Annotated in this window: 209 protein-coding genes and 7 tRNA genes (2 of these 216 running past the window's edge); 117 read left to right on the top strand and 99 right to left on the bottom strand. The window is 40.6% G+C overall.

All coding sequences use genetic code 11. The annotated features are described in order from the left end of the window. From hprK to H3U73_RS03725, 10 genes are all read left to right on the top strand, one after another. Nucleotides 1-931, top strand: the 3' portion of a protein-coding gene (gene hprK / locus H3U73_RS03680; protein WP_025330762.1) for an HPr(Ser) kinase/phosphatase. 32 nt of this gene lie to the left of the window's left edge; only the last 931 of its 963 coding nucleotides appear in the window; its start codon lies beyond the left edge, outside the window; it ends in the stop codon at nt 929-931. Continuing rightward, the gene (gene rapZ, locus H3U73_RS03685; protein WP_037476282.1) at nt 912-1,772 is read left to right on the top strand and encodes an RNase adapter RapZ; all 861 of its coding nucleotides are present in this window, start codon (nt 912-914) and stop codon (nt 1,770-1,772) included. Before hprK ends, rapZ begins: the two co-directional genes overlap by 20 nt. Nucleotides 1,773-1,861: 89 nt before the next feature. Next, nucleotides 1,862-2,785 (top strand): ribosome biogenesis GTPase YlqF, encoded by a 924-nt coding sequence (ylqF, locus tag H3U73_RS03690; protein WP_110414495.1) that lies wholly within the window; start codon nt 1,862-1,864, stop codon nt 2,783-2,785. 53 nt (nt 2,786-2,838) lie between these two features. Continuing rightward, nucleotides 2,839-3,429 (top strand): SMC-Scp complex subunit ScpB, encoded by a 591-nt coding sequence (locus H3U73_RS03695; protein ID WP_025330760.1) that lies wholly within the window; start codon nt 2,839-2,841, stop codon nt 3,427-3,429. A gap of 10 nt (nt 3,430-3,439) precedes the next feature. Next, complete coding sequence (locus H3U73_RS03700) at nt 3,440-4,477, top strand: pseudouridine synthase (RefSeq protein WP_198190079.1); 1,038 nt, start codon at nt 3,440-3,442, stop codon at nt 4,475-4,477. A gap of 237 nt (nt 4,478-4,714) precedes the next feature. Then, nucleotides 4,715-5,206 (top strand): PAS domain-containing protein, encoded by a 492-nt coding sequence (locus H3U73_RS03705; RefSeq protein ID WP_232332590.1) that lies wholly within the window; start codon nt 4,715-4,717, stop codon nt 5,204-5,206. Next, nucleotides 5,203-5,952: a phosphate/phosphite/phosphonate ABC transporter substrate-binding protein gene (locus H3U73_RS03710; RefSeq protein ID WP_198190080.1), complete on the top strand. Its 750-nt coding sequence runs from the start codon at nt 5,203-5,205 to the stop codon at nt 5,950-5,952. Before H3U73_RS03705 ends, H3U73_RS03710 begins: the two co-directional genes overlap by 4 nt. A 150-nt stretch (nt 5,953-6,102) precedes the next feature. Next, nucleotides 6,103-7,056, top strand: coding sequence for a tRNA-dihydrouridine synthase (locus tag H3U73_RS03715; RefSeq protein ID WP_198190081.1), 954 nt, complete (start codon nt 6,103-6,105; stop codon nt 7,054-7,056). Then, nucleotides 7,053-7,859 carry an RNA methyltransferase gene (locus H3U73_RS03720; RefSeq protein WP_198190082.1) on the top strand — a complete coding sequence of 269 codons (807 nt, stop codon included), beginning with the start codon at nt 7,053-7,055 and terminating at the stop codon, nt 7,857-7,859. Before H3U73_RS03715 ends, H3U73_RS03720 begins: the two co-directional genes overlap by 4 nt. Before the next feature lie 140 nt (nt 7,860-7,999). Continuing rightward, the gene (locus H3U73_RS03725) at nt 8,000-9,589 is read left to right on the top strand and encodes a YdgA family protein (protein WP_198190083.1); all 1,590 of its coding nucleotides are present in this window, start codon (nt 8,000-8,002) and stop codon (nt 9,587-9,589) included. An 80-nt stretch (nt 9,590-9,669) separates the two neighbouring features. On the opposite strand, the gene mutL is transcribed toward H3U73_RS03725, so the two are convergent. Beyond that, nucleotides 9,670-11,592, bottom strand: a complete 1,923-nt coding sequence (gene mutL / locus H3U73_RS03730) for a DNA mismatch repair endonuclease MutL (protein WP_198190084.1) — start codon at nt 11,590-11,592, stop codon at nt 9,670-9,672. Between the two features lie 41 nt (nt 11,593-11,633). After that, nucleotides 11,634-12,278, bottom strand: coding sequence for a DedA family protein (locus H3U73_RS03735; RefSeq protein ID WP_084554406.1), 645 nt, complete (start codon nt 12,276-12,278; stop codon nt 11,634-11,636). Nucleotides 12,279-12,426: 148 nt separating this feature from the next. Here H3U73_RS03735 and ettA point away from each other — a divergent pair, with 148 nt between their 5' ends. From ettA to H3U73_RS03765, 6 genes are all read left to right on the top strand, one after another. Next, a complete protein-coding gene (ettA, locus tag H3U73_RS03740; protein ID WP_198190085.1) occupies nt 12,427-14,094 on the top strand; it encodes an energy-dependent translational throttle protein EttA in 1,668 nt (555 codons plus the stop codon). 193 nt (nt 14,095-14,287) lie between these two features. Further along, nucleotides 14,288-16,732: an endopeptidase La gene (lon, locus tag H3U73_RS03745; RefSeq protein ID WP_370570141.1), complete on the top strand. Its 2,445-nt coding sequence runs from the start codon at nt 14,288-14,290 to the stop codon at nt 16,730-16,732. Between the two features lie 200 nt (nt 16,733-16,932). Beyond that, on the top strand, nt 16,933-17,202 hold the full coding sequence (locus H3U73_RS03750) for an HU family DNA-binding protein (RefSeq protein WP_025330749.1): 270 nt from the start codon (nt 16,933-16,935) through the stop codon (nt 17,200-17,202). Nucleotides 17,203-17,355: 153 nt separating this feature from the next. Continuing rightward, nucleotides 17,356-18,888, top strand: a complete 1,533-nt coding sequence (locus tag H3U73_RS03755; RefSeq protein WP_198190086.1) for a peptidylprolyl isomerase — start codon at nt 17,356-17,358, stop codon at nt 18,886-18,888. A 112-nt stretch (nt 18,889-19,000) separates the two neighbouring features. Then, nucleotides 19,001-20,347, top strand: a complete 1,347-nt coding sequence (locus H3U73_RS03760) for an aldehyde dehydrogenase family protein (protein WP_198190087.1) — start codon at nt 19,001-19,003, stop codon at nt 20,345-20,347. Between the two features lie 110 nt (nt 20,348-20,457). Beyond that, a complete protein-coding gene (locus H3U73_RS03765; RefSeq protein WP_198190088.1) occupies nt 20,458-21,231 on the top strand; it encodes a toxin-antitoxin system YwqK family antitoxin in 774 nt (257 codons plus the stop codon). Nucleotides 21,232-21,240: 9 nt separating this feature from the next. Here H3U73_RS03765 and H3U73_RS03770 read toward each other — a convergent pair whose 3' ends face one another. The 5 genes from H3U73_RS03770 to H3U73_RS03790 form a co-directional block, all read right to left on the bottom strand. After that, complete coding sequence (locus tag H3U73_RS03770; protein ID WP_198190089.1) at nt 21,241-21,537, bottom strand: CHY zinc finger protein; 297 nt, start codon at nt 21,535-21,537, stop codon at nt 21,241-21,243. Nucleotides 21,538-21,691: 154 nt separating this feature from the next. After that, nucleotides 21,692-22,930: an NADP-dependent isocitrate dehydrogenase gene (gene icd / locus H3U73_RS03775; RefSeq protein WP_084565686.1), complete on the bottom strand. Its 1,239-nt coding sequence runs from the start codon at nt 22,928-22,930 to the stop codon at nt 21,692-21,694. A 143-nt stretch (nt 22,931-23,073) separates the two neighbouring features. Next, nucleotides 23,074-24,144 carry a DNA polymerase IV gene (gene dinB / locus H3U73_RS03780; protein WP_198190090.1) on the bottom strand — a complete coding sequence of 357 codons (1,071 nt, stop codon included), beginning with the start codon at nt 24,142-24,144 and terminating at the stop codon, nt 23,074-23,076. 85 nt (nt 24,145-24,229) lie between these two features. Further along, nucleotides 24,230-25,276 (bottom strand): lysozyme inhibitor LprI family protein, encoded by a 1,047-nt coding sequence (locus H3U73_RS03785; protein WP_198190091.1) that lies wholly within the window; start codon nt 25,274-25,276, stop codon nt 24,230-24,232. A gap of 154 nt (nt 25,277-25,430) precedes the next feature. Then, nucleotides 25,431-26,561 (bottom strand): M14-type cytosolic carboxypeptidase, encoded by a 1,131-nt coding sequence (locus tag H3U73_RS03790; protein ID WP_198190092.1) that lies wholly within the window; start codon nt 26,559-26,561, stop codon nt 25,431-25,433. A gap of 421 nt (nt 26,562-26,982) precedes the next feature. On the opposite strand from H3U73_RS03790, the gene lepA reads away from it, so the two are divergent. The 8 genes from lepA to H3U73_RS03830 all read left to right on the top strand — a co-directional run bounded on the left by lepA (nt 26,983) and on the right by H3U73_RS03830 (nt 34,857). Continuing rightward, nucleotides 26,983-28,773, top strand: a complete 1,791-nt coding sequence (gene lepA / locus H3U73_RS03795; RefSeq protein WP_037394958.1) for a translation elongation factor 4 — start codon at nt 26,983-26,985, stop codon at nt 28,771-28,773. Between the two features lie 3 nt (nt 28,774-28,776). Next, nucleotides 28,777-29,766, top strand: a complete 990-nt coding sequence (gene lepB, locus H3U73_RS03800) for a signal peptidase I (protein ID WP_198190093.1) — start codon at nt 28,777-28,779, stop codon at nt 29,764-29,766. 78 nt (nt 29,767-29,844) lie between these two features. Then, nucleotides 29,845-30,573 carry a ribonuclease III gene (rnc, locus tag H3U73_RS03805; protein WP_084551950.1) on the top strand — a complete coding sequence of 243 codons (729 nt, stop codon included), beginning with the start codon at nt 29,845-29,847 and terminating at the stop codon, nt 30,571-30,573. A gap of 62 nt (nt 30,574-30,635) precedes the next feature. Further along, nucleotides 30,636-31,154, top strand: coding sequence for a DUF2867 domain-containing protein (locus H3U73_RS03810; protein ID WP_084551949.1), 519 nt, complete (start codon nt 30,636-30,638; stop codon nt 31,152-31,154). A 228-nt stretch (nt 31,155-31,382) separates the two neighbouring features. Further along, nucleotides 31,383-32,306 carry a GTPase Era gene (gene era, locus H3U73_RS03815; RefSeq protein WP_084551948.1) on the top strand — a complete coding sequence of 308 codons (924 nt, stop codon included), beginning with the start codon at nt 31,383-31,385 and terminating at the stop codon, nt 32,304-32,306. Between the two features lie 191 nt (nt 32,307-32,497). Then, nucleotides 32,498-33,058 carry a class I SAM-dependent methyltransferase gene (locus tag H3U73_RS03820; RefSeq protein WP_084551947.1) on the top strand — a complete coding sequence of 187 codons (561 nt, stop codon included), beginning with the start codon at nt 32,498-32,500 and terminating at the stop codon, nt 33,056-33,058. A 30-nt stretch (nt 33,059-33,088) separates the two neighbouring features. Continuing rightward, the gene (locus H3U73_RS03825) at nt 33,089-33,952 is read left to right on the top strand and encodes an ATP-binding protein (RefSeq protein ID WP_084551946.1); all 864 of its coding nucleotides are present in this window, start codon (nt 33,089-33,091) and stop codon (nt 33,950-33,952) included. Between the two features lie 74 nt (nt 33,953-34,026). After that, nucleotides 34,027-34,857, top strand: coding sequence for a murein L,D-transpeptidase family protein (locus tag H3U73_RS03830; protein ID WP_144363230.1), 831 nt, complete (start codon nt 34,027-34,029; stop codon nt 34,855-34,857). Between the two features lie 205 nt (nt 34,858-35,062). Here H3U73_RS03830 and H3U73_RS03835 read toward each other — a convergent pair whose 3' ends face one another. Both H3U73_RS03835 and xseA read right to left on the bottom strand, forming a co-directional pair. After that, complete coding sequence (locus H3U73_RS03835) at nt 35,063-35,932, bottom strand: DUF4261 domain-containing protein (protein ID WP_084551945.1); 870 nt, start codon at nt 35,930-35,932, stop codon at nt 35,063-35,065. A gap of 179 nt (nt 35,933-36,111) precedes the next feature. Further along, nucleotides 36,112-37,464 carry an exodeoxyribonuclease VII large subunit gene (gene xseA / locus H3U73_RS03840; RefSeq protein WP_084551944.1) on the bottom strand — a complete coding sequence of 451 codons (1,353 nt, stop codon included), beginning with the start codon at nt 37,462-37,464 and terminating at the stop codon, nt 36,112-36,114. 120 nt (nt 37,465-37,584) lie between these two features. On the opposite strand from xseA, the gene lpxK reads away from it, so the two are divergent. The 6 genes from lpxK (at nt 37,585) to H3U73_RS03870 (ending at nt 41,977) form a co-directional block, all read left to right on the top strand. Continuing rightward, nucleotides 37,585-38,622 carry a tetraacyldisaccharide 4'-kinase gene (gene lpxK / locus H3U73_RS03845; RefSeq protein ID WP_198190094.1) on the top strand — a complete coding sequence of 346 codons (1,038 nt, stop codon included), beginning with the start codon at nt 37,585-37,587 and terminating at the stop codon, nt 38,620-38,622. Nucleotides 38,623-38,895: 273 nt separating this feature from the next. Continuing rightward, a complete protein-coding gene (locus H3U73_RS03850) occupies nt 38,896-39,087 on the top strand; it encodes a Trm112 family protein (protein ID WP_084551942.1) in 192 nt (63 codons plus the stop codon). After that, complete coding sequence (kdsB, locus tag H3U73_RS03855) at nt 39,080-39,847, top strand: 3-deoxy-manno-octulosonate cytidylyltransferase (RefSeq protein ID WP_084551941.1); 768 nt, start codon at nt 39,080-39,082, stop codon at nt 39,845-39,847. Before H3U73_RS03850 ends, kdsB begins: the two co-directional genes overlap by 8 nt. Nucleotides 39,848-39,896: 49 nt before the next feature. Next, nucleotides 39,897-40,544, top strand: coding sequence for an adenylate kinase (gene adk, locus H3U73_RS03860; protein WP_037394928.1), 648 nt, complete (start codon nt 39,897-39,899; stop codon nt 40,542-40,544). Nucleotides 40,545-40,660: 116 nt separating this feature from the next. Continuing rightward, nucleotides 40,661-41,191, top strand: coding sequence for a CNP1-like family protein (locus H3U73_RS03865; protein WP_084551940.1), 531 nt, complete (start codon nt 40,661-40,663; stop codon nt 41,189-41,191). 9 nt (nt 41,192-41,200) lie between these two features. Beyond that, nucleotides 41,201-41,977 (top strand): TSUP family transporter, encoded by a 777-nt coding sequence (locus tag H3U73_RS03870; RefSeq protein ID WP_084551939.1) that lies wholly within the window; start codon nt 41,201-41,203, stop codon nt 41,975-41,977. A gap of 23 nt (nt 41,978-42,000) precedes the next feature. Here the strand turns inward: H3U73_RS03870 and tadA are convergent, their stop codons facing one another. After that, a complete protein-coding gene (gene tadA / locus H3U73_RS03875) occupies nt 42,001-42,732 on the bottom strand; it encodes a tRNA adenosine(34) deaminase TadA (protein WP_084551938.1) in 732 nt (243 codons plus the stop codon). 600 nt (nt 42,733-43,332) lie between these two features. Here tadA and H3U73_RS03880 point away from each other — a divergent pair. Then, nucleotides 43,333-44,490, top strand: coding sequence for a hypothetical protein (locus H3U73_RS03880; protein ID WP_084551937.1), 1,158 nt, complete (start codon nt 43,333-43,335; stop codon nt 44,488-44,490). Between the two features lie 317 nt (nt 44,491-44,807). Here H3U73_RS03880 and H3U73_RS03885 read toward each other — a convergent pair whose 3' ends face one another. Further along, nucleotides 44,808-45,263: a hypothetical protein gene (locus tag H3U73_RS03885; protein ID WP_084551936.1), complete on the bottom strand. Its 456-nt coding sequence runs from the start codon at nt 45,261-45,263 to the stop codon at nt 44,808-44,810. A 532-nt stretch (nt 45,264-45,795) separates the two neighbouring features. Further along, on the bottom strand, nt 45,796-46,845 hold the full coding sequence (gene bioB, locus H3U73_RS03890) for a biotin synthase BioB (protein ID WP_084551935.1): 1,050 nt from the start codon (nt 46,843-46,845) through the stop codon (nt 45,796-45,798). 189 nt (nt 46,846-47,034) lie between these two features. Here bioB and H3U73_RS03895 point away from each other — a divergent pair, with 189 nt between their 5' ends. After that, on the top strand, nt 47,035-47,763 hold the full coding sequence (locus H3U73_RS03895) for an SDR family NAD(P)-dependent oxidoreductase (RefSeq protein ID WP_084551934.1): 729 nt from the start codon (nt 47,035-47,037) through the stop codon (nt 47,761-47,763). A 35-nt stretch (nt 47,764-47,798) separates the two neighbouring features. Continuing rightward, nucleotides 47,799-48,890 carry a tRNA (uridine(54)-C5)-methyltransferase TrmA gene (trmA, locus tag H3U73_RS03900; RefSeq protein ID WP_084551933.1) on the top strand — a complete coding sequence of 364 codons (1,092 nt, stop codon included), beginning with the start codon at nt 47,799-47,801 and terminating at the stop codon, nt 48,888-48,890. Between the two features lie 90 nt (nt 48,891-48,980). Here trmA and aspS read toward each other — a convergent pair whose 3' ends face one another. Both aspS and H3U73_RS03910 read right to left on the bottom strand, forming a co-directional pair. Next, a complete protein-coding gene (gene aspS, locus H3U73_RS03905; protein WP_037395221.1) occupies nt 48,981-50,789 on the bottom strand; it encodes an aspartate--tRNA ligase in 1,809 nt (602 codons plus the stop codon). Nucleotides 50,790-50,860: 71 nt separating this feature from the next. After that, on the bottom strand, nt 50,861-51,577 hold the full coding sequence (locus H3U73_RS03910; RefSeq protein ID WP_084551932.1) for a DUF502 domain-containing protein: 717 nt from the start codon (nt 51,575-51,577) through the stop codon (nt 50,861-50,863). 432 nt (nt 51,578-52,009) lie between these two features. Between H3U73_RS03910 and H3U73_RS03915 the strand changes: the two genes are divergently transcribed. Together H3U73_RS03915 and H3U73_RS03920 are read left to right on the top strand one after the other, a co-directional pair. Then, the gene (locus H3U73_RS03915; RefSeq protein WP_084551931.1) at nt 52,010-54,277 is read left to right on the top strand and encodes a DNA internalization-related competence protein ComEC/Rec2; all 2,268 of its coding nucleotides are present in this window, start codon (nt 52,010-52,012) and stop codon (nt 54,275-54,277) included. Nucleotides 54,278-54,347: 70 nt separating this feature from the next. Continuing rightward, entirely contained in the window at nt 54,348-54,788 is a 441-nt protein-coding gene (locus H3U73_RS03920; protein ID WP_180296353.1) for a hypothetical protein, read from the top strand. 64 nt (nt 54,789-54,852) lie between these two features. Here H3U73_RS03920 and lolA read toward each other — a convergent pair whose 3' ends face one another. Both lolA and H3U73_RS03930 read right to left on the bottom strand, forming a co-directional pair. Then, a complete protein-coding gene (gene lolA, locus H3U73_RS03925) occupies nt 54,853-55,467 on the bottom strand; it encodes an outer membrane lipoprotein chaperone LolA (protein WP_084551930.1) in 615 nt (204 codons plus the stop codon). Between the two features lie 286 nt (nt 55,468-55,753). Next, complete coding sequence (locus H3U73_RS03930; protein ID WP_172397419.1) at nt 55,754-56,167, bottom strand: DUF1090 domain-containing protein; 414 nt, start codon at nt 56,165-56,167, stop codon at nt 55,754-55,756. Nucleotides 56,168-56,320: 153 nt separating this feature from the next. Between H3U73_RS03930 and H3U73_RS03935 the strand changes: the two genes are divergently transcribed. Then, entirely contained in the window at nt 56,321-57,172 is an 852-nt protein-coding gene (locus H3U73_RS03935) for a ferritin-like domain-containing protein (protein ID WP_084551928.1), read from the top strand. A gap of 43 nt (nt 57,173-57,215) precedes the next feature. On the opposite strand, the gene H3U73_RS03940 is transcribed toward H3U73_RS03935, so the two are convergent. From H3U73_RS03940 to H3U73_RS03970, 7 genes are all read right to left on the bottom strand, one after another. Next, nucleotides 57,216-58,103 carry a metal ABC transporter substrate-binding protein gene (locus tag H3U73_RS03940; protein WP_084551927.1) on the bottom strand — a complete coding sequence of 296 codons (888 nt, stop codon included), beginning with the start codon at nt 58,101-58,103 and terminating at the stop codon, nt 57,216-57,218. Between the two features lie 36 nt (nt 58,104-58,139). Further along, a complete protein-coding gene (locus tag H3U73_RS03945) occupies nt 58,140-59,015 on the bottom strand; it encodes a metal ABC transporter permease (protein ID WP_037394901.1) in 876 nt (291 codons plus the stop codon). A 5-nt stretch (nt 59,016-59,020) separates the two neighbouring features. After that, nucleotides 59,021-59,749 carry a metal ABC transporter ATP-binding protein gene (locus H3U73_RS03950; protein WP_099048801.1) on the bottom strand — a complete coding sequence of 243 codons (729 nt, stop codon included), beginning with the start codon at nt 59,747-59,749 and terminating at the stop codon, nt 59,021-59,023. A gap of 191 nt (nt 59,750-59,940) precedes the next feature. Beyond that, nucleotides 59,941-61,521, bottom strand: coding sequence for an FAD-dependent 5-carboxymethylaminomethyl-2-thiouridine(34) oxidoreductase MnmC (gene mnmC, locus H3U73_RS03955; protein ID WP_084551926.1), 1,581 nt, complete (start codon nt 61,519-61,521; stop codon nt 59,941-59,943). Further along, nucleotides 61,518-63,647: an AsmA family protein gene (locus tag H3U73_RS03960; protein ID WP_172397418.1), complete on the bottom strand. Its 2,130-nt coding sequence runs from the start codon at nt 63,645-63,647 to the stop codon at nt 61,518-61,520. Before H3U73_RS03960 ends, mnmC begins: the two co-directional genes overlap by 4 nt. Nucleotides 63,648-63,912: 265 nt before the next feature. Then, complete coding sequence (locus tag H3U73_RS03965) at nt 63,913-64,368, bottom strand: copper chaperone PCu(A)C (RefSeq protein ID WP_172397417.1); 456 nt, start codon at nt 64,366-64,368, stop codon at nt 63,913-63,915. 80 nt (nt 64,369-64,448) lie between these two features. Then, on the bottom strand, nt 64,449-65,240 hold the full coding sequence (locus H3U73_RS03970; RefSeq protein WP_037476365.1) for an inositol monophosphatase family protein: 792 nt from the start codon (nt 65,238-65,240) through the stop codon (nt 64,449-64,451). A 225-nt stretch (nt 65,241-65,465) separates the two neighbouring features. Between H3U73_RS03970 and H3U73_RS03975 the strand changes: the two genes are divergently transcribed. The 4 genes from H3U73_RS03975 to clpP all read left to right on the top strand — a co-directional run bounded on the left by H3U73_RS03975 (nt 65,466) and on the right by clpP (nt 69,380). After that, nucleotides 65,466-66,278: an RNA methyltransferase gene (locus tag H3U73_RS03975; protein WP_037476424.1), complete on the top strand. Its 813-nt coding sequence runs from the start codon at nt 65,466-65,468 to the stop codon at nt 66,276-66,278. Between the two features lie 44 nt (nt 66,279-66,322). Next, a complete protein-coding gene (locus tag H3U73_RS03980) occupies nt 66,323-67,189 on the top strand; it encodes a DUF1853 family protein (RefSeq protein WP_025330706.1) in 867 nt (288 codons plus the stop codon). Between the two features lie 174 nt (nt 67,190-67,363). Further along, nucleotides 67,364-68,683 (top strand): trigger factor, encoded by a 1,320-nt coding sequence (gene tig / locus H3U73_RS03985; RefSeq protein ID WP_084551923.1) that lies wholly within the window; start codon nt 67,364-67,366, stop codon nt 68,681-68,683. An 85-nt stretch (nt 68,684-68,768) separates the two neighbouring features. Next, nucleotides 68,769-69,380: an ATP-dependent Clp endopeptidase proteolytic subunit ClpP gene (gene clpP, locus H3U73_RS03990; protein ID WP_025330704.1), complete on the top strand. Its 612-nt coding sequence runs from the start codon at nt 68,769-68,771 to the stop codon at nt 69,378-69,380. Between the two features lie 139 nt (nt 69,381-69,519). On the opposite strand, the gene rodA is transcribed toward clpP, so the two are convergent. From rodA to H3U73_RS04015, 5 genes are read right to left on the bottom strand one after another with little or no spacing between them, the layout of a single operon-like run. Then, nucleotides 69,520-70,626 (bottom strand): rod shape-determining protein RodA, encoded by a 1,107-nt coding sequence (gene rodA, locus H3U73_RS03995; RefSeq protein ID WP_025330703.1) that lies wholly within the window; start codon nt 70,624-70,626, stop codon nt 69,520-69,522. Nucleotides 70,627-70,634: 8 nt separating this feature from the next. Continuing rightward, a complete protein-coding gene (gene mrdA / locus H3U73_RS04000; RefSeq protein WP_084551922.1) occupies nt 70,635-72,674 on the bottom strand; it encodes a penicillin-binding protein 2 in 2,040 nt (679 codons plus the stop codon). Next, the gene (mreD, locus tag H3U73_RS04005; protein WP_172397416.1) at nt 72,671-73,168 is read right to left on the bottom strand and encodes a rod shape-determining protein MreD; all 498 of its coding nucleotides are present in this window, start codon (nt 73,166-73,168) and stop codon (nt 72,671-72,673) included. Before mreD ends, mrdA begins: the two co-directional genes overlap by 4 nt. Further along, entirely contained in the window at nt 73,161-74,051 is an 891-nt protein-coding gene (mreC, locus tag H3U73_RS04010) for a rod shape-determining protein MreC (RefSeq protein WP_084551920.1), read from the bottom strand. The genes mreD and mreC overlap by 8 nt, the downstream gene beginning before the upstream one ends. A 32-nt stretch (nt 74,052-74,083) precedes the next feature. Then, complete coding sequence (locus H3U73_RS04015; protein ID WP_025330699.1) at nt 74,084-75,121, bottom strand: rod shape-determining protein; 1,038 nt, start codon at nt 75,119-75,121, stop codon at nt 74,084-74,086. Nucleotides 75,122-75,311: 190 nt separating this feature from the next. Between H3U73_RS04015 and gatC the strand changes: the two genes are divergently transcribed. The 14 genes from gatC to H3U73_RS04085 all read left to right on the top strand — a co-directional run bounded on the left by gatC (nt 75,312) and on the right by H3U73_RS04085 (nt 87,971). Next, a complete protein-coding gene (gene gatC, locus H3U73_RS04020) occupies nt 75,312-75,599 on the top strand; it encodes an Asp-tRNA(Asn)/Glu-tRNA(Gln) amidotransferase subunit GatC (RefSeq protein ID WP_084551919.1) in 288 nt (95 codons plus the stop codon). A 90-nt stretch (nt 75,600-75,689) separates the two neighbouring features. Beyond that, nucleotides 75,690-77,147 (top strand): Asp-tRNA(Asn)/Glu-tRNA(Gln) amidotransferase subunit GatA, encoded by a 1,458-nt coding sequence (gene gatA / locus H3U73_RS04025; protein ID WP_198190095.1) that lies wholly within the window; start codon nt 75,690-75,692, stop codon nt 77,145-77,147. Between the two features lie 15 nt (nt 77,148-77,162). Beyond that, entirely contained in the window at nt 77,163-78,605 is a 1,443-nt protein-coding gene (gatB, locus tag H3U73_RS04030) for an Asp-tRNA(Asn)/Glu-tRNA(Gln) amidotransferase subunit GatB (protein WP_255454431.1), read from the top strand. Between the two features lie 18 nt (nt 78,606-78,623). Continuing rightward, nucleotides 78,624-79,109 carry an LPS assembly lipoprotein LptE gene (gene lptE, locus H3U73_RS04035; protein WP_084551916.1) on the top strand — a complete coding sequence of 162 codons (486 nt, stop codon included), beginning with the start codon at nt 78,624-78,626 and terminating at the stop codon, nt 79,107-79,109. After that, complete coding sequence (gene holA / locus H3U73_RS04040; RefSeq protein WP_084551915.1) at nt 79,106-80,089, top strand: DNA polymerase III subunit delta; 984 nt, start codon at nt 79,106-79,108, stop codon at nt 80,087-80,089. Before lptE ends, holA begins: the two co-directional genes overlap by 4 nt. Before the next feature lie 44 nt (nt 80,090-80,133). Then, nucleotides 80,134-80,568 carry a type II toxin-antitoxin system RatA family toxin gene (locus H3U73_RS04045; protein ID WP_037393303.1) on the top strand — a complete coding sequence of 145 codons (435 nt, stop codon included), beginning with the start codon at nt 80,134-80,136 and terminating at the stop codon, nt 80,566-80,568. After that, nucleotides 80,558-80,842: an RnfH family protein gene (locus tag H3U73_RS04050; protein WP_232336197.1), complete on the top strand. Its 285-nt coding sequence runs from the start codon at nt 80,558-80,560 to the stop codon at nt 80,840-80,842. Before H3U73_RS04045 ends, H3U73_RS04050 begins: the two co-directional genes overlap by 11 nt. Before the next feature lie 46 nt (nt 80,843-80,888). Continuing rightward, complete coding sequence (pth, locus tag H3U73_RS04055; RefSeq protein WP_198190096.1) at nt 80,889-81,464, top strand: aminoacyl-tRNA hydrolase; 576 nt, start codon at nt 80,889-80,891, stop codon at nt 81,462-81,464. Nucleotides 81,465-81,482: 18 nt separating this feature from the next. Next, nucleotides 81,483-82,961 carry a 4-hydroxy-3-polyprenylbenzoate decarboxylase gene (ubiD, locus tag H3U73_RS04060; protein ID WP_084551912.1) on the top strand — a complete coding sequence of 493 codons (1,479 nt, stop codon included), beginning with the start codon at nt 81,483-81,485 and terminating at the stop codon, nt 82,959-82,961. A gap of 59 nt (nt 82,962-83,020) precedes the next feature. Beyond that, the gene (locus H3U73_RS04065; protein ID WP_084551911.1) at nt 83,021-84,658 is read left to right on the top strand and encodes a phospholipase D family protein; all 1,638 of its coding nucleotides are present in this window, start codon (nt 83,021-83,023) and stop codon (nt 84,656-84,658) included. A gap of 60 nt (nt 84,659-84,718) precedes the next feature. Beyond that, entirely contained in the window at nt 84,719-85,288 is a 570-nt protein-coding gene (locus tag H3U73_RS04070; RefSeq protein WP_025330688.1) for an aminodeoxychorismate/anthranilate synthase component II, read from the top strand. A gap of 45 nt (nt 85,289-85,333) precedes the next feature. After that, a complete protein-coding gene (gene trpD, locus H3U73_RS04075; RefSeq protein ID WP_041880190.1) occupies nt 85,334-86,386 on the top strand; it encodes an anthranilate phosphoribosyltransferase in 1,053 nt (350 codons plus the stop codon). A 99-nt stretch (nt 86,387-86,485) separates the two neighbouring features. After that, nucleotides 86,486-87,778: a serine--tRNA ligase gene (gene serS / locus H3U73_RS04080; RefSeq protein WP_084551909.1), complete on the top strand. Its 1,293-nt coding sequence runs from the start codon at nt 86,486-86,488 to the stop codon at nt 87,776-87,778. A 117-nt stretch (nt 87,779-87,895) separates the two neighbouring features. Then, nucleotides 87,896-87,971 (top strand) — tRNA-Lys (locus H3U73_RS04085). 28 nt (nt 87,972-87,999) lie between these two features. Here the strand turns inward: H3U73_RS04085 and H3U73_RS04090 are convergent. Together H3U73_RS04090 and H3U73_RS04095 are read right to left on the bottom strand one after the other, a co-directional pair. Further along, nucleotides 88,000-88,167 carry a hypothetical protein gene (locus H3U73_RS04090; protein ID WP_172397110.1) on the bottom strand — a complete coding sequence of 56 codons (168 nt, stop codon included), beginning with the start codon at nt 88,165-88,167 and terminating at the stop codon, nt 88,000-88,002. Nucleotides 88,168-88,260: 93 nt separating this feature from the next. Beyond that, entirely contained in the window at nt 88,261-88,914 is a 654-nt protein-coding gene (locus H3U73_RS04095; protein WP_084551908.1) for a LexA family transcriptional regulator, read from the bottom strand. 208 nt (nt 88,915-89,122) lie between these two features. Between H3U73_RS04095 and H3U73_RS04100 the strand changes: the two genes are divergently transcribed. The 3 genes from H3U73_RS04100 to polA all read left to right on the top strand — a co-directional run bounded on the left by H3U73_RS04100 (nt 89,123) and on the right by polA (nt 94,204). After that, nucleotides 89,123-90,118, top strand: a complete 996-nt coding sequence (locus H3U73_RS04100) for an SHOCT domain-containing protein (RefSeq protein ID WP_084551907.1) — start codon at nt 89,123-89,125, stop codon at nt 90,116-90,118. Between the two features lie 169 nt (nt 90,119-90,287). After that, nucleotides 90,288-90,818: an inorganic diphosphatase gene (locus H3U73_RS04105; RefSeq protein WP_084551906.1), complete on the top strand. Its 531-nt coding sequence runs from the start codon at nt 90,288-90,290 to the stop codon at nt 90,816-90,818. Nucleotides 90,819-91,408: 590 nt separating this feature from the next. Further along, entirely contained in the window at nt 91,409-94,204 is a 2,796-nt protein-coding gene (gene polA / locus H3U73_RS04110) for a DNA polymerase I (RefSeq protein WP_198190097.1), read from the top strand. 151 nt (nt 94,205-94,355) lie between these two features. Here polA and rpe read toward each other — a convergent pair whose 3' ends face one another. Further along, complete coding sequence (rpe, locus tag H3U73_RS04115) at nt 94,356-95,051, bottom strand: ribulose-phosphate 3-epimerase (protein ID WP_198190098.1); 696 nt, start codon at nt 95,049-95,051, stop codon at nt 94,356-94,358. 117 nt (nt 95,052-95,168) lie between these two features. Here rpe and H3U73_RS04120 point away from each other — a divergent pair, with 117 nt between their 5' ends. After that, nucleotides 95,169-95,570, top strand: a complete 402-nt coding sequence (locus tag H3U73_RS04120) for a Spy/CpxP family protein refolding chaperone (RefSeq protein ID WP_084551903.1) — start codon at nt 95,169-95,171, stop codon at nt 95,568-95,570. Nucleotides 95,571-95,698: 128 nt separating this feature from the next. On the opposite strand, the gene H3U73_RS04125 is transcribed toward H3U73_RS04120, so the two are convergent. The 6 genes from H3U73_RS04125 to dnaB all read right to left on the bottom strand — a co-directional run bounded on the left by H3U73_RS04125 (nt 95,699) and on the right by dnaB (nt 100,411). After that, nucleotides 95,699-96,154, bottom strand: a complete 456-nt coding sequence (locus H3U73_RS04125; protein WP_084551902.1) for a type IV pilin protein — start codon at nt 96,152-96,154, stop codon at nt 95,699-95,701. A 27-nt stretch (nt 96,155-96,181) separates the two neighbouring features. After that, a complete protein-coding gene (locus H3U73_RS04130) occupies nt 96,182-96,763 on the bottom strand; it encodes a PilX N-terminal domain-containing pilus assembly protein (RefSeq protein ID WP_084551901.1) in 582 nt (193 codons plus the stop codon). A gap of 36 nt (nt 96,764-96,799) precedes the next feature. Beyond that, entirely contained in the window at nt 96,800-97,687 is an 888-nt protein-coding gene (locus tag H3U73_RS04135) for a PilW family protein (RefSeq protein ID WP_084551900.1), read from the bottom strand. Next, entirely contained in the window at nt 97,684-98,193 is a 510-nt protein-coding gene (locus H3U73_RS04140; RefSeq protein ID WP_084551899.1) for a hypothetical protein, read from the bottom strand. Before H3U73_RS04140 ends, H3U73_RS04135 begins: the two co-directional genes overlap by 4 nt. A gap of 18 nt (nt 98,194-98,211) precedes the next feature. After that, nucleotides 98,212-98,907 (bottom strand): GspH/FimT family pseudopilin, encoded by a 696-nt coding sequence (locus tag H3U73_RS10645; protein WP_304944971.1) that lies wholly within the window; start codon nt 98,905-98,907, stop codon nt 98,212-98,214. Nucleotides 98,908-99,019: 112 nt separating this feature from the next. Continuing rightward, entirely contained in the window at nt 99,020-100,411 is a 1,392-nt protein-coding gene (dnaB, locus tag H3U73_RS04150) for a replicative DNA helicase (protein WP_198190341.1), read from the bottom strand. Between the two features lie 213 nt (nt 100,412-100,624). Here dnaB and H3U73_RS04155 point away from each other — a divergent pair, with 213 nt between their 5' ends. Further along, a complete protein-coding gene (locus H3U73_RS04155; protein ID WP_025330670.1) occupies nt 100,625-101,209 on the top strand; it encodes a superoxide dismutase in 585 nt (194 codons plus the stop codon). A 72-nt stretch (nt 101,210-101,281) separates the two neighbouring features. Here H3U73_RS04155 and H3U73_RS04160 read toward each other — a convergent pair whose 3' ends face one another. From H3U73_RS04160 to radA, 10 genes are all read right to left on the bottom strand, one after another. After that, nucleotides 101,282-102,094, bottom strand: coding sequence for a MetQ/NlpA family ABC transporter substrate-binding protein (locus H3U73_RS04160; RefSeq protein ID WP_025330669.1), 813 nt, complete (start codon nt 102,092-102,094; stop codon nt 101,282-101,284). Between the two features lie 236 nt (nt 102,095-102,330). Further along, entirely contained in the window at nt 102,331-102,999 is a 669-nt protein-coding gene (locus H3U73_RS04165; protein WP_198190099.1) for a methionine ABC transporter permease, read from the bottom strand. Beyond that, complete coding sequence (locus H3U73_RS04170) at nt 102,996-104,009, bottom strand: methionine ABC transporter ATP-binding protein (RefSeq protein ID WP_084551895.1); 1,014 nt, start codon at nt 104,007-104,009, stop codon at nt 102,996-102,998. The genes H3U73_RS04165 and H3U73_RS04170 overlap by 4 nt, the downstream gene beginning before the upstream one ends. A gap of 194 nt (nt 104,010-104,203) precedes the next feature. Continuing rightward, nucleotides 104,204-104,983 carry a ChbG/HpnK family deacetylase gene (locus H3U73_RS04175; RefSeq protein WP_172397415.1) on the bottom strand — a complete coding sequence of 260 codons (780 nt, stop codon included), beginning with the start codon at nt 104,981-104,983 and terminating at the stop codon, nt 104,204-104,206. Beyond that, the gene (locus H3U73_RS04180) at nt 104,964-105,377 is read right to left on the bottom strand and encodes a GtrA family protein (RefSeq protein ID WP_084551893.1); all 414 of its coding nucleotides are present in this window, start codon (nt 105,375-105,377) and stop codon (nt 104,964-104,966) included. Before H3U73_RS04180 ends, H3U73_RS04175 begins: the two co-directional genes overlap by 20 nt. Next, complete coding sequence (locus tag H3U73_RS04185) at nt 105,377-106,336, bottom strand: glycosyltransferase family 2 protein (RefSeq protein WP_110414200.1); 960 nt, start codon at nt 106,334-106,336, stop codon at nt 105,377-105,379. Before H3U73_RS04185 ends, H3U73_RS04180 begins: the two co-directional genes overlap by 1 nt. A gap of 84 nt (nt 106,337-106,420) precedes the next feature. Beyond that, nucleotides 106,421-107,824, bottom strand: coding sequence for a glycosyltransferase family 39 protein (locus H3U73_RS04190; RefSeq protein ID WP_172397115.1), 1,404 nt, complete (start codon nt 107,822-107,824; stop codon nt 106,421-106,423). Nucleotides 107,825-108,083: 259 nt separating this feature from the next. Then, complete coding sequence (locus H3U73_RS04195; RefSeq protein WP_198190100.1) at nt 108,084-108,734, bottom strand: fumarylacetoacetate hydrolase family protein; 651 nt, start codon at nt 108,732-108,734, stop codon at nt 108,084-108,086. Nucleotides 108,735-108,876: 142 nt separating this feature from the next. Then, the gene (locus H3U73_RS04200; RefSeq protein WP_084551889.1) at nt 108,877-109,179 is read right to left on the bottom strand and encodes a putative quinol monooxygenase; all 303 of its coding nucleotides are present in this window, start codon (nt 109,177-109,179) and stop codon (nt 108,877-108,879) included. An 89-nt stretch (nt 109,180-109,268) separates the two neighbouring features. Then, nucleotides 109,269-110,642: a DNA repair protein RadA gene (gene radA / locus H3U73_RS04205; protein ID WP_025330660.1), complete on the bottom strand. Its 1,374-nt coding sequence runs from the start codon at nt 110,640-110,642 to the stop codon at nt 109,269-109,271. Nucleotides 110,643-111,266: 624 nt separating this feature from the next. On the opposite strand from radA, the gene putP reads away from it, so the two are divergent. The 5 genes from putP to secF all read left to right on the top strand — a co-directional run bounded on the left by putP (nt 111,267) and on the right by secF (nt 116,872). Beyond that, complete coding sequence (gene putP, locus H3U73_RS04210; protein ID WP_198190101.1) at nt 111,267-112,754, top strand: sodium/proline symporter PutP; 1,488 nt, start codon at nt 111,267-111,269, stop codon at nt 112,752-112,754. A 127-nt stretch (nt 112,755-112,881) separates the two neighbouring features. Next, complete coding sequence (gene radC / locus H3U73_RS04215; RefSeq protein WP_084551887.1) at nt 112,882-113,556, top strand: DNA repair protein RadC; 675 nt, start codon at nt 112,882-112,884, stop codon at nt 113,554-113,556. Nucleotides 113,557-113,680: 124 nt separating this feature from the next. Next, nucleotides 113,681-113,980: a preprotein translocase subunit YajC gene (gene yajC, locus H3U73_RS04220; protein ID WP_025330657.1), complete on the top strand. Its 300-nt coding sequence runs from the start codon at nt 113,681-113,683 to the stop codon at nt 113,978-113,980. A gap of 96 nt (nt 113,981-114,076) precedes the next feature. After that, the gene (gene secD / locus H3U73_RS04225; protein ID WP_084551886.1) at nt 114,077-115,930 is read left to right on the top strand and encodes a protein translocase subunit SecD; all 1,854 of its coding nucleotides are present in this window, start codon (nt 114,077-114,079) and stop codon (nt 115,928-115,930) included. A gap of 6 nt (nt 115,931-115,936) precedes the next feature. Continuing rightward, nucleotides 115,937-116,872, top strand: a complete 936-nt coding sequence (gene secF / locus H3U73_RS04230; protein WP_084551885.1) for a protein translocase subunit SecF — start codon at nt 115,937-115,939, stop codon at nt 116,870-116,872. Between the two features lie 180 nt (nt 116,873-117,052). On the opposite strand, the gene H3U73_RS04235 is transcribed toward secF, so the two are convergent. Further along, a complete protein-coding gene (locus tag H3U73_RS04235) occupies nt 117,053-117,694 on the bottom strand; it encodes a hypothetical protein (RefSeq protein ID WP_084551884.1) in 642 nt (213 codons plus the stop codon). A 194-nt stretch (nt 117,695-117,888) separates the two neighbouring features. Between H3U73_RS04235 and H3U73_RS04240 the strand changes: the two genes are divergently transcribed. Then, a complete protein-coding gene (locus H3U73_RS04240) occupies nt 117,889-118,242 on the top strand; it encodes a Spx/MgsR family RNA polymerase-binding regulatory protein (RefSeq protein WP_037393418.1) in 354 nt (117 codons plus the stop codon). A gap of 18 nt (nt 118,243-118,260) precedes the next feature. Then, nucleotides 118,261-119,001 carry a UDP-2,3-diacylglucosamine diphosphatase gene (locus H3U73_RS04245; protein ID WP_037393420.1) on the top strand — a complete coding sequence of 247 codons (741 nt, stop codon included), beginning with the start codon at nt 118,261-118,263 and terminating at the stop codon, nt 118,999-119,001. A 290-nt stretch (nt 119,002-119,291) separates the two neighbouring features. On the opposite strand, the gene rho is transcribed toward H3U73_RS04245, so the two are convergent. Next, entirely contained in the window at nt 119,292-120,551 is a 1,260-nt protein-coding gene (gene rho, locus H3U73_RS04250) for a transcription termination factor Rho (protein ID WP_025330651.1), read from the bottom strand. A gap of 652 nt (nt 120,552-121,203) precedes the next feature. Between rho and H3U73_RS04255 the strand changes: the two genes are divergently transcribed. Continuing rightward, nucleotides 121,204-121,731 (top strand): FKBP-type peptidyl-prolyl cis-trans isomerase, encoded by a 528-nt coding sequence (locus H3U73_RS04255; RefSeq protein WP_232336100.1) that lies wholly within the window; start codon nt 121,204-121,206, stop codon nt 121,729-121,731. Nucleotides 121,732-121,790: 59 nt separating this feature from the next. On the opposite strand, the gene H3U73_RS04260 is transcribed toward H3U73_RS04255, so the two are convergent. From H3U73_RS04260 to H3U73_RS04275, 4 genes are all read right to left on the bottom strand, one after another. Beyond that, a tRNA-Asn gene (locus H3U73_RS04260) sits at nt 121,791-121,866 on the bottom strand. A 123-nt stretch (nt 121,867-121,989) separates the two neighbouring features. Continuing rightward, the gene (gene argB, locus H3U73_RS04265; RefSeq protein WP_084551882.1) at nt 121,990-122,904 is read right to left on the bottom strand and encodes an acetylglutamate kinase; all 915 of its coding nucleotides are present in this window, start codon (nt 122,902-122,904) and stop codon (nt 121,990-121,992) included. A 267-nt stretch (nt 122,905-123,171) separates the two neighbouring features. Beyond that, a complete protein-coding gene (ruvX, locus tag H3U73_RS04270; protein WP_084551881.1) occupies nt 123,172-123,633 on the bottom strand; it encodes a Holliday junction resolvase RuvX in 462 nt (153 codons plus the stop codon). After that, nucleotides 123,626-124,204, bottom strand: a complete 579-nt coding sequence (locus H3U73_RS04275) for a YqgE/AlgH family protein (protein ID WP_037393479.1) — start codon at nt 124,202-124,204, stop codon at nt 123,626-123,628. The genes ruvX and H3U73_RS04275 overlap by 8 nt, the downstream gene beginning before the upstream one ends. A 207-nt stretch (nt 124,205-124,411) precedes the next feature. On the opposite strand from H3U73_RS04275, the gene gpmI reads away from it, so the two are divergent. From gpmI to H3U73_RS04290, 3 genes are all read left to right on the top strand, one after another. Continuing rightward, nucleotides 124,412-125,935: a 2,3-bisphosphoglycerate-independent phosphoglycerate mutase gene (gpmI, locus tag H3U73_RS04280; protein WP_084551880.1), complete on the top strand. Its 1,524-nt coding sequence runs from the start codon at nt 124,412-124,414 to the stop codon at nt 125,933-125,935. Next, nucleotides 125,935-127,239 carry a murein hydrolase activator EnvC gene (locus H3U73_RS04285; protein WP_084551879.1) on the top strand — a complete coding sequence of 435 codons (1,305 nt, stop codon included), beginning with the start codon at nt 125,935-125,937 and terminating at the stop codon, nt 127,237-127,239. The genes gpmI and H3U73_RS04285 overlap by 1 nt, the downstream gene beginning before the upstream one ends. Before the next feature lie 139 nt (nt 127,240-127,378). Next, complete coding sequence (locus H3U73_RS04290) at nt 127,379-128,941, top strand: S41 family peptidase (protein ID WP_025330644.1); 1,563 nt, start codon at nt 127,379-127,381, stop codon at nt 128,939-128,941. Nucleotides 128,942-129,807: 866 nt separating this feature from the next. On the opposite strand, the gene ppsA is transcribed toward H3U73_RS04290, so the two are convergent. Then, the gene (gene ppsA, locus H3U73_RS04295) at nt 129,808-132,195 is read right to left on the bottom strand and encodes a phosphoenolpyruvate synthase (protein ID WP_198190102.1); all 2,388 of its coding nucleotides are present in this window, start codon (nt 132,193-132,195) and stop codon (nt 129,808-129,810) included. Between the two features lie 420 nt (nt 132,196-132,615). Here ppsA and H3U73_RS04300 point away from each other — a divergent pair, with 420 nt between their 5' ends. The 4 genes from H3U73_RS04300 to H3U73_RS04315 all read left to right on the top strand — a co-directional run bounded on the left by H3U73_RS04300 (nt 132,616) and on the right by H3U73_RS04315 (nt 137,701). Next, nucleotides 132,616-133,437: a pyruvate, water dikinase regulatory protein gene (locus tag H3U73_RS04300; RefSeq protein WP_025330642.1), complete on the top strand. Its 822-nt coding sequence runs from the start codon at nt 132,616-132,618 to the stop codon at nt 133,435-133,437. A 674-nt stretch (nt 133,438-134,111) separates the two neighbouring features. Beyond that, complete coding sequence (locus tag H3U73_RS04305) at nt 134,112-134,882, top strand: gamma-glutamyl-gamma-aminobutyrate hydrolase family protein (protein WP_198190103.1); 771 nt, start codon at nt 134,112-134,114, stop codon at nt 134,880-134,882. A gap of 8 nt (nt 134,883-134,890) precedes the next feature. Beyond that, nucleotides 134,891-136,225 (top strand): glutamine synthetase family protein, encoded by a 1,335-nt coding sequence (locus tag H3U73_RS04310; protein ID WP_025330640.1) that lies wholly within the window; start codon nt 134,891-134,893, stop codon nt 136,223-136,225. Nucleotides 136,226-136,312: 87 nt separating this feature from the next. Continuing rightward, entirely contained in the window at nt 136,313-137,701 is a 1,389-nt protein-coding gene (locus H3U73_RS04315) for an aspartate aminotransferase family protein (protein ID WP_198190104.1), read from the top strand. A gap of 69 nt (nt 137,702-137,770) precedes the next feature. On the opposite strand, the gene H3U73_RS04320 is transcribed toward H3U73_RS04315, so the two are convergent. Beyond that, nucleotides 137,771-138,469, bottom strand: a complete 699-nt coding sequence (locus tag H3U73_RS04320; protein WP_198190105.1) for a class I SAM-dependent methyltransferase — start codon at nt 138,467-138,469, stop codon at nt 137,771-137,773. A 159-nt stretch (nt 138,470-138,628) separates the two neighbouring features. On the opposite strand from H3U73_RS04320, the gene H3U73_RS04325 reads away from it, so the two are divergent. Then, nucleotides 138,629-140,584, top strand: coding sequence for a LysM peptidoglycan-binding domain-containing protein (locus tag H3U73_RS04325; RefSeq protein WP_198190106.1), 1,956 nt, complete (start codon nt 138,629-138,631; stop codon nt 140,582-140,584). A 77-nt stretch (nt 140,585-140,661) separates the two neighbouring features. Here H3U73_RS04325 and H3U73_RS04330 read toward each other — a convergent pair whose 3' ends face one another. Further along, the gene (locus H3U73_RS04330) at nt 140,662-141,525 is read right to left on the bottom strand and encodes a DMT family transporter (protein WP_084586206.1); all 864 of its coding nucleotides are present in this window, start codon (nt 141,523-141,525) and stop codon (nt 140,662-140,664) included. Between the two features lie 258 nt (nt 141,526-141,783). Here H3U73_RS04330 and H3U73_RS04335 point away from each other — a divergent pair, with 258 nt between their 5' ends. The 4 genes from H3U73_RS04335 (at nt 141,784) to H3U73_RS04350 (ending at nt 147,423) form a co-directional block, all read left to right on the top strand. Beyond that, nucleotides 141,784-142,110: a hypothetical protein gene (locus H3U73_RS04335; protein ID WP_078475545.1), complete on the top strand. Its 327-nt coding sequence runs from the start codon at nt 141,784-141,786 to the stop codon at nt 142,108-142,110. A 29-nt stretch (nt 142,111-142,139) separates the two neighbouring features. After that, a complete protein-coding gene (locus tag H3U73_RS04340; RefSeq protein ID WP_232336198.1) occupies nt 142,140-143,468 on the top strand; it encodes an MFS transporter in 1,329 nt (442 codons plus the stop codon). Between the two features lie 123 nt (nt 143,469-143,591). After that, a complete protein-coding gene (gene uvrA, locus H3U73_RS04345; protein WP_198190107.1) occupies nt 143,592-146,420 on the top strand; it encodes an excinuclease ABC subunit UvrA in 2,829 nt (942 codons plus the stop codon). A 160-nt stretch (nt 146,421-146,580) separates the two neighbouring features. After that, nucleotides 146,581-147,423, top strand: a complete 843-nt coding sequence (locus H3U73_RS04350) for a MetQ/NlpA family ABC transporter substrate-binding protein (RefSeq protein ID WP_037393445.1) — start codon at nt 146,581-146,583, stop codon at nt 147,421-147,423. An 84-nt stretch (nt 147,424-147,507) separates the two neighbouring features. Here H3U73_RS04350 and H3U73_RS04355 read toward each other — a convergent pair whose 3' ends face one another. The 6 genes from H3U73_RS04355 to H3U73_RS04380 form a co-directional block, all read right to left on the bottom strand. Continuing rightward, entirely contained in the window at nt 147,508-148,080 is a 573-nt protein-coding gene (locus H3U73_RS04355; RefSeq protein ID WP_084586208.1) for a pseudouridine synthase, read from the bottom strand. A 65-nt stretch (nt 148,081-148,145) separates the two neighbouring features. After that, complete coding sequence (locus tag H3U73_RS04360) at nt 148,146-148,940, bottom strand: ABC transporter ATP-binding protein (protein WP_037393448.1); 795 nt, start codon at nt 148,938-148,940, stop codon at nt 148,146-148,148. Beyond that, nucleotides 148,937-149,839, bottom strand: coding sequence for an ABC transporter permease (locus H3U73_RS04365; protein WP_025330629.1), 903 nt, complete (start codon nt 149,837-149,839; stop codon nt 148,937-148,939). Before H3U73_RS04365 ends, H3U73_RS04360 begins: the two co-directional genes overlap by 4 nt. A gap of 103 nt (nt 149,840-149,942) precedes the next feature. Then, nucleotides 149,943-150,941 (bottom strand): ABC transporter substrate-binding protein, encoded by a 999-nt coding sequence (locus H3U73_RS04370; protein ID WP_198190108.1) that lies wholly within the window; start codon nt 150,939-150,941, stop codon nt 149,943-149,945. A 288-nt stretch (nt 150,942-151,229) separates the two neighbouring features. Beyond that, on the bottom strand, nt 151,230-152,033 hold the full coding sequence (locus tag H3U73_RS04375) for a squalene/phytoene synthase family protein (protein WP_198190109.1): 804 nt from the start codon (nt 152,031-152,033) through the stop codon (nt 151,230-151,232). 129 nt (nt 152,034-152,162) lie between these two features. Then, entirely contained in the window at nt 152,163-152,828 is a 666-nt protein-coding gene (locus tag H3U73_RS04380; RefSeq protein ID WP_025330626.1) for a DUF421 domain-containing protein, read from the bottom strand. 381 nt (nt 152,829-153,209) lie between these two features. Between H3U73_RS04380 and rlmB the strand changes: the two genes are divergently transcribed. From rlmB to H3U73_RS04395, 3 genes are read left to right on the top strand one after another with little or no spacing between them, the layout of a single operon-like run. Further along, nucleotides 153,210-153,953 carry a 23S rRNA (guanosine(2251)-2'-O)-methyltransferase RlmB gene (gene rlmB, locus H3U73_RS04385; protein WP_084551869.1) on the top strand — a complete coding sequence of 248 codons (744 nt, stop codon included), beginning with the start codon at nt 153,210-153,212 and terminating at the stop codon, nt 153,951-153,953. A 58-nt stretch (nt 153,954-154,011) separates the two neighbouring features. Continuing rightward, nucleotides 154,012-154,446 carry an NfeD family protein gene (locus H3U73_RS04390; protein ID WP_025330624.1) on the top strand — a complete coding sequence of 145 codons (435 nt, stop codon included), beginning with the start codon at nt 154,012-154,014 and terminating at the stop codon, nt 154,444-154,446. Nucleotides 154,447-154,448: 2 nt separating this feature from the next. Continuing rightward, on the top strand, nt 154,449-155,402 hold the full coding sequence (locus H3U73_RS04395; RefSeq protein WP_037393457.1) for an SPFH domain-containing protein: 954 nt from the start codon (nt 154,449-154,451) through the stop codon (nt 155,400-155,402). 128 nt (nt 155,403-155,530) lie between these two features. On the opposite strand, the gene H3U73_RS04400 is transcribed toward H3U73_RS04395, so the two are convergent. Next, nucleotides 155,531-155,908 carry an Mth938-like domain-containing protein gene (locus H3U73_RS04400; protein WP_084551972.1) on the bottom strand — a complete coding sequence of 126 codons (378 nt, stop codon included), beginning with the start codon at nt 155,906-155,908 and terminating at the stop codon, nt 155,531-155,533. A gap of 147 nt (nt 155,909-156,055) precedes the next feature. Here H3U73_RS04400 and H3U73_RS04405 point away from each other — a divergent pair, with 147 nt between their 5' ends. The 3 genes from H3U73_RS04405 (at nt 156,056) to H3U73_RS04415 (ending at nt 160,213) form a co-directional block, all read left to right on the top strand. Next, complete coding sequence (locus tag H3U73_RS04405; protein ID WP_084551868.1) at nt 156,056-157,369, top strand: homoserine dehydrogenase; 1,314 nt, start codon at nt 156,056-156,058, stop codon at nt 157,367-157,369. Nucleotides 157,370-157,705: 336 nt separating this feature from the next. After that, nucleotides 157,706-158,212, top strand: a complete 507-nt coding sequence (locus H3U73_RS04410) for a type IV pilin protein (protein ID WP_084551548.1) — start codon at nt 157,706-157,708, stop codon at nt 158,210-158,212. A gap of 96 nt (nt 158,213-158,308) precedes the next feature. Then, nucleotides 158,309-160,213 carry an ATP-binding cassette domain-containing protein gene (locus H3U73_RS04415; protein WP_084551549.1) on the top strand — a complete coding sequence of 635 codons (1,905 nt, stop codon included), beginning with the start codon at nt 158,309-158,311 and terminating at the stop codon, nt 160,211-160,213. 50 nt (nt 160,214-160,263) lie between these two features. On the opposite strand, the gene H3U73_RS04420 is transcribed toward H3U73_RS04415, so the two are convergent. From H3U73_RS04420 to pmbA, 3 genes are all read right to left on the bottom strand, one after another. Then, the gene (locus H3U73_RS04420; protein ID WP_084551550.1) at nt 160,264-161,511 is read right to left on the bottom strand and encodes a DUF1615 domain-containing protein; all 1,248 of its coding nucleotides are present in this window, start codon (nt 161,509-161,511) and stop codon (nt 160,264-160,266) included. Nucleotides 161,512-161,564: 53 nt separating this feature from the next. Then, on the bottom strand, nt 161,565-162,053 hold the full coding sequence (locus H3U73_RS04425) for a disulfide bond formation protein B (protein ID WP_084551551.1): 489 nt from the start codon (nt 162,051-162,053) through the stop codon (nt 161,565-161,567). A gap of 87 nt (nt 162,054-162,140) precedes the next feature. Continuing rightward, complete coding sequence (gene pmbA / locus H3U73_RS04430) at nt 162,141-163,499, bottom strand: metalloprotease PmbA (protein WP_232336199.1); 1,359 nt, start codon at nt 163,497-163,499, stop codon at nt 162,141-162,143. 117 nt (nt 163,500-163,616) lie between these two features. On the opposite strand from pmbA, the gene yjgA reads away from it, so the two are divergent. From yjgA to H3U73_RS04460, 6 genes are all read left to right on the top strand, one after another. Then, nucleotides 163,617-164,141: a ribosome biogenesis factor YjgA gene (gene yjgA / locus H3U73_RS04435; protein ID WP_025330615.1), complete on the top strand. Its 525-nt coding sequence runs from the start codon at nt 163,617-163,619 to the stop codon at nt 164,139-164,141. Between the two features lie 83 nt (nt 164,142-164,224). Further along, the gene (gene trpC, locus H3U73_RS04440) at nt 164,225-165,013 is read left to right on the top strand and encodes an indole-3-glycerol phosphate synthase TrpC (RefSeq protein ID WP_025330614.1); all 789 of its coding nucleotides are present in this window, start codon (nt 164,225-164,227) and stop codon (nt 165,011-165,013) included. A gap of 51 nt (nt 165,014-165,064) precedes the next feature. Next, nucleotides 165,065-165,841, top strand: coding sequence for a type I methionyl aminopeptidase (map, locus tag H3U73_RS04445; RefSeq protein WP_025330613.1), 777 nt, complete (start codon nt 165,065-165,067; stop codon nt 165,839-165,841). Between the two features lie 317 nt (nt 165,842-166,158). Beyond that, nucleotides 166,159-166,443 (top strand): DNA-binding transcriptional regulator, encoded by a 285-nt coding sequence (locus H3U73_RS04450; RefSeq protein ID WP_025330612.1) that lies wholly within the window; start codon nt 166,159-166,161, stop codon nt 166,441-166,443. A 118-nt stretch (nt 166,444-166,561) separates the two neighbouring features. After that, nucleotides 166,562-167,437 (top strand): folate-binding protein YgfZ, encoded by an 876-nt coding sequence (locus tag H3U73_RS04455; RefSeq protein WP_198190110.1) that lies wholly within the window; start codon nt 166,562-166,564, stop codon nt 167,435-167,437. 176 nt (nt 167,438-167,613) lie between these two features. Continuing rightward, nucleotides 167,614-169,212, top strand: a complete 1,599-nt coding sequence (locus tag H3U73_RS04460; protein ID WP_198190111.1) for a peptide chain release factor 3 — start codon at nt 167,614-167,616, stop codon at nt 169,210-169,212. Between the two features lie 575 nt (nt 169,213-169,787). Here H3U73_RS04460 and H3U73_RS04465 read toward each other — a convergent pair. Further along, nucleotides 169,788-170,219 (bottom strand): hypothetical protein, encoded by a 432-nt coding sequence (locus H3U73_RS04465; protein WP_198190112.1) that lies wholly within the window; start codon nt 170,217-170,219, stop codon nt 169,788-169,790. Nucleotides 170,220-171,060: 841 nt separating this feature from the next. Here H3U73_RS04465 and H3U73_RS04470 point away from each other — a divergent pair. Next, complete coding sequence (locus tag H3U73_RS04470; protein WP_025330607.1) at nt 171,061-172,362, top strand: threonine/serine exporter ThrE family protein; 1,302 nt, start codon at nt 171,061-171,063, stop codon at nt 172,360-172,362. 190 nt (nt 172,363-172,552) lie between these two features. Here the strand turns inward: H3U73_RS04470 and H3U73_RS04475 are convergent. Further along, nucleotides 172,553-172,639 (bottom strand) — tRNA-Leu (locus tag H3U73_RS04475). Nucleotides 172,640-173,219: 580 nt separating this feature from the next. Beyond that, nucleotides 173,220-173,306: transfer RNA gene (locus H3U73_RS04480), tRNA-Leu, on the bottom strand. 87 nt (nt 173,307-173,393) lie between these two features. Between H3U73_RS04480 and rnr the strand changes: the two genes are divergently transcribed. Beyond that, nucleotides 173,394-175,727, top strand: coding sequence for a ribonuclease R (gene rnr, locus H3U73_RS04485; protein WP_198190113.1), 2,334 nt, complete (start codon nt 173,394-173,396; stop codon nt 175,725-175,727). Nucleotides 175,728-176,107: 380 nt separating this feature from the next. On the opposite strand, the gene H3U73_RS04490 is transcribed toward rnr, so the two are convergent. The 8 genes from H3U73_RS04490 to H3U73_RS04525 form a co-directional block, all read right to left on the bottom strand. Further along, complete coding sequence (locus H3U73_RS04490) at nt 176,108-176,680, bottom strand: 50S ribosomal protein L25/general stress protein Ctc (protein WP_198190114.1); 573 nt, start codon at nt 176,678-176,680, stop codon at nt 176,108-176,110. A 62-nt stretch (nt 176,681-176,742) separates the two neighbouring features. Beyond that, nucleotides 176,743-177,729 (bottom strand): ribose-phosphate pyrophosphokinase, encoded by a 987-nt coding sequence (locus H3U73_RS04495; RefSeq protein WP_025330604.1) that lies wholly within the window; start codon nt 177,727-177,729, stop codon nt 176,743-176,745. 544 nt (nt 177,730-178,273) lie between these two features. Then, a tRNA-Gln gene (locus H3U73_RS04500) sits at nt 178,274-178,349 on the bottom strand. 30 nt (nt 178,350-178,379) lie between these two features. Next, nucleotides 178,380-178,455, bottom strand: a tRNA-Gln gene (locus tag H3U73_RS04505). Nucleotides 178,456-178,474: 19 nt separating this feature from the next. After that, a tRNA-Gln gene (locus H3U73_RS04510) sits at nt 178,475-178,550 on the bottom strand. A gap of 10 nt (nt 178,551-178,560) precedes the next feature. After that, nucleotides 178,561-179,409, bottom strand: a complete 849-nt coding sequence (gene ispE / locus H3U73_RS04515) for a 4-(cytidine 5'-diphospho)-2-C-methyl-D-erythritol kinase (protein WP_084551558.1) — start codon at nt 179,407-179,409, stop codon at nt 178,561-178,563. 16 nt (nt 179,410-179,425) lie between these two features. Further along, nucleotides 179,426-180,058 (bottom strand): lipoprotein insertase outer membrane protein LolB, encoded by a 633-nt coding sequence (gene lolB, locus H3U73_RS04520; RefSeq protein WP_084551559.1) that lies wholly within the window; start codon nt 180,056-180,058, stop codon nt 179,426-179,428. A gap of 184 nt (nt 180,059-180,242) precedes the next feature. Next, nucleotides 180,243-183,086: a tetratricopeptide repeat protein gene (locus H3U73_RS04525; protein WP_198190115.1), complete on the bottom strand. Its 2,844-nt coding sequence runs from the start codon at nt 183,084-183,086 to the stop codon at nt 180,243-180,245. Between the two features lie 331 nt (nt 183,087-183,417). Here H3U73_RS04525 and mutM point away from each other — a divergent pair, with 331 nt between their 5' ends. Continuing rightward, nucleotides 183,418-184,245 (top strand): bifunctional DNA-formamidopyrimidine glycosylase/DNA-(apurinic or apyrimidinic site) lyase, encoded by an 828-nt coding sequence (gene mutM, locus H3U73_RS04530; RefSeq protein WP_084587059.1) that lies wholly within the window; start codon nt 183,418-183,420, stop codon nt 184,243-184,245. 6 nt (nt 184,246-184,251) lie between these two features. Continuing rightward, nucleotides 184,252-185,061, top strand: coding sequence for a lysophospholipid acyltransferase family protein (locus H3U73_RS04535; protein WP_198190116.1), 810 nt, complete (start codon nt 184,252-184,254; stop codon nt 185,059-185,061). 12 nt (nt 185,062-185,073) lie between these two features. Here H3U73_RS04535 and pdxH read toward each other — a convergent pair whose 3' ends face one another. Further along, on the bottom strand, nt 185,074-185,706 hold the full coding sequence (gene pdxH, locus H3U73_RS04540; RefSeq protein WP_025330597.1) for a pyridoxamine 5'-phosphate oxidase: 633 nt from the start codon (nt 185,704-185,706) through the stop codon (nt 185,074-185,076). 190 nt (nt 185,707-185,896) lie between these two features. Here pdxH and hemA point away from each other — a divergent pair, with 190 nt between their 5' ends. Together hemA and prfA are read left to right on the top strand one after the other, a co-directional pair. Continuing rightward, nucleotides 185,897-187,159 carry a glutamyl-tRNA reductase gene (gene hemA, locus H3U73_RS04545; RefSeq protein ID WP_084551563.1) on the top strand — a complete coding sequence of 421 codons (1,263 nt, stop codon included), beginning with the start codon at nt 185,897-185,899 and terminating at the stop codon, nt 187,157-187,159. Between the two features lie 91 nt (nt 187,160-187,250). Then, nucleotides 187,251-188,333: a peptide chain release factor 1 gene (gene prfA / locus H3U73_RS04550; RefSeq protein WP_110414173.1), complete on the top strand. Its 1,083-nt coding sequence runs from the start codon at nt 187,251-187,253 to the stop codon at nt 188,331-188,333. Nucleotides 188,334-188,387: 54 nt separating this feature from the next. Here prfA and H3U73_RS04555 read toward each other — a convergent pair whose 3' ends face one another. Together H3U73_RS04555 and H3U73_RS04560 are read right to left on the bottom strand one after the other, a co-directional pair. Further along, entirely contained in the window at nt 188,388-189,263 is an 876-nt protein-coding gene (locus tag H3U73_RS04555) for an EamA/RhaT family transporter (RefSeq protein ID WP_198190117.1), read from the bottom strand. Nucleotides 189,264-189,313: 50 nt separating this feature from the next. Continuing rightward, nucleotides 189,314-189,577 (bottom strand): DUF1289 domain-containing protein, encoded by a 264-nt coding sequence (locus H3U73_RS04560; RefSeq protein WP_198190118.1) that lies wholly within the window; start codon nt 189,575-189,577, stop codon nt 189,314-189,316. A 236-nt stretch (nt 189,578-189,813) separates the two neighbouring features. On the opposite strand from H3U73_RS04560, the gene typA reads away from it, so the two are divergent. The 3 genes from typA to mfd all read left to right on the top strand — a co-directional run bounded on the left by typA (nt 189,814) and on the right by mfd (nt 196,065). Further along, nucleotides 189,814-191,628: a translational GTPase TypA gene (typA, locus tag H3U73_RS04565; protein WP_198190119.1), complete on the top strand. Its 1,815-nt coding sequence runs from the start codon at nt 189,814-189,816 to the stop codon at nt 191,626-191,628. A gap of 368 nt (nt 191,629-191,996) precedes the next feature. Beyond that, nucleotides 191,997-192,485, top strand: a complete 489-nt coding sequence (locus H3U73_RS04570; protein ID WP_025330591.1) for a DUF456 domain-containing protein — start codon at nt 191,997-191,999, stop codon at nt 192,483-192,485. Between the two features lie 169 nt (nt 192,486-192,654). Continuing rightward, the gene (gene mfd / locus H3U73_RS04575; protein WP_198190120.1) at nt 192,655-196,065 is read left to right on the top strand and encodes a transcription-repair coupling factor; all 3,411 of its coding nucleotides are present in this window, start codon (nt 192,655-192,657) and stop codon (nt 196,063-196,065) included. 167 nt (nt 196,066-196,232) lie between these two features. On the opposite strand, the gene H3U73_RS04580 is transcribed toward mfd, so the two are convergent. From H3U73_RS04580 to glyQ, 6 genes are all read right to left on the bottom strand, one after another. Next, complete coding sequence (locus H3U73_RS04580) at nt 196,233-196,931, bottom strand: M48 family metallopeptidase (protein WP_084587065.1); 699 nt, start codon at nt 196,929-196,931, stop codon at nt 196,233-196,235. Nucleotides 196,932-197,127: 196 nt separating this feature from the next. Next, on the bottom strand, nt 197,128-197,889 hold the full coding sequence (locus tag H3U73_RS04585) for a 1-acyl-sn-glycerol-3-phosphate acyltransferase (RefSeq protein WP_084554333.1): 762 nt from the start codon (nt 197,887-197,889) through the stop codon (nt 197,128-197,130). Between the two features lie 6 nt (nt 197,890-197,895). Further along, nucleotides 197,896-198,471 carry a D-glycero-beta-D-manno-heptose 1,7-bisphosphate 7-phosphatase gene (gene gmhB, locus H3U73_RS04590; protein WP_025330587.1) on the bottom strand — a complete coding sequence of 192 codons (576 nt, stop codon included), beginning with the start codon at nt 198,469-198,471 and terminating at the stop codon, nt 197,896-197,898. 8 nt (nt 198,472-198,479) lie between these two features. Then, on the bottom strand, nt 198,480-198,929 hold the full coding sequence (locus H3U73_RS04595) for a cell surface protein (protein ID WP_180214728.1): 450 nt from the start codon (nt 198,927-198,929) through the stop codon (nt 198,480-198,482). 51 nt (nt 198,930-198,980) lie between these two features. Continuing rightward, nucleotides 198,981-201,044: a glycine--tRNA ligase subunit beta gene (gene glyS, locus H3U73_RS04600; protein ID WP_198190121.1), complete on the bottom strand. Its 2,064-nt coding sequence runs from the start codon at nt 201,042-201,044 to the stop codon at nt 198,981-198,983. 23 nt (nt 201,045-201,067) lie between these two features. Next, a complete protein-coding gene (gene glyQ / locus H3U73_RS04605; protein WP_037392164.1) occupies nt 201,068-201,985 on the bottom strand; it encodes a glycine--tRNA ligase subunit alpha in 918 nt (305 codons plus the stop codon). A 179-nt stretch (nt 201,986-202,164) separates the two neighbouring features. On the opposite strand from glyQ, the gene H3U73_RS04610 reads away from it, so the two are divergent. The 5 genes from H3U73_RS04610 to H3U73_RS04630 all read left to right on the top strand — a co-directional run bounded on the left by H3U73_RS04610 (nt 202,165) and on the right by H3U73_RS04630 (nt 205,107). Then, the gene (locus tag H3U73_RS04610; protein WP_037475569.1) at nt 202,165-202,788 is read left to right on the top strand and encodes a hemolysin III family protein; all 624 of its coding nucleotides are present in this window, start codon (nt 202,165-202,167) and stop codon (nt 202,786-202,788) included. Between the two features lie 74 nt (nt 202,789-202,862). Then, a complete protein-coding gene (locus H3U73_RS04615) occupies nt 202,863-203,735 on the top strand; it encodes a MetQ/NlpA family ABC transporter substrate-binding protein (protein WP_084551599.1) in 873 nt (290 codons plus the stop codon). Between the two features lie 79 nt (nt 203,736-203,814). After that, nucleotides 203,815-204,150 (top strand): DUF2288 domain-containing protein, encoded by a 336-nt coding sequence (locus H3U73_RS04620; protein ID WP_084551567.1) that lies wholly within the window; start codon nt 203,815-203,817, stop codon nt 204,148-204,150. 30 nt (nt 204,151-204,180) lie between these two features. Next, nucleotides 204,181-204,573 (top strand): type IV pilin protein, encoded by a 393-nt coding sequence (locus H3U73_RS10655; protein ID WP_084551600.1) that lies wholly within the window; start codon nt 204,181-204,183, stop codon nt 204,571-204,573. Between the two features lie 105 nt (nt 204,574-204,678). Beyond that, a complete protein-coding gene (locus H3U73_RS04630; protein WP_084551568.1) occupies nt 204,679-205,107 on the top strand; it encodes a hypothetical protein in 429 nt (142 codons plus the stop codon). A gap of 99 nt (nt 205,108-205,206) precedes the next feature. Here H3U73_RS04630 and H3U73_RS04635 read toward each other — a convergent pair whose 3' ends face one another. Then, the gene (locus tag H3U73_RS04635) at nt 205,207-206,025 is read right to left on the bottom strand and encodes an META and DUF4377 domain-containing protein (RefSeq protein ID WP_084551569.1); all 819 of its coding nucleotides are present in this window, start codon (nt 206,023-206,025) and stop codon (nt 205,207-205,209) included. A 134-nt stretch (nt 206,026-206,159) separates the two neighbouring features. Here H3U73_RS04635 and H3U73_RS04640 point away from each other — a divergent pair, with 134 nt between their 5' ends. After that, on the top strand, nt 206,160-206,975 hold the full coding sequence (locus H3U73_RS04640) for a molybdopterin-binding protein (RefSeq protein ID WP_198190122.1): 816 nt from the start codon (nt 206,160-206,162) through the stop codon (nt 206,973-206,975). A 315-nt stretch (nt 206,976-207,290) separates the two neighbouring features. Then, entirely contained in the window at nt 207,291-208,394 is a 1,104-nt protein-coding gene (gene serC / locus H3U73_RS04645; RefSeq protein ID WP_084551571.1) for a 3-phosphoserine/phosphohydroxythreonine transaminase, read from the top strand. A 109-nt stretch (nt 208,395-208,503) separates the two neighbouring features. Here serC and H3U73_RS04650 read toward each other — a convergent pair whose 3' ends face one another. The 3 genes from H3U73_RS04650 to H3U73_RS04660 all read right to left on the bottom strand — a co-directional run bounded on the left by H3U73_RS04650 (nt 208,504) and on the right by H3U73_RS04660 (nt 212,040). Then, the gene (locus H3U73_RS04650) at nt 208,504-209,901 is read right to left on the bottom strand and encodes an FAD-binding oxidoreductase (protein WP_084551572.1); all 1,398 of its coding nucleotides are present in this window, start codon (nt 209,899-209,901) and stop codon (nt 208,504-208,506) included. A gap of 91 nt (nt 209,902-209,992) precedes the next feature. Beyond that, the gene (gene nadC, locus H3U73_RS04655; protein WP_084551573.1) at nt 209,993-210,865 is read right to left on the bottom strand and encodes a carboxylating nicotinate-nucleotide diphosphorylase; all 873 of its coding nucleotides are present in this window, start codon (nt 210,863-210,865) and stop codon (nt 209,993-209,995) included. Nucleotides 210,866-211,080: 215 nt separating this feature from the next. Beyond that, nucleotides 211,081-212,040 (bottom strand): hypothetical protein, encoded by a 960-nt coding sequence (locus H3U73_RS04660; protein WP_084551574.1) that lies wholly within the window; start codon nt 212,038-212,040, stop codon nt 211,081-211,083. A gap of 217 nt (nt 212,041-212,257) precedes the next feature. Between H3U73_RS04660 and nadA the strand changes: the two genes are divergently transcribed. Then, on the top strand, nt 212,258-213,481 hold the full coding sequence (nadA, locus tag H3U73_RS04665) for a quinolinate synthase NadA (protein WP_198190123.1): 1,224 nt from the start codon (nt 212,258-212,260) through the stop codon (nt 213,479-213,481). After that, on the top strand, nt 213,453-214,991 hold the full coding sequence (gene nadB / locus H3U73_RS04670; protein ID WP_198190124.1) for an L-aspartate oxidase: 1,539 nt from the start codon (nt 213,453-213,455) through the stop codon (nt 214,989-214,991). Before nadA ends, nadB begins: the two co-directional genes overlap by 29 nt. Here nadB and H3U73_RS04675 read toward each other — a convergent pair. Further along, a complete protein-coding gene (locus tag H3U73_RS04675; protein WP_198190125.1) occupies nt 214,986-215,504 on the bottom strand; it encodes a TlpA disulfide reductase family protein in 519 nt (172 codons plus the stop codon). The two genes, nadB and H3U73_RS04675, sit on opposite strands and share 6 nt — an antisense overlap. Before the next feature lie 268 nt (nt 215,505-215,772). Here H3U73_RS04675 and arsC point away from each other — a divergent pair, with 268 nt between their 5' ends. The 6 genes from arsC (at nt 215,773) to H3U73_RS04705 (ending at nt 221,349) form a co-directional block, all read left to right on the top strand. After that, the gene (arsC, locus tag H3U73_RS04680) at nt 215,773-216,129 is read left to right on the top strand and encodes an arsenate reductase (glutaredoxin) (protein WP_198190126.1); all 357 of its coding nucleotides are present in this window, start codon (nt 215,773-215,775) and stop codon (nt 216,127-216,129) included. Then, nucleotides 216,130-216,789: a YdcF family protein gene (locus tag H3U73_RS04685; RefSeq protein ID WP_144370485.1), complete on the top strand. Its 660-nt coding sequence runs from the start codon at nt 216,130-216,132 to the stop codon at nt 216,787-216,789. A 399-nt stretch (nt 216,790-217,188) separates the two neighbouring features. Continuing rightward, entirely contained in the window at nt 217,189-218,478 is a 1,290-nt protein-coding gene (gene hemL / locus H3U73_RS04690) for a glutamate-1-semialdehyde 2,1-aminomutase (RefSeq protein ID WP_198190127.1), read from the top strand. 434 nt (nt 218,479-218,912) lie between these two features. Further along, a complete protein-coding gene (locus H3U73_RS04695; RefSeq protein WP_084551580.1) occupies nt 218,913-219,173 on the top strand; it encodes a hypothetical protein in 261 nt (86 codons plus the stop codon). A 128-nt stretch (nt 219,174-219,301) separates the two neighbouring features. Then, nucleotides 219,302-219,964, top strand: coding sequence for a response regulator transcription factor (locus H3U73_RS04700; RefSeq protein ID WP_198190128.1), 663 nt, complete (start codon nt 219,302-219,304; stop codon nt 219,962-219,964). After that, nucleotides 219,940-221,349: an ATP-binding protein gene (locus tag H3U73_RS04705; RefSeq protein WP_198190129.1), complete on the top strand. Its 1,410-nt coding sequence runs from the start codon at nt 219,940-219,942 to the stop codon at nt 221,347-221,349. The genes H3U73_RS04700 and H3U73_RS04705 overlap by 25 nt, the downstream gene beginning before the upstream one ends. A 267-nt stretch (nt 221,350-221,616) precedes the next feature. Here H3U73_RS04705 and upp read toward each other — a convergent pair whose 3' ends face one another. The 6 genes from upp to murI all read right to left on the bottom strand — a co-directional run bounded on the left by upp (nt 221,617) and on the right by murI (nt 226,094). Further along, nucleotides 221,617-222,249 (bottom strand): uracil phosphoribosyltransferase, encoded by a 633-nt coding sequence (gene upp / locus H3U73_RS04710; RefSeq protein ID WP_084551583.1) that lies wholly within the window; start codon nt 222,247-222,249, stop codon nt 221,617-221,619. 75 nt (nt 222,250-222,324) lie between these two features. Further along, nucleotides 222,325-222,636 (bottom strand): Grx4 family monothiol glutaredoxin, encoded by a 312-nt coding sequence (grxD, locus tag H3U73_RS04715; RefSeq protein WP_025330563.1) that lies wholly within the window; start codon nt 222,634-222,636, stop codon nt 222,325-222,327. A gap of 22 nt (nt 222,637-222,658) precedes the next feature. Continuing rightward, nucleotides 222,659-223,921: an RsmB/NOP family class I SAM-dependent RNA methyltransferase gene (locus tag H3U73_RS04720; protein ID WP_084551601.1), complete on the bottom strand. Its 1,263-nt coding sequence runs from the start codon at nt 223,919-223,921 to the stop codon at nt 222,659-222,661. Between the two features lie 9 nt (nt 223,922-223,930). Beyond that, nucleotides 223,931-224,605 carry a DUF3108 domain-containing protein gene (locus tag H3U73_RS04725; RefSeq protein ID WP_144363216.1) on the bottom strand — a complete coding sequence of 225 codons (675 nt, stop codon included), beginning with the start codon at nt 224,603-224,605 and terminating at the stop codon, nt 223,931-223,933. Between the two features lie 17 nt (nt 224,606-224,622). Then, nucleotides 224,623-225,264 carry a phosphoribosylglycinamide formyltransferase gene (purN, locus tag H3U73_RS04730; RefSeq protein WP_084551585.1) on the bottom strand — a complete coding sequence of 214 codons (642 nt, stop codon included), beginning with the start codon at nt 225,262-225,264 and terminating at the stop codon, nt 224,623-224,625. 23 nt (nt 225,265-225,287) lie between these two features. Then, complete coding sequence (murI, locus tag H3U73_RS04735; protein ID WP_038648809.1) at nt 225,288-226,094, bottom strand: glutamate racemase; 807 nt, start codon at nt 226,092-226,094, stop codon at nt 225,288-225,290. 235 nt (nt 226,095-226,329) lie between these two features. Here murI and tsaE point away from each other — a divergent pair, with 235 nt between their 5' ends. Both tsaE and H3U73_RS04745 read left to right on the top strand, forming a co-directional pair. Further along, a complete protein-coding gene (gene tsaE / locus H3U73_RS04740; protein WP_025330558.1) occupies nt 226,330-226,800 on the top strand; it encodes a tRNA (adenosine(37)-N6)-threonylcarbamoyltransferase complex ATPase subunit type 1 TsaE in 471 nt (156 codons plus the stop codon). Nucleotides 226,801-226,803: 3 nt separating this feature from the next. After that, a complete protein-coding gene (locus tag H3U73_RS04745) occupies nt 226,804-228,126 on the top strand; it encodes an N-acetylmuramoyl-L-alanine amidase (RefSeq protein WP_084551586.1) in 1,323 nt (440 codons plus the stop codon). Nucleotides 228,127-229,061: 935 nt separating this feature from the next. Here the strand turns inward: H3U73_RS04745 and H3U73_RS04750 are convergent. Further along, nucleotides 229,062-229,505 carry a hypothetical protein gene (locus H3U73_RS04750; protein WP_025330556.1) on the bottom strand — a complete coding sequence of 148 codons (444 nt, stop codon included), beginning with the start codon at nt 229,503-229,505 and terminating at the stop codon, nt 229,062-229,064. A 1-nt stretch (nt 229,506) separates the two neighbouring features. Further along, nucleotides 229,507-230,686 carry the 3' portion of a hypothetical protein gene (locus tag H3U73_RS04755; RefSeq protein WP_144363217.1) on the bottom strand. The gene runs 26 nt beyond the window's last position, so 1,180 of the gene's 1,206 nt are visible here — the last part of the coding sequence; its start codon lies off the right edge, out of view; it ends in the stop codon at nt 229,507-229,509.

The raw sequence follows: 230,686 nt of genomic DNA on the forward strand, positions 1-230,686 counted from the left end.
TGACAATCAGACAAAACTGAAACTTGCATGGTCTGCCGGCACAGCCGGTGCGGATAACCGTATCAGTATTGACGCCGATAAGCCGGTACTGGCGCTGGTAGGACATCTGAATTTTATTCATCCCAATCAGGTGCAGGTAATCGGGATTGCAGAAGTCGAGTATCTGAATAAAATTGAAGCGGGTGAAATCAAAACCACGCTTAATGAATTGTTCGATTTGACTATGTCTCTGATCATAGTCGCAAATGATTTACCTGTGCCCTATATGCTGCGTGATTATTGTCATACGCATAATGTACCTTTGCTGACATCCAAAACAGAAAGTCCTTTTCTGATGGATGTTTTGCGAATTTATCTGCAGAGGGTGCTGGCAGCTTCTACAGTTAAATACGGCGTATTTCTGGATGTATTTGAAGTTGGTGTGCTGATAACCGGTCAGTCAGGTCTGGGTAAAAGCGAACTGGCGCTGGAATTGATATCACGCGGACATGGCTTGGTGGCAGATGATGCGGTGGAGTTATACCGTATCGGGCCGGAAACACTTGAAGGCCGCTGTCCGGCTATGCTGAAAGATTTTCTTGAAGTGCGCGGTCTTGGTGTTTTGAATATACGGGCAATTTTCGGTGAAACTGCTGTACGACCCAAAAAGCAGTTACAGTTGATAATCAATCTGGTATTGGCCGATGATACCCATATGCAAAGGATTGACCGTCTGAGTATAAAAAGTGAAACTGAAAGCATTCTCAATGTATCTATTCGCAGTGTTACTCTGCCGGTAGCAGTGGGTCGAAATCTGGCTGTATTGGTAGAAGCTGCTGTCAGTAACTTTATTTTACAAATGCGTGGTCAGGACAGTACCAAGCAATTTCTGGATCGTCATAATTCAATGCTGAAAGAGGATGCGGTGAATCATGAGGATAGTATTGATTAGCGGATTATCCGGTTCCGGAAAATCCATTGCTTTACGTTTACTGGAAGATGTTGGCTTTGTCTGTGTTGATAATTTACCAGTAAAGCTGTTGCCTGGTCTAATTGAACACTATGCAGCCAGTCATGTAGCGCAACTTGGCGTAAGCGTAGATATCCGTTCACGCTTCAACCCTGCAGATCTATTGGAACTGGTCACACAGTTACGTACTCTGGGACATCAGGTAGATTTGCTGTTTTTAACTTCTTCAGTAGCCGTTTTACTGCGCCGGTTTTCAGAAACACGCCGCAGCCATCCATTGGCACGGGAACATAAAACATTAAGTGAGAGTGTTTCTGCTGAACAGCAATACATGTCCACTTTGCAAAGCTATGCTTATGTAATAGATACTTCATTACTGAATGTACCGCAATTGCGCCGTCAGATTCAGCAATGGTTGCACTTGCCGGTAGCGCCAATGCGTGTTGTTCTGGAGTCTTTTGGTTATAAATTTGGTGTACCTGCCGGTCTTGATTTCGTTTTTGATGTGCGTTTTTTACCTAATCCCTATTACGATTTCCACTTACGTCCGTATAGTGGTCTGGATGAACCTGTAAAGACATTTTTTTCCGGACAGCCAGTTATGGCAGAAATGATAGATGATTTATCCGGTTTTCTATTGCGCTGGTTACCGCACATGGAAAAAGAAAGTCGCAGTTATGTTAATATTGGCATCGGCTGTACTGGTGGTCAGCATCGTTCTGTTTATATTGTAGAAGCACTGGCAAACAGGTTAAATGCTTATTCAGTATTGATTCGGCACAGACAGTTAGAATTAAGTAATCATTCTGAAAAAACGGTATAATACGCATTATGCGTTATTCAGGCAGCCTGATGTCAGGCTGCCTGAATGTTTTCAGTTTTGATATTTTTGATTTCAGACAAGGACAGTTTATGGCTATTCAGTGGTACCCCGGGCATATGAACAAAGCCAAAAAAGTCATTGCCGAACGGATAAAGAGCGTGGATATGGTAATTGAAGTACTGGATGCCCGCCTGCCTGCTTCCAGTGCCAATCCTTTGCTGGCAAAACTGTCCGGAAATAAACCAAAATTAAAAATTCTGAACAAGCAAGACTTAGCTGATCCCGAGCGCACAGAGTTGTGGCTGGCTGATTACCGTTCCCAGCCTAATACTAATGTCTTGGCATTGGATGCATCAGAAAAGCAGGCTACTAACAGAATTATTGCGGCCAGCCGCGCACTGGTTCCTAACCGCCACGGTTTGGACAGACCGCTGAGAGTGCTTATTTGCGGTATTCCCAATGTAGGTAAATCTACCCTGATTAATGGCATGCTGGGTAAACGCAGTGCCAAAACCGGTAATGAGCCGGGTATTACTAAGGCTGAACAGCGACTGATACTGGCTGATGATTTCTGGTTATACGACACGCCCGGAATGTTATGGCCGAAAATTATAGTTGAGGAGGCCGGTTATAATTTAGCTGCCAGTGGTGCCGTGGGTCGTAATGCCCTGGATGAAGAGGTGGTGGCACTGGAATTATTGGATTATCTGCGCCGGCATTATTTGCCATTACTACAGCAACGCTATCAGGCCGACTTGAGCGAAAGCTCGCACTGGCTTGATGATCAATGGTTAGAATGGGTAGGTAAAAAGCGTGGTGCATTATTAAGTGGCGGGCGCATTGATTACCAGAAAGCTGCTGAACGCCTGCTGACTGATTTTCGTGACGGACTAATCGGTCGTATTACATTGGAAACGCCCAATCAGTGGGCAGTTTGGTTGAAAAAAGGTCAGCAGCATGAAGCACAGCTTAAGGCAGAACGGGCAGCCAGAAAAGCTGCGCGCAAAGGTTAATCTTTATAGATTATTTAAAACGGATTTCAATTTAAGTATAGAAATATATGACTATGAATCAATCTGTTTCTATCGAAGCATTAATTGAAGCTGCATTGCTGACCCAAAGTGAAGCATTAAGTGAAAAAATTTTGTCTGCGCTTACTGATCCGCCTTTATCATCAGATGAGTTAACCAGCATACTGGAAGCACTGCAAATACGCTGGCAAGAAAGGGCACTTAATCTGGTGCATAGTGCCGAGGGCTGGCGCTTTCAGGTTACTCATGCGGCTTATCCCCGTTTGGCCAGTCTGGATGTTCAGCGCACCCCCCGTTATTCCCGGGCTGTACTGGAAACACTGGCCATTATTGCCTACCAGCAGCCGGTAACGCGAAGTGATATTGAGGCTATCCGTGGTGTTGCTGTCTCAAGTAATGTTTTACAAACATTACAGGATCGAGGCTGGATAGAAATTATCGGACAGCGTGATAGCCTGGGAAGGCCAAATTTATGGGCTACCACAGCTGGCTTTCTGAGTGATTTGCAGCTGGAAGATTTAAGCCAGTTACCACCATTAACAGAATTGGGTGAGCTTGTCTTACCTGATTTAAATGAACCTGCCGTAGATCAGTCTACCGCAGAAGAACTGTCTGAAGACAGATAGGAGTATATGAATGAATCAAGCCAAGAAAAAATTAACTAAACGCCAGATACGCGACGGAGTAGCCAGTAAAAGCAATAAACATGTTTCCGGGCGGCACTCCGGCAATAAGACCAAATCAGCTCTCAGACAGCAAAATAATACAGGTGGTAAAGCGGATAGTTCTGTAATTACAGCTAATACAAAAACGAAAGTACAGCGTGCCAAAAAACTGGTGCAGCGTACGCCTAATCAAGAAATTCAGCAACGGGCACGGATGCTGAAAGACCAGCGTATCAGTCTGGAAAAAATGGAGCCTGTGAGACTGCAAAAAGCTCTTGCCGCTTCTGGTGCCGGTTCAAGACGGGAAATGGAACAGTGGATTAGCCAGGGGCTGGTACGTATTAACGGTAAAGTGGCTCAATTGGGAGACAAAATCACGCCGGATGATGAAGTCAGTGTGCGCGGTTCTGCTATTAATATTAAATGGCCGGATCGTTTGCCGCGCATTATGGTTTATTACAAACAAGAAGGTGAAATTGTCAGCCGTGATGATCCCCAGGGAAGGGTCAGTGTATTTGACCGCTTGCCTCAGACAGCCAGCAGTCGCTGGGTAGCCATTGGTCGTCTGGATATTAATACATGCGGGTTATTGATATTAACCACCTCCGGTGAACTGGTTAATCGGTTTGCTCATCCAAGTTTTGAAGTAGAACGCGAATATGCTGTTCGTGTTCTGGGTGAACTGAGTGAAGAACAGAAACAAAGTTTGCTCAATGGTGTCGAACTGGAGGATGGTATTGCTCAGGCTCAGCATCTGTGGGAACAGGGTGGTGAGGGAGCGAATAAATGGTACAACATCATCATTAAAGAGGGGCGCAACCGTGAGGTAAGGCGTTTATTTGAAAGTCAGGGGCTGACCGTAAGCCGTCTGGTTCGTGTGCGTTTTGGACCGATTGCTTTACCAAATAGGCTGAAACGTGGTCAGTATTACGAACTAAATGAATTTGAAGTAGCCAATGTAATGAAATGGGCTGGTTTATATCAGTCTGAGTCCTCAAAGAAACGGTAAATATAGAGCTTTTTGGAGGTGATAAACGGCTCAACTGTATGTTATATCTAATTAATCAGTGTATATTTTTTTTTACATTAAGTTGAATATTGATTGATTCGTGTCAACAAATAGTGTCTTTTTTTACACAACCTGATTAAATGCTTTGTGTTCTTTTGCTAATCGGCGCAATATATATTGCAAATTAATTTTTGCATTATTTGCTTGGTTGTCCACATTCAAGAAAATGGAGTCATAATGATTTCACCAATGAAAGTGCCAGAAATCGAACACCGCACATTTGAATTGACACATTACGATGGTGTAAAACGCACGGTATATTGTACTGATGTAGAAACAGAGTTTCCTGATGGCTGTCTGATTACTTCCAGAACAGATCTGAAGGGAATTATCACTCATGCAAATGAAGTATTTGTACACATGAGTGGCTGGTCGCGCGATGAATTGATGGGTGCCGAGCACTATATTTTACGCCATCCTGATATGCCCAAAGTAGCTTATAAAGATTTGTGGGATACTGTAGAGCAAGGAAAGAAATGGCATGGCTATGTAAAAAACCTGCGTAAAGACGGTGGTTTTTACTGGGTTTACGCTACGATAGTACCTAATATCCGCGATGGTGTTATTGAGGGCTATACCTCTGTACGACGTAAACCTTCCCGCAGTAAAGTATTAGAAATGCAGGCATTATATGAAGGCCTCATGAAAGAAGAGCGGGGTAACTCATGACTATCAATTTTTTAATTGCCCCAGATTTTCCTCCTGAATACTATGCCGGCTGGCATTTTCTTAATACTCGCCTGCAACGGCTGATTGATGCGCCGGTGCATTTATCTATGGCCACCAATGCTGAAGAAGAACAGCAGGAAATTGATAAGGATAATGTTGATATTATCTATGCTAATCCGTTCAATGCTTCCAAACTTATTCGCGAACTTGGTTATTTGCCGGTGGTAAAGCCTGTCAATTGTTTTGATGAGATGATTATTGCCAGTAGTGCAGACAGTGAGATCAAGTCACTTGCAGACATCAAGCCAGGTATGTCAATTCTGTGTACAGAGAATTACGATGTTAAACTAATTGCTTTGCGACTGTTGGAAGCCGTAGATATAGAAGAAAAAGATTTAACATGGATTAAAAGTGAATCTTTTGCAGCTGTTGCGCGCGGACTGATACAGAATCAGGGTAATATTGGTTTATTTATGTCCTCTGCTTATCATAAATTGACTGCTATTACGCGTAGTCGCTTAAATTTGTTAATTGAAAGTAAAATCAATGATTTATATCATTTAATTTTATTGCATCCGCGTAATGCAGAAATGCTGGAAAACTTACAGAATGCATTTAGTACTATGCATGATACTCCGGCTGGTGAAATGCTGCTGGAGGACTTGGGTTTAAATGACGGCTTTGAAGTATTGAAAAAAGAAGATGTTGAATTATTAATCGATCTGATTGAAACATTACGCGATTAAAGCTTTTAAAAGCAATTTTATTTTATAATTGTCGACGCAACTTGTTTATAAAACAAGTTGCGTTGTTTTTTGATTTAAGTAATTGTAATTTGTGTGAGCTGTAATATTTTGCAAACTAAAAGTACTGTACCGAAATTATTTTTGGCGCCTATGCAGGGTTTAATAGATGCGCCAATGCGCGATCTGTTAACACGCATTGGCGGATTTGATGTTTGTGTTACCGAATTTGTGCGCATAACTCATACCATTCATGGTCGCTCTATCTGGCTGAAATATATGCCTGAACTGGCAAATAATAATCAAACTCAGGCTGGTACTGCTGTAGCCGTACAGATATTAGGAAGCGATGCAGAAAATATGGCACTGAATGCTCAAAAGGTGGTTGAACTGGGGGCTACACATATTGATTTAAATTTTGGTTGTCCGGCTCCTACAGTTAACCAGCATCAGGGTGGGGCAGTTCTACTGCTATATCCAGATAAAATTGAACAAATAGTAGCCAAAGTACGCAAAAACCTGCCAGATAAAATTATGCTGAGTGCCAAAATGCGTCTGGGTTATGAGGATAAAGATCTGGCTCTGGATTGTGCACAGGCCATAGAACAGGGTGGTGCAGAACAGCTAACAGTACATGCACGTACAAAAATCGAAGGATACCGACCTCCTGCTCATTGGGAATGGATAGGACGTATTAATCAGGCAGTTTGTATTCCGGTTATTGCTAATGGTGATGTATTTACACTGGCTGATTATCAGAAAATCCGTGCTGTTAGTAATTGTACAGATGTTATGCTGGGGCGCGGGGCAATTCAATGTCCAGATCTGGCACGGCAAATTGCTGCCTATAATCATGGGCAAGTAATATCTGCTCTATCATGGCAAGAAATTCTGCCGTGGATTAATGATTTTTTTAATATTTGCTGTGATAAAGCCGCCAAGGGTTCTGCTTATCCGGTATCCAGACTAAAGCAATGGCTGGGCATGCTTAAATTAAATTACCCTGAAGCAGGAAAGTTATTTACCCAGCTGCGTACTTTAACAGCCGTTAATCAAATCAGTCAGGTTCTTAATCAGCAATTAGAAGAAAGCCAGAATATTGTATGAGTTATAAAATTATACAATCTGCCAGTAATAATGAACTGAAGCATTTGTCCAAATTAATTGCTCAGTCTCATTACCGTCGTCAGCATCAGCTTGCTGTACTGGAAGGTGTTCATCTGGTTGAAACATTCATTCAGGCTGGATATTTAATTCAGACATTATATTTACCGCAACAGCGTATTCATGACTCGGAAATTTCTGATTTACTCGTAGCGATTCCGGCACACCAGGTTGTACTGGTTGCGAACAATCTGCTGGATAAAATCAGTGATTTAGTTAATTCAAGAGAACCTGTGGCAATAGTGAAGTTACCGGAGGTTGTATCTGCATCAGATATTCAGGATGTTATTCTTTTAGAAAGAGTACAGGATCCCGGTAATACTGGCACCATTTTACGCAGTGCTCTGGCTGCCGGTGTTCATAATATTGTACTGAGCAAAGACAGTGTCGATGTCTGGTCGCCCAAAGTATTACGTGCGGCAATGGGTGCACATGCCTATTTGAATATACAGACTGTTTCCGATTTAACAGCCTGGTGTACAGATTATGCCTATCCGTTGTATGCTACGGCATTGAGTCCTGAGTCGCATAGTCTTTATACATTAAATCTGAACGAACCTGCCGGCTGGATATTCGGTAATGAAGGAAGCGGACTGAGTGCAAAAATGCTACAAGCTGCTTCCAGACACGTAATTATTCCCATGACCGGTCAGACTGAATCACTTAACGTGGCTATGGCTGCAACTATTTGTTTATTTGAACAACAGCGGCAGCGGCTTCAGGTAAACACTTTACCAAACAATTAATATTTTTATTTTTCGGGTCTGATTTGCAGATACCGGAATGAAACCAGGGCAGTTATCAGCAGCAAACCCGGCGGACAAATCCTCTGTTTGATGTTATCCTGCTAATCTTGCAGAACGTGGATATATAAGATATTTCAAGCATGAATAAACGTATTGTAACGATTGTTGCTGCCTTAGTGGCGGTTGTATTACTGATTTTACTGGGTTTGCCATACTATCTGGGTATTAAAGCCCAGCAAAGTCTTGACGAACAGCGTGCTTTACTAGCCAAAAATTCTTTTCTGCTGATTGAAAAGCAGAACTATGAACGCGGCTGGTTTAGCTCAACAGAGACTATGCAGATTCGCTTTAAACCCAGTTTTTTTGCCGGTGTACAGCAACAGTTACCGGATAATGTACGCACGGTACTGCAACAACCGATTACTTTGGTTAATCATGTACATCATGGATTATTTGCCGGCAGTATTCGTCCTGTACGGGCTCATGTAGAAACTGAGCTACAGTTCACGCCTCAGGCAAAACAGATTCTTGATCGTTTTTTTGGTCAGAATGCGCCACTACAGCTTGAAAATACTATTAATCTAAGTGGAAGTGGACAAATACACGTTGTAATTCCGAAATTCAATTATGAAGAGTTATCCGGAATTAAAATCAATTGGCAGGGGCTGGATTCAACAATTGATTATGCTAAAGATTTTAATAGTTATGATAGCCATACCGTCAGTCCCGGTCTGGATGTGATTCTGGCGACTAAAGGACATGCATCTTATCAGGATTTAAAGCTGAACAGCCATACAGAACATGGTAAAACATTACTGGCTTTAGGTAATAGTGATCTGAGTATCAAAAACATTACATTTATCTGGAATGATGTATCAGATAACAGTATCCGTTTAGATCAGCTGGTTAATCTGGTAACTAATTTGCAGATAGGTGCATTTATTAGTCCGGCTGGTAGCAGTATTCCTGCCAAAATTAACATTCAGGATCTGAAACTGGCTACTTCTACTCAGGAAAAAGATCAGTGGATTAATAGTAATGGTAAATTTGGTTTTGCTAAATTAGAGTATGGCAATGATGTTTATGGTCCGCTGGATATTGATGCATCTGCCGAACACCTGGATGCAGCCAGTCTGGTGGCAATCAATAACAAAATTACTCAGTTATCCACTCAGAATCTGAATAATGAGCAACTTAGCGCAGCAATTGTATCTGCTGTGCGTAATGAGGGGCAGGGACTGTTTACTCATGACCCGCTTATTAAACTGAACAGTTTTAAATTGCAAATGCCGCAGGGCTTAATAGATATACATGGCAGCCTTGGTTTCAAAAACCTGCTTGCGTCTGATATGCAGCAGTTTGGATTAATGCTGAATAAAACTGAGTCAGAAATGGACTTTGCCATTCCTCAGGCAGTAATGGAAAATTTTGCTATCAGTCAGGCACGTGCCTTTTTTACGGTGGATGCCAGTGCTGGAGGTCCGGAAGCTCTTGAAGATATTGACCAGACAATCCGCTTGATGATTGATAGTGCGGTTAAATCCATGCAGACCAAAGGCTATATACAGGTCGACAATGGGGTTATTAAAACTCATCTAAAATTAATGGGTGGTAAGCTTTATCTGAATGGCAAAATGTGGAATAATGAATCAGAACCTGAGCCGGATTATGCTGAATTACCGGCAGCGTCTGAAACTGCTTCAATACCTCAGGCTGCCACTAATCACTAACTACCATTAGTATAAAAACCTCTTAATCTTGCTGATTAAGAGGTTTTTATTAATTTATAATCTAATCTCAGTATAGATAATTATTGACCTCTCAAAAATAAAGCATCCAAATCCTGCAAGCGAAGTTTTACCCATGTTGGGCGACCATGATTACACTGATTAGCACGTTCTGTATTTTCCATATCGCGCAGTAATGCATTCATCTCCGGTAAAGTTAATTTACGTCCTGCACGTACTGAGCCGTGACAGGCTAAAGTGGATAGAATGCGGTTTTCCCGTTCCCTGATGACTTCGCTACTGCCAATTTTCATTAAATCATCCAAAACTTCTTGTACCAGCAGCTTAATATCGCTTTTTACCAACATAGCCGGTACGGTATGCACCACCAATTGCTGATGATTTTCAACTGAAATATTCAGACCATAATCTTGTAAAGTAGCGGCATATTCATTTGCCAGAGCAATTTCTTCATGGCTGGCATTAAAGCGGATTGGAATCAGTAATGTCTGACTGCTTACTTTACCAGTTGCATCACGCTGTTGCTTCATTTTTTCATAATTTACCCGTTCGGCACTAGCATGCATATCGACCAGAATAAGTGCGTCTTCTGCTTGTGCCAGAATATATATATCAAGTAGCTGGGCAATAGCATATCCCAGTGGGGGAATTATCGTTTCATTCGCCTGTACTGATTGATAAGTAGAATTTATACCGCGTACTTGCTCCAAGCTGGCCAGTTCATTATCAATTTCTGCTGATTGTGGGATACTGATTGTATTGTTTTCAAGTACTGGTTCTGATTTATATAATTCAGCATAAGTATTCAGAGCACTCTGTGATTCTTTTAAACTCAGATTGCGCTGAACCGGTGTATGGCTTCGCTGATATGGTGCCGGAGAGTGTATTGCAGTATTGATTTTATTAGAACCAAATACTTGTTGAACTTCAGCCGGCTGTTTTTGCATAATATCTTTGAGTGCTGTTTCCGGCTGTGATACAGAGGTGGTATGGCTGGCATTCGTAGAAGCCAGACATTTATTCAAAGTATGAAATACAAGCTGATGTACAGCCTGACCCTGGCGGAAACGCACTTCAGTTTTGGTTGGATGGACATTTGCATCAACTTCGGTAGGCGGCAAGGTAAGAAACAGGATGAATGCAGGTGTTAAGGCCTGATGTAAAACATCGTTATATGCCTGTTTAACTGCATGCAGAATAATTTTATCCCGTACAAATCGTTGATTGACAAAAATATATTGCTGGCTGGTTTTGCCATGTGTAAAAGTGGGTTTACCAATGAGTCCGTGTAAACGCATTTCATTGAGTTTTTCGTCAACACTCAGGCTGGCAGCGGTAAAATCTGTTCCCATAATGGCTGAGCAGCGCTCTTGCAGGGATTGCGCAGGCAATGAAAGTATATTTTTATTATTATGCTGTAAACTGAATGCTACTTCAGGATGAGCCAGTGCCAGACGTTCTACCATGGTACGGCAATGTGCAAACTCAGTTGCAGGTGATTTAAGAAACTGACGCCTTGCCGGTGTGTTGAAAAAAAGTTCAACTACATCAACAGTTGTTCCAGTGGAATGTGCAGCTGGTTTAACATCACTGAGTTTGCCGTCTTCTGCGTAAATTTGAGTTGCGTGATTATCTGTATCTGTACGGCTGGTTAGAGTCAGGCGGCTGACTGAGGCAATGCTGGCCAGACCTTCACCACGAAAACCCATGCTTACTACTTTTTCCAGATCTTCCAGAGAACTGATTTTACTTGTTGCATGGCGATGTAAAGCTAGCGGAATATCTGTCTTATCTATGCCCTGGCCATCATCAGTAACGGACAAACGTTTGATACCACCGGCTTCCAGCTGAATATCAATATGGCTAGCTCCCGCATCCAGACTGTTTTCAATTATTTCTTTCAGTGCATTGGCCGGACGTTCAATCACTTCTCCGGCAGCTATCTGGTTAATTAAATGATCGGGTAATACATGTATCTGACTCATAACATGCCTGTAATATCGTTATTAACAGCAGAAAAAAATATTTAATTTTGCTTTGAAGCTGCAAATCTATGGCGCAGTATTTCTATAACAGCCGGCAATAAAGAAACAGCAATGATAATAATCAGTGCCAGAGAAAGATTCTGTTTAATGAATGGCAGATTACCAAAAAAATACCCAGCATAAGAAAACAGCACAACCCAGAGGATAGCACCAATACAGTTATAGCGTATAAAATGACCATAATGCATATGTCCCATTCCGGCTACAAACGGTGCAAATGTACGCACTATTGGCACAAAACGGGCAATGATAATCGTCTTTCCGCCATGCTTTGCATAAAATTCCTGTGTTTTGTGTAAATAAATTTGTTTGAATATTTTCGAATGTGGATTTGCAAACAGATGGGCACCAAATTTTTTTCCGATTGAAAAATTTACGGCATCACCAATGATAGCGGCAGCCAGTAACAATACAACCATAAAATGCACATTCATTTCGCCTATAGCAGCAATTCCACCGGCTGCAAATAACAAGGAATCCCCAGGCAGAAACGGAGTAACTACTAATCCGGTTTCACAAAAAATCAAAGCAAACAGAATTACATAAATCCATATTCCATATTGAGTCACAATAAATTGTAGGTGCTGATCAATATGTAAAATGAAATCTATCAGAGTTGAGATTATATTCATGAAGGACAGCAAAGAAATAAATGGTGGTATTTTAACGCAAAGCATTCGTTAACAGCAGGTATATGCATGCTAAAATTAAAATCATAATCATCAGCCCTTCCTTTCAGGCTGATTCTGACTAATTTACACTGATGAATACACTATGAGCCAATATGTATACTCAATGCTGCGCGTTAGTAAAACCGTGCCGCCTCAAAAACAGATTATCAAGGATATTTCTTTATCTTTTTTCCCCGGTGCCAAAATTGGTTTGCTGGGACTTAATGGTGCAGGGAAATCCACTGTTTTAAAAATTATGGCCGGAGTAGATACCGAATTTGAAGGTGAAGCCATTCCAATGAGTGGTATCAAAATCGGCTATTTACCACAGGAGCCCCAGCTTGATGCTGATAAAACAGTAAGAGAAGAAGTGGAATCCGGTTTGGGGGATGTGGCCGGCGCACAGAAAAAACTGGAAGAAGTATATGCAGCTTATGCAGAGCCGGATGCTGATTTTGATGCGCTGGCCGAAGAGCAGGCACGGCTGGAAGCTATTATCGCGGCAGGGGCCGGAGATAATTTAGAACATCAGCTGGAAATTGCTGCTGATGCACTGCGGTTACCAGAATGGGATGCACGGATTGGTAATTTATCCGGCGGGGAAAAACGCAGAGTTGCATTATGTAAATTGCTATTAAGTAAGCCGGATATGCTGTTACTGGATGAACCGACTAATCACCTTGATGCAGAATCAGTAGAATGGCTGGAACAATTTCTGGTTCGTTTTCCGGGTACAGTAGTAGCTGTTACGCATGACCGCTATTTTCTGGATAACGCTGCAGAGTGGATTCTGGAATTAGACCGTGGGCATGGTATTCCATGGAAAGGTAACTATAGTTCATGGCTGGAACAAAAAGAAGCCCGACTGGAGAACGAAGCTAAAACCGAGGCCGCAAGAATTAAAGCCATGAAGCAAGAGCTTGAGTGGGTAAGACAGAATGCACGCGGGCGTCAGGCTAAATCTAAAGCGCGTCTGGCGCGTTTTGAAGAAATGAGTAATTACGAATATCAGAAACGTAATGAAACTCAGGAAATATTTATTCCTGTAGCCGAGCGTCTGGGTAATGAGGTGATTGAGTTTGAGCGTGTCAGCAAAAGTTTTGGTGACAAATTACTCATTGATGATTTAAGTTTTAAAATTCCGCCTGGTGCCATTGTCGGAATTATCGGACCAAACGGAGCTGGTAAATCTACATTATTTAAACTTATTACCGGACAGGAACAGCCGGATACAGGTAAGGTAAAGGTTGGTCAGACAGTAAAATTATCAATTGTTGATCAGAGCCGTAACGGTCTGCATGATGATAAAAACGTGTTTGATGAAATAGCAGAAGGGCGTGATATTTTACAGGTAGGACAATTTGAAATTCCTGCCCGAGCCTATCTGGGCAGATTCAACTTTAAAGGGAGTGACCAGAGTAAAATTGTAGGAAAACTATCCGGAGGTGAGCGCGGTCGCCTGCATCTGGCCAAAACTTTAATTTCCGGTGGTAATGTATTGCTGCTGGATGAACCATCAAATGATCTGGATGTGGAAACTCTGCGTGCACTTGAAGAGGCCTTATTGGAATTTGCCGGCAGCGTACTCGTCGTTTCACATGATCGCTGGTTTCTTGACCGGATTGCCACACATATTCTGGCTGCTGAAGGTGAATCAAAATGGGTATTTTTTGATGGCAATTATCAGGAGTATGAAGCTGATAAAAAACGTCGTCTGGGAGAAGAAGGTGCAAAACCCAAACGCATTCGCTATAAACCGGTAATTCGCTAGTTTGTCTGGCCGGACAGATTAATTTCAGATACCGTATATTTGTCCGGCCAATATTTCACTTTTTAAAATAAATCTTCTTAATACAGAATTTTTCAATAATTATTCAATATTTGAAATACTTGAAAAAAACTGGTTTAGCACCATTTTAACATCCAATTTAATTGCATATTTCCAGGAAAGATTGAGGCATTACATGGCTGAAATTTATGATTCTGCTCCGTTACAGCCAACCACGATGGCAATGTTGCCTTTGCGTGATGTTGTCGTTTACCCGCATATGGTATTGCCCCTTTTTGTAGGACGTGAAAAATCCATAGCGGCTCTGGATGCTGCCATGGAGCATGATGAACCGGTATTTTTGCTGGCACAGAAAAACGCAGATACAGATGAGCCACATGCTGAAGACATGTATGACATGGGCACAGTAGCCAGTATTCTGCAAGTGCTTAAATTACCTGATGGTACGGTTAAAGTACTTGTGGAAGGTCTGTACCGTGCTAAGGTACAGTATATTGATGAAAGCGGGCCATATGTTGAGGCTCATATAGAAAAATGTACGGATGCCATTGAAGAGGATAAACACGATGATGAGGCATTACGTCGTACCTTATTATCCCAGTTTGAACAGCTAGCGAAATTGAATAAAAAAATTCCGGCAGAAGTCATTACTACTATTAACGGTATCGATACTCTTAGCCGTCTGGCTGATACTATTGCAGCCCACTTACAGCTGAAACTTGATCAGCGTCAGCAAATCCTTGCTATGACCAATGTGACTGCCCGTCTGGAACATTTACTTCATTTGCTTGAGTCTGAGCTGGATATCCTTCAAGTAGAAAAACGTATTCGCGGGCGAGTAAAGCGGCAAATGGAAAAGTCGCAGCGTGAATATTATCTGAATGAACAGGTAAAAGCGATTCAGAAAGAGCTGGGTGAAGAAGATGATGATCTGGCTAATCTTGAAACGCAGATTCGCCAGGCTGGTATGAGCAAAGAGGCAGAAGAAAAATGTCTGTCTGAATTCAAAAAATTGCGCATGATGCCTCCTATGTCAGCTGAATCAACAGTTGTTCGTAATTATATAGATACGCTGCTTGAATTACCGTGGAAAAAGAAATCTAAGGTAAGCAAAGATATTGTCAAAGCCGATATGATTCTGAATGCCGACCACTATGGTCTCGAAAAAGTTAAAGAACGCATTCTTGAATATCTTGCAGTACAAAAACGCATGAATCAGCTTAAGGGTCCTATTTTATGTCTGGTCGGCCCTCCAGGTGTAGGTAAAACATCACTGGGTGAATCCATTGCTAAAGCCACCGGACGAAAATATGTTCGTATGGCGTTAGGTGGTGTGCATGATGAAAGTGAAATCCGCGGCCATCGTCGAACTTATATCGGCTCAATGCCCGGTAAAATTCTGCAAAACATGGCCAAGGTTGGTGTTAAAAACCCACTATTTTTACTCGATGAAATTGATAAATTAGGTAATGATTTCAGGGGTGATCCTGCTAGTGCTTTACTTGAAGTGCTTGATCCTGAACAAAACCATTCTTTTTCTGACCATTATGCAGAAGTTGAATTTGATTTATCAGATGTGATGTTTATTGCTACCTCTAATAGTATGAACATTCCGTCTCCGCTATTAGACCGTATGGAAATTATTCGTCTTTCCGGTTATACCGAAGACGAAAAAATCAATATTGCCATGAAATATCTGGTAGCTAAACAGATCAAGCAAAATGGTGTACGCGATGGTGAAATCTGCATTGAGGAATCAGCTGTACGCGATATTATCCGTTATTACACACGTGAAGCCGGTGTACGTTCACTTGATCGTGAAATAGCCAAAATTTGCCGTAAAGTAGTAATGAAGCAAGCGGTTGCAGCAGAAAATACCAGTAAAGGTAAAAAAGCTAAAGCAAAACCAGAAACAATTGTAATTAATGCAGATAATTTACATGACTATCTTGGTGTCCGCCGCTTTGACTATGGAGTAGCGGAAAATGAAAACCGTATTGGTCAGGTAACAGGACTAGCCTGGACAGAAGTGGGTGGTGAACTTTTAACTATTGAAGCCAGCAGATTTCGTGGTAAAGGCAATATTCTGCGTACCGGTAAGCTGGGTGATGTGATGCAGGAATCTGTCAGTGCTGCGTGGAGTGTTGTTCGTTCACGGGCTGAAAGTCTGGGCATCGAGCCTGATTTTTATGAAAAAAATGATATTCACGTACATGTTCCAGAAGGTGCTACGCCGAAAGATGGTCCGAGTGCTGGTAGTGCCATAACTCTAGCTTTGGTTTCTGCTTTTACCGGTATACCGGTACGCGCGGATGTAGCCATGACTGGCGAAATTACTCTGCGAGGAGAAATTCTGCCAATTGGCGGGCTGAAAGAAAAGCTGCTGGCTGCTTTACGCGGCGGAATAAAGCATGTGTTGATTCCGAAAGATAATGTTAAAGATCTGGAAGAAATTCCGGCTAACATCTGTGAACAGCTGACTATTCATCCGGTACAGTGGATAGATGAAGTACTTGATCTTGGACTGGCTTATCCACCCAGCCCATGGCAAAGTACACCGGAAGAAAATGTAATAGCTAATTCAGCGCCTAAGTCAACAACAAAAACCGTAAAACACTGAGTATGCAGCCATTCACCAACACTAATGGTGAATGGCATTGTTTTTGGCATGATTTAACTCAATGTAGATGTGTCGGCGCTTGACATAAAGAATTTGGGCTTGTTATAAAGTAATCGTAATGTATTGTTCAGTTTTTGCCATAAAGGAAATGGTCGGAAACTGAAAATCATATGAACATAACAACAGAAAGGGACTTTATTGTGAATAAGTCTGAATTGATTGAAGCTATTGCTCAGGAAGCCGATTTACCTAAAGCTTCTGCAGCAAAGGCTCTGGACGGTATGATTAGCTCTGTTACTAAAGCACTGAAAAGTGGTGATACTGTAACTTTAGTGGGTTTCGGTACATTTTATGTTGGTGAACGTGCTGCACGTGCCGGACGTAACCCGAAAACTGGCGAGCCATTGCAAATCAAAGCAGCCAAAACTCCTAAGTTCCGTGCAGGTAAAGCACTGAAAGATGCTCTTTGATTTAAATTCTGTAATCAGGCTGGGCGGGATATTTTCCCGCCTTTTTTATTGTTTGTCGCTTTTGTGCATTAATTCTTTAATCAACATGGTTTAGCTTAATAAAAAAAGTTACAATATCGTTCTGTCTGTTTTGAATAAAGTTAACTGAATCTCATGTTTCACATTGTAGAAAAATATAAAACCCCGGCTCAGATTATTCTAGGCGCGATTTGTCTAAGTTTTGTATTTGCAGGCGGCTATTCACTGGCTGTTCCCGGTTCTGATTATGTCAGCAAAGTAGGCGACATAAAAATTAAAATAAACGATGTCAATGATTTTCAGCGGCGTTTACAGAACGCTTCCGGTAATCCGGTAAGTAAACAGCTTGCTTATGAAACACTGCGTGATCAGGCTTATATTCAGCAGGCTGCTAATGATATGAATATTAATGTTTCTATCAGCCAGATAAAACAGGTGATTGCATCTGACCCGAGTTTTCAGGAAAACGGAAAATTTGTAGAAGCCAAATATCGCGCATTTTTACAACAGTCAGGAATGACAGAAGAAGCTCTGATAAACGGTATGCGTAAACAGTACGCTATGCAGACTATGCTGAATCTTATGAAAGCCGGTAATCTGGTAAGTGACGTACAGGCCAGACAAATGATTAATCTGTTGCAATCTGCACGTCAGGTACAAACAATTACCTTTCCTGCAGCAAATTTTGTCAGTCAGGTAGCTGTTGATGATAGTAAGCTGAAAGCTTATTACGAAGCGAATAAAAAACGTTATTATCTTCCGCAGGCTGTTAAATATGAATTTGTACAATTGTCTGCTGCGGAGCTGGGCGCTAAGGAAACAGTCAGTGAAGCTGAGCTGCAGGAAGCATATAATCAGATTCCGACTTCCGCATCAGCTCCGAAACCTTCTTTGGAAAGTGTAAAACCACGATTAACTCAAGAGATTCAGATTCGTAAGGGTGCGGCTGTTGTTGCGAAAATGAAAGAAACTGTCAGTGATCTGGCATTTAATAACCCAAAAACATTACAGCCGATTAATGATAAGCTTGGTTTACAAATCCACAAGGTAGATCAGGGCTGGGTAACACGCGATATGGCCAATGCCAGTGGGATGCCAAAAGCGCTACAAGATGTTTTATTTGGAAATGATGTACTGATAAAACGATATAATTCTGAACCAGTTGATTTGGGTAACGGAACATATTGGGTGGTACGTGCACTGGATGTACGTAAAGAACATCAGGCATCTTTTGCAGAGATTAAACCTCAGATACAACAGGACTACATTGCCGAGGAAGCCAAAAAGCTGGCGACAGCATCAGCTAAGCAGGCTCTGGAAAATTTAAATAAAGGTGACGTTTCCAGTCTGCCATGGTCACCAAGTACAGATCTTACACCACAACAAGCTGTAGCGATGATGTCTAAGGGTGATTTCCAGCTTTGGATTAAAGCCAAACCTGCAAACAATAAACCGGCATATATTTTACTTACTGATCAGCAAAATCCAGTATTGGTTAAAATTAATGCAATTAAACCACCTCAGGATATGGGTAATGTTTTGCCACAGGCTAAGCAAATTATCAGCGAAAATCTGGCACAAAACCTTGCTGTTGCTAATCTGCAATGGTTAAAAAATCGCTATAAAGTGAAGCAGGGTGTACAAAAGCTGGATACGGCTGACGAATAATAAAATTATTATTGACCTTATAAGTTTTATAAGGTCAATATTTTTTGCAGACATATATTGTCTTGTATTCAATACGTATGGATTTACCGTTTGCAGTTGAAGGATTTTTGAGTTGTATACCAGTTATCATGCCATTACAGGTGAAGTTCTATTTACCCGTGAAAATCTGACCAGAGCTGAATTCGATTTACAGTATCAGCAGCTGTCCAGTAAACAACGTAATTTTGCCTGTGAAAATGTGCAAACACGCACTCATTATCTTTTAGAGTTTGCTCAGCGACTGGAACAAGCACAAGCCGAACTGGCCTATCAGATTTGTATTGAAGTAGGGCGCTGTTTGCGTGAATGTGAAGCAGAAATCAGTAAATCTATTGCTCTGATTCGTTATTATGCACATTTAGCGCCCGAGCTGCTTGCTCATAAAACTATTGCCACGCAGGCAAGCCTGAGTCAGGTACGTTTTGAGCCTCTAGGAACAGTATTGGCAGTAATGCCATGGAATTATCCGGTATGGCAGATTTTGCGCTTTGCTATTCCTGCTTTATGTGCCGGAAATGCCTGTCTGGTGAAACCGGCACCTTCTGTAGGCAAAATCAGCCAGATGCTGTTTGAATTGATAGGGGATGATTTACCTTTACAACTTGTCTGGCTCAGTAATGATGATATTGAATATGCTATTGCTCAAACACAGGCACTGGCTTTCACCGGTTCAACCCAAACCGGGCGATATCTGGCTGCACTGGCCGGCAGCCATTTACGCAAATGTGTTATGGAGCTGGGCGGAAGCAATGCCTTCATTGTATTAAATGATGCGGATATTAAGCAGGCTGCGGCAGATGCTTGTTATTCACGCTTTCGCGATGCCGGTCAGTCATGTAATGCGGCCAAACGGCTGATTATAAATAATGACATTGCTGATGAATTTCTGGCTGTTTTTATGCAACACTGCCGGAAACTGCAAATGGGGGAGCCATGGCTGCCATCCACAACTTTGGCACCACTGCATCGCAATGATTTACGTACATTGGTTCATGCGCAGGTTCAGGATGCACTAACCCAGGGTGCACAATGCTTACTTGGCGGTAAAATCCCGGAAAATGTACAAGGCTGGTTTTATCCGGCTACTATTCTGGATAAAGTCAATCCGGATTGTCGTGTATATCATGAAGAAGTATTTGGACCAGTAGCGATTATTCTGCGAGCCAGTGATAATCATCATGCATTAACGCTGGCTAATGATAATCCTTTTGGTCTGGGAGCCAGTATTTATACGCAGAACACTTCACAGGCATGGAAATTCGCAGAAAATTTAAATGTGGGTAGTGTATTTATTAACCGACATACGAGTAGTGATTTACGCCTGCCTTTTGGCGGAGTAAAAGATTCCGGATTCGGACGCGAATTGTCAGAATTTGGTATTTATGAGTTTGTTAATGTGAAAACCTACTGGCAAAAATAATTGATACATTCATATAATCAATAATTTATTTGAAAAAGAATGTAATATCTATAGATATAATTTTTATTGCATAAAATAATGATTCTACTTAGTAAAAAGGGACAGAAACTATGTATGTAGCCAGACGCTTTTACTGGTTCGTACTCGCCATAATACTTTTTTTGATTGTAATAACAGTTGTATGGCAGATAAAGTCCCAAGCGCATAAAACTGTCAATACAGATATAAACCAGCATGTTGTGAATAAGCAGCCAAAGGTTCAATATCATCAGAATTCTCACCAATCAAAAAACGATCAGGTTAATGAACAGATTCTTCCCGAACCTGAAAAAAACAAATATGATGCTGAATATGCTTTGCCCATAGATCAGTTACAACAATTAATTCCGGCTATGAAAGAAGGCGTATTACAGCTATCGTATCCGGATGGTAAAAAGAAACTACAAGGCAACTATAAAAATGGTAAACCTGTCGGACAATGGCATAGCTGGTATCCAAATGGTCGGCTTGCGATTGAAATAAGCTGGAAAAACGGTTTACCGAATGGCAAAACACGCAGCTGGTATGAAAATGGCCATAAACGCGGAGAAATTTATTTCGTTAACGGAAAAGCAGAAGGGCGCTGGCAGCGCTGGTACGCTAACGGGCAGATAAAACAGGACATGACTGTTCATCAAGGCGTGGTAAAAACGATGACCACGTGGGATAACAGCGGACATCTGATTTCTGATGTTGCAATTATAGATAATAAAGTTAGCGGAGTTGTTCTAACCTGGTATGATTCAGGTGCCAAAAAAAGTGAATCTGTATTTGAAAAGAACGAACTAGTACGTAAAACCGAATGGGATGAAGACGGACTAATTGTTGACCTTGATGATAACTAATAATATATATTATTTAAAATAAATATCTTTATGTAATGCGCAGCGTGGATTAAAAGAAGCCTGACAAAACGGACACTGATATTGCTGATACTGTTTATAGGTTAAGAGGGTTTTGCAATTTCCACACATAACCGGTTGGCTATTTTCAGTTGTCATGGCTACAAATGTATGATCACACATCAAATCATGGCATTTAAAGCAGGCATAGTATTGTTTACACTGGGCACATTGAAGGGCAACGATATCATTTTCATTATGATAGTGTACACAGCGACCGCAAGAATCGGTTTGAATTCCTAAAATCATTGTTTTCAACTTTTCAGATAATATTCATTATAGCTGAACATAAATGTTTTTAAAGATAATTGTTTTTATTTATCGAACGAATTAAAAATTTTATTTTATAAAAAAACCGAATCCCATTTCAGGATTCGGTTTCGTGAATACATAATATGAAGAGTTACATACGTTCAATCAGAGCTTTACCGAAATCTGAGCAGGAGACTTCTTTTGCACCTTCCATCATACGGGCAAAATCATAGGTGACAATTTTGTCGGCAATGGCTTTTTCAATTGAGGTAATAACCAAATCTGCAGCTTCTTTCCAGCCTAAATGACGTAACATCATTTCGGCAGACAGAATGATAGATCCCGGATTAACTTTATCCTGACCGGCATATTTAGGTGCAGTACCATGTGTTGCTTCAAATACGGCATATTCATCAGAGATATTGGCTCCCGGGGCAATACCGATACCACCAACCTGAGCAGCCAGAGCATCTGAAATGTAGTCACCATTCAGATTAAGTGTCGTAATCACATCATATTCAGCCGGACGCAGCAAAATCTGCTGCAGGAATGCATCAGCAATACAATCTTTAATGACGATATTTTTACCGGTTTTCGGATTTTTAAATTCGCACCATGGTCCATCACCAATCAAGGTTGCGCCAAATTCATTTTTAGCTACTTCATAAGACCAGTCACGGAATCCGCCTTCGGTGAATTTCATGATGTTACCTTTATGAACAATGGTAACACTGTCTCGGTCATTATCAATAGCATAACGTATAGCTGCGCGGGTCAGGCGTTGTGAACCCTCTTTAGAAACAGGCTTGATACCAATGCTGGATGTTTCAGGGAAGCGGATTTTGGTAACACCCATTTCACCTTGCAGGAAATTGATAATTTTTTTAGCATCTGCTGTTTCTGCAAACCATTCAATACCTGCGTAAATATCTTCAGTGTTCTCACGGAAAATAACCATGTTAACTTTACTAGGATCTTTAAGCGGAGAAGGTACGCCTTTGAAATACTGTACAGGACGTACACACTGATATAAATCCAGTTGCTGACGAATGGCAACATTCAGTGAGCGAATACCGCCGCCTACCGGTGTAGTCATCGGTCCTTTAATTGCTACTTTATATTCTTTAATGGCTTCCAGTGTTTCTTCCGGTAACCATACATTTTCACCATAAACCTTAGTGGCTTTTTCACCGGCATAAACTTCCATCCAGACAATTTTTCTGGAACCGTTATAGGCTTTCGCTACTGCTGCATCAATAACGTCTTTCATCACTGGCGTAATATCAACACCAATACCATCCCCTTCAATAAAAGGAATGATTGGATCATTCGGAATAGCTTGGCCAGAAATGATTTTATGACCTTCTGTCGGCACTTTAATGTGACTCATGGTAACTCCTGTGATGTTACTTTTTCTGATAAAGGGCTACTTACTCCCGCTTGCAGCCTGACAGCCTCATTATCCTTTATTTTGTTAACTTAAGCCAGAAAAATGTAGTGCGATGTAGTCGAAATTGTTTCAAGGAGATATCATCAGAATGCATTTTCAGAAGCCCATAAATCAGGCTGATATTCATGCTGATAGAAATGGCTGATACCCAGACCAATCAGACGGAATTGTTCGCCATTGTCCGGTAACCGCTTGAGTAAATCCTGCCCGGCAGCAATCAAAGCTGCAGCATCAGGTAAAGGAGAAGAGTAGGTCTGCGAACGTGTATGAATCTGAAAATCGGCAGTTTTTAATTTTAAAGTTACACAATTTCCCTGCAACTGTTTCTGCTGCATCGTTTCTACCAATGTCTGTGCCAGGTCAGGCAGATGGCGGGCGATTTCAATCAGATTTTCATTTTTGATAAGTGTAATTTCCGTAGATATCTGCTGGCGGTTACGTTCAGGAGTAACTTCGCGGTCATCACGCCCCTGAGCTAGATCAAACAGCCGGTATCCCCAGCGACCAAAATGATGCACTAAAACAGATAAATTTACCTGACTTAAATCTCCGACTGTTTTCCAGCCTAAGGCATTCATTTTCTGCTCTGTTACTTTACCGACTCCGGGAATTTTACCTAACGGTAATTTCTGCAAAAAATTCATCACTTGCGAAGGTGCAATAACAAACTGACCGTTTGGCTTGCGCCAGTCAGAAGCAATTTTAGCCAGAAATTTGTTAGGAGCAATACCGGCGGAAGCTGTCAAACCGGTTTCAGACAGAATAGATGCGCGTATTTCACTGGAAATATCCCGGGCATAAGGCAGATTGCCCTGATAATTAGTGACATCGAGATAAGCCTCATCCAAAGATAAAGGTTCAATTTGATGGGTATAGCGGCTAAAGATACTGTGAATATACTGGGATACTGCACGGTATTTATTGAAATCCGGAGTAATATAAATTGCCTGAGGGCATAATCGCTTAGCTGTAGATACAGCCATAGCAGAATGTAATCCATATTTGCGAGCCGCATACGAGGCAGCACAAATTACTGATCTTGGTCCATCCCATGCTACAACAACAGGTTTATTCTGAAGTTCGGGACGATCGCGTAATTCTACTGACGCATAAAAAGCGTCCATATCAATATGAATAATTTTCCGATCCGACATGTTTATACTTTATTTATTAAATATGTAGGATCAGACACCAGTAATATAAAAAAATAATACTGATGTCCAGACTAATAATGACGAATTAATGCAGGCTATAACCGTTAAGATACTTAATACGTTCATTAATCATTAGTGTATCACATTCCAGCCGTATTAGTTCCGCCTGAGCGGGCGAACCGGCTTTAGCCGCTTTTGCCTGACACTGACTGGTTTTCTGGGCTATCCATTTCTGTTCTTCCTGCTGCAAGGTATTACGAACAGTATCGTTCAGATTATGCCATTTCGCATTAATAACACTATTGGCATTGCGGTTATTATCCCGTGCCTGCTGCAACTGATCAGCAGTTATATCATTTTGGATAACATGATTGTTATCAGCCTGATTATTACTCTCTGTTGCTAAAGAATGACCGTTAAGAATATCACTAGCCTTCTGGGCTTCCGGGCTGAGGCGATCTAATGGTAAAACCTGGGCATTGGGATTAGTGATCAGCTTGATAGCATCTGCACGATTGTACATATGCCCGGCAATCATAACTGTATCCTTGATACCATAGGGTAATAGTGCATTACCTAAAACAGTACTTAAAGTCTGAATACCGGTCTGATCAAATTTGCTGGCGGAATTGGTTACAGATGCAGCATTAGCATTTGTTCTGTCTGAAACAGGTGCGTATTGGATAGGTTTAGAAAAAACATTATCATGCAGAGTAACTTCATTACCTTGCAACTGCTGATTCAGATGGGCAATAAAATCGGTTTTACCAAATAACAACGGTGCATTTGTCTGAATTTGCTGCCAAATATTAGTTGGAACGGTAATTTTTAGCTCACTGCTGCAAACAGGATTACCATTATTGTCTTTATCCAGCTTGCCATCAGATACGGCTACAGATAATTCATGGCTGGCATTGATTACTTTATCTGCATCTACAAACTGACGGCTGTCATTTTGAGCAAACTGGTGAACATTATTATTGATACCTGTTTGCAGGGTTTGCTGAATCTGACTGCGAAGCTGCTCACTATTGCAGCTTAGCTTTGCTTTAGATGCTTCTGAATCATCCCTTGAACAGGCTGCCAGAGAAATAATGCTGATGATGCTGTATACAAGTATGCTTCTTTTCATGATTGTTTCCTATATTGATAATGGATAAAAGACAACTTGATTACAAATAATGCATCTTTATTATGCTGCGTATGTAATTATTAATCATTTGATTTTACTAAAAAATACAAAAAGCCTGAAATATCTCTCAGGCTTTGGAAACAATATGACTGATTTAACGCAAACTATCCAGTATAGAGTAAATCGGGCTTAAAATTGCTTCCCCTAAACGCAGAGAACGCTGGCCGTTCCAGCCAAAATCATCATCCGGCCATTGATTATTATCTTTAAATGGCATTTCAAGCGTATAAGCTAAACATTTAAAGGTTTCGCCAATATATGCAGTAGCAATATTCAGATTGGCTTTATCCGGTTCATCTTTTTCATAACCATATTTATCCTGAAAATCCGGGCTTGCTACTAGAAAGGCCTGTTTAAACATTTCCTGTAACGAATGCAGCCTGTCATCGAAGGATGGAATTCCCTCATTACCTGAAAGAAATACATAAGGAATAGATTCATCGCCATGAATATCCAGGAATAAATCCACTCCTGTTTCATGCATTTTTTCACGTACCAGATAAACTTCCGGACTGTTTTGCATGCTGGGCTGTAACCATTCGCGATTGAGATTTGCTCCGGCAGCATTAGTACGCAGATTACCGAGTACGGATCCATCAGGGTTCATATTCGGAACAATATAAAATGTAGCCTGATCCAGCAAAGCACGTGCTGTCGGATCCTGATGATCTAATAACCGGCCTAACAGACCTTCAATAAACCATTCAGCCATAGTTTCGCCAGGATGCTGACGCGCAATCACCCAGATTTTCAAATCGCTGGCAACCTGATTGCCAATTGTCAGCAGATTAATATCGCGTCCCTGAATAGTGCTGCCTAAATCTTCTATCTGGCATAAACCGCTGCTTTGACTGTCACCTAGTAAATTCAGATGCTGTTCATATGAATAAGGTTCGAAGTAGGCATAGTACACACTATTGGATAACGGAGTATGAGAAATAGTTAATATGTCGTTTTCGAAAGTTGTAGGAACACGAAACCAGTTGATGCGATCATAAGAGCACATTGCCTGATAATCTACCCAGCCCTCCGGATAGGCAGATTCAGTTGTATTAATGAAGTTCAGGCGAATATTCTGATAAGCAACACCCTGTACACGGAAATAAAACCATTGCCGAAATTCGGCCGCATTGTCTTTAGGTAATTTGAGCTGGATATTAGCCGGATCACTGGCATCGACAATCTCAATATTACCACCATCAAACTGTGTGCTGATTTTTAGCATACAACTACTTTCATTGAAATAAACAACTGAGTTAAAGATATTGTAGTCTTTCTGGCAGTGACTTTCTATGTTTGTCAGATAAAATTTATGGCAGGATAATATAGTATCGCTTTGCTAATAAATAATTTTTGTACCGCTTAAAATTTATTTTATGAGTTTAAAATTTAATTTGAACATTAAAATATCTGCTTAAGGTGTGATTATTTAAAAATCCGTTAACTTATTAGCACTTTGCCCTGAATGATGTATTTAATGAAAGCTTTTAAGCTCTAATGTTTGAAAATTAAAAGCTTTTCTGAATTATTATAAATTCTTGGGCGCACTACAGTACATTCCGCTAAAATAAGCAGTTATTTTCTGGTTTTCTGGTATTGATTTACCAGAATGTTGCTGTCTGAATTAATTTGAATTATTGGCTTACATGAACAATATACGCAATTTCTCTATTATCGCCCATATTGACCATGGGAAGTCGACACTGGCTGATCGTTTTATTCAGTATTGTGGCGGTCTTGAAAATCGGGAAATGAGTGCACAGGTACTCGATTCCATGGATATTGAAAAAGAGCGCGGTATTACAATTAAAGCTCAAACTGCAGCTTTACAGTATAAAGCTCGTGACGGGCAGGTTTATCAGCTTAATCTGATTGACACCCCGGGGCATGTGGACTTTTCCTATGAGGTATCCCGTTCTCTTTCTGCCTGTGAAGGTGCATTACTGGTGGTAGATGCATCACAGGGGGTAGAAGCTCAGACCGTAGCCAATTGCTATACAGCTATTGACCTGGGGGTAGAGGTTTTACCCGTTCTGAATAAGATTGATTTACCTTCAGCGGAGCCTGAGCGGGTTATAGAAGAAATAGAAGATATTATCGGAATTGAGGCCATTGATGCTGTACGCTGTTCTGCTAAAAGCGGCATCGGTATTGAGGATGTACTGGAAGAGATTGTAAAAAAAGTACCGGCACCTACTGGTAAAAATGATGCACCGTTAAAAGCGTTAATCATTGATTCATGGTTCGATAATTACGTTGGCGTAGTAATGCTGATACGCATGGTCGACGGAACGGTACGTCTGAAAGATAAAGTTCGTTTCATGGCCACAGGAGCCGAAACACAGGTAGAACAATTAGGTATATTTACGCCTAAATCTGTGCAGAAGCAGGAATTAAAAGCTGGTGATGTAGGCTTTTTAATTACCGGTGTCAAAGAGCTTGGTTCGGCTAAAGTAGGTGATACGATTACCCTGGCGCGGGAGCCGGCCAGCGAACCTTTACCCGGTTTTAAAGAAGTGCAGCCACAGGTGTTTGCCGGTTTATACCCTGTTGAGAGTCACGATTACGATGCATTACGTGAAGCTCTGGAAAAATTACAGCTCAATGATGCTGCACTGAAATTTGAACCGGAAGTTTCACAGGCACTGGGATTCGGTTTTCGCTGTGGTTTTCTTGGTCTGCTGCATCTGGAAATTGTCCAGGAAAGGCTTGAGCGAGAATTTAATATGGATCTGATTACCACTGCACCAACAGTGGTATATGAAATACTGATGAAAAGCGGTGAACGCTTAGAGATTGAAAACCCGTCTAAATTACCTGATATCGGTACACTTGAAGCAATTTATGAACCTATTATCACGGCAACTATATTATTGCCTCAGGAATATGTCGGTGCGGTAATGACATTGTGTAATCAGAAACGCGGTGTTCAGAGAAATATGCAATACATGGGCCGGCAGGTAATGCTGACTTATGAAATGCCAATGAATGAAGTCGTGATGGATTTCTTTGATAAGCTGAAATCAACTTCACGCGGCTATGCATCGCTTGATTATGAGTTTCTCGAATTCAGGGCTGCAGATCTGGTTAAACTGGATATTCTGGTTAACAGTGAAAAAGTCGATGCGCTCAGTCTGATTGTTCATCGCAGTAATTCAGTTCATCGCGGCAGAGAGCTGGTAGCTAAAATGCGTGAGCTGATTCCGAGACAAATGTTTGATATTGCTGTTCAGGCGGCAATCGGCGGTAAAATTATTGCGCGTGAAAACGTAAAAGCTCTGCGCAAAAATGTGCTGGCCAAATGTTATGGCGGCGATATTACCCGTAAGAAAAAATTATTGGAAAAACAAAAAGCCGGTAAAAAACGTATGAAACAGGTAGGTAATGTAGAAATTCCGCAATCTGCCTTTCTGGCGATTTTACAGGTTGGAGATTAATAAATGTCAAACACGATGATTATAGGCGCAGCAATCCTTCTGGTGCTGGGGATAGTTCTATTTTTGAAAAGCTCGAAAAAGCGTGAAGAAAACGGGGAATGGAGCGGAGCATTACAATGGGGGTATTTGCTGATTCTGGTTGGTGCGTTTGGTGTATTGTCGTACAAAATGAGTTTTACCGCAGTTCTGCTGATTTTTGTATTGTTAACAGGAATAGCCTGGATTATCCATCGTAGTCTGAAGAAAAAAAATCCGGGGCATGTAGATAACAATCATTTTACTGATTACATGAGTGGTTTTTTTCCGATTATTCTGGTGGTATTTATTCTGCGCACTTTTTTAGCTGAGCCTTTTCAGATTCCATCCAGCTCTATGCGTCCGGGTCTGATTACCGGTGATTTTATTCTGGTGAATAAATTTACTTACGGTATCCGTTTGCCAATTCTGAATAATGTACTTATTTCGGTAAACAAAGTAGAGCGTGGTGATGTAATTGTATTCAATTACCCCCGAGATACACGTATAAATTATATTAAACGGGTAATCGGTCTGCCGGGTGATGTTATTACATACAAGGATAAAATCCTGTCAATCAACGGTAAAGTAATCACTGATACTGATGAGCAGAAAATTTATAATTATTCCGAACAGGTTCCTCAGTATGGAAATATCAATATGCAGGCTCAGCAGGTAACCGAACAGCTTGGTAATAAATCGATTCAGATACTGAAAATGCCTCAGCAACCCCCAGTTATTCTGCAAGCAGTACATACTGATTTTCCAGATCGGGAATTGTGTAACTATGATACTGATGGCAGTGGGTTTAGTTGTACCGTTCCTGCAGGAAAATATTTTATGATGGGTGACAATCGTGACAATAGTGAAGATAGCCGGTACTGGGGATTTGTAGACGATAAGCTTGTTGTAGGCAAAGCCTTTCTGATATGGCTGAATATGGGTGATTTGAAACGAATCGGTACGAAGATTCAGTAATATCTGATATCAGGTGCAAGATTTTTTTCTTGCGCTTTGTTTATATAATTATGGTTATTCATTATCAAAGACGGTTAAATGAGAAAAACTGATGTACGCCATGAAAATGCTTTGAAATATGTACAACAAAAGCTTGGCTATCAATTTAAGCAGTCTGATTTATTACTGCAGGCTTTAACTCACCGCAGTTACAGTGCATTACATAATGAACGTTTTGAATTTGTTGGTGATTCAATTTTAAATTATTCTGTAGCTAAAATGCTGTTTAATGCATTTCCGCGCCTGACAGAGGGTGAGCTTTCACGAATGAGGGCGAATCTGGTTAATCAGGAAACACTGGCTCAGATTGCAACTGAACTAAAAATCGGAGATGCTTTATTGCTGGGTACTGGTGAGTTAAAAAGCGGTGGCTTCCGGCGGCCATCTATACTGGCTGATGCAATGGAAGCATTATTTGCCGCAGTAAGCTTTGATGCAGATTTTAATACTGCTGAGACTGTCGTAAGACATTTATACGCAGACCGCATCCGTAATATTAATCCTCAGAACAGTGGAAAAGATGCAAAAACACGTCTTCAGGAAGCCTTGCAGGCACGACATATGCCATTGCCAAAATATCGGATTGTAGATCAGATTGGTGATGTTCATGATTTACAATTTGTAGTGCAATGTGATTTAGGAGAAACCGGCTTTCAGACTGAAGCAGCCGGACACAGCCGGCGTGAAGCAGAACAACAAACCGCACAAACAGCTCTTGTTTGGTTAGAAAAGCAGTTTCCGGCAGCTAAACCTAGAAAAAATAAATAAGTTACAATATATTGAAGGTGGCATATTGTTATTACTTATTGTCTTACAATAAAGGGGAAATAATGGGAAAAACAAAGTCAATTTCTAAAATACTGAATGAATTACCCGAGTGTGTTAGCCTGATTGCGGATAAACCGGACTATCTTGATTGTCAGAAAAAAGAAATCGATAAAAATATTACAGCTTTTGAAGCATATAAAATGATGACTTCACGTCAGCCTGAATGGCTAAGGATATTATTTAAAATCAGAGATAATATAGTTAGACCTGCTGGCATACGTACTATAGAGGGATTTACTTATCTTGATGAGGAGAGGATTCAATCCGGTGAAACAAATTCAGCACATTTCTTTACTATTACTGAAAATACTGCAGATAAACTTACTTTAGAGATTAAAGATTCTCATTTAGATGTTTGTCTTTGCCTGCGTATTACTGATAATACCCAGCAGCCGGATAAAAAAATGCTTTATCTGATCGCTTCAGTAAAAAATCATAATTTCTGGGGACGGTTATATATGATGCCAGTTAGTAAACTTCATCCGTTTATTGTAAATAAACTTTTTGAAAATATTGTTTAATCACTCTGAGGTCTTTCGTTACTTAGTATTCATAAAGTATTTGTTCAGTAAGAATGACTCCATTTCTCTAAAATCGTTCGAATAAAACTGTATATATTCAGGTAATTTAGTAGTTTATAATTGGTATTTGCAATGTGTTATTTAGCTGAATTCATTTTACTTGTTTTGAAATAATTCAGCTTATTATCAGCCATTTTATGGTTATTTGTATCATTTAAGAAAGAATGTATGTCTGAAGTATCCAGTTACAATTATCCTCCTCAGTCAGAAAATTTTCGCTGCGGTTTTGTTGCAATTGTTGGCCGGCCTAATGTGGGAAAATCCACATTAATGAACCACCTTATTGGTCAGAAAATCAGTATCACCAGTAAAAAAGCTCAGACTACTCGCCATAAAGTTAATGGTATTTATACCGATAATGAAGCACAGCTGATATTTGTAGATACTCCCGGTTTTCAGACTTATCACCGCAATGCACTTAATGACCGTCTCAATCAGAATGTTACTGAGGCAGTTGCCGGTGTGGATGTTATTGTATTTGTGATTGAAGCATTGCGCTTTTCGGATGCAGACAGAGAAGTACTGCAACAATTACCTGCACATATTCCGGTAGTGCTGGTAATTAATAAGGTCGATAAGGCTAAGGCAAAAGACCAAAGTGTACTGCAGAACTTTATTGATGAAGTACAGCAGGCATATAAATTCACTCAGGTTGCTCTGGTGAGTGCAAAGCACGGACTGGGCGTGGCTCAGCTTGTGCATATTCTCAAGCCCATGCTGCCAATAGGTATTCCGCTCTATCCTGAAGATATGGTGACAGACAAATCGGCAAGATTTCTAGCTATGGAAATTGTGCGGGAGAAACTGTTTCGTTATCTTGGTGAAGAATTACCCTACGCCATGAACGTTGAAGTAGAACAGTTTACTGAGGAAGACGAACTTTACCGGATTTATATTGCAGTTCTGGTGGATAAGGAAAGCCAAAAGGGCATTTTAATTGGTAAAGGCGGGGAAAAACTGAAAAAGATATCTACTGAAGCCAGACTGGATATGGAAAAATTGTTTGAAACAAAAGTTTTTTTAAAGGTTTGGGTAAAAGTAAAATCCGGCTGGGCTGATGACATTCGCTTTTTGCGTGAATTAGGGATGTGAGGTAAGAGTCTGGCACTTCTAAACTTAATATGTATCATATTTATCCTAGTATCAGCATTACAGATAAATAAAATTACTATTCATAGTATGCCTGTTCATTTTGGTAATATATAATCTGATATGCTTAATGCTTATTTATCTTAAGGATAGCTTTGGCGACTATCTAAGTATCAGACAGCACAAATTAATTTATGCTTCTCAATATTCTGGATTTTGTACATAAAAACATTCAGCAGACTGTACAGGCTGGCGATACAGTCATTGATGCTACTGCTGGTAACGGGCATGATACTTTGTTTCTGGCCTCATGCGTCGGTGCCCATGGTAAAGTAGTCGCTTTTGATATACAGGCTAGTGCATTAGACGTTACCAGTAACAGACTGGTAAAAGCCGGTTATAGTGAGCGGGTACAGTTAATTCAAGCCGGACATGAACATCTGAGTGAGTATATTCAGAGTAAGGTTAGTGCCATCATATTTAACCTTGGATACTTACCTGGCGGAGATAAAAACTGTACAACCCAAGTCAATACAACCCTTAAGGCGATGCAAAGCGGATTAAACCTTCTTACCGATAATGGTGTATTGGCTGCGGTTTTATATCCGGGTCATGAAGAGGGAAGAATTGAAGCGGAAACAATACAAACATGGGCGCAAAGCTTACCGCAACAACAGATAGCAGTGTTGAAATATGCTTTTATTAACCGGATAAATGATGCACCCTTTGCATTAATATTGCAAAAACATTCATAATTCATAGCTATAGAAATTGAAGGGAAATAGATGAAACGTAAGGAATTTATCAATCTGGCTGCAACTGTTTTACAGCGGCTGGATGCCATTTTGCCACCATTGGCTCAGGAACCTGATTGGACGGCAGTTGCTTACCGCTGGCATAAATTAGGTAACAAGGGTATTCTGGAAAGTTTACCAAATCCGCATACCTTTTCTCTGGACTGTCTGGCAGCTGTTGATGAGCAGCGCCGACAACTGGTACGTAATACAGAACAGTTTCTTGCTGGCAGACCGGCAAATAATGTATTAATGACAGGAGCACGTGGTACCGGAAAATCATCATTGGTTAAGGCGTTACTGCATCAGTATGCAGATCAGGGGTTGCGTCTGGTTGAGGTTGATAAAAGTGACTTGTTAACATTACCTGCTTTACTTTCTTTACTAACCGCCAGACCGGAAAAATACATTCTGTTCTGTGATGATTTATCTTTTGAAGACGGTGATGATGCTTACAAAGCATTAAAAACTACCCTTGATGGCGGATTATCCCAGCGATGTGACAATGTACTGGTATATGCTACATCTAACCGCCGGCATTTAATGCCTGAGTATATGGCAGACAATGTGGCTCATACAGGCAATGGCGGAGAAGTTCATCCTCAGGAAGCCGTTGAAGAAAAAGTATCTTTATCGGATCGTTTTGGTTTATGGCTAAGCTTTTACCCATTTGATCAGAACGCATATTTACAGGCTGTACAGAACTGGCTGGAAGAAGCTGGTCTGAATCTGGATGAAACAGCAAGACGCGCAGCATTAAATTGGAGTCAGAGCCGTGGCAGCCGTTCAGGAAGAGTAGCATGGCAGTTCGTATGCGACTGGGCAGGAAGAAACCCACAGGATAGAATTGTATAGCTAAATCAGTTGTTTGTTCTGTATTCAGTTTTCTGATTAACTGCTGGGTAACTTAGTTTCAACGGAAGCAAATCATGTCTGTATTATTTAGCGAACAATTAATGATATTACTTCCCATATTGATATTTATCGGAAGCATCGGTTTAATTATTTATCCTTTTTTCGCTAATAAAAAAAATCAAGTAAAGACACTATCTCGAAGATTAATGACTATCTGTATGATTGTTATCGGATTCGCGGGCGTAGTTGCAGGTGTATCATTATTTTTTAGAAATTATACTATTGACCAGAAAATTAAAACTATAGATGTAAAAAATACGGCTATAGCAGTTTCTCCTCCTGTTAGTGGTGATAAAATTTATCTGCGAATATTCAAACAAGAGGGAATATTGGAAATATGGTATAAACATAAAAATAACAATTATCAGCTATACAGGACATGGGATATCTGTACATACTCAGGCGGTCTGGGACCTAAAAAAGCCGAAGGGGATGGCAAAAGTCCGGAAGGATTTTACGCAACTGAGAAAAATCTATTAAAACCAAATAGTAATTATCATCTTGCTTTTAACATCGGCTACCCGAATGCCTATGACCGTGCCAATGGATACACAGGAAGCTTTATCATGATTCATGGAAACTGCGTGTCCATCGGTTGCTATGCTATGACTGACAAGGGAATAGAACAAATCTACGCTGTTGTTAATCAGGCTATAAACAGCGGACAGAAGCGAATACCCATTCATATTTTTCCATTCAGAATGACAGCATCAAATATGCAAAAATTTCAAAAGTCAGCTTATATGCCTTTCTGGAGCGAATTGAAGCCTGCTTATGATATTTTTCAGTCTGAGCGGAGAGTAGCTAATATTACTGTGCACAATAAGCATTATGTTATTAAATAAACAGAAGCAGTAAGGTAACTATCTGATATCTTGATATTTAAAATAAATATTGATTGTGTTTGCATATTTTATTGAACAAACAGTTATTTTTTAATTTACCCAAATGTAAAATGACTTCCGATATCAAATTTTTAATATCAGAAGTCATTTTTATTGTTTAGTAACAGACAATTTCTGCTCAATAATGATGTATAGGCTTATTTAACTATTTACCGATCTCTACAACCAAAACATTACCTGTATCTTTCAGAAAGTATTCATCCTCCTGTGGAACTCGTAAAGACATCATTTTATTATCACCAATTTCCATTGTATCCCCTGGATTCATAGTTGCTCCGCTCTGACGCAGATACGATAAAATATTACCAAACATATCGAAATAGTCAGAACCTTCATCATGGTTATTTGCTAATACAGCAAAATCAGGCAATCCAAATACATTAGCACCGTAAGTGCGCATCCAGACACCTTTAACGTCTTCTAAAATATATTTAACAAATCCGCAGAAAAATAGCGGTAAACAATCGCATAAACTCTGTGCACTGTCTTCATCACTAAGTAAGTTACTTAAAACATTTGCAGGGAGTGAAGAATGGGCGTTTTCATTAATAACTGCTAATGCATTAAATTCTTCAAAACACGCAGCCAGACGGGATAAAGCCAGGTATTGTTGTATTACATCTTCATCATGTCCTGTATAGTACAAAATTACATGACTATCATTTTTACGAACTTGATTTTTGATATCTTCACTATAATGTGCTGGCGCAACACACGTTTCCAATGCATCAGCAGGAAAAGGCGCATTGAATCCGATCAGTTTAACTACGTGTTTTCCCCAGCTTATCAAAGCAAAAACGCCTTGTTCAAGCTCTCCTGCAGGGGTTTCGTATTTGACATTTGTTATTGAAGAATCCAGATATTTTAATTTATCTAATAATTTATCTTTATCAAAATTAAGAGAGCCTTTAAATATAACACTTAATCCTATTGATTGTTTATTATTTGTATTTTCTGCTACTGTAGTAACTGTATCTTTAGATTTTTTCCCAAATAAACGAGCAAACAGTGACATTTAAATTCCTATTCTTATTAAGTTAATTGCCTGTCAAAAATTTATTTAACATAACATTTCAAAGAATAATTTATTTTTAGATTAAAAATCTGAATTTAAATCAACAAACAATTAATCACCGAATTCTTAGTGATAGCAATTTACGCAATAGAATAGAAATACATTTGAAAATATATATCTTAATTATCAAATAAATCAGACTGAATTTTCGGCGGAGCAACCTGTACGCTTCGTTCACCGCAAGCAAAGCGAATATTAAGATACTGGCCGGTTTTTAATTTGTTGGCATCACGTATTACCTGCCCGCGCTGATTAGTGACCACGCTATAACCTCTGGCGAGAATCTGTAGAGGAGAGACTGCCTGTAACACAGATGTCTGCTGTTGCAGCCGTTGTTGTGCGCGCATAAAAATATTTTTCCAGATTTGATGTAATTGTTGTTTCCGATATTCAAGTGCCTGTAGTGCATGAATAGTTTGCGGTCGTGTATTTTCCAGACTGCGTTGTTGCTGTATCAGATTTTGCCGATGCTGCCTGATCTGACGCTGCATATCAATTTGTAACAGACGTGCTAAATCCCTTAGTTGCTGCTGCTGTTGCTGCCAGTTTTGCTGCGGGTGCTTTAACTGACGAGCAAGCCAGTCTAGTTTTTGTGAAGCATCATAATAACGTTGTTCCAGTAATTGATGTATACGCTTTTGCCATTGAGTAACACTATGTCTTAATTGCGCCATATCAGGGCTGACCAGTTCGGCAGCTGCTGTCGGTGTCGGGGCGCGAACATCTGCGGCAAAATCGGTCAGGGTAAAGTCAGTTTCATGACCAACACCGCTTACAGTGGGAATTGCGCTGTCGGCTACCGTTCGTACGACGATTTCTTCATTATAAGACCACAAATCCTCAATGCTGCCGCCTCCACGGCAAATTATCAGTACATCAGCCAGTGCCTGCTGATTGGCACTGATAATAGCAGCAGCAATCTGACGTTCACTCCCTGCACCCTGTACGGCTGTCGGGTAAACAATCACACTGATACCGCTATGGCGCCGGCGCAGGGTTGTCACAACATCGCGTAAAGCTGCTGCGGCCAGACTGGTCACTACACCGACCACTTTAGGATGAACAGGTAGCGGACGTTTGCGTTCCTTTGAAAATAAACCTTCGGCAGTTAACTGCTGTTTCAGCCGCTCATAAGCTTCATATAATTGTCCCAACCCTTTGTGGCGCACTGCATTAATGGTAATCTGAAATTCACCCCGTGCTTCGTAAATACTGATTTTTCCGGCTACTTCTATATGATCACCTTCCTGTAAGGGCTGGCTCAGCTGCTGTACCACACCTTTAAACAGTACACATCTGACTTGTGCACGGGCATCTTTTAAAGAAAAATAGAAATGACCGCTGGCTGCACGGGTAAGATTAGAAACTTCACCGCCAACCCATAAATCAATCAGATTGTCTTCAAGCAATTGACGGGCATAAGCATTGAGTTCAGATACACTTAAAGCAGCCGGAGCAAAGAAATCAGACATAATGGATACCATATTCAGAGCGGTTTTATTCTGTAGATATTATACGGCGTTTTTTTATCATAGTTCAGTTCTGCATATACAGCGTGGTATAGTGCAGCTTTGTAATTAATAGGCAGAGTTATGGGCTGGTTAGCCGGTTTAATACAAAAGCACTGGCAGCATTCGCGTATAGCGCTGGTATTGTTACTGTGGCCGCTTGCACGATTATTTCAAAGTATTGCTTTGTTACGGCGCTGGCTGTACAAATCGGGCATTTTGCCGACTAAAAAACTGCCTTGTCCGGTAGTGGTAATCGGTAACATTCATGTTGGCGGTGTTGGTAAAACACCTTTAGTCGCTGCGCTGGTACAGACCTTACAGCAGCGGCAGATAAGGGTAGGTATCATTAGCCGTGGTTATGGACGTTTAAGTAAAGAAACGGTTATTCTGAATGCCCAATCTACCGCGACAGAAGCCGGAGATGAACCATTAATGCTGTATCAGCAAACTCAGGCACCGGTTGCAGTTGCTTCTACTCGTGAAGCTGCCGGCAGAGCATTGTTAAATGCATATCCGGATTTGCAGCTTTTATTAAGTGATGATGGTTTACAACATTATGCACTTTGCCGGGATATGGAAGTTATTGTATTTCCGGCCGCAGATATCGGAAAAAAACTGGATATATTACCTAATGGCCCATTGCGCGAACCCGTTGAGCGTTTACAGAGAGCAGATGCAGTAGTATTCAGTCAGGGTAATACAAATTCTGTTCAGCAGGCACAGCAACTAAATTTAATAAAAACACAATGGTGTGGTTTTAGTCAATTGAACTATGGCGATTTCTATTGTTTAAATCAGCCGCAACAGACTGCAAAAGCCCATGAGTTTTCAGAAAAAAAATGCGCGGCAATCGCAGCCATCGGACAACCGCAACGTTTTTTTCAGGCATTACAGATGCTGGGTATTCATCTGAAAGAAACCATTGCGCTGAATGATCACGCAACTATTCAACCCGAAGACTGGCCTGATGCAGAAATAATATTTATTACAGAAAAAGATGCAGTCAAATTGAAAAAACCTTTGCAATATAATATTTGGGTCTTACCACTTTCAGCACAAATCTGCCCGGATTTAGCTGAATTGATTCAGTTAAAATTAGACTTACACCGTTCTAAATAAAATAAATACATTTCTGCAATGAAAAAGATGCCATGGACTCCGGCTGCTGGTAAAATTTCAATAAATTGTCAGTATATCGTTGGTAGACAATACAAACTGACTACGATTTCAGGTTCTGTATTAAGCAGCCTCTATATTGCCATTTTAATATATGGTAAAGTCATTCAAAGACGATATTTATAAATTATTAACTGGTATTACTGCATTCAGGAAACCTGCTAAATCAACAACCATAAACTTCGCTTGCCACTTTTGCGAAACTAAGGATTAAAAATGGATCAAAAATATCTGGATATACTGGTATGCCCCGAGTGTAAAGGAAAACTGCAATGGCATGCACAGCAGCAGGAACTATGGTGTAAAACATCACGGCTGGCTTATCCGGTAAAAGATGGTATTCCCTATATGCTGGTAAATGAAGCTCGTAATTTAACTGATGAAGAATGTACGGCGACACATGAGTAACTTTGTTGTTCTGATTCCGGCACGACTATCCTCCAGTCGTTTACCCAATAAGGCTTTAGCCGATATACATGGTAAACCGATGGTAGTAAGGGTAGCTGAGCGTGCACTTGCCAGCAAAGCCGGGAAAGTAGTTGTGGCAACAGATCATGCTGATATTCAGACTGCGTGTCAGGCTCATGGAATTGAAGCTGTTTTAACAGCTCCGGAGCATGAGAGCGGTACAACGCGTCTGGCGGAAGCAGCCGGCATTCTGAATCTCGCTGGAGAAGACTGTGTTGTAAATGTCCAGGGTGATGAACCTTTGATTGAACCTGAGCTGATTAATGCTGTAGCTGAACAATTACAGCAAAGTTCAGCACCAATGGCCACAGCAGCACATCTATTAACTGATTACACAGATTTTACAGATGCCAATTGTGTTAAAGTTGTATTAAACAACAAAAATAATGCCTTGTACTTTAGCCGTGCGGCTATTCCATGGCCGCGTGAATTAATGCGCAGCGGCGCTGAGGTCATGCCGGCAGATATTCCGGTATATCGTCATATAGGCATTTATGGTTATCGGGTACAGTTTTTGCAGCAATATGCAGATTTGACTCCATCACCATTAGAACAGGCTGAATCACTTGAGCAGCTGCGCGTACTGTGGCATGGTTACAATATTGCGGTACAAATTACACCGCATGCTCCGGCTGCGGGTGTAGATACAGCTGCCGATCTGGAGCGTGTACGCACGAACTGGACAGAAGTAAAAAAATAAATATTAGTAATAATATTAAATCAAATCACAGATATATTCAGGAGCTGAAATGAAAGTTTTATTATTAGGTGCACCGGGTGCCGGAAAAGGTACACAGGCACAGTTTATTACTGCTGCGTTTAACATACCGCAAATTTCTACCGGAGACATGCTGCGTGCAGCAGTAAAAGCCGGCACACCTTTGGGCATTGAAGCCAAAAAAATTATGGATGCGGGCGGGCTGGTTCGTGACGATATTATTATAGGTCTGGTAAAAGAGCGTATTGCCCAGCCGGATTGTGCTAATGGTTTCTTATTTGATGGTTTCCCGCGTACACTGGCTCAGGCTGAAGCAATGGAAAAAGCGGGTGTGCATCTGGATGCTGTAGTAGAGATTGCCGTACCCGATGATGTCATTATTGAACGTCTGTCCGGTCGCCGTGTCCATCTTGCTTCAGGCAGAACTTATCATCTGGTTTACAATCCGCCAAGAGTCAACAATATTGATGATGAAACTGGTGAACCACTGATTCAGCGTGATGATGATCAGGAAGAAACCATCAAAAAACGTTTACAGGTGTATCACGAGCAAACAGAAGTACTGATTGATTTCTATGGTAAACAGAATGATGCCAATGCACCGGACTATATCCGTGTAGACGGAACTCAACCGGTAGAAGCAGTAAAAACTCAGGTTCTGGCCGCCTTAAAACTTTGATGGCAGAATTCGGCTGTCTGTTCTCATAAGATTACAGACAGCTTTTTGTTGTATGACAAATGATAAACAGTATTTCAGAATAAAGCCGGATTGTATATCCGGTTTCGGAGCATGGTATGAAAGTTACCAAAACCGTATTGACTGTATTACTTCTTGGTGTTTGTGCTTGTGCACTGGCACGCAGGGAAACTTTATATAACGAGCATTATATTGGGCCTGATGAAAATCAGCCTTGGGAAGAGCAGGCTGTACCTATGCCTGCGTATCCGGCTGGTAATGAGCAATGGGCTGATGTTTATATCAGCCAGACATATCAGGGCCAGCCAAAATTAATGCTGAACAGTATTCAAATCAATACAGACCGTACTATCCATTATATTCTGAACCAGCAATCAGATCAGGGGATTAATAACCTTACTGCTGAAGCTATTCATTGCCCGACACGGCGCATGAAGGTGTTCGGATATGGTGACGATGTGAATAAACGCTGGATACAGCCGCGCAATAGTCAATGGAAAGTAATCGGTACCAGCCTGAATCAACTGGATAAAGTGCGTTCGGTGCTGTATCAGACTTTCTGCGAAGACGGGTTACCCCGTAATCAGCAAGAGTTAATTAAACGTATTACCACACGTGCCATGCGCTAGTAGGGATATATCGTGGAATGGTTAAGTGATTCTCATATCTGGTGGTTATTAATTATCGGATTCAGTGCCGGTTTAATGGATGCAGCTGTCGGTGGTGGCGGGTTGTTACAAATCCCCGGGCTTTTTAATATACTACCTGAGAAGACCTTCTCACTGATTATTTTTGGGGTAAATAAATTTGCCTCTGCATGTGGTACTTTGGTAGCAGCTGTGCGATATACCCGACGTATACCCGTTCCATGGGCAATGCTATTACCTGCTGCCTTACTTGCATTTGCTTCTGCATATCTGGGTGCTCATGTTGTGGAATATCTGCCCACAGCATGGATGAAACCGTCTATTCTGGTTATTTTAATCATTATGGCGATTTATACCTTTTTGAAAAAGGATTTGGGTCAGGTTCAGCGCCAAAGTCAGCTGACTCGGCGTGAGTATATTATCGGACTGTTAATGGGTGCTTTAATTGGTTTATACGATGGTATATTCGGTCCCGGTACAGGCAGCTTACTGGCTTTTATATTTGTTCGTTTTTTTGCCTTTGACTTTATTACCGCAACAGCATCTTCTAAAGTTATTAATCTCATGACAAATATTGCCGCGCTGATATATTTTATTTCACATCAGTATGTCGTTTGGCATTGGGCGATTCCCTTGGCTATTGCTAATCTGAGCGGAGGGATCATCGGTGCCGGATTAGCAATGCGTGGCGGCAGCAAATTAATACGTAAAATTTTTATTATTCTGCTATGTATTATGATTGGTAAATTTGGCTACGATTTACTGTAATTTATGATTGCAGCAGCATTGGTTTATACCTGGCTGCGCTTGCGCCGAAAAAAATCCTGTAATAATTGGGTAGATTCATTAGCCAGAACACCACCAATGATTGCAGTGTGTTTATTTAACTGTTGATTAGTAAATAAATTAATCACACTGCCGGCTGCCCCGGTTTTTGTTTCACTAGCTCCATAAATTACTCTTCTGATTCGTGCTTGTATTAATGCGCTTGCACACATAGCGCACGGTTCGAGAGTAATATAAACATCACAATTTTCCAGACGGTAATTTCCCAATGCTTTACTGGCTGCCGTTAATGCCTGAATTTCTGCATGATGACTAATATTACAATCAGCGATACAGCGATTGTAGCCATAACCAACCAGGGTGTTTTCACAGACAACAACAGCACCAACCGGCACTTCATTCAGTATAGAAGCCTGATGCGCTGCATCCAGAGCCTGATACATCCATTGTTGCATAACTTTTTCAGACGGAAAGACAGCTACTGGCGGATGCAGTTTAAGCTGCTTGCGCCAGTAATCTTTCTCTTTAGATGTAATCGACTGAACTGAGCGATCTTCTACTAGAGCAATAAATTGCCACAAAAGACTGTCTGTACAGCCTGTACTGATACTTTTAAATTGTAAAAATGCTGTTATCGCTCCGCGAAGATGTAAATCTTCTAAGCAATGTATATTAAGTTGTTTAAGAATAGCTATGGTTTTAGGTGCCAGCGGAGGCGTTGTTAACGGCGTGCTCATAAGTAAAGGTATCAATCATTATAAATCATAAAAATACTAAAATACTCTAAAATTAACGCTAAAGTAACCACCTTAAGTTTCAGCTATAAGTTCAAATTTGTACAAAAAAATTGTACAAATGGATAAAATGATGCTATTATTCAGCCATATTTGAAACTCATTAAAAGGTGTTCAGAGCAAAACTTTACAAGGTACATAAAGTTAGGGTTTGAATCAAACTAATGAATGAAACAAAGCAATTAAGCGTACGAGTTCTAGCACAATTGTGCTGTGTGAAGAGGGTGATGAAATTGAAGATTTAGTTAATTCTATAGCATCCGGCACTTTAGACAGCTTGTCGTATGGAGTTTGTGTTCACCATACCTCATTAGTTCGTATGTTTATGACAGGGTAGAATTTGAGTTTGGGGATAATATTATATGTGGGGCTCAAATTCCGCCTAGTACAACCAATGAAAATCTTAATCACCTGTTAAATCTGTATAAACGACCGTAGTGAAGAAAGGGGGCACTATTAACTTTAAATGGAGAGTTATCACTTTAGATACTCGTAACCCAAATGTGCATTTAATTGAATGCAATTTATTAACGAAAGGAACTTATGGCCGGATTAATAGGTAAAGCATCATTTATTGAATCAGGTGGTAGACCTTCTGAAATACCTATTTCAATAGATCTTTATAAGTTAGCAGCAGACAGTAACCTTTCTGTCCCTGCATATTTACAGCAAGAGTATGGTCAGAAAGCTGATAAAAATTATGCTAATGGCAGCGTTTTTTCACAAGTTATGGCATCCTTAAATATCCCTATTAATGCAAAGGGAAGAGGTTTTCGAGGTATGGCACTTGGAGATGTTTTAGACGGAACATTTCAAGCATCAATAACTCAGGACGCAAAAACAGCTTGTGCAATTTTAGCACCTGCTGCGATTTTGTCAATAGTAGAAGAAAATCCTGCCGAAGACCGTACTGATACGCTTAGTATGTTTGAAAAGTTGATTGCAATAGACGAATCTATTTCAAGTGACACTTTTGCAATACCAATTTTTGATTTGTCAAATGCAGATAAACGACAAGCTTCTGCTATTGGTCAGTCAGCAATCTCTTATGTAGGGCGATTAACGATTTCTCGGAAATCACACACAATTCCAACTTTTTCTTATGGCTTAAAAGCCTCAGATGAGGCTTTAAAAGCATGCTCCATTAATGCTATAACAATTCACCTAAGAAGTCTTCGTAAGTCACTAGCTTCTAATTTAGTGCGCCAACAGCTAAATTCTTTGATTAATGGTGATAGAGATATGGATATCAAACCATTACCTGTTGTTCCTATCAATAAATATGATAGCGAAGCTGGTAATGGTGTGTTAACCCATAAAGCTTATATGAAGTGGTTATGGAATGATAGGGGAATCTATCAGGTAGATTATGTTCTGTGTAATGAAGATGATTACTTCAGAATTATCGAGCGTAAAGGTTGTCCTAATATAAGTTTAGAACAAATGGCTTACGCAACTAAACCTATCAATAAGAATATTTTTGAACCTCAAATATTTATTCTTAATGAAGGTGTTGTTCCGCCTGGTACTTTAGTAGGGATTGATTCACGGTATGCTATTGCACGACTTAAAAATTCTTGGGCTAATTTTGATGCGGTTGAAGAGATGGTTATGCTAAATGGTAAATCACTGCATTTTTACGAGAGACAAGTTGTATATCGTCATGATGATCAGGCATTTAAAGTAACTACTCTAAACTAATTTAACAGGCTGCTTCGGCAGCCTGCTGGGGAATTTAATGGCAAGATCACCTAAAAAATGTAAGGTCTGACTGAATATGTTGAACAGATTGATGGCGTAGAGGAGACTAATATAGTAAAACAACCTGAAACCTTAGATAATGCGGAGGAATCAGAAACTAATCACCAAGAACTAAATAATCAGCAACCAACAAAGGATACTAAAATTAAAACTGACACAGAAAAAGTGATTTTAAAACTACCCGAGTTTATCCAAGTTCGTGTAACTCATGGTTATGACTTACTCCATCCTTATTTATGCAGAAATCTTAATAAAGGTTAATTTTTAATTTCCATTTTAGAATGTAATTTCCGTAAATCACTCAGACATTTTAAAAGAATCTCAAGTTCATGCATGCTGACATTATTTTTTTTCAGCATTTCTAACATTTTTGTGGAAGATTTTGAATCAATAGGATTATCAAATACTTGGTTGAGTGGCTCCCAGCTCAGATTAAAGGATTCCGCTATAAGAAGCATAAGTTTCCGATTAGGTTGTCTGCTGTAAGATCTATCTGAACTTTCATATTTGACACCAGAACTTCTGGATAATCCTAAAATCTCCCAGAATTCTTCAGCAGATAAACCCAGAAGATTAACTCGAAGATTACAGATAAACGACTTCCATTGTTTAGAGTCTTGCGGGATAAGTAGATTTACACCTAAGTCTTTAAGAGTCCGTTGAGCTCTCATAGCTAATATTGTGTTGTCTTTAGTTTTGTTTTTGTTAGTCATTCTCACTTGTTCTTGGGAAAATTAATTAAAAATTTGATTTTATCGTATTAATTAGGAAATAAAAACCGAAGCTTATTACCTTAGTTTAATAGTTACAATGTAATCAGGGTATTAGCAATAGCTTAAGTCGTGTCTTCATGCGTTACGATAATTATCTGATAAAAACCTGTAGGAATAATAAAGTCTAAGGCTAGCATTTGCCGTTCTATATCACAGGCTGTGAAAATTTCACCTAATAACATAAAACACATGTAAGCAAAAACGTTTTAATCAGTTCTATCTGAATCACTATACTTAATACATTCGCTGTACCACCTGAAAGAACCTTAGTATTGTGACCATCAATTTCCGCTCACCAGTAGGGCAGATTAGGCTACCGCTCTTCAGGTTTTCAAGAAATGCAAGTTTTGACAGTAACTCTTGCTTTTTGTTTGTATGCACACTAAAGGTTGATTCAAGGAATTTTATATGTTGCAGTATAGATTTATCAATTCACTCTACTGTTCAAATGAGCTTAAACAACACTAAGTTACTAAGCTTCGTTAATATTACCAGACATGTTATTTTGTGTTTGCTCGGAAATTGCCTGTACAATAGCTGCCCGGTGTATCTCATCACTATAATCCTCACATTGTTCGGGACTGATACCCAATTTAATAAATAAAGCATTATCTTTTTCAACTTGAGGATTAGATGTGGTAAGCAATTTATCTCCATAAAATATAGAGTTTGCTCCTGCTAAAAAAGCCAGTGCCTGCATTTGCTCATTCATTTGTTCACGCCCTGCGGATAATCGTACATGTGATTTAGGCATCATAATACGGGCCACTGCAAGCATTCTGATGAAATCAAACGGTTCAATATCCTGTTCATTCGCTAAAGGTGTACCTTTAACCTTGACCAGATTATTGATGGGAACACTTTCCGGATGTTCATCTAAATTAGCCAGTTGAATTAATAAACTGGCTCTGTCTTTTAAAGATTCACCCATTCCAAGAATTCCGCCTGAGCAAATTTTAATGCCTGCTTCTCGGACATAAGCCAATGTTTGCAAACGCTCCGCATAGGTACGGGTGGTAATGATGTTTCCGTAAAATTCGGGTGAAGTATCTAAATTATGATTATAGAAATCTAATCCGGCCTCAGATAAAGCATGAGCCTGATCCTGTGACAATTTGCCCAGAGTCATACAGGTTTCCATGCCCAGTGCTTTAACACCTTTTACCATCTCCAGAACATACGGCATATCTCTGGCAGTAGGATGCTTCCAGGCAGCACCCATACAGAAGCGTGTTGAACCGATTGCTTTTGCAGCCTTGGCTTTTTCAATTACCTTTTGAACTTCAAGTAATTTTTCTTTTTCCAGACCGGTATCGTAATGAACTGACTGGGGGCAATATTTACAGTCTTCCGGACAAGCACCGGTTTTTATAGATAATAAGGTTGAAACTTGCACTTTATTAGCGTCAAAAAATTGTCGGTGTATTGTTTGTGCTTTAAATATCAGATCATTAAATGGCAGTTGAAATAATTTGATAACCTCTGGTAGTGACCAATCATGACGAATAATGTTTAACGACATAAAAGTTTCCTTTAAATAACAGGCATAAAATTTACATCGCATGATAATACTTAACTTAAAAATGTCAATTTCTCCGTAAATCAAGTTTATATTTAAACAAATTAAAATCTGATTTTTTACTGCATAAGTAAAGTGTATGATTACTATCTGGCTAAAAACTCAGATAATTTTTAAAAAAGGGAATTTAATATGCAATGTTGTGTAATTATTACTGGTCATAGCCGGGGGTTAGGACGGGCTCTCACAGAATATTACCTGACCAAAGAAGTTAAAGTTGTCGGTCTATCACGGCATGGCTGGGATAATCCGCCGGAAAAATTACTGGAATATTCAATTGATTTTTCTGATGCTGATGCCATAGCGACATTAATCCGGTCAGCCAGCTGGCAGAGTGGTCTTGAAAATAAAAATGAAATTATTCTGATAAACAACGCTGGTATGGTAGAGCCGAATTCAATAACAGGCCAGCAGGATTGTGATGCAATTATTAAAGCGGTAACCGTAAATATTACTGCACCATTACTATTAACTAATGCGGTGATTGCCGCTGCTCCGAAAGCTGAAATTCGCATTGCGCATATCAGTAGTGGTGCCGGGCGGCATCCGGTAGCAGGCTGGAGCGTATATGGGGCTACTAAGGCGGCACTGGATCAGCATGCAGCAGTAGTAGCGGATGAACAACATCCGCATGTGCGTATTGCCAGTATTGCTCCCGGCGTTGTTGATACCAATATGCAGCAAAATATCCGTTCTGCCGATGCTGATAAATTTCCCCTGGTACAAAATTTTATTGGCTTAAAGGATAAGAATCAGTTGCAAAGTGCTGAAGATACTGCAAAAAAAATTGCGGATATGATTGCTGCAGATGATTATGGCCGGCAAATTCTGCGCGATGTACGGGAACAGAACGGGGTTTGATATAATAAGCCCTTTTTGCTTTGGCTGATAACTATATGACCGGCATTACTTACCAGCAACAATTATCTGATAAACAGCACTATCTGGAGCAACTATTTGCAGACTGTGCTTTTCCGCCAATACAGATTTTCACTTCTCCGGCTTCTCATTACCGGATGCGTGCGGAATTTCGTATCTGGCATGAAGGAGATAGCTGTAGTTATGCTATGTTTGCCCCAGGAGAAAAAGCCAGTTCCGGTAATGTATGTAAAATACGTGATTTTGCCATAGCTCATGAAAATATTAACTCATTGATGCCTGTTTTACTGGACAAAATACAGGTCAGAGAAGAGTTAAAAACACGCTTATTTCAAGTCGAATTTTTAACTACACTGGCTGGCGATACGCTGGTTACTCTGATTTATCATAAAAAATTGGATGATGTCTGGGCTAAGTTGGCGAAATCGCTCGCCACTGAACTGAACATCCAGATCTTGGGACGCAGCCGTGGGCAGAAGGTAGTTCTGGAACGCGATTATGTTATTGAACGCTTAAAAGTTCATAATGAAATCTTTGAGTATAAACAGTTTGAAGGTGGTTTTACTCAGCCGAATGCAGAAGTTTGTCAGTCAATGCTGGGTTGGGCTGTTGATGTTGCTCAATCGATCAACGGCGGAGATCTACTGGAGCTTTATTGTGGCAATGGTAATTTTACTTTGCCGCTGTCCCGCCAATTTCACAAAGTTCTGGCTACAGAAGTATCAAAAACTTCTGTACAGGCAGCGCATTGGAATATTGATAATAATCATATCAATAATATTGCATTAGCCCGACTTTCGGCAGAAGAATTTACAGAAGCATTTACAGGTATCCGAACTTTCCGGCGATTGGCCAGTGAGCAGATTAATCTGGCTGATTATCAGTTCAGTACGGTTTTTGTGGACCCTCCGAGAGCCGGTATTGATCATGGCACCCTTAAGTTGTTACAGAAATTTGATAACATTATTTATGTATCCTGTAATCCGGTCACTTTGCACGAAAATCTGCAAACATTATTAGCTACTCATAGCGTTAAACAGGCCGCCATGTTTGATCAGTTTCCTTTCACACCGCATATTGAATCTGGTGTCTGGCTAAAGAGACGCTGATTAAATTTAATTTATAAATAGTACTTTGCCTAAATGATAAAAAAACTGCCTGATAAATTTTATCAGGCAGTTTTTTATCAAAAGAATAAATTAATTTTTCTCTTCAGTCTGAACTTTTTGACGTAAACGCAGGCCAAGCTCACGCAATTGTTTTTCGTCAACATGATTTGGTGCATCTACCAGTAAATCCTGCGAACGCTGAGTTTTCGGGAATGCGATAACATCACGAATGGAATCAGCACCAGCCATCAGGGTTACCAGTCGGTCCAGACCAAACGCCAGACCTCCATGCGGAGGAGCACCGAATTTCAGGTTGTTCAGCAGAAAACCGAATTTATTCTGTTGCTCTTCCGGAGTGATTTTCAGTGCAGCAAATACTTTCTCTTGAATATCTGCACGATGAATACGAATAGAACCACCGCCGATTTCCCAGCCATTTAGCACCATATCATAAGCACGGGCAATACACTGATCCGGTGCAGATACCAGTAAATCCTCATGACCGGCCTTAGGTGCAGTAAAAGGATGATGCATAGCAGACCAGCGATGTTCTTCTTCATCATATTCGAACATCGGGAAATCAACTACCCATAATGGACGCCATTCGTCAGCAAAATAGCCGTTAGCAGCACCATGCTCGTGACCAATTTTAACGCGCAGCGCGCCAATAGCTTCATTAACCACTTTGGCTTTATCAGCACCGAAGAAAATGATATCGCCATTTTGTGCACCGGTTTTCTCAATAATAGACTGCAAAGCACGATCAGAAAGGAATTTCACAATCGGAGATTGCAAACCGCTATCTTCTGTATTGTTAACTTTGCTAATGTCATTTACTTTGATATACGCCAGACCTTTTGCGCCATAGATACCAACAAATTCTGTATAGGTATCTATTTCCTTACGGCTCAGGCTGGCACCATTAGGGACACGTAAGGCAACAACACGGCCGTTTTTCATATCGGCAGCCGCACGAAATACTTTAAACTCTTCCGTTTTCATCAAATCGGTTAATTCGGTAAATTGCAGATTTACACGCAAATCCGGTTTATCCGAACCATACAGGAACATAGCTTCATGCCAGCTCATGCGCGGGAAAACAGGTAGGTCTACAGCCAGAGCTTCCTGAAAAACCAGCTTAACCATGTTTTCAGTGATATCCATGATTTCGTTTTCACTTAAAAACGAAGTTTCAAGGTCTATCTGAGTAAATTCCGGCTGACGGTCAGCACGCAGGTCTTCATCACGGAAACATTTTACAATCTGGTAATAGCGGTCAAATCCTGCCACCATCAGTAGCTGTTTGAATAGCTGCGGAGACTGCGGTAAAGCAAAAAATTCACCCGGAAATACACGGCTAGGTACCAGATAGTCCCGTGCACCTTCCGGAGTAGAGCGGGTTAACATCGGTGTTTCGATGTCTATAAATCCCTGACTGTCCAGATAGCGGCGAACAGCCATTGCAACACGATAACGCAGTCGCAGATTATTTTGCATTACCGGGCGGCGCAAATCGATTACGCGGTTAGTCAGACGTACATTTTCACTGATGCTTTCGTCATCAATTAAAAATGGCGGGGTGGCAGCAGTATTGAGTATGTCAATTTCTTTTGCTAATAGTTCAATACCGCCGGAAATCATTTTATCGTTTTTGGTACCTTCAGGACGTGCACGTACACGACCGGTAATACTCAGTACATATTCGTTACGGGCAGAGTCAGCCAGAGTAAAAGCTTCAGGTGTATCCGGGTCAATCACTACCTGTACGATACCTTCCCGGTCGCGCAGGTCAATGAATATTACACCGCCGTGATCGCGGCGACGATGTACCCAGCCTTTTACGGTAACAGTCTGGTCGAGATATTGCTCATTAATTAAGCCACAATAGTTGGTTCGCATTTTGATGCCTTTGTTACTATGATTACGGTTAATTGTGTCATTCAGGAATATTATTTCCGGCCAATCATGCATTAATGCGGTTTGGCTGGTTTGTGTAAAGAGAAAATAGCCTGTAATGACTGGTTGTGCGGTGGTTCATCCGGCTGCACCATACCCAGTGAAATAACATATTTCAGTGCATCATCCACGCTCATATCAATTTCGCGGACATCTTTACTGTTAACCATAATATAGTAACCACCTGTCGGATTAGGTGTAGTGGGCACATATACTGAAATATAATTATCTGACGAAGCTTCTTCAGAATGGTGCGGTAAGGCGGATGCCAGTTTATCCGGTATGTGACCTGATACGAATCCGATAGTCCAGATATCTGACTGAGGAAAGGGTACCAGTACGGGTGTTTTAAACGACTGCCGGGAATCTGACAATAGAGATTCAGAAACTTTTTTGACTCCGGAATAAATACTTTTTACGACAGGAATACGTCCCCACAACGCATCCCAGGCAGCGAATATTCTGCGTCCGAGCATATTTGCTGCCAGTAAACCAGTGAAAAATACGACAATAATAGCAAACAGTAAGCCTAAACCATGAATCTTGAATCCCAATATTGCCTGAGGCTGCCAGTGAGCAGGCAGAATGTTGACAAGCTGATCTGCCATGCCAATGATATAGCTAATTACCCAGATTGTTACAATAATAGGTAACCATACCAGCACGCCAGTGAGCATGTATTTCTTTAATGATTTTTTCAGTTTTCCGCCCTCGGCAGGCTGTTGTGCCATAGTGTGATTAAGTCCTTTTAATTAAAGCCGGCTTAAAATTATCAAACTTTATATTATACCCATATTTGTTTGTTTTCACAGCGGCATTACTGAGATTAATTAAATTTAATTCAACAGTACAGATACTGAAAATTCAGATTAGCAAAATAACTGTATATTTTCAAAACAACATATTGGAATTTCATCTTAATCCAGATTAAACAATTTTAATAGAACTGAATAAAACCCGTTAATCGAGTATTAAATTTTTCATCTGCCTGATTTAATTTTATGTATGATTATCTGTCCTGTTATTATCATCTCAGATTTCTATAAATCTAGTATTAAAAGCTTTACGGCCAAAAAATTACAATAACATTTTTAATTTAATTCAGTATAATGTGGTTATAATAATTACAAATAAATATTTATCTGAAATTAACAGCAGCTTGTATGTCAAAAACTCTCGTAGTCAGTGGATGGTTACCGTGGTGGGTAGTGGGTGTTTGCGGTTCTTATCTGCTGCCATCACCAGCGATTTTACCGTGGATATATGCTTTTTTTATTTTGTTAGTCTTCGCATTTTTTACGCGCTGGCAGTTTTTTTTGTTTGGTTGTGCTTTATGCGCCGGAATAATATTTGCATTATGGCGCACGGATAATTTATTACAAAATCAATGGCCACTTACTGATAAAGCAAGTGTGCAAAATATTACGCTTACTGTAAGCGATATCCCGCAATATGAACAGCAACGCAGTCGTTTTGTGGCACAGGTTAAATTACCTGATGGCCGGCAACAGCAATGGCTACTTACTGATTATTCAAAACAACAATGGCCGGCTGGCAGCCGATGGCAAATAAAAGCAAAAGTGCGAGCCATAATCGGTGAAGCTAATAAGGTTGGTTTCAATCGTGAAGCATGGGCACTGGCTAATCATATCAGCGCTCAGGCTACTGTGGTAAAAGGTAAGCGCAAAGCACTTCCGGCTGCGTCCGGCTGGAAGGAAAAGCTCACAAACTGGCGCGTCTGGTGCGGCGGCCGATGGGAAACACAATCTCAGATATATCCGCAGGGGGTAGCATTAATAAAAGCACTTACGGTTGGCGAACAGTCTGCATTACCGGCTGAAGCATGGCAGGTATTCCGTCCTTTGGGTTTAAATCATCTGGTCAGCATTTCCGGCTTACATGTAGGGATGTTAGCCATGCTGGCCGCATGGCTGTGCAGCAAATGCTTACAATATCTCCCTTTTCGGGTTTCACAACCATGGATACTGACACGTGGTGCAGCAGTAATTACTGCGATTGTATACAGTGCTCTGGCCGGATTTGCCGTGCCGACCCAGCGAAGTATGCTAATGATTATCATTCTGGCACTGACGTGGCGGCGGGGGTATTTGCGAGCATTTCAAATTTGGTGGCTGACGATAGCACTTGTATTGCTGTTTGATCCTCTGGCCGTTCTTAGTGTTGGTTTCTGGCTTTCTTTTTTGTTAGTTGCAGTTCTGATGTGGGCAGGAGAAGGTGTAAATCATAAAATTAAATTGTTTCAGTTAGTGCAGGCACAGTGGGCTGCCGGGCTTGCTTCAGTCGTACTGGTAGCTTTCTGTTTTGGTTCAATACCTGTCATATCGCCATTGGTAAATGCTCTGGCCATTCCGTGGTTCACACTGGTTCTGGTACCAATAGCATTATTATCAATGATTGTTCCGTTAGATTTCTTGCGTACTTTTGCTGCATATCTTACCGAAAAAACTATGCAGATACTGTACACAATAGCCGAATATGCGCCGGAATATTATCCCGCACATGCACCATTGGCTATGTGGTTACTGGCGATAATGTCTGTTTTAATTATGTTGCTGCCCCGAGGCTGGCATCTGCGTCCGCTATGCCTGCTAATTTTATTGTTAATGCTTAGTTACCGGCCTCCACGTCCCGCTCAGGGTGAAGCATTAGTTAGAGTATGGGACGTCGGGCAAGGTCTGGCTGTAAGCATTAGTACGGCCGGGCATGAATTATTATTTGATACGGGTACAGCATATGCTGCGCAATCGGTGTTATTACCTAATTTACGCGCAGCCGGTATCAGGCAACTTGATACGCTAGTACTCTCACATAATGATGCTGATCATGACGGGGGTGCTGTACTGATTAAAAAGCAGCTGCAACCTAAAAAAATCATCGCCGGACAAATCAGTGCATATCAGTATCCTGTCCACCCATGTACAGCCGGAGCTAACTGGCAGTGGGACAATGTCTGGTTTGAATTTCTTAATCAGCCAGTAGCAACTAATAAAAAAGGAAAAAATGATTATAGCTGTGTTTTAAGGGTAGTCAGTGCTGATAAAGCCGTGTTGATAACCGGCGATTTAGGTAAAAAAGGCGAGCAGGCCTTGCTAAAAGCTTATGGAGATAAATTATTTAGCCAGATTTTAGTTTTAGGTCATCATGGCAGCCGTTATTCAAGTGATGCTGCTTTTATCCAAACAGTTGCCCCTCAATATGCCGTGGCCAGTGCAGGCTATGCAAATCCTTACGGTCATCCGCATATTCAGGTGCAAGCGTTGCTGGCACAAGAAAATATTAGTCTTTTACGAACAGACCGGATGGGAGGAATACAGTCAATTTTATCCGAACGAAATTTGAGCTGGCAGCCATTACAGGTTTATAAACCATACTGGCAACGAAAACCGATAAAACAAACATCAAGGCTATAACAATTAAATGCCATAATGTCCTGGTGTATAATTATAAGGATCTGAAAGTAATCGGATAAAAGGAATCTGTATGTATTGGCGGAAAATTTGCTATTTAGGCATAGTCGTTTTAGCATTGGCTGCTTGTGCTACACCTGAGCAAAAAGCTGCCCGTCAGGCCGAGCGTGCAGCAGCAGAAAAGGCTGCACAGCAAAAACTGCAGCTGGATCTGGCTGCACAGTGTGATACCCGTACTGCTGAATTAATGCGGGAACAAATGCAAAACCCGACATTTTTATCTGATCCTGCCAATGCCAAATTAGCAGAAGAATACCGGCAAAGAGTTAATTTGCCTATTTTTCAGAGTTGTTACAAGCTGGCATGGAATAATTATATTAACAAAATTAAATTGCAGCAGGCGCAGAACTGGGCAATGCAGCGCAGATGGGATGATGATATGGACTGGATGATGTTCCGTCCGCGCTGGTGCCGGGGTGTTCATAACGGACGCTCATACGTTTATCGTTGCTGACATCAAATTAATAAGCAATATAAAACAGGCAGGTACAGGCTGCCTGTTATGCTATTAGTCTATTTTACTGGCTTAATACATCTACACCTTTGGGCGGTGTAAATTTGAACTGATTGCGATTAAACTGCGGATGAGTATTAAGCTGACTGAAAGTAATATTGGTCAGATTACCAAAACTGTCTTTCAGCTGCATATTGGCCAGATTGTCACCACGAAAACCAATACGAATATTCTGATAGCCTGTATCGCTTCGTTTTGGAATGGCCCGAACATAATCAATGCCATTACTGCTGCCATCATCTGACAAGGTATAATTGGCATTCAACGCTGATTTATTCGAAAGAATAGCTGCCGGAGAATCGCCAATGGTCTGATTCTGAGAGCGCTTGGTTACCTGAGCTAAGTCCTGATCATATAACCAGACAGTTTTACCATCACCAACAATAGTTTGCTTATATGGCTGTGTATATTCCCAGCGGAAAAGTCCCGGGCGCTGAATGGAAAATGTTCCTGAAGTAGTTTGAGTACGCTTTTTACTGTGAACAGTCTGACTAAACTGACCGGAAATACCATCTGTATCGGAATTGAATTTTTGCAGAGTATCAAGACCTCCGGCATAGGCCAGAATTAAATTGACAGTCATAAAGCCGGTTAGTATTGCTTTACTCAAAATTCGCATTAATTACTCCTTTGATGAACTACTAAAGGATATTTTAGCTGCTCCTGAACAAAGATGAAACTAAATTAAGCTATTAATCTCTGTTTGTATAATTACAAAATAAAGGAATAATGACAATAGTCTTAACAAATAAGGAATTTGAAAATATCTGGCAAAATATATCAATCAATGATGGTATAGGGATTTCTTATTAGTTTACATAAAATTTCTAAGAATTTTCAGAAAATAAATTTGCTAATGAAAAAGCCTTAAGTGAAAAGCTCTTTCATCAGCAATATTGGTGCATTTAATGTTTAGCAGCCTGCTCAAAACGGGCTAAATTCTGTTTAGCCTGTTGAAGCTTTGATGTATTTTCGTTTAATTTATTTTGTAATTCAGCAGTTTTTTCTGTATCTCCTTTAGCCTGAGCCTTGGCTAGTTTACGCTGTGTTTCACTGATTTTGCTGTCTAATTTATTAATTTTCTGAGTGTATTTTTGTCGTAAATCATCATTTGAGCAATTTTGAATGATGTCTGCTTTTTGTGCTTTCAGCCGGTTAATTTGCTTTTGATTATGGTTAGCCTGTGCATATTGCAATTGTTTTTCAATCTGTTGCTGTTTTTCTTTACAGGTTTGCCAATTATGATCAGCTAGTGCAGGAATGGAAACTGCTAAAGTCAAAGTTAAAAGAACAGCTTTTGTTGTGCGTGAATAATACATTTTAATCCTTTTATATATTAATAAATTGATATTGTAATTCATAATAGCTGATTAAAACCATTAAATTGTTAAATCATATTAAATCGCGGTTTATTTAGCAGCGACAGGACATGTATACTCAATCATAATTTTGCCATAACGTAACTTCTATATATGTCTATTGTCTTATTACTCGAATCTGCTTTGTTAAGTTGCCAGCCTGAGGAAAAATGTACGCTAAGTTTAACTGCACAGCAACTGTGCTTAGATACACCTGCGAATAGTCTGAGAAGGGATGAAACAGGTGAAATAAAAGATTTTCGTCTGGCCGGACATCCACCGAAACCTGAGTTAGTGCCTCCCTCCAGAGTTACAAACAGAAATTTAACTACTATAGAAGGTTATGCAGCTTTGTTGCATGCAGTTTGTCATATTGAATTTAATGCAATCAATCTGGCTTTAGACGCAGCCTACCGATTCAGATTGTTACCGGAAGAGTTCACTCGTGACTGGGTACGGATTGCTGCTGAAGAAGCAAAACACTTTCAGCTTATGCGTCAGCGTTTGCAAGCAACCGGATATGATTATGGTGATTTTTCAGCTCATAATCATTTATGGGATATGGCTTATAAAACTGCATTTGATCCATTACTGCGCATGGCTTTAGTACCCAGAGTACTGGAAGCACGAGGGCTGGATGTAACACCCGGAATGCGTAAGAAATTTGCTCAAAAAGGGGATGATGAAACTTGTGCTGTATTGGATATTATCTATCGTGAAGAAGTAGGGCATGTACGTGCGGGAAATTACTGGTATCAGTATTTATGTAAACTGCGCGGACTTGAGCCACTGACATTATTTCGTCGCTTACTCAGTCGTTATGATTTATTTATTTTTCGCGGCTATGTTAATCTGGAAGCACGGGAGCAAGCCGGTTTTTCCAGTTTTGAACTGGAAATGCTGGAAAATTTTGAGCAAAACCGCCAGACAGATATACACAACTGGCGGCAGGCTTTACAAAATTAAAAACAGCATATAGCCAGCTCTGATTATATGCTTATCTGTAAATTTATTTCATCGCACTGCATAAAGCATTTACATTATAACGGAACATATCAATGTATGTAGCTGCCGGAGCACCTTTGCTCAGTGCATCAGAATAAAGACGACCGGATATTTTGGTTTGAGTCTCGCTAGCAATACGCTGAACCATCTTCGGATTTTTTATGTTTTCCATAAATATAGCTTTAATATGATCACGCCGGATCTGGCTGATAATAGCGGCAACCTGACGGGCCGAAGGCTCTGCTTCGGTGCTCATACCTTGTGGCGCAATAAATTCAATCCGGTAACGTTTTGCCATATAACCGAAAGCATCATGTCCAGTTAACACTTTTCGTTTTTCTGCAGGCACTGCATTAAACATTTTGCTTGCCCAGTTATTCAATCCGGCAAGTTGTTGCTGATATGCAGTCAGACGCTGCTGATAATAGGCTTTACCTTGCGGATCCACACTAATCAGAGCATTAGCAATGTTGCGTGCATATATTTGCATGAGAACAGGGTCATTCCAGACATGCGGATCGGTATGCTGATGATGTCTGTGACCATCATCAGCCACCATTAACGGTGTAATGTTCTGAGTAACAGTAAACAACGGTACTCGGCTTTGCTGAGCAGCACGTTGCAAAGCAAGAGGTTCAAGCCCCAGTCCATTAAGCAAAATCAGTTTAGCAGTACGCATGTCACGTAAATCTTTACTTACTAACTGATACATATGCGCATCCTGATCAGTACCAATCATGCTTCGTACCTGTACTCGTTCACCGCCGATTTGCCGTGTAACATCTCCCAGAATACTAAAGCTTGTGATTACCGGTAATGGTGCTGCATGAATTATGCTGGCAAAACCAGTCAGAAATAAAGTTAACAGACAGATAAACAGACCACGTTTCATCAACTAATATCCTAAAATGAGTTTACTGAAAATTTTTCAGGCAATATGATGACGGTGACGTTTATATAACCGCCATAAAATACCGTTTTCACAACCAATAAATAAAGACAGAATATAAACAAAACCACAGCACAAAATAATTGCCGGACCTGAAGGCAGATCTATATAGTAAGAAAGCAGTAATCCGATAAATCCGCAAACTATGGCAATACCGGCAGCAATGGTCATCATACCGCCCATTGTTTTATGCCATAGCCTTGCGCTGATAGCCGGTAACATCATCAAGCCTACAGACATCAAGGTACCTAAAGCCTGAAAACCAGCTACCAGATTCAAAACGACAAGTATTAAAAAGATAATATGCCAGAGTGTCCCTTTTCCGTTTACGGCACGCAGAAACAGCGGATCGATACTTTCCAGCATCAGCGGCCGGTAAATAACAGCCAGTACCAACATGGTTATACTGCTGACTATTGCAACCAAAGTTAAGGCTGCGTGATCAACCGATAAAATTGAGCCGAATAATAAATTCAGTAAATCGACGCTATTACCGCCACGACTGACCAATACCACGCCTAAAGCCAGACAGGTAAGAAAAAAAGCAGCAAAGCTGGCATCTTCACGTACATCGGCAAAGCGGCTGGCCAGACCGGCCAGTAATGCCATCAGTAAACCGGCAATAAAGCCGCCTAAACTCATTGCGGGCAGACTGAGACCGGCAATCATATAACCAGCCGCAGCACCCGGCAAAATGGCATGACCTAAAGCATCACCAACCAGACTCATGCGGCGCATCATCAGAAAAACCCCTACCGGTGCCGTCCCCAAAGCAAGAAATACAATAGAGCAGAGTGCATAACGCATAAAATCATATTCAGCAAAAGGTTCTGTAAGTAAATGGACAATATTCATCAGTTTTACCTGTCACACCACTGGTTTTGTTCATATTGCTGCATAGCTGCCGCTGCCTTTTGCAGATTATTTTCTGTTATTACTTTATCTGTTTTGCCTGCTGCAATTTTTTCACGGGCGATTAATAGCGTATTGGGGAAATAGGCTTGTACCTGTTCATAATCGTGCAAAACGGTAATAACAGTACATTTTTGTTGCTGCTGATATGTCTTGAGTATATCCAGTAAAGCAAATGTGGTTGACGCATCGACAGCATTAAATGGTTCATCCAGTAATAATACACTTGCATTCTGAATCAGCATACGCGCCAGCAATATGCGTTGAAACTGGCCGTTGGAAAGCTGGGCAATACTGCGGTCTTTATATTGCAACATCCCTACCTGATTAAGTACATTAAAAATTCGCTGATACATGGCTTTAGATATACTGGCAAAAAAACCGGTTTCATACCATAAACCCATTGCTACCAGTTCAAATACACTCATCGGCTGGCTACGATCAATATCCGACTGCTGAGGCAGATAAGCAATATCGGAACGCTGCAATTTTCCCCAGCTGATTTGCCCGCTATCAGGGCGAACAAGATGCATAATTGCTTTAAGCAAAGTTGATTTACCCGCTCCGTTCGGACCAAATATAGCCCACATCTCATTCATATTAAAATCAATATTGATATGATGAATAGCCGGTCGATGTCTGTAGCTCACAGTAACATTTTCAAGCTGAATACTCATGATCCGCACACCGCCCATGCATACATTAACCAGAGTAAAACCAGAATCAGGCTTACCCATGACAGACGTTTTATTGCTCCGCAAAGCAAGAGTGAAAACATACTGAGCCTTTAATAACCAATCTTAATCAAGAATGTTACTATATAACATTACATAAATGATACCCTATAACATTATATATATGCAAAATGTTACTTAGTCTGTTCAGCAAATGTGAATGATTGGTGATGAGTTAGCATCCTGATGGGTAAACGATTAGGATGTAAAGCCTGTTGTAAGTGTACCGATAAAGGAGAGGGCAAACCAAGAATAGATGCAGCTATAGCTTCAGCGCATAGCGGAGCAGTAATCAATCCACGGCTGCCATGAGCGGTATTGATAAATGCTCCCGGCAGCCATGGACAGGGCTGGGTAAGCGGGTAGTTTTTATCCATACGTAACTGCGCATAATACTTGAACATAGCAGATGTATCGCCAATTGGTCCGACAACCGGTAAATGATCATAAGCATCACAGCGTATGGCTGCATGTCCCTGCAATGGGTTATCAGAATCTAAGTTAGCTGCAAGATGCGGCATCCATTGGCGTAATTGCTGCCAGTTTTCTTTTTCGTCTTCACTGGTTAAATCATCATTGGTTTGATTGGGATGAAAGGTAGCACCAAAACACAATTTATCACGCCATTGCGGGGTAATATAACTATTTGCACTCAATGCGCAGTGCGGCTGCACAGCCTCCTGTTTTATACTGGCTGTAGTGGTCTGACCGCGTATTTTATGAAGTGGCCATCCGGCTACCGGATACAAAAAATTACTTTCGGCTCCGGCACAAATGACAATATGTGATGCATTAAGTGAAAATGCCTCAAGCTGATTCTGACAATCTATCTGCCATAAATCCTTTTGCCGGCAAATGGCATTTACTTTCGTTGTTGTTAATACCTGAATCAGCGGGTGCCTGAGCATATTCTGAATCCAGCTGAGAGGATTAATTGCTGCGCCATAAGGCCACCATAAACCACTATGCGGCAAATCTATACCGGCAATCTGACTGGCTTCTTCCTGTGTAACAGCATGAAATAATTTACTTTGCGGATTTTGATTAGCCAACAGCATATTACGTTGCTGTTCTTTTGAATTGTAATTCAGATGGATAACACCACAATCCAGCCAACCCTGACCGGCAGGCAAACAGTTGCTGAGCAGTGCCCGGCTATAGCCATAGCCAGCTAGTAGTAGCTCAGTCTGAACCGTAGCATGAGCAGAAATTTTTGCGTATAACAGACCAAGATGATTGCCTGAGGCTGCGCTGGCAATTGTATGCTGTTCTATAACTGTTACTGCTATACCACGCTTTGCCAGAGCAAAAGCAGTGGCAGCTCCGGCAATACCTGCGCCAATCACCACCACGGATTTAACCGGTAATAAGTCCGGCAAGGTAAGCCATGGTTTATATCTGAATTCAGAATAAACGGGCGTCGTACTTGTACAGGCTATACCGGGATTAAACTGAACCCATTGTTCATATACATGCGGCTGAATAAAAGTAAATTTCCCTGCATGACGAAATGGATAACTAAATACCGGCTGGCGCTGCCAGAATATCCTGGCTTCAATCCAGAGCTGTACAATAATCTTGCCGGCATGTGATTGTGCAGTTAAAGATTCTGGCCAGTTTTGTGCAATTATTATAATTTCTGCCTGCTCATCACTGCCTATCTTCTCAGCCAGTTCATCAGGCTTCGGCCACACGTGGAAAATATAAACGCTCATGGCTGACGAGCAGAGGTATGAGTTTCAGAAGAAGAACTGGCTCCCTGATTAAGCCATAACCATTGCTGCTGTAATGTTTGCCGCAAACTGTCCTGTTTTTGTTGTGAAGTGTGTAAACCGGCAGTCAGTTTCTGATAATCAATAGTAAAGGAAGGGCGGCTAAAAGTGCCATTAATGCGTAATGGCAGTAAATTTTGCTGCTGGGCACGCCGGGTAGCAATCAGCACATTATAATCCATTTGCTGCTGTAACCATTTAACACTACCCACACCTTTAATATCAAAGTTATCAGCATGCAATTCTATTCGTCCGTTTTTACTATTACCGTTCTCTACCGGAATAAACAGCTTAATAATTCTGAATGGTGTTTGGCTGGTTTCATTGTAAGCAACGGTAGTCTGATTTTCACCGTTTTGCAGAATATTATTGATATCAATCCCATTCCAGAAACCCTGATGGATTTGTAATTTAGCATTACCAGTCAGAGTCGACAGCCATTGATTACGGTTCATTCCATTACCATGTAACTCAAAATCGGCATCTGCAGTTCCATCAAGGTTATGCCAGCCAAATGTATCCTGAAGAAAAGATTTAATCTGCACGTTATTTACATGTTGCTGAATTTTCCAGCTCAAAGGATTGGCATTACTAATCTGTAACATTCCCTGAGTGTTTCCGCCATACATCTGAATACTGAATGGTTGCAGTGTAAAATTATGCACATCAATTGAAAGATTGGTTTTCAGTTGATTCAGCTGTACTTTATGTGTCTGCAAAGAATCGATATTAAGCAGGATATTAACAGAACGGTTTTTAAACCAGTTTTGCCACAACTTTTGCCAGTCAGACGGAAGTATACCGGTAGTATTATCTGTATACGGGCGCAGATTTAGCTGAACAAGATGAATATTTCCATTCACTTTTCCTGAATTTTTATCACTTTGGTAATTTAAATTAATATCCACAGGCTGATTATCGAACAGACCTTGTAATACTAACTGTGCATTTCCGTTGTCATCTCCATGAAGGCTGCCAGTCAGATCACTGATAAACCGCGAATTGGGCAGAGCATTAACAGTATCCTGATGGCTGTTAACCGATAAATTACTAATTTTCCAATGTCGCATATCCAGCCAGTTTAACTGACCACTCACGGTTAAAGCAGTTTGATATAAATGACTTTGCCAGCCGCTATCAATCTGAAATTGTGATAAAGACCACTGATTCTGTATCCAGCTAGTATTACTGGCTGATAAAGTTGCATTAATCTCATTATCACCAATTTGTGCGGTAGCCACACCGTTCAATTGAGGTAATAAGAGTTTAGCCCAACCAAGTTGCCAGTTCTGGCCATTACCTGAAATATGCAACTGATTATGCTGACTGTGCCATTGCCATTGGACAGCAGTTGTCTGAAAAAGCTGCTGCTGAGGCAGCCAGCGTGCATCAAAATGCCATTGGCCATTACTATCGCCCAAAGAAGGTAGTTTAGTTTTTACTTCCAGATTGACATCCTGCCATTGCATAACCGCATCAGGACGGTAAACAGCACTTAGTTGACATTGCATAGTCTGCATGTATTGGCCGCTGAGCGTCCCATCCAGTTTAAGCAAACTGTTATTACCAAGATTATGCCATTGTAAATTTAGCTGATTAATTTTCTGAATATTTTGTCCGTCATTGATACGGAAGCTGGCATTTTCCAAAATAAAGCGATTAATTTTCAATTGATTATTTTTATGTTGTTGTTCCCATAAATCGCTCAGATTCCATTGCCCCTGACTATCTCTAACAAGATTAACGTGTGCATTTGTAAGCTGTAATTTTTCAATTGTCATGCGACCGAACAAGCTTTGCCACCCTAAACCAATTTTCATATCATCAATATGAATATCGTCTGCTTTGCTGAATTTATTTTTAATACGTACATTGTGCAAAGTAACTGTCGGGCGTGGAAACATAGCACGGTTTATATCCTGGTCAAAAACAACCTGATGGCCACTATTTGCCATCATGGCATTTGCCCGTTTATTAATTTCTTCTGCATTAAATAAATAATGCAAAACGGCTATATCAATGGCCAGCAAAAGGATAATGCTCAGGCAGCTGAATACGATCAGCTTCAACCAAAATTTGCCTGAATGCAATAAGGAAATCATATTGAATTAAAATTGGATTATTCTCAAAAACTTTGTTCTGATTTATCATCAGAACAAAGAAACAAAATATATTTTTATATAAAACAAATTCAATCAATAAAATAAAAATATCCTACTGATTAAATTAGAAGCCAACAATCAGCTTAGTCAATTAAGTAAACGAATCTATTGAAAGACCAGAGATTGTAAGATAAAGATAAATGCCAGCCTGTTTAACAGACTGGCTGCAAATCTAATGATGCATATGATGATTATCTGAACTAGAAGAACCGACACTGACAGGAACATTAAGCATTAACGGTTTGGCATAACGAAAAGTTAAACGCACCGGAATTGTTGTCCCTTTTACTAAGGGCTTTTTTAAGCCCATTAACATAATATGCATTTTCCCCGGTTGAAGCTGGGTCACCTTACCGGCAGGTAAGGGCAAACCTTGCGGTAAAGGGCGCATTTTCATTACGCCATCTATTTCGGTTGTTTCATGCACTTCACAAGACATAGCCACCGGGCTGGATACACTCAGTAAAACATCATCTTTACCTGAATGATTATCCAAATCCATAAATACACCACTGGAAGACATTCCCGGCACACTGAACCGTGCCCATGCATGATTAGCAGCAATACCTTGTGCCAATACCAAACCTGCATATGAAGCCAATAAAGTCGAAAACAAAATTTTTTTCATAATTATCATCTTTATAAAAGCAGATATAAAATTTGTTGTACCCGTATGACCTTAACCGGAGCAAGTTGCCATAAAAAACATTATACAGCTAAATGCGGAGCAATAATTTGTAAAAGCTGGGCAAGAATTTTGGGATTTGCAGCAACAATATCCCCACTATCCAACCAAGTTTGTTCACCATGCATATCAGTAACAATACCACCAGCTTCCTGCACAATCAGAGCACCACCAGCAATATCCCAGGGTTTCAGGTTAAACTCAAAATATCCGTCAACTCGGCCACAGGCAACATTACATAAATCCAGAGCAGCAGAACCTTCTCTGCGACCACCGGCTGTTTTAGCCAGTACGTCTTTTAAAATTGCCAGATAGGTATCCATCATGCTTTGGTCAACAACTGGAAAACCTGTGGCTATCAGGCTGCGCAATAAATCACTTCGATTGCTAACCCGAATACGCTTATCATTAAGCAAAGCGCCTTGACCCCGGCTGGCAACATATAAATCATTCTGTTCCGGTGCATAAACCAGTGCTTCGGCTAAAGTACCTTTATGCAGCAAAGCCATAGAAATAGCGTACTGTTTATGTCCGTGTAAATAATTGGTTGTACCGTCCAGCGGATCAATAATCCATTGATATTCCGCATTAGTATTACCTGAATGACCAGCCTCTTCACTCAAAACAGCATGATGAGGATAGACTTCCTGAATAGTGTTAACAATAATATTCTCAGCCTCACGGTCTACATCTGAAACAAAATCATTAGCAGCTTTGTTATCAATTTTAATGTTGTTTAAATTGCTGCTGGCGCGATGCATCATTTGACCGGCTTTGCGCGCTGCTTTCCACGCAGTAGTTAATATAGGATTCATGCTAATTCTCGAGATAGGGCTTAAAAGCTAAAACAGATATACAATGGGTATTTTAAAGAACAAATGCCGCATAGAAACACTGCGGCAATATAAACAGAATATCGCCAATTATACGACAAAAAGTGTTTTTGCCAAAATTATGCTCTCATAGCAGATTGAGGGGTCTGATTTTGCTATAATACGCAGAATTTTTGCATTCAGCAGATGTCTGTATTAATCACTGATATGAATAAACCTGTTCTACCGGATTTTCTCAACAACATTACTATTGTACTTAGCCGAACCAGTCATCCTGCCAATATCGGATCTGCAGCAAGAGCCATGAAAACAATGGGTTTAACCAGACTTACTCTTGTTGCACCGAATTTGATGCAAACACCGATGACATCTGATCCTGCTAAGTTCGATTATGCCAATCCAGCTGCATTTGTATTACCTGAAGAAAGCTTTATCCTGGCCTCAGGTGCTCGTGATGTACTGGAAAATGCACGGATTGTCGCTACACTGGATGATGCTCTTGCAGATACTACTTTATCTTGCGCCTTAACCAGCCGGCGGCGTGAGTTGTCCGCTCCGCTACATACCCCGCGGGAAATCATGCCCTCATTAATTTCGGCAGCCGGTACAGGTCAGCAAATAGCACTGGTGTTTGGAAATGAAACTTTTGGATTAAGTATAGATGAAGTTCAAAGTTGCAATCGTCTGATTACTATTAATGGTAATCCGGATTATTTTTCTCTTAATCTGGCCCAGGCGGTACAAATTATATGTTATGAATTGTTCAGCCATGTTGATATCAGTATGACACATCTAAAACAAGAGCAGAATCTGGCTACTCATCAGCAAACAAGCGGTATGGTAGAACATTTACAACAGGTAATGAATTTGGCCGGGTTCTTTAACCGGCGCAATGAAAAAAGGCTGATGCGACGCATGGCTTCAATGTTTGACCGTGCACAGTTAAGCACAGAAGATATCGATGTCTTGCGCGGATTCTACAATACTGTTAGTCAGCAATTACAAAAAAATCAAAATTAGCATTATATTGTAAATATTTGTCTGCAAAAGAAAAGGGTGCCAGTATGAATTATTCTTCAGATCCGATTTGGTGGCGTTTAAAAAAAACGATCGTACGCGATCTGGCCAGTCTGTTAACGGCACCACCTCCATGGATATCATCTGCCGAGATACCAGTTTCAGTACTATTGGGAGATGAAGGATTCCGATTTTTACTTTCTCTGGATGAGCAGCCTGAAAGCCTGTATTTATTTCTGAAAAAACATGGCGGATATCAGAGCCGCCTGGGCATTTATGCAGAACGTTTACTCAGGTATTGGTTTTTACATGCTCCGCACAGTAGACTGATTGCACATAATGTGCAGGTTCAGCATAATCAGCAAACATTGGGGGCTTTCGATTTTATCGTACAGTTAAACGAAAGTATTTACCATCTGGAGTTAGCAACTAAATATTATGGCAGCCGGTCAAATCAACTTGAAAATTTTACCGGTCTGAATCCGACTGACCAGCTTATTAATAAAATGCATAAAATCCAGCAGCAGCTCAGGTTAAGCACGGAGCCTGCTGCTGAAAATATCCTGAAAGATTTATCTTTGGAGCATGAGCAATTGCAACATGCCAGCATTATTCGCGGTATGCTGTTTATGCCTGAACCACAGCAACAATTGCCAGCACCATTAAATTCTTTGAGCTGGCAAGGGTATTATGTAGAAAACTGGGATGAATTTAAATGCTCAGAAAATAGTCGTTTTTACGTACTTGACCATTTATCTTTTCTGTCTCCTGCACGCATCAGTAGTAATGCTATAGTTACCTTCAATCAGATTAAGCAAATCCGCCAGGGTATGGTTGCAGTGGTTGAAGAGCGTGCAGACGGCTGCTGGCATGAAGTGCAGCGTATAATGAAAACAAATTGTAAAAACAACTAAACCTGAACAGCGGCAAGTGTTTTTATCAGTACATAGGTTTTTGTAAGGGCTTATGGTACACTTGCCATTTAATTTTTGTCTGCATGAGTAAATGCCCGTGTGCGTACAGCCCAAAAGCAGTAGCTTAAGACAAATGAAACCAAAACCAGATCAACTGACATCTAAGGGTTTACGATGAGCGTAACAGTAGAAAAATTAGATAATTTAGAGCGTAAAATCATTTTGGCTCTGAACTGGGAAGACATCAGAGCAAAAGTCAACGCACGCATGAAAGTAGCACAGAAACGTGCCCGTGTTGATGGCTTTCGTCCCGGTAAAGCACCGCTGAGAATAATCGACTCTATGTACGGCTATGGTATTCGTGACGAAGTATTGAACGAAATGACCCATAAAGCATTTGAAGATATCATTGTAGCTGAAAAACTAAAAGTTGCTGGTCTGAAAAGCCTGACTGCTTTGGAAGATGCCGATCAGGATGATGAAAAAGTTTATAAAATTGCCGTAGTATTTGAAGAATTTCCAGAAATCAAAGTCGGTGATTTAAGTAATCAGGAAGTAACGAAGTTCAGCACTGAAATCGGTGATGCAGAAATAGATAAAACTGTTGATATTCTGCGCCAGCAGCGTACCCGTTTTAATCATGTTGAACGTGAGGCACGTGAAGGTGATCGGGTTATTATTGACTTTGCCGGCAAAATTGACGGTGAGGCCTTTGCTGGCGGTACTGCTGAAAATTATCCGTTTATGCTGGGCAAAGGCCAGATGCTGCCGGATTTTGAAGCAGGTATTGCTGGCATGAAAGAAGATGACGTAAAAGAAGTTGCCGTTACTTTTCCGGAAGATTACCAAAGCAAAGAGCTGGCAGGAAAAACTGCAAATTTCACTATTACTCTGAAAAACGTTTCTGAAGCAGTTCTGCCGGAAGTAAATGAAGAATTTGCCAAGTCACTTGGTATTGAAGACGGTGATGTCGAAAAAATGCGTGCTGAAATTAAAAAAAATGTCAGCCGTGAAGTAAACCGTCGCGTTAGCGAAATGACTAAAGACAGTGCAATTAATGCATTACTGGCTGCAACACCGATTGAAGTACCTTCCTCACTGATTACAGAAGAAGCTAAAAGCATGGCAGCAAGAATGAAAGAAAATTTTGCTGCTCAAGGTATGGATCAGAAAGATCTGGAATTACCTCTGGACATGTTTAACGAACAGGCTAGTCGTCGTGTTGCCATCAGCCTGATTATGGGTGAATTGGTTCGTGAAGAAAAGCTTGAGCCAACAGAAGAGCAGGTGCGTAACGTTATTAATGAATTTGCTGATAGCTATGAAGATCCGCAGGAAGTTATCGACTGGTACTACAGCGACAGAAAAAATCTTCAGGCACCTACTTCATTAGCCATTGAGCAGAATGTAGTTGATTATGTATTAGGCAAAGCAAAAGTGACTGATAAAGTACTGACTTTTGATGAAGTAATGGGTCAGCAGGCCCAAGCCTGAATCTAAAATACATAATCTGATATGACCAAGCACCGAAGTAGTTGCAAAGCTGCTTAGGTGCTTTTATTTCAACTGAGGAAAAAATATGTCACATATTGAAAATCTGGGTCTGGTACCTATGGTAGTAGAGCAGAGCGGCCGCGGAGAACGTGCATACGACATTTATTCACGCCTGCTTAAAGAGCGCATTATTTTTATGGTAGGACCGGTTACCGATGAAACTGCCAATCTGGTGGTTGCCCAGTTATTATTTCTGGAAAGTGAAAATCCTGACAAGGATATTTCTCTTTACATTAATTCTCCGGGTGGTTCAGTTACAGCAGGCATGTCAATTTTTGATACGATGAATTTTATTAAGCCCGATGTAGCAACGTTGTGCCTGGGACAGGCCGCCAGTATGGGTGCTTTTTTACTTTCTGCAGGGGCTAAAGGTAAACGCTTTGCCTTGCCTAATAGCCGCGTCATGATTCACCAGCCGCTTATCAGTGGCGGATTAGGTGGTCAGGCCTCAGACATCGAAATCCACGCACGTGAATTACTTAAACTGAAAAAACAGTTAAATGAGCACCTTGCCCGTCATACCGGACAGAAGCTTGAACAAATTGAAAAAGATACCGATCGTGATAATTTCATGTCAGCTGAAGAAGCTAAAAAATATGGTTTGATAGATGAAGTACTAGTCCACAGGCCTAAATAGAATTTTTAGAAGCAGACATTTAGATAGTATATCTACTACAATAAAAAACGAAACCTTCGAACAAGGTTTCGTTTTTTATTGTAGTATTTATAACATGTAAGCTAACAATATTTTTTATCTTAAACAAATAAGTAGAATATTATTGTTTACGCTGATTGCTTATACCCATCAGCATAGCTAAGATTACCATTACCGATAACGTAGCTGTACCACCATAGCTTACCAATGGTAAAGGCACTCCTACCACAGGTAAAATCCCGCTAACCATACCCATATTTACAAATGCATAGCAAAAAAGGGTCATGGTTAATGCTCCAGCCAGGGTTCGGCAATATAAGGTTGGCGCTTTAAAGGTTATATAAAGGCCGCGCACAAGAATAAACGTATATACGGTTACCAGTAAAATATTTCCTATCAGGCCAAACTCTTCTCCAAACACTGCAAAAATGAAGTCTGTAGTTGATTCAGGAATATAATCTAAATGTGTTTGCGAACCTTCTAACCATCCTTTGCCCCATATTCCGCCAGAACCAATTGCTGTCATAGATTGGAGAATATGGTATCCGGCACCCAGCCGGTCTTTAGTTGGATCCAGTAAAGTCAATACACGCATACGCTGATAATCATGCATACCGTAATTCCAGATCAATGGCAGCATGGCAACGAAACCAATAATTGCTGAAATGATGACTTTCCACGGTAAACCGGCAAAAAATATCACAAACAGACCTGAAGCCATAATCAGAGTAGCAGTCCCCAAGTCCGGCTGTTTTAAAATCAGTGCTACCGGAATGAATATCAGTACGAAAGCAATAATATAATGATACCAGCGAATATTACTTTCATTTTTCTGAAAGTACCACGCAATCAGCATCGGTACGGCAATTTTCATAATTTCTGAAGGCTGAATACGGGCTATACCAACATTCAGCCATCGTGTAGAACCATTTACCGTAATTCCGGCAAAATGTACCCCAATCAATAGCAAAATCCCCAAACAATATGCAGGTAAAGCAAAATTACTTAATATCTGAGGAGGAGTACGCGCAATAACCCAAAGTAAGATAAAACTTAGAATAGTATGCAGGGTCTTATTTTCAAGCTGACCAAAATCCTGACCGTCGGCAGAATAGAGCAAAAACAAACTCATTACATAAATAATCAACATGGCATAAAAAAGCCATACATCCATAGGTGCCCAAAGTTTGATCCAGAGACGTTTAAACCATTTTTGTTCATTGATCATTGTTTATCTCACAGGCCTGGCTGAGGACGATAAGCACGCAATAACGGAGGTAAGTCAGTCTGACTATGCTCATTATGTTGTTTTGCATCCATCATGGCATTATTGGATAAATCATTCACCGGTAAGTCTGCAGAATTAGCTGCTTCTTTTGCACTAGGGAGATTTTTTAATTTCAAAAGATAAAAATCAGCTAATTGACGAGCCAGAGGGGCTGCTGTAGCACCCCAACCATTGTTTTCAAGAATAACTGCAATCGCTATCTGTGGCTTATCTGCAGGCGCGAATGCAATAAACCATGCATGGTCTCTCAGCTGTAGTTTTAATGCTGCCGCATTATAACGTGCACCTTGTTTAATCTGTACGACCTGAGCAGTACCGGTTTTGCCGCCCATAGTATAAGCCAGCCCAGAACCTACTGCCGCAGCCGTACCACCCGGTTTTAATACTTTTTGCATAGCATCTTTAACATATTCAAAATTGCCACGTTTGAAAGGGACAGTTCTAACTGGTTGCGGGTCGATTAAAGTCATTTTTTTCGAATTATGGTCAAGTAATGCCTGAACCAGATGAGGGCGGTAAACCACACCATCATTACTGAGAATTGCTGTAGCAAAAGCCATCTGCAGAGGAGTATACGCATTATAGCCCTGACCGATGGCCATGCTCACACTATCAGCCGGCTGCCATACGCGTGCCTGAGGTTTAGAGCGGGCAAATCTTTTTTCTTTCCAAGCGCGTGTTGGCAATACACCAGCATATTCATGATTTATATCAATACCCGTCTGCTTACCAAGATTAAACTCAGCTAAATAAGGTGACATACGATCCACCCCCATTTCATAGCCCAGACGGTAAAAAAATGTATCTGACGAAACCTGAATAGCTTTATTCAGATTGGCTGATCCATGGCCACCTCGCGCAGCATCCCTAAACTGATGGGTTGATCCGGGAATACTCCAAAACCCCGGAGCAGGTAAAACTGTACTCTGAGTCAGTTTGCCACTTTCCAAAGCAGCCATTGCCAGAAAAGGCTTAAATGTAGATCCGGGAGGATACATACCCTGAGTCGCACGATTTAAAAGCGGGTGACGCCAGTCTTCATTCAGACTTTTCCACGTATCAGTATCGATTCCATCAATAAACAGATTCGGGTTATAGCTGGGTTTGGATACCATAGCCAGTATCGCACCCGTTTGCGGATTAATAGCAACTAAAGCACCACGTTTATCACCCATCAACCGGTCTGCTTCTTGCTGTACACGGATATCGAGTCCCAGACGAAGCGTTTGTCCGGGCACTGCCGGCACTGTTTTAATAGTACGAACAATATGTCCCTGCGCATCCTTTTCAACTTCACGATAACCCGGAATACCATGTAATTGGCGTTCATAGTATTCTTCCAGCCCCATTTTTCCTATATGAGTGCTACCACGATAAAGTGTTGTCAGTTCAGCTTTGTCGAGAGCTGCCATATCGCGGTCGCTGATCCGGCCGATATAGCCTACGATGTGAGCAAGTAATTCGCCATAAGGATAATCGCGAAATGTTCGCGCATTAATTTCAACACCCGGAAAACGATAAAGTTCAGCAGCCAGACGGCTGGCTTCTTCCATTGTTAACTTAAGTTTTAAAGGTACTTTTTCATAAGAACGGTATTCTGCCCGGAATTTATTAAACCGCTTCATATCGCTGGGGGTAATGTCCACATAGTTGCGCAAGGCATTAATTGTATCTTCGAGTTTACCCGGTATCTGATTAGGGGTTATCTCAAGAGAATAAGCCGGATAATTATGTGCCAGTACCACGCCATTAACATCAACTATTTCTCCACGAATGGGTGGTGTAGGAATTAATGAGATACGATTATTAGTAGCGGCAATGACATATTCATCATATTTGATTACTTGCAAGTATACAAACCTGCCAATCAGCATAGAAAAACAAATAATAATCAAAGCAAAGGCTACTGCAATCCGTAAACCTAGATCGCCATTTTGCGCAGGTTTAGATACACGCTTTTTTTTAGTTCGGAATTGCAGTGCTTTCATAGACGTCTTGAATAGGCGAGATAAAGCATGAATTTAGATAAAAGAGGCCAGAGCAGAGCACTGATAAATGGTGAAACAAACAGATTCCAGCCACTAAAATGATGGGTCGAAAAGAAGTGTACAACCACTAAAATCAAAGTCATTAGCATCAGACTCCCGAAAATAGTCAGAGCCTGATAAGTATATGAATAGCCGAGCATCTGATGTCTGTTTTGTTCAATCAAATAGACAGCTGCCATCAAACCTAATGCGTGCTGTCCGAACGGAGTACCAATTCCCACATCCAAGAGCAGTCCTAATACAAAAGCCATACCGATACCAATATTTTGTGGTCGGTGCAAGCTCCAATACAATGCCATCATAGCTGTAAATGTAGGCAAGGAGCCAGCCAGAAGCTGGGGAAACGGAATCAGATCCAGAAATAATGCAATTACTAAGCTTAATACAATAAGCCTTTTTCTGGTATGGCGGTGCAAGCTGTCAACTTCAGTCATGATTGATGGATAAGGTATTAGTGGCTTTTGCATCAGCATAATGATCAACTATCTGCGCATGCTTTTGCGGGATAACCAGTACAAAATTACTATTGCGTAGTTGCGCTACAGGTTCAATCTGTGTCCGGTAATAAGGTGAACCATTACCACTCTGCGCTTGTATGACATTAGCAATAGGTATCCCGGCAGGATAAATACTATCCATGCCTGAAGTAACCAGTAAATCATTACGTAACAGGCTGGCATTAGCCGGAAAGTAACGCAGATCCAAACTACCTGAACGGCCATAAACCAGTGTGCGTACTCCGGTACGCATTACCATCGCCGGAATAACTGCATTACTATTGGTAATTAGTGTCACTTCAGAACTCAATGGCTGAACAGCTGTAATCTGACCAATCAGACCATGTTCATCACTTACGGCATCACCCTGTCGAATTTGATGATGGCTGCCTTTATCTATAATGAAGCGGTCAGTCAGCGGATTAGTATCACTTGATACAATCTGTGCAACCTGCGCCTGAGGTAATGCTGCTTTCTGAAGCTGAGTCAGATGATCAAGACTGATTACTGACTTTAACTGTACGTCACGCTGACTAATTTGTAATTTAAGCTGCGCATTTTGAGCCTTCAACAATTTGTTTTCATCGCTCAGATTCTGCTGCTTTTCAAGAAACACCATACCATTAGATACAGCATTAACCGGCTGCATAGCCAGCCACTGTAACGGATATAATGCGGTACCGATATAATTGCGGCTAATTTTAACCACATCATACCGGTTATCAAGCAACAGCAATACAACTGCTAACAGTGACAGTACAACCAGTTTACTGGTACTGCGCAGACCATTGTGTACAAAATTGAGTGAAGGCTCTGCCATTATTATCTTATGTCTGATAAACAGTGCTGCATTTACGGATTGGATACAAATACAGAGTTCATTTTACCAATCATATCCAATGCATGACCAGAACCCCGTGCAACACATGTCAGCGGGTCTTCTGCAATCATAACAGGCAAGCCGGTTTCCTCAGAAAGCAAACGATCCAAACCTTTAAGCAAAGCGCCGCCTCCGGTTAACACCAAACCACGGTCGGCAATATCCGCACCCAGCTCTGGGGGAGTCTGCTCCAAAGCATTTTTAACTGCCTGTACAATCTGATTAAGTGGTTCAGTCAGCGCTTCCAAAACTTCATTCGAACTGATTGTAAAAGCACGAGGAATACCTTCTGCCAGATTGCGGCCTTTTACTTCAATTTCTTTTACTTCCATACCGGGGAAAGCAGAACCGATATTTTTCTTAATTTCTTCAGCAGTAGATTCACCAATTAGCATGCCATAATTGCGGCGCACATAGTTAATAATGGCATCATCAAATGCATCACCACCTACGCGGATTGAGTGAGAATAAACCACACCAGATAAAGAAATCACACCAACTTCAGTTGTTCCGCCACCAATATCCACGACCATTGAGCCTGTTGGTTCTTCAATAGGCAAACCAGCACCAATTGCTGCTGCCATAGGCTCTTCAATCAGATTTACAATCGATGCGCCGGCTGCCAGAGCTGAATCACGAATAGCTTTACGTTCTACCTGAGTTGAACCGCATGGAACACAAATAACGATTCGGGGAGCTGTAAACCGGCTGTTGTTTACCTTTTTGATAAATTGCTTGAGCATTTTTTCAGTGACATTAAAGTCAGCAATCACACCATCTTTCATAGGTCGTATTGCCTGAATGCTTCCCGGCGTACGCCCCAGCATTTTCTTTGCTGCTGTTCCCACAGCCAGCATGCCGTTTTTAGCATTTATGGTGTCATTTTGCACGGCCACCACAGACGGCTCGTTTAAAACAATACCCTTATTTTTAATAAAAATCAAAGTGTTGGCGGTACCAAGATCAATAGCCAGATCATTGGATAAATATTTGGAAAAAAAGCGAAACATGAGGATGTCCTAATGAACTTTTAAATTATAAGTATGGCAAAAGCAGTTTTGCGGCGCACTGTACTCAGCAAATCAGTACGCCAAAGAATAGGGTTTTCGGTTATAATTCTATATTATGTAACAACCGAATCAGAACGCGCAATGATACCGCAGTTTGCCCGTTTTGCTAAATCAAATTTAAGGATTTTTGATGGCTTTAACATTAAGTGATGTAGATAAGCTCGCACGCCTCTCTCGCTTGAGTCTTTCAGAAGCAGAGCGAAATAACATGCTGACAGAGCTGAACCATGTATTCGATCTGGTCGAAAAAATGCAGGAAGTCAATACTGACGGGATTGAACCGATGGCACATCCGCATGAACTGGCCTTGCGTTTACGCGACGATGCAGTTACTGAAAAAGACGAGCATCATGCAATCCAATCATGTGCACCGCTGGTAGACAGGGGTTTATATCTTGTGCCTAAGGTTATTGAATAACTCAACCCTTACCATAATGACTTGTTCATTCATATTTAAATTTATTGCAGGTAACTACAGACAGTGTTGCTTGAAAGTTATATAACCACTATGCCAAAAAATTATACATTAAAACAGTGCAGTGACTTACTGCAATCAAAACAGGCTTCAGCTGTCGAATTGGCGCAGGAGTATCTGGCTGCAATTGAAAGTGAAAATGCCAGTCTTAATGCCTATATAACACTGGATAAAGAACGCACTATTGCTGAAGCTAAGGCAGCTGACACACGTTTGGCGCAGGGTTCAGCAAATGTATTAACCGGTGTACCCATAGCCTATAAAGATATATTCTGCCAGCAGGGATGGCGCAGTGCCTGTTCCAGCAAAATGCTGGATACTTTTACTGCACCTTATACAGCAACAGTAGTTCAGAATTTGCTTGATGCAGGTATGGTAACCCTAGGCAGAACCAATATGGATGAATTTGCCATGGGTTCAACAACTGAGTCTTCTTACTATGGTATAACTCACAATCCGTGGCAGCTTAATCATGTTCCGGGTGGTTCCTCTGGCGGTTCAGCAGCAGCCGTGGCTGCGCGGCTAGCACCGGTTGCGCTGGGTTCAGATACTGGCGGTTCCATTCGCCAGCCTGCCTCACACTGTGGTATTACTGGTCTGAAACCCACCTATGGTGTAGTTAGCCGTTTCGGTATGGTTGCTTATGCTTCCAGTTTTGATCAGGCCGGACCAATGGCTCAGACAGCAGAAGATTGCGCCTTGTTAATGAATAGTATGGCGAGTTTTGATGAGCGGGACTCTACCAGTATTGAGCGAAATAAAGAGGACTATACCCGCGATTTAAATCAATCATTACAAGGTTTAAAAGTAGGTCTGCCGCGCGAATTTTTTGGCGAAGGTCTGGACGCACAAGTACATGCATCAATTGATCGTGTTGTAGAAGTACTCAAAAAACTGGGTGCGGAAATTGTAGATATTTCTTTACCACATACAGAACTATCCATTCCTGCCTATTATGTACTGGCTTCAGCAGAAGCCAGTACAAACCTGTCACGCTACGACGGTGTTCGTTATGGACATCGCGCTGCTGAATTCGGTAATCTGGATGAGATGTACAGTAATACCCGTGCCGAAGGTTTCGGGTCTGAAGTAAAACGCCGCATTATGATAGGCACTTATGTTTTATCTCACGGTTACTATGATGCTTACTACCTGAAAGCACAAAAATTACGCAGAATGGTTGCAAACGATTTCCAGGCAGCATTAAAACAGTGCGATATTATTCTGGCTCCGGTTGCGCCTACTGCAGCACCATTATTAGAAAGCCATAATAGTGATCCTGTTGAAATGTATCTTTCTGATATTTACACCGTTTCTTTAAATCTTGCCGGTTTACCGGGTATTTCTCTGCCGGCAGGATTTACCACAAGCGGATTACCCGTAGGCGCTCAGCTTATCGGTAATTATTTCGCAGAAAGCCGTCTGCTAGGTATTGCACACCAGATTCAGCAACATAGTGACTGGCATACCAGAACTTCATTTGTACAATAATTGCCAGTATACGAATTGAAAGAAGACAGAATGAATTGGGAAACAGTAATCGGTCTGGAAATCCACGTTCAGTTAAACACGCGTTCCAAAATTTTTAGTGGATCATCTACTGCATTTGGCGCAGCACCCAATGCTCAGGCCAATGTTGTGGATTGCGCACTGCCTGGCGCCTTACCAGTAATGAATCGTGATGTAGTGAACAAAGCCATTAAACTTGGATTGGCTTTAGGTGCGAATATTAACCGGAAAAATGTTTTTGACCGGAAAAACTACTTTTATCCGGACTTGCCTAAAGGTTATCAGATTAGTCAGCTTGATTTGCCGATAGTTGAGCACGGAAAACTTGAAATCGTGGTTGGTAATGAAGTTAAAACCATTAACGTTACCAGAGCTCATATGGAAGAAGATGCCGGTAAATCCATCCATGATGAATTTGAACACTATACCGGAATTGATTTAAACCGGGCTGGTACACCGTTACTGGAAGTCGTGTCAGAACCGGAAATGCGTTCAGCAGCAGATGCTGTTGCTTATGCTAAAACAATGCATAGCCTGGTAACCTGGTTAGGCATATGTGACGGTAATATGGCAGAAGGTTCTTTCCGTATTGATGCCAATGTTTCAGTACGCCTGAAAGGACATGCTGAGTTTGGTACCCGTTGTGAAATTAAAAATCTGAACTCATTCCGCTTTCTGGAACAAGCCATTAATTATGAAGTGGAACGGCAAATTGAATTAATTGAAGACGGCGGTAAAGTCATTCAGCAAACACGTTTGTTTGATCCGAACAAGGGTGAAACTCGCGCCATGCGCAGTAAAGAAGATGCTCATGATTATCGTTATTTTCCTGACCCTGATTTATTACCAGTGATCATTACCGATGCCATGCTGGATGCAGCCAAAGCAGGCATGCCTGAACTACCTAAAGAGATGGCCGGCCGTTTTATCGATCAATATGGTATTTCTGATTATGATGCACGATTATTAACTAGCAATCATATACAGGCAAACTGGTTTGAACAGGCCGCAAAACTTCATGGTCACGGTAAACTGGTTGCTAACTGGATGCTTGGAGAACTTGCAGCTGCTCTGAATAAAGCCGGAATAGATATTTCTGAAAGCCCGATTAGTGCTGAACGTCTTGCTGGTTTAACAAGTAGAATTGCAGATAATACTTTAAGCAATAAACTGGCTAAACAGGTATTTGAAGCCATGTGGAACAGTGATCTTACTGCTGATGCCATTATTGAACGTGATGGCTTGAAACAGATGACGGATACTGGTGCCCTCGAAAAAATTATTGATGAAGTACTCGCTAATAATCAGAAATCTGTAGAAGAATTCAAATCCGGTAAGGAAAAAGCATTTAACGCTCTTGTAGGGCAGGTAATGAAAGCTTCTCGCGGTAAAGCTAACCCTCAACAAGTTCAGTCTTTACTGCATAGCAAACTGGCATAAGCAAGATAAGGTTCAAACATGAAAAAATGGCTGCTATTGGCTACTCTGTTTGTATTAACAGGCTGCGGATTCCATCTGAAAGGAACATCCGGATTCGACACACCCATGCCATATCATAGCTGGAAGATTGAAGGCGGTAGTATGCAGCGGGCTCTGGAAGTCGTATTGCGGCGGCAGCCTAATGTAATTGTGGATACTGAACATCCAGAGGTAGTGGTAAAAGTCATTTCAGCGACACAGGATTCTTCCACATCAGCAGTAGATTTATCTGGCGGTACCAGTGAATATCTGCTCACACTGAAAGTGAATGTACAAGCCTATCATAATGATCAGCCACTAGGCGATCCGATACAAGTCACAGTACACCGTTATATGGATTATTCTGATCATGAGGTACTGGCCAAAGAAGATGAACAACGTATGATTTGGCATGATATGCGTACCGATGCTGCAGAACAAATTGTACGTCGCCTGGCTTTTCTGCCTGTAACTACTAACGAATGAGTAATTTATCAGTCCAGCCTCTGTCTGCAGCATATCTAATTCATGGTGAAGAAGAATTATTGCGAATAGAGGCTCTAGACACTATCCGTTCAGCTGCACGTAGTCAGCAATATAATGAGCGCGAAGTTATCAATATAGAAACCGGTTTCGACTGGACATCACTTCTGTCCTCAGTCCATTCCGTTGGATTATTTGCTGATAAAAAATTACTGGAAATTCATATTCCCTCTGGTAAACCCGGCAAAGAAGGAGCCGTAGTATTACAACAATTGGCTGAACAATTACCGGAAAATACCTGCCTGCTTTTAATACTCCCTAAACTGGAACGATTACAAACACAGAGTAAATGGTTTTCAAGCTGGGCAAAAAATGCTCAGATATTTGATGCAAAAGCTATTAACCAAAATGCATTACCTCAGTGGATAAAAAATCGGCTGGCGGCTCAGAATCTGAATATCGATAATGATGCACTTGCCCTGTTTGCAGAGAAAGTAGAAGGCAATCTTTTAGCCGCAAAGCAGGAAATCGATAAACTGACTCTAATTCATTCGGCCGGACATACCGTTACTCTGGATGACGCACAGACAGCAGTAGCCAACGTAGCACGTTTTGATATCTTTCAATTGTCAGCAGCATGGATGAGCGGAAACTCAGAACGCGTATTACGTTTACTGGAGGGTCTTGCATCGGAGGGAAATGAACCGGTACTATTATTATGGGTTATCAGTGAGGATATTCGTACTCTCATACGCTTACTGGCAGCATTAAAGCAAGGTAAATCAATCAATGAAATGCGTCAGAGCCTGCGTTTATGGGGTGAAAAACAGACTTTAGCACCACAGGCTGCCAGACGTATCGGCATCAGACGTCTTCTTGAAGCTTTACAGATATGTGCGTATATCGACCGACAAATTAAAGGTGCAGAAGAAGGTAATGCATGGGCAGAAATCAAACATCTTTTTCTGTCTCTGACCATCTGAACATTATTCTGGTAACTCACCGTTAAACTATTGATCCAATAATGATGAAAACAGTTGAAAAAAGCGTTTTAGTACTACACAGTGCCGAACACATATTTGATCTGGTCAACACAGTTGAAGATTATCCTAAGTTTTTACCCTGGTGTAATCGTACAGATATTCTTAAACGGGATGAGCAATCTCTGGAAGCAGTATTGTACATGGACTATATGAAAATACGTCAGTCATTTGCTACCAGAAATATTAATCAAAGACCAAATAAAATCCAGATGAGTTTACTTAATGGTCCTTTTCGTAAACTGGAAGGTACCTGGCAATTTACTCCTATCGATGATCTGGGCTGTAAAATCGATTTTCGTCTGGAATATGAATTCTCCAATGCAGTACTTTCAGCACTAATAGGTCCGGTCTTTAACATTATCGCTACAACATTGGTTGATGCTTTTATTAAGGAAGCAGACAGACGCTATGATGACTGAAATTGTTGTTGAAGCAGTATATGCCACCATTGATTATCAGCATCTCTGGCAGGGAAAAGTTCCGGCAGGAAGCAGTGCACGTCAGGCATTATTACAGTCAGATTTACCAGAAAAATTTCCACAAACCGATTTCTATGCAGCACCCATTGGTATATTCGGTAAAAAAGTTAATGATAATTATATATTATCCAATTGGGATCGAATTGAAGTTTACCGACCGTTACTAATTGATCCGAAAGAAAACCGGCGACGGCGTGCAAAGCAAAAAGAATAGTTTTCCAGTTAACTTTTAAACATTTTGTAATTCCCGAGGAATGTACATGTCTCATATCAGGCTAATAGTTGGCTTGGGCAATCCGGGCACAGAATATGAACATACACGGCATAATATAGGTTTTGATTTCATTGATGAACTTGCCAGGTTATGGAAAATCAGCTTAAAAGAAGAAAAAAAATTTTTTGGACAAGTAGCAAAAGTTAACTTACCCGAAAATGAAATCTGGCTGCTTAAACCTTCCACATACATGAACAAGTCAGGCACATCCGTGCAATCTATAGCCAAATTCTTCAAAATATCACCTGAGGAAATACTGGTAATTCATGATGAGCTGGATATTCCCTGCGGCCAGATCAGGTTTAAAAAAGGCGGAGGAAATGGCGGTCATAACGGACTAAAAGATATACAGGCCTGGCTGGGCACCGCAGATTTTTACCGGCTGCGACTAGGTATTGGTCATCCGGGTGATCGTAATCTTGTTGTCCATTATGTATTGCATAAACCATTAGCCGAAGAAAAAGTTTTGATAGACGAAGCTTTACACAAATCTGTGAATGCTATACCCCTGCTGTTAAATGGAGAATTCGGCAGGGCGCAGCAACAATTACACAGCAAGTAAAATTTGAAAGATCATGTTATGAAATATCGTGACTTGCGGGAATTCATTGCTGTTCTTGAGCAGCAGCAATTATTAAAGCGGATTCAAACATCAGTTTCTCCACATTTGGAAATAACAGAAATTGCTGATCGTGTATTACAAAAGCAGGGACCGGCATTATTATTTGAAAATACTATAAATCAGACAGGAACAACATACCAGTTTCCTGTTCTGGCTAATCTTTTTGGTACTCCGGAACGTGTTGCCATGGGAATGGGGGCAGACGATACCAGTCAATTACGTGAAATAGGTAAAACACTGGCTTACCTGAAAGAGCCGGATCCTCCTAAAGGATTCAAAGATGCTTTTTCCAAATTACCTTTACTCAAAGATTTATGGAGCATGGCTCCGCATATCGTCAAAAAAGCACCTTGTCAGGAAATTATTCTAGAAGGTGATAAAGTAGATTTAACACAATTGCCAATTCAAAAATGCTGGCCGGAAGATGCGGCTCCGTTAATTACCTGGGGCTTAACAGTTACACGCGGGCCAGAAAAAAAACGCCAGAATCTAGGCATTTACCGACAGCAACTACTGAAAAAAAACAAACTAATCATGCGCTGGCTTGCTCATCGTGGCGGTGCTCTGGATTTTCAGGCTTTTAAACAAAAATATCCAAACAAACCTTATCCTGTATCAGTCATACTGGGTTGTGATCCTGCTACCATCCTCGGAGCAGTCACCCCGGTACCAGACAGTCTCAGTGAATATCAATTTGCCGGCTTATTAAGAGGATCGCGTACTGAGCTGGTTAAGTGTATCGGAAATGATTTGCATGTTCCTGCCCGGGCAGAAATCGTTCTTGAAGGAGTTATTTATCCGGACGAGACTGCACTGGAAGGTCCTTATGGAGACCATACCGGTTATTATAATGAACAGGATGATTTCCCGGTATTTACCGTAGAACGCATTACCATGCGCGAAAATGCCATTTATCACAGCACTTATACCGGTAAACCACCTGATGAACCGGCAATTCTGGGAGTCGCGCTGAATGAAGTGTTTATCCCGTTATTACAAAAACAATTTCCAGAAATTATTGATTTCTATCTGCCTCCGGAAGGTTGTTCATATCGTATGGCCGTTGTCAGCATAAAGAAACAATATGCCGGACATGCCAAAAGAATAATGATGGGTTGCTGGAGCTACCTGCGCCAGTTTATGTATACAAAATATATTATTGTAGTAGATAATGACATTAATATAAGAGACTGGAAAGAAGTAATCTGGGCAATTACCACACGTATGGATCCGGTTCGGGATACAACACTAATCGATCATACACCGATTGATTATCTGGATTTTGCCAGCCCGATTAGCGGACTTGGCGGGAAAATGGGTCTGGATGCAACCAATAAATGGCCCGGAGAGACAAACCGTGAATGGGGTAAAGTAATACACAAGGATCCGGCAACCACAGCTAAAGTTGACGCCATATGGCAAGATTTAGATTTATAGCTATTTTCAGTCACTATGAATTTTACAGATTGAAGTTTAACAATATATACGGCATAAACATGGGAAGTAAATATATAAATCGTATCTGTACATGGTGCCTGAAACTGGGTCTGATCTCTATTCTGGCAGCATGTCAAAGCCTGCCTTCTCAACAGGGGCGTAGTATTGAAACACATATTACTGCCGACACTCCGTCCTCTCTTGCCTATGCTAATGCTTCACTTGTATCCGAACATAAAGGTTTATCCGGTCTTTATCCGCTTGATGACGGACATGAAGCATTCGCCGCGCGGATAGCTCTGGTTCGCGCCGCAGAACACAGTCTGGATGTGCAGTACTATATCTGGCGTAACGATACGTCTGGTCAGCTACTTTTTCATGAATTAGTTTTAGCTGCACAGCGTGGTGTACACGTTCGCTTACTGCTTGATGACAATAATACTGTCGGCCTTGATAATATATTAAAAGCAGTTAATCAAGAACCCAACATAGAAATCAGATTATTTAACCCTTTTATGCACCGGCACTGGCGCGCTTTAAGCTACATGACAGATTTTGCCCGCCTGAACCGGCGTATGCATAATAAATCTATCACGGCTGATAATCAGGCCACTATTCTGGGCGGACGGAATATTGGTGATGAATATTTTGATATGGGTAAAGGCACACTTTTTGTAGATTTAGATATTCTCGCCATAGGCCCTATTGTTAATCAGGTTTCAAACAATTTTGACCGCTACTGGAACAGTGCTTCGTCATATCCTTTAAACGGTATAGTTCATCCCCGCCATATTAAATTACAGGCAAGCATGCCTATATTCAAACATCGCAGTTTCAATCATCTACGTGCCAATAGTTATGATAATGCCTATAATCGTGACAATTTTGCCAACCGGTTATTAGACGGATCACTGGATTATCAATGGGCACACCTGATACTGGTAAGTGATAATCCTGATAAAGCTCTGCCTAAAAACAAGCGAAAAGTAGATGCCACCCAGTCTGACAATAATCTTTTAATTGAGCCGGATACAGAACAACCACCGGTAATTAAATACCAGAAAGCGAGTTTGACTCTGAACGCACTTGCCGCATCTGTTGTTGAACCTCAAAAAGATTTACTGGTTATCACTCCGTATTTTGTACCCACACAAACAGGTCTTGAGTATCTGCAAAAATTACGAGAAGAGGGTGTGAAGATACGTATTCTCACAAACTCCTTAGCAGCAACCGATGTGGCAGCAGTACATTCTGGTTATTCTCACTATAGAACACCGCTGTTAAAAGAAGGAGTAGAAATTTATGAACTCAAAAATCAGGGCTTTTTAAAAGGACCACGTGACCGTGCTTTTACAGGTAATTCCGAATCAAGCTTGCATGCTAAAACTTTTACCATCGACGGACAACAGCTATATATCGGTTCATTAAACTTTGATCCACGTTCGGCACGACTCAATACAGAAATGGGTGTCGTAATACAGTCTCCGGAAATGGCACAATTTATGAATCAAGCGATTAATGAAGCATTGCCATATGTTACTTATCAGGTAAAACTAACACCACAAGGCAAGCTGGAGTGGACAGAAACCAACGACAAAAATCAAACAAAGGTTTATCATCATGAACCGGATACCACTTTTTGGCAGCGTGTCTGGGTAAAAATGCTATCCTTACTCCCACTGGAAAGCTTACTTTAACCATTTTTAACCATCTCTCATTTGTTCACAACTTGATATTTCTTTTAAGAGGTATTGCCAATGCTTTTGTTTATAGATAATTACGATAGCTTTACCTTTAACATAGTGCAATACCTTGGCGAACTGGGCGAAAACGTAATTGTTAAGCATAATGATGAAATTACACTGCAAGATATCAGCAGACTGGCTCCGGATAAAATTGTCATCGGTCCGGGGCCATGCACACCCAGAGAAGCTGGTATTTCTGTAGACACAATTAAACATTTTGCGCTCACAATACCGATACTGGGTATTTGTCTGGGACATCAGAGTATAGCTTATGCTTTTGGCGGAAATATAATACGTGCCAAAAAAGTTATGCATGGTAAAATTTCACCTGTTTACCATCACAATAACTCCCTCTTCAATAACCTGCCTAATCCGGTAAATTGTACCCGATACCATAGTCTGGTTATAGAAAAAGAAACTTTACCCGATTGTCTCGAAATAACCGCTTGGACTGATGACAACGAAATTATGGGTATCAGACATAAAACTCTGCCTGTCGAAGGTGTACAGTTTCATCCTGAAGGATTACTTACCGAAAATGGTTATGCAATGTTGCACAATTTTCTGCAACAGCATAACTAATAAAGTAAAAATTTTAAAAATAGTTATATTTTAGAAAGAATTATCATGATAACGCCGCAACAGGCACTTAATCGTTTACTGGACAACAATGAATTATTCTATGATGAAATGACAGATTTAATGCGCCAGATAATGAACGGAGAAGTGGCGCCTGAAGTCATAGCTGCTATTTTAATCGGATTACGTATTAAAGTAGAAAGCGTATCGGAAATCGCGGCTGCGGCGACTGTTATGCGTGAATTCTCAACAAAAGTACCTGTACAGCAGCGAGAACATTTAGTCGATATCGTTGGGACGGGTGGAGACAATGCACATACATTCAACATATCTACAACCAGCATGTTTGTAGTTGCAGCAGCAGGAGCAAAAGTGGCCAAACATGGAGGACGTTCCGTATCTTCTTCAAGCGGCTCTGCTGACATCATTGAAGCCATGGGTGCTGCACTCGAATTAGCTCCTGAACAAGTAGGAGAGTGTATCGATCAGCTTGGTGTCGGATTTATGTATGCGCCAAATCATCATAACAGTATGCGTTATGTAGCTCCAGTGCGTCGGGCATTAGGCGTACGTACCGTCTTTAATATACTAGGGCCATTAACCAATCCGGCAACAGCATCCAACCAGGTTTTAGGGGTATTCCATATTGATCTGGTCGGGATTTTATCTCGTGTGCTGAAACAGCTTGGCAGCAAACATGTTTTAGTTGTACATGGAAGTGACGGACTGGATGAAATTACACTTACCGGCACAACCCGCATAGCTGAATTAAAAAATGGCACTATCATGGAATACGATATCCATCCGGCTCAGTTTGACATGCCGGTAATTGAAGACTTAAAACCTTTAAAAGTGGCCAATAGTGAAGAATCGCTGCATATCATGAATAGCGTATTAAACGGAGAAAAAGGACCTTGCCGTGATATAGTCGTGCTCAATGCAGCTGCTGCAATCTATGCAGCAGACATAACTTCTTCATTAGAAGAGGGTGTTGATTTAGCCATTACCGCCATAGATTCTGGTAAGGCAAAAGCGAAACAAACAGAATTTATCCAAAAAACACAACAATTGGCTAACCAGTCAAATACTAACATTAAATAAACCCGGCTTATAAGCTAAATAAAATTTGTATGCATTCATTTTAGCAATGAATCGTTTACAATAATGGCTATAATCTGTCACTAAACACACTATATTATTATGCTAGACATTCAATTACTCCGTCAGGATATCAACAGTATTGCGGAAAAATTACAGACTCGTGGTTTTAATCTGGATACCGAAACTTTCACCCGACTGGAACAACAGCGTAAACAATTACAAATACGCACAGAAGAATTGCAGTCTAAACGCAATAATCTTTCCAAGCAGATTGGTGCACTAAAAGGTCAGGGCAAACATGATGAAGCTAACCAGACAATGGCTGAAGTTGCCCAAATCAAGACCGAACTGGAAAAGGCTGATCAGGACTACCAAATCATACAAAATCAAATTAATAATTTGATCCTGACAATTCCGAACCTACCGCATAGTGACGTTCCTGTGGGCAAAGATGAGAATGACAACATCGAAATCCGCCGATTCGGTACGCCAAGACAATTTAATTTTGAAATTAAGGATCATGTTGATTTAGGTGAACCGTTAGGCTTAGATTTCAAAACCGGCTCAGAGCTATCCGGAGCAAGATTCTCATTAATGCGGGGTCCGATAGCTCGCTTGCATCGTGCACTGGCACAATTTATGCTTGATACCCATACTCAGCAGCATGGTTATACAGAACATTACACCCCTTATATTGTTAATCCTGAAATTCTATTAGGTACCGGACAATTACCTAAGTTTGCTGAAGATATGTATAAAGTAAGCTGCGGAGGCGAAGAAAATACACAGGAACAATATCTGATATCAACCGCAGAAATTACCCTGACTAATACCGTGCGTGAACGTATTCTGAGCAAAGATGAATTACCTAAAAAACTCACCGCACACTCACCATGTTTCCGTTCTGAGGCCGGTTCCTACGGTAAAGATACACGCGGACTGATTCGGCAGCATCAGTTTGACAAAGTAGAAATGGTGCAGATTCAGCGACCGGAAAATTCTTATGCTGCTTTGGAAGAAATGGTTAGTCACGCCGAAAAAATTCTTCAGCTTTTGGAATTACCATATCGGGTAATTGTCCTCTGCACAGGTGATATGGGATTTAGTGCCGCTAAAACCTATGATTTGGAGGTATGGGTACCTGCACAAAAAACTTATCGGGAAATTTCCAGCTGCTCAAACTGCGAAGATTTCCAGGCACGGCGTATGCAAGCAAGATTTAAAGATAATGACGGCAAAAATCAGCTGGTACATACATTAAATGGTTCAGGCCTGGCAGTTGGCAGAGCTTTGGTAGCATTACTGGAAAATCATCAGAATGAGGATGGAAGCATTAATATTCCAGAGGCTTTACAGCCTTATCTGGGCGGATTAAGCGTATTACGCGCATAAATATCAACGATTTATTGAATCTCAATTTATCAAAATTTTACTAAGGGCAATATTTATACGCCACCGTATTAAATATTGCCCTTCAGTGTAAAGACGCGTATAATCAGCAATCCTATCGGGTCGTTAGCTCAGTTGGTAGAGCAGTGGACTCTTAATCCATTTGTCCAGGGTTCGATCCCCTGACGACCCACCACAAATTAACCTATTATATTCAATAGATTCTATGGCTGTTTAGGTGTTAATAAATAGTCCATTGAGTTTCTATCTTTGTCGTTTTTTTGTAATGCAATTTGCATGATGCTGCCAATCTTAGCTACATGTGCGTGCAAATGATCATTGTCCAGATGAGCGTATTTCTGCATCATTTCCAGTGATTGCAATCTTACCATTGCTTTTAGCTCATACAACGAGACTCTATTCTACATGAGCTAGCTTGCCCATTTATCCCTTAAATCAAACCTTCTGGTTAACAAAGAGTTCTATTACATAGTTTTGAATGCAAAAGCAGCTTCAATTTTTCCGTAAATATGTATAGATTTCAGCTTTGCAGGTGAAATGGTTTCTTGGGCATAATTTTTGTTATCACTTATTATTTTTAAATCACCGCTAATCGTTGCTTGTATACGCTTAACAAGCAGACTCTTCGGTGTAGCAATCAGATATACACCATCGCCACGATGACATTTAATTGCAATATTTACAAATAACAAATCCCCATTAGAAAAAGTTGGATACATAGAATCATCTGGAGCAGTAATTATAAATGTATTTTTAAAATCATTACCTATGTTTTTCCTGACCCATTCTTCTGAAATTTCAACCAATCTAATTTCGTTTTCAGAGTCTGCGAATAAATTAATCTGCTTGAATTGAATATATCCGTTTCGTGCTTGATTCTCATAAATTATTTCATCTGATTTATAAGCATTTTTCATTTGTCCATTACCTGTTTCCAACCATACAGGGTCGACACCAAGTACCTGTGCAATTGTTGCTATATTTGTACTTTCTTTATTGCGTCCTGATTCAAGGGCAGCAATTGCTGACTGGGCTCTGCCAATTCTGGCTGCTAATTCCCTTTGACTTATTCCTTTTTCTAACCGCGCTTTTTTTAAGCGTTCATTTAAGCCATTCATATTATTACCTTAAAATAAAAGCACTATTGTACTGATTAAATTAGTATTTAAATACCTTTAAATAGTTTGGTTATAATATTATTTTTGATAGAAATCATCGTAAAACTAAAACCCGGATACCAGAAACAAATAAAAATTTGCTATAAATAAATCTTTAATTTATGTTATAACCTTTATATATTAACAGTCTGCATTAAAGGGTTAGGGTATGGATAAATCTTCTGTAACTGAAGAATTGGAAGCATTATTCGATTTGCTTGAAAAAAGAGCGATTACTAAAGAAGAGTATGAAGCTCAAAAAGCTTTACTCTTATCAAATCAAGAGCAACAGCCTATAAATACAAATACATCCTTCCCAGAATCTGTAGAATCTCAGGATGAATCAATCCCAGTATTTATAGAACAGCCTGCTCAAATTCAAAATCAGCAATCTCACAGTAACAGTGTCAAGATTATTTTAATTATCATGATTGGAATAATTATACTTGTAGCAATGTTTTTTATTTTCTTCAGCAATAGAGCAAATACCCCCTCTGTTAATGACCAGAGTACTCTTTCAGCCAGTATGGCCAGTAGTGTTATCACAGTGAATGCCCAGCAACCCAGTGATACAACCTCGGAAGCAGACACAGATGAAACAGGTTTGAATCTTAATAAAAAAACGCCAGAAGAACTCAATAAACTATTGATTAAATTTCAGCAAGAGCGTGCTAATGCGGTAGCTAATTTACGCTCTGTATGGGCTGGTCTTGATCCTGATTTCAAAGCTACAGTACAGCAAGAACAGAAAGATTGGGATAGCACTGCATTAGCAGCTAACTGTTCTTTATCAGGTTACAGCACACCATTAGCACAACAGGTAGCTAATCAGTATTGCGAAACCATGATGCTAAATAGCCGGGCACAAAGTTTACTGGATGAACAGGCATCCTCTCTGGCTGATATTAAACAGGAAAAAACTGCTCAAATGGATAAAATGGCAACTGACGCATTAAAAAGAGTGAATTTAACCTGGTCAACAATTCCGGAAGATATACAACAGAACCTGAATCAGACATTTGAACAGTGGTCTGATGAGGTAAATCAATATTGCCTTTCCAGACCAACAGCCCAGAATCTAACTGAAACTCAAATAAATTATGATAATTGTGTCATTAAAAAATCTGAAAGCAAAATCAAAGAACTGAACGGCTATAAAATCTAGTTTTAATCCAAAAGGCAAACTTAATCATAGTTTGCCTTTTAGTAAAAACTTTCGAATACGAATAGCTATGAATTGTTTTTACCCGGTAAAAATTTAAATAAAATATGGGCAAACAAAAAACCATTGTTTACAATACGCCTACTTAAACTTTAAAGCAGGACATTTAATTATGGCAGATTTTAATCAGATTCTGGATGCTGGTAATGTAGACGGCGGTATTATTAATGTAGTAGTTGAAATTCCGGCCGGATCAAACCATAAAATAGAATGGGACAGAAAACTGGCTACCATGAAACTGGATCGCGTTGAACCTGTTATTTTTGCTAAACCAACCAACTATGGGTTTATACCGCAAACGCTGGATGAAGATGGTGATGAATTGGATGCATTAATCATTACCGATCAGCCACTGACTACCGGTATTTATCTGGAAGCCAGAATTATTGGCGTAATGAAATTTGTTGATGATGGCGAAGTGGACGACAAAATTGTTGTTGTACCGGCCGATGATCGCAATAATGGTAATGCAATTCAAACAGTGGCCGACCTACCGGCACAATTAATAAAACAAATTGAATTTCATTTCAACCACTATAAAGATTTAAAAAAGGCCGGCACAACCCAAGTTACACACTGGGGCGATATAGAAGAAGCAAAAAGTGTTATTCGTGAATCTCAGCAACGCTGGAAACAAAAATAATTTAAACATGCAATTTATGTAACCATAATATGTTAGAGTGCTGCGAAATTTGAAGTTTTGGTATATTCAGATATCGCAGCAAAATTTTAAATACAATAACTTAATTTCTTTAAAGAAGATTACTAGCGGATAAATTGCTACAAGTTAACAGACAATAAAATGTAAACAGATCGCAATAGGGCATGCGTCCACTATTTGTATAGCAAAGGCTTATAAAGATGATGGAAATGCAAGGATAGATGCAGGAAGCAGTGCTCATTGCAAACAGCTGGATAAGGTTGCCAGAAAGTCTTTCCCATAATGCTAAAACAAGTCAACGATATTAAGTTTAATATATTAGGGCAGTCAGGTTGTTATTGATATTTATTACTAGCTAAATATAATACTAAAATTTAACATAATATATATTATGCGAAATTTAATCTGTTAAAGCTTCGTTCAATAATACTTGGCTAATTCAATCATAGTTTTAAATTACTAATAATATTTTTTATCGTAAAATACAAATTAATTGAGGCTTTATATCTAACATCTGTTTCTTGCTTCTAATAATGGATGTGTAAGTAAGAACTGATATTTCTGGAATAATTATGCAAAAAAAACTATTACTGGTAGACGGTTCATCTTATTTATATCGGGCATTTCATGCTCTTGCGCCATTAACCAGTCCAACAGGTATGCCCACAGGTGCATTATATGGTGTACTAAATATGTTACGGCGTTTACGCTTAGATACACCACATGATTATGCTTGTTGTATATTTGATGCTAAAGGCGAAAATTTTCGCCATCAGCTTTATCCTGAATATAAAGCTAATCGTCCGCCGATGCCGGAAGAACTTAGACCACAAGCTGAAGCTTTACCAGAATTAGTGAAATTAATGGGCTGGCCGGTCTTATCTGTCAAAGGTGTTGAGGCAGATGATGTAATTGGTACCTTAGCTCATTCAGCAGAACAAGCCGGTTATCAGGTTATTATTTCTACTGGTGATAAAGACATGGCTCAGCTGGTTAACAGCCAAATTACGCTTGTCAATACCATGAACAATGAAAAGCTTGATATAGAAGGTGTAATTAATAAATTTGGCGTAAAACCGCACCAGATAATAGACTATCTTAGTCTGATTGGTGATAAAGTCGATAATGTACCCGGTGTGGAAAAATGTGGTCCTAAAACAGCGGTTAAATGGCTGCAGGAATATGGTTCATTACAAAATATTATTGAACATGCTAATGAAATTAAAGGTAAAGTTGGTGAAAATCTCAGAATTGCATCATCAAAATTGCCCCTGTCCTATCAATTAATTACTATTAAAACTGATGTAGATTTACATCATGAGCTACCGCATGGAATTGAAGATTTACAGCGAAAAACTCCGAAATGGGCAGAATTAATTTCACAATTCAAGCAACTTGGTTTCAAAAGCTGGTTAAAAGAAGCACAAAATCATTGTCACAAGAATACGAATGAAACTTCTCAGCCTGCTAATGATCTGTTTAGTGATATTGAAACCGATGATGATAGTACTGATACTAAAATTATAGAAAATACAGCAGAAACTGAACAAATCAGAAATATACCCAAAAACTATTCAGCTATTACCACAATTGAACAATTAAATAAATTACAACAACAATTAGACAACGCTAAAGTTATTGCTCTGGATACAGAAACAGATAGCCTGGATGCGATGAATGCGCATCTTGTCGGTATCAGTATTGCTCTAGAGCCAGGAATAGCATTTTATATACCTGTCGGACACAGCCCGGCAGTAATTAGTGAGCAATTACCTATTGAAACTGTGCTTGCTACCCTGAAACCTTATCTGGAAGCAGATATACCCGAAAAAATTGGTCAAAATATTAAATATGATCAACATGTTCTGGCTAACTATAAGATTAATTTACAGGGAATTACCGGTGACTCAATGCTGGCTTCTTATATAATTGAAAGCCATTTAGGCCATGGTCTTGATGAATTGGCACTTCGTCATCTGAACTGGCAAACTATTCATTATGAAGATTTATGTGGCAAAGGAGCAAAACAAATCAGTTTTGCTGATGTCGCGCTTGAAGATGCCGTTAATTACGCAGCAGAAGATGCGGATGTTTGTTTTCGCCTTGAAATTTTACTAAGAAAACAGATGGATACAGCGCAACTTGAGTTGTATCGTAATCTCGAAATCCCTGTAGAGAACATACTTTATAACATGGAGCGCACCGGAGTGCTAATAGATCGTCAGGAACTGGCTCAGCAAAGCCATGAGCTTGGTACTGAATTGGTTCGACTCGAAGAACAGGCATATCAACTGGCAGGACAGCCTTTTAATTTAAACTCACCCAAACAGCTTCAGTCTATTCTATTTGAAAAAATGGGAATCCCTACTTCCGGCCTGAAAAAAACTTCATCCGGAGGTACTTCTACCAATGAAACCGTGCTGGAAAAGCTTGCAGTAGATTATCCCCTACCCAAGCTTATTTTACAAACACGTAGTCTGGCTAAATTAAAATCCACTTATACTGATAAATTACCGCAACTAATTAATCCGAATACCGGTCGTGTACATACTACCTATGCTCAGGCTGTCGCTATTACAGGTCGTCTGGCCAGTAATAATCCAAATTTACAGAATATTCCGGTACGTACTGAAGAAGGACGGCGTATTCGTAAAAGTTTTATTGCCCCCCCCGACCAGTTAATTGTTTCTGCGGATTACTCACAGATTGAGCTAAGGATTATGGCTCATCTTTCTAATGATTCTACCTTAATTGATGCCTTTCAGCATGATGAGGACATTCATAAGCGTACCGCAGCAGAAATTTTTTCGACAAATCAGGAACAAATAACTGCAGAACAACGTCGTTATGCTAAAACCATTAACTTTGGTTTAATCTATGGTATGAGCGAATATGGTCTGGCCAAATCATTAGGAATTGAATTGCAGGCTGCGCAACACTTTATATCACGTTACTTTAACAGATATCCGGGTGTACACGAATATATGGAAAAAGCTAAAGAACAAGCATTACAGCATGGGTATGTAGAAACCTTATTCGGGCGTCGTCTTTATCTGCCTGGTTTAAAAAGTACAAATGCTAACGAACGCGCCGGAGCATTCAGAGCTGCGATAAATGCACCGATGCAAGGGACGGCATCTGATTTAATTAAACGAGCCATGATTGCTGTATATAAATGGCTTAATCAGGAAAAAATGCAAACCAGATTGATTATGCAGGTACATGATGAGCTTGTATTACAGGTACCTGAATATGAGTTGTCATCTGTACAAACACATTTGCCTCAATTAATGGCAAATGTGGCTAAATTAAAAGTTCCATTAATTGCTGATGTCGGATATGGGCATAATTGGGATGAAGCTCATTAATGGAATACTCTATTTGAAATATCAGGATTAATAATAAAAGGTAGTCTGAAATTTATCAGGCTACCTTTTTAAAAATTAACAATAAAAACTTTATTTTTATGACAGAATATATCAAAATAGTAACATATTAATTAAATGCTAAATAACTAATTTATTTTATTTCAGCTAATTGTGCACGCATAGCAGAAATCTGTTTAAAATAATCGTTATGACCAAAAATTGCAGAACCTGCAACAAATGTGTCAGCTCCTGCTGCTGCTATCTGAGCAATATTATCAATTTTGATTCCACCGTCTACTTCTAATCGGATAAATCTTTTACTTTCATAGGCATATTCATCAATTATTGCCCTAACCTTACGAATTTTTTTCAGTGTGGATGGAATAAAATTCTGTCCACCAAAACCTGGATTAACCGACATCAGTAATATGACATCTACTTTATCTAATACTTCTTCCAATAAGCTTATTGGAGAAGCCGGATTTAATACCACCCCTGCCTGACATCCAGCTGTCTTTATTAGATTTAAGCCTCTATCTACATGCTTACTTGCTTCGGGATGAAAAGTAATAATATCCGCACCGGCTTTTGCAAAAGCATTAATCATTTCATCAACTGGTTCTACCATTAAATGTACATCAATGGGAACAGAAGCATATGGTTTTATTGCCTGACAAACCATAGGACCAAACGTAAGATTTGGCACATAATGATTATCCATAACATCAAAGTGAATCCAGTCTGCTCCACTGTTAATTACGGAAGTAATTTCATTGCCCAAACAGGCAAGATCTGCTGATAAAATACTAGGAGCAATATAAAAATCCGGTTTCGTTAACTTATTCATATTAAAACATTATCTATAATAAATTATATTATTTACGCAAGTTTACTACCATTATATGTGTTTGACTGCTATTGAAGTATACTCATAATAACTGATAGAAATCAAAGGGAGAACAAAATGATATTTTCATACTGGCAAAAAATGACCCGCTATTGTGCCGGTTTTGTCTTATTAACATTTACTTTTTCTACTTTTGCCTCGGGTCAGATTAATTGTGACTTACGCAAGCTTGAATTAACTCAAATGCAAAAAACAAGGCTTAGGCTTATCAGAATGCAGTACAAACGAAATCAGGACACTAATTTGCAGCATACCGCAAACAATAAACGTAAAAGTGAGCAATTAACACAGATTCTGATGAAACCAAAATTTGATGAAACTGAAGCAAAACGCTATGTGTTGAACTATTATATGCCTCGTATACAACAAGATATAGATGAATTAAAAGTACAATATGAGTTTTTGCAAGTTTTAAATCAGCAGCAAAGACAAAACTGGATTAATAATTGTTTGCGTTAAAACTATAAAATTAGTACTTGATAGATAACTATTTGAATTAAATATTATTTTGAATAAATCAATTACATGAATTCAGATTTTACTTAATACCATCATAAAATAAAGTATAGTAATACGATAAAAAATGCTTATTGCCTGCTACACAAAGAATTTTGAGATGGATCTGTAATACTTTTTACAGATTTTGTATTACAAATGTAAGTACTTGAGTCATTACTCATCCAAACTGATTTTTTTAAATGGACACCATTTTTAGGTTCTGCATATAAACGAAATTTTGTGCAATCATCAGTTGTACTACATGTAACTCCAATTTCATATTTTTTGTCTACATTACCATTTTTGGTCAATTGATTCTTAATTGATGAATCGAGATCATCTTTTAGTAAATTTCTATTAAATAGTTTTAGTTTTGTTTGTGCTATATCTTGATTGATATTGGCTAGTGTAGTAGTAGCATCTGTTAAATCTGCTTTCTCAATATAGCTACTATAAACCGGTACAGCTAAGGCAGTCAAAATCCCCATAATTGCAATTACCACCATTAGCTCAATCAAAGAGAAACCATTTTGATATTTTTTCATGCATTTTTCCAGATATAAATCTTTATATTAATAATCATATAAAGCGGCTTGAATAGTTTCTTCAATAATACTTGAAGTTGAAGCATTTTGTCCCCAGCCTTTTGCAGTAATTCGGAATATATAATACCCTACTCCTGCTTTAGTATCAGGCCCTAAATATTCAATTACATAACGGTACTCTGCCTTCTCATTTTGCTTATCTGGATATTTGAATGATGGATCACTATCTTTTATATCTGTAAATACTCCAGATCGTTTCCAAACATCTTTTAAATCAGTACAGGATTCAACTTTAGCTATTTTGCTGTTTACTTTTGCGGGATCTATTCCTTTTGCTGCACATAATCCTGCTTTACAATCACAGTTAAATTGCTGTGCTGTCTTTAAACCAGGCCACTCACTAATTTTCTTTTCAGCATCAGCCAAACCAAGCTGTGCGTTTTGAAATGCAAGCTGATGATCGCTATCATTAGCACTGGTTCGCGTATCCATCGATGTACTTTGCATAGTTACTACTACAAGAAAAGCAATAACTATCATCATAATCAGCACTAAAAATAATGCAAAACCAGACTGACTGGATTGTAAGGTTTTATTTTTAATTTTCATGTCTGCAAAGATTTCCAGAGTAATTGGTCTATAAAATTAAATTTTGCTACTTACACAAACTTCACCTTGTCGTACAGAGGCATTAATTTCATAATTGATAGTTGTATTATCATTTGTTCCATTAGGTCTTACTGTCAGGGTTACTCCAATTAAAACAGGTGGCTTTTCATACTTGAAATTAAGATCAGTTGTACGTGTTACATTGGCTTTCAAAGGCGGAGGGAGTTTGCTGCCGGCAGCACTGGCAGCACTGGGGCAATCATTTGCAGTATGATTATCATAATCAAAATGATAATTTACAGCAGTGACATTTCTTACTACCAGTTGTGGGGCGCTAAATGTTTTATTAGAATAATTTATTCGATAAAATCCCGGATCTGGATCCAAATTTGTAGTTCCAACTATATAAACCGCACCACTTATGTCTTCATCATCTATATTAGTTTGACATTTCGAAGACAAAATACTATTGACTAATTTATCACTTACATAAGTTAACACTAAAGGCTTACTGCCTGTTACTGGTTTTACAGCAATACTAGAAGATGCGGTTGGTAAATCAGTTGATAAAAACTGTTTATTTTTCACACTAAATGCATTTTCGAATATAGAGTTTAATTGGGATGTCGATGGGGGATTCATACAACTAAAATCAGCCAACTGCCGCATATCGCTACGAATTACATTTGCTGCATTACGCACATCTTGTTCATAACTAATACGTGTTTTAACTTGTTCTTTTAATTTATACGTTGTTAAAAATGTAGAGCTGGCAGCCAATAAAACAATTATGCTGATTGCAGATGCCACCATCAGTTCGACCAGACTGAATCCTTGCTGCCGGCGTGGAATTTGTTTTAAATTAGTGATTTTAACTATTTTCATTATTGGATCAATCTTTGTATTTTTGTCTGTTGTGTTCATGACTGACCTGCAGTCAGGGAATACGAAAATAGATTTTTATCCTTTAAATTGTTATCATCATTGTTATCATCATCCTTATCAAGAATCTGCCCCCACCAGGTTACAGTAATCTGACCATCTGTAATTACACAGCTGTTTACCTTAGCATTTGTTAAATTAATATTGAGGAGAGTTGAACAATTTTTATTATTAAAATCTGAAAAATCCTTTTTCAAAGTAAATATCTTATTTTTTGCTGCATCTTCTGTTACTTCTAAAGAAATTTTTGGTTGAGAATTCATCAGTTCAATGTAATTTTGTACTGCTCTGGTTACCTCTCCTTGATTCGCTGCATTTACAGATGTATGAACTGCAGTGATCTGAGCCAGCATTAATGCAAGTACACCAAATGACAAGACAAACATGGCCACAATAGCTTCAATGATTGTAGATCCATTCTGACGCTGAAATCTATTTGATGAATATAATATCCTGACTGAAATATACCGGTACATATACTTATCCATATAATTCCTTGATATACTCTATTTTAGGCTTGCAATACAAAGTGTAGAAGCAGAAACAGAACCATTTTTAGAATTACCATAACATGATACAGGTCTGCCGCTAGGTGATATAACAATGCGACGTTTAATATCTTTGTAATCGGCATCAAATATTTCTATAGCTACATTGGAAGTCCCTATTGTCCATTTAGTAGAATCAGCACCATAACCTAGACCGAATTGTCCATTTGGCATAAATGCCAGCATATCTGAATCTGTAATTGTATCGGTACAATTATTTGTATTATTTTTACATACTCCCCAGTTAAGTTTTACTTTGATTTTATCCGTGTTCTGATTTATCGCAACAGTTCGCACTGGTGTATCAGTGCTTGTTGTAAATGTTCCATCTAAATCGTTATCATTAAATGCAAGAAAGCCTTCCCATCCGGTACCATCCGAATAATCCTCAAATTTACTGCATCCATTAGTTGTACCTGTACCATTTCTGATTACAGTAGGACAGATTAATACAGGTTTATTGGTACGAATAGCTTCAGCTCTTGCAAACTGAAACATTGCAAGCATCTGATCTGCTCGGTTATTTGTTCTGTGTGATGCCACCAATCTGTTCATAGCCGGTAATGCTATTGCAGCCAGTATGGCAGTAATAGCAATGACAATTAATAGTTCAATTAAAGTAAAACCAGCATTTGTTGGTTTAGATGAAGCCATTTTCTAACCTTAATTCTAATAAGCCGGACACAAGTTAAATATACACTTATTTTAAATTAATTTTACATCAAAATATATGATTTAGACTACTAATATAGTAAATAAGTGACTTTTATTCATCAAAATAACCATCAGGCATGGCCGCATTATCAAATTTAGTAAACTGCCCCTGAAAGGTAAGATGAACTTTTCCGGTCGGACCATTACGGTGTTTACCAATAATACATTCTGCCAATCCTTTAAACTGACTGTCTGGATGATAGTACTCATCACGATACATAAACATAATAAGATCAGCATCCTGTTCGATAGCTCCGGATTCACGTAAATCTGACATCATAGGTCGTTTATCGGTACGTTGCTCCACCGTACGGGATAGTTGTGACAAAGCAATTATGGGAACCTGAAGTTCTTTAGCCAATGATTTTAAAGATCGTGAAATCTCACCCAGCTCAGAAGCCCGATTATCTGAGCGGCCAGAACCAGACATTAATTGCAGATAATCCAGTACAATTAATCCCAGTTTACCGCCTTGCTGACGTGCCAGTCTGCGAGCGCGGGCACGCACTTCCAATGCTGTTAATCCGGGAGTTTCATCAATAAACATTGGGGCTTCTGTGAGCTTGACTACTGCATCATTGAGTTTACCCCAATGCTCATCCTGCAATTGTCCGGTTTTCAGAACACTCTGATCGACACGGCCTACTGAACCAAGCATTCGCAATACCAATTGAGCACCGCCCATTTCCATTGAAAAAACAGCTACCGGTAATTTTTCTGCAATAGCAACATGCTCTGCAATATTTAGTGAAAAAGCCGTTTTACCCATAGACGGACGACCTGCAACAATAATCAGATCTCCCGGTTGCAGGCCTGATGTCTTTTTATCAAGATCAATAAAACCGGTTGAAACACCAGTTACATCGTTTTTGTTATCACGCGAATATAAGTAGTCAATTCGTGCTACGACTTCTTTTAGCAGTACCGGCATTGTCAGGAAACCCTGTTTTGATCGTGCAGTTGATTCAGCAATCTGAAAAACGCTGTTTTCAGCTTCATCCAGCATTTGTGCTGCATCTTTTCCCTGAGGACTATAAGCTGAACGGGCAATTTGCGTTCCTACTTGAGCCAGCTGGCGCATTATGGAACGTTCACGAACGATTTCTCCATAACGCCGTATATTTGCTGCTGAAGGGGTGTTTTGTGCCAGTGTTATTAAATATTCCAGACCACCGGCCGGTTCAAGCTCTTCTCTCTTTTGCAGCTCTTCCTGTACTGTTATCACATCTGCCGGACGTGAGAGCTCTACTAATGCTTTAATTGCTCTGAATATAAGGCGATGCTCATGACGATAGAAGTCGTCTTCATCAATTAAATCTGCAATTCTGTCCCATGCACTGTTTTCGAGCATCAGCCCGCCTAAAACCGACTGTTCTGCTTCCATCGAATGCGGCGGCATAGCTAACTGATTTGTTTCTTCTGCACTGATATCGTTTTCTTCCATGTCTTCTGACTTTTTTAACAACTTTTTTAATTTTACCATTAAGTGACTGCTTATTTGCGGGTAATAAGAGCTGTGTATTACAATATTAACGAACCATATAATGGTTTAAAGTGAGTTAAATGTTCTATATATTTGCAAATATATCTTATATAACTCTACATTGAGCTCACTGCAAAATACGCAATACTCACTCTATCAGAAGGAATCTCAACCATGGAACATAAATTACCAGTACTACCATACTCCCTTGATGCGCTGGCACCACATATTTCAAAAGAAACATTGGAATATCATTATGGCAAACATCATCAGACCTATATCACCAATATGAATAACCAAATTAAGGGAACAGAGTTTGAGAATATGCCTTTGGAAGAAATTGTCAGAAAATCTTCGGGCGGGTTATTTAATAATGCAGCTCAAACCTGGAATCATACATTTTACTGGTTTGGCTTTACACCTAAAGGTGCGGCATTAACTGAAAATGGTGCTCTGGCTAACGCTATCAATGCGAAATGGGGCAATTTTAATGCATTCAAAGAAGCGTTCGACAAAGTAGCTGCAGGTACTTTCGGTTCAGGCTGGGCCTGGCTGGTAAAAACACCGGACGGTAATCTTGATCTGGTTTCTACAAGTAATGCAGCCACACCACTGACCACTGACAACACTCCTTTGCTGACATGCGATGTCTGGGAACATGCATATTATATTGACTATCGCAACAGCCGTCCGAATTACTTAAGTAATTTCTGGGAAATTGTTAACTGGAATGAAGTAGAAAAACGCTTTGCAGCATAAGCTATAATTAACTGCACATAATTAAAACTGCCTTTTATCTAAAGGCAGTTTTTTCATAACTGTGCATCTGTTTCAGTTATTTTCTTTCGGCACATACCAGTAATTTTTAGTATTGTGTGTTTGCATATACTGTTTGAATTCTGCTGAGCTATAAGCTGATTTCACAGCCTGTGCCCAGGCTTTTGGTGCATTATCGGCTCTTACCGCTACAACTAACTCAAATGAAGGAATAATATCTTCCTGTAACAGGGCAAGATCGGGGTTAATTTTGGCTGCGTATGCCCTGCTTCCCGGTATAACTGAATAATCAAAATCTGATAAAGTACGCGGAATATTACCCGGATCCAGCTCAGTGATATTCAATTCATAAGGATTTGTCTTGATATCATTTTTAGAGATCATGCCCGGATTGGTTGAAGGCTTAAGGGTAATCCAGCCAGCTTTTGCCAGCAGACGATAGGCTCGTGCAGCATTTGCCGGATCGTTTGGTACTGCAATAGCACTTCCCTTTTTTATTGCCTGCAAGTTTGTATGGCGTTTAGAATAAATTGCTGTTGGCACAGTAGGAATATGAGTTAAAGCAATCAGATTGGCTTTTTTATTCTGATTAAATGCATCCATATAGGCAGTATGCTGATCAACATTTACGTCAATACTACCTTGTTGTAAAGCGATATCAGCCTGCATTAAATCAGAAAAATCAATTTGTTTAATTTGATATCCCTGTTTTTCCAGAATAGGTTTTACTGCATCAAGAAAAAGCTGGCTATAGGGGCCGGGTGAAGTGCCGACAATAATCTGTTTATTACTGGTTTTATCCTGATGACAGGCTCCCAGCACCAGACAGGCAGTAATTAAAATAATAATTTGCTTAAAAAACTTCATGCTATTGGCTCCGATGATAGTCAATTTCATATTTTTAATTCACATAACAGCAAGTACGTTTTATTTATGTGAATTAAAGATTAATTGGCTTATGGAAAAAATATAATATAGCTGGGTAGTCTAATCATTGCATATGAATATTAAAAGACTGACTGCTTATAACCAAAGATAAGAAATTTATATATATGCAGAAATCAAAAACGGCTTAAAATAAGCCGTTTTTAATAAATAGAAAGTTAATTTTTTTTGGCCTTAGCTGCGAGCCAGTTACCCAGAGTCTGAATAATTTGAACAATTAATACCAGAACGACAACTGTAACAATCATAATTACATAATCAAATCGCTGATATCCGTAATTAACAGCTAAATCACCGATGCCTCCGCCACCAACTGTACCAGACATAGCTGTAGCATCAATTAATCCGATAAGAGCTGTGGTTAAGGCCAGCAAAATAGAGGGCATAGCTTCAGGTAAAATAAAATAGCGAATAATCTGAAAATTGGTTGCGCCCATTGATTGAGCTGCTTCGATAATACCTGCCGGTACGCTTAATAAGGAATTTTCAATTAACCGGGCAATATAAGGCGAAACAAAAATAATCAACGGTATGATCATTGCCTTGGTACCAATAGATGTATGGATAGCAAGACTGGCTATCGGTAACACACAAATCAGCAAAATGATAAAAGGTAATGAGCGAATAATATTAATAATTATATTGAGTAAATTATATAGTATCGGCTTTGGCCATACGCCTCCCTGACGGGTAAGCAATAACAGTACACCTAAGGCCGTTCCCAGTATAGTTCCCAGAACAAATGAGATACTGACCATATTAAAAGTTTGCAATATTGCCGTACCAAACTGGTCAGCAGTTAATGAGGTATCTAACCACTGATTCATACACCACCTCTTTCCACTCGAACGCCTCTGTCCTGCAAAAATGCCAACGCTTTTTCTACATCTGTCTCAATACCATTCATCTGGATAAACATACTTCCCAGCACTACTCCGCCTATTTCGCGCATATTGGCAAAAAGTATGTTAATTTCCACCAGTTGTTTTAAAATAAGCTCATTAACCACTGGTTCTCTGGCTGAATTACCTAAAAATTCCAACCTGAATATATTTTCCTGTTCAACCAGACTATCTAACACTGCTTCGGGTATTTTTGCATTGATTACTGTGCTGACAAATTTTTTCGTTGTCTCTTGCTGAGGGGCGGAAAAAATATCAAGTACAGTTCCTTTCTCAATTACCTGCCCCTTTTCCATCACCGCTACTTTATTACAAATGGAGCTAATCACTTCCATTTCATGAGTAACCAGTAAAATAGTGATATTGCGTTCGCTGTTAATTTGTTTTAATAGTTTCAGAATAGATAAAGTAGTCTGAGGGTCTAATGCGGAAGTAGCCTCATCACATAATAATATTGTTGGTTCTGTAATCAGAGCACGGGCAATCCCGACACGCTGTTTTTGACCACCGGATAACTGGCTGGGATAACTTTGCTTTTTACCAGCCAGATCAACATATGACAACATTGCATCAACTCTGCGGTCAATTTCATCACGTTTTAATCCCTGTAAAACTAATGGAATTGCAATATTCTGGGCAACTGTTTTAGATTCCAGTAAATTAAAATGCTGAAAAATCATGCCGATTTTTTTCTTATGCTCACGCTGAGCTTTGGCATCCAGTTTGTTTAAATCTACTCCGTCTACGGTAACCGTACCGGATGTTGGTTTTTCCAGCTGGTTAACCAGACGAATTAAACTGCTTTTACCTGCGCCACTCCACCCGATCAGTCCATAGATATCACCTGTATCAACTGTAAGGTTAATATCATTCAGGGCATGAACCTGCTGTTTATTTTTGATGTAAGTTTTTTTTATATTTTCAAATATGATCATAACGATCCTTAAATACTCGCTGCGATCTGATTTCCAATGATCCAGATGTAATGCAATACAGATAGTGTACTTGATAAATCGTAAACTTGCTGACTGATTTTCTAATGACTACGGCTAAAAAATGCAAGTATACTGTAAATCTTGGTGATTAAGTTCATTATTATGTATTACTTTTTTTAGCGTATAAAATAAAGCTATTGTTTAAAATTATGCCAGTTAACACCATAACAATGGTGTTGCTGCCAGCATTGCGCAAATGCTTCACTTTGTAACCATTGCCATTCATATTCACGCGCATTTTTAATTTCATCATTCCAGTGCTCTGAAGGTACTGCCGGATGGCACATAATCAACAATGGATGTTCAGCAAACATGCCAAGCCAGTTGTTCCATTTATGCTGTAAATTTTTTAAATCGGCATTAAAGTTATAGATACCTGCAAAGAACTGATTGTGCGTAATATTTGCCGCATCTAAAGCGCTGTCGAGAGCATGACCGCCAAGGGTATGAATTAATTTTGCCTTAATATCTTTCTGAGAAGTTTTTGTGCTGCGTAATGCTATTATATTTCCATAACGCTGCAATATTATATTTAGTAGCACAGAACGTATCTGCGGGAACTGATGTACATGCTGATGGCCATCGATAAAAACAGGTATGTCACCAATTTTATCTTCAAAAGCATCCAGCTGGCGATTAATAATATCCTGCAAAACTTTTTCCGGCCATGCATGCAGGTAAGATTTAACTAGTACCTGTTTCAGCGTACCCAGCCCGGCAAATCCGGTGAAATCCAGATGCAAACCAATATCAGTATGCTGCTTTTTCAATTCTGCAACTTCATCTGAAGCAATGGCGCCCAGACTCATAAAGCTGCTTGCCTGTATGCGTCCCATCTCAGACAGACGAAGTACAGCTTCATTTACAGCTGCAGATAAACCCAGATCATCTACATTAATCATTACTGGTTTCATTGTGTGCCTTTTCATTAAATGCCCAGAATTTACCCAGTATAAAAGATAAAACTGTCACTATCAGCGTAACAATAAACCATACCCACCAATAGGCCTGATTTCCAAACCAGTGTATACCTGCCATAAATAAAATCTGGTTTATCATAAAACCGGTTATAGAGCTGAATAACCAGCGCCAGAGAGCCTGAAACCATGTATGTCGCGTCAGACTGAATGTAAGGTAATAATGACCGCTAAAACTGATAACAAAAGCACAAAGAAAAGCCAGAGGATTGGCCAAAACAGGTAAAAAGTGAGCATATCGGACTAACACCACCAAACATAAAAAATGCATAGCAGCGGCTGCTCCTCCTACCAGAGTAAACCATATGCCCTGTGCAGATACAGATTTCATTATTTTTCGCGACTGTCCCACACTTTGTCTACCAGATAAAGCGGTCGCTGTTTTACTTCTTCATAAATCCGACCGATATATTCGCCAATTACACCAAGACAAACGAGCTGTATCCCGGCAGAAAACATAATTCCGGCTGCCAGCGTCGGCCAGCCAGCAAGATCTTTACCAAAAAACAACGTATCAGCAACGATATACAATCCATAGACAATCGACAGGAATGAAATAATCATTCCCATTCTGGAAATCCAGCGTAATGGACGCTGAGAAAACGAAGTAATACCTATTAAAGCCAGCTCAAACAGGCTGAAATAATTAAATTTACTCTTGCCTGCCTGCCGTTCAGAGGCCTGAAAAGGTATATAAATGGTAGAAAATCCTACCCATGCATACAACCCTTTCATAAACCGTTGCCGCTCAGGTAACTTGAGTAAAGCTTCTACAACACGACGTTTCATCAGTCTGAAATCACCGGCATTAGGTGTCAGCTCATACCGGTGAGTATCCTGCATAAAATGGTAAAAGCCATTTTTCAATATCCGGGTTATTAAGCCTTCATGTTCACGTGAAGCCTGTACGGCAGCCACCACATCCACATTATTGGTCTGAATTAATTCAAGCATTTGTTCCAGTACTGAAACCGGATGCTGTCCGTCAGCATCCATCATGGTAACCAGTTCACCCTGAGATTGCGCTAATCCGGCCGTAAGTGCAGCTTCCTTACCAAAATTACGCGAAAATTGTATCAGCCTCAATGCTGTATTACTTGGTAATTGCTGTCGAAACGTTTCAAATAATGTGGTCAGATGATCTTTACTACCATCATCTACTAAAATAATTTCACAGTTCTGTTGCTGCCGACTGGTAAAATCAAACAGTTCAGGCAAAAAGCGATTTATAGCTGCTGCATCATTATATACCGGCAGAATAATACTTAAACCAGTGCTAACTTTATCCATATCATTTACCTCTCAGCCTAAAAGCAAACTGAGATAATCCAAATGTATTATTAATCATTTTTAATTTTATATAAATATAAAAAATCATTGTTGTTTTAAACATTTTTTCGGTATGTATGCCTGCCAGACTACCTTAAGAGGCTCTCGATCGGGTAATTTATTCCATCGAACTATCCACTCACCTTGTTTTACAACCAGCTCAGAATGATGGGCTAAAGGTTCTAACCATAGTGTCTGAGGATGTTCATCAGCAGGCCATAATGCCAGCGTACCTTGCTGCTGTAAACGACTATTGCTCATCCACGGAGAATAAGCGGAATTACCGGAAACCATGACCGATGGAGCAAATTTTGAATAGGAAGCTACCAGCAATACTACCCAGTCTGAACCAGTCACACTATCAAGCTTACAAGAAGACAACTCCTGCCATTGATCATCAGCCTGTTTGGCCAGTGCAGTCTGAGGCCAGTCCATCCGAGAAGGTTTATGACGGATTCTGGCTCCGAATCCTACATAAACAGCCATCAATATGGTGACAATAAGCGCCCAGACTGCTATACCTTTCAGCAAAGATTTATCTTTAGATATAAATACCGGTTCGGGAATCAGAGACACGATTATGAGTCCGGATAAGCCCCACATCGGCATACCCCACATATCACGTAATCCTAGTCCATAAATCAGTCCGGCAAATACAAGTATCAGCGTAGGAACTAATCCCATCCATAAAAGAAAATACCAGTCACCCTGACGCAATACTTGAACAGACGGGCGTAAACTCAATCGTGTACGGGTAAACAGCAAAATAAATAAAATAGGTAAATGATTAAGTAGCTGAGTGCCGAAATAGCCAAGAGCCGCCAGATGCCCGTTACGGTTTGCATCTTCAGCTGAGCGTGCTGAGGCATAAGTCAGTGGTAGCCAGTTATGCTCTATCAGCCAGTATATATTCGGAGCAAACACAATCAGAGCAAGCAGAATTGCCAGCCACGGCCTTGGTGTCAGCCATAACCGTCGGTTCGTTGTACACAATGAATATAACACCATAGTTAATAGCAGTAAGGCAACGGTATATTTTACCAGCATGCCAATACCAGCCAGCAAACCAAACAATAACCAGTACTTCCAGCGATTTTCTCGAATAGCCAGATAAAAGATATAGACTAAACCCAGCCATACGGGCATTTGCGCTATATTGTGATTGAATTCAAGAGAAGGCCATGTGTAATAAAATATTGCCAGCAAAAACAATGCACCGATAAAAGCCCGGCTTTTGCTCATCAGTTGCCGGCCGAACAAATAAGCCAGCCATAAACTCAATGCTATCGTACATTGACTTAAAATATACGGACCAATATGACCAAAAATATAATAAAAAGAATAGAGTACCCAGCTTGAAAATGGCGGATGCTTATAATATCCCCATTGCCATTCACGTCCCCAGTAAATACCCTCAGGAACATCTAAGGGATAACTTGAGGAAAGCATAAAAGGTAATACCGTCCACAAGATAAAATAAAGTACTAACCAAAAGGGTAGTCTGAGCGACAACGGTTTGCTTGGCATAAAAAGATTTCAATTTTCAAATTAAGTTATTATAAAGGGTGCGGTTACTGTTAGACACTACGGTATAGCAATATTATCAAGAAATTTATCTGTTGATTTTAAAAAATCATTTACTTAAAGCATTCAGGCGCAATGAAAAATTGCGCCTGAATAATGCAAAATCAGCTCAACTAAAGCTAGCTTAAGCTACTCGGAATGTAGCTTTGATTTTATCCGGCCAGATTAATTCCAGTTCATCACCGGATTGAATCGCTGCAACTCCGGCAGGTGTACCGGTGTAAATAATATCACCAGCCTGCAAACCATAAACCCTGGACAGATAACTGATAATTTGCCGGCACGTAAACATCATATCTTTTGTATAACCCTGCTGGCGTATCTTTCCATTTACCTTTAAAAAAAATTCCTGTTGCTGGATATCATCAATTTCAGCTGGTGGAATAAAGTGCGATAAACAGGCTGCTGTAGGAAACCCTTTGGCTTTTTCCCATGGCAAACCTTTACTCTTTAACTCTGCCTGTACATCTCGCGCAGTTAAATCCAGACCAATAGCATAGCCACCGACATAATCTAACGCCTCATTTTCCTGAACATCGAAAGCATCTTCTGCCATATAGATAACCAACTCACATTCATGATGTACATCAGAGCTATAGGATGGTAATTGAATATCATCAGACTCCAGAGCCAGAGAAGAAGTTGGCTTCATAAATACCACGGGTTCTTCAGGTTTTACATTATGTAATTCTTTAATATGCTCTGTGTAATTTCTTCCAATACAAAAAATATTACCTAAAGCAACTTTTTGTTCTTTGATATAAACGGTTTTCATCTTGTGTCACCAAAAATTAAATCCAGATTTGAAATTAATTACTGTCTGGAAATAGCAATTTATCCGGCCAAAATTAGTTTATCAAAACTGAAAATTCAGCCTGTATAGTCTGTGAGAACCAGAGATAATATATTTAGTAAAATTAAAAAGCAGTAATTTCACTTAATTTTATTAATTGCATTGGTTCTTTCAAGTATGGTTCTACTGTTTTAATCAGGTTTTGAAAATGTACAGTATTACCATGCTCATTAATTGCTGCATCATCAGCCCAGCATTCAATAAATATAATTCGATCAGCCTTATCTAAATCTTTATTAACGGTGTAAAACACATTTCCTTTTTCTTTACGTGACAATTCCACACATTGCTCAACGGCAGCATCAATATTTATCCAGGCATTTGCTTTCAGATCCATGATTGCAATTAGTTTAATTGGCTGTGACATATTTTATCTCCTTAATTTTTCTTAGACGGTACGAAAGCACCTACAAAAGTAAAGCCTATTCTTTTAATTAGCTAAAGGCAAATATAAAATTAATCACGTCGTGTAGCATCTACACCTTCCTGTACCGAATTTACCCCGATAATAGTCAGCCTCGGAAAATCTGCCGTTCGTTTGGGACAATTAGCTGCAGGTACTATGGCATGAGTAAATCCAAGTTTTTCTGCCTCTCGCAAACGTTCCTGTCCACGAGGAACTGGACGAATTTCACCTGATAACCCGACTTCTCCGAATACAATCAGCTTTTCCGGTAATGGTCGATTACGATAGCTTGAAAGCATGGCCAGAATCACTGCCAGATCTGCTGCCGGTTCGGTAATTTTCACACCACCTACAGCATTAAGAAACACGTCCTGATCATAACAAGCGATACCTGCATGACGGTTCAGCACAGCCAGCAACATGGCCAGACGCTCCTGAGCCAGCCCTACAGTTAATCGTTTTGGAGCAAAACCATGAGCATCATCAACAAGTGCCTGAATTTCTACCAGTAAGGGGCGCGAACCTTCCTGAGTAACGAGAACGCATGAGCCGGGAACATCATCGCGATAACTGGATAAAAACAATGCTGAAGGATTGGAAACCCCCTTCAGCCCTTTTTCTGTCATTGCAAAAACACCTAACTCATTAGCGGCACCAAAACGGTTTTTAATAGCACGAATCATACGATAATTTGAATGAGTTTCCCCTTCAAAATACAATACCGTATCCACCATATGCTCCAGCACCCGGGGACCGGCAATCGCGCCATCTTTGGTTACATGACCAACCAGCAACATGCTGATACCCTGTTGTTTTGCCAGGCGGGTTAATTGGGCTGCACATTCCCTAACCTGTGATACAGAACCGGGTGCTGAAGTAATACCATCAGAATACATGGTCTGAATAGAATCGATTACTACCACTCTGGGTTTTTGGCGTGCAATAACTGCACTAATTGCCTCTACACGTATTTCTGCCAGTAAATGAACTTTGTCTGCATGTACACCAAGACGCTGTGCACGTAAAGCAACCTGCTGAGCTGACTCTTCTCCGGAAACATACAATACGGATTCCTGTTCGGCCATCAAGGCTATTGTTTGCAGCAATAATGTAGATTTACCAATACCCGGATCTCCGCCTAGCAAAATAACAGCTCCGTCTACTAAACCACCTCCAAGTACTCTGTCCAGCTCACCCATTCCTGTTGGCGTTCTCTGTATTTCAACCGCACTGACTTCTGCCAGTAACTGTACCGCCGATTCACTTGATGCCCATGATTGAAAACGGCTGCCAGAAGAAGGTGCAGATAAAACTGTTGTTTCTTCCAGAGTATTCCATTCGCCACAATGAGGACAACGCCCCTGCCATTTAGGTGAGCTTCCACCACAACTGCGACATTGAAACTGAGTTTTCTGCTTTACCATGAAACCTTTCCAGCAAGACTTGCATTAAATTCAAATATAGTATCCAGTAACTATTAGCAAATAAAGATTCAATAAAATTAACCAATTGTATCCAGTTCTCAATTTTATCTAAATCTTCACTTAAGTTAGAACACAAGAACCAAGCCATAAATTTTACCCTTTAACAGCGTATAATTTAGTTAAATTTTTGAAGCTAAAACCATTAAATAAAAATAGTAATATCTATAATTATAAACAATTGAAGCATTATAATGGTTTTAATCATAATGATTAGCAGATTAAAAAATATGGCAATTTACTGATTCAAATTCAAAAGAGTCTACACTGATAACTGAACGATAAAATCAAATGTTTTGGCAAATAGTAATTGCTTCCAAAAACAAATTATAATAATTACTTTGTCTGGCAATTATTATATACTCCGTCAATTCGTGCAGGTTAAATCCGGTTTTGCCTTGATATTCTCTTGCATGGTCAATTATTACATTACACTATTTAATCTTTAACATACATCGAAAAAAATGGAATGAATTTTTGTCTTCGGCTAATTTTTGGCGGAATATTTAAATGTTTTAAATCAATCCATATTTATTTCAATTTTTATACACAGGGTTTTTCAAAACTATGTCCTTGCCAATGATTGTCACATTCGCTGTGTACATTTTAGGAATGATTGCAATTGGTTTTTTTGCCTATCGGTCAACACAGAATTTTGGTGATTACATTCTGGGCGGACGTCGGATCGGCAGCGTAGTAACTGCACTTTCGGCCGGAGCTTCTGACATGAGCGGCTGGCTACTGATGGGATTACCGGGTGCAGTATTTTTATTTGGTATCTCACAAAGCTGGATAGCCATTGGCTTAGTACTTGGTGCTTACCTGAACTGGTTATTGATTGCCGGACGTCTGCGTGTTTTTACAGAAATCAACCATAATGCGTTAACTTTACCCGATTATTTTACGCATCGATTTGAAGATAACAGCTCGTTACTGCGTATTATTTCAGCAGTAATTATTCTGATTTTTTTTACAATTTATTGTGCATCAGGAATTGTTGCCGGAGCTAAATTATTTGAAAGCACTTTTGGCATGAGCTATGGCTGGGCTATGCTGGCAGGAGCTGGTGCAACTATTCTTTATACGCTTATAGGTGGTTTTTTAGCGGTTTGCTGGACAGATACCATTCAGGCAAGTCTGATGATGTTCGCTCTGATTTTAACCCCCATAATGGTAATCATTAATGCCGGTGGTTTTTCTGATGCACTCATTCATATTGAAAATCTGAATCCGGACTATACCAACCTTTTTGCCCATATGGATTTTATCGCCATAATCTCATTGCTAGGCTGGGGGTTGGGCTATTTCGGGCAGCCGCATATTTTAGCCAGATTTATGGCTGCTGATTCGCATGAAGTAATGAAAAACGCACGCCGCATCAGCATGACATGGATGATTTTGTGTCTGGCCGGTGCCATTACCGTCGGTTTTTTCGGAATAGCATATTTTGCTAACCATCCAGAATTAAGCTATCTGGTCAGCAATGGAAAACATGAACGGATTTTTATCGAGTTATCCAAATTACTTTTCAATCAATGGATCGCCGGTGTTATTCTCGCTGCAATTCTGGCTGCTGTGATGAGTACCTTAAGTTGCCAGCTGTTGGTCTGCTCAAGCGCTTTGACAGAAGATTTCTATCGTGCATTTTTCCGTCCAAAAGCAAAACAGAAAGAATTGGTCTGGATTGGACGAATAATGGTGTTTATAGTATCTGTGATTGCCATTTTACTGGCAATTAATCCGAATAACAGCGTTCTGGATTTGGTGAGCCATGCGTGGGCTGGTTTTGGGGCTGCATTTGGTCCGATTATTATTTTTTCCGTATTCTGGTCACGTATGACACGAAACGGCGCATTAGCCGGTATGATTACCGGTGCTGTCACAGTATTGCTGTGGATCAATTTTAATTGGTTTAATCTGTATTCACTCATCCCTGGATTCATACTTGCATCAATTGCAATCATTATTTTTAGTTTATGTGATAAAAAACCAAGTGAGATAGTACAGATTCATTTTAAAGATGCTTATAAGCACTACCATACTAAAACAAAATGAACTTTAATTAACCTGGCGGATTAAACTGTTTTTAAGTTAATCAGTAATCCGAATATGCTCTCAAACCAATTTATTTTATTACATAGCTATATTATGATTATGTCCTTTAATTCACATAATTGTAATAATGAGCATCAAGCATTGGCCGCAAAACGATCGCCCTCGGGAAAAACTTCTTAATCTGGGCGCCTCAGCGCTAAGTGATGCCGAGCTACTCGCAATCCTGCTGCGTACAGGTACTCGGGGTATAAGTGCGGTAGATCTGGCAAGAGAGCTTATTTCTCAACTGGGCAGTCTGCGCGCACTGCTTGAAGCAGATTGTCAGCAAATTTGTCAGTATCACGGTATGGGCATTGCCAGTTATACCCAGTTTGCAGTAATTAGAGAAATAAGCAGACGCATGCTGGCAGAAAAAATTTATTGCCGCCCTATTTTTACTCAGCCGGCTGTAGTGGCTGATTTCCTGCGTTTACATATAGGCCATGAAAAAGTGGAAGTTTGTGTGGCTTTACTTCTGAACCAGCGTAACGAGCTTATGCAAACCATTGAACTGGCTCGCGGTACCATCAATGAAGCACGGGTTTACACTCGCGAAGTTGCTACAGCAGCTTTAAAACACCACGCAGTCTCAATTATTCTGGCACATAATCATCCAGGACAATCTACTATGCCGTCTAATGGCGATATTCAATTTACCAGAGAAATAAAAGCCGCTTTAAATCTGCTGGATATTCGTTTATTGGATCATTTTATTGTTACTGCTGAAAAAATAACATCAATGGCTGAATTAAATCTAATGTAGTAAAAATTATTAATTAAACGTTCTATCTTAATAGCATAATAGTGCAAAGCTGGATAAATTTATCATTGCCGATTACAATAACTGGTTTAATAGCGTTATTTACCTTAATCATACGGAGTACCCCATGATTGATTTTGCTTATGCTGCCAACACTGCCGGTTCACAGAGTGGCCTTATGCAATTCGTCCCACTTTTATTAATTCTTGTTGTCTTTTATTTTCTGATTATCCGCCCGCAGCAAAGCAAACATAAAAAACACCAGCAAATGCTAACCGAACTGAAAAAAGGCGATAAAGTTGTTACTCTGGCTGGAATAGTTGGCAAAATCACTAAAGTAAATGAACAATATTTCACTTTAGAAATTGCTCCTAAAGTAGAAGTTGAATTTGAACGCAATGCCATCAGTGGTAAGGCACCAGAATAAAATCAGTAATCCTGCCGCAACTTCTCAGTTGCGGCCTTTGTTTGTTTTCTTTCTTTTATTAACTGAAGAACAACAGTCTGCAACAAGGCAGCAAATATGAATCGTTATCCTATATGGAAATATCTGCTTATTATCGTCTCAATAGTATTGGGTCTGTTATACACCATTCCCAATTTTTTTGGCGAAATACCGGCAGTACAAATCTCTACCAACCGGCAGGCCATTACTATCGATGAACAAACTGAAAATACAGTTAAACAGGCTCTGGCAGCTGCACACATACAGCATCAGGGTATGTTCATTACTGATGGCAGCCTGAAAGTGCGTTTCAGTGATACTGAAACTCAGCTTAAAGCACGTGATGCTATTGCTTCTAAATTTGGCGAAGGCTATATAGTAGCCCTGAATCTGTTGGCCAATACTCCGGAATGGATGGAAAAAATTCATGCCAAACCAATGTTTCTTGGTCTTGATTTGCGTGGTGGTGTACATTTTACCATGCAGGTGGATATGGATTCAGCCGTTGATAAAACACTTGACAGCTATGCCGGAGATATCCGTCGTCAGCTGCGCAAACTACAAATCCGCAGCGGCAATATTGTTAAAAACGGACAGACACTGGTTGTTCCTTTCCAATCTGCAAACGATGCTTCCACTGCAATATCCGGATTAAAAAAATATCTTAATGATGCAACACTAACTCAGAATGGTGACCGTCTGGTAGTTAGCCTGAGTAACACTGCGCTGACCAGAATTCGTACAGATGCAGTGACCCAGAACATTAATACCCTGCATAACCGTGTTAATGAGCTGGGTGTTGCTGAACCGGTTATACAGCAGGCCGGACCGAACAGGATTGTCGTACAACTGCCGGGCGTTCAGGATACTGCTAAAGCTAAAGATATCATTGGCCGTACTGCAACTTTACAGGTACGAATGGTAAGTGATGATCCCAATCTGTATCAGCAGGCGCTGCAAGGACACAATCCAGATGGATTTGAACTACTGCCATCTGCCGGTAACGGAGCACCTACACTGGTCAGCAAACAGGTTGAACTGACTGGGGACAATATTAATGATGCTCAGGCCAGCTTTAACGACCGGGGATTGCCGGGTGTAAGCGTAAATTTTGACAGTACAGGTGCCAGCATTTTTGCTGACCTCACCCGCAATAATGTTGGTAAACGTATGGCGATGGTACTTATCGATCAGGGTAAGGCAGAAGTGATTACCGCACCGGTAATCAATGAACCTATTCCCGGCGGTAAAACCATTATTTCAGGAAGTATGAGTATTGCTGAAGCCAATGATACCGCATTGCTATTGCGTGCCGGCTCACTGGCTGCACCAATGAAAATTATCGAAGAACGAACCATTGGCCCGTCTCTGGGTAAAGAAAATATTAGCAAAGGCTTTCATTCCACCTTATGGGGATTTGTAGTAGTAGCCATATTCATGATGCTTTATTACCGGATGTTCGGACTGTTTTCAGTAATTGCCCTGTCATGCAATCTGTTGTTCCTGATCGCTATTTTGTCTGCCATGCAGGCTACTCTGACACTGCCGGGTATAGCGGCAATTGCTCTTACACTAGGTATGGCGATTGACTCGAATGTATTGATTAATGAACGTATCCGCGAAGAATTACGTCATGGTAATACACCACAAATATCAATTAATGCAGGTTACGATCACGCCTGGCATACTATTGTAGACTCTAATATCACTTCACTGATTGCCGGTCTGGCGTTACTGATTTTCGGTTCAGGCCCTATTCGCGGATTTGCTGTCGTACATTGTCTGGGTATTATTACATCTATGTATTCGTCAGTAGTGGTTTCTCGTGCCTTTGTTAATTTGTGGTATGGTCGCAAACGCAAACTGAAAACACTTTCTATCGGCCACATCTGGATTGCAGATAAAGCTGCCACTGGTAAAAGTAAGGCTTAATAAATTATGGAATTCTTCAAAATAAAACGTGATATCCCGTTTATGAGCTATGGTAAGCTGACAACGGCGATTTCATTAATTACTTTTATTCTGGCTGTATTTTTTCTTGTTACTCGCGGGCTGAACTTTTCTGTAGAATTTACCGGCGGTACTGTAATGGAAGTGGAATTCAAACAGGGTGCGGATTTAAATAAAATCCGTACAGAACTGGATGGATTAAAACTTGGAGAAATACAAGTACAGGCACTCGGCACAAATAAACAAATCATGATTCGTCTGCCCAATAAAGCCAATATGACTTCAGCACAATTGTCCAATCAAGTTATGGACCTGCTTAAACAACATCAGGAAGGTGTAAGTTTACGTCAGGTTGAATTCATCGGGCCGCAAGTGGGCGAAGAACTGGTTACTCACGGCTTACTGGCTTTAGGCATGGTTGTGATTGGCATCATTATTTACTTATCCATGCGTTTCGAATGGCGCTTTGCTGTTTCTGCTATTATTGCCAATATGCATGACGTAGTAATTATTCTGGGTTGCTTTGCCCTCTTTCATTGGGAATTTTCTCTTACCGTACTTGCAGGCGTACTTGCCGTGCTCGGCTACTCAGTTAATGAATCAGTAGTTGTCTTTGACCGTATCCGTGAAAATTTCCGAAAACCACATATGCGTGGTAAAAGTGTTCCGGCAATCATAGATAATGCCATTACCGCAACCATGAGCCGTACCATTATTACTCACGGATCTACTGAAGCAATGGTCATTTCTATGCTGGTATTTGGCGGAGCTGCTTTGCATGGTTTCGCAATGGCATTAACAATTGGTATTGTGTTTGGTATTTACTCATCAGTATTAGTAGCGAGTCCGTTATTACTGATGTTTGGACTGAACCGGCAAAATCTGGTTAAGCCGCCAAAACGGAAAGAGGAAGCTGTAGTTTAAGATTAAATTACTATTGTTTTCTTCTAATTAATTAAAAAACTCCAGAATAATATTTTATTTCTGGAGTTTTTTATGATTTTAAAAATTTACCTACAAAATTAGGTTTATCTATACGGCAATCAAAAATGGAATTTGAAAAGCTAACAAACTGATGTTCCTAAGCCGAACAATATCTGATTGCTAACGTAGTGTCCGTTCGTCTTTCCAACCTTTATCCGTTAAAACCAATACAGCCGCACGACGTTGAGGTTCCTGCATAGACTTCCACCAGTTTTCATCGGTAGTTTTCAATAATTTTTCAGCCCATTTCTCAGGTACCAGTTTTGCATCATAAACTACCTTGGAAATAGTCATTCCATTTGCAGGGGTAGGTTCAGTAAAGAGCACAATTTTATCTACTTTTTGTGTTCCTAGGCACAGCATACTTCCCTGAGCTGTATTTTGCACATTGTCCTCACCTTTACTTGTACGGTAATACACTGCCTGCGGTATATCTTTTCCGCCATTAACAACCAGAGTTGCATCCTTACCTTTTTCATACAAGTCTGCATCAGTTAAAATATCCATTTGCTTTAAAGCAGTTTTATTAACTTTATCACCATCACTATTTTTTCTGGCAATACGTATTTCTTTATTACCAAGTGCAACCGTATTATTCATACCTCCCTGAGCATTATCCAGCATCAGATTAACCGCCAGACAAACCTTATCATTTTTAGCAAAATCATCTATCGCCTCAGTAAAATTGTGATTACTCGCCTCTTGCTTGCCTCCGCAGGCAGCCAGTAACAGGCTAACGGCTAATACACTGATTTTTTTCATACCGGTATTCCTTATAAAATAAAATCTATACTGATTAAAGCATACTGCCAATATGCCGGATTAGCAACGCAAGCAGTTTACCTTCACTGGTCAGAAACAATTTAAAACGCTCAATCGACATAAAACCAACACTTTAAGCAAATATAAGCAAAACGGTATAATAACAGCTTATTTCCGCAAACAGGCTTTCATCAATGAGTATACAAATTTATGGTATCAGTCAGTGTAATACTGTCAAAAAAGCCCGCAAATGGCTGGCTGATCAACATATTAACGCTGAATTTATCGATTTTAAGAAAACACCGCCAACATTAACCGATATCCAGTTCTGGCTTACACAAGTACCTAAAGAAACATTAATTAACCGTAAAGGTACAACATGGCGGAAATTAAGTAACAATGAACAGACAATTGCTTTAAGTAATGATGATGAAGCCATTCGCCTAATGATAAACCACCCCTCAGTGATTAAAAGACCAGTTCTGGTAAAAAATCAATTAATATTGGTTGGTTTTGATCCGCAACGCTATACTGAATTTTTTGCTTGATACTTCCAGATACAAACCATGAACAACACAACAATATTTATTTCTGATTTACATCTTTCTGAACAGACCCTGCCTTTAAATCAACTATTTGAACGCTGCCTGCAACAATGGCAAGGAAATATCGATGCGTTATACATATTAGGTGATTTTTTTGATGTCTGGATAGGTGACGATGATGACAGTGATTTCATTCGTCATATTAAATCTCAGTTAAAATCTTTTTCTTCTGCGACACCAGTTTTTTTCATTCATGGTAACCGGGATTTCCTGATTGGTGAAAAATTTGCTGCAGAAACCGGAATACAACTACTTACATCACCTCAGCAAATAAAGCTTTACGAGCATGAATATATTATTATGCATGGGGATGAATTATGCACTGACGATATTGCATATCAACAATTCCGTGCCCAGTCCCGCAATCCTCTGTGGCAAATGGCAGTATTAAGTAAACCTATTGAAGAGCGTCGTTTACTAGCCGGGCAAATCCGTCAGATGAGTGAAACACGTAAAAATAATGAAGGTAAAAGTGAGATTTCTGATGTAACAGAACAAGCCATTAATGAACTGATGAGTAGCCATATTCAACCTATTCTGCCTACACTGATTCATGGTCATACTCATCGTCCGGCTGTACATGAATCACAGTTGAACAACCAGCCTTTCAAACGTTATGTCATACAGGACTGGACTGATGATTACGGCGGTTATCTGGCTGTAGACGCAGATGGTGTACATGTACATGAGCTTAAGCTATAAATAGAAAAAATACATCGATACTATTAATGGAAATGCTCCTAGAAGTTAATTATCTCATTATTAACTAGGCAGTCAGATTTTGTATCTGAATATAACGCCAGTAAAATAAAAACCGAAAAGATTAAAAATTCTTTTCGGTTTTTATTTATTATTTTTCATTCCCAAATACCCTGATTTATCCGGGTAATAGCATATCATTATTAAATCACCCACTATATTCAGAGATTTTAAAATAAAAACCGCGTCTACTAAGCGTAAACACGGTTGATACTAGTTTTAAAAATAATTATTTACTTGCCGCGCATTAAATCAAAAAAGTCGGCATTATTTTTAGACTGCTTGAGCTTATCAATGATAAATTCCATTGCTTCAATATCATCCATTGGATGCAAGAATTTCCGCAGCAGCCACATTTTTTGTAAATGCTCATTAGAAACCAGCAATTCTTCACGGCGAGTACCAGAACGATTGATATTAATTGCCGGAAACAGACGTTTTTCAGCCATACGCCGATCCAGATGCAATTCCATATTGCCCGTTCCCTTGAACTCCTCATAAATTACATCATCCATACGGCTACCGGTTTCTACCAGAGCAGTTGCGATAATAGTCAGTGAACCGCCTTCTTCCACATTACGGGCTGCGCCGAAGAATCGCTTTGGACGATGCAGTGCATTTGCATCAATACCGCCAGTTAAAATTTTACCAGATGCAGGAATAACCGTGTTGTAAGCGCGGGCCAGACGTGTAATTGAATCCAGCAGAATAATTACATCTTTTTTGTGTTCTACCAGACGCTTGGCTTTTTCAATCACCATTTCAGCCACTTGTACATGACGGGTAGCCGGCTCATCAAAAGTAGAAGATACTACCTCACCCCGAACTGAACGGGTCATTTCCGTAACTTCTTCAGGACGCTCATCAATCAGCAGAACAATTAGTTCAGCTTCAGGATAATTAGCTGTAATCGCATGTGCAATATTCTGCAGCATCACTGTTTTACCAGATTTCGGCGGAGCTACCAGCAAAGCGCGCTGACCAAATCCGATAGGCGCAATCAGATCAATTGCACGTCCGGTAAGATTTTCTCCGGAACGAATATCCCGCTCTAGCACAAACTGGCGATCAGGGAATAATGGTGTCAGATTTTCAAACAGGATTTTATGTTTGCATACATCTGGATCGTCTCCGTTAATTTTATCCAGACGAACCAGCGCAAAATAGCGTTCATTGTCTTTAGGTACACGTACACTGCCTTCAATCGTGTCACCAGTATGCAGATTGAAACGCCGTATCTGACTCGGACTGACGTAAATATCATCAGGGCCTGCCAGATAAGATGTATCCATGCTACGCAAAAAGCCAAAGCCATCAGGCAGAATTTCCAGCGTACCGGAACAGGTAAACGCTTCTCCCTGCTTCATTTTAATGCGCACAATAGCAAACACCAGATCCTGTTTGCGCAAACGATTGGCATTTTCAATACCAAACTCTTCAGCTATGCCCAGTAATTCAGACACATGTAGATTTTGTAATTCAGAAACGTGCATAAAGATATAAATGAACTTATTTATTAGAATCGAAGATAAAATGAGTTAGAAAACTCATAATAATTCCAGTTACCAGTCTTTAAGTTGCAAAATACTTGCCAAAGACAGGTAAGGTTTTTATTGAAAGTTGATTTGGTTTAATTCTGCCACAAAAGACATTAATAAAAGATTTTTCAGAAGTGACATCTTCTTATGAAGTGAAATTCTAATCTTCAAACCACATAATGTCAAGTTATTATCAACTTTCAATAACACTTGTATGAAGCATACCCTTAAAATTTAATTCTGACATCAGAAAATCCATATAGCATAAAAAGTTATAATTGTGTTTTTTAGTCTGTATCAAGAATTAACCGAACCGAACAACAATTCAGGTTAATATAAATTTCTTATTGTTATATTAATCACTAATTTTTAACTATAAACTGTTATTCAGGCCGGATTATAACCGCATTATTAAAATTAGTATAATAATGTAAATAGAAAAAGAATATATCAGAAAGACAACAGTTACAGATAGATTATATATTCAAAGAACTGAATTTCCAGATATCAAACAATAGCAAACAACCAGTAAAACAGCAGATAAGAAAATGCTTTTCTGCTGATGACTGCTATAATTGTCTCTCCTTTAAATACTAAAAGAGAAATTATGAAACACTTGTCTTTAACTACTCTGGGAATCACTACTGCACTGGTTTTATCGGCCTGTAACTTTGCTGATAATGGATATAAAAATAACAGCAGTGAGCCGGTAGCAGCTTCAACTGCACCTTCGGCTACCCGAAACCCGCAGCGTGCAGGAGAGGAGTTTCTGGCCAAAAATAAAAATGTTTCCGGTGTAAAAACCACTACATCAGGTTTGCAGTACAAAGTTAATCATGAGGGATCCGGTAAAAAACCTAAAGCCACTGATATGGTGACGGTTCAATATGAAGGTCGGTTAATCGACGGGACTATTTTTGATAGCACAGCTCAGCGTAATAATGAGCCGGTTACATTTCCGCTTAATGGCGTGATTCCCGGATGGACTGAAGGATTGCAGCTTATGTCAGAAGGTAGTGACTACACATTCTATATACCAGCCCGACTTGCTTATGGCGAACATAGCCCGACAAGTGCCATTCCTGCTAACAGTGTTCTGATATTTGATGTGAAGCTGATTAAAGTTGGAAAGTAAATCTGATTGTAGGCATAATTAATGAAAAAGCACTCAGTAGACTGAGTGCTTTTAAAATCTGGCTCCCCGACCAGGGCTCGAACCTGGGACCTGCGGATTAACAGTCCGTCGCTCTACCGACTGAGCTATCAGGGAATGAGGCGAGATTATAGCGACTGTAATTTTACTGTCAAGCTTTTTAAACAACTTTATGGTTACAAGCTAATTAAATTATTAATTACACAATAATAATATTTTAGTAAGCAGTTTTATTTTAAATTATTCAGCCTGTTCATTCTGACCTAGAATCATAGTTCCGACACCTTTATCAGTGAAGATTTCCAGCAAGAGAGCATGTGGAACACGTCCGTCAATAATATGAGTATTGTGAACGCCATGCATAGCAGCCTGCAAAGTCGCATTAATTTTAGGCAGCATACCATTTTGTAAAGTACCATCAGCAATTAATGCATTGATATCAGATGGCGTAAGGCGGCTTAATAATTGATTGTTTTTATCCAGTACACCAATTGTGTTGGTCAGCATAATCAGTTTTTCAGCCTTCAGACTTTCTGCCAGCTTACCGGCTACCACATCAGCATTAATATTAAATGCTTCACCATGTTCACCTACCCCAACAGGTGCCACTACAGGAATATAACCATGTTCCACCATTTCCTGAATCAGAGCTGTATCAATTTCTTCAACTTCACCTACCTGTCCAATATCCTGCTTTTCATTATCAGAAGTGGTAAGAAACAATTTTTTGGCTTTGATAAAATGATTGTCGCGGCCAGTAATTCCGACTGCATGCCCTCCATGTAGATTAAGTAAAGATGTAATTTCCTTATTAACACAACCACCAAGCACCATTTCAACAATATCCATGGTCTCGCTATCAGTCACCCGCATACCCTGAATGAATTGATTTTCTTTTCCTACTTTCTGTAATAGCTCATTAATTTGCGGCCCGCCCCCGTGTACAATAATCGGATGAATTCCTACAAGTTTGAGCAGGACGACATCTTTAGCAAAACTTTCTTTCAACTGCGGATCAGTCATTGCATTACCGCCATACTTAATTACCATTGTCACACCGGAAAATCGCCGGATATAGGGTAGCGCCTCGGCTAAAATATTAGCTTTTGTTTTAGCCTCAATAGCATTAATGTTTGTGAAGATGTCTGTGCTCATTATTTATCCCTGCCTAATTAAACTGATTATTTTTCTACGGTTAAGTTTATCTTTAGTTCTGATAAAATAAAACCATAATTTGTTATTTAATGTTTGTTTAAAATTTTAAGCAATAATGAGCACAAATTGAAAGATAAATGAAAAATATACTTGATTGAAAAAGCAGTCTAAAAATTATCGAAATAATAAAACACTATTTATTGTAGTTATAAGTTCTGCGTTATCAGTAACCCGATATTTAGATTTATTTAAAATACACTTGAAAATTTAATCAAGTTTGGCCATACATGCGCCAGTACTGAAAAAAGTTGCCAGAATTGCCTGTGCTGCAACCTGATCCAGTATTTGTTTACGCTTTTTCCCAAAAACTAAAGCTTCATTCAGCAAACTTTCGGCGACTACAGATGTCCAGCGCTCATCTACCCAGTATACCGGTAAATTAAATCGACCATGTAAGCGGTTACCAAAACGGCGACAAAGAGCAGTAGCTTCATCGTCCTCACCATCTGCATGAGTGGGAAGGCCTACTACAAGCACCTGTGGCCGCCATTCATTTATTAAAGTTTTAATACGGCTAAAATACTGTTCAGTACTGATAACAGTAATAGTTTCCAACGGATGTACACTCGCCAGCTCAGCTTCACCAACGGCCACTCCTATTCGCGCGCTTCCGAAATCAAATCCGAGCACAGTGCCACGCTTTAGCGGAGAAAGGATTGATTCAGGCATGACCCACCAATACGCTCAGATTGGCAACATCAATATTTAATAACTGCAAAGCAGCTTTATAACGTTGCTTATAAGGCATATCAAATAAAATCTGGTTATCTGCAGGCACGGTTATCCAGCTATTATTTGCCAGCTCCTGCTCCAGTTGTCCGGCAGACCAGCTGGAATAACCAATAGTAGCTACAGCTTTATCAACTTCATTTTCCTGTGTAAGCCCCAGAATAATATCGCGAGAAGTAGTCATGGCTATATCGTCAGTTACCAGCAAACTGCTTTCCCATGAACCTGTCGGAGTATGTACCAGAAATCCGCGGTCTACTTGAACCGGACCGCCCATCAGAACATTTTGTCCGTGAAAACGTTCCGGTGTAGGGGTTTTAGCAGAATCAAACAGTAAATCCATCATAATCGGTGATGGTTTATTTACAATGATACCCATAGCACCGTCTGCACTATGTTCACACAGATAAATCACGCTTTCTTTAAAAAACGGGTCTTCCATTGACGGCATAGCAATCAGAAAATGATTGGCCAGAGAAAATCCGGACGGAGCGTTTTGTTGTGCAGCCATATTGTGCTTATCCATGAATATGATGTCAGACTATATAAATTAATTTGTCGTTAAATTGGGGCTGTTTTACAGTTTCTCAAGCGTATGCTTTTCGCTATAATTCTATCTTACTCCGAACCGGATTGTTTTATCCGGTTTTTAAAATTTTATCAAAACAGCTAATACTGGCAGACTGAGTCAAAGACAGCCATCACAGAAAGGTCAATTGTGTCATTAATTAAACCTGTTGTGCTTTTAATTCTGGATGGTTTCGGCCATCGTGCCGAAGGAAATGACAATGCTATTTTACTGGCGCATACTCCTCATATTGATAACTATTGTCAGCACTATGCTTATGGCACGATAGATGCTTCAGAACGAATGGTCGGATTGCCTGTTGGCCAGTTTGGTAATTCAGAAGTGGGTCACCTGAATATTGGTGCAGGCAGAGTTGTACCTCAGGACATTACCCGAATCGATATGGCTATTGAAGACCATACTCTCGAGCAAAATCCGGTTTTGCAACAGGCATGGAATAATCCGAATCATACTGTACATCTGCTGGGTTTATTTTCTGATGGTGGTGTGCATAGCCATATAGAACATTTTTTTGCAGTTATAGACGCCGCATTAGCTGCCGGCATGCAAAAAATTGTTGTCCATCCGTTTCTTGATGGTCGTGATACACCGCCGCAAAGCGCCCGTCCCTATCTGCAACGCCTGCAACAATATATGCAACAGCATTCTCAGATATTATGCGGTGCCGTTGTCGGACGTTTTTTTGCCATGGACAGAGACAATCGTTGGGATCGCGTTGAAGCTGCTTATAATGCCTTGTTTGGCGATGCGCCCTATCAGGCTGATTCCCCTGTTGCTGCATTAGATGCTGCTTATGCCCGTGGCGAGCAGGATGAATTTGTTAAACCTACCATTGTCAGTCCGCAGGCAAACCTGGTTGATGGTGATGCCATTCTGTTTCTCAACTTCCGCGCTGATCGCGCACGTGAATTAACTCAGGCTCTTACTTTTGCTGATTTCGACGGATTTAAACGCAAGTATCGTGTACAACCGGGATATTTTGCCACTATCACAGCTTACGGCACACAATTCAGCAATCCGGTAATGTTCGAAAAACAATCTGTAAATAATGGTCTGGGAGAATTTTTGGCCGGACAGGGTCTTAGCCAGCTCCGCATAGCAGAAACAGAAAAATATCCGCACGTAACTTATTTCTTTAGTGGTGGTCGGGAAGAACCTTATATTGGTGAAGAGAGAATTATGATTCCTTCACCCAAAGTGACTACATATGATTTACAGCCAGAAATGAGTGCTGTCGGCATTACTGAACAAATTATTGATAGTTTAAAACATCATCGCCATGATGTTATTATTTGTAACTTTGCCAATGGTGATATGGTTGGACATACCGGCTCACTTGACGCCGCTATAAAAGCAGTAGAAACACTGGATAGTTGCGTAGCACAGGTTGTCGAAACAACACTTTCTGCAGGCGGAGAAGTGATTATTACTGCCGATCACGGTAACTGTGAACACATGTATGATGAAAAAAATCAGCAACCTCACACACAACATACAGTTGAACCGGTCCCATTTATCTATATAGGGCGTAAAGCTACAATCCGTTCAGGCGGAGCGCTTAAAGATGTAGCGCCTTCTCTTTTAACTGCTCTGGGACTGACTCCGCCTGCAGAAATGACGGGCCAGAACCTGATTGAATTCACAGATAAATAATGAAATCTTTATTCTGTCTCATTCTGATATGGTGCAGTACTCTTTTCTCTTTGGCTATCGCTGCCAATAATCAGAAAATCCAACAGCCAACTGGTGAACTGAAACAGGTTCACCAGGCTATTTCAGCAACACAAAACCAGATCAGTAAAACTACGGTTGAACAGAAAAAAATTGATGCCTCAATGGCTGCAACAGGCCAGCAGCTTAATCAGGCAAAAAATGAGCTTAACCGCATTCAGCAACAGCAACAGACCAGTATGCGGCAGTTACAAACCCTGCAAACCAATCTGGATAAAACCCGTACCCAGATTGCAGAAACTCAGACCCAGATAGCCCGTTTACTTAATGCACATTACCGTAACCGTCAGCCGAACAGCGTATATTTGATTCTAAAAAATGATCGCTCCGACCAAAAAGGGCGCTCGTTACAATATATCCGTTATTTAAATGAAGCCAATGAGCAGGTCATCCAGCGTTTACGTAAACAACAATTGCGGATGAATGCACAGCAACAGGCTATCAATAATCAGCAACAACAACTTTCTTCGCTACAAAAAAAACAACAGCAGCTTATTAACAAACTGCGTAATGAACATACTATTCAGCAAAGCAAATCCGGTGTATTAAACCAACAATTACAAGTACAGAATAAACAGTTACAATCATTAAAGGCTGATGAAAAACGATTGAACAATCTTTTAAGCCGTCTTTCTGCTCAGGCAACAATGCGTCGTCTGGCTCAGACTCAGCCTAAACCTCCTAAACAAACCATCAAACCGAAAAACACAGGTCAGCCACAAATTACTCCAAGTAACGATGCTGGTAACAATGATACAGACAGCACCAGACCGCCTTCTACCTTAACTGCAGAAGATTTAGCTTTACAGGCTACAGAAAATATTAAAACACCGCTTATTAAAGGTCTTGCACAGAAACAGGGACGCCTTCCCCGACCGGTTAACGGCAGCATATCAGGAAAATTTGGAGAAAACAGACCAAATGGCGGTATCTGGAAAGGATTGTTTTTTTCATGTAACAATGCGGCTGTGCACAGCATTTCTAATGGTAATGTGGTCTATGCTGCTTTTTTACAAGGTTACGGCAATACCGTTATCATTGATCACGGTGAAGGTTATATCAGCATTTACACAGGCTTGTCCTCCGTCAATGTTTCTGCCGGTAGCATTCTTAGCTCTGGTCAAACCATTGGTATAAGTGGTAAATTACCGGACGGTCAGAACGGACTTTATTTTGAAATTCGTTATCATAATCAGGCAATGAATCCATTATCATGGTTGCGTTAACACATATTATGCTTTGCTATTACTTTCAATAATTTTATAGTGTACACTCTGACCGATTTTGAATTTTCATCATAACCTGCTATAAACAGGTTATTGATATCCTGAATTAATGTCGTTATAAGAAAGAACAATAGTAATAATGGCTAAATCTAGATTAAAAAAAGCTGCTTTATATACACTGGGTGCTTTCAGCGGTGTCATTCTCACTTTAAGCATACAGAGTTATGCCAATGAGAAATCCGAGGCTTTACCGGTACAATCTCTGCATACCATGGCGGAAGTTTATGGACAAATTAAAGCCAATTATGTTGAGAATAAAACTGACGATACTATTCTTGAAGGTGCCATGAAAGGGATGGTCAATAATCTTGACCCGCATTCTGAATATCTGACTGTTAAAGATTACTCAGATTTACAGGAAAGCACTACAGGTGAATTTGGCGGCCTCGGTATGGAAATCAGCTCTGAAGACGGGCTGATAAAAATTGTGGCACCTATAGAAGACACGCCTGCTGATCGTGCCGGCATCAAAAGCGGTGACTACATCGTTAAAATTGACAGCGAATCAACTCGCAACATGACCACTACCGAAGCTGTAAAAAGAATGCGAGGTAAACCGGGAACCAGTATAACTCTGACTTTAGCTCGTAAAGATGAAGCACAGCCAATTGTATTACATCTGACAAGAGCAATTATTAAAGTTAAAAGTGTACGTTACAAACTTCTGGAACCTGATTACGGTTACGTGCGCATTACTCAGTTTCAGGAACATACTGTAAGTCTGCTGGCTGATGCTATTAAAGATTTGGAAAAACAGAACAAACAGCCTTTGAAAGGTCTGGTACTCGACTTACGCGATGATCCGGGTGGTCTGTTAAACAGTGCTGTTGGTGTATCCGCAGTATTCCTGAAACCGGGAGTAAAAGTTGTCAGCACGAAAAACCGTGATAAAAAAGAAGGTATGGTATTAAAAGCTATTCCTAAAGATTATGTAGTTAAAGGCAATGATCCGCTGGTAAATATGCCTGAAGAAATTAAAACCATACCGATTACAGTTTTAGTAAATTCAGGTACCGCTTCTGCTTCTGAAATTGTCTCCGGTGCGCTTCAAGACTATAAACGTGCTGTAATTGTAGGTACACAAAGCTTTGGCAAAGGTTCGGTACAAACAGTAATTCCTCTATCAAATGGTGGTGCGGTTAAACTGACAACTGCGCTGTATTACACTCCTAATGACCGATCAATACAGGCACAGGGTATCGTTCCTGATGTTGAAGTAAAAGATAAAAACCGAAAATTTGAAAGCCGCGAAGCTGATCTTGGCGGACATCTGAGTAACCCGTTAGGTGGTAAGGAGGTAAAAGGAGGATTAGAAGGCAGTCAGAAAAAAACCACTTCTCCGGCTTTTGCCAGTGAACCTGTAAATCAGCTTAACGAAGATTCGGATAAAGACAGTACCAAGGAAGTTAAAACTGGTAAAGACGAAAATCAAACCAATAAAGGTACAATTACTGCTGATAAAAAAGATAGCAAGAAAAAGGATGAAGAAGACTGGCTGGCGAGACGTGAACCTAACCCAGCAAAAGATGCTCAGTTAAAATCTGCTCTGGATCTGGTAAAAGACCCGGTAAAATGGAATCAGTCATTGGGACTGGCTGCTAAAAAACCAGTTAAAACCAATGACAAAAAAGATAAAAAATAAAATTTCATCTTAAAAAACAGATAGCTTAAAGCTATCTGTTTTTTATTAAATGTATTTGATTAATTTGCAAAATCATATAGATAAACTAAAACTTAATTGCTGAGAAAAAGTACCTAATCCATATATGCTTTAATAATATTTAAAAGTACCTGATAATGAATTCAAATCCATATCTTTACACTTTTAAATAAAAAAACTTATAAAATAATTAAAATTCCAACTTACCCAAAAATAATGTTTGCAGAATAGGCTCAATAACAACAAATAAAATTGAATGAATATAAACAATTAACTTTCCACAAACTATTAAATAAAAGTTTTAGTTAAAACCTTAATACTTTTAGGTTGGGAAGTTTCCAATAATGATATTTGCCTAAAAAAGTTAATAAACCACTCCTTTTTTACTTTTCATCTAGTGAATTTTTAGCTCGAACAAAATTTATTTAATATTTAACTCAATTGAATTAACTACTATGATTTGAATAAAAAATTTTAAATTTAAAAATATTAAACAATTTTTTATTTTGCTAGTCATCCATTCAATAATACCGGTGTTTCAAAGTTAGTTGACAGTCATTTATTTGCAAAAAGGATTACAGCTAATGACGAATAACAAACAATTAGCTCAATATCTATAGACGCAGAAGATATAACCCGCTATGAAAACGATTTTATGACTTATTGGCACTTTATTATCATTCTCTAATACTTACTTATCGTATTAACTTTACATAATATAAAAGTTTAATTAAGCAAAACTAAAAATCTTTAAATAAATCATTTATATATGAAATTTCTATATTTATTAATCAAAAAATAAAGGCTGCTAATTTTATTAGCAGCCTTTATTTTACAAACCGAAAAATTTATTTTTTCAGTTCTTTAGCCAGATATAACCAAGTTTCAATTACGGTATCGGGATTCAGAGAGATAGTCTCAATTCCCTCCTCAATCAACCATTTAGCGAAATCAGCATGATCAGACGGCCCTTGACCGCAAATACCAATATATTTATTTAATTTACGGCAAGCCTGAATTGCCAGACTGAACATCACTTTAACAGCTGGGTCACGTTCATCAAAAGTACCTGCGATCGGACCACCACTATCGCGATCCACACCCAGTGTTAACTGAGTCATATCATTTGAACCAATAGAGAATCCATCAAAGTATTTCAGGAACTGTTCGGCCAGTACTGCATTGGTTGGCAGTTCACACATCATAATCAGGCGCAGACCATTTTTAGCACGTTCCAGTCCGTTGTCTTTCAATGCGCGTACGACATTTTCAGCCTCTTTCAATGTACGTACAAATGGAATCATGATTTCAACATTAGTCAATCCCATTTCATCACGCACATATTTCAGTGCTTTACACTCAAGCGCAAAGCAATCTTTGAAATCATCAGAGACATAACGGGCTGCACCGCGGAAACCCAGCATCGGATTTTCTTCATGAGGCTCGTATTTATTACCACCTAAAAGATTGGCATATTCATTTGACTTAAAGTCAGACATACGCACAATTACTTTTTTCGGATACACAGAAGCTGCCAGTGTTGCCACACCCTCAGCAATTTTATCAATATAAAAATCTACCGGAGATGAATAGCCGGAAATTCTGTCAGTAATGGTGGCTTTCATCTGTTCATCCTGCTGATCAAATTCCAGCAAAGCACGAGGATGAATACCAATCTGGCGGTTAATAATAAATTCCATTCGTGCCAGACCAATACCATAGCCCGGTAAACCAGAGAAGCTGAATGCCAGCTCAGGATTACCTACATTCATCATGATTTTGGCTGGTGATTCAGGCATATTATCTAAAGGTATTTCATTGACATCAACTTTCAGTAAACCCTCATATACATAGCCCGTATCCCCTTCGGCACAGGACACCGTTACTTCCTGACCATCCTGCAAAGCAGAAGTTGCATTACCACAGCCAACCACTGCCGGAATACCCAGTTCACGCGCAATAATGGCTGCGTGACAAGTACGTCCGCCACGATTGGTAATAATTGCAGAGGCACGTTTCATAACCGGTTCCCAGTCCGGATCGGTCATATCAGTAACCAGTACGTCACCTGGCAACACTTTATCCATTTCATCAACAGATTTGACCAGACGCACTTTACCTTGACCGACTTTCTGACCGATGGCGCGACCCTCTACCAGAATGGCAGATTTGTCATTAATCTGATAGCGACGCAGTACACGGCTGTTATTTTCCTGTGATTTCACAGTTTCAGGACGAGCCTGCAAGATATACAGTTTGCCATCAATACCATCACGACCCCATTCAATATCCATCGGACGGCCATAATGTTCTTCAATAGTCAGTGCATACTGAGCCAGCTCAGTAATTTCTTCGGCACTGATTGAGAATTTTTTGCGGTCAGCAACATCAACATCTACTGTCTGTACAGATTTACCTGCCTGAGCCGCATCAGTGAAAACCATTTTAATCAGTTTAGAACCCATGGTTTTACGCAGAATCGCAGGACGACCGGCACGCAGAGTTGGTTTATGTACATAGAATTCATCCGGATTTACTGCACCCTGTACAACAGTCTCACCCAGACCATAGGATGATGTAATGAATACAACCTGATCAAAACCAGATTCTGTATCCATGGTGAACATCACCCCGGAGGCGCCTTTATCAGAACGCACCATCCGCTGAACACCGGCAGACAGAGCCACTACATCATGAGCAAAATTCTTGTGCACACGGTAGGAAATGGCGCGATCGTTATACAAAGAAGCAAATACATGATGCATAGCTTCTTTAACATTATCATAACCGCTTATATTCAGAAATGTTTCCTGCTGACCGGCAAAAGAGGCATCAGGTAAATCTTCGGCAGTCGCAGAAGAGCGTACAGCCACGCAAATCTGGTCAGTACCGGCATCAGCTACCATTTTTTCCCATGCTGCCTGTAAATCTGCTTCCAGTTCAGGCGGAAATGGGGTGTCCATGATCCATTGACGGATCTGTTTACCTACCCGAGCCAGTTCGGCAACATTATCTACATCCAGTGCCTTTAGCTCGTTATTGATACGTTCACTCAAACCTTCGTAAGCAAGAAAATTGCGATAGGCTTCGGCAGTGGTAGCAAAACCACCGGGTACACGCACACCTTTTTCGGTGAGCTGTGAAATCATCTCGCCAAGAGATGCATTTTTGCCGCCGACGCTTTCAACATCAGTCATGCGCAGATTTTCAAACCAGATTACGTTATTACCGGCCATGATGGTTATCCAGTGAGGAGTGGGAAAGTTGAAGACGACCTATTCTAACTAGTCAGGTATAAAATGTCATGTATTTTTGGCTATTTATCCGCCCATAATTGAGGATAATTTATCCCTAATCAAACACTATTCAAATACAAATCCTTGATACCTTAAGTATTTTAATTACATTTTCAATTATTTAGATTAAAATATCAATTTATACATTTTTTTAGCAATTTTAATCTAAAATTATCTTTTTTATTCAATAAAACATTAATTTTATTGCTTAAATTTTATATATTCAGTCTATTTTTATTTTTTTAGTATCAATGTTGAAAAAAAACCAATATTTTACGCAGGAACTGGAAGAAACTTCATTTACAATGGATAATTCATAAAGTCACATTCCTTTTTAACTCTGAATTATGTAGATTGATTATGAAACCAGTACGCCAAGTCTTTTTTGTTTCTGACCGAACGGGTATCACCGCCGAAAGTATGGGTCTTGCTTTATTGAACCAGTTTGACAATATAGAATTCAAGCGTGCTACTTATCCATTTGTAGATACGGAAACAAAAGCACGTGAGATTGTAGCTTTAATTAATAATGCAGCAAACCACTGTGAAGCGCGTCCGCTGGTTTTTTCTAGCATCGTTGATGAAAATGTCCGTAAACTGATTAAAACCAGTGCAGGGCTGCATATGAGTTTTTATGATGCATTTATTGGTGAGCTGGAAGATGAACTTGCCACAGAAGCTAATCATTCCATTGGCAGAACCCATGGAATGCACGATACTGAACGCTATGATAAGAGAATGGAAGCAATCAATTTTACTCTTAATCATGATGATGGAATTACTGATCGCGAATTGAAAAAAGCTGATGTGATTCTGATGGGCGTTTCTCGCAGCGGTAAAACGCCTACTTGTCTTTATCTGGCATTACAGTATGGAATTCGTGCTGCAAATTATCCTCTTATTCCAGAAGATCTGGAAAGCAGTGAATTACCTAGAATGCTGCAACCATTCCGGCAAAAATTATATGGGCTAACCATAGATGCAGACCGTCTGCACCATATTCGTTCGGAGCGTCGTCCTGATTCCCGTTATGCCAGTCGTGATAATTGCCGACGTGAGATTTTAACCGCCGAAGATATGTTCCGCCGTTTTAATATTCCATATACCAATACAACTCATAAATCTATTGAAGAACTGGCTGCAAGTATTATTTTAGCGGCAAAATTACAACGGCGGTTTTAGGTTGTTTCGTTATAAAGTTTTGCCCTGAATAAATTCAGGGCCTTTATTTTAACTTGCAATCATGATTTGTATTTATCTTGTATCAGTAATAGACGAATAAATTAAGCAGCTTTAATATTAAATCAATCTTTGAACGCGTGAATATTATTATCTAAACACATGGCATATTTTTTATATACTATCCAAGGTAACTGTACTATATCTAAATTTCCAAATTAAAATATGTCCAACTATTCAGATAACATCCGGAAGTGCTGAGACTATTATCCTGTGGTCAGACACATGGATAATAGTGTTGCAATGATATACTTTAGATTATTATTCTCTTTCTTTAATGACGTAATCAATAAAGCATGCTTATTTGTATTTCTTAATTACATTCTATAATTAATATTCATTTAACATAATCGTTAACATCAGTAATTATTACTTAGTCAGTAAATTTTCACGCCAGCAAAAACAACGAATAATCTTGGCCTCAATATAATAATGATATTTTTAATTTAATTCTAAAAATTTATTTTTATTATGTGTTTAGATTAATATCTTTTGTTACCAATAAATCGAATTATTATCAATTTAAGTTAAGTTTTCTTGCCATTTTGTTTTTCTCATGGGATTATGAATCATAAAAATCAAAATTGTTTTAACTATTAATCCTTTGAGACAATTTTATGCAGCCGCGTCCAATCATAGGTATACCATGTGATGTAAAGCAGATAGGTAAGTGGAATTTTCACGCTGTCGGTGAAAAATACATTCATGCGGTTCAGGACAGTGTCGGTGATGTTATTTTACTTCCGGTACTGTCTGATCAGGAAGTTTTAACTCGCCTGCTCAAATTGGTTGATGGTGTTTTTTTACCCGGTTCTTATTCAAATATAGACCCGAAATGGTATAGTGAAATATCGGCACGAGAGGGAATGTTACAGGATGCTGCCCGTGACCATACTGTTTTACCGCTAATTAAATATATTATTGATAGTGGTATACCACTTCTGGGTGTTTGCCGCGGTTTGCAGGAAATCAATGTCGCACTTGGTGGTGACCTTCACCAGCATATACAGGAAATACCCGGTTATCTGGATCATCGTGAACCCGATAATCAGCCAATTGAAATTCAATATGGCGATGCGCATGCGGTTAATCTGAAAACAGACAGTTTATTGATGCTGTGGCTGGCAACAGACCACAAACAGTATCAGGTCAATTCTTTACATCAGCAAGGAGTAAAAACGTTAGCACCCGGGCTTAGCATAGAAGCAACTGCTCCAGATGGTCTTATTGAAGCATTCAGGATTGATGCAGCGTCAATATTTGGCTATGCAGTACAGTGGCATCCGGAATGGCAATATGGGAATAAGCCGCTTTCTATCGCTATTTTTAAAGCTTTTCGTGAAGCATGTATGCAATATAAATTGCACAGGCAAAAGGAATCATTTTAAGGTGACTTATGTATGATGACATATTTAACTGGCTTAAAGAACATGGTATCACTGAAGTAGAATGTATCTTACCGGACATTACAGGTGTGGCTCGCGGTAAAATTATTCCGAAAGATAAATTTATATCTGAACCGGATATGCGACTACCCGAGGCAGTATTATTGCAAACAGTAACCGGAGAATATCCACAATCCAGCCTTCTGGATGAAACAGATGCGGATATGGAGTTAAAGCCAGACCAGACTACTCTGCGCTTTGTTCCCTGGGCTCAGGATCCGACAGCATCACTAATATTTGATTGCTTCTCTCCTGACGGTTTACCGGTTGAAACTGCGCCGCGCAATGTACTCAAACGCATATTAAAATTGTATGAAAATATGGGGCTGGAACCCATCGTTGCTCCGGAAATGGAATTCTATCTGATTTCACCCAACCCCGATCCGGATGTCCCCCTGCAACCTCCGATCGGCCGTACCGGACGCAGTGAATTCGGACGACGGTCTTATGCTGTAGATGCAGTAAATGAATTTGACCCTCTGTTTGAAGAAATTTACGACTACTGCCATGAACAAAACCTTGAAGTTGATACGCTGATTCATGAAATTGGTGCAGCACAGATGGAAATCAATTTCCTGCATGGTAATGCTCTGGATTTAGCCGATCAGGTATTTTTATTCAAACGCACAGTACGTGAATCTGCCTTTCATCATAAAATGTATGCCACTTTTATGGCTAAGCCTATGGAAGGAGAACCGGGCAGTGCCATGCATATCCATCAGAGTTTGAACAACGTAGAGAATGGTAATAATGCATTCAGCAGTGATGATGGCACTCCTTCAGAACTATTTTTTCATTTTATTGGCGGCCTGCAAAAATACCTGCCGCAAACCATGCCCTTTTTTGCTCCGTATGTTAATTCTTTCCGCCGGCTGACCCGGTTTACAGCTGCACCCACTAATGTTGAATGGGGTTATGACAATCGCACTGTAGGTTTACGTGTCCCGCGTGCTAAAGCCAAAGGAAGACGGATTGAAAACCGGCTGGCCGGAGTAGATGTGAATCCTTATCTGGCGATTGCCTGCTCACTGGCTTGTGGTTATCTGGGAATTAAAGAACAGCTACAACCGCGTGCTCCGCTGAGCAGTAATGCGTATTCATTACCTTATCAGTTCCCTACTACACTTGAAGAATCAATAGAACGTTTACGCCAGTGTGAACCAATTCATGAAATACTGGGTCAGCGCTTTGTTGAGATGTACATTGCCGTAAAAGAGCAGGAAGTTTCAGAATATTTTCGTGTTATCAGCCCTTGGGAGCGCAAATATCTGTTATTGCATGTCTGAAACCATCTCAATAGCATATTTCAACTGTTATTCTTGTACTTGTACATTGAATGATTGCTTATAACATTTTAAAACAAAGGAGTTTTTATGAGTAATAAAACCGATGTGAGACTGGCTGTAAAACATCATTTACATCCATTTTCCGATAATGCTGAGCTTAAAAAACACGGTGTACGCATGATGGTTAAAGCAAAAGGCATTTATGTATATGATAGTGACGGCAATGAAATCATTGACGGTATGGCCGGGTTGTGGTGTGTCAATATTGGATACGGAGAAAAAAAACTGGCTAAAATTGCCGAGAAACAAATGCAAGTGCTGCCGTTTTACAATACTTTCTTCAAAACAACCCATCCTGCAATCATTAAATTATCGGAAAAACTGGTTGAAATCACACCGGAGGGATTTAATCATGTGTTTTATACCAACTCCGGTTCTGAATCGGTTGATACCATGATACGTATGGTGCGCCATTACTGGGCATCTGTCGGCAAGCCTTCTAAAAAAGTGATCATTGGTCGCTGGAACGGCTATCACGGCTCTACCTTAGGCGGAGCAAGTCTGGGTGGTATGAAAGGCATGCATGAGCAAGGTGACTTACCGATTGCCAATATAGTTCATATTGAACAACCCTGGTATTACGGCTTAGCCAAAACTGGTGAAAGTGAAGAAGAATTCGGTATTCGAGCTGCTAACTGGCTTGAAGAAAAAATTCTTTCACTGGGTGCGGATAAAATTGCAGCTTTTGTTGCAGAACCGATTCAGGGAGCTGGCGGAGTGATTATTCCTCCTACAAGTTACTGGCCGCGAATTGAAGCTATCTGTAAAAAATATGACGTACTACTGGTAGCTGATGAAGTAATTTGCGGCTATGGGCGCACTGGCAGATGGTTTGGATTCGAAACTTTTGGTTTTACGCCAGATATTTTTACGACAGCTAAAGGACTATCCTCCGGCTATTTACCAATCGGGGCAGTTCTGGTTAATGACAAAGTAACAGAAGGTTTGCTGGCCGGGGGTGAGTTTAATCATGGCTTTACTTACAGCGGGCATCCGGTTTCAGCCGCAGTTGCCTGTGCGAACCTGAATATAATTGATAAAAAGAATCTGATTGAAAAGGTACGTACCAAAACAGGTCCTTATATGCGTAAGCGCTGGCAGGAAACATTCAGTCAGTTTAAATATGTTGCTGATATTCGCAGTGAAGGATTGATGTGTGGTTTTACACTGGTAAAAAACCGTGATACTCGCGAGTTCTTTGATGATTTCGGCACTACAGGTTTGATTTGCCGGGATATCTTTTTTAAGAACAATCTGATTTTCCGTGCCTGTGGTGACCACATTGTAGCTGCTCCTCCGCTAATTATTTCCAAAAAGGAAATTGATAATATGCTGGCAATCGCCAGTGTGTGCATGCGTGAATTTGAGGAACTTATGGACAAAAAGCTGGACTGTAAGACAGATAAGGCTGCCTGAAATTGATTAAACAAAAACCTGGGTGACCGCTCAGGTTTTTGTTTATTTTAGAGAGTGAATTTATCGCTCTTATTCTATGCTTTTCAAAGCAACTGATGGTGCCGGATTCAGCAACATATTTGCATTCTGCACAGTTAAAGTGAGCGGTACAGTTCGCTTAACCAGTACTAGCCCGTAAACAGCTGCCAGATGTGGCCACCAGCGATTACCCATATATTCTATAGCCTTGTGACTATCACCGTAACAGGCCGGAATACCATAACCCATAAACTGTCCTTCTTCCAGAAACAGGCCAAAGCGTTGCATCTTATCAACAGCCGTACGAGCAGACAGTAACTTTAAAGCAGAATGACCTTTCAGGCTGCTCTGATAAAACAGGCGCCAATATCCATGAATATTTAAGCCGGTCAATATAAGATGCCCGCCGGGCACCAGAACACGAGCTATTTCAGCTATAGAATCTTCATAATCGGATAAAGTATCCAGACCATGAGGCCAGATAATGGTATCTATACTTTGCTGAGCCCAGGGTAAGGCCTTACATACAGCAATAACTGCTGTACCACTATCGGCTATATTACTTTGTACAATATACTGGGACTCAGCTGCAAAAACATGCTGGAACTGCCATTGTGATATACCGCATTGTAATATGGTGCCAAAACGCAACCCTGCTAATTTATGCAGGATAAACTGCTGCTCCAGCCGGCTTAAATAGAGACCAAATTTATGTTCGGTCAGCCAGTTTTCCAATTGCTGAGTATTCATTCAAACACCATTATGTACCATATTAAATCTAAGCTGCAGACCATTGAATCATTTTATTGCATTTACATCATTACTGTAAAAATAGGGATTTATCCTTGACCGTTAAGAATTTCCTCTTTAATATTAATAGGATTTTGCACAAATTTTACGGTTAAACGAATGGCTAAATTGAAGCATATGGTACTGGCACTTACTGGCCTGATACTTGCTCCCTCATTATCATTTGCCCAATCTTACACCAGTAATGGCATTGGTTTATCAATAATGAATCTGAATGCGGCTACCTTGAAAGGAAAAACGTATTCTAATCATGATATCTGGGGGCGTATGCGTCAGGATTTCCGTATGACCGAGGTTAATCCTGAAATTATTCGCCGGCAGGAGCAGTATTATTCAAGCCACAGCGATTACTTTAACCGCACGGTTGTGCGCAGTCAGCCTTATTTATATCACATCGTAAATGAAGCAGAAAAACGTCAGATGCCGGCTGAAGTAGCTTTACTGCCGTTTATTGAGAGTGCTTTCGTCAGCAAGGCTCAGTCGCGGGTAGGAGCTTCCGGTCTGTGGCAGTTTATGCCCAGTAGCGGTCGACAGTACGGGCTGGAACAGACTAATCTCTATGATGGTCGTCACGACGTATATGCAGCGACCGATGCTGCTTTAACTTATCTGCAATATCTTTATAGCCTGTTTGGTGACTGGTCACTGGCTCTGGCGGCCTATAACTGGGGAGAAGGTAATGTTGGTAAGGCTATCAAACGTGCCCAGCTGGCCGGTATAGATCCTACCTATGAAAATCTGCGCATGCCAAATGAAACCCGCAATTATGTGCCGAAATTACTGGCTGTGCGGAATATTATCGAAAATCCGCAGGCCTTTGGTGTTAATCTGGTTTCTGTACCGAACCGTCCCTACTTTGAAGCAATTAGCATTGATCAGCCAATTGATATTGATGCAGCTGCCCGACTGGCGAATATTTCGACTTCAGAATTTCTAACCCTTAATCCAAGTTTCAAGAGTCCGGTTTTTATTCCTAAAGAAAATCGTAAAATGCTGCTACCGATTACCGCAGTAAATACTTTTGAACGCAATTACCGCAACGCAGATAAAAATACTCTGCTTTCATGGAATATCTTTAAAGCATATTCAACCACCAGTGTAGCTGATTTAGCTGCACAAACCGGAATGAGCAGTGCAGAAATCAAGCGGCTGAATAATTTGTCCAGCAATACTGTACCAGCCGGTCGCAGCCTGCTTATCAGTAAAAATAGTTTAAACACTCAGCTTATGGATTCTTTCCGCAACAGTGATACAGATCCATTACTGAATATTGCTATGGCAAAACCAGTATTACCTCCGGGCACGTTTGTGACTCATCCGGCAGCAACTACTGTTGCTCAGGCTGATAAAGTTACTGATACCGGCAATGTATCTGTACCAGCTCTTACTGAAACAGTTACAACCACAACATCCACTGTACTGAATACTGACCAGCCGTCACCGGTCAATACAACAGTACAAACCCAAACCATAACCGTGGCTGAAAACGCAGCAACCCCGGCTGAATTGCCTGCTCCTGTTGCAACCAATAAGGATGCACTGATGCAGGTTGCACAGGATGCGCAATTACAGGCAGCTGCTGCGGCTTCTGTTCAAAAAGCACTGGCACAGGCTGAACGTGAAGAAGCTCAGACTGCTGCCCATCTGGCTGAAAACCGTAATGAACGCACCCTACGCAATATCATCAACGTTGCGGACAAACGCAGTAATATTGCTCATAAAGTGAATAAGGGTGATACATTGTATTCAATTGCCCAGCGCTATAATATCAATGTAGCTGATCTGGTTACTGCCAATAATCTGCGCGGTCATAATCTGCAGGTTGGTCAGGTACTGAAAATTAGCCCGAATCAGGATAATAAACGGATGCTGGCTGCTGTACGTAAAGGTAAAGACTCTAAATCCAGTGTAGTTCCTGTTTCATACACGGTAAAAAAAGGCGATACGCTTAGCAGCATAGCTCAGCGCCTGAATATTCCTGTAAGTAAATTGCAAAAAGTACATGGGAAACAAGTATTACGTCCCGGTCAGAAAATTAAGCTGACCAATCTGTAGCTTTACAGCATATCATTGCAATTAATTCAAAAAGGTTAGTGTATATTCACTAACCTTTTATTTTTAGCTATATAAATTTAATTCTTTTTTGGAATAAATATACAGGTAGTTGCCGCTCCGATAACCATAACTATTCCGGCAAAAGCCTGTATATTTACCGTTTCATTCAATAATAGAATGGCCGTTATTACTCCGAAAACCGGTTCCATAGCCAGAAATATCCCGCTCACACTGGCAGAAACATTTTCCAGCCCTTTATTCCAGCACCATGCAGCCACCAGACTGCATCCGATACCCAGATAAGCTATAGCACCAATACCTTGAAAAGAATAATGAATATCCCAGCTTTCAACTAGAAACAGCATAAACGGCAAACCAAATACAGTACCCGTTTGCAACGTTAAGGCTGTATATATCTTAACATCTATTTCGCGTAGTAACTTTTGTGACAAACGTATCCAGAAAGCCATGACAATAGTTGAAGTAAATACCAGCGAGACTCCCAACAAAGCAGTATTACCACTGGCTTTTTCTGGTTTACCTACTACCAGCAGCACCCCTATAAAAGCCACAATGCCCAGTATAAATACCAGCAATGGTGTTTTTTCGCGAAAAAAAATCAGACCCACCAGTACTATAATAATTGGTTCCATACCAATAATGGTGACCGCATTGACCGCAGGAATAAGTTTCAAACCTGTAACCTGTAACAGATAAGTTACAGGATATGTCAGCAATCCTAGTCCGATAATTTTGATCAGTTGTACTTTGGAAATAACATTATGGTTTTTAAAATAGCTCCACGTGATGGGTAAGGTAACTACTGCTGCCAATATCAGCCTGCCGAGTACCACAAGTGCCGGATCCAGCATGTCATAAGCCATTTTTGTAGCAATAAACGAGCTACCCCACATAAATGAAGCAATTAAGAGATAAAGCATAATTTCAAACTAAAACAAACTAAAAATTCTGCGCACTGACCCGTTTTAAATATATGATTCAATCAATCTGAACAAATATTTGTCAGTGTTTTAACCAAATATCATGTCTATTTGCAATACGTTTCAAAGCCAGTACGCTTTTCTGTACACAAAAGCATGCATATTAGCATACACAAACATTTATAAACTGCTAGAATCCTCCCAGCAGAATAAATAATTTGGCTAAGCTCTTCTCTGAATTAAAAGAAATTTTTGACTATGTTTTATTTTAGTATTAACAGTCCGGACAACTGTCATCTTGGTTTTCTGGTACTTATGGATGAAGATAATTCAGCTTATACTGATGGAGCTACCGGCTATTATGCTGTTAAAGCACAGGCTGACGAAACAGACCAGCAAGCTTGTCCGGCACAATGGCAGATATTGCAGCAATTATCAGAGCAAGACAGTCTTCGTTGGTTTCGCAAAGCCGATTATGTTCAGCTTTGTGATGCTGAAAACAATATTATAGGGCGTTTACAGCAACAATATCTCATCTTATGTGGTCAGCATTTTATACTAAATGACCTCACCGGCACCCTGTAACCACAACATATGTATTGGTAAGGTTATTTATGTCTACACCTGATATGCTTCCATCCGGCAACCAGTTTGCTTTCGCCTGTACCAAACGATTTCTACCGCTGTTTGGTACTCAGTTTTTTGGTGCGTTTAATGATAATCTGTTTAAAACCTCATTATTCGTTTTAATCAGCTTTTATGGGCTTGGCGCTAATTCACGGTTACCAGCAAGCCAGATGCTGAATGCTGGTGCCCTGCTGTATATTCTGCCCTTTTTTCTTTTCTCTGCATTATCTGGTGAATTATCTAATAAAATGGATAAAGCCATTCTGGCGCGCTGGATAAAAACTGCGGAAATCTGCATTATGCTGATAGCAGGTGTCGGCTTTTGGATGCAGTCTGTCACAATATTGATGTTATGCCTGTTTCTGATGGGCACACATTCTACCTTGTTCGGTCCGTTGAAATATGCGGTATTACCAGAATATCTCCCTAAATATGAACTACTCAACGGTAATAGCCTGATCGAAAGCGGTACGTTTCTATCAATATTATTCGGGCAGATTTTAGGTACTATTCTGGCTGGCACCAATACAGCATGGCTGTTTGGTATCCTGCTGTTCGTCGCTATTCTGGGTCAGATTGCCAGTATATTTATGCCAAGGGTACCCGCACAAATTCCACAGCAATATATTGATTCAAACATCATGCGGAGTACAAAACAGCTACTTCGGCAAACTTATCTGCAAAAAAATCTCTGGATTGCCATTATCGGTATTTCCTGGTTCTGGCTGATTGGTTCTGTATATATAACCCAGCTCCCTACTTTTACCCGTTTGAATCTTGGTGGAAACGAAGCTGTATTTAATTTAATGCTAACACTCTTCTCCCTTGGCATAGGTACGGGTTCTATTGTTTGTGCACGGATTAGCCGCCATCAGTTACATCTTAGTCTGGTTGTGATCGGGACAATCGGCCTGAGTATATTCGGTCTGCTGCTGGTATGGTTCACACCGTCACAACCTAATCTGCCAGTTGCCGGTATCGGTACATTTATCGGCCGGCCGGACAGCATGGCAATAATCATTTGCATAATCGGTATTGGTTTTTTCGGCGGCTTTTTCTCATTGCCGTTATACACATGGCTGCAAACAGCCAGCAGCGATCAGTTCCGTTCACATGCAATTGCTGCCAATAATATTATCAACGGCCTGTTTATGGTTTGTGCAGCCATATTAAGCGCTGTATTTATCTGGCTGTTTAACAGTATTAATGCCTTATACATGATTGTGGCGCTGGGAAATGTGCCCGTTTTAATTTACTTATTGCGAAATCAAGAGTTACGTATTGATTTTAAGGAATTTATTTTACGAAAACATTAAAACGTTTACCTGATAGCTTTAAATTAGCGTTTTGAAATAGGTATAATATCGGTTGGTTTTAATAAACAGCAATTTAATTAAAGCCGGTATCCTCTTTTATCCAGCTAGTTTGGGCAAGGCATTATGTCAGATAACGATACGATTCATATTCGCGGTGCACGCACACACAATCTTAAAAATATAGATCTGGATATTCCCCGTCATCAACTGGTTGTCATTACCGGTTTGTCCGGTAGTGGTAAATCCTCGCTGGCTTTTGATACTTTGTATGCAGAAGGACAACGACGCTACGTAGAAAGTCTGTCGGCTTATGCTCGCCAGTTTTTGCAAATGATGGAAAAACCGGATGTTGATTTAATTGAAGGTTTGTCACCAGCTATTTCCATTGAGCAGAAAGCAACCAGTCATAATCCGCGCTCTACCGTAGGAACAGTCACTGAAATTCATGACTATTTGCGCTTATTGTATGCACGTGTCGGTACACCTTATTGTCCTGAACATAACCTGCCTTTATCCAGTCAGACTGTTTCCCAGATGGTTGACCATATACTGAACCTGCCTGAAGAAAGCCGGGTAATGATTCTGGCTCCGGCAGTGCGCGGTCGCAAAGGTGAATTTCTTGAATACTTTGCTGATTTACAAGTACAGGGTTTTGCACGGGTTCGCGTTGATGGTGAGGTATATGCGATTGAAGAAGTACCAAAACTGCAAAAAAACATCAAGCATGATATAGATGTGGTTATTGACCGGGTAAAAGTACGCGCGGATATCAAACAGCGTTTGGCTGAAAGTTTTGAAACTGCACTACGTCTGGGTAATGAGCGTGCTCTGGCCATCGAAATGGATAGTGGTAAAGAACACTGGTTTTCAGCACGCTTTGCCTGTCCGGTATGTTCGTATAGTCTTCAGGAACTCGAACCACGTCTTTTCAGCTTTAACAACCCTGTCGGAGCCTGTCCCAGTTGTGACGGACTCGGCAGCATGGATTATTTTGATCCTGAGCGAGTAGTAATGCATCCGGATTTATCGCTGGCCGCAGGAGCAATCAAGGGCTGGGATAAACGTAATACTTTCTATTTCCAGATGATTCAGTCACTCGGACAGCATTTTAAATTTGACGTTAATACGCCATTTAATGAATTAAAGGAAGAAATCCAGAATATTATTCTTTATGGTTCCGGTAAAGAGCAGATTGAATTTACCTATCTGTCTGAACGGGGCACAAAATTTACCCGCAGTCATCCGTTTGAAGGTATTCTGCCCAATCTCGAAAGGCGCTACCGCGAAACAGATTCCGCTACCGTACGCGAAGAATTAGCCCAGTATCAAAGTCATCGAGCCTGTCCGGCCTGCGGCGGTGCCCGTTTGCGAACAGAAGCCCGATATGTCTATATAGGCGGAAAATCATTACCGGATGTCAATGCATGGCCGTTAACAGCCACACTGGATTTTTTCCAGAATCTGAATTTGGAAGGTAATAAAAAACAGATTGCTGAAAAAATTCTTAAAGAAATTAATGAGCGCCTTGGTTTTCTGATTAATGTCGGCCTAAATTACCTGAGTCTGGCACGCAGTGCTGAAACCTTATCTGGTGGTGAAGCTCAGCGTATCCGGCTGGCCAGCCAGATTGGTTCCGGCCTGACAGGTGTCATGTATGTACTGGATGAACCATCTATCGGCCTGCATCAGCGCGATAATGACCGCCTCCTCGATACACTGAAACATCTGCGCGATCTGGGTAACAGCGTAATTGTCGTTGAGCATGATGAAGATGCTATCCGTGCCGCCGATTTTGTTGTCGATATGGGACCTGGTGCCGGTGAGCATGGCGGACAAGTTATTATCGCAGCTTCACCTGAAAAGGTGGCAGCATGCAAAGAATCCATAACAGGACAATATCTGAGCGGAGAAAAAGCCATTAGCATGCCGGAACAGCGCAGTCCGGTTGATAAAGAGCGCTTACTGATATTAAGCGGCGCCAGTGGCAATAATCTTAAAAATGTAACCCTTACCTTACCTCTCGGCCTGATTACCTGTATTACCGGCGTTTCCGGCAGCGGCAAATCAACTTTGATTAACGACACACTGGCAAAAATTACTGCACGTGAATTAAATCGTGCTAGTGAAGAGCCTGCTCCTTATGAAGATATCAAAGGACTGGAGCATCTGGATAAAGTTATTAATGTTGATCAGTCTCCCATAGGAAGGACTCCGCGTTCTAATCCTGCCACGTATACCGGCCTGTTTACACCTATCCGTGAACTGTTTGCCGGGGTACCACTGTCTCGTGAACGCGGATATACAGTTGGCCGATTCTCTTTTAATGTAAAAGGCGGACGCTGTGAAGCCTGTCAGGGTGATGGTGTTATTAAAGTAGAAATGCATTTTCTTCCCGACATTTATGTACCCTGCGAGGTTTGTCATGGTAAACGCTATAATCGTGAAACACTAGAAATACAATACAAAGGCAAAAATATCAGTGAAATTCTGGAAATGACCGTAGAAGAAGCCTGTACATTTTTCGATGCTGTACCAACAATTAAACGAAAATTGCAGACATTGCTGGACGTAGGACTGGGTTATGTACGATTAGGACAGTCTGCCACTACACTTTCCGGCGGTGAAGCTCAACGGGTAAAACTGGCGCTGGAACTCTCCAAACGCGATACCGGGCGAACACTTTATATACTTGATGAACCAACCACTGGCTTACATTTTGCCGATATAGCTCTGTTACTGGACGTTATTCATCGCCTGAAAGGGAAAGGTAATAGTATTGTTATTATCGAACATAATCTGGATGTAATTAAAACAGCTGACTATATCGTTGATCTGGGTCCGGAAGGTGGCGATGGAGGCGGTACGATTATCGCGGAAGGCACTCCGGAAGAAGTTGCAGCCAATCCTAAAAGCTATACCGGAAAATATCTTAAGCCAATGCTTGGCAAATAAATAAATTAAACTGTGCGGCTGTTATCGGCCGCATAGTTTAATTACCAGTTAAAAGAATTATTAACCAAAGTAAACATGCATGTAAAAAATACAAGTAACATGCATTTTGTGTTAATGTTTAGCTGTATATTTCTATTGCGTATCTTACTCAAGGTTAAATATGAAAAAATTGTTATTTGCATTATTGTCAGTGGCAGCAATCAGTACGGTACTGACAGCGTGTACTCAGAAAACTGAATCCGTACCGGCCGCCAGTTCTGGCAGCACTCCTGCAACAACAGATAAAACAATACTGAAAGTTGCTGCTTCACCTGTTCCTCATGCAGAAATTCTCCAGGTAGCTAAACCATTACTGGAAAAAGAAGGAATTGATTTACAAATCATTCAGATGACTGACTATGTACGTCCGAATATCGCCCTGAATGAGAAAGATGTAGATGCTAACTTCTCTCAGCATAAACCTTATCTGGAAGATTTTGTCCAGAAACACAAAATGCAGTTAACACCGATTGCCAATATTCATGTAGAACCGATGGGTATTTACTCTAAAAAAGTAAAAGCACTCAGTGAAACACCTGATGACGGGCTGGTTACTATTCCAAATGATGCTACCAATGGTGGTCGAGCTTTGTTATTGCTACAAAAAGCCGGTTTAATTAAATTAAAAGCAGATGCGGGTATCAGTGCTACTGTACGTGATATTGTTGATAATCCGAAACATCTCAAAATTACACCAATGGATGCGCCTCAGTTACCGCGTACTTTAAATGATGCTACTCTGTCTGTAATTAATACCAATTTTGCTATGGAAGCTAAACTGGTACCAACCAAAGATGCTTTATTTATTGAATCAAAAGATTCACCTTATGCAAATATTCTGGTTGTCCGCACAGGGGATGAAAACCGTGATGCAATCCAAAAACTGAAACAGGCCATGACTTCACCTGAAGTGAAAAAATTTATTGAAGAAAAATATCAGGGTGCCATCATCCCTGCATTCTGATTAATTATTTCATTTTAGGAAATAAAATAAACCCTTATGTTTGTAACATAAGGGTTATTTTTAATGTATGGCAATACAAAATATTTATAATAAATCTTTTGGATTCACAGCCTGCCACTTTCCCAAAGGTAACTTAAGGGAAAAAACATCAAGCTGCCCTATTCCTACTCGCACTAAACGTAAACAAGGCCAGCCGATTTTTGCACACATACGTCGTACCTGCCTGTTTTTACCTTCACTGATTCGAATTTGCAGCCAGAAATCACTTACTGTTTTGCGTTCTCGAATTGGCGGTACTCGTGGCCATAAACGGGCACTATCAGCAGCACTAACCAATTGGACTTGAGCCGGCTGTGTAATAAAGTCGCCCAGATTTACCCCGTCAGCCAATTGCTGTATGCGTTCATTATCCGCTTTACCTTCCACCTGTGCCCAGTATGTTTTTATCAGTTTATACTTAGGATGAGCAATTTTTGCCTGTAAACGTCCGTTGGCAGTTAATAAAAGTAATCCTTCACTATCCGTATCCAGCCGGCCTGCCGGATAGACATCCGGTAATGATACATATTGCTTCAGAGTAGGATGTTTCTCATGAGCGCTAAACTGACAAATCACACCATAGGGTTTATTCAGTACAATCAGTTCAGGTACAGACATTATGCTTCCAATCAGAAAATCAGGCTGTCAGGAATGCTGACAGCCTGTTTTATAAACACAGAGGTTTAGCTCAGTAATAAAGCATCATCAGATACTTTTTCGCCCTGAGTATGTTCGAACATCTTTAATAGATCCGCCACACTCATACCGGCACGTTTGTCACCAGCCACATCCAACACCACGCGCCCCTGATGCAGCATGACAGTACGTGATCCGTGATCCAGAGCCTGCTGCATCGAATGTGTTACCATCATTGCAGTTAATTTATTTTCACGCACAATGCGGTCTGTCAGCTCCAGTACAAAAGCGGCTGTTTTAGGATCCAGTGCAGCTGTATGCTCATCAAGCAATAAAATTTTAGAACTTTGCAACGAAGCCATCAACAAACTGACAGCCTGTCGCTGTCCACCGGAAAGCAGACCAATTCTGTCGCTCAATCGGTTCTCCAGCCCCAGGTTAAGCATTGCCAGTTTTTCACGGAACAGTTCACGATACTGACGTTTAATAGCCGGACGCAAACCACGACTGCTGCCACGCCGTAGTGCCAGAGCCATATTTTCTTCAATGGTTAAGGCTTCACAGGTACCGGCAAGAGGGTCTTGAAAAACACGTGCTACTAATGGTGCACGTTTATAAGCAGGTTCACTGGTAACATCTTTACTATTGATAGTAATCGTACCGGAATCCACCATGGTGTCACCGCTAATGGCATTAAGAAAAGTAGATTTACCGGCACCATTACTGCCGATAACGGTAACAAATTCACCATCGGCAATACTTAAACTCATGCCTCGCAAAGCAGGATTTTCAATTGGTGTTCCCGCATTGAATGTGAGGCGTAAATTATCTGCGCGCATCATGCTTTGAATTTCCTTTTAAAGTAACCTTTGATTGCCGGCAAACGCAGCGCAAGTACAACTAAAATTGCTGTAACCAGATTTAAATCCTGCGGTCCAAAGCCTATATGCTGCAATGTATCACTGCCCAGCGCCAGCGCAATAAATGCACGGTAAAGTACTGCTCCCACTATAACAGCCAGTGTAATGATGATAAACCGTTTTCCCGGAATCAGGGTTTCACCAATAATCACTGCGGCCAGCCCGACGACAATCGTGCCGATACCGATTGATATATCTGCACCGCCCTGAGTCTGCACAAATAGTGCACCGGCCAAGGCAATAAATGCGTTTGATATCGCCATGCCTAACAGTAAAATACGTGAGGTATTTACACCCTGAGCACGAGCCATTCGTGCATTTACGCCGGTAGCTCGCATTGATAAGCCAATTTCTGTAGCAAAAAACCAGTCCAGAAAAAATTTGGCAATCAGCACAAAACCAAAAATTACCAGCGGCTGCACCCAATACTGGTTGCTTCCGTCTGCATTAAAAAACGGCGTAAATACACTGGGCTGATCCAGTAAAGGCAAATTAGGTGCCCCCATAATACGCAGGTTAACCGAATACAAAGCAACCATAACCAGAATACTGGCTAACAGCTGCATGATTTTTAAAGAAACATGCAGCCATGCTGTTACCAAACCGGCACATGCACCGGCAACTCCGCCAAGTGCAGTAGCCAGCCACGGATTAATACCATGGGTAACACAAATGGCAAATACAGCACCGCCGAGCGGAAAACTGCCATCGGCAGTTAAATCAGGAAAATCCAGAATACGGAATGAAATCAGTACACCCAGAGCAACGAGAGCATATATCAGTCCGCTTTCTAAAGCGCCAAATAAAGCTATAGAAGACATATTAACCAATTAATAAATTGTGGTTGAAAATAAAAACAACATCGGCAAAGCCTGAATCAGCTTGCCGATGTTACGGTATCCGTCCCAGAGGCTTTCTATAATCCTAATCGATTAATTTAGCCTGTTTGAGTAATTGCTCCGAAAATGTAATACCTTGTTCGGCAGCATGAGATTTACTTACCATCAAATCAAGCTGATCTGCGGTCATACGCTGCGGAGCAATGTTACCAGCCTGCTCTCCTTTGAGAATCCGGCCTACAATTTTACCAGTAGCTGTACCAAGCTCATGATAATTAACCCCCAGTGCTACAGCTGCACCGCGTTTTACTGAGCCGGTATCTGAAGCCACCAAGGGCATTTTCATGTCTTTGGCAACTTTGTACATGGATTCATAAGCAGAAACCACATTATTGTCCAGAGAGGTATAAATCAGATCTGCCTTACCCTGCAAGCTTTTAGTAGCCATGGGAACATCAGTTGTACGCTGTGCCGGTGCTGCGGCCACAGTAATACCGTCCTTAGCCAGTAAAGACTGTAATTGTCCGAGCACAACAGTTGAATTGATTTCCCCCGGGCTATATACATAACCCACTGTTTTCAGGTTAGGTACCACTTGTTTCATTAAATCAATCTGTGGCTGTAAAGGCAGTTCATCAGACACACCGGTAACATTGGTTTTGCTGGGTTCCCAGCTTGTTACCAGTTTGGCTGCAACCGGATCGGTTACTGCTGCAAACACTATCGGAATTTTGCGCGTTGCTGCAACCATAGACTGCGCGCTTGGCGTGCCGATAGTGACAATTACATCCGGATTACTGCCGGCAAATTTTTTAGCAATCTGACCGGCAGTAGCAGTATTCCCTTGTGCACTTTGAAAATCCAGCTGAAGATTTTTACCCTGTTCATAGCCTTCAGCACGCAGTTCATCTATCACACCCTGACGTACAGCATCCAAAGCAGGATGTTCAACAATTGCCGTAATGGCTACTTTTTTCGTATTGGTATCGCTGGTTTTATTTCCCTGTTCGGATTGCGAACAGGCAGAAAGCAAACAGACAGCAGTTAAACCCAGAATAAGTAAGGTTTTTTTTGCTCTGAGCATATTGGGTTCCTCAGCACAGGGTTAATCCGGAAACAATTTAGCAATAAAATTGCTTACACCTGCACCAGTAAGCAGATGATGGCATAAATTATACAAAAATCCAGCCTTATTGCGTAATTAAAATTGCTCAGATATACGCTTTTACATTGAAATATAATTTCAATATTTTATTTATTTAAGCAATAAAATTTTAAAAATATAATTCAATTACAAAAATAGTTCTTATAACTCATAATACTCGCCATATCACACTTTTCTTAGAAAACATCCTACTTCACATTTTTTAATCTATACCGGCCGAAAACCACACAACCACGTTTTCCAGAATAACCGTTGCTGACGCGGTCGGGGTACGACCAGCTGATATTGCATGATATTCTGTAGTCCGTCCTGCTCAATTTCATTAAGCTGAGCCCGGGCTACTGCGAGCATGGCCAGACTGGGGCGCTGCCTGCGGTTATCTGCAGAGGGCAGCAAAGCAAGAGCAGAATTAAACTGCTGTTTTAATGCAGCAAGCCATGCATTCATCAATGTTGTAAATTCAACCCCACCGTGTCGGTTAAGTACCAAATGAGCCGGAACATTAAATTGCTGTAATAACTCTACTGGAATATACAGCTTCCCCAGCCTTGTATCCGCACCAATCCGTGAGTAAATCATCACCAGCTGACATATTTCACCCACTTTATCGGCAAATTCCAAAGTTTGTTCTGCACTGAATCCCAAAACTCTGCTTGTTAAACGCCCCTGCACCATCCCTGCCTGTTTACTATAATGGCATAGCTGTTCCATATCCTGAAATCTGGCCTGAGTTAATTGCGTACGAAGTGCATCAGGCAAAGCCAGTATTTCAGCCAATGGTAAAGAATATCGGATAATAAATGGTTTTAAAGCCTGTAATAAAGGATGTTCAGGAACAGAATCAGAGTTATACAGCTTATCTAGTTGTCGCTCCCACCATCGCAGTGTTGTCAAAGCCACATTAGCATCAGAACAATCTTCTACTACATCATTTAATTCTTGCTGCAAAGCATACAAAGCTATCAGTGCATGACGCTGCACCGAGGAAAGAAAAGGAAAACGAAAAGCCATAGCATTCCTGCTATGGCAAATTTTCTGAAGACAATATTCGAGTGGCTGCACAGCAATAAATTAAATTAACCTAAAACAGTATTGTAACCTTTTCCGGATATTTCTCCAGCCACTAATCTGCAATAAAAATTAACTTTTTAGCGTATCTTTTTTTACTTCACCGTTACGAAGTACAAAATTTAAACTATTATTCCAGAATTCAACCAGAAATAAATCATCTTCCGTCAGGTGCTGCTGCTGAATTTTTTGCTCCAGCCACTTTTCATCCTTATTTATCCGATGCAATTCCGTTGTACGCACCTCTCCTTCCTTAAATAAAATTAATGAAGGATATTTGCCTTTATCAGTTAACACCGTCAGCGAACCACTGGGCTCAATCTGTGCATAACTGACTTCCTGAAACGAAGTAATACCCTGAGCATGCAAAAGTGAAGCCACATTAAGAATATCAATCTTATTCTTTTTACGCAGAATATTATCCATCAAAAAATGTCCGTCTTTCATAATCGGAATCGGTTCACCAATAGCAAACATTCGGATAAAGCTGACATGCTTGCATACCCAGTTTAATAACGAAATAAGGCAAACCCCGATTAACAACACTATAATATACTGATAAATCGGAATATCCTGATTATAAATCACCCCACCGATAATACCGCCAAGTACAAAGTTTCCAATAAAATCTACCGGTGTCATCTGATTCAACTGCGTTTTACCTGTTACATTCAAATGCAGAATGACAATAATAAAACCAACAAGAAACTTAGCCAGCACCCATAAATAATATTCCATAAGAATTTTTCCTGTATTAAAGTTAAATTCCCGACCAGCTATCACCGGTCAGAGTTCATTCCCCTCATACAAGCATCATTCTTAACTTTATTCATAAACTCTGAAAATGAACATTAAGATACTTTAGTTTAATTTGCTTTATTTTAAATAAATGATAAAGATAACATTTTACAAGCAATAATTTTTTATCAAGATGTAACTGATACCGTCTTAACCCTGAGCGAAAAATTTAATTACCTGTCAACGGTATTTATTTCTTTTATCAGGAAAATTACATCACAATTACATTTTTAAAAGAAGAATGATATTTATTCGGTATAATCAGATTAGTACACTAATTTCCGTTATAATTGGTTTCTTTACTCACTAAATGAAATATACATGTCAAATCAGCGCCTCATCATTGGCTTTCACGCAGTTAATGCCCGTTTATGGCAAAACCCGGACAGCATAATTGAACTTTATGTACTGGAGGGTAAACATGATGCCCGTATGCGCGATGTATTAAATAAAGCTGAAGCAGAAAATGTGCGCATTATCAGCGCAGATCAGGCACGGCTCGATACTTTGAGTAAACATGCCCGCCATCAGGGTGTAGTGGGCTTTATCGATGCTTCCAGACAACATGTAGACATAGAAGATGTACTTGAAAATCTGAATGAACCACCGTTATTGCTGATTCTTGACGGCATTACAGATCCGCATAATCTGGGAGCCTGTTTGCGTGTTGCAGATGTTATGGGAGTTCACGCGGTAATTGCACCCAAAGATAAAAGTGTCGGATTAAATGCTACCGTAAGTAAAGTAGCCTGTGGTGCTGCTGAAACAGTACCTTATATTACAGTAACAAATCTGGCACGCACCATTCGTGAATTGAAAAAGCGCGGTATCTGGATTATCGGTACTGATATGAACGGTAGTGATGACTTATATCACTTTACGGCCCCGGAAGCAGTAGCATGGGTAATGGGTGCAGAAGGTAATGGCATGCGCCGTTTAACACGAGATCTGTGTGATACACTGGTATCCATTCCCATGTTCGGAACCGTTGAAAGCCTGAATGTTTCTGTCAGCACTGGTATCGTTCTGAGCGAAACCCGTAGGCAACGGATACTATCTGCCTGAAGTCGGCTTTACAATAAAACACATTTTTGTTAAATATTATAAAGTTAAGGAGATACTGATGATTTGGTGTATTGCAGCTTTGGTTCTGTTTGTATTGGAAATGTTTAGCGGCACTTTTTATATGCTGGTAATCAGTGCCTCATTACTAAGTGCCGGTCTGGCTGAATGGCTGCTGAAAACCAGTGAGAGCGTCAATGCTGTTATTGCAATAGTTTTTTCTATTCTGGGTATTACCATCGTACGTGCCTGGCAAAATAAACATCCGCGTGAAAACATGGCAAAACCAACTGATGATCCGGACTACGGTCAGACAGTGATACTTACTCAGCTCCTACCCGACGGATTATGGCAGGTACATTATCGGGGCACTATCTGGCAGGCTCGTTTTAATCATCCAACTGACGCAAAATCCGGTGACAGTGCTCAAATCATCAGCCATCAAGGCAATATTTTAAATATTACTTCTCAAGCCCCTTCTACTCAGCAGGAATAATCATGATTCTGACTTTTATTTTTCTCGCCGCCATTGTTGCATTTATCTGCATGGCATTTAAAGTTGTACCTCAGCAGGAAGTCTATATTGTTGAACGTTTAGGCCGCTATCACGCTACTCTGGTAGCCGGTCTTAATTTTATTATTCCGATTATCGATCGTGTCGCTTATAAACATACTTTAAAGGAAATACCACTGGATGTACCCAGTCAGGTTTGTATTACCCGCGATAATACACAGCTTACAGTGGATGGTATTATCTATTTTCAGGTAACTGATCCTAAACTTGCATCCTATGGCTCCAGTAACTTTGTAGTTGCCATTACCCAACTGGCACAAACAACATTACGTTCAGTTATTGGTCGTATGGAACTGGATAAAACTTTTGAAGAACGTGATGATATTAACCATACCGTGGTTGCCTCATTGGATGAAGCAGCGGTTTCATGGGGCGTTAAAGTATTGCGCTATGAAATCAAAGATTTGGTTCCACCTCAGGAAATTCTGCGCTCAATGCAAGCTCAGATTACAGCTGAACGGGAAAAACGCGCACGTATTGCTCAGTCTGAAGGGATCAAGCAGGAACAGATTAATCTGGCGGCCGGTCAGCGTGAAGCTGAAATTCAGAAGTCACAAGGTGAAGCTCAAGCTTCTATCAATGAATCTCAGGGTGCCAAAGTAGCACAGATTAATCGCGCCGAAGGTGAAGCTGAAGCTTTGCGTCTGGTTGCACAGGCGACCGCGGAAGCAATTCGTCAGGTAGCTGCCGCAGTAAAAGAACCGGGCGGTACAGAAGCTGTGAATCTGAAAGTGGCTGAACAATACGTAGATGCTTTTGCTAAACTGGCAAAAACCAATAACACTCTGATTATGCCTGCTAATGTTGCAGATATTGGTAGTCTGGTAAGTGCTGGCATGAGCATTATCAAAGGTCAGAACAACACAGCAGTTAAATAAATAACTTACGTAACTATTAAAAAATCAGGTTCCGGTTAATGATACCGGCAGCCTGATTTTTTATCCTTAACCCTGATACTGATTATTTCTAAATTATTCTTTTTAAAAGCAATATATTTAAATACATACTACTCTTCTGTAAATGGCCACAACCATGCCCAGACACTGCGGCCTTCACTGCGCAATACCATAAAAGTACGGCAAGCAGCAGCTGTAGACATACTTTCTACACCGATTCCTTTTGCGACTAATTGTGAAGTCAGACGCGGATGAATAAACACATGATGATTTCCGGTACCGATTAAAATCACTTCAGGCTTAAACTGTAAAGCCTGAGTAAAATCATCAATGGTTAACTCACTGGCTGCTTGCTTATCCAGTGTGAGCACCTTATCAGCAGTAATACATACAGGTTGAGTATATTGCCGGCCGTTTACAGTAATTTTTCCGGTATCAACTTCCTCAATCCATAATCCTTGTTTATCCCGGATTTCTTCAATTTGCATTAAAATTTCCTCATGCATAACCACACAACATACTATGGCTGTAGTAGTCAAAAAAGTAGTTTTCGGCTAGCATAGTAGATTATTCACGTAAAATTGCAAGTATCAGGCAGTCCCATAAATTAAATTTGTCTATTTGAAGGAGTAAACATGCAGCCTCTGCGTATAGGCTTGCTGGGCGTCGGCACAGTAGGTGGTGGTACCGTCAAGTTATTACAGAATAATGCGGATGAAATTACCCGCCGGCTCGGTCGCGAATTAATTATTACCCGTGCAGCAAGTCGTAATATTGAACGTACCCGGGAAATATGCGGCAATAGCACATTTGTTAGTGATGATGTATTTGAAGTAGTAAATGCAACTGATGTTGATGTTGTGGTAGAACTGATTGGCGGTACAACAATAGCTAAAGACGCTGTGATTCAGGCAATCAGAAACGGAAAACACATCGTTACAGCCAATAAAAAACTACTGGCAGAGTACGGTAACGAAATTTTCCGACTGGCTTCTGAACACAATGTAATGGTGATGTATGAAGCTGCAGTTGCCGGCGGTATTCCCATTATTAAAGCTTTACGTGAGGGGCTGGCTGCCAACCATATCGAATCTATTGCCGGCATTATCAATGGCACCAGTAATTTCATTCTGAGTGAAATGCGTACCCGAGGCAGCACCTTTCCGGAAGCATTAAAACAAGCACAAGAACTAGGTTATGCAGAAGCCGATCCTACATTCGATATTGAAGGTCATGATGCCGGTCATAAATTAAGTATTATTTCCGCACTGGCATTCGGAACCCCGATTAATTTTAGCCAGTGTTATCTGGAAGGCATCAGTCATCTGGAGAGTCTGGACATCTGTTATGCTGAGGAACTAGGCTATCGCATTAAATTACTTGGTATTACCCGCAAAACTCCGCAAGGTATTGAGCTGCGTGTACACCCTACTTTAATCCCTGAAAGCCGATTACTGGCAAAAGTAGAAGGAGTTATGAATGCTGTATCTGTTCAGGCAGATATGATTGGGCAGACACTCTATTATGGTGCTGGTGCTGGTGCCGGCCCAACTGCCAGTGCGGTAATGGCTGATATTATTGATGTAACCCGATTACAGAATGCTGAAGCCAGCTACCGAGTTCCCTATCTGGCTTTTCAGTCTAATTCATTACAAAATATCTCCATTCTGCCAATGGATGAAATCACCAGCAGTTATTATCTGCGTGTATCTGCCTGCGATGAACCAGGTGTGCTGGGAGAAATTGCGAATATTCTTGCTGCAGAAAATATTTCTATTGAGGCTCTCATCCAAAAAGGTATGATTAATAAGGAATCTGCCGAAATTGTTATCCTGACACATTCAACCAAAGAACGTTTTATCAAACAGTCAATGGCCAGAATTCAGGCATTACCACGGGTGTTATCCCCAGTTACCATGATTCGGATGGAAAGCTTACATCCTAGATAATTCCATCACTTATCATGTTTCTGAAACGGGCATTATTTGCCCGTTTTTTTATTGTCGTTACAGAAGTCAGCACATAGTTAGCTGTACCGTTTGTAAAAATAAAAATTTTTATTTTTACAATATCGACAAAAGTAATTTAATTATCAATATCAGATTATTATTTCCGAGCATATAATAATTGAATATGCATAAAATAATTAAGCCAATCATATTTATATAATGTATTTATAAAATTTCAATAATTTACAATTAATTCATCATTTAAATGAATAAAATATACAAAATAAATATATTTATATATAATATTATACTAAAATATTGATTGTTTTTTCCATAATGGTTCGTATATTCCATCAGTTACCAGTCAGACATCATCCGCTTTCTACCCGCAAAAAAATACAGGGCTACAGCATGCTTCAGCTTCTGGTTACTCTGGCTGTTATCATCATATTAACCGTTATAGCTTATCCATATTATCGTCAGCATCAGTTACAGGCACGATTAAATCAGGCGAAGGCGGCACTGCTGATTAATGGTCAATTTCTTGCTGTACATTATCAGAAACATCTTAGTTATAAACAAAACAAGCACAACTGGCCAGAATTACCTGTCAGTAAAAATCAGCATTTCTGTTTTCGTATACAAGGGAACCCGAGTTTTGCTCGTGAAGAGCATTTCACACTTAAAGCTGTAGCCATTAATACTGAAGCTGAACCCCGAATTATCAAACTAAATCAGGATGGCAGAATATTTATCTGTCAAAGCAGTACCAGCCGCTGCGATGAAGAAAATCATTTTTTTGATGGTAAAGGTCAGCCAGACAAAAAATGCCGGATTTTTTAATTATTCTATATACAGGACAATAGCAACATATTAACTGTTAAACTGATACAATACACTCGTTTTCATAATTGATATCAGAACATATCCGTTTTAATCATGAGTATTCTGTCACTCGATAATGCCTGCTTTGCTGTAGGTCACCACTCCTTACTGGATCATGCATCTCTGCAAATGGATGCAGGTGAAAAAATAGGCTTTATTGGTCGCAATGGTGCCGGGAAATCCACATTACTGAAAATTCTGGCCCGGGTACAGAAACTGGATGACGGATTGTTGACCATCCAAAACAACCAAAAAGTTGTGTATGTTCCGCAGGAGTCTTTTTTTGACCCGCAGACCACTGTATTTGACACCATAGCCCAAGGATTGGGTGAACTGCAAAATCTGTTACGTGAGTATCATGAGCTCAGCCAGAATATAGGTGATGAAGCCAGTCTGAATCGGTTAACTGAATTACAAAATGAGCTGGAAAACCGTAACGGCTGGCAATTTGATGCCTTAATTGCGCAAACCTTAAGTGAATTACAACTGCCGGAAAACGAATTGATTGGCAATTTAAGCGGTGGTCAGAAAAAGCGCGTTGCTCTGGCTCAGGCATGGGTACAAAAACCTGATATCCTGTTACTGGATGAACCAACCAACCATCTGGATATTGAAGCGATAGAATGGATGGAAAATCTGCTAGGCAATTTTGCCGGCAGCCTGATTGTCGTAACACATGACCGACGCTTTCTGGATCGTGTAGCTACGCGTATCATCGAATTAGACCGCGGACATTTACGTAGCTACCCGGGAAGTTTTAGTGCTTATAGTGAAAAAAAAGCACAGGAACTGGCTGTTGAAGCTGAACATAACCGGCTTTTTGATAAATTTCATGCTCAGGAAGAAGCATGGATTCGCAAAGGCATTGAAGCACGCCGCACACGTAACCAGGGGCGGGTAAAACGACTGGAACAACTGCGCCGCGAACGCGCTGCACGTCGTGAGGTGCAGGGTCAGGTCAGCTTTAATTTAAATCGTGGTGAAGCCAGCGGGAAAATTATAGCAGAGCTTGAACACGCCGGATTTGCTTATGGTGAACACCTTATTATGCGTGATTTCTCTTGTGTTATTCAGCGCGGTGACAAAATCGGTCTGATAGGATCAAATGGTGTTGGCAAAACCACCTTTTTAAAATTGATTTTAGGTGAATTACAGCCAACCTCAGGCAAAATTCGGCTGGGTTCACGTCAGGAAGTTGCCTATTTTGATCAGTTTCGTAGTGCATTAAATGAAAACGATACTGTTTTTGATACTATAGGTCAGGGTAATGATTACATTGATATTGGCGGCCAGCGTAAACACGTAATTGGTTATCTTGAAGAATTTCTGTTTTCTCCGGCCAGAGTTCGTAGTGAAGTCAAATCACTTTCTGGTGGCGAGCGCAACCGGCTATTACTGGCTAAACTATTTACTCGTCCGGCGAATATTCTGGTACTTGATGAACCAACAAATGATTTGGATATCGATACGCAGGAATTACTGGAAGAGTTATTGCGGGATTATAACGGCACCGTATTTCTTGTCAGCCACGATCGTACTTTTCTGGATAATGTAGTTACCCAATCCATAGTTTTCAAAGGTAATGGTCAGTTAAAAGAATACATAGGCGGTTATCAGGATTATATTGACGCCCAAAAACGTGAACAAAGCTTACTAACACCAGCGCCCACAACAAGCAAAAATACCAGTAATCCTGATAAAAACCGGCAAAAAAGCCGACGCAACGATAAACTTTCCTACAACGAACAACGTGAACTCGCCAGCTTACCCGACAAGCTTGCTGCTCTCGAAGCAGAGCAGCAAGAGCTGAATAATAAACTTTCCGATCCGGAAATATTCAAAAATGACTATAAACTGGCAACTGAATGGCAAACACGTATTGCTGAAATTGAAGAGCTGATGCTGGAAAAACTTGAACGCTGGGAAATCCTTGAAGCAAAACAAAAAAATCAGGGCTAATCCGATAAAAAAGCCAGTATATTCATATACTGGCTTTTTTATGTTTGAATTTATCTTTTACGATGGCGTCCGGTCCCTCCACCATGCCGCATACAAGTTTCATAACGACGTGTGACATTAGTAGCATACCAGTTGGTATTATAATCTTTGCTTAACTTTGGTCCGCTAATTACAACCTGTGGCATAATGGCATATGGCGGATTCTTACCGAACTGTTGCTTATATAAAGTAATTACATTCTGATAGGTGGATGTATTTTCAAATTCTGCCTGTTTTTCCTGTAATAAATCTGCACGTATCTGTTCCGGTTTCATTGGCATACCATGATCGGCAAATAACTGATTCAGTGCAGTTTCAGTCTGACTTGGCATTGATTGCGCCTTATCATCTTTATCATACAGCAATAAATCTCCATCCAGTGCCATATCTGCATTAAGCAGTTTATTTATATCTTGCTGAAAAGCCGCATTACGGCTTGAATACATGCCGGAATTATAATCAGCAAAACGATATTGAGCATTATCATAGGCTGCTGGATACTTCATTAGCCGGTGAATACCATAATATAAACCACCTTCACGTGTATACATATAATCACGTAATTCATTTACCGAAGCATTATCGCGCTGATGTTCACGTGCGTATTTTACTGATACCTGCATTGAACCAATTGTTGTAATCGGATTATTATCTTCTCCGATATCCTTTCCCATAAATTTAGCTGCGGCATTGGTAATTGAATCTGCATAAAATTGCTTTGAAACATAAGCAAATATCTGCCGGTAAATTAAATCCAGCTGCTGTTCGGTTTTAACCGTACGCATCTGTATCAGGAAACTGTTTTCTTTGCTGGGTTCATTAACCAGCACTGAAGTAAAATAGCGTGAAACTGCCGGTCCCAGAGCAGGTCCGAACTGTCTGACAAATTTTTGCGGCACTTCTGTCTGAAAAGCTTTAATTGCTTTATTACCAAGATCCGGAACAGTTGGATTAGCAACAAAATTTGACTCCTGATCTACAACGGCAATTACACTACATACATTTTCCTGTGTTTTACTGATTTTCAGCTCATCCATGATCCGGCTAATATCCACAGCCCACGCATCTCGTTCTTTTACACGAGCAGGTATTAGCCTGCTTATCTGAGAAGGCTGATTTAATATTCTGCTGCTGTCATTCGGTGAATTATCATCTCCGCCAGACCATCCGCCACTGTCCTTACATGCAGACAGACTGTATAGCAGAAACCCGGCCAGTGTTATATGACTAATAGTCTTCAGTAAAAATCTAGCATTCATACCATAGCATTCATTCGAACAAATCTGTTTTCAGCAGGAAACTCAGCCCGGTTTTAGCCCTTACGGCTTCGCCAAAACCATACCCAGACCCAAATCAATACAGCTGTAAAAAATAACGCACTCCATATTGGTAAAGGTATCATTAAAATTTTCTGAACCTCACCACAATTACCTGTACCGCGAATAATCGGTTCATACCAATGAAACAATGGCGCATCACGCAGACGGAAAGTCCACGGTGCGCCACAGGATGGCTGATCCATCAATGGCAGATGCTGAATATATATCTGATATACAGCTACACCCAGTCCGCCTATGGGTGCCAGACTGACCACAATAGCATTTATCACCCGCTCAATACAGTTGCGGTTCGGACAGCAGGCACACAAAAATGCCAGAAGCGCAGTGGCAATAACCGCAACGCGCTGAACAATACACAGCACACACGGGTTCATACCCAGAACATACTGACCAACAAAAGAACCAGCTGCACAAAGCACAGCCAGAAAAAATACACACCACAATGTTTTACGGAAGCTCATTTTCAATCCTTTTAAGCAGACAGTTACCAAACATTTCTACTTCCTGCCCGTCTATTAATCAAACAAATTCCCATAATCATTTACGTTTCAGGCACCAGCAATAGTCATATTATCTATCAGAATAGATCCAACTTTATGCGTACTGCGCTTTAACGCATCATCTGCTGCACCAACCATCGCCATAAACATTTCCTGTAAACGTGAAGCGATTGTAATACCCTCTACCGGATAGGCAATCACACCGTTTTCCACCCAGAAACCTGCCGCGCCTCGCGAATAGTCACCAGTAATAGCATTTACACCCTGCCCCATCAACTCAGTAACCAATAAACCGGTTCCCATTGTTTTCAATAAATCGTCCTGACTGGCATGGGTATGATTAAGGTATAAATTATGAACACCACCTGCATTTCCAGTAGTGCGCATACCTAACTTACGCGCACTGTAGCTGCCAAGAAAATAACCCGCAACAGAGCCTTCATTGATAACAGTACGTTCATGTGTGGCTACACCCTCAGCATCAAAATATGTACTGGCAAGCGCTTTTTTCACATGTGGTTTCTCTGTAAGACATACCCAGGGCGCCATAATCTGTTTACCAAGGCTATCCACCAGAAAACTGGTTTGCCGATATAACGCACTACCACTCAGTGCACCTACCAGATGACCAATTAGACTACCGGCTATAGTAGTATCAAAAATTACCGGATATTTTCCTGTAGCCATAGATCTGCCATCCAAACGCCGTACTGTACGTGTTGCCGCTGTCTGTCCGATAATTTCAGCATCAGCAAGATCTCGTGCATCACGCGCTAAATCGTACCAATAATCACGCTGCATTCCAGAAGCGTCCGCAGCCACCACACTACAGGAAATACTGTGCCTGCTGCCGCGCTGATAAGCACAAAAATCATTACTGTTGGCATATACAAACTGATAATGATCAGTCTGTACTTCTGCTCCTTCGGAGTTTTTGATACGCTCATCCGTATCAAGTGCTGCCTGTTCGGTTTTTATACCAATCTCAATTGCTTCATCAGCAGACAGCCGCCAGGGGAAAAAAGATTCTGTATCACCGAATTCCGTTGCCAGTAATGCCGCATCCGCCAAACCGGCGCAATCATCCTGAGCAGTAAAACGGGCAATATTCAAAGCTGCACCGATGACTTCGTCAATTGCCTTATTACTAAAATCAGCAGTACTTGCACGCCCTTTAGCCTGTCCCAGATAAACAGTTACATCCAGAGATTTATCCTGCTGATACTCAATATGTTCGACATTCTGCTGGCGTACCTGTACATTCTGACCCGCAGATTCACTGATATCAATTTCAACAGAACTGGCTCCCTGCTTTCTGGCTTTATTGATTGCCTGCTGGCACAGCTCCTGTAACTGATCGGCACTATGATGAAACATTAATCTACTCTCATGCGAAGAAGCCTGCATTCTAACATGCTGATTTCAGCACTGGCAGCAGTTAAACATACATGTCAACTGAAATGATATGGATTTTTTGCTAAAATAGATACTTGAAATTCCGATATACACGTAATACATACATATATGAACAGTAATACAGACAGTCAGTCCCGTGCAGACGAAGAATGGGTAAGTAAAACCCAATTGAAAAAGCAAATGAATGATTTGCAGCAATTAGGTATGGAGCTAACTAAACTGTCTGCTGATACACTGAAAAAAATAAATTTGTCAGAGGATTTATTACAGGCAGTATTAAGCTATCAGAAAATTACCTCTAACAGCGCACTGAAACGTCAGGCTCAGTTTATCGGTCGTCTGATGCGCGAAACCGATACCAAACCAATCAGTGATTATCTGGCTCGCCTCAAAGGCGAAAACAGTGCACACAATGCTTATTTACAAAGGCTGGAAAATCTGCGTGATCGTTTAATTTCCGATGACAGCAGCCTTACTGAAATTATCAGCCGCTATCCGCATATTGATATCAATAATCTGCGTACATTAATCCGCAATGCCCGTAAGGAACAGGCAGCAGGAAAGCCACCAAAAGCTTTCCGCGCTATTTTTCAGGTATTGAAAACGGAAATTAGTGAAGATACAGCATCCTGAACCCTTACTTCTTTCTTCACACAATTCATCTTTCACTTTTTTCATTAATTCAGCTTCAGCATGTAACTTCGGACAAAAAAACCATGAGTGATATCTTAAATAAAATTATTGCCACAAAAAAAACCGAAATGGTTACAGCCAAAACGGCTGAATCACTGGCTGAAGTGCGGGCAAAAGCCTATGACCAAGCCCCTGCGCGTCCTTTTCTTGAAGCAATACATACAAAACATCATCAGGGAAAAGCTGCCATTATTGCCGAAGTTAAAAAAGCTAGCCCGTCTAAAGGACTGATTCGTCCTGATTTTTCACCAGAAAAAATTGCCAGAGATTATCAGCTTGGTGGCGCAGCCTGCATGTCTGTATTAACAGACAAAAACTATTTTCAGGGTAACCTTGGCTATCTGAATCTCGCACGCAATGCCTGCAATCTGCCGGTACTGCGCAAAGATTTCATCATAGATGTCTATCAGGTATACCAGTCCCGGGCATACAATGCAGATGCAATCTTACTTATTGCAGCAGCATTAAGCCGTACCCAGTTAACCGAATATGAAGCCATTGCTCACGAGCTGGGTATGACTGTATTACTCGAAATTCATAACGAAGACGAACTTGAAAAATGCATTAATATGCGTACCCCGCTATGGGGAGTAAACAATCGTAATCTGCGTACTTTCGAAGTAGATTTACAACAAACTATCAAACTTCTGCCTGCATTAACCGGAAAAACTATTGTGACAGAAAGTGGTATTTTCACCACAAACGATATTCATATGATGCAACAGCATCAGGTTAACACTTTTCTTATCGGTGAAAGCCTTATGCGTAAACAAAACATTGCTGATGAACTAAGTTTACTGGTCAATGCTTAAATTATTGTACACATTAACTGAATTGTTTTAATTACCCTAAAAGGAAAAATCATGGCCGTGATTATTAAGAATGCAGAAGAAATTGCTGCAATGCGTGTTGCTGGCCGGCTGGCTGCCGAAGCTCTTGACTACATAGGCCAGTTTATCAAACCGGGAATCACCACCAATGAAATTGACCGTCTGATTCACGATTACCATATCAATGTTCAGGGCGGCTATCCTGCCCCGTTAGGTTATGGCAACCCGCCATTTCCCAAGTCATGCTGTACTTCTGTTAACCATGTAATCTGTCACGGCATACCTGATGATAAACCACTAAAAAATGGCGATATATTAAATATAGATGTCACCATTATCAAAGATGGTTTTCATGGCGACTCAAGCCGCATGTATGCTGTCGGAGAAATCAGCCCGCAGGCACGCCGTCTCATTAACATCACTCACCAGAGTATGATGGCCGGTATTTCTGTAGTTAAGCCGGGCGCGACACTTGGGGATATTGGTTACGCCTGCCAGCAAGTGGCAGAAAATGCAGGTTACTCCATGGTGCAGGAATTTTGCGGACATGGGGTCGGACGCGGATTCCATGAAGAACCACAAGTGTTGCATTATGGTCGTCGTCATACAGGATTAAAATTGCAACCCGGTATGATATTTACAATTGAGCCAATGGTTAATCAAGGTAAACGTCATTTGCGTATATTAGGTGACGGATGGACTGTTGTAACCAAAGACCACAAACTCTCTGCACAATGGGAACACGAGGTATTGGTTACTGATGACGGCTATGAAATACTCACAGTTAGTCCATTAACAGGTAAACCCTAATTCACCTTGAAATATCATAAATTTACATTTAAGCTGCACGAATATCTGATATAAGGCAATAAATCTTAATTTAGTTTAATTAAAATAAATTTGTATTATCCTGTTATACCGCATTTTGATAAAACAATAGCAATATTGTATTGAATGTAAAAACAATTGTGATAATATTGATGTCCATAGATAATTATGCATAATGGTAAAACATTTTTCATAACATTTATTGATAAATTTTTATCAAAATAAATAATTATCTGTGAATGACCATATTAATTAATTCAACTAAACATAGACAACTAGCTTTTTAAGGTATAAAAATCATGAAAGCATTCAAGCCTATTAACAATGTGCGCGAAATCCGTAAAAAACTTGGTCTGAATCAGATTGAGTTCTGGAGTCAGGTTGGCGTTACTCAGTCTGGCGGTTCCCGTTATGAAGCAGGTCGTAATATCCCGAAGCCAGTTCGTGAACTGGTTCGTCTGGTACACGTTGAACAATTGGAATTAAGCAAACTTAATCGCGTAAATATGGAAGTGGCTGAACTGCTTAAAACTGAGCATCCTGATATGTATCAGCAGCTTAAAGCCAAAGTAGAAGGTAAATAATCCTCTCTGCTCATTAGTCCCTTATCAAAGCTCCGTACCATCTCTGGACGGAGCTTTTATTTTGTATATTAAAAATTCCAACCTTATAATAAGCAAAACGATTAATTAGGATTTATACATGACACACACAGCATCTACCCTGATACCCTTTTTCGGTCTTATTCGGGTTAGCGGCGAAGATCGCACCACATTTTTGCATAATCAACTTTCAAATGACATCAACCATCTTGCAGAAGGACAGGCATGTCTGGCAACTTATAACACAGCTAAAGGTCGAGTCATCGCCAATATGCTTCTACTTAACAGAGGAGACGATATTATTCTGATTGCTGCAGCCGATCTGTGTGAAACACTACAGAAAAAATTGCAAATGTACATTATGCGCAGCAAAGTAAAATTAGAAACCTTGCCTGAATGGGGCGTAGCAGTTTGTTTACCAAATGATACTCCTGTATCAGATACACCAGAACAACCTCAATATGTATTATCAGCAACAACGACAAATCAGATCTGGCAGATACAACTGCCAGATCACTCCTTGGTCAGTATCGGCAAAATCGAACAGCTGCCACCATTGAATACAGAAAATGCCATAGCATGGAAAACTCATGAAATTACCTGCGGCAATCCATGGATTAGTGCAGCCACCACAGAAACATGTGTGGCACAAATGCTCAATCAGCAGCTTATCGGTGCCGTGCATTTTAAAAAAGGATGTTATCCAGGACAGGAAATTATCGCTCGCGCCCAGTACCGCGGTCAGGTAAAACGCGGCTTGGTACTTGTTGAAAGTGCTACCTCGCTTTCCGACGGAAACAGCATATATGATAGCAACAATGAAGAAGCGGGGCTGATTATCAATCAGGTACAACAAGACTCAGTTTCATTGGCACTGGCAGTTATTAAACACAATGCTGCCCAGGCACAGCTACAATGTAACAACCAAGTTTTAAATATAAAAAAATGCTTTTTTTCTACAGCTAATGATGACTAACCGGTTTATATCACCGGTAAACAGCCGATAAACAAGATTTTTTTCATAAAAAATTATGATTAACAGCACTAAACTATCCAATTAACAGATTTCATATCAACCTGTGCTACAATATATACCTCTTTACAAGACGGCCACAGCCGTCTTGTTTTTATTGTTTTCAGAATATAAAAATCATGAGTCAGATTGCCCAGGAAGCGGCACGACGCCGCACATTTGCGATTATTTCCCATCCGGATGCCGGTAAAACCACCCTAACAGAAAAACTGCTATTGTTTTCCGGAGCTATCCTCTCTGCAGGTACAGTAAAAGGGAAAAAATCCGGTAAATTTGCCACATCAGACTGGATGGAAATCGAAAAACAGCGTGGTATTTCCGTAGCCTCATCTGTGATGCAGTTTGATTATCGTCAACATGTTGTTAACCTGCTTGATACACCCGGCCACGAAGATTTTTCTGAAGATACTTATCGCGTACTCACTGCCGTTGACAGTGCCTTGATGGTTATCGATGCAGCCAAAGGCGTAGAAGCACAAACAATCAAACTTTTAAATGTTTGTCGCCTGCGTGACACACCGATTGTTACCTTCATGAACAAATATGACCGCGAAGTTCGCGATTCACTTGAACTGCTCGATGAAGTTGAAAACATACTGCACATCCGCTGCGCTCCGATTACCTGGCCGATTGGTATGGGAAAAAATTTCAAAGGTGTCTATCACATCCTGAATGATGAGATTTACCTCTTTGAAGCCGGTGGCGAGAAGCTGCCACATGAATTTGATGTAATCAAAGGTATCAATAATTCCCGACTGAATGAACTCTTTCCGATAGAAATTCAGCAACTGCGCGAAGAAATTGAGCTCGTGCAGGCTGCTTCAAATGAATTTGATTTAGAAGCATTTCTGCGCGGCGAGCTGACGCCTGTCTTCTTTGGTTCAGCTATCAACAATTTCGGTATTCAGGAAATCCTCAATGCATTGATTGACTGGGCACCGGCTCCTCAGCCCAGAGAAACACTAGAGCGTGTGGTCGAACCAACTGAAAACAAATTTTCCGGGTTTGTATTTAAAATACAGGCCAATATGGACGCCAAGCATCGCGACCGTATTGCTTTTTTGCGCGTGTGTTCTGGTGAATTTACCCGGGGCATGAAAATCAAACACCTGCGCCTTAACCGAGACATTGCTGCATCCAGTGTTGTCACTTTTATGTCACATACCCGTGAACTGGTTGAAGAGGCTTTTGCTGGTGATATTATCGGTATCCCTAATCACGGTAATATCCAGATTGGCGACAGCTTCACCGAAGGTGAACGCCTCACCTTTACCGGCATCCCGTTTTTTGCACCGGAACTGTTTCGTGCTGTGAGAATTAAAAATCCATTAAAAATGAAACAACTGCAAAAAGGATTACAACAACTTGGTGAAGAAGGTGCAGTACAGGTATTCAGACCTCATAATGGCGGCGATCTGATACTCGGTGCTGTAGGTGTATTGCAGTTTGAAGTAGTTACCGCTCGTCTCGCCAACGAATATGGTGTTGATGCCGTATTTGAATCTGTCAGCATCTGGTCAGCACGCTGGGTGTCCTGCTCTGACCGGAAAAAACTGGCTGAATTTGAAAAAGCCAACATACTTAATCTCGCAACGGATGCTGGTGGTAACCTAACCTATCTGGCTCCCAACCGTGTAAACCTGTCTCTGACAGAAGAGCGCTGGCCGGATATTCGTTTTCATGAAACCCGCGAATTAACAGCACAGATTAATCAATAGATTTTCTGCACAAACAGAAGCAGCTTATTCCTTAAAGGAAAAGCTGCTTACTCTTTTAAAAACATCTAATACTAATTTAAATCAATTTATTTCCACTTTGAACACATAAAATATCTGCGAATTTTATTAAGAGTAATACCATATCCCAGTATATAACTTTGTAACTCTAAATTACTTAAAAGTAGCAGTAAGTATAGGATTGTTTTATTGTGCGGTGAACAAAGTATATACATTTATACATGCTGGAAATATTGTAAAATCGCTGCTGACTTAATTAAATTATCTACTTTCCCACTATAATCTAATAATAAAATTGCCCTTTTTTATCTGCAGACACCCATTTGATTCAAAAAATTTTTATTTGCAGAAGTGTTTTTTTATGATTTTTTGATTATAAATTGCTGATTTTTTTTGCTTAATATTTTTCTACATCATTTTTTCTTAAATTATCCTTTGTACAATTTTATTTAATTCTCTTATCAAATCTCAATTAAACATAGAGGTTATGTTCTCTTTGATTTAAGTTACTTAATATCAAGTCGGCTATAAATTAATAATTAAAATTTTTTGTATTATTAATCTGAAATACAAGCATTAATAGCAGTGCACTGGAGCCATTTTTTTATTATCTTATTTTCTTTTGATGCATATTCGATTTTATAAAAATTATTTTTATAACTTAATAATTTTATCTGATCTCCTCTAACCAAATATATTCTTGTTTTATCAGATAAATTGGGGGAATCATACAAATAACCCTTATCCACTGTAAGTTTAAATCCATATTCTTTGGGAATATATTGAGTCAACAGAAATCGGTTTATACATTCTTTAATACCAGTTGAAGGATAAAGTGAACTACAAAACTTTAAAGCATATTTTTCCGTTAATAAATTAAAATAAATATTGTACTGTTTTTGTTCTGGAATATTAGTAAAATATTGTTGTATTTCATTATTCACTAAAATTTTATTATGATTCATTAGTAAAATTAATTCATTAATCATAGCATTTTGTTCATTCAGTAAACATAATGGATAACTAAATTTATCTTCCTGACCAAATAAATAAATATCAATATTAGAATAGACCCAATTACATTTTTTATTAACTTCTTTTTCCCATTCCTGCTGATAAATATCAATATCTCTTTTTTAAAATAATTTCAGATAATTGATTTATAATAATATAATTAGCTTGTATTTTATTATCTAGATTATTAAGCATCTCATCAATTAGACTGATTTTACTAAAAGCATTGTTACTTATAAATGTTAATATAAATAATAAAATTTTCTTCATTATTTTGATCCCTTTTCAAAAAATTAACTTTTTCATCTTTTCTTTTTAATAGCTCTGTTAAATTTTTATACGATCATAATTTCATCATATTTACATGTCTTCCTTTTCCTGATTTGCATAACCATATCATCATATAAATTACCTGAGAATTATTATAAAACACACAATTTTTTATTATCATAAATTCAATATTTATGTAAATAGCATATTTATATGCTATATTACCTATTATTTTCTTTACTTGATGCTGTACATCTTTGATTAATTTAAGCAGCATTCAACTGTTTATTTACAAAATACCTAGAAATTAAACCTGAAAAGCTCAATTAATAATATATAACGTATATCATGGGGTTGATTATCTTAGAACTAATTGACTAAGAGATATATTTTAATAATTATTTTTTAGAAGATAATTAAATCTGAGAAGCCGAATATATTCATTTGCTACAGTAGCTGGGAAGTGAATTAAATAATATTTCTTATTAAGCAACATCTATTTACAAGCGTTATAATACTTGCCTACTATTTTTATAAAAAAGTATTATGTCTTTGCCTCTTTCTTCTGATGAGCTTCAGTTAAATATCAAATCGGATCTGGTTTTACGCGTTGGTAAAATTTGTCTGGCAGCAGGTACCGGGAGTTATCGCATTAAGCAGTCAATGCGTCATGTCGCTTATATGCTCGGCGTGGAAAATCAGGCACATATTACGCTTACTGAAATCAACTCTACCTGCCGTAATGGGAAACAATTTAAAACTGAGGTTACCACGATTCAAGGAGTTGGAATTAATACTAATAATATCCAATTGCTTGAAACTCTGCTGATAGAAACACAGGCCCGTTATCAGCAAATGAGTGAAAGCGAGCTGATTCGCTTTCTTGATAAATCTTTGTCAGAAATTGAAAATCAACCAGCCCTATACAGTTTACGGCAGTCAGCTTTGTTTGCTGCGGTTGCGTGTTCATCTTTTACTTTTTTAATCGGTGGTGGTTTGATTGAAATGCTGGGTGTATTTTTTGCCTCTGGTTTTGGCCAGGCGCTAAGAAAAACCCTATTACATAAACATCTGAATCAGTTTGTTGTCACCATGCTGGCCGCAGCTGTAGCTTCTAGTGTGTATTTTCTGATTATTGGCGGTAGTCATCTTTTGCTAAAAGTAAATATTCAGCACACAGCCGGCTATATAGCTTCTATGCTGTTTCTGATACCTGGCTTTCCTTTGATAACCGGAGTGCTGGATTTAGCCAAACTGGATTTTTCATCTGGTATTCAGCGTGTAGGTTATGCCATAACTGTAATTTTTTGCGCCACTTTTGCTGCATGGGTAGTTGCAGCCGGAATCCATATGGCACCGGAAGCTATGCTCTCGCCTAATCTTTACCCGGTATGGACAGCTTTTTTTCGTCTGATTGCCAGCTTTTTTGGTGTACTTGGTTTTTCCCTGCTTTTTAACAGCCCGGTAAAAACTGCTTTAATGACTGCTTTTATCGGCATGTATGCCAATACTTTACGGCTGGAAATGATAGACCTGACTAATATACCTATTCAGGCAGCTTCTTTAATAGCAGCTTTTATTGTCGGTATCAGTGCATTTTATTTTAGCCGCCATAGTAAATGTCCGCGTATTGCTTTATCGGTACCGGCAGTATGTATTATGGTACCGGGCATTTATATGTTTCGCGCTATGTATTTTTTACAGCAAAACGATATTATCAATGCTATTAACTGGGGAGCACAGGCAATGCTTATTGTCTTGGCTTTACCATTAGGCTTAGTACTCGCACGGGTATGCACGGATAAAGAATGGGCATTTAATCAGCTTCCGGCTACGGAACATAAATAGCTTTTTTATTTTGAAAATTATTTATATATTTGATACAAAATAAATTGATATTTGAATTAATAATTCAAATGTAGATTGAGTATGCAAATTTTATGCTAATCTGCAAATCTCTAAAATATGATTATTATTAATTTAAGTTTTACAAAATAAAAAAAGATATCTAAATATTAGATATCTTTTTTTGGAATTCTGGTGCCCAGGAGAAGACTCGAACTTCCACACCATTGCTGGCACATGGACCTGAACCATGCGCGTCTACCAATTCCGCCACCTGGGCTTATTCACCAACACCGTTGTGCTTGTGAAGTTGTGCATTATATATTTTTGGCTAAGATTGTCAACAGTATTACTAGTACATCAGACTATATCTATTGATTATCAAAGAAAAGTATTTTCCAGCAAAGAAAATTGGACTTAATTGTGTAATCACTTTTTTACTAAATTGCTTTTATTCAAGTTTATTTCTTAGCAAATTTAGCTTATTTAGGTTTCTTAATCAAGTATGAGATTTAAAGGTATTTATTTTTTACACTCTAATAACTAAAATCGATTATGAATACGTTTATTCAAATCAGCATGTTCGAGGAACCCTTCTCTTCTCTTAAGTTGGAATTAATGTAATTATTTATATTTGTATACTTCGTTATAGCTTTAGCCCTCGCTATATAGTCCGTCATAATAATTTTCATTAATTTAAAACAATTGTGCCGATGTGAAAGTATATCTTTAAGATACAGATACTCAAAATTTATAAGGTTTATAAGCTTTTGTGAAAGTCTACAGTGAAAACTATTCTGAATTGCTTTTGAAAAGAAATTTTGAAGATTGAAGTTTATTACTAGATAAAGAAAATAACTTGGTGCCCAGGAGAAGACTCGAACTTCCACACCATTGCTGGCACATGGACCTGAACCATGCGCGTCTACCAATTCCGCCACCTGGGCTTTTGCATATATTGCAACTTTCAGTTAAAGTATGTCTTTAACTGAGGAAGTGCATTATATATTCTCTAAAGAGATTGTCAATACTCTATGAAAAAAAAATCAGATTTACGCCATCAAGATCCATATTTAAAACGTGAATTACAACGTTATTCCAATCCTTTACCCAGCCGGGAATGGATTATTGCTGTTTTAGATAAAGTCGGTATTCCGGTCAAAATGACTGAATTATCACAGAAACTTAATATTACTAATGAAGAAATAGCTTTTTTTGATCGTCGTTTAAATGCCATGGCACGAGACGGACAGATTCTAATTAATCGCCGCGGTGCTGTTTGTGTAGCTAATAAACTGGCACTGGTTAAATGCCGGATTGAAGTACACAAAGACGACTTTGGTTTTGCTGTACCGTTAAACCCTGCTGACGGCAGTGATTTTGTTCTCTACGCTCGCCAGATGTGCGGGTTAATGAACGGAGATATTGTCACTGTAAGACCAGCTGGTTCTGACCGTCGCGGGCGGCGTGAAGGGCAGGTGCTGGATGTCATCGAACGATCTAATAAAGATGTGGTAGGACGACTCACAATTGAACATGGTGTAGCTATGCTCGTTCCCGAAGATAAACGTCTGGGAGCAAGTATTGTGCTACAGCCTGACTCTTTGGGTAAAGCTAAAGCCGGTCAGGTTCTGGTAGCAAAAATTGAGTCCTATCCGAATGCAACTCAGGCAGCAGTGGCTCGTGTTACAGAAATTCTTGGTGATTATGCTGACAGTGGTATGGAAATTGAAATTGCAGTACGCAAACATCATTTACCCTATCAGTTTAGTCAGGCCTGTATGGCTCAGGCCGCTAAAATACCTGATCATGTTAAAGCTGATGAGCGAAAAAACCGAAAAGATCTGCGTGATCTGCCGCTTATTACTATTGATGGTGAAACAGCACGCGATTTTGATGATGCGGTATATGCAGAAAAAATTGGTCGTAATTACCGCCTGGTCGTTGCTATCGCCGATGTTAGCCATTATGTCCATCCTGATGATGCTATTGATCAGGATGCACAGGAACGTGCTACGAGTGTTTATTTTCCACGGCGGGTTATTCCGATGCTACCGGAGAATTTATCTAATGGCATCTGTTCCCTTAATCCGAATGTAGATCGCCTGTGCATGGTATGCGATATGGTGATTACTTATGCAGGCAATATTAAAAGTTATGAATTTTATCCGGCGGTAATGCGCTCACATGCACGGCTTACCTATACACAGGCATGGGACTGGATTAGTAATGACCAGTTTGATGACCCGATGAAAACACATGTACTGAGTTTATACCGGTTATATCAGATTTTACTGAAAAAACGCCTGCAACGTGGTGCTGTGGAATTTGATAGTGTAGAAACACAGATGCTGTTCAATCAGCAGGGTAAAATTGAACGTATTATACCGGTTGAGCGTAATGAAGCTCATCGTCTGATTGAGGAATGTATGCTGGCTGCGAATGTCTGTGCTGCAGAATTTCTCAAACATCATAAACATCCTGCTCTATACCGTAATCATGCCGGTCCGACCAGTGAGCGTCTGAATACTTTGCGTGAGCAATTATCGCTGCTTGGTTTACATCTAAATGGCGGTAGTAACCCTACTCCAAAAGATTATGCGGAACTAAGCGAAAAAATCAAAGAACGGCCTGATCGGAATGTAATCAGTATTATGCTGTTACGCTCAATGCAGCAGGCGGTTTATGAACCACAAAATATTGGCCATTTTGGTCTGGCCTATCCGGCATATACACATTTCACTTCACCAATCAGGCGTTATCCTGATCTGACTGTTCACAGAGCCATTAAGGCCATTTTACAGCATAAACAATATCAGCCAAAGTCGTGGTCTGAACTGGGTGTGCATTGTTCACTGGCAGAACGCAGAGCTGACAATGCCAGCCGTGATGTGCAAAACTGGCTTAAAACTTACTATATGCAGGACAAAATCGGTGAGGTTTTTTCCGGTACGATTTCCGGTATGGCAAATTTTGGTTTGTTTGTTACTTTAGATAATGTTTATATTGACGGCATGGTTCATATCAGCGATCTGGGTGAAGATTATTTTAATTATCATCCTGAAATGCTGGCCATTGTCGGAGAGCGTAGTGGTATCCGCTTTAAGCTGGGTGATAAAGTTGTAGTCAAAGTAGCTCGCGCGGATTTGGATACGAGCCGGATTGATTTGGTGCTGATTAGCACGAATAGTGGTAAGCGTCGCCGGACAAATAATGCGCAAAATATTCAGAAACAGCTTAAAGCCACTGTTAAACAGCCGCGCAAAGCACCCGGTAAGAAAACTAAGTCAAACAAAACAAAAACTGCTGCCATTCAGAAGTCACGTAGTAATGGTTCACGCAAAAAACCAGGCCGTAAAAAGTCCTGATGCTGCGTTATAATTGATTAAATTAATTTCTAAAAAGGCTTTTATCTGTGTTGAATCAGATAAAAGCTTTTTTATATTTTTGACTTTTTTATGTTATTAATATATTTATAAAATAATTAGTATGCATTACTTATTTTATAAAACGTAATTTGAATGAAATAAAATATTTTTATATATTTTTCTTGTGCAGACCGTTTATTTCTGATTTTTCAAATTTAACTTTACGTTTTGCTATATGTGCTAAATTGTAATTATTTAAATTTAGAAATTATTACTCACATTACTTTAAAAAAACTGAAGTCTGTTACTACAGACTTCAGTTTTCAATGGCATTTTACTTTTAGGTAAAATACTAATCAGATGTAGGTATTTTTTACTGCTTATTTGTTTTTACCAGTAGCAGAAGCAATAGCCAGATTTTCATTGCGATTTAATGCAACGCTGGTCACACCTTCCGGGAACACTAAATCGGTCAGGTGACGAATTTCACCGGCACTGATGGTAGAAACATCCAGTTCCAATACAGCTGGAATGTTTTTCGGTAAAGCATTTACTTCTACGCTGGTAGCCAGCAGAGACACACGACCACTTTGCAATTTTTCTGCCGGAGAAATAGCAGCATTCAGCAAGTGTAGCGGAACACGAATATTGATAGCTTTATTTGCATCAACGGCCTGGAAATCAATGTGCTGTACCTGTTGTTTAAACGGATGCATCTGGAAATCACGTACAATAACGTCGTAGGTTTTGCCATTAACATCCAGTTTGATGATAGCAGTATGGAAAGATTCTTTTTCCAGTGCGTACCATAAAGTACGATGATCTACTGTAATGGCTATTGGTTCGGTACCTTCGCCGTACAATACAGCCGGTACTTTACCTTCGCGACGCAGGCGGCGGCTCGCACCAGTGCCCTGAGCTTCACGGATTTCTGCTTTAATTTCGTAAGACATAACTACTCCAAAGTTAATAATGCCGTCATCGGCCGCGACCAGCTTAAGACGGCTTGGGGGTATTAAGGGAGAAACATTGCTCCCGGTATGGCCACATCTTCATTGAAAAGATATGACACAGATTCTTCGTTACTGATACGACGTACAGTTTCTGCAAGCAGGCCTGAAATACTTACCTGACGAATCCGATCACATTTCTGTGCAGCTTCAGATAAAGGAATAGTATCAGTGACTACAACCTGATCGATTTCTGATGAAGCAATACGCTCAATCGCCGCTCCGGAAAATACCGGATGAGTAGCATAAGCCAGCACGCGTTCTGCACCGCGTTCTTTTAATGCTGATGCAGCTTTACATAAGGTATTTGCTGTATCAATCATATCATCAATAATCAGGCAGGTACGATTCTGAATTTCACCGATTACATTCATTACTTCTGCCACATTGGCTTTTGGCCGGCGTTTATCAATAATGGCCAGATCAGTGCCCAGTGTTTTTGCTACGGCACGGGCGCGCACTACACCACCGATATCAGGGCTGACAACTGTCAGATTATCAATGCGCTGCTTTTCAATATCATGCACCAGAATGGGGGTAGCATAAATATTGTCTACCGGAATATCAAAAAAGCCCTGAATCTGGTCAGCATGCAAGTCAACTGTAAGTACGCGGTCGATACCAGCAGAATACAGCATATTGGCTACCAGTTTGGCAGAAATCGGCACACGTACTGAACGCGGACGGCGATCCTGGCGTGCATAGCCGAAATAAGGAATGGCTGCAGTAATCCGTCCGGCTGAAGCACGCTTGAGTGCATCAGCCATTGTCAGGATTTCCATTAAGTTATCGTTAGTCGGTGCGCAGGTAGGCTGTACGATAAATACATCACGACCACGTACATTTTCGAGTAATTCAATTGCAATTTCGCCATCAGAAAATTTTCCAACTGAAGCACGTCCCAGAGAAATATCCAAGTGTCTGGCTACGTTATTTGCCAGCTCCGGATTCGCATTGCCGGTAAAAACCATCAAACTGTCGTATGCTGCCATTTCTGTTGTACCTGAGTCCTGTTTTGGTTTGGTTTGATTTGTGTGAGGTAGATTAAACATTAATCCAAAGCTTTCATATCACCACTTGGGTTGTAGTGTATCTGTCATTTAAACAAGTAATGGCTTTCAACGTTATGAATTTCGTTGCTCATTTCGCTGTTAACCCGTTTACGTTACTTTTAAATTCAAAAGCAATGACCACCTCTTTGAAAAATATTCTGTATATACTGATAGCTGCAAGTATCATGGTTAAAACAGATTTAATCAATCAATTTTGCCGATACCTGATAGCAACACAACAAAATAGTAACACTATTCTATTACTAGGATTGAAACTGTATTGCATTTTTCAGGCTTAACCATGCTAATTATCACAAAAAGTGAAAACAGTTATACAAACTTGCTTGTTTCCCGATTGGAAGTTTTCCGTACGGGATTAATGGCAAATTATATCACTTATGGCAATCTGCACGTGCTATAAAATAACAATTTGTCATTTACACATTAAATAAGCGTGTAAGTAAACTTACACGCTTATCTGAATTGGCTGGGGAGGTAGGATTCGAACCTACGCATACCGGAATCAGAATCCGGGGTCTTAACCACTTGACGACTCCCCAATAGGGTTTACTGCTTATTTGCTCGAAATGTGGCTGGGGAGGTAGGATTCGAACCTACGCATACTGGGATCAAAACCCAGTGTCTTAACCACTTGACGACTCCCCAATGCTTTTTATCAAGCAACTGGCTGGGGAGGTAGGATTCGAACCTACGCATACTGGGATCAAAACCCAGTGTCTTAACCACTTGACGACTCCCCAACTACACACATCATTGATAAAACGGATGCCTCGTCAGGGAAGCAACACAATATGCCTGATGCGCGCAAGAAACTTTATTGTAAACAGCTTGTGCTGCACTTTCAGAATTAAATGACAAAAATACACATGCACCAGAACCACTCATCATTGGTGAACCGTATTCAGCCAAAACATCAAATGCCGCTTTTACTGCTGGATACTCAGCTAAAACAACGCTCTGCATATCATTGCGCCAGTGCTGTCCTGCTTGGAAGTCTGGCATTATCCGTGGCTTGGAATCACGTGTCAAGTCTTTATGTGCAAATATTTTCGGTGTACTGACATGCACCGGAGGCTTGATAATCACATACCATTGTTTTGGCAAAGATATCGGGCTTAATTGCTCACCAATACCGCGGGCAAATGCACTTTGTCCAAAAATAAAAAACGGTACATCTGCACCTAACCGCACGCCAAGCTGTAATAGTTCTGTCTTACTCAGATTAAGCTGCCACAATCGGTTAAGCACCATTAATACGACTGCCGCATCCGCACTGCCACCACCCAGTCCGCCACCAACAGGAATCTGTTTTTCCAGCCAGATATCCACTCCGTATTTAGTACCGGTATGGTCGGATAATAACCGGGCTGCACGCACACACAAATCCTGTTCTTCAGTAATGCCGTCAGTTGGTGTATGTAACTTTATGCAGCCTGTCTGATTTACGCTGAACCAGATATGATCATACAGCTCAATCAGAGTAAAAATGCTTTCAAGTAAATGGTAGCCGTCGGCGCGCCGTCCGACGATTCTCAAATCAAGATTCAGCTTGGCCGGCGCCAGAAAATGCCGTGCATCAGCTGCTGGAGATTTATTCATATTTTTAAATAATTAATCAGGATAATTTTTGACGCAATTCGCATTGTGCTGATTTTGCACTATCATCAGTATCTGTATATTCATCAAACACCAGTCTGATGTCGAAGCGTGCATTATTTAACAGTACAATACGCGGATTATGACTTCCGTTTTGTTGCTGACGCTGGATAATCCAGCCAGACTGTTTAAGTTTGCCGTTGGGCAATAACTGATAAGGTTCATCTGCAATCCAATATCCCTGCACCCATTGATTCAAGTGATCAAACGGAAGCACAAAACCAAGCATACGCTGGCTTAACTCCTCAATACTGGCTGCAGTAATTATCTGCCCTTTACTGTCTTCTGCAATTACACCTGAGCTGTCAGTACATAAAACCCCTACACTATTACCCAATGGTGTTTTGACTTCAATTGTTTGTACGCTACCGGTATTCTGCCAGCTAAAATTTGCATAGCTTCCTTTACCCTGATCCTTAATAGCCAGCCGTCCGGAACTGTCAAAACCGGAAACATCATTTTCGTTACCAGCCTGCCAGTCTGATGCCGATGTTATTCTGTCTGGTATGAGGCTGCTACAGGCACTTAAAGCCAGGCTGGTGATAGCTGCTGCCAGATAAAGATTTTTTTTACGTAAATATGAATATATCATTCTTATTCCGGTATCTATGATTGTCTATTATTGTAATATTATCAGAATTAGTTATATGAGCTGTGTGAAGTTAGTTTTGTGTTTTAGAATTAAATGAATAGCTGCCGTTGACACTTGATGCATACGGCAGCTTTTTCGGTAAATTTCAATAGTTCAGTTGCTAAAGTCGATAACTAGTATCCGGCTATTTATTGTTTTGTGATTTCGGTGCAGTAGTCAGACTAGACGGATTTACATTAAATTTTTTCAAAATCTGTTGTAACTCTTTCTGGTCAGAGTCTTTATTAGCTAATCCCTGTGCCCAAATTTTTCGTGCCTGTTCCTGTTCTCCTTGCTGCCACAAGACTTCTCCCAGATGCGCTGCAATGGCACTTTCCTGCTGAACCTGATAGGCTGAACGTAAAAGCGGTAACGCTTTTTCAGGCTGGTTATTCAGATAATATGCCCACCCCAGACTATCCTGAATTGCCCAGGACTCATTATCCAGCTGACTTGCATGCTGCAAAATCGATAAAGCCTCTGCCCAATAGCGTTTTGGCATACTTAGCATGGTATAGCCCAGCCCATTATAGCCCTCCGCATCATCAGGTTTTAATTCAATAAAAGCACGAATATCTTTTATTGCCTTTTTCGGCTGATCCAGTTTTTCACTATAAGCTGTTGCTCGTGAATACAGCAGGAATGCTTTTAAGTCTGTATTATTATCCTCAGATGCAGCAGCTTTTTTGTCTGCATCCTTTAGCATCTGTGTCAGCTTTTGTACATAAACTTTCGGATCGAGGGTTTTACTATCAATATAAACTGACAGTGCAATGGTATGCATATTATCAGAAACGGGTGATTCTTTATTCTGATCTATCCGAGCTAACCATTGCTTTGCAGCCGGTATATTATTTTGGGTTACTTCAATCATCCCCATCAGATAGGCTTTATCTCCGATCAACTCACTATCAGTTACTTTATCCAGCCACTTACGTGCAGAGGTCATATCCCGATTAGAAAAGTAATATGTTGCAGCGAGAAGCGCTGCCTGACTTTGTTGAAGTCTGTTACCGGTCTGAATGACTTTATTAATATTTTCAATCAAAGCCGGTTCATTGGTTCTGTTGCTAAATAAAATTCCTGCCTGTTGTAAATAGATATCTGCATCAGCCTGAGTTTCTACCTTCTTTGCTGTAGCTAAGGGCAGACTATTCGGTCTGATTTGGTGTTTACTTAGTATTTGATTCAGAATTTTATGATCACTGGCTTTATTAAGCCAGCCCTGAGCCCATATTTGACGAGCTTCGTCCTCACGCCCTTGCTGCCAATAAACTTCCCCCAGATGAGCAGCTACTTCACTTTCCGGCAGCTTCTGATATGCATATTCTAGTAAAGGCAGCGCTTTTTCTACATTACCATTAAGAAAATAAGCCCAGCCCAGGCTGTCATTAATTGCCGGAGACTGGTTATTCTGAGCATAGGCTTGCTCCAGCAATTGCTGTGCTTCCTGCCAGTGATCTTTTGACAGACTTAATAAGGTGTAACCCAGTGCATTAAGCCCCTCTATCTGATTAGGCCGCATTTTCACAAACCGGCGCAGATCTGCTACTGCTTTTGCCGGCTCATCAAATTTATCTGCATATAACAGCCCACGAAGGAGTAATAACGGCGCAACATTTTCTACCTGTGTTCTGGTATCACCATGTTCTGCTTCATTAATCACTCTATTCAGATATTGTTCATATTTCTGGTCAGTAAGTGAAGAACTATTTACAAATGTTTGTAAACGAAGCAAATCCGATCCGCTGAAAAAAGTACCTGCCGGTGTTTTATCTGTCTGAACTTTATTTAACCATTGCTGAGCTGCTTTCCAGTGTTTTTGTTCTGCTTCAATTGAGCACATCATAAGTGCCTGATCAAAGAGAAACTGCGGATCATTGACTTTAGTCGCCCACGAACGGGAAGCCGGCAGATTATGTTCATCATAATAGCGCATAGCCACCATCATGGCCGCTTTACTTCGCTGATTGGAATTCCCCAGTTCTACAATTTTCTCTGCATAGCCGGCAATGGTAGCTGTAGCAGCTTTTTGACTGACAGCCAGATAAACTGCCTGCAAATACAGATCCGCGCTTTTACTTTTCTCAAGTAATGGCTGCAAAGTTTGATATGCCTGTTGTAATTGATTATTTTTAATCAACAATTCTATATAAAGACTTTGCCATTTAGCTGGCATGGTGTCCACACCGGTTAGCTGGTAAAAATCCAGCAGATATTGTGGCTGCTTAAGATTAATCAGGTTCAGTGTCAGCTGGCTGGCTGGAAAAATATCGGTATCTAGATGAACCAGTGATTGTAACGCTTTGATGGTTTGCTCTTTATGCGCACCGGTTGCACCATAAATAGCATCGGCAATTAGTGCTTCTGCCATTTCAGGATGTAAAACTGCTGTTTTGTGAATCGGTGCATTTAACTCATCAGTGGCATCCAGGTTGTTTAACCGGAATTGTGCCATTTTTAAAAACAACCGGCGCAGCTGATAATCATTGGCATGGGATAAAACTGCATCTGCATTTTTCAATACTTGTGGCACATCATTTTTGGCGATAGCCAGCTCCCACATCAGGCGCTGTCTTGCTGGTGTCTCTGTTGGCTCAATTTCCTGCCAGCGATTAGCAATGGTTTGCGCTTCAGTGATTTTATTTGCGCCGAGAGCCATTTCCATTGCCCGTTCAGCTACCTCTGGTTCTTGTGTATGCTCAAGCATTCGCATATCTGCGGCCAGAGCGTGATCGGTTTTACCCTGAGAATAAATAAGTTCTGTGGCAAATAAAGTAAAAATATCATTGGCACGGCCAGCAATAGCCAGACGCCGTTGCAGCGAATCTGCATCATCCGGTGCTGTAACCTGATTATTTATCCGCTCAATTTTAGTTTGAATCAATGGTACTGGTTTATGCTGCTCTGACACACTGTTGGCATTGGCCATATGTACAGCCATTAAACTTAAAACAATCGGGGTAATACGATGAATCCAACGAGGCATTAAACTTCTCCATATATGCAAATCAGTTTACGTAGACACTGAATCATAAATAAATAACAACTCTGTACTTGTGCAGGCAATTTTTTTCTAATCGCGGTTTATCATGCAATATGTGTTCAGTTATTAAATACTTTAACCGGCACGATAAAATTTGCAGCCGTTTAAAGAATAAACTATTAGGGTAAAATAATTTGCTACTTTAACACAGACAATTTTAGCTGCGTATGACTTATGGCAATTTTATCTGATTAAAACTGACACAGTATGTGCTTTAAATTTTGTTTTCATGATGCTATTGTAACGATTTTATTCTGAATAATATAAATAAATTATGCCCGAGTTACCGGAAGTAGAAACAACGCTGCGCGGAATCGCTCCTTTTATTGAAAATCAAACTATTTCACAGGTAGAAGTGCGTCAGCCGCGTTTACGCTGGCCGATAATAGATAATCTAGGCGAACAGCTTGGCGGCGAAAAGGTATTATCAGTCAGACGCAGAGCTAAATACCTGCTGATTGAATTAGCTTCAGGCACATTAATTATTCATCTGGGTATGTCAGGCAGCTTACGCGTCTTTACTGACTTTACTGCACCGCCGGTACAAAAACATGATCATGTAGATATTGCTTTTAGTAATGGTACGCTCTTACGATTTCACGACCCCAGACGTTTCGGAGCTGTTTTATGGTTTATCGGACTCATTGAACAGCATCCTTTATTAGTTAACCTCGGACCGGAACCACTCAGCCAGGATTTTAATACTGATTATTTGCAACAGAAACTTTCAAACCAGAAACGTGCGATTAAAACAGCAATTATGGATAATAAAATTGTTGTCGGCGTAGGCAATATCTATGCTAACGAAGCTTTGTTCCGTACTGGTATCCATCCGGCCATTCCGGCTATGAAGCTGAATAAACAGCAGATTAGCGCACTGACTGATGCAATCAAACAGATATTACAGGAAGCGATTACGGCAGGTGGCAGTACTTTAAGGGATTTTGTAAATAGTGCTGGCACTAGTGGTTATTTTCAGCTACAACATCAGGTGTACGGACGAGCCGGTGAACCTTGCCCGCAATGCGGGCATCCGATTGAAAAAATGATTTTGGGACAAAGAAGCAGTTTCTATTGTCCTCAATGCCAGAAAAAACGATAAATAACAATGACAAAATCAGAACATACTTCTTTAATTACCCGTTTTTCGCGAATTTTCAGACTGGCTGTGTGGCTGGTTAAGACAATCAGACGGGTAAATCGGTTTAAGAACCTGAATGAAACAGAGCGAAATAAGGAATTAATTTCAATTGCGCACAATTTACTTGATATTCTGCACGTCAAGGTAAACTCTGAGCAATTATTACACGATACAGCAAGTATGCCCTGGCTTACTGTAGCCAATCATATTAGCTGGCTGGATATTTTCGTATTAATGTCCTTTATCCCCGGTGGTTTTATTGCTAAACAAAGTGTCAAATCATGGCCAGTAATCGGCAGACTGGCTACAAACGGAGGCTCTGTTTATATTAATCGTCAGTCGAGACAGGATATTAATCCGGTCATCAAAGCCATAGTACTGGCATTACATGAAGGTAAAAACGTCCTGTTTTTTCCCGAAGCGTATACATCTGAGGGAATGACTACCTTGCCGTTTAAAGCAGCGCTGTTTCAGGCAGCAATAGATGCAGATACACCCGTGATGGCAGTAGCCATGCGCTATTACAACCCTCAGGGATTGCGTACATCTAAAGTAGCATTTGCCGGCAAAACCAGTTTATTGCGTAGTCTGTGGAATATAGTATCTATGCCGGAAATTATAGTAAAAGTAGATTTTTCTGCGTTGCTGAATATTGCTGAAAACAAAACAAATGATCGTTTCAGCCTGAAAACTCAGGCTGAAGATTTTATTCAAAACAAAGTTCTTATGGATAGTCCGGCTACAGCAGCCGCGCCTTCAACTTCTGAATCAATATAGGCCAAAAGATGTTTAAGGTGATAAGCGCTGTTTAATCCAGAGATTATTTTGTCTTGTATACTGAATACGGTCATGTAAACGGCTTGGTCTTCCCTGCCAGAATTCTACCAGCTCGGGTTTAACCAGATATCCGCCCCAATGCGGCGGTCTGGGTACATTGAACAAATATTTTGCCCCCAGTTTTGCTGCACGCGCCATCAGCTCGGTTTTACTATTAATTACGGCGCTTTGTTCACTAGCCCATGCACCAATACGGCTGCTGTAAGGTCGGGACTGAAAATAGGCATCTGATTCTGCTGCAGGTAATTGTTGCACGCTTCCCTCCACCCGTACCTGACGTTCCAGTTCCGGCCAGAAAAATGTGAGTGCCGCATGCGGATTCAGACTTAATGAACGCCCTTTACGGCTATGATAATTAGTAAAAAATACAAACCCTTCTGCTGTCACTTCTTTTAACAGCACAATGCGGGCATTAGGTCGTCCGTGCTGATCAACAGTAGCAACATTCATGGCTGTAGGCTCATTTACTTTGGCATGCATGGCTGCCATTAACCATTTTTGAAACTGCTCCAAAGGGTCTTCACAGCAATCAGCTTCACTAAGTGACTGCTGGCTGTAATCTTCACGAATATCGTGCAAATCCAGATTCTTCATTTTTTTGTTTATGCATGCGAAAAAGTTATTTATACCACTCTCAGGCATGATTTACTGCTTTTTCAGCACTGATAGCGTATAATTGCCCGATTTAATAACTTTATATTTATATAGAATATAAAGTCTGGCTGGCAATTATCCTACCCGCGGTAGCGGGCAAACGCAAATTACTTCAGGTAGTATGTCTTTAACCGTTATCGGACTCAATCACCAAACTGCGCCAGTTTCTGTACGTGAACGTTTGGCTTTCCCTGCCATAGAACTGGCAGAAGCACTAACTGCGCTTGGCAGTCAGGAAGAAATAGCAGAAGCGATGATTCTGTCTACCTGTAACCGTACAGAAATTTACTGTACTGGTAATGCAACCACAGCCATACAATGGCTGGCCGACTACCATCAATTGCCATTATCTGAATTTGCTCCCTATTTATATCAATTCCATGATAAACAGGCTGTGCAGCATGCCTTTCGGGTGGCTTGCGGACTGGATTCAATGGTTTTAGGTGAACCGCAGATTCTCGGACAATTAAAAGAAGCCGTACGCGTTGCCCGCAGCCGGCATACGCTGCATCAGCAGCTGAATGCTCTGTTTGAAAAAACTTTTGCAGCAGCTAAAGAAATTCGCAATGAAAGTGCAGTTGGAGAAAACTCTGTATCCATGGCAGCGGCGGCAGTTAAAATGGCCGCACAGATTTTTCCTGATATTTCAGCATTGAATGTTTTAATGGTGGGTGCCGGTGAAATGATTGAGCTGGTAGCCACCTATTTTGCCGCAGAATGTCCGCGGCGCCTGACTGTTTTAAACCGTACACTGGAGCGGGCTCAGGAGTTATGTCAGAAATTAAGCTGTGAAGCAGATGCACGCATATTAACTGCTTTACCTGAAATTCTGGCTGAATACGACGTAATTGTTTCTTCTACTGCCAGCCCTTTTCCGGTTATTGGTAAAGGTTTAGTAGAACGCGCACTCAGGCAGCGGCGCGGCATGCCGATGTTTTTGCTTGATCTGGCCGTACCGCGTGACATTGAAGCCGAAGCAGGCGAACTGAACGATGCGTATTTGTATAGTGTTGATGATATGGTGCATATTGTGCAGCATGGTCAGGCAGCACGGCAACAGGCTGCAGCTGAAGCTGAAAAAATGGTTGCAGGCAAGGTTGCTGAATTTATTGCATGGCAACAGACACGCAATAGCGTTCCTTTAATTTGTGAATTGCGCGATCAGGGTGAACAGCTGCGCAGCAAAGCAGTCACTAAAGCTCTGCGCCGTCTGCGTAAAGGTACACCTGTTGAAGAAGTATTGCAGCGTTTAAGCCGTGAATTAACCAATAGCCTTTTGCATGCACCCACCCGAGCTTTAAATAAAGACAGTCAGCAATATCCTGAGCTGGCCGAGGCCATTTGTCAGATTTACCAGCTGCATGGAAAAAATCAGCAGCATTAGCTACTGCCTCCAATTTATTCATAATCCTTAACTCTATATATTTAATACAGTCTCAATGGACTGATAGCTTTTATTTAATACGGAATACCAGATGAAACCTTCATTGATAGACAAGTTACAGCACCTGACTGAGCGTCTGGAAGAAGTAACCGCTTTGCTGGCTTCTCCTGATGTCACGGACAATATTGACGAATATCGTCGCCTTACCCGTGAACATGCCGAGCTTACACCGGTAGTAGAAACCTATCGCCAGTATACACAGGCAGAAACTGATTTAGCTGCCGCAGAAGAAATGCTGGCAGACCCAGAATTAAAAGAATTTGCGGCTGAAGAAATCAATACTGCCCGTAATCAGATTACTCAGCTGGATGGCGAGCTGCAAAAACTTTTGTTACCAAAAGACGAAGATGATGACAAGAATATTTTCATAGAAATTCGTGCCGGAACCGGTGGTGATGAAGCAGCTTTATTTGCCGGCGATTTATTGCGCATGTATACACGCTTTGCAGAACGTATGGGCTGGCAGGTAGAAATTGTATCCGCCAGTGAAAGTGATCTGGGTGGCTATAAAGAAGTGATTGCACGAATTGCAGGCATGAATGTTTACAGTCAGCTCAAATTTGAATCTGGCGGCCATCGGGTTCAGCGCGTACCAACCACAGAAAGTCAGGGCAGAATCCATACCTCAGCCTGTACTGTGGCCATTATGCCGGAAGCCGATGAAGTGGCTGAAGTACAGCTCAATCCGAACGATTTACGCATTGATACTTTCCGTGCCTCCGGTGCGGGTGGTCAGCATATTAATAAGACGGATTCTGCCGTACGTATTACTCACTTACCAACGGGTATGGTAGTGGAATGTCAGGATGGTCGTTCACAGCATGCCAATAAAGCACAGGCAATGCGAGTACTTGCCTCCCGTCTGTATGAACAGCAAAAACATGCTGCTCATGCCAAAGAGGCTGCTGAACGTAAAAGCCTGATTGGCAGCGGCGACCGCAGTGAACGTATTCGCACATATAATTATCCCCAAGGCAGAGTAACCGATCATCGCATCAATCTTACTTTGCATAAACTGGATTTTATTATGGATGGTGATTTATCTGAGCTGACACAGGCATTAATTGCCGAGCATCAGGCTCAGCAGCTGGCACAATTAAGTAATGCCGGCTAAGCACATCAAAAAAAGCTGTTCTCAATTTCAGAACAGCTTTTCAATATAAATCGGCTACAACAAAGAATTAAGCCTGCTGCCATAAAACAGAAACCAGATTGCAGCAATTGCCAGTACAATTCCGGCAGCATTCAAACCATTGATTTTTTCTTTAAACACAAAAGCACCAATAATAGTGGCCAGTGTTATTACGCCCAGATTCATACCGGCAAACACCAGCGAAGGGTCTTGCTGAAAATACTGATGTGCACGAATGTAAAACAGAATATTGGCAAAATTCAAACCACCCAGTATCAGACCTGCCAGAATACTGGCCGCATTCCAGACTGTTCTGCGTAAACACAGATAACATATAATCAGAATAGCAGCGAGGATAAATGACACCAGCAAGGTCGGTGCAAAAGCTGTTCCGCTTTTCGCCATCTGTTTAAACAGAATATCTGTAGTTCCGTAACAAAGCCATACACCGAATAAATAGCCGGCAGTACTTAAAAAATCGCCTTTTCCTTTGCTTTTAGCCGGGTTCTCACGGTACAGCAAGGTAAGCAAGGCCATTAGTGCCAGTGCAATTCCAATAATTTTATTAGTGCTTAAAGTTTCTCCAAAGACCACAAATGCGGCTACTATAGGCATAAATAGCGATAGGCGCTGGGCAGCATCTGTTTTTACCATTCCCGCCTGTTCGATAGCCCGCCCCAGCACAATAAAGCCGAGCGGCAGACCAATACCTAAAGCCAGAAAAATAATCCAGTGACTGCTATAAGTATGCCAGTCAGAAAAATCCGGACGTAAAAAAAACCAGGTGCAGGCAGCAGCTACCGGGTAATTAATCGCTACAGCCTGAGCAATATTAACACCGTTTCTGCGTGCCAGTTTCAGTAATACTGATACAGAGACACTACATAAAATACTAATAATCAAAAAATGCATTTTTTCCCCAAAAATCAAAATTTACGAACTAACTTATCAGCTATTGAAAACTAAAAATCAAAATCTGCCTGCAGCCATATTTGCTCACTCAGATTTTGTTCTGTCTGGTCTGCTAGTTGTGATTGCATTTGTTCCAGCTTGCGCCGGCGCAATGCACACAAACGCAGCACATACTGTTTCTGAGTATCAGACATACGTAACCAGTAAAGACGCTCGTCCCTGCTGCGCAGACAGCCTTTGCAATATCCCTTATGATTGCTTTCACAAACACCTTTACAGGGACTGGGAATAACAAAAAATTCTAACTGTTCCATTGCCTAGGTTTTGCATCCCTCTTCAATACCACAATTACAACAGACTGCCTCAAATAACCCAGCCGGAATAACACCGGAAAAACGTTAACTATGACACATACACAGATGTAAGTCAGCCTCTTTAATACTGACAGAACATCTGATTTTGCTAAAAATTCCACGAAAAGCAGAGTAAATGTTATAATTCAAGGTTAATTTTCCTTACAAATAGCTAATAAACTAGGTTACACACTCCTATGAGTAAAAAAATTCGTAATATTGCCATTATCGCACATGTCGACCACGGCAAAACCACACTGGTAGACCAGTTATTGCGCCAGTCCGGTACTTTCCGTGCCAATCAGCAGGTAGACGAACGAGTAATGGACAGCAACGATCTTGAAAAAGAACGCGGCATTACCATTCTTGCCAAAAATACCGCCATCGAATACGAAGGCTACCATATTAATATCGTTGATACACCCGGACATGCCGACTTTGGCGGCGAAGTAGAACGTGTACTGGGAATGGTAGACTGTGTGCTACTACTGGTGGATGCACAGGAAGGTCCGATGCCGCAAACCCGCTTTGTTACCAAAAAAGCACTGGCATTAGGGCTGAAACCGATTGTAGTGATCAATAAAATTGATAAGCCAAGTGCCCGCCCGAGCTGGGTAATTGACCAGACATTTGAACTATTCGATAAACTGGGCGCTACCGATGAACAGCTCGACTTCCCTATCGTTTATGCTTCTGGTCTGTCTGGCTTTGCCAAGCTGAATGAAGAAGACGAATCTACCGATATGCGTCCGCTGTTTGAAACCATTCTGAAATATACCCCGGAACCAGCCGGTGATGCAGATAAACCTCTGCAATTACAGATTTCTCAGCTTGATTATGATAACTATACCGGCCGGCTGGGTATCGGTCGTATTCTAAACGGACGAATTAAACCCGGTCAGGTAGTAGCTATCATGAATGAAGATAAGCAGATTGGTCAGGGACGCATTAATCAGTTGCTTGGCTTCAAAGGATTGGAACGCATTCCGTTACAAGAAGCAGAAGCCGGTGATATTGTTACGGTTTCCGGACTGGAAGATATAGGTATCGGTGTTACCATTGCTGATCGTGAACAACCTCAGGGGCTGCCTATGCTGAGCGTGGACGAACCTACTCTGACGATGGATTTCATGGTCAATACCAGCCCGCTGGCCGGTACAGAAGGTAAATTTGTTACCAGTCGCCAGATTCGCGAACGTTTGCAAAAAGAATTGCTGACCAATGTAGCCCTTCGCGTTGAAGACACAGCAGACGCAGATGTATTCCGTGTTTCAGGCCGTGGTGAGCTTCATCTGACTATTCTGATTGAAAATATGCGCCGTGAAGGTTATGAGCTGGCTGTCGGCAAACCACGTGTGGTTTTCCGTGAAATTGACGGCGTTAAATGCGAACCTTACGAAAACCTGACTGTCGATGTAGAAGACAATACTCAGGGTGCTGTAATGGAAGAACTGGGTCGCCGCCGCGGTGAACTGACCAATATGGAAAGCGACGGCAAAGGCCGTACCCGTCTGGAATACCGTATTCCTGCGCGCGGTCTGATTGGTTTTCAGGGTGAATTCATGACCTTGACCCGTGGTCAGGGACTGATGAGCCACGTATTTGATAATTACGCACCAGTAAAAGCAGAAATACCCGGCCGACGCAATGGTGTACTGGTATCACAAGAACAAGGTGATGCTGTAGCCTATGCTTTATGGAATCTGGAAGACCGCGGTCGTATGTTTATCAATCCGGGCGAAAAAATTTACGAAGGCATGATTATCGGTATTCACAGCCGTGACAATGATCTGGTTGTTAATCCGCTGAAAGGCAAAAAACTGACTAATGTCCGTGCTTCCGGCACAGATGAAGCAGTGCGTCTGACTCCGCCGGTACTGATGTCTCTGGAAGCTGCGGTAGAGTTTATCGATGATGATGAACTGGTAGAAATTACTCCGCAAACCATTCGCCTGCGTAAACGCTACCTGAGCGAACAGGAACGCCGCAAGCACTTTAAAAAATTAGATTAATTAAAGTTTATTTGGCACAGGCAGCTTTTTAAAGGCTGCCTTTTTTCAATATCGAATATTTATCTTTAAGAACAACAATTTTTAATAAATAGCATTGATATTCAATCTGATTAATGTATTGATATTGAATCATTCAGTCTCAACAAATAACACAGCTTTATTTATCATTTATATTTTATACAGATTGTCTGTACTGTAATTGCTCACTAATATACAGATACCATGCCAAACTGATAAAATTATCTGTTATTAATCAGCGGTTGATTACATATTTTTTATCTGCACTACAAAATTTATCCTTGTATGTGACAACCGCATCCCCCATTTTACTATTCTATATTATGAATTTTATTGAGGACTAATTTGCCATGAATGCAGTATTGGTAATATTGGCTATTGTTTTATTACTCATTGGTTTATTAGGTACATTTATGCCTGCTTTACCGGGTCTGCCTCTCATGTTCGGAGGTGCATGGTTACTGGCATTGAGCAGCAATTATCAGATTATGGGGGCACCCACATTAATTACTTTAGGTATACTGACTTTATTAGGTTGTTTTCTGGATTATATGGCCGGTATGCTGGGTGCTAAACATAGTGGTGCAAGCAGAAGAGCTATCTGGGGTTCTTTTATTGGTGCGATTATTGGCATGTTTTTTGCCTTACCGGGCATGGTATTGGGGCCGTTAATTGGTGCAGCAACCGGTGAATTTATTGCCAGACGCAATCTGGTCGCTGCCGGCAAGGTTGGCTTTGCTACACTGATTGGTCTGGTTGTTGGCGTGGTTGCCAAAATTGGCTGTGCATTTGCCATTCTGATTACCATCGCTGTAATGTATTTGTATTCGCTATATTAATTATTGTTATGTAATAATAGCCATAATTCTGGGACTGTGTCTGAAACTGACTTATTATTCACCCATTCCAAACAATTCTGTTTCAATTGTCTGCTTATCAGGGCTTGTCTTATCATAGCTTGCCCATAAGTACTGGCAATCAATTTCTATTATCTGTAAAACTAAAATTATGCCCGCTGCTGCTTCATTCGCATTGCCTAAAACCAGACAGACTGTAATCTGGTCTGATTTAAATGCTGGTAGTCTGCCATTATTACTTAGCCAGCATTTACCTGAAAAAAAACTGAAAATTATTTTAACTGCAGATGCCGAACAGGCAATCCGTATTCAGGCAGCATGGCAATTTTTTGATCCTGCTGCACGTATCATGTTTTTCCCGGATTGGGAAACTCTGCCCTACGAACATTTTTCTCCTCATCAGGAGCTAGTATCAGAGCGACTAAGTACATTGTGGCAACTAAAAAACGGACTGGTTGACGTTTTATTGTTACCGCTGGCAACAGCCATGCAAAAAATTGCCCCTCCTTCATTTTTGCTGGGACATACTTTCTGGCTGAAAACCGGGCAGGAACTGAATATTGAAGCATTGAAACACAGTCTGGTTGAAGCCGGCTATAACCATGTTTCTCATGTGGTGGCGACCGGAGAATTCGCCATGCGTGGCGGTATTCTCGATATTTTTCCAATGGGCAGTGACACACCGTTTCGTCTGGACTTATTTGACAATGAAATTGATACCATCAAAACATTTGATGCAGACAGCCAGCGTACATTAACCACAGTAGATGAAATTCGTCTGTTACCGGCACATGAATTTCCAACCGACAGTGATGTACAGAAAATATTCCGCAGCCGCTTTCGGGAAGAAATCAATAGCGACGCCCGAAAAGCAACTGTTTATAATGCAGTATCTGAAGGACATTTCGGGGCGGGTGTTGAGTATTACCTGCCTTTATTTTTTGAAGAAGAATGCGTCAGTATCTTTGATTACACTGATGATGAAGCCATTCTGGTTTGTCTGGGTGATATTCATCAAGAATCTGCCCGCATCTGGCAGGATGTCAAACAACGCTACATTCTGGCACAGGGCGATCCGGCCTATCCACCTCTGGCACCAGATTATCTTTATCTTAGTGAAGACCAGTTCGGGGCACGTATTAAATCTTATGCGCGTCTTGTTCCGCAAATCAGTGAAGACACTACTTATACGCTGCCAAGTGTCGCAGTAGACAGACAGGCTGATGATCCGCTGCACACACTGAAAAATTTTCTCCAGCAATGGTCAGGACGGGTACTGATTTGCGCAGAAAGTCTCGGACGCCGGGAAACCATGCTCAATTTTATGCGCCAGTACAGTTTACAGCCAGATATTGTCAATAGCTGGCAGGACTTTCTGAACAGTAATTCCTGCTTGTGCCTGACTATTGCGCCGTTAAGTTACGGTTGCCTGCTGACAGATCAGCAACTGGCTATTATTACTGAGGCTGATTTATACCAGTATGTTATTCGCGGCCGGCGTACAAGACGCAAACATAGTGCTGTTTCAGACGGCATGCTGCGCGATTTGGCTGAAATCAAAATTGGTGATCCGGTGGTACATGAACAACATGGTATCGGACGCTATCAGGGTCTGGTAACCCTGAATTTAGGTGAAGGTGCCTGTGAAATGATGCTACTGGAGTATGCTGAAGGTTCTCAGTTATATGTACCTGTTAGTCAGCTCCAGCTTATTTCCCGCTATGCAGGCAGTGCTCATGATAACATCAGTTTGCATAAACTGGGTCATGGAGCATGGGATAAAGCACGACATAAAGCCGCGGAAAAAGCCAGAGATACTGCTGCCGAATTATTAAATCTATATGCTCAGCGTGAAGCTCAGCAAGGCCACCGCTTTAGTCTGAATGAGATGGATTATCAGGCTTTTGCCAATGGCTTTGGCTATGAAGAAACCGAAGATCAGGCTGCGGCAATCGCTGCGACCATAAAAGATTTATGTGCTGAAAAGCCCATGGACAGACTGATTTGCGGAGATGTAGGCTTTGGTAAAACTGAGGTTGCGCTACGCGCCGCTTTTGTAGCAGCAATGGCTGGTAAACAGGTGGTAGTACTTGCACCAACTACACTGCTTGTTGAGCAACATGCACAAAATTTTGCTGATCGCTTTGCAGACTTTCCGGTTAAAGTTGCCCAGCTTTCCCGCTTTAATACCAGTAAACAAACACAGGCCACACTTGCCGGACTGGCTGACGGCACAGTAGATATTGTGATTGGTACCCATAAACTGGTTCAGCCGGATGTCCATTTTAAAAATCTGGGACTGGTTATTATAGATGAAGAACATCGCTTTGGCGTACGTCAGAAAGAACAGCTTAAACGCCTGCGTGCTAATGTGGATGTGCTTACACTGACCGCAACACCAATTCCGCGTACATTAAGTATGGCGCTGGAAGGCCTGCGTGATTTTTCATTGATTACCACAGCACCAAGCCGCCGGCTGGCTGTAAAAACCTTTGTTCGTCCTTACAGCAATGGTTTAATACGAGAAGCCGTATTACGTGAACTGAAACGTGGCGGACAGGTGTTTTTTCTGCACAATGAAGTTGATACCATTGCTAACACTTATGAAAAATTAACTACTTTATTACCTGAAGCCCGTATCGGTATCGCTCATGGACAACTGCGTGAACGCGAACTGGAACAGATTATGCGGGATTTTCTTCAGCAGCGTTATAACGTGTTACTGTGTTCAACTATTATTGAAACCGGAATTGATATTCCCAATGCCAATACGATTATTATTGAGCGAGCTGATAAATTTGGTCTGGCCCAGTTGCATCAGCTGCGTGGCCGTGTAGGCCGCTCTCATCATCAGGCATATGCCTATCTACTGATACCGGATGCAATGACCAAAGATGCACAGAAACGTCTGGAAGCCATAGAAATGGCTGATGATCTGGGAGCCGGATTTACATTAGCCATGCAGGATTTAGAAATCCGTGGTGCCGGCGAAATTTTGGGTGAAGGACAGTCTGGTGAAATGATTCAGGTCGGATTTACTTTATATACCGAAATGCTCAAGCAGGCCGTGCGCAATTTGAAGAAAGGCAGAGAGCCGGATCTGGATGCTCCGCTGGGTATTACCAGTGACATTAAATTGCATAGTCCTGCTCTGCTGCCGGAAAGTTATTGCCCGGATATTCATGCCCGACTGGTATTGTACAAACGCCTGGCAAGCTGTGAAACCGAAGCAGAGATAGACCAGATACACGAAGAACTGATCGACCGTTTCGGGCTTCCTGAACCGGCTGTCTCTACATTGATTGCCAGCCATCATTTACGCATTGAAGCAGCCAGCTTAGGCATAGACACAATTGACGCCAGTAGTGAAGCCATTACTTTTACTTTTGGCAAACATCATCGCATTAATCCCGCAACTATTGTAGCCATTATGCAAAGTGATAAAAACTACCGTCTAATTGGAGCAGATAAACTCAGAGTTAGCATTGGTATTGAAGACGTTATGCAACGTGTCCAGATTATTAAAAATATTATGAAACAACTTGCGGTTGATGCCGGCTAAACCTAAAAATAACAGGTAAGCATTTTTAGCTGACAGCCAAAAATATAAATCAGCATTTAAAGCTGAATAACAAAAAGCAGTCATACGATGAAAATAGTACGGCTGCTTTTTATTTTGTATCAGTATTGAAAACAGCCGGAATTCACCAAATTTTCCAGAGTGAAACTTTAGCTGAATTTATCCAGAGCAAACAGCTCATTAGCATATTTTTTTAGCCACTTACGGGCATTATCAGCATCAGCACAGTATTCTGCAACCATTGCCCAGAAAGCTTTACCATGGTTGGCATGGCGCAAGTGGCACAATTCATGAATACAGACATAATCCACCACGTCAGCAGGTGCGCCAATTAATCTCCAGTTGAGACGGATTCCGCTACGCCGGCGACATACTCCCCAAAAAGTTCGAGCCTGACTTAATGTCATTGCCATTGGCTGCAACTGCATTACATTTGCCCAATATTGCAAGCGTAGCAACAATTCCTTTTTGGCACTTTGTTTTAACCATGCTTTCAAAAGTACATAGGGTGACTGTGAATTTACTAGTGGTACTAAAAAGCCATATTGCTTATGCCACTGCACTCTTGTTAGTACGGATATCTGAGTAAAAGGATATGCCTGACCACGAAACCAGATAAATTCAGGTAATGCTGCCGCTATTTTTTCTGATTGCTGCCACAGCTTTTTAATAGCGATTTCATTAACGTTCAGCCATTCAGACAAAGATTTCATTGATACAAATGGCGGAACGTTAATATCCAGTAAACAACCTGATGCAGGACGTACAATAATATTTTTTTTTGCTGTACGCCGTAATTTCAGCCTGATGGTATCGCCATCTGTAGTTGTGTGAAGAAATTCCGACATGACAACTAATCTGTTAAAATGTAAATAAATTACTATCTGAGACAAGCAGATATTTCTATTAACCAGCTCATCATATTATTCATATCCCGTTTCAGATTCAGTCTAAAAAAATTAAATAGGCTACCTGTTTATCTGCTCAGGATTCAGCAAAACACTATTTAAAAAATAAAAAGTATCAATATTCAACTGATATCAATTAATGCGGCACGAACGGCGTTGGTACTTGCGGATGCTCTGGTGCAAACGGTCCCACCCCCTGAATTTTTACTTGCTCGGATTCTATCCATTGCTCACAGATTCTGATTAATTCTTCCGGATTATGAGCTGACTCATAATGAATCGGTTCACCAATCACTACTGTTACTTTACCCGGATATTTAAAAAAGGAATCTTTAGGCCAGAATTCGCCACTATTTAATGCGACCGGAACCAGATTCATATGTAGTTCCTGTGCCATTCGGGCAGCACCTTTTTTATAATGGCCACGGAAACCCGGCTTAATTCGTGTACCTTCCGGAAAAATACAAATCCACATCCCCTTTTGTTTGCATATTTTCCCCTGACTGATAATCTGGGCATTTGCCGCTTTAGGGTTTTTACGATCAATACCTATTGTGCCGCGCCATTTCAGTGCCCAGCCAAAAACCGGTATACGAAAAAGTTCACGTTTAGCCACAAAGGCGAGATCAGGGAAAAATACCAGCATGGCCAGCGTTTCCCAACCGGATTGGTGTTTACAGCACACAATTCCGGGTTCGCGCGGAATATTTTCCCGGCCGGTTACTTCGTATTTCAATCCGATAATGTGCTCCAGCATCCAGAAAAGAGTTTTTCCCCATACAGTGGTTGTCCATGTAACCCCTTTTGGTACCAGCATGGAAACAATTACTACCACCAGCCAGATTAATGAAAATACACACAAACAAAACCAGTAAATCAAATTACGCAACAACAGCATGTTATATTATTCCTCGGCTGCCTGTTCAGCCAGAGTACGACAATATTTGGCAAAATCCAGCAAATCATCGTACACCTGAGTATCTTCCGGCAATTCTTCCATTTTTAATGTTTCCTTGCCTTTACCGGTTAAAACCAGTACAGGATGACCGCCAATTGCGGCAATTGCCTGCATATCGCGAATACCATCTCCGACAAGCCAGGTATTTTCTGCTTTCATATGCAGACGATCCAGAATATCCAGCAGCAAACCCGGTTCAGGTTTACGACATTTACATTTAGCATTACCGGTATGCGGACAAAACCAAACCCCGCTTAAGCGGCCGCCAGCTTTCTGTATATGAGTATGCATTTTGCTATGTACTTCATTCAACTGCTGCATACTGACCTGATTACGCCCGATACCAGACATATTTTCCGCCACAACAACGGTATAACCACTTTGAGTCAGAAAGGCAACAGCATCCATACTACCCGGTAAGGGAAGCCACTGATCAGGATCGCTGATGGGCTGCGGTTGCATAACATTCAACACACCATCTCGATCCAGTATGATTAATTTGCCTTTTCCATTCAATGCCATAATTAACCTTATTGCACCGGCTTCAAACTTTGCCGCCACTGAATCAAAGCACTATCAAATACACCATCAAGTAAAGACTGATTTTCATCATTAATTTCTACATGATAAAAACTTTGCAAGGCCGGCGTATTTAATGTTTGCACATAATCTTCCATAAAACGACCATAGCCCTCATCTTCATCTTCATAGTAATAAAGTGAGAACCGTCGTCCTTCATCGTTAAAGTCACTGTCTTCCAGACAACCGGCCATATTATTCAGAACAAATTCAGCTCCGCTCATAACCTGAGCTTTCAGTGCTGCCATATCTTCTTCTGCCGCTTCATCCCATTGCGGATTATATAAACCGCGGCGTACAGCCCATGACCAGTAATAACCCATATGTGTAGCAGCATTAGCCAGTGACAACGCAGGCGGATAATCTTCTTCTGTATGGAATACTATATTATCAAATATCATAATTTAGCTTTCATCCACTATTTAAGAATGAGCAGAGATGTCTGCTATTATTTACTCACTTAATAAGGCAATATCGGCCACAGCATTCATCTGCTGCGATAAACACAGTAACAAAGCCAGACGGTTATTCTTAATAGCTTCATTTTCATCCATTACCATCACATTAGTAAAGAATGCATCCACTTTTTCTTTAATTCCGGCCAGCTCAGTTAATGCCTGAGCAAAATCCTGCCGTTTCAGCACAGCCTGAATTTTTTCTGCAACCTGCTCAGTTGCCTGATAGAGCTGTTTTTCATCCTGCTGCTGCAAAAGATCTGGATTAACAGCGGATAAAGCAGAAATATCTGCTTTTTTCAGTAAATTATGAACACGTTTATTAGCAGCAATCAGTGCAGTAGCTTCATCCAGCTGTTTAAAGCGGGTTACTGCGGCAAGTCTGGCTTCCAGCTCACCCAGATTTTCTACCTTACCGGCCAGTACTGCAGCCACTACATCCTGTGCAAAGGAATTCTGTAACAGAATTGCCAGTCTGGCCTGCATAAACCCGGCCACTTCACTGACAGTATTTTCAGCCAGTCTGCCTGAAGCAAATGTATCAAATGCTGCCTGTAATAATGGCATCAGTGCCAGATTATGCTGCATCAGCATTCGTAAAATACCCAGTGCACTGCGGCGCAATGCATACGGATCTTTATCGCCTGTCGGAATAAGTCCGATACCCCAGATACCAATCAAAGTTTCCAGTTTATCGGCCAGAGCAACCACTGTACCAGTTAAACTGTCCGGTAAAGCATCATTAGCAAAACGCGGCCAGTAATGTTGCTCAATTGCTACAGCAACATCAGCATTTTCACCATCATGCAAAGCATAGTATTTACCCATCGTTCCCTGTAGCTCAGGGAACTCCCCTACCATGTCGGTCAGTAAATCAGCTTTAGCCAGCTCAGCAGCACGTACAGCCTTATCTACATCAGCATTAAGTAACGGTGCAATAGCTTTTGCCAGCTGAGTAATACGCTGAACTCTTTCTGCAACACTACCCAGCTTATTGTGATAAACCACATTCTGCAGACGAGGCAGACGACTTTCAAGAGTCGTTTTCTGATCCTGACGGTAGAAAAATTCGGCATCTGCCAGACGAGCTCGTAATACACGCTCATTTCCATGAATAATATGTACTGGATTTTCTGTTTGCAGATTAGATACCAGCAGGAAACGATTAATTAGTTTGCCATCACTGTTTAACAGCGGAAAATACTTCTGATTTTGCTGCATGGTTAAAATCAGACATTCCTGCGGCACTTGTAAAAAGCGCTCATCAAAACCTGCCTGTAAAACTACCGGCCATTCAACCAAAGCTGTAACTTCATCCAGCAAGCCTTCTGCATAGGCTACCTGAGCATGAAGTTCATCAGCCGCTACAGTTAAACCCTGCTCAATACGGGCTCGGCGCTCGGCAAAGCTGGCCACTACTTTACCCTGCTCTAATAATACTTTTTCATAATCTGAAGCATGGTTAAAAATAATTCTGTCTTTACTCAGAAAACGGTGACCTAAAGTCCAGTTCTGGCTGTCTAATCCCAGGACACTGCCAGTAACTGTTTCAGTACCATGCATCATCACCAGTCCATGTACAGGACGGACAAAAGTAAAGGTACTGCTACCCCAGTGCATCACTTTCGGAATAGGCAGTTTTTTGATGGATTGATTCAATATATCGCTTAACAAGGCATTCAGTGGTAAACCGGCCTGAGTATATTCATAGGCAAATACCATTTGTTTGCCATCATTAATCTGGCTAAGCTGACTGATTTCTACCTGATTACTGCGGGCAAATCCCTGCAAAGCCTTGGTAGGCTCACCATCTTTCATACCCGCTGTTACACTGGGACCTTTTTTCACAATTTGCTGGTCTGCCTGCACCGCTTTAACATTTTGCACCAGAACACCCAGCCGTCTGGGTGCAGCAAATACTTGATAATCAGCCACACCGCTAATCAGCTGTGCTTTTTCCAGACCCTCAACAACTCCAGCGGCGAGACTTTCACCCAGATTATTCAGTGCCTTTGGCGGCAACTCTTCAGTACGCAGTTCAATTAATAAAGGAGCATTCATGCAAGTATTACTTTCATTCAGTTTCAGGCAGTCTGATTAGTAGTATTTTTATTCAGTAACGGAAAACCAAGTTTTTCACGGCTTTCTACATATTTTTGTGCAACTGCACGGCTTAAAGCACGAACACGGCCAATATAAGCTGCTCGCTCGGTTACAGAAATAGCGCCGCGTGCATCAAGCAAATTAAACGTATGTCCTGCCTTAAGTACTAATTCATAGGCTGGTAATGCAAGACTGACATCCTCTACAGCCAGCAGACGTTTAGCTTCGGTTTCATAATAATTAAACTGTGCCAGTAACCATTCTGCATTACTGAATTCAAAATTATAAGTAGACTGCTCGACTTCATTCTGATGATACACATCACCATAGGTGACAATCCGGCCGTCATGAGTTTTAGCCCAAACCAGATCATAGACATTTTCAACACCCTGCAGATACATTGCCAGCCGCTCAATACCATAGGTAATTTCACCCAATACAGGCGAACAGTCCATACCGCCTACCTGCTGGAAATAAGTAAACTGAGTCACTTCCATACCATTAAGCCAGACTTCCCAGCCAAGTCCCCAGGCACCCAGAGTGGGATTTTCCCAGTCATCTTCTACAAAACGGATATCATGCTGACAGGGATCTATACCCAGTTCCTGTAAAGATGCCAGATATAACTCCTGAATATTATCAGGAGCAGGCTTCAGAGCGACCTGAAACTGATAATAATGTTGCAGACGATTTGGATTTTCACCATAACGCCCATCCTTAGGACGGCGTGACGGCTGCACATAAGCTGCAAACCATGGTTCCGGCCCCAGTGCACGCAAACAGGTTGCCGGATGGCTGGTACCCGCTCCTACCTCCATATCCAATGGCTGTAACACCACGCAGCCCTGTTTAGCCCAATAGTTTTGTAATGTAAAAATAATTTCCTGAAAAGTCAGCATGACGAGAAATTTCTGATAGTCTGCAAAATTGTCTATTTTACTGTGCTTGCAAGCAGTTGAACAGCCATAGACCTGTACGTGGATAAATACCGGCACAATAATAAAAATAAAAAACACTTGCACCTTTAGGGCGCTAGTGAAACGATAGTCATCTCACAAATTACCTTAGCAAGCAAAATATGTATCGCGGTGAACGCTTTAATGCGTACTCTCATTTTATCGGTTTTATTCTCGCCATTACAGGCACCGTATTTTTATTAATTAAATCCGCTATGTACGGAGATGCTTACCGTATTGTCAGCTCGGCTATTTATGGTGCCAGTCTGATATTCTTATATGGTATATCTACACTTTATCATTCTATTTATTCTCATCGAGCCAAAGCGGTGTTACAAAAATTTGATCATTGTGCGATTTATCTGTTAATTGCAGGCAGTTATACACCTTTTACCCTTACCACATTACACGGCGGCTGGGGCTGGTCAATTTTTGGCATATCATGGGGACTGGCAATATTTGGTATTATTCAGGAAGTGACTATCGGACGTAAAAGTGAAACCCGTATCCTGTCATTAGTCCTGTATCTGATTATGGGCTGGCTGATTATTGTTGCTATTTATCCGTTGATTCACCGGATGTCTGCACCAGGGTTATTCTGGCTGACTGCCGGCGGGCTGGCATACAGTATCGGCATATACTGGTTTGTCAATGATGAAAAAATCCGTCATGGACATGGTATCTGGCATTTATTTGTTTTGTTAGGCAGCCTGGCCCAGTATATATGTGTTTACGCCTATATCTGACTGTAATAGTAAAGAGAAAACAGTATCAATATAGTCAATATCCGTTTCAATTTTTAAAACATAAAAAAGAAAGAATCATAGTGAAAAGTTATTTGAAATTCCTTTTATTAAGTTTGTGTATCCTCACTCTGGCGTCCTGTAGCGGCGAAAAAAACACTCAATCTGCAGCTTCCACTGAACAAAATAAAAAAGAAATTATTATCGGCACTACTGTAGGCGATTTTGCCGATATGGTCAGAGATCAGGTAAAACCAGAACTGGAAAAGCAGGGATATCGGGTACAATTACTCGAATTTACTGATTATGTGCGCCCTAATCTGGCATTAGCAGATAAATCTATTGACATCAATATTTTCCAGCATAAACCCTATCTGGATGATTTTGCCCAATCACGCCACTTAGATATTATGCCGGCATTTCAGGTTCCTACTGGTCCGCTTGGAATATATGCCGGCCGGATGCATGAACTGAGTGCAGTAAAAGAAGGCTCCAGTGTTTCTGTACCCAATGACCCGTCCAATCTGGCACGTGCTCTCGTTATGCTGGACAAACTAGGCTGGATTACTCTGAAAACCGATATTAATCCTCTTAAAGCTTCACTTGCCGACATAGCAGGTAATAATAAAAACATCAAACTGGTACCATTGGAAGCTGCTCAATTACCTCGTTCGCGTCATGATGTAGATTTTGCAGTGATCAATGGTAATTTTGCGACCAGTTCTGGCTTAAAATTTACATCCGCCCTGTATCTGGAACCCGGCTATACTTATGTTAACTGGTCAGCAATCCGCACTGCTGATAAAGACAGCCAATGGGTAAAAGACATAACAGCCGCATATAACTCAGCTGCATTTAAACAATATGCATTCAAGCGCTTTGCCGGCTATAAATATCCTGAATCATGGGGTATTCAAGCTACTCAACCCGCATCCGCACCGGCAAAATAATTAAATCAATTTATCATGAGCAGGCATTCCGTATACGAATTTAAAACGGAATGCTTTTACAAATAATGTTTATCTACATATGCATTCGAATAATCTTACTTTAAGCCATCCTCTGCCATTAGAACAGAAACTCAATCTGGAAACTGCCCGTATCAACTGGCATGAACTACAAACTCACTTTGCCCGGGGTGTTTGCATATATGTTGCACCAGAACTGGATTTGGTCAATATAGCCCACATGATAGCTACTGATAACTCCGCTGCCATTGCACTTTTGATTCAAGAAGGTAAAATTGGTAAAGTAAGCGATATAATGGCGCAACAATATTATGATTGTAACCAGCCAATGTGGGCAGTAGTTGTTATGCCATATGTGCTGGTACAGCCTGACAATACTATTGTTGAAAACAATTAATCATAAGCATTTTAAAAGAAAGAGAACGTGATGCGACGCCACACTTATGGTTTTACTATTATTGATTTATTGATTACTATGGCTATTATTGGCATACTCGCTGCAATTGCCTATCCCACATATCAAAATTATGTGATTAAGGCACGAGAAGAAAATGTCAGAGCCGATATGTCAGAAAATATTAGCTTATTAGAACGTTATTACTCCTTGAATAAAACATTCAGTACCTATACTGATGCTCAGCTGACCAAAAAAAGAAGCGAAACATTCTTTACCATAACAGGAGCTTATGAAGAAAGTAGTTATACTTTGACAGCCACACCAACTGAGGCAAATTCAGGAGAAACCAAAAATGTTGTCTATAATTCTGTAGAAGGGTGGTCACTTTGTAATAAAGAAAATAAAGATTGCAAACCCTTTTAAAATTTCTGTGAAATCAATTATATATTTCTCACTTATTTTCAAAATTAATGAGATATACAAAGATATTAATATTAAATTTTTATAAATTTAATCAAGGGTGAGTATATGAAGATACTGAAATTATTTCTGTTAACTGTCACAATCGGCTTACAGTTTAACCCTGTTCTGGCAGCCAGCCATAAAAACTTTGCTGATAATAATGAATTTGATGATGCAGATAAAATCTTAGCTCAAATGTATCATCAGCAACAGCAAATTGAAAAAGAAATCGACAGATTATCCGCATCAGATATTCAGGATGATAATCAGGTAAAGCTGTTTAAAAACTGCAAACAGCCAGAGTGCCATCAATATAGTGAAACGACATCTTTCCGCATTGATCCGAATCAGAATTTTACTTATCAGAATCAGATTAGCAAAGATGGAAAAAGCAAATCAGTTACCCGTAAAGGTAAAATTACTCAGCATAATGGCAGAAAAACATTAATACTGAATAATGCCAACAGTCAGCCGGATGTTTATTTACAACAGTAAATTCTCAACTTTTTAGGATGTATTGAATACAAAATATCCGTTAAATAAAAAGGCAATGATTTTTTTCATTGCCTTTTTATTTATCTATTATAGAAAACTTTATTTATGTTTATGCTTCGGAGACTTTACTACTGAGCGTTCGATTATCTGATCCAGTTTATAAACATATTGGTTATCTGCAGCAGTACCCGTTACATCAGCCGGTTTAACCTCATATACATTCAGACGTAATACCTGATTTTCCTGCGGATTAAACTGCCAGCCATCAATCTTGCCGGCAAAATTACGCCACACACCAGTTTTAACCTTAACGCCCTGATCATTGTAGCTAATTTCTCTGACTTTCAAACACTGAGCTGCCCCCTGTGCAGTTTGGCAAGTTTGCATTTGCGGGCTTATTTCCCAAAATACCACAGCAGGCTGACCATATTGAGCAACGGCAGCAGGGACACCGCGCCAGAGCAAATGTTCACCGCGCCGGTTTTCAATCCATAATTGTGGCTGCGCATTCTGGTCATTCTCAGCATTAAGCAGCCCTGCATGTAATTTCTGACCATTCATAAAAGCCACAACTGCAGAGTCCTGCGCCATAAGATCAGGCGCACAGGCTTTCATAGTGCTTACCGGAGCCTGAATTTGCATATCCTGATCATTTAACTGATAGTTAGAACTGATATTATTACAGCCACCGGTAACATTTAGCCGCTGACCGGAAAAATTCATTGTCATAGATGAGCCGGATGCAAAACCGGGTAACGGCCGACCATGCCGGTCAGTAGCTTCAGCCAGCTGCCAGTCATAGGCGCTTAACTGCGGAACAGTGACGGCACGCATACTTACCTTACGGTCAGATGTATGTGCACAGGCCGCAAGACTGCCGGCAATCAGAGCGGAAACTGCTAATTTTTTGATATTCATAAGTACATCCTTGCTAAAATAACACTACACTTGCACATTAAAATAATTCAGCACATAAAACAACATTCATGTTTTATTCGGCAGACAGGTTATAGCTATCATGCAACAACTGCCGCAAATAAAGGAGTATTCGTATGCAATTCGGTATCATTATAATTGGTGATGAAATTCTGAATGGTTCGCGTCAGGACAGCCATTTTGTTTTTTTCAAACAATTATTACAACAACACGGTTTATATATGGCCTGGGCGCAATATTTACCAGATGATCAGGCAGTTATTACCAGACAGCTTATTGAATCATTTAAAGAAAAAATACCTGTTTTTGTTACCGGCGGCATAGGTGCCACACCAGACGACCATACTCGCCAAGCCTGTGCAAAGGCATTAAACCTGCCGTTAACACCTCATCCGGAAGCACTAAAAGTAATTGAATCCATTTCACTGAAACAGGGAGATTCACTTGACAGCCCTGCACATTTGCAACGGGCAAAAATGGCTGAGTTTCCACAGGGTTCAGCACTGATTCCTAATCCTTTCAATAACATTGCTGGTTTTTCAATCAATGAGCATTATTTTTTCCCGGGCTTTCCCCAAATGGCACACCCTATGGCCCAGTGGGTACTGAGTCAATATTACCAGCAAAATTTTTTCCGGCAAAAACTGGTGACTAAAGCAGCTCTGGTTGATGGTGTACCTGAGTCCAAAATTACGCCATTGATGGAAGCAATTGAACAAAACTGGCCTAGGATTAAAACTTTTAGTTTACCCACCATTCGTGATGATTTACCGGCAGAAGAACAAATACATTATTACCGTCTGGAATTCGGTCTGAAAACACATAGTGAAAATTCTGGTTTTTTACCAGAAGCCTGGGAATATGTATTACAGGAACTACAAAAACTGGGGGCAACCAATATTATCCCACTGGATAAAAGCAGTGAGGGCTGAATATAAAGATAAGACTGATGGCTTATCTCAGAATAAATCCGATTATTTATAGAAAAATTACCTGTTCAAACGTAAAAAAAAAGTGGTTTAAACTAAATCCATTATACTAACAGGCAGAAATAACCATACTTTTGCTACTTTACATGCAAAACGGTTTTGTATTTGCGTTCCCATTATCAAGCAACTAGAATTTCACCAGTTCACTGACAGATTGCAACATTAATCTGTAAACAGACTGCCGGTGTATACACAACCATCAAACGCACTGAAATTAATCAACAACAGTACATTTCTGTAACAGGTTTAAATTTATTCATGACAACACTGAACACATACAATTTTTCTGCCGGTCCTGCAATACTGCCAGAGGCCGTATTAGAAACAGCACAGGCTGAAATGCTGGATTATAACGGTACTGGTTGCTCAGTCATGACCATGAGCCATCGATCAGATGCTTTTATCAGTATTCTGCACCATGCCGAGCAGGATCTGCGCCAGCTTATGCATATTCCGGACAACTATAAAGTTTTGTTCATGCAGGGCGGTGCCAGTGCCCAGTTCAATATGGTCGTGATGAATCTGGCCAATGGTTTTAAGCGGGTTGATTCAGTAGTCTCCGGTAACTGGAGCCGTATCGCACACAGCCAGATGGGTAAACTTTCCGATGCAGAAATACATCTGGCAGCACATGGTGGTGATTTATATAACTACACAGATGTACCGCCGGTTGAAAGCTGGGATGTGGATCCAAATTCTGCTTTTGTTCATTACTGCATTAATGAAACAGTACATGGTCTGCAATATCGCAATATTCCCAAACCAGATGGTTTGCCCCCTGTCATCTGCGATATGTCGAGCGAAATTTTATCACGACCAGTAAATGTGGCAGATTTTGGCGTTATTTATGCCGGTGCACAAAAAAATATCGGACCATCAGGTGCTACTATTGTGATTATTCGGGAAGATCTGCTTGATCGCTGTTCTGAACGAATACCTGATGTGTGGAATTATCAAAGTCATATTAGCCGGCAGGGAATGTACAACACTCCGGCAACTTATCCGATTTATATTTCAGGTCTGGTATTTCGCTGGCTGCAAACTCACGGGGGTGTAGAACAGATGGAAGCCATTAATACCCTTAAAGCTGAAACTTTGTATTCTGCCATCGATAACAGCAATGGATTTTATATCAATAATGTGAAACAGCATGCACGCTCACAGATGAATGTTATTTTCCATACACCCACAAAAGAGCTGGATAAAATATTTGTAATGCAAGCGGGTGCTCATGGTTTAAGCGGATTACAAGGCTATAAATCAATGGGCGGAATGCGGGCGAGTATTTATAATGCCATGCCTATACAAGGGGTTGAAGCTTTAGTGGAGTTCATGCAGGAATTTCAGCGCCGCTACGGATAATCAACTGATTTTTTTCTGATTACTGGTGTGGCAATACTATACCACACCAGTTTTTCATCTCTATTCTGGAAATATTCAATTCGCTCAAAGCTAAGTTCAAACCCTATGTCTAATGAGCCGTTGCCGGACGGTACCGCTCCAGAAATAGATTACTGAATTTATTCTCCGGATCTAAGCGCTCTTTAAGCTTAAAAAATTCTATTGCCCGTGGATATGCGCGCTGAAATTGCTCCTCAGTTGCATGCAATTGATAAGGTAAATAATAAGTACCTCCGTTTGCCAATGCCGCATCTATCAATTCGCGTGTCCATATCCCTACCTGCTTTTTACTCTGTTCATCTGTTCCTTGCTGATAGTAAATCACAAAAGCAAATACCTCAGTTTGAGCCCATGCCAGCAAAGAACCACTATCAGGATTAGCATGGCGAATAGAGATATTGATAATATTTGCCTGATGCTTTTTCAGGATGTCTATCATCTGCGGATAAAAATCATCAAATTTTTCTACCGGTATGAAATATTCTTCCAAAGCAAAACTTTTATCGTGCATGGAAATAGGCTCTAAAAGTGCTACTGCTAAGCTGGCTTCATAATTACGCATCATTACTGGCTGTTTTACAAAATAGGCATCATCATATAATTTGCGCAATTCTTTACCAAAATCCGATGCAGCAACAATTTTCAATTGTCTTTGGCGTTTGCGTGTAGGTGCAGAAAGTGGTCTTAAACGGGCAGAAATAGTTAATGGTTCATCAGTCTGCTTAAAAGTCACAGCCCTAACCTTTTTGAAATCAGGAGGATAAATAATGGCATTATGAAATATGGCCGTTCTGTCAGCACGAATCTGCTCAGAGAAATAAGAGGAATACTGACTAATCGGCATCACTTCATTAATTCGTTTTACTTTTACATTTTCAGTAAGGCGTAATGTCACTTCTGTGATAACACCCAATGCACCATAGCCACCAATAGCACCATAAAAAATATCCGAATTTTCTTGCGGGCTGGCTAAAACTATTGAACCATCTGCCAGTACTATTTTAATTTGCTCAACAGACAGGATAATAGGACCTGCCCCCATATATCGACCATGTACATTAACACTTAAAGAACCACCAATACTAAAGTCAGCCAGACTTTGCATGATTTTCACAGATAATCCATATGGATCAATCAACTCCTGTACCTGACGCCAGTTTGCACCTGCTTCTATAGTTAAAAGTTTTTGTTCAGGATTAAAAGCAATTACATGATTGAGTTTTTGAGTATCTATTTGCACGCCATTCTGAACTGCAGTTTGCCCGCCCATACTGTATTTACCACCAGCTATACTAATGGGACCAGTTGTGTGCTTAACCAGCTCTGCAACCTCTTCGGTTGATTCCGGCTGTATCACAGAGGCCATCTGTACCGGTGTCATACCGGTAACATCATTGACTACCACAGCATACGCAGTTAATGGCAGCAACAAACAAAAACAGCTATACCAAATAATTAGTTTTTTCATTATTAAATAATATTTATTCTTATAAAAGACATATTATTGTACTAATTAATGATGATATAATATTTGTTCTAAAACAAAATTTTGATTATTTTCACTTTTTCAGAATATTCTGATTATCTGCATAATCCAGACCAATATCCAGATAACGTGCGCTGTGGGTCAGATAGCCCATCGCCAGAAAATCTACGCCTGTTTCTGCAGCAGCTACCACAGTATCAGGCCGCAAATTACCTGAAGCCTCAGTCTGACAATGTCCCTTACACCAGCTCACAGCTGTTCGCATTTCTTCTATTGACATATTATCCAGCAATACCAAACTGACGCCTTCATCCAGAACCTGACGCAATTGTTCCAATGTGTCAACTTCTACTTCCACTGCAATCAAATGGCCAGCATAAGATTTAGCTTGCTTAACAGCAGTAATAATATCTCCCCCGCTAAGCGCTATGTGATTGTCCTTAATCAGTATGGCATCATCCAGACCCATGCGATGATTACGTCCCCCGCCCATTCTTACTGCATATTTCTGGACTATACGCAAATTAGGTATGGTTTTACGTGTACACGTCAGCTGAGCTCCGGTATGGGCTATTGATTTCTGAATTTCATGAGTTGTAGTGGCTATTCCGCTAAGATGCGTCAGAAAATTTAACGCTGTGCGTTCGGCAGCGAGAATAGCACGTGCATTACCGGCAATCCGGGCCAGCACTGTACCGGCGGCTGTAATATCGCCATCATTTTTGTATGCAGTAAATTCCAGATTTTCATTCATCAGAGCGAAGCTCTGCCGGGCCAGCTCTAAACCGCATACCACACCGGGCACTCTGGTTACAATACTGAATGCGGCCATCCTGTCTGCCGGTATCACTGCCTGTGAGGTAACATCTCCGCGTCTGCCTAAGTCTTCTGACAGTGCAGCCTGTACCAGTGGCCGGGTAATTATTTCTGGTAAATCGCTAATCATATTGTTAAGCCCTGATATATACTCTTTTAGAGTATATATCAGTAGTCAAAGTCTGAAAATACGTTAACAAATAATAAATAGATAAATTTGAAAAGCGATAGTTTTTAAATTCAGTAAATTAATCAGATTTATTTTTTTAAAACCAAGAATCAAAAATTTTTAATCAGAAAATTTCTATTTTATCAACGGAATTGATGACAATTACGCTATCCGAATTACTGAATATGGTTATTAATTAATGGTAATCTGTAACCGGAGAGCAGACTTTCCTGTAAAACATTTTCATTAAAACGGTACAGCTGTGCCGGACGTCCGCGCTCAGCCACTACTGTGGTTCCGGTTGGCACAACCAGCTGCTGATTGTTGATTAATCTGCGAAAATTCTGTTTATGCAAATCTACGCCATTCAGCGCCTCTATGCTTCTCTGCAACTGATATAGAGTAAATTGAGGCGGCATTAAATCAAAAATCACCGGACGATACTGCAATTTAGCTCGTAAACGAGATACAGCAGTAGCAAGAATACGGCGATGATTAAACTGCATGGGGCGACCGGTCAGCATGGCCGGCAGACGACCGTCGAAATAGGGAGATTCAATAATCATGCCAACTTCATACATCAATTCATAACGCAACAGAACATTTTCTGCCAGCCATTGCTGCCCGTTTATTCCCCAGCATAAATTCAGGCGTTGCTGACGCTGATTGCGGATTTCCTGATTCGGAGCAGCATCTACCCAGTTTTGCATCGGCAGGATTAATTGATCAAGTATCTGCTTATGCTGAGGCAGTCTGCTGTCTTCCCAAGGAAAAAATTCATACCAGTCATGCCATTTGGCTTCCAGCTTTAAACCACTCTCAGCAGCTTCTTTTACCAGTCCGAGATAGCTGATATTAATTACAGCATGGCCGCAATGATGGCTGCGTTTGACATCAACAAATGTATATAACTGTTCCATATAGCCTAATGGCTGACCTGTCTGCTGATGTACCCAGGTTCTGGCACCAGCCTGTAAAGAATGATGTACAGGTTTCAGCGGACCATATGGCAATAGTTTTCCATCGTTTATGGTAAGTACCCGAGCACTGAAATCGGTAACAGCAAACAATACCGCCACGAGTTCAGCTGCACTGTCGCTATAACTTGAAGATGAATATTCAGCTGAAGAGTGCATGCGGATAAACTCCTTTATTAAAGCTGGCTAATTGTAAAGAATTTGTCGCAAAAAAACAAAATTCACTGATTGAGTACATTACCGCAAAAGCACCGTTGTATCTAACTGTATTCAACTGATTATCACATTCAGTCGAGTTTATTCGAGTTTTTGGTTTTTTCGTATTGCCTTATATACTCATTATGAGCATAATTAATTATTCCTTTCAGGAGCGATTATGCAAAGTACCAATCAATGGCGTGCATTCGATTACGAAAAACCACAATTGTCATCAGTTGCAGCTACTGAAAATGCTGCACAAACTACTAAAGATGAATCTGCTGTGCTGCAATGTGCCTGGGCTAAAATTCCACAGCAATTGGACCGGCAGCAAAAGCAAAAATATATTGAACAGGTAAAAGCTTTATTACAGCAACAGCAGGCTGTGATGCTGGCACATTACTATGTTGAACCGGAATTGCAGGATCTGGCTCTGGCTACTGGCGGCATGGTTGGTGATTCACTGGAAATGGCACGTTTCGGAGCACAGCATCCGGCACAAACATTATTGGTAGCCGGAGTGAAATTTATGGGCGAAACAGCACGAATACTCAGTCCGGAAAAAACTATTCTTATGCCCGATACTGAAGCCACCTGTTCTCTTGATCTGGGTTGTCCGGCAGAAGAATTTACTGCTTTCTGCAACCAATATCCGGATCGGACAGTTGTGGTTTACGCCAATACCAGTGCCGAAGTTAAGGCCAGGGCTGACTGGGTCGTTACTTCGTCAATTGCTCTGGAAATTGTTTCTTTTTTACATGCCCAGGGAAAAAAAATTATCTGGGGGCCGGACAGACATCTTGGAGAATATATTCAGAATCAGACTGGTGCAGATATGGTGCTCTGGCAGGGTTCCTGTCTGGTACATAATGAATTTAAAGGTCAGGAACTGGCTTTAATGAAAGCACGCCATCCGCATGCCAAAATACTGGTTCATCCTGAATCACCGGCTGCTGTAGTCGCTTTAGCTGATGTAGTAGGTTCTACCAGCCGTCTGTTGCAGGCAGCAATTCACGATTCGGCAGATACATTTATTGTAGCGACAGATCAGGGCATATTACATGAAATGCATAAACATGCTCCGGAAAAAACCTTTCTGGCCGCGCCTACTGCAGGCAATGGTGCCACCTGCAAGTCTTGTGCTTTCTGCCCCTGGATGGCTATGAACGGATTACAAGCCTGTATAGATGCTTTAAGCAAACCAGAACAGCATAAAATCGATCTACCTTCTGCTTTGGGTAAACAGGCTGGTATTTCCATACAGCGTATGCTTGATTTTTCAACTGCATGGCGGGAATTTCATACTGATAAGACCAATCTTCACCATACAGAAAACCATTCCCCCGATATTTTTGCTCACTGGATTAGCCAACATGACCAATATCACACCCTGCTCTGTTAATACTACCGATGTTTTGATTATCGGTGCCGGTTTGGCCGGGCTGACGGTAGCCTTATCTTTACCGGAAAATTTTCACATTACTTTGCTGGCAAAAGAAGATTTATCAACCTGTGCCAGTAATCTGGCACAAGGCGGTGTAGCAGCTGTTATCGATCAGGCAGACAGTGTAGCCGAACATATTAAGGATACGCTTATAGCCGGTGCCTGCTGCTGTAATGAAAAACAGACTGCCGAGATTCTGGTTGAAGGCAACAGTGCTATTGAATGGTTATGCGCCCATGGCGTGGAATTTACCCGTGAGAATGGTCGCCTGCACCTGACACGTGAAGGCGGACATGGCAGGCGGCGTATCGTACATGCGGCAGATCATACTGGTCACAGTATTACTCATACACTCCAGCAACAGCTATCAGCACGACCAAATATTCATATTTTGCCGCATAGCTGTGTTATCGATTTGGTGCATGAAAATTCAGTTTGTACCGGAGCAGTTGTACAGATGGCACAAACTGATGAGACCGTAACCATTCAGGCTAAGCATACTGTACTGGCAACCGGAGGATTGGGACAATTATTCACTCTGACCACTAATCCGGTAACAGCAAATGGACAGGGAGTTGCTTTAGCAGCTCTGGCTGGTTGCAGAACGCAAAATCTGGCTTTTGTACAGTTCCATCCCACAGCACTTGCCTTACCTGAAAATCCGTGTTTTCTGATTTCTGAGGCTGTACGCGGTGAAGGAGGTATTTTACGTAATCAGCAAGGCCGGCGCTTTATGCCTGAATACGATAACCGTGCCGAGCTGGCTCCGCGTGATATTGTTGCACGCGCCATTGCCAGCGAAATAGCCAAAACCGGCCATCACTGTGTGTATCTGGATATCACTCATTTACCTGAAAGCTTTATCCGCACACATTTCCCACAAATTCACCAGCATTGTCTGCAACAGGGTCTGGATATCACTCGTGAATTAATTCCGGTAGCACCAGCAGCACACTATGCCTGTGGCGGCATTGTTACAGACACCGATGGGCGTACCGATATGGTTCAGTTGTATGCTATAGGTGAAACTGCCTGTACCGGGCTACATGGTGCCAATCGTCTGGCCAGTAATTCTTTACTTGAATGTGTCGTAACCGGACGCAATGCCGCGGCATCGATAGTTGCTTCTAAAGAATATCCGCAAACATGGCCAATCAATCAGCAGAAGAATTCATCAGAATTAACCTGGCAGGAAATTATTTTTCCGGAACATCCTCATCCGATTCAGGATATCCCTTCTTTCAGCATGCAAGCACTGCAACACTCCATGAGCCGTTATTTTGGAATTTGTCGGCGAACTGATGAAATGCTTACACTGCTTAAAATATTACAATACTGGTATCGGCAAACTATTAATCAGCAATATAAGCTGTCACTGGTAACTGCGCTATTAATGGTACAGGACGGGCTAAATCAGCAAATGAACCGTGGCACCCACTTTAATCTTGACCTACAGGAAAATCTATAAACGAACGTTGTGCTGTTTACACTGCCGTCTGGCTTCAGTAATCACTTGATTCAGCTTTATTTCACTCAGTGTACCTATTAATCCCTGCTGAAAACCGCATTTAGGTGCCTGAACCTGAGTAAAAGGTACTCCGCCAATATTATTGCCTAATCGTTGCATCAATGCACGGCTATCCGAACCTGTATAACGGTATAACGGATACGGTACAGACACCTGCTGAGTAAAGCGTTGTAAATTTGCATCATTATCTAAAGATACACCAACGACAGCAACTGTTTTCTTCCCTGAAGTTCGTTGTTGCTGATACCAGCGCGAAAGCATAGCTATTTCACTACGACAAGGTTTACACCATGTTGCCCAAACATTAACTACCATTATCGGGGAATCAGTTGGTAAAGTCGCCGGTGTACGCTGAGGCCAGTTTTGTAATTCTGAAGCATGCACACGAATACAGCTCAGAAACAGTGCGCTAATTAAAAATATTTTTTTCAATACTTGGGCAGACGGAAACATATCATTACCTTAATATTACCTTTAATAGCAATTATTATAGAATAATTCATATACAATTTTGCCGCAAAAACATTAGCAGGTAAGGGGTTTATTTATTTTTATTTTGTATAAATCAATTGAAATGCATATTCAAAAGCAGATAATTTATTTACATCCGACACATTAATTCAGCTTTAGCTTTAGAATAATTAATAATACTTGTCAAAATTTGAAGTTTCGTCCACACTTCCAATTTAGATTTTTTATTTATAGAAGTTCAGGGATAATCATGACACACACCGTCATACTGTACCATAATCCAAACTGCTCTAAGTCGCGCGCTGCCCTGTCTTTACTCCGAGTACGCAATATTAATACCAAAGTCATTCCCTACCTGACCGAGCCTTTATCCGAAGCACAAATTCGTTCACTGAAACAAAAACTGGCCATCAATTCAGCACGGGAAATGATGCGCAGTAAAGATGATCTGTTCATACAACTGAATCTGCTTGAAGCAGATGAAGATACTCTGATTGCCGCAATGGCAGCACATCCGATTTTAATTGAACGACCGATAGCTGTATACGGCGAACATGCCGCTATAGGTCGCCCGTTAACGAATATTGAAGCTTTACTTGAACAATAAATGGGCTCCGGCACACGTTTAGGTTTTTGGTATTGTCTGCGCACTGTAATTGCCGGATGTAGCCTATTTGTTGGGGCCAACTATGCTTTTAGTGTTGCTACAGTCTACCAGCTCAGCCATCCGCAGCAAGTACCGACAGAAGCCGATGCCGCTATCGTGCTTGGCGCAGCCGCATGGGATAAGCGCCCTTCACCAGTTTTCCGTGAACGTATCAATCATGCCATTAATCTGTATCGTGCCGGCATAGTAAAAAAAATTCTCTTTACTGGTGGCAGCCCCAGAGCCGGTTTCATGACGGAAGCAGCCGTCGGACGTCGCTATGCTATCCGTAACGGTGTTGATGCCAATGATATTATTTATGAAAATCATTCGCGTGACACCTGGCAGAATCTGGTTAATGCAAAAGCCATAGCTGATGATAATGATCTAAATAGCTTTATTATTGTCAGCGATCCATATCATCTGGCACGTGCTTGCTTTATGGCACGTGATCTGGGTTTAAATGTACAGCTTTCGCCTACTCCGACTACCCGCTACACCGCAACCCAGTCGAAATTACGCTTTATTGCGCAGGAAAGCTACACTTTAATGGTATATCAGTGGGTGCAGCATTTATCAAAATTTCCGCGTTTTATTCGTATGCTTCGTACACTAGTTTAGTAATTTTCTTTTAGTTGCCTCAGAATCTGAGAACTCAGTCCATTAATTTAGCTAAAAAATATAAATCTCATATGGTTTTAAGATTTTAAATCTGAAATCTTAACTCCGTCTTTATGTATGTGACTTACGATTTTACAATCAGCTATAGATTATTTTTATTTCACAGAAAATAGATAAGTTTTACTTAATCAATTATCAATAGCAAGAAATTACATATTAATATTTAATAAATCAATTATTTCACCATTAAAAATACTTACTGCTACCCTGATATTTTATTTTATCTTCCAGATTCCTGTTCGAAAAGCTAAAGACAATTAACCTTTAAGGGTAATCGATAGTATGATTAATCCCTGAATGCAAGTTATCTGATATTCCAATAAAGCAGAGGTCATAATCATGGATAGAAACCAACAGCTCTTTGAAGAGGCAAAAGCCATAATTCCCGGCGGAGTAAATTCTCCTGTACGGGCTTTTGGCAGTGTCGGCGGCATACCCCGCTTCATTAACAAAGCTCAGGGAGCTTATGTATGGGATGAAAATCAAACCCGTTATATTGATTATGTCGGTTCATGGGGACCAGCCATTGTCGGTCATGCACATCCTGAAGTTGTTCAGGCAGTCTGTCAGGCGGCCGAAAATGGCTTATCTTTTGGTGCACCGACAGAAAATGAAATCCGAATTGCTGAAGAAATACGCCATATCATGCCCAGCATGGAACAGATTCGACTGGTCAGTTCAGGTACAGAAGCAACCATGAGTGCAATCCGTCTGGCCAGAGGTTTTACCGGCAGGGACAATATCATTAAATTTGAAGGCTGTTATCATGGTCATTCAGATAGTCTGCTGGTTAAAGCCGGATCTGGTCTGCTAACCTTTGGTAATCCCAGCTCTGCCGGCGTACCTGAAGATTTCAGCCGCCATACCCTGGTATTACCTTATAATGACGTTGAGGCTTTACAACAAACGTTTGCCAGCAAGGGCGACAGTATTGCCTGTGTTATTGTCGAACCAATTGCCGGTAATATGAACATGATCCCCGCCACAACTGAGTTTGTTCAGGCACTGCGTGAACTTACAGAACAGTATGGAAGTGTTCTTATTTACGATGAAGTAATGACTGGTTTTCGCGTTGCTCTGGGCGGGGCACAATCTATCCATGGTATTAAGCCTGATTTAACGACAATTGGCAAAGTAATTGGCGGAGGCATGCCAGTAGCAGCTTTCGGTGGCCGTGCAGACATTATGGCCTGTATATCGCCTTTAGGTGCTGTTTATCAGGCAGGTACCCTTTCTGGTAATCCGGTATGTGTAGCAGCCGGACTAAAAACACTGGAAATCATACAACGACCGGATTTTTACACTACACTCAGCAAACATACCCGACAGTTGAGTGATGGTCTGACGGCAATCGCACGTGAAGCCAATATCCCTTTCAGCAGCCGCAGTGAAGGCGGAATGTTTGGTTTTTACTTTACTAATAATCTGCCATCCTGTTTTGCAGATATGCAAAATACCAATCAGATATTATTTAAAGAGTTTTTCCATGCCATGCTGTCACGCGGTGTTGCATTTGCACCATCAGCATATGAAGCGGGTTTTGTTTCAGCTGCTCATAGCAGTGAAATCATTGCAGATACACTGGGTTTAGCTGCCGAAGCATTTACGGAAATTGCGCGCACTGTCTGAGACATTTATTCTTACCAGTGTATGTCAAAAGTAAAACATACACTGGTATTCTAGATAATAATCAACTCTGAACTAATAATCACGTAATTTAAATATCTTTATATTTATACTTTTAGCAGTCACATATTAAGACAAGATTAAGTTCCATTTTCTATAAAAATCTCATTTATTTTTTATTAACGAATAGATTTCAATAGTATATAAATAATAGTCTTTATTCAACATATCAAACATAAACCATTATAAATGCATAATATTTTAAATTTTAAACTAATAAGCGAATCTATACTTACTCTAAATAATAACATTTAATTACATTAAATTAACAATAAACAACATTTAGCTAAGTCTTGCCTAAGTATTTAAAGCCATACTGTGCATCAACAAGAACCGAGATGGTTATTGTCTTTAATTACTTTTAATGGAGATCTGTCATGAAAAAAATCACTGCTGCTGTTGTAAGTGCTATCTTTGGTTTAACTGCTGCTGCTGCCTTTGCTACTCCCCCTAAACCAGCTACAGCTACCACCACTACTACAACCACTACAGCTGAAAACACTAGTGCTAAAACTGTAAAACCAGCTGTTAAAAAAGCACCAGCAAAAAAAGTACATACTAAAAAAGCACATGCCAGAAAAGCAGCTGCTAGTACTACTACAACTAAACAAACTACTACCACTACTGAAACTAACTAATCAGTCGCTGGTTAACGTTTAAATAAAACCGTTTCAGGAATCCTGAAACGGTTTTTGTTATCATAGATATCTCACAGTCTGAAACAATACAGACTGGTTTACAAGTCTATGCGGAAAAATGTTAACTCATGCGAATTTTACTTCTTGAAGACGACAAAATGATTGCAGAGGCATTAAGTGATATGCTGCATGCTGCTGGTTTTGCCGTTGATTGTGTTGCTAACGGTATTGCAGCTGAAAATGCATTGCAACCAGAAATTTATGATATTGCCCTACTGGATATTGGTGTACCCAGACAGGATGGTCTAAGTGTTTTACGCCACTTGCGTGTAAAAAACTGTGATTTACCCGTTATTCTGATTACTGCCCGAGACACAGTGGAAGAACGCATTAATGGTCTGGACAGCGGTGCCGATGACTATGTAATTAAACCTTTTTCGCCTTCCGAATTACTGGCGCGTATCCGGGCTTTATTACGCCGCCGTAGCGGACATGCAACTCCTATACTAAGCAATGGCACCATTACCCTGAATCCTGCTACTCGTGAAGTCAGTGCCAACGGACAGGTTACCCGGCTGTCAGCACGAGAATATGCTTTGATGTACAGTTTATTGCTCCAACCCGGCACGATACTGTCTCGACAGGAACTGGAAGAAAAGCTATACGGCTGGAATGAAGAAGTAGAAAGCAATGCCGTAGAAGTAGTTATTCACGGAATTAGAAAAAAACTGGGCAGTAATGTGATTAAAAATGTTCGAGGACTGGGATGGCTGGTAGACCGACGCGGATAGTCTCATCACTACAGTGGCGCTTATTACTGGTTTTAACCATCGTAGTGACTTCAATCGCTATTATTGGTGACATTCTTGCCTATCAGACTGCTTTTCGGGAAACACAGGATTTACAAGATGCTCAGCTGGAGCAGATAGCTCATTTACTTGATCCGCGCAGTTCCATACTGCGCAGAGATACACAGGAAGATCTCAACTTTCCTGAAAGCGCCAGAACGCTGCCCAAACCGCGCGTGCTGGCACAGACACTAGATTCACCTTATCTCAATATTCTGATGGGAGATGATAATGCTGTGCAGAACCTTCAGCAATTACCTGATGGTTTTCATAACTTTACTACGGTAGCTCGTCATTGGCGGGTTTACCTGCTCACCCGTGAACGTGAGCGGATTATTGTTGCTCAGCGTACAGCATACCGAAATCATATAGCCAAAGACAGTGCATTAAGTGTAGTCTGGCCATTTCTTATTCTAATGCCTATTCTATGGCTGTTTACAGCTATCTGGATTCGCCGCCTGTTTCGGGCAACGCAGGAAATGAGTAGCGAATTAACCGCACGCAACGCCAATGATTTATCACCTTTGGATACCAGGCACGTACCGACAGAAATCCGCCCTTTCATTACCGCACTTAACCGCCTGTTCAGTCAGCTACAGGCTGCGATGGAGCATGATAAAAAATTTATTAGTCATGCAGCACATGAATTACGTACACCAATTACCGCACTTACCTTGCAAATAGCACGTTTTGATGAACCGGAATTAACTATTCAGGATCAACACAAACTTATTGAACAAATCAAAGCAGGTATTGCACGAACTGAACAGCTGCTTACCCAGTTATTATCGATGGCCAGAGCACAGCATCAGCAGCAACAACATCTGATAGCGAACAATGCTCAGAAAACTGCACTAATGCCCTTACTGCGTGATTTAATTGCCGAATTATTGCCGCTGGCCGAACAAAAAAAACAGAACTTAAGTTTCGACATTAGCGAAGATGTTTTTCTGCCAGTCAGCAGTAATGATTTATATACTATTTTGAAAAATATACTGAGTAATGCCATCAAATACACTCCTGTTGATGGGCAAATATGCATTGGCATTAGACCAACTACAGATAATAAAACGATTTTACTTATAGAAGACAATGGTCAGGGAATCTCTGAAACTGAACGCCAGCTAGTATTTGAACCGTTTTATCGTATTTTGGGCAACAATGAAAGCGGAAGCGGTCTCGGGCTAGCAATCGTTAAAACCCTGTGTGATCAGTGGCACATCAGTATCAGTCTGGCAGACTCTGGCCTGCGAAATTCAGAACAGAAAGCAGGACTGGCTGTAAGCCTGATATTCAGCCCAGATAAGCTGCAAGCACAAAACAAATAACATCTTAAATCTTACAAAATGATTGCATCAAATTGTAATTAACCGGCAAATATTTGATTTATCATCTTATAAACAAAAACTTATTTCTTATCCAACAAACCAATTCTATTTAGAATATTTATCTGATACCCATATCCATTTTTAAAAACAAATCTGGATTTAATTCAGCATAATAAAAAACACAGAATCTTCCATACAGAAAATTCTGTGTTTTTTATTAGCAGATTCTTTCAGCAATCAGACTGCATGAAATAATCTGAATTTAAATTACCAGTGCTTAGTACCAAAAATCTTGTCACCAGCATCGCCCAAACCAGGAATAATATAGCCATTATCATCCAGATGATCATCCAGAGCCGCTGCATAAATAGTCACATCAGGATGAGCTTCATTGACAGCCTTTACCCCCTCCGGAGCTGCTACAAGAACCAATGCCTTAATATCCTTGCAACCTTTTTTCTTAAGTAACTCAATAGTTGCATTCATGGATCCGCCTGTTGCCAGCATTGGATCAATGATCAATGCCGGGCGTTTATCCATCTGACTGACAAATTTTTCAAAATAAGGTACCGGTTCCAGCGTTTCTTCATCGCGCTGTAAACCTACTACACTGATTTTAGCTGTAGGAATTAAGTCCAATACGCCATCCAGCATACCCAGCCCTGCCCGCAGAATCGGTACAATAGTAACCGTTTTGCCTTTAATCTGGTAAGCATCAATCTCACCACACCAGCCCTGCATTTTGACAATTTCCACATCAAAATCACGGCTGGCTTCATAAGCCATTAAGCGAGCCAATTCTTTAGTCAGCGTACGAAAACGATAAGTACTGCAATCCTCTTCTCGCATTAATGACAGCTTGTGCTTCACCAGAGGATGGTCAATCACATTTATATTCATAGCCAGTTCCAAAAAATAATTGCTATAAAACCTGAATAAAACAGCTACCGGAAAATATTTCCGAACAAAACTCTGTCAGACAGACGCCAGCAAAGTCTGCAATTCACCTGCTTCGTACATCTCCAGCATAATGTCAGAACCACCGACAAATTCACCTTTTACATACAATTGCGGAATTGTCGGCCAGTCTGCATATTCCTTGATACCCTGACGGATATCTTCATCTTCGAGCACATTAACAGTATAGAACTCTTTTAAACCGGCAGCTTGCAATATTTGTACAGCACGGGATGAAAAACCACACTGTGGAAACTGCTTAGTGCCTTTCATGAACAACACAACCGGATGTTCAGTAACAAGCGTTTTAATTCTTTCCTGAGTACTCATGTACATTCCTTCTTATATCACTTTATTTAATGCGTGTAAGTACAGCGGCAAAAAAACCGTCTGTATGATGTTCACCGGTGTTCAGCTGCAGATAGTTACCCTGCATATCAGGTAAGACATTACTTTTAAGCAAAGTCTGCACCGGTTCTATATGCCAGCCTGTATTGGCTGCCAGAAAATTATTTAACTGTTGCTGATTTTCCGTTTCCAGAATACTGCAAGTTGCATACACAAGCCTTCCGCCCGGACGTACCAGTTCAGAAGCTGCCTGTAAAATTGATTGTTGCTGCTCGAGCAACGTCCGGATATTGTCATTACTCTGACGATATTTTAAATCAGGATTACGGCGCAAGGTGCCCATGCCGGAACAGGGCGCATCAACGAGCACACAATCTGCCTTATGCTTTAATCTGGCAATACGGGCATCATGCTCATTATCAATCCGCTGCGGATGAATATTAGTGAGACCTGCCCGAACCATTCTCGGCTTCATATTAGCCAAACGTTTTTCAGCCACATCAAAAGCATACAGCCGTCCGCTGCCAGCCATCATTGCCCCCATCGCCAGTGTTTTACCACCGGCTCCGGCACAGAAATCGACAGCAATCTGACCGCGTTTAACGCCTGTTAGCAACGCCAGCAGCTGACTGCCTTCATCCTGAACTTCCAGCACACCGTCTAAAAACAGCGGATGCTTGTTTAAAGCCGGTTTATCAAATAGCCGGATTCCCCATGGCGAAAAAGGCGTAGCTTCAGCACGCAATCCTTCTGCCTGTAACGCAGACAGAATCTTATCACGTTTGCCTTTCTGAGTATTTACCCGTACATCCAGCGGCGCCGGCTGCATAACACTGCGACCGTAAGTAGCAATCTGATTATCATCCCAGCCCTGCTGTTGCAGACACTCAATTAACCATTGAGGCAGCTCAGCAGCTGTTGTCAGATCGGAAGCAAAAGCAGACTTTTGCTCTTTAACATCAATCAGCCACTGCTTTTCTTCTGAGTCACAAAGTGATTCTACACCGTGTACACTTATTCCCCGCCCTAAAACCAATGCAGCCAAAGCTGCCCGACGTGGTTTTTGATGCGGTTTTGGCAGCATCTTCTGAATTTTCTGCAAATGGCGGATAGTAGCGAACACAGTTTCAGCTATTTCCTGCCGGTCACGCATACCCAGCTTGCGCTCACGCCGGAAAAAAGCTGAGAGCACAACATCTGCAGGCTGTCTGAATGTTAACACCTGTGCCAGCGCAGAAGTAGTTAAATCAAGTTGTTGTGCATTTATCATAATTTCTTAAAAAACCTTCCCGTTAATCCGGCCGCCTTTCAGTTGCAATGTATATACTTTACCATTGTCCACATAGCTAATCCGTACCGGAATATTTTCAAGCTGGGGAGCGAATGCATATTCCACTACATCATCGCCACGACTGATACTGTACTGTCTGATCTCAATTTGCCGTCCGTTTAACATCAGCTGATCACTACCACGGCCGTTAACTGCATCCAGTTGGTATACTTTTTTACCATTAGTCAGATAAGTATTTGCGGACAATTTACCTTGATTAAAGCCCAGCTGCCAGCCAAGAGCAAACATATCATATACCGGTCCGTTCACCGACATATGTTTAACTGCTTCGGAAACCTTACCGTAATCAACCCCATGCTCAGAAAAACGTGCCTGAGCATATGGTTTGCCAAAGCGGCTGTCAGTGTAGGAAAGCGGATTTAAAACTGAGTCTTTTACGGTTCCGGACGAAACAAACTGCATCTGGTAAAAAATCAAATTAATTTGCGTATTGATCTGATACTGACCATCCTTTTGCACAAAATCCATATTTACCGGCAAACCATAACTGTCGACAAACTGCAATTGTGCCTGCTGAGGCAGTTCTGCTGCCTGTGCCATAGGTATGAACAGCAAATTTATCCAGACAAATATCAAACCTGAATATACTTTCAACTTCATATTTTTCTCATAACATCTCAGTTTTTCAGGCAGGCCACATTATCCGTAACAGCATCAGCAAGATTTTTTACCCTGTTCCCTTCAACTACCAGATTTCCGGCAACAAAATCAGCTACTGCTTTTGGTAAAAGCTGATGTTCAATCTTTAATACCCGCTGTGCCAGAGTATCGGCAGTATCCCCGTTCAGAACAGGTACTACACCCTGCGCTATAATCGGACCGCAATCCAGCTCGGCAGTGACAAAATGAATCGTACAGCCTGCAACCCGGCAGCCACTATCCAGTGCACGCTGATGAGTGTGCAGTCCGGTAAAAGCCGGTAATAATGACGGATGAATATTAATTAACCTGTCTGTATAATGCCTACAAAACTCAGGCGTTAAAATGCGCATGAAGCCAGCCAGTACCACCAAATCAGGCTGATAAGCATCAATATGCTTCATCAATGCCGCATCAAATGCTTCACGGCCTGGATAATCATGATGGCTGATTGCCTCAGTTGTCAGCCCGTGTTGCGCAGCCCACAGTAAACCGGCAGCATCAGCCCGATTACTGATTACTGCCACAATTTCTGCCTGCGCAATATCAGCTTCTGCAAGAGCCTGCATATTGCTGCCACGACCGGAAATCAGAATCACAATTCTTTTTTTAGCGCTCATCTCTCACCTGTCAACCAAAATACCTAGCCCAAAGAAACCATTTCCAGCTGCTCCAGACTTCGCCCCAGAAATCGCTCACCAATTGTCTGGAAACGTAGCGGAATATCACTGACATAAAACCGGTATTGCGCACCTGAATGATCAGGATTAATCAGATTATGCTGTTCCAGTGCCAATGCAGTGGCTTCAGCAGTCGTAATCGCTGAATCAACTAATTTCAGATCAGGAGCCTCCTGACGGATTAAAGGCTTCAATAACGGATAATGAGTACATCCCAAAACCAGCGTATCCACTTCTTCTGCCAGAATCGGCTTCAGATACTCCCGTGCTGTCAAGCGGGTAACCTCATGATCCAGCCAGCCTTCTTCCACCAGCGGCACCAGCAACGGACAGGCCTGTGAAAAAACACGCGTTTGTGCATTCTGATTGTGAATCGCCCGGGCATAAGCATTACTATTAACAGTAGTACTGGTGGCTATTACACCAATGTGATTATTCTGAGTGGTTTCCAGAGCAGCCTGTGCACCTGCGGCAATTACATCCAGAACCGGCATTGTGCCTGCAAGCTGCCTTACTTTTTCTCTTGCCACCGCAGCTATAGTATTACAGGCCACAACCAGTGCTTTAACATCATGCTCAAGCAGAAAAGATACAATCTGTTCAGTATAAACCTCAATTGTATGTCTGGATTTCATACCATACGGAACACGCGCCGTATCACCAAAATAAATAATATTTTCATTAGGGAGCCGTTCCATCAATGCGCGAACCACTGTCAGGCCACCCACCCCGGAATCAAATACACCTATAGGTTGTTGTATTGCAGTCATTTGTCTCTTCATTATTGACCATGACAACTCAGTTCAGCATAAACTGAATTAATCGAATATCAGTCATTATTGTGATTATAGCATTGACCCGGAAATATACTCATAGCTTAGTACACAACAAATGTACCTAAAAGAAGCCTGAATCCGGAAACAAGACAGACAGACTGAATTTTATTACTTTCGTTATTACAAACTTTATCGCATAATAACCCCGTTTTGATTAATTAAAAACACCATGTCTGCCACTGAAGTCCGTGAAATTTTTCTGGCTGATGAAAACGATACCCTGAAACTGGGCGAACGTTTTGCACAGCTTATCAGCCCTCCTCTGATTATCTGGCTGGAAGGTGATCTGGGTGCGGGCAAAACAACCTTTACCAGAGGCTTACTCAATGCTCTTGGTTACAACGGTGCAGTTAAAAGCCCTACCTACAATATAGTTGAAACTTATCCGTTTAAAGGCTTTAACCTGCATCATTTTGATTTATACCGTTTTCAAAATCCGGAAGAATGGCTGGATGCAGGACTGGATGAACTGATTACAGCAGACAGCATTATTTTGATTGAATGGCCACAGCTCGGCGGTGATTTGGCACCTCCGGCTGACATTATCCTGAACATCACCATCAATGGTAGTGGCCGTACAGTACAGATAAATGCCGTTACTACAAACGGAACAAAAACATTAAATAAAATTACAGAATAAACTATGTCCAACCACATCAGCCGCCGGAAATTATTAATTACATCTACCGGCACGCTTTTAATCAGCCTGACTCCACTTGCACGCGCAGCCCAGACAGGGGCTGATATTGTGGCTTCACGCATCTGGCCGGCCACAGCCTATACCAGGATGACATTAGAATCCACAACACCCATCCAGTTTAAATATTTTCAGCTAAAGAATCCTGACCGTCTGGTTATTGATATTCAGGGGTCAGCCACCAATCAGTATTTGCGTGAACTGAGCAATAAAGTTCTCCCAATGGATCCCTATATTGCCAGTGTCCGCGTCGGACAATTTAATCCTGAAACCATCCGTATCGTGATGGATTTGAAAACCACCGTTAATCCTCAGGTATTTTCGCTTGCTCCGGTTGCCAACTTTAAAAACAGACTGGTAGTGGATTTATACCCTACCGCCACCGTAGCCATGGAACAGGAAAAAAACGATCCGTTAATGGCTCTATTACAGGATTACAGTCACGGTAAAGTAAACAGTGACGGCACTACCCGTCCTCAGGCTACAGCCTCCACACCTCCGGTAAAAAAACTGCCTGAAAATAAACCTCCAGTAACACAGCAGCCTCCTCAACCATCACGTACACCAAATAAACTGAATCGTCAGCCTGTAATTATGATTGACCCCGGACATGGTGGTGAAGATCCCGGAGCCACAGGTCCTTCCGGTCTGCGTGAAAAAGATGTGGTACTCGCTATAGGGCGTGAAGTAAAAAAAATATTGGATTCGTATGGTTACAAAACTTATATGACCCGAAACGAAGATATTTTTATCCCATTGGGTGTACGTGTAGCCAAAGCGCGTAAACTCAGAGCAGATGTTTTTGTTTCCATTCATGCAGATGCATTTACCAATCCGTCAGCAAAAGGTACTGGTGTGTATGCACTTAATCCTAAAGGCGCCACCAGTGCAGCAGCCAAATATCTGGCACAAACCCAGAATGCAGCTGATTCGATTGGCGGGGTAAATTATTCAACTGATAAAAATGTCAACAACACACTGTTTGATCTGACTCAGACAGCTACCATCAATGATAGTCTGAAACTCGGTAAAGACGTACTGAATCAACTGGCCAAAATCAACAACCTGCATAAAGGCAGTGTCGATCAGGCAAATTTTGCCGTCCTGAAAGCACCGGATATCCCATCAATTCTTGTTGAAACAGCTTTTATTTCCAATCCGACTGAAGAACGCTTACTATCTAACAGCGATTTCAGAAAAAAAGTTGCAAACTCAATTAGTAGCGGAATTAAGGATTATCTGTCTACAGCTGTGCTGGCGCGCCGCTGATGATAATATTCAACGACAATACAGTTATTATTTGAATTAATATGTTTTTCCCGTAAAGGATTAAAAAAATTATCTTATGACATATTTTTAAAAAAATCTGAAAAACAAAATAATACTTAAAAAGCATCGTTTCAGTCAGTTATTGCAAAACAATAGGTGTATCATCAATGGACGTGGCAAATCCAGAAATCATAACCATACACCATAGACCCGAATACCCCCTGATATTATTTGCTACTAGGTTGAATTGAATGCAAAGATACTCAGACCAATATTAATATCTGTAACTCCGACTATTCAGTTTAGATGTTAAATTTTCCGGATTACCTTCAAAAACCAGATGAACTTCATTCAAAAGTTAAACCGATAGACATTGCTAACCTCATCCAAATACGCTGTTGTTCATATAGCTGCCATCCCCTCATTAATCAATCAAATACCATTTTCCATAAGTCCTGCTGTCTAAGAGGATCTGCACCTGCTCTCGGCTCATCAGACAGCAATATCTTAGGCGAAGTCATCATCGCATAAGCATGACCTAATCTTTGTTTCATACCACCAAAAAGTTGACCGGCAAACAGGCCAGAAAAAAGCTACAGTTTGATAAAACTAATGATCACTGGAAAGTTTCCTGACGAACCTGTGATAAAAGACTGCATAACTAAGCATAAAGCTTCATATTTTCCATGTAGGAAGGTATATAACTAACGCTATAGGCGATTTTTTCCATGCGCTATCCGATCCGATTAATGCAGTCAGGTGACCGGAGGAATAATAATTTACAGCTGAATAGATGATTTAGATTTAAAAATAATCTAATAGTCAATTTAAAAAGCAAAGGCAGCCAATAACTATGCTATCAGCTGTCTTAGTGCTTCATTCATAATTCTGAATTACAACATTCTCATTATTTATAAATTTTTCAAATAATCTATTTAAAATTCCTGAGCTTCTTCCCATGAATTAAATAACTTATCAGGATCAATTTTTAAAATATTAGTTAAAAGATTCCATAACTCCTCAGAAACCAAACTGAAAGACTGGCTTTCCTGTAAGTAATTGCGCAGCTTAATTAATGATTTACCTTCAAAATTTTTTTCGGTTACTAAGATTAAAGCATCTTTATTTTTATCAAATGATAACTCAGCCATAGTCAAAAACTGATGACGAGCAAGACAAATGGCATCTTTACGCTTTCTCAATAATTTTTCACTTTTTGTCATGTATTTTTCTGGTTGAAGGTGTCTGGATATTTCTTTATCTGTCATTATCCTGAATGCCTCATTTCCTTCAAGCAATTGTTCGAACCATTTATTTGCTAATTCTTCTGAATCAAAGGCATAAACCATTTTATCATTACTATTTAAATAATATTTCATTTTAACCTCTTCTCAATTCTGCCCACACTCTGACTGGCAAATTACCATTAAGGCAATAACTATGTCCGGGCGGTACAATGCCAAATATTGGCTTACGTTGCGAATCTTCATTACTTGTATTTACTTCACCTAGTAATACACCATTGACAATTAGTTCAGCTGATCTATTGTTTATATGATAAAAACTAATGGCTACTGCAATTGGCGATGAAGTCTGATTTGTATAAGTTATAGAATATCCACGTGCCCCTGTAACATCCGACCAATTCTGATTAACACCCAGTGAATTAACCTGACGTGTTGAAATAATAGCGTTACCATCTCCATTAAACCAGCAACTACCTGAAACATCTCCATTTAAAATAATCTGACGCGAATTTTTTAAAACTGTCGCCGATGCAGCATTACCGCTTGTATTTTGATTTCCTGCTATGTTTACTCCCGGCAAATTTATATTAGTAGAACCATCAAAGTTAATACCACCAATTTTAATGGCATTAAGTAATCTGGAAGCTGTATTAGCATTACCAGATGTATCTTGATTACCTTTAATATTGACACCCGGTAAATCTATATCTGTTTTGGCATTAAATATAACTCCACCAATTTTTCTGGCAGCTATCTGAGCTGCGTATGAGGCAGTAGCTGCGTTACCGGATGTATTCTGATTACCGGGTTTATTTACTCCGGGTAAATCAATATCCGCTGTACCATCAAATTGCACATCACCAATTTTACAGGCCGCCTGCAATTTAGTTGCAGTAGCTGCATTACCAGATGTATCCTGATTACCCTTAATATTGACACCCGGTAAATTTATATCTGTTTTGGCATTAAATATAACACCACCAATTTTTCTGGCGGCTATCTGAGCTGCATACGAGGCTGTAGCCGCATTTCCGGAAGTATTCTGATTTCCGGGCTTATTTACTCCGGGTAAATCAATATCCGCTGAACCATCAAATGCGACCCCACCCACATTTCTGGCTTTGCTAAGTTTGTCAGCTACCTGTGCTTTTTTAGCCAAATCTGCGCTGGCAGCGGTAGCTGATTTATCCAGTTTATTGTCTTTGAGCCATTTGGTTCGATTGGCTAACTGTCGTGTCGGTACATTATCGATACCATTTTCACCACCCAATACCGGATCGGATGTTTCCCATTGATAAATACCTTCTTCCCAG

It is taken from the genome of Snodgrassella sp. W8124 (genome assembly GCF_016100875.1).
Taxonomy (GTDB): domain Bacteria; phylum Pseudomonadota; class Gammaproteobacteria; order Burkholderiales; family Neisseriaceae; genus Snodgrassella; species Snodgrassella alvi.

Coding starts and splice junctions, on each gene's coding strand:
- H3U73_RS04695 (WP_084551580.1), top strand. CDS start 218,913: ATGAAAAAAATCACTGCTGCTGTTGTAAGTGCTATCTTTGGTTTAACT.
- H3U73_RS04305 (WP_198190103.1), top strand. CDS start 134,112: ATGCAGCCGCGTCCAATCATAGGTATACCATGTGATGTAAAGCAGATA.
- grxD (WP_025330563.1), bottom strand. CDS start 222,636: ATGAGTACTCAGGAAAGAATTAAAACGCTTGTTACTGAACATCCGGTT.
- tsaE (WP_025330558.1), top strand. CDS start 226,330: ATGTCTGCCACTGAAGTCCGTGAAATTTTTCTGGCTGATGAAAACGAT.
- nadC (WP_084551573.1), bottom strand. CDS start 210,865: ATGATTAGCGATTTACCAGAAATAATTACCCGGCCACTGGTACAGGCT.
- H3U73_RS03695 (WP_025330760.1), top strand. CDS start 2,839: ATGAATCAATCTGTTTCTATCGAAGCATTAATTGAAGCTGCATTGCTG.
- ppsA (WP_198190102.1), bottom strand. CDS start 132,195: ATGGCCGGTAATAACGTAATCTGGTTTGAAAATCTGCGCATGACTGAT.
- rnc (WP_084551950.1), top strand. CDS start 29,845: ATGAGAAAAACTGATGTACGCCATGAAAATGCTTTGAAATATGTACAA.
- H3U73_RS04555 (WP_198190117.1), bottom strand. CDS start 189,263: ATGCATTTTTTGATTATTAGTATTTTATGTAGTGTCTCTGTATCAGTA.
- H3U73_RS04170 (WP_084551895.1), bottom strand. CDS start 104,009: ATGATCATATTTGAAAATATAAAAAAAACTTACATCAAAAATAAACAG.
- H3U73_RS04465 (WP_198190112.1), bottom strand. CDS start 170,219: ATGATTAATGAATTAATTTTACTAATGAATCATAATAAAATTTTAGTG.
- H3U73_RS04045 (WP_037393303.1), top strand. CDS start 80,134: ATGAAAACAGTTGAAAAAAGCGTTTTAGTACTACACAGTGCCGAACAC.
- radA (WP_025330660.1), bottom strand. CDS start 110,642: ATGGTAAAGCAGAAAACTCAGTTTCAATGTCGCAGTTGTGGTGGAAGC.
- H3U73_RS04105 (WP_084551906.1), top strand. CDS start 90,288: ATGGCAGATTTTAATCAGATTCTGGATGCTGGTAATGTAGACGGCGGT.
- H3U73_RS04380 (WP_025330626.1), bottom strand. CDS start 152,828: ATGGAATATTATTTATGGGTGCTGGCTAAGTTTCTTGTTGGTTTTATT.
- ettA (WP_198190085.1), top strand. CDS start 12,427: ATGAGCCAATATGTATACTCAATGCTGCGCGTTAGTAAAACCGTGCCG.
- H3U73_RS04745 (WP_084551586.1), top strand. CDS start 226,804: ATGTCCAACCACATCAGCCGCCGGAAATTATTAATTACATCTACCGGC.
- ylqF (WP_110414495.1), top strand. CDS start 1,862: ATGGCTATTCAGTGGTACCCCGGGCATATGAACAAAGCCAAAAAAGTC.
- H3U73_RS03865 (WP_084551940.1), top strand. CDS start 40,661: ATGAAAGTTACCAAAACCGTATTGACTGTATTACTTCTTGGTGTTTGT.
- H3U73_RS03715 (WP_198190081.1), top strand. CDS start 6,103: ATGCAGGGTTTAATAGATGCGCCAATGCGCGATCTGTTAACACGCATT.
- H3U73_RS04700 (WP_198190128.1), top strand. CDS start 219,302: ATGCGAATTTTACTTCTTGAAGACGACAAAATGATTGCAGAGGCATTA.
- map (WP_025330613.1), top strand. CDS start 165,065: ATGGCCGTGATTATTAAGAATGCAGAAGAAATTGCTGCAATGCGTGTT.
- lepA (WP_037394958.1), top strand. CDS start 26,983: ATGAACAATATACGCAATTTCTCTATTATCGCCCATATTGACCATGGG.
- H3U73_RS04495 (WP_025330604.1), bottom strand. CDS start 177,729: ATGGCAGCATACGACAGTTTGATGGTTTTTACCGGCAATGCGAATCCG.
- H3U73_RS03885 (WP_084551936.1), bottom strand. CDS start 45,263: ATGACTAACAAAAACAAAACTAAAGACAACACAATATTAGCTATGAGA.
- tadA (WP_084551938.1), bottom strand. CDS start 42,732: ATGAGCACGCCGTTAACAACGCCTCCGCTGGCACCTAAAACCATAGCT.
- H3U73_RS03850 (WP_084551942.1), top strand. CDS start 38,896: ATGGATCAAAAATATCTGGATATACTGGTATGCCCCGAGTGTAAAGGA.
- icd (WP_084565686.1), bottom strand. CDS start 22,930: ATGAGTCACATTAAAGTGCCGACAGAAGGTCATAAAATCATTTCTGGC.
- prfA (WP_110414173.1), top strand. CDS start 187,251: ATGAAACCTTCATTGATAGACAAGTTACAGCACCTGACTGAGCGTCTG.
- H3U73_RS04750 (WP_025330556.1), bottom strand. CDS start 229,505: ATGAAATATTATTTAAATAGTAATGATAAAATGGTTTATGCCTTTGAT.
- H3U73_RS04640 (WP_198190122.1), top strand. CDS start 206,160: ATGCAATTCGGTATCATTATAATTGGTGATGAAATTCTGAATGGTTCG.
- H3U73_RS04155 (WP_025330670.1), top strand. CDS start 100,625: ATGGAACATAAATTACCAGTACTACCATACTCCCTTGATGCGCTGGCA.
- trpD (WP_041880190.1), top strand. CDS start 85,334: ATGATAACGCCGCAACAGGCACTTAATCGTTTACTGGACAACAATGAA.
- H3U73_RS04325 (WP_198190106.1), top strand. CDS start 138,629: ATGGCTAAATTGAAGCATATGGTACTGGCACTTACTGGCCTGATACTT.
- H3U73_RS04015 (WP_025330699.1), bottom strand. CDS start 75,121: ATGTTTCGCTTTTTTTCCAAATATTTATCCAATGATCTGGCTATTGAT.
- rodA (WP_025330703.1), bottom strand. CDS start 70,626: ATGATCAATGAACAAAAATGGTTTAAACGTCTCTGGATCAAACTTTGG.
- H3U73_RS04130 (WP_084551901.1), bottom strand. CDS start 96,763: ATGAAAATTAAAAATAAAACCTTACAATCCAGTCAGTCTGGTTTTGCA.
- argB (WP_084551882.1), bottom strand. CDS start 122,904: ATGAGCACAGACATCTTCACAAACATTAATGCTATTGAGGCTAAAACA.
- secF (WP_084551885.1), top strand. CDS start 115,937: ATGGAATTCTTCAAAATAAAACGTGATATCCCGTTTATGAGCTATGGT.
- H3U73_RS03755 (WP_198190086.1), top strand. CDS start 17,356: ATGTTTCACATTGTAGAAAAATATAAAACCCCGGCTCAGATTATTCTA.
- mnmC (WP_084551926.1), bottom strand. CDS start 61,521: ATGAGCGTTTATATTTTCCACGTGTGGCCGAAGCCTGATGAACTGGCT.
- lon (WP_370570141.1), top strand. CDS start 14,288: ATGGCTGAAATTTATGATTCTGCTCCGTTACAGCCAACCACGATGGCA.
- adk (WP_037394928.1), top strand. CDS start 39,897: ATGAAAGTTTTATTATTAGGTGCACCGGGTGCCGGAAAAGGTACACAG.
- H3U73_RS04245 (WP_037393420.1), top strand. CDS start 118,261: ATGAACAACACAACAATATTTATTTCTGATTTACATCTTTCTGAACAG.
- H3U73_RS04405 (WP_084551868.1), top strand. CDS start 156,056: ATGCAGCCTCTGCGTATAGGCTTGCTGGGCGTCGGCACAGTAGGTGGT.
- H3U73_RS03700 (WP_198190079.1), top strand. CDS start 3,440: ATGAATCAAGCCAAGAAAAAATTAACTAAACGCCAGATACGCGACGGA.
- H3U73_RS04340 (WP_232336198.1), top strand. CDS start 142,140: ATGTCTACACCTGATATGCTTCCATCCGGCAACCAGTTTGCTTTCGCC.
- H3U73_RS04570 (WP_025330591.1), top strand. CDS start 191,997: ATGAATGCAGTATTGGTAATATTGGCTATTGTTTTATTACTCATTGGT.
- H3U73_RS03980 (WP_025330706.1), top strand. CDS start 66,323: ATGAATTATTCTTCAGATCCGATTTGGTGGCGTTTAAAAAAAACGATC.
- H3U73_RS04580 (WP_084587065.1), bottom strand. CDS start 196,931: ATGTCGGAATTTCTTCACACAACTACAGATGGCGATACCATCAGGCTG.
- H3U73_RS04635 (WP_084551569.1), bottom strand. CDS start 206,025: ATGAATATCAAAAAATTAGCAGTTTCCGCTCTGATTGCCGGCAGTCTT.
- H3U73_RS04725 (WP_144363216.1), bottom strand. CDS start 224,605: ATGAAGTTGAAAGTATATTCAGGTTTGATATTTGTCTGGATAAATTTG.
- H3U73_RS03720 (WP_198190082.1), top strand. CDS start 7,053: ATGAGTTATAAAATTATACAATCTGCCAGTAATAATGAACTGAAGCAT.
- H3U73_RS04490 (WP_198190114.1), bottom strand. CDS start 176,680: ATGTCTTACGAAATTAAAGCAGAAATCCGTGAAGCTCAGGGCACTGGT.
- H3U73_RS04175 (WP_172397415.1), bottom strand. CDS start 104,983: ATGAAACCAGTAATGATTAATGTAGATGATCTGGGTTTATCTGCAGCT.
- H3U73_RS04705 (WP_198190129.1), top strand. CDS start 219,940: ATGGCTGGTAGACCGACGCGGATAGTCTCATCACTACAGTGGCGCTTA.
- serC (WP_084551571.1), top strand. CDS start 207,291: ATGACAACACTGAACACATACAATTTTTCTGCCGGTCCTGCAATACTG.
- H3U73_RS03705 (WP_232332590.1), top strand. CDS start 4,715: ATGATTTCACCAATGAAAGTGCCAGAAATCGAACACCGCACATTTGAA.
- H3U73_RS04235 (WP_084551884.1), bottom strand. CDS start 117,694: ATGAAAAAAATCAGTGTATTAGCCGTTAGCCTGTTACTGGCTGCCTGC.
- H3U73_RS03765 (WP_198190088.1), top strand. CDS start 20,458: ATGTATGTAGCCAGACGCTTTTACTGGTTCGTACTCGCCATAATACTT.
- uvrA (WP_198190107.1), top strand. CDS start 143,592: ATGTCAGATAACGATACGATTCATATTCGCGGTGCACGCACACACAAT.
- H3U73_RS03790 (WP_198190092.1), bottom strand. CDS start 26,561: ATGCTAAAAATCAGCACACAGTTTGATGGTGGTAATATTGAGATTGTC.
- H3U73_RS03945 (WP_037394901.1), bottom strand. CDS start 59,015: ATGAATATTGTCCATTTACTTACAGAACCTTTTGCTGAATATGATTTT.
- H3U73_RS03710 (WP_198190080.1), top strand. CDS start 5,203: ATGACTATCAATTTTTTAATTGCCCCAGATTTTCCTCCTGAATACTAT.
- H3U73_RS04535 (WP_198190116.1), top strand. CDS start 184,252: ATGACAAAATCAGAACATACTTCTTTAATTACCCGTTTTTCGCGAATT.
- H3U73_RS04455 (WP_198190110.1), top strand. CDS start 166,562: ATGACACACACAGCATCTACCCTGATACCCTTTTTCGGTCTTATTCGG.
- H3U73_RS04650 (WP_084551572.1), bottom strand. CDS start 209,901: ATGAAAAAACTAATTATTTGGTATAGCTGTTTTTGTTTGTTGCTGCCA.
- lpxK (WP_198190094.1), top strand. CDS start 37,585: ATGGGCTGGTTAGCCGGTTTAATACAAAAGCACTGGCAGCATTCGCGT.
- H3U73_RS03810 (WP_084551949.1), top strand. CDS start 30,636: ATGGGAAAAACAAAGTCAATTTCTAAAATACTGAATGAATTACCCGAG.
- H3U73_RS03910 (WP_084551932.1), bottom strand. CDS start 51,577: ATGGCACAACAGCCTGCCGAGGGCGGAAAACTGAAAAAATCATTAAAG.
- holA (WP_084551915.1), top strand. CDS start 79,106: ATGAGTAATTTATCAGTCCAGCCTCTGTCTGCAGCATATCTAATTCAT.
- ubiD (WP_084551912.1), top strand. CDS start 81,483: ATGAAATATCGTGACTTGCGGGAATTCATTGCTGTTCTTGAGCAGCAG.
- H3U73_RS04370 (WP_198190108.1), bottom strand. CDS start 150,941: ATGCTCAGAGCAAAAAAAACCTTACTTATTCTGGGTTTAACTGCTGTC.
- mreD (WP_172397416.1), bottom strand. CDS start 73,168: ATGACTGAAGTTGACAGCTTGCACCGCCATACCAGAAAAAGGCTTATT.
- kdsB (WP_084551941.1), top strand. CDS start 39,080: ATGAGTAACTTTGTTGTTCTGATTCCGGCACGACTATCCTCCAGTCGT.
- rpe (WP_198190098.1), bottom strand. CDS start 95,051: ATGAATAAGTTAACGAAACCGGATTTTTATATTGCTCCTAGTATTTTA.
- hemL (WP_198190127.1), top strand. CDS start 217,189: ATGGATAGAAACCAACAGCTCTTTGAAGAGGCAAAAGCCATAATTCCC.
- H3U73_RS04415 (WP_084551549.1), top strand. CDS start 158,309: ATGAGTATTCTGTCACTCGATAATGCCTGCTTTGCTGTAGGTCACCAC.
- H3U73_RS03825 (WP_084551946.1), top strand. CDS start 33,089: ATGAAACGTAAGGAATTTATCAATCTGGCTGCAACTGTTTTACAGCGG.
- mutL (WP_198190084.1), bottom strand. CDS start 11,592: ATGAGTCAGATACATGTATTACCCGATCATTTAATTAACCAGATAGCT.
- H3U73_RS03915 (WP_084551931.1), top strand. CDS start 52,010: ATGTCAAAAACTCTCGTAGTCAGTGGATGGTTACCGTGGTGGGTAGTG.
- arsC (WP_198190126.1), top strand. CDS start 215,773: ATGACACACACCGTCATACTGTACCATAATCCAAACTGCTCTAAGTCG.
- rapZ (WP_037476282.1), top strand. CDS start 912: ATGAGGATAGTATTGATTAGCGGATTATCCGGTTCCGGAAAATCCATT.
- H3U73_RS04410 (WP_084551548.1), top strand. CDS start 157,706: ATGGTTCGTATATTCCATCAGTTACCAGTCAGACATCATCCGCTTTCT.
- tig (WP_084551923.1), top strand. CDS start 67,364: ATGAGCGTAACAGTAGAAAAATTAGATAATTTAGAGCGTAAAATCATT.
- H3U73_RS03950 (WP_099048801.1), bottom strand. CDS start 59,749: ATGAGTATTCAGCTTGAAAATGTTACTGTGAGCTACAGACATCGACCG.
- H3U73_RS04395 (WP_037393457.1), top strand. CDS start 154,449: ATGATTCTGACTTTTATTTTTCTCGCCGCCATTGTTGCATTTATCTGC.
- trmA (WP_084551933.1), top strand. CDS start 47,799: ATGACCGGCATTACTTACCAGCAACAATTATCTGATAAACAGCACTAT.
- H3U73_RS04630 (WP_084551568.1), top strand. CDS start 204,679: ATGAAGATACTGAAATTATTTCTGTTAACTGTCACAATCGGCTTACAG.
- H3U73_RS04135 (WP_084551900.1), bottom strand. CDS start 97,687: ATGAACACAACAGACAAAAATACAAAGATTGATCCAATAATGAAAATA.
- yjgA (WP_025330615.1), top strand. CDS start 163,617: ATGAACAGTAATACAGACAGTCAGTCCCGTGCAGACGAAGAATGGGTA.
- H3U73_RS04190 (WP_172397115.1), bottom strand. CDS start 107,824: ATGCTTTCCTCAAGTTATCCCTTAGATGTTCCTGAGGGTATTTACTGG.
- H3U73_RS04560 (WP_198190118.1), bottom strand. CDS start 189,577: ATGGAACAGTTAGAATTTTTTGTTATTCCCAGTCCCTGTAAAGGTGTT.
- radC (WP_084551887.1), top strand. CDS start 112,882: ATGAGCATCAAGCATTGGCCGCAAAACGATCGCCCTCGGGAAAAACTT.
- H3U73_RS10655 (WP_084551600.1), top strand. CDS start 204,181: ATGCGACGCCACACTTATGGTTTTACTATTATTGATTTATTGATTACT.
- mreC (WP_084551920.1), bottom strand. CDS start 74,051: ATGGCAGAGCCTTCACTCAATTTTGTACACAATGGTCTGCGCAGTACC.
- H3U73_RS03725 (WP_198190083.1), top strand. CDS start 8,000: ATGAATAAACGTATTGTAACGATTGTTGCTGCCTTAGTGGCGGTTGTA.
- H3U73_RS03965 (WP_172397417.1), bottom strand. CDS start 64,368: ATGAAAAAAATTTTGTTTTCGACTTTATTGGCTTCATATGCAGGTTTG.
- H3U73_RS04585 (WP_084554333.1), bottom strand. CDS start 197,889: ATGCTGTTGTTGCGTAATTTGATTTACTGGTTTTGTTTGTGTGTATTT.
- aspS (WP_037395221.1), bottom strand. CDS start 50,789: ATGCGAACCAACTATTGTGGCTTAATTAATGAGCAATATCTCGACCAG.
- H3U73_RS03835 (WP_084551945.1), bottom strand. CDS start 35,932: ATGTCACTGTTTGCTCGTTTATTTGGGAAAAAATCTAAAGATACAGTT.
- H3U73_RS03940 (WP_084551927.1), bottom strand. CDS start 58,103: ATGAAACGTGGTCTGTTTATCTGTCTGTTAACTTTATTTCTGACTGGT.
- H3U73_RS04355 (WP_084586208.1), bottom strand. CDS start 148,080: ATGTCTGTACCTGAACTGATTGTACTGAATAAACCCTATGGTGTGATT.
- H3U73_RS10645 (WP_304944971.1), bottom strand. CDS start 98,907: ATGGCTTCATCTAAACCAACAAATGCTGGTTTTACTTTAATTGAACTA.
- lolB (WP_084551559.1), bottom strand. CDS start 180,058: ATGATATATTCATATTTACGTAAAAAAAATCTTTATCTGGCAGCAGCT.
- H3U73_RS04320 (WP_198190105.1), bottom strand. CDS start 138,469: ATGAATACTCAGCAATTGGAAAACTGGCTGACCGAACATAAATTTGGT.
- rlmB (WP_084551869.1), top strand. CDS start 153,210: ATGTCAAATCAGCGCCTCATCATTGGCTTTCACGCAGTTAATGCCCGT.
- bioB (WP_084551935.1), bottom strand. CDS start 46,845: ATGTCGTTAAACATTATTCGTCATGATTGGTCACTACCAGAGGTTATC.
- H3U73_RS04185 (WP_110414200.1), bottom strand. CDS start 106,336: ATGGATAAAGTTAGCACTGGTTTAAGTATTATTCTGCCGGTATATAAT.
- mutM (WP_084587059.1), top strand. CDS start 183,418: ATGCCCGAGTTACCGGAAGTAGAAACAACGCTGCGCGGAATCGCTCCT.
- H3U73_RS04360 (WP_037393448.1), bottom strand. CDS start 148,940: ATGATGCGCGCAGATAATTTACGCCTCACATTCAATGCGGGAACACCA.
- H3U73_RS04375 (WP_198190109.1), bottom strand. CDS start 152,033: ATGGCTTTTCGTTTTCCTTTTCTTTCCTCGGTGCAGCGTCATGCACTG.
- glyQ (WP_037392164.1), bottom strand. CDS start 201,985: ATGCTGACTTTTCAGGAAATTATTTTTACATTACAAAACTATTGGGCT.
- H3U73_RS04285 (WP_084551879.1), top strand. CDS start 125,935: ATGAAATCTTTATTCTGTCTCATTCTGATATGGTGCAGTACTCTTTTC.
- H3U73_RS04310 (WP_025330640.1), top strand. CDS start 134,891: ATGTATGATGACATATTTAACTGGCTTAAAGAACATGGTATCACTGAA.
- putP (WP_198190101.1), top strand. CDS start 111,267: ATGTCCTTGCCAATGATTGTCACATTCGCTGTGTACATTTTAGGAATG.
- yajC (WP_025330657.1), top strand. CDS start 113,681: ATGATTGATTTTGCTTATGCTGCCAACACTGCCGGTTCACAGAGTGGC.
- pth (WP_198190096.1), top strand. CDS start 80,889: ATGTCTCATATCAGGCTAATAGTTGGCTTGGGCAATCCGGGCACAGAA.
- H3U73_RS04300 (WP_025330642.1), top strand. CDS start 132,616: ATGAAACCAGTACGCCAAGTCTTTTTTGTTTCTGACCGAACGGGTATC.
- clpP (WP_025330704.1), top strand. CDS start 68,769: ATGTCACATATTGAAAATCTGGGTCTGGTACCTATGGTAGTAGAGCAG.
- pmbA (WP_232336199.1), bottom strand. CDS start 163,499: ATGCAGGCTTCTTCGCATGAGAGTAGATTAATGTTTCATCATAGTGCC.
- H3U73_RS03975 (WP_037476424.1), top strand. CDS start 65,466: ATGAATAAACCTGTTCTACCGGATTTTCTCAACAACATTACTATTGTA.
- serS (WP_084551909.1), top strand. CDS start 86,486: ATGCTAGACATTCAATTACTCCGTCAGGATATCAACAGTATTGCGGAA.
- H3U73_RS04460 (WP_198190111.1), top strand. CDS start 167,614: ATGAGTCAGATTGCCCAGGAAGCGGCACGACGCCGCACATTTGCGATT.
- H3U73_RS03770 (WP_198190089.1), bottom strand. CDS start 21,537: ATGATTTTAGGAATTCAAACCGATTCTTGCGGTCGCTGTGTACACTAT.
- nadB (WP_198190124.1), top strand. CDS start 213,453: ATGACCAATATCACACCCTGCTCTGTTAATACTACCGATGTTTTGATT.
- dnaB (WP_198190341.1), bottom strand. CDS start 100,411: ATGGAAGAAAACGATATCAGTGCAGAAGAAACAAATCAGTTAGCTATG.
- H3U73_RS04165 (WP_198190099.1), bottom strand. CDS start 102,999: ATGAATCAGTGGTTAGATACCTCATTAACTGCTGACCAGTTTGGTACG.
- H3U73_RS04350 (WP_037393445.1), top strand. CDS start 146,581: ATGAAAAAATTGTTATTTGCATTATTGTCAGTGGCAGCAATCAGTACG.
- H3U73_RS04330 (WP_084586206.1), bottom strand. CDS start 141,525: ATGCTTTATCTCTTAATTGCTTCATTTATGTGGGGTAGCTCGTTTATT.
- H3U73_RS03920 (WP_180296353.1), top strand. CDS start 54,348: ATGTATTGGCGGAAAATTTGCTATTTAGGCATAGTCGTTTTAGCATTG.
- H3U73_RS04120 (WP_084551903.1), top strand. CDS start 95,169: ATGATATTTTCATACTGGCAAAAAATGACCCGCTATTGTGCCGGTTTT.
- H3U73_RS03880 (WP_084551937.1), top strand. CDS start 43,333: ATGGCCGGATTAATAGGTAAAGCATCATTTATTGAATCAGGTGGTAGA.
- ispE (WP_084551558.1), bottom strand. CDS start 179,409: ATGAATAAATCTCCAGCAGCTGATGCACGGCATTTTCTGGCGCCGGCC.
- secD (WP_084551886.1), top strand. CDS start 114,077: ATGAATCGTTATCCTATATGGAAATATCTGCTTATTATCGTCTCAATA.
- H3U73_RS03930 (WP_172397419.1), bottom strand. CDS start 56,167: ATGTATTATTCACGCACAACAAAAGCTGTTCTTTTAACTTTGACTTTA.
- H3U73_RS04400 (WP_084551972.1), bottom strand. CDS start 155,908: ATGCAAATTGAAGAAATCCGGGATAAACAAGGATTATGGATTGAGGAA.
- gatA (WP_198190095.1), top strand. CDS start 75,690: ATGCCAAAAAATTATACATTAAAACAGTGCAGTGACTTACTGCAATCA.
- purN (WP_084551585.1), bottom strand. CDS start 225,264: ATGAGCGCTAAAAAAAGAATTGTGATTCTGATTTCCGGTCGTGGCAGC.
- rho (WP_025330651.1), bottom strand. CDS start 120,551: ATGCACGTTTCTGAATTACAAAATCTACATGTGTCTGAATTACTGGGC.
- trpC (WP_025330614.1), top strand. CDS start 164,225: ATGAGTGATATCTTAAATAAAATTATTGCCACAAAAAAAACCGAAATG.
- H3U73_RS04240 (WP_037393418.1), top strand. CDS start 117,889: ATGAGTATACAAATTTATGGTATCAGTCAGTGTAATACTGTCAAAAAA.
- H3U73_RS04255 (WP_232336100.1), top strand. CDS start 121,204: ATGAAACACTTGTCTTTAACTACTCTGGGAATCACTACTGCACTGGTT.
- H3U73_RS04470 (WP_025330607.1), top strand. CDS start 171,061: ATGTCTTTGCCTCTTTCTTCTGATGAGCTTCAGTTAAATATCAAATCG.
- H3U73_RS03935 (WP_084551928.1), top strand. CDS start 56,321: ATGTCTATTGTCTTATTACTCGAATCTGCTTTGTTAAGTTGCCAGCCT.
- era (WP_084551948.1), top strand. CDS start 31,383: ATGTCTGAAGTATCCAGTTACAATTATCCTCCTCAGTCAGAAAATTTT.
- polA (WP_198190097.1), top strand. CDS start 91,409: ATGCAAAAAAAACTATTACTGGTAGACGGTTCATCTTATTTATATCGG.
- H3U73_RS04275 (WP_037393479.1), bottom strand. CDS start 124,204: ATGGCTGCACAACAAAACGCTCCGTCCGGATTTTCTCTGGCCAATCAT.
- dinB (WP_198190090.1), bottom strand. CDS start 24,144: ATGTCGGATCGGAAAATTATTCATATTGATATGGACGCTTTTTATGCG.
- H3U73_RS03820 (WP_084551947.1), top strand. CDS start 32,498: ATGCTTCTCAATATTCTGGATTTTGTACATAAAAACATTCAGCAGACT.
- mrdA (WP_084551922.1), bottom strand. CDS start 72,674: ATGAAAGCACTGCAATTCCGAACTAAAAAAAAGCGTGTATCTAAACCT.
- H3U73_RS04610 (WP_037475569.1), top strand. CDS start 202,165: ATGTATCGCGGTGAACGCTTTAATGCGTACTCTCATTTTATCGGTTTT.
- H3U73_RS04195 (WP_198190100.1), bottom strand. CDS start 108,734: ATGAAAACCGTTTATATCAAAGAACAAAAAGTTGCTTTAGGTAATATT.
- H3U73_RS04390 (WP_025330624.1), top strand. CDS start 154,012: ATGATTTGGTGTATTGCAGCTTTGGTTCTGTTTGTATTGGAAATGTTT.
- hemA (WP_084551563.1), top strand. CDS start 185,897: ATGTCTTTAACCGTTATCGGACTCAATCACCAAACTGCGCCAGTTTCT.
- murI (WP_038648809.1), bottom strand. CDS start 226,094: ATGACTGCAATACAACAACCTATAGGTGTATTTGATTCCGGGGTGGGT.
- H3U73_RS04100 (WP_084551907.1), top strand. CDS start 89,123: ATGGATAAATCTTCTGTAACTGAAGAATTGGAAGCATTATTCGATTTG.
- H3U73_RS04425 (WP_084551551.1), bottom strand. CDS start 162,053: ATGAGCTTCCGTAAAACATTGTGGTGTGTATTTTTTCTGGCTGTGCTT.
- lolA (WP_084551930.1), bottom strand. CDS start 55,467: ATGCGAATTTTGAGTAAAGCAATACTAACCGGCTTTATGACTGTCAAT.
- H3U73_RS04065 (WP_084551911.1), top strand. CDS start 83,021: ATGGGAAGTAAATATATAAATCGTATCTGTACATGGTGCCTGAAACTG.
- xseA (WP_084551944.1), bottom strand. CDS start 37,464: ATGTCTGATTTCTTTGCTCCGGCTGCTTTAAGTGTATCTGAACTCAAT.
- H3U73_RS04620 (WP_084551567.1), top strand. CDS start 203,815: ATGCATTCGAATAATCTTACTTTAAGCCATCCTCTGCCATTAGAACAG.
- H3U73_RS04315 (WP_198190104.1), top strand. CDS start 136,313: ATGAGTAATAAAACCGATGTGAGACTGGCTGTAAAACATCATTTACAT.
- glyS (WP_198190121.1), bottom strand. CDS start 201,044: ATGAATGCTCCTTTATTAATTGAACTGCGTACTGAAGAGTTGCCGCCA.
- H3U73_RS03895 (WP_084551934.1), top strand. CDS start 47,035: ATGCAATGTTGTGTAATTATTACTGGTCATAGCCGGGGGTTAGGACGG.
- H3U73_RS04675 (WP_198190125.1), bottom strand. CDS start 215,504: ATGTTTCCGTCTGCCCAAGTATTGAAAAAAATATTTTTAATTAGCGCA.
- H3U73_RS04525 (WP_198190115.1), bottom strand. CDS start 183,086: ATGCCTCGTTGGATTCATCGTATTACCCCGATTGTTTTAAGTTTAATG.
- H3U73_RS04140 (WP_084551899.1), bottom strand. CDS start 98,193: ATGGATAAGTATATGTACCGGTATATTTCAGTCAGGATATTATATTCA.
- H3U73_RS04420 (WP_084551550.1), bottom strand. CDS start 161,511: ATGAATGCTAGATTTTTACTGAAGACTATTAGTCATATAACACTGGCC.
- gmhB (WP_025330587.1), bottom strand. CDS start 198,471: ATGGCATTGAATGGAAAAGGCAAATTAATCATACTGGATCGAGATGGT.
- H3U73_RS04365 (WP_025330629.1), bottom strand. CDS start 149,839: ATGTCTTCTATAGCTTTATTTGGCGCTTTAGAAAGCGGACTGATATAT.
- upp (WP_084551583.1), bottom strand. CDS start 222,249: ATGAATATAAATGTGATTGACCATCCTCTGGTGAAGCACAAGCTGTCA.
- gatC (WP_084551919.1), top strand. CDS start 75,312: ATGGCTTTAACATTAAGTGATGTAGATAAGCTCGCACGCCTCTCTCGC.
- H3U73_RS04200 (WP_084551889.1), bottom strand. CDS start 109,179: ATGTCACAGCCAATTAAACTAATTGCAATCATGGATCTGAAAGCAAAT.
- H3U73_RS04685 (WP_144370485.1), top strand. CDS start 216,130: ATGGGCTCCGGCACACGTTTAGGTTTTTGGTATTGTCTGCGCACTGTA.
- typA (WP_198190119.1), top strand. CDS start 189,814: ATGAGTAAAAAAATTCGTAATATTGCCATTATCGCACATGTCGACCAC.
- H3U73_RS04660 (WP_084551574.1), bottom strand. CDS start 212,040: ATGCACTCTTCAGCTGAATATTCATCTTCAAGTTATAGCGACAGTGCA.
- H3U73_RS04450 (WP_025330612.1), top strand. CDS start 166,159: ATGAAAGCATTCAAGCCTATTAACAATGTGCGCGAAATCCGTAAAAAA.
- rnr (WP_198190113.1), top strand. CDS start 173,394: ATGAAAAAAAAATCAGATTTACGCCATCAAGATCCATATTTAAAACGT.
- H3U73_RS04160 (WP_025330669.1), bottom strand. CDS start 102,094: ATGAAGTTTTTTAAGCAAATTATTATTTTAATTACTGCCTGTCTGGTG.
- H3U73_RS03785 (WP_198190091.1), bottom strand. CDS start 25,276: ATGAAAAGAAGCATACTTGTATACAGCATCATCAGCATTATTTCTCTG.
- H3U73_RS04595 (WP_180214728.1), bottom strand. CDS start 198,929: ATGATATTTGATAATATAGTATTCCATACAGAAGAAGATTATCCGCCT.
- H3U73_RS04095 (WP_084551908.1), bottom strand. CDS start 88,914: ATGAATGGCTTAAATGAACGCTTAAAAAAAGCGCGGTTAGAAAAAGGA.
- lptE (WP_084551916.1), top strand. CDS start 78,624: ATGAAAAAATGGCTGCTATTGGCTACTCTGTTTGTATTAACAGGCTGC.
- H3U73_RS04090 (WP_172397110.1), bottom strand. CDS start 88,167: ATGGTAAGATTGCAATCACTGGAAATGATGCAGAAATACGCTCATCTG.
- lepB (WP_198190093.1), top strand. CDS start 28,777: ATGTCAAACACGATGATTATAGGCGCAGCAATCCTTCTGGTGCTGGGG.
- H3U73_RS04070 (WP_025330688.1), top strand. CDS start 84,719: ATGCTTTTGTTTATAGATAATTACGATAGCTTTACCTTTAACATAGTG.
- H3U73_RS04290 (WP_025330644.1), top strand. CDS start 127,379: ATGGCTAAATCTAGATTAAAAAAAGCTGCTTTATATACACTGGGTGCT.
- H3U73_RS03970 (WP_037476365.1), bottom strand. CDS start 65,240: ATGAATCCTATATTAACTACTGCGTGGAAAGCAGCGCGCAAAGCCGGT.
- H3U73_RS04050 (WP_232336197.1), top strand. CDS start 80,558: ATGATGACTGAAATTGTTGTTGAAGCAGTATATGCCACCATTGATTAT.
- H3U73_RS03830 (WP_144363230.1), top strand. CDS start 34,027: ATGTCTGTATTATTTAGCGAACAATTAATGATATTACTTCCCATATTG.
- H3U73_RS04125 (WP_084551902.1), bottom strand. CDS start 96,154: ATGAAAAAATATCAAAATGGTTTCTCTTTGATTGAGCTAATGGTGGTA.
- nadA (WP_198190123.1), top strand. CDS start 212,258: ATGCAAAGTACCAATCAATGGCGTGCATTCGATTACGAAAAACCACAA.
- H3U73_RS04335 (WP_078475545.1), top strand. CDS start 141,784: ATGTTTTATTTTAGTATTAACAGTCCGGACAACTGTCATCTTGGTTTT.
- ruvX (WP_084551881.1), bottom strand. CDS start 123,633: ATGCCTGAATCAATCCTTTCTCCGCTAAAGCGTGGCACTGTGCTCGGA.
- H3U73_RS04180 (WP_084551893.1), bottom strand. CDS start 105,377: ATGAAATCTGTATCTGCACAGGGCATATGGTTTACTCTGGTAGGAGGA.
- mfd (WP_198190120.1), top strand. CDS start 192,655: ATGCCCGCTGCTGCTTCATTCGCATTGCCTAAAACCAGACAGACTGTA.